At 63.6% G+C, this 230686-nt stretch carries 205 protein-coding genes, 1 pseudogene and 1 riboswitch (2 of these 207 running past the window's edge); of the genes and pseudogenes, 99 read left to right on the top strand and 107 right to left on the bottom strand.

The window, feature by feature from the left end:
* A protein-coding gene (locus tag QSV36_RS18320) for a cation:proton antiporter (protein WP_170033152.1) crosses the window boundary here: on the top strand, positions 1 to 1099 show its 3' portion. The gene continues 137 nt to the left of window position 1, outside the view; 1099 of the gene's 1236 nt are visible here — the last part of the coding sequence; the start codon falls outside the window, past its left edge; it ends in the stop codon at positions 1097 to 1099.
* Between the two features lie 33 nt (positions 1100 to 1132).
* Here QSV36_RS18320 and QSV36_RS18315 read toward each other — a convergent pair whose 3' ends face one another.
* Entirely contained in the window at positions 1133 to 1534 is a 402-nt protein-coding gene (locus tag QSV36_RS18315) for an acyl-CoA thioesterase (RefSeq protein ID WP_009399312.1), read from the bottom strand.
* A 178-nt stretch (positions 1535 to 1712) separates the two neighbouring features.
* A riboswitch (S-adenosyl-L-homocysteine riboswitch) is annotated at positions 1713 to 1809 on the top strand.
* A 20-nt stretch (positions 1810 to 1829) separates the two neighbouring features.
* On the opposite strand from QSV36_RS18315, the gene ahcY reads away from it, so the two are divergent.
* The 5 genes from ahcY to rhlE2 all read left to right on the top strand — a co-directional run bounded on the left by ahcY (position 1830) and on the right by rhlE2 (position 8423).
* A complete protein-coding gene (ahcY, locus tag QSV36_RS18310) occupies positions 1830 to 3239 on the top strand; it encodes an adenosylhomocysteinase (protein ID WP_289133639.1) in 1410 nt (469 codons plus the stop codon).
* Positions 3240 to 3397: 158 nt separating this feature from the next.
* Entirely contained in the window at positions 3398 to 4243 is an 846-nt protein-coding gene (gene metF / locus QSV36_RS18305; protein WP_289133638.1) for a methylenetetrahydrofolate reductase [NAD(P)H], read from the top strand.
* 92 nt (positions 4244 to 4335) lie between these two features.
* Complete coding sequence (locus tag QSV36_RS18300) at positions 4336 to 5403, top strand: hypothetical protein (protein ID WP_289133637.1); 1068 nt, start codon at positions 4336 to 4338, stop codon at positions 5401 to 5403.
* Positions 5404 to 5541: 138 nt separating this feature from the next.
* On the top strand, positions 5542 to 6330 hold the full coding sequence (locus QSV36_RS18295; RefSeq protein WP_289133636.1) for a substrate-binding periplasmic protein: 789 nt from the start codon (positions 5542 to 5544) through the stop codon (positions 6328 to 6330).
* Positions 6331 to 6551: 221 nt separating this feature from the next.
* On the top strand, positions 6552 to 8423 hold the full coding sequence (rhlE2, locus tag QSV36_RS18290) for an RNA helicase RhlE2 (protein WP_289133635.1): 1872 nt from the start codon (positions 6552 to 6554) through the stop codon (positions 8421 to 8423).
* Positions 8424 to 8479: 56 nt separating this feature from the next.
* Here rhlE2 and QSV36_RS18285 read toward each other — a convergent pair whose 3' ends face one another.
* The 3 genes from QSV36_RS18285 to QSV36_RS18275 all read right to left on the bottom strand — a co-directional run bounded on the left by QSV36_RS18285 (position 8480) and on the right by QSV36_RS18275 (position 11780).
* Entirely contained in the window at positions 8480 to 9058 is a 579-nt protein-coding gene (locus tag QSV36_RS18285; protein WP_170033162.1) for a YceI family protein, read from the bottom strand.
* A 34-nt stretch (positions 9059 to 9092) separates the two neighbouring features.
* Positions 9093 to 9644 (bottom strand): cytochrome b, encoded by a 552-nt coding sequence (locus QSV36_RS18280; protein WP_289133634.1) that lies wholly within the window; start codon positions 9642 to 9644, stop codon positions 9093 to 9095.
* A 255-nt stretch (positions 9645 to 9899) separates the two neighbouring features.
* Positions 9900 to 11780, bottom strand: a complete 1881-nt coding sequence (locus QSV36_RS18275; protein WP_289133633.1) for a flavin monoamine oxidase family protein — start codon at positions 11778 to 11780, stop codon at positions 9900 to 9902.
* Between the two features lie 269 nt (positions 11781 to 12049).
* Between QSV36_RS18275 and QSV36_RS18270 the strand changes: the two genes are divergently transcribed.
* Positions 12050 to 13456 carry an adenosylmethionine--8-amino-7-oxononanoate transaminase gene (locus QSV36_RS18270; RefSeq protein WP_289133632.1) on the top strand — a complete coding sequence of 469 codons (1407 nt, stop codon included), beginning with the start codon at positions 12050 to 12052 and terminating at the stop codon, positions 13454 to 13456.
* A 129-nt stretch (positions 13457 to 13585) separates the two neighbouring features.
* Positions 13586 to 14305, top strand: a complete 720-nt coding sequence (locus tag QSV36_RS18265) for a 16S rRNA (uracil(1498)-N(3))-methyltransferase (protein ID WP_289133631.1) — start codon at positions 13586 to 13588, stop codon at positions 14303 to 14305.
* On the opposite strand, the gene trhA is transcribed toward QSV36_RS18265, so the two are convergent.
* The 7 genes from trhA to QSV36_RS18230 form a co-directional block, all read right to left on the bottom strand.
* On the bottom strand, positions 14306 to 14923 hold the full coding sequence (gene trhA / locus QSV36_RS18260; RefSeq protein WP_170033172.1) for a PAQR family membrane homeostasis protein TrhA: 618 nt from the start codon (positions 14921 to 14923) through the stop codon (positions 14306 to 14308).
* 129 nt (positions 14924 to 15052) lie between these two features.
* Positions 15053 to 15526, bottom strand: a complete 474-nt coding sequence (locus QSV36_RS18255; RefSeq protein ID WP_289133630.1) for a chemotaxis protein CheW — start codon at positions 15524 to 15526, stop codon at positions 15053 to 15055.
* Positions 15519 to 20471 carry a hybrid sensor histidine kinase/response regulator gene (locus QSV36_RS18250; protein WP_289133629.1) on the bottom strand — a complete coding sequence of 1651 codons (4953 nt, stop codon included), beginning with the start codon at positions 20469 to 20471 and terminating at the stop codon, positions 15519 to 15521. Before QSV36_RS18250 ends, QSV36_RS18255 begins: the two co-directional genes overlap by 8 nt.
* Before the next feature lie 9 nt (positions 20472 to 20480).
* A complete protein-coding gene (locus QSV36_RS18245) occupies positions 20481 to 22529 on the bottom strand; it encodes a methyl-accepting chemotaxis protein (protein WP_289134213.1) in 2049 nt (682 codons plus the stop codon).
* Between the two features lie 47 nt (positions 22530 to 22576).
* Complete coding sequence (locus QSV36_RS18240) at positions 22577 to 23131, bottom strand: chemotaxis protein CheW (protein WP_289133628.1); 555 nt, start codon at positions 23129 to 23131, stop codon at positions 22577 to 22579.
* Positions 23128 to 23493 (bottom strand): twitching motility response regulator PilH, encoded by a 366-nt coding sequence (gene pilH, locus QSV36_RS18235; RefSeq protein WP_170033182.1) that lies wholly within the window; start codon positions 23491 to 23493, stop codon positions 23128 to 23130. The genes QSV36_RS18240 and pilH overlap by 4 nt, the downstream gene beginning before the upstream one ends.
* A gap of 47 nt (positions 23494 to 23540) precedes the next feature.
* Positions 23541 to 23942 carry a response regulator gene (locus tag QSV36_RS18230; protein ID WP_170033184.1) on the bottom strand — a complete coding sequence of 134 codons (402 nt, stop codon included), beginning with the start codon at positions 23940 to 23942 and terminating at the stop codon, positions 23541 to 23543.
* 232 nt (positions 23943 to 24174) lie between these two features.
* Between QSV36_RS18230 and gshB the strand changes: the two genes are divergently transcribed.
* The 14 genes from gshB (at position 24175) to QSV36_RS18160 (ending at position 38120) form a co-directional block, all read left to right on the top strand.
* Entirely contained in the window at positions 24175 to 25128 is a 954-nt protein-coding gene (gene gshB, locus QSV36_RS18225) for a glutathione synthase (protein WP_289133627.1), read from the top strand.
* Between the two features lie 91 nt (positions 25129 to 25219).
* Positions 25220 to 26125 (top strand): energy transducer TonB, encoded by a 906-nt coding sequence (locus tag QSV36_RS18220; RefSeq protein WP_289133626.1) that lies wholly within the window; start codon positions 25220 to 25222, stop codon positions 26123 to 26125.
* Between the two features lie 170 nt (positions 26126 to 26295).
* The gene (locus tag QSV36_RS18215) at positions 26296 to 26865 is read left to right on the top strand and encodes a YqgE/AlgH family protein (RefSeq protein ID WP_289133625.1); all 570 of its coding nucleotides are present in this window, start codon (positions 26296 to 26298) and stop codon (positions 26863 to 26865) included.
* On the top strand, positions 26865 to 27302 hold the full coding sequence (gene ruvX, locus QSV36_RS18210) for a Holliday junction resolvase RuvX (RefSeq protein ID WP_289133624.1): 438 nt from the start codon (positions 26865 to 26867) through the stop codon (positions 27300 to 27302). Before QSV36_RS18215 ends, ruvX begins: the two co-directional genes overlap by 1 nt.
* 49 nt (positions 27303 to 27351) lie before the next feature.
* Positions 27352 to 27870, top strand: a complete 519-nt coding sequence (gene pyrR / locus QSV36_RS18205) for a bifunctional pyr operon transcriptional regulator/uracil phosphoribosyltransferase PyrR (protein ID WP_225779525.1) — start codon at positions 27352 to 27354, stop codon at positions 27868 to 27870.
* 13 nt (positions 27871 to 27883) lie between these two features.
* Positions 27884 to 28888: an aspartate carbamoyltransferase catalytic subunit gene (locus QSV36_RS18200; protein WP_170033196.1), complete on the top strand. Its 1005-nt coding sequence runs from the start codon at positions 27884 to 27886 to the stop codon at positions 28886 to 28888.
* Positions 28885 to 30156, top strand: coding sequence for a dihydroorotase (locus QSV36_RS18195; RefSeq protein ID WP_289133623.1), 1272 nt, complete (start codon positions 28885 to 28887; stop codon positions 30154 to 30156). Before QSV36_RS18200 ends, QSV36_RS18195 begins: the two co-directional genes overlap by 4 nt.
* 196 nt (positions 30157 to 30352) lie before the next feature.
* A complete protein-coding gene (hslV, locus tag QSV36_RS18190; RefSeq protein WP_025340909.1) occupies positions 30353 to 30883 on the top strand; it encodes an ATP-dependent protease subunit HslV in 531 nt (176 codons plus the stop codon).
* A gap of 76 nt (positions 30884 to 30959) precedes the next feature.
* Positions 30960 to 32303 carry an ATP-dependent protease ATPase subunit HslU gene (hslU, locus tag QSV36_RS18185; RefSeq protein ID WP_015272084.1) on the top strand — a complete coding sequence of 448 codons (1344 nt, stop codon included), beginning with the start codon at positions 30960 to 30962 and terminating at the stop codon, positions 32301 to 32303.
* A 185-nt stretch (positions 32304 to 32488) separates the two neighbouring features.
* Positions 32489 to 32866 (top strand): gamma-butyrobetaine hydroxylase family protein, encoded by a 378-nt coding sequence (locus QSV36_RS18180; protein WP_289133622.1) that lies wholly within the window; start codon positions 32489 to 32491, stop codon positions 32864 to 32866.
* Positions 32867 to 33136: 270 nt separating this feature from the next.
* A complete protein-coding gene (gene phaC, locus QSV36_RS18175; RefSeq protein WP_289133621.1) occupies positions 33137 to 34816 on the top strand; it encodes a class II poly(R)-hydroxyalkanoic acid synthase in 1680 nt (559 codons plus the stop codon).
* Between the two features lie 62 nt (positions 34817 to 34878).
* Entirely contained in the window at positions 34879 to 35730 is an 852-nt protein-coding gene (gene phaZ / locus QSV36_RS18170; RefSeq protein ID WP_289133620.1) for a poly(3-hydroxyalkanoate) depolymerase, read from the top strand.
* 79 nt (positions 35731 to 35809) lie between these two features.
* The gene (gene phaC, locus QSV36_RS18165; RefSeq protein ID WP_289133619.1) at positions 35810 to 37492 is read left to right on the top strand and encodes a class II poly(R)-hydroxyalkanoic acid synthase; all 1683 of its coding nucleotides are present in this window, start codon (positions 35810 to 35812) and stop codon (positions 37490 to 37492) included.
* Between the two features lie 13 nt (positions 37493 to 37505).
* Positions 37506 to 38120, top strand: coding sequence for a TetR/AcrR family transcriptional regulator (locus tag QSV36_RS18160; RefSeq protein ID WP_289133618.1), 615 nt, complete (start codon positions 37506 to 37508; stop codon positions 38118 to 38120).
* Between the two features lie 121 nt (positions 38121 to 38241).
* Here the strand turns inward: QSV36_RS18160 and QSV36_RS18155 are convergent, their stop codons facing one another.
* The 3 genes from QSV36_RS18155 to QSV36_RS18145 form a co-directional block, all read right to left on the bottom strand.
* The gene (locus QSV36_RS18155) at positions 38242 to 39042 is read right to left on the bottom strand and encodes a phasin family protein (protein WP_289133617.1); all 801 of its coding nucleotides are present in this window, start codon (positions 39040 to 39042) and stop codon (positions 38242 to 38244) included.
* Between the two features lie 10 nt (positions 39043 to 39052).
* A complete protein-coding gene (locus QSV36_RS18150) occupies positions 39053 to 39472 on the bottom strand; it encodes a phasin family protein (protein ID WP_289133616.1) in 420 nt (139 codons plus the stop codon).
* A gap of 120 nt (positions 39473 to 39592) precedes the next feature.
* Positions 39593 to 39868, bottom strand: a complete 276-nt coding sequence (locus QSV36_RS18145; protein WP_186672329.1) for a polyhydroxyalkanoic acid system family protein — start codon at positions 39866 to 39868, stop codon at positions 39593 to 39595.
* Positions 39869 to 39992: 124 nt separating this feature from the next.
* Here QSV36_RS18145 and ubiE point away from each other — a divergent pair, with 124 nt between their 5' ends.
* The 12 genes and pseudogenes from ubiE (at position 39993) to QSV36_RS26125 (ending at position 50250) form a co-directional block, all read left to right on the top strand.
* Positions 39993 to 40763 (top strand): bifunctional demethylmenaquinone methyltransferase/2-methoxy-6-polyprenyl-1,4-benzoquinol methylase UbiE, encoded by a 771-nt coding sequence (ubiE, locus tag QSV36_RS18140; RefSeq protein ID WP_289133615.1) that lies wholly within the window; start codon positions 39993 to 39995, stop codon positions 40761 to 40763.
* Complete coding sequence (locus QSV36_RS18135; protein ID WP_289133614.1) at positions 40763 to 41386, top strand: ubiquinone biosynthesis accessory factor UbiJ; 624 nt, start codon at positions 40763 to 40765, stop codon at positions 41384 to 41386. The genes ubiE and QSV36_RS18135 overlap by 1 nt, the downstream gene beginning before the upstream one ends.
* Positions 41383 to 43002, top strand: a complete 1620-nt coding sequence (ubiB, locus tag QSV36_RS18130; protein ID WP_289133613.1) for a ubiquinone biosynthesis regulatory protein kinase UbiB — start codon at positions 41383 to 41385, stop codon at positions 43000 to 43002. Before QSV36_RS18135 ends, ubiB begins: the two co-directional genes overlap by 4 nt.
* A gap of 72 nt (positions 43003 to 43074) precedes the next feature.
* On the top strand, positions 43075 to 43467 hold the full coding sequence (gene hisI / locus QSV36_RS18125) for a phosphoribosyl-AMP cyclohydrolase (protein WP_289133612.1): 393 nt from the start codon (positions 43075 to 43077) through the stop codon (positions 43465 to 43467).
* 1 nt (position 43468) lies between these two features.
* Positions 43469 to 43804, top strand: a complete 336-nt coding sequence (locus QSV36_RS18120) for a phosphoribosyl-ATP diphosphatase (RefSeq protein ID WP_289133611.1) — start codon at positions 43469 to 43471, stop codon at positions 43802 to 43804.
* Positions 43805 to 43941: 137 nt separating this feature from the next.
* Positions 43942 to 44214, top strand: coding sequence for a twin-arginine translocase TatA/TatE family subunit (locus tag QSV36_RS18115; protein ID WP_225779538.1), 273 nt, complete (start codon positions 43942 to 43944; stop codon positions 44212 to 44214).
* Between the two features lie 3 nt (positions 44215 to 44217).
* On the top strand, positions 44218 to 44595 hold the full coding sequence (tatB, locus tag QSV36_RS18110) for a Sec-independent protein translocase protein TatB (protein ID WP_289133610.1): 378 nt from the start codon (positions 44218 to 44220) through the stop codon (positions 44593 to 44595).
* A complete protein-coding gene (gene tatC, locus QSV36_RS18105) occupies positions 44592 to 45383 on the top strand; it encodes a twin-arginine translocase subunit TatC (RefSeq protein ID WP_225779540.1) in 792 nt (263 codons plus the stop codon). The genes tatB and tatC overlap by 4 nt, the downstream gene beginning before the upstream one ends.
* Complete coding sequence (locus QSV36_RS18100) at positions 45380 to 46087, top strand: 16S rRNA (uracil(1498)-N(3))-methyltransferase (RefSeq protein WP_289133609.1); 708 nt, start codon at positions 45380 to 45382, stop codon at positions 46085 to 46087. Before tatC ends, QSV36_RS18100 begins: the two co-directional genes overlap by 4 nt.
* Positions 46088 to 46188: 101 nt before the next feature.
* A complete protein-coding gene (locus QSV36_RS18095) occupies positions 46189 to 48105 on the top strand; it encodes a methyl-accepting chemotaxis protein (protein ID WP_289133608.1) in 1917 nt (638 codons plus the stop codon).
* 201 nt (positions 48106 to 48306) lie between these two features.
* Positions 48307 to 49347, top strand: a pseudogene (locus QSV36_RS26130) (methyl-accepting chemotaxis protein); the annotation flags it as partial.
* Positions 49348 to 49356: 9 nt separating this feature from the next.
* Positions 49357 to 50250 carry a methyl-accepting chemotaxis protein gene (locus tag QSV36_RS26125; RefSeq protein WP_502945721.1) on the top strand — a complete coding sequence of 298 codons (894 nt, stop codon included), beginning with the start codon at positions 49357 to 49359 and terminating at the stop codon, positions 50248 to 50250.
* A gap of 116 nt (positions 50251 to 50366) precedes the next feature.
* Here the strand turns inward: QSV36_RS26125 and QSV36_RS18085 are convergent, their stop codons facing one another.
* From QSV36_RS18085 to QSV36_RS18050, 8 genes are all read right to left on the bottom strand, one after another.
* Positions 50367 to 51101: an amino acid ABC transporter ATP-binding protein gene (locus QSV36_RS18085; protein WP_085677999.1), complete on the bottom strand. Its 735-nt coding sequence runs from the start codon at positions 51099 to 51101 to the stop codon at positions 50367 to 50369.
* Positions 51094 to 52056, bottom strand: a complete 963-nt coding sequence (locus QSV36_RS18080) for an amino acid ABC transporter permease (protein ID WP_170033234.1) — start codon at positions 52054 to 52056, stop codon at positions 51094 to 51096. The genes QSV36_RS18085 and QSV36_RS18080 overlap by 8 nt, the downstream gene beginning before the upstream one ends.
* 80 nt (positions 52057 to 52136) lie before the next feature.
* On the bottom strand, positions 52137 to 52934 hold the full coding sequence (locus tag QSV36_RS18075; RefSeq protein ID WP_225780759.1) for a transporter substrate-binding domain-containing protein: 798 nt from the start codon (positions 52932 to 52934) through the stop codon (positions 52137 to 52139).
* Positions 52935 to 53185: 251 nt separating this feature from the next.
* Positions 53186 to 55759: a glucans biosynthesis glucosyltransferase MdoH gene (gene mdoH, locus QSV36_RS18070; protein ID WP_289133606.1), complete on the bottom strand. Its 2574-nt coding sequence runs from the start codon at positions 55757 to 55759 to the stop codon at positions 53186 to 53188.
* The gene (locus tag QSV36_RS18065; RefSeq protein ID WP_289133605.1) at positions 55752 to 57473 is read right to left on the bottom strand and encodes a glucan biosynthesis protein G; all 1722 of its coding nucleotides are present in this window, start codon (positions 57471 to 57473) and stop codon (positions 55752 to 55754) included. Before QSV36_RS18065 ends, mdoH begins: the two co-directional genes overlap by 8 nt.
* A gap of 263 nt (positions 57474 to 57736) precedes the next feature.
* Positions 57737 to 58174, bottom strand: coding sequence for a D-aminoacyl-tRNA deacylase (gene dtd / locus QSV36_RS18060; RefSeq protein ID WP_289133604.1), 438 nt, complete (start codon positions 58172 to 58174; stop codon positions 57737 to 57739).
* On the bottom strand, positions 58171 to 59142 hold the full coding sequence (gene pip / locus QSV36_RS18055; protein ID WP_186672301.1) for a prolyl aminopeptidase: 972 nt from the start codon (positions 59140 to 59142) through the stop codon (positions 58171 to 58173). Before pip ends, dtd begins: the two co-directional genes overlap by 4 nt.
* Positions 59143 to 59292: 150 nt before the next feature.
* Positions 59293 to 59547 carry a hypothetical protein gene (locus QSV36_RS18050; protein WP_289133603.1) on the bottom strand — a complete coding sequence of 85 codons (255 nt, stop codon included), beginning with the start codon at positions 59545 to 59547 and terminating at the stop codon, positions 59293 to 59295.
* On the opposite strand from QSV36_RS18050, the gene QSV36_RS18040 reads away from it, so the two are divergent.
* A complete protein-coding gene (locus QSV36_RS18040) occupies positions 59443 to 64812 on the top strand; it encodes a dermonecrotic toxin domain-containing protein (protein WP_353853258.1) in 5370 nt (1789 codons plus the stop codon). The genes QSV36_RS18050 and QSV36_RS18040 overlap by 105 nt on opposite strands.
* A gap of 32 nt (positions 64813 to 64844) precedes the next feature.
* Here the strand turns inward: QSV36_RS18040 and hutG are convergent, their stop codons facing one another.
* The 11 genes from hutG to hutC all read right to left on the bottom strand — a co-directional run bounded on the left by hutG (position 64845) and on the right by hutC (position 77558).
* Positions 64845 to 65648 carry an N-formylglutamate deformylase gene (hutG, locus tag QSV36_RS18035; RefSeq protein WP_289133600.1) on the bottom strand — a complete coding sequence of 268 codons (804 nt, stop codon included), beginning with the start codon at positions 65646 to 65648 and terminating at the stop codon, positions 64845 to 64847.
* Between the two features lie 6 nt (positions 65649 to 65654).
* Positions 65655 to 66863 carry an imidazolonepropionase gene (hutI, locus tag QSV36_RS18030; RefSeq protein ID WP_289133599.1) on the bottom strand — a complete coding sequence of 403 codons (1209 nt, stop codon included), beginning with the start codon at positions 66861 to 66863 and terminating at the stop codon, positions 65655 to 65657.
* A 15-nt stretch (positions 66864 to 66878) separates the two neighbouring features.
* Positions 66879 to 68282 (bottom strand): L-histidine transporter HutT, encoded by a 1404-nt coding sequence (locus QSV36_RS18025; RefSeq protein ID WP_289133598.1) that lies wholly within the window; start codon positions 68280 to 68282, stop codon positions 66879 to 66881.
* Between the two features lie 65 nt (positions 68283 to 68347).
* A complete protein-coding gene (gene hutH / locus QSV36_RS18020) occupies positions 68348 to 69880 on the bottom strand; it encodes a histidine ammonia-lyase (RefSeq protein WP_289133597.1) in 1533 nt (510 codons plus the stop codon).
* 21 nt (positions 69881 to 69901) lie between these two features.
* Complete coding sequence (locus QSV36_RS18015) at positions 69902 to 71425, bottom strand: HAL/PAL/TAL family ammonia-lyase (RefSeq protein ID WP_289133596.1); 1524 nt, start codon at positions 71423 to 71425, stop codon at positions 69902 to 69904.
* An 8-nt stretch (positions 71426 to 71433) separates the two neighbouring features.
* Positions 71434 to 72264, bottom strand: a complete 831-nt coding sequence (locus tag QSV36_RS18010) for a quaternary amine ABC transporter ATP-binding protein (protein ID WP_170033254.1) — start codon at positions 72262 to 72264, stop codon at positions 71434 to 71436.
* Positions 72261 to 73112: an ABC transporter permease gene (locus tag QSV36_RS18005; protein ID WP_289133595.1), complete on the bottom strand. Its 852-nt coding sequence runs from the start codon at positions 73110 to 73112 to the stop codon at positions 72261 to 72263. Before QSV36_RS18005 ends, QSV36_RS18010 begins: the two co-directional genes overlap by 4 nt.
* Positions 73113 to 73138: 26 nt before the next feature.
* A complete protein-coding gene (locus QSV36_RS18000; protein ID WP_289133594.1) occupies positions 73139 to 74107 on the bottom strand; it encodes an ABC transporter substrate-binding protein in 969 nt (322 codons plus the stop codon).
* Between the two features lie 106 nt (positions 74108 to 74213).
* A complete protein-coding gene (gene hutU / locus QSV36_RS17995; RefSeq protein WP_289133593.1) occupies positions 74214 to 75893 on the bottom strand; it encodes a urocanate hydratase in 1680 nt (559 codons plus the stop codon).
* Between the two features lie 382 nt (positions 75894 to 76275).
* Positions 76276 to 76851 (bottom strand): HutD/Ves family protein, encoded by a 576-nt coding sequence (locus QSV36_RS17990; protein ID WP_289133592.1) that lies wholly within the window; start codon positions 76849 to 76851, stop codon positions 76276 to 76278.
* Positions 76848 to 77558: a histidine utilization transcriptional repressor HutC gene (hutC, locus tag QSV36_RS17985; protein ID WP_225780760.1), complete on the bottom strand. Its 711-nt coding sequence runs from the start codon at positions 77556 to 77558 to the stop codon at positions 76848 to 76850. The genes QSV36_RS17990 and hutC overlap by 4 nt, the downstream gene beginning before the upstream one ends.
* Positions 77559 to 77700: 142 nt before the next feature.
* Here hutC and QSV36_RS17980 point away from each other — a divergent pair, with 142 nt between their 5' ends.
* On the top strand, positions 77701 to 79065 hold the full coding sequence (locus tag QSV36_RS17980; RefSeq protein WP_289133591.1) for a formimidoylglutamate deiminase: 1365 nt from the start codon (positions 77701 to 77703) through the stop codon (positions 79063 to 79065).
* Positions 79066 to 79099: 34 nt separating this feature from the next.
* Here the strand turns inward: QSV36_RS17980 and QSV36_RS17975 are convergent, their stop codons facing one another.
* The 5 genes from QSV36_RS17975 to QSV36_RS17955 form a co-directional block, all read right to left on the bottom strand.
* Entirely contained in the window at positions 79100 to 79672 is a 573-nt protein-coding gene (locus QSV36_RS17975; protein WP_225779559.1) for a lipocalin family protein, read from the bottom strand.
* Positions 79669 to 79923 (bottom strand): outer membrane protein assembly factor BamE domain-containing protein, encoded by a 255-nt coding sequence (gene bamE, locus QSV36_RS17970; protein WP_003249234.1) that lies wholly within the window; start codon positions 79921 to 79923, stop codon positions 79669 to 79671. Before bamE ends, QSV36_RS17975 begins: the two co-directional genes overlap by 4 nt.
* Positions 79924 to 80150: 227 nt before the next feature.
* Positions 80151 to 80747, bottom strand: a complete 597-nt coding sequence (locus QSV36_RS17965) for a DUF924 family protein (RefSeq protein ID WP_289133590.1) — start codon at positions 80745 to 80747, stop codon at positions 80151 to 80153.
* Between the two features lie 3 nt (positions 80748 to 80750).
* Positions 80751 to 81761 carry a class 1 fructose-bisphosphatase gene (locus QSV36_RS17960; protein WP_289133589.1) on the bottom strand — a complete coding sequence of 337 codons (1011 nt, stop codon included), beginning with the start codon at positions 81759 to 81761 and terminating at the stop codon, positions 80751 to 80753.
* A 194-nt stretch (positions 81762 to 81955) separates the two neighbouring features.
* Positions 81956 to 84406, bottom strand: a complete 2451-nt coding sequence (locus QSV36_RS17955) for a glycogen/starch/alpha-glucan phosphorylase (RefSeq protein WP_289133588.1) — start codon at positions 84404 to 84406, stop codon at positions 81956 to 81958.
* A 185-nt stretch (positions 84407 to 84591) separates the two neighbouring features.
* Between QSV36_RS17955 and QSV36_RS17950 the strand changes: the two genes are divergently transcribed.
* Complete coding sequence (locus QSV36_RS17950) at positions 84592 to 84996, top strand: YkgJ family cysteine cluster protein (protein WP_289133587.1); 405 nt, start codon at positions 84592 to 84594, stop codon at positions 84994 to 84996.
* 39 nt (positions 84997 to 85035) lie between these two features.
* Here the strand turns inward: QSV36_RS17950 and QSV36_RS17945 are convergent, their stop codons facing one another.
* The 3 genes from QSV36_RS17945 to thiI form a co-directional block, all read right to left on the bottom strand.
* Positions 85036 to 86460: a PhoPQ-activated protein PqaA family protein gene (locus QSV36_RS17945; protein ID WP_289133586.1), complete on the bottom strand. Its 1425-nt coding sequence runs from the start codon at positions 86458 to 86460 to the stop codon at positions 85036 to 85038.
* A gap of 189 nt (positions 86461 to 86649) precedes the next feature.
* A complete protein-coding gene (typA, locus tag QSV36_RS17940; protein WP_225779565.1) occupies positions 86650 to 88470 on the bottom strand; it encodes a translational GTPase TypA in 1821 nt (606 codons plus the stop codon).
* 127 nt (positions 88471 to 88597) lie between these two features.
* Positions 88598 to 90052: a tRNA uracil 4-sulfurtransferase ThiI gene (gene thiI / locus QSV36_RS17935; protein WP_289133585.1), complete on the bottom strand. Its 1455-nt coding sequence runs from the start codon at positions 90050 to 90052 to the stop codon at positions 88598 to 88600.
* Between the two features lie 491 nt (positions 90053 to 90543).
* Here thiI and glnA point away from each other — a divergent pair, with 491 nt between their 5' ends.
* The 4 genes from glnA to ntrC all read left to right on the top strand — a co-directional run bounded on the left by glnA (position 90544) and on the right by ntrC (position 95802).
* Positions 90544 to 91950 carry a type I glutamate--ammonia ligase gene (glnA, locus tag QSV36_RS17930; protein ID WP_170033280.1) on the top strand — a complete coding sequence of 469 codons (1407 nt, stop codon included), beginning with the start codon at positions 90544 to 90546 and terminating at the stop codon, positions 91948 to 91950.
* 157 nt (positions 91951 to 92107) lie between these two features.
* Positions 92108 to 93013 (top strand): gamma subclass chorismate mutase AroQ, encoded by a 906-nt coding sequence (gene aroQ, locus QSV36_RS17925; protein ID WP_289133584.1) that lies wholly within the window; start codon positions 92108 to 92110, stop codon positions 93011 to 93013.
* Between the two features lie 270 nt (positions 93014 to 93283).
* Complete coding sequence (gene glnL / locus QSV36_RS17920; RefSeq protein ID WP_225779568.1) at positions 93284 to 94369, top strand: nitrogen regulation protein NR(II); 1086 nt, start codon at positions 93284 to 93286, stop codon at positions 94367 to 94369.
* On the top strand, positions 94366 to 95802 hold the full coding sequence (gene ntrC, locus QSV36_RS17915; protein WP_225779569.1) for a nitrogen regulation protein NR(I): 1437 nt from the start codon (positions 94366 to 94368) through the stop codon (positions 95800 to 95802). Before glnL ends, ntrC begins: the two co-directional genes overlap by 4 nt.
* Before the next feature lie 379 nt (positions 95803 to 96181).
* On the opposite strand, the gene QSV36_RS17910 is transcribed toward ntrC, so the two are convergent.
* A complete protein-coding gene (locus QSV36_RS17910; protein ID WP_289133583.1) occupies positions 96182 to 96619 on the bottom strand; it encodes a hypothetical protein in 438 nt (145 codons plus the stop codon).
* On the opposite strand from QSV36_RS17910, the gene trmL reads away from it, so the two are divergent.
* A complete protein-coding gene (gene trmL / locus QSV36_RS17905) occupies positions 96618 to 97079 on the top strand; it encodes a tRNA (uridine(34)/cytosine(34)/5-carboxymethylaminomethyluridine(34)-2'-O)-methyltransferase TrmL (RefSeq protein ID WP_289133582.1) in 462 nt (153 codons plus the stop codon). The genes QSV36_RS17910 and trmL overlap by 2 nt on opposite strands.
* A 164-nt stretch (positions 97080 to 97243) precedes the next feature.
* On the opposite strand, the gene secB is transcribed toward trmL, so the two are convergent.
* From secB to QSV36_RS17890, 3 genes are read right to left on the bottom strand one after another with little or no spacing between them, the layout of a single operon-like run.
* Entirely contained in the window at positions 97244 to 97729 is a 486-nt protein-coding gene (gene secB, locus QSV36_RS17900) for a protein-export chaperone SecB (protein WP_170033292.1), read from the bottom strand.
* Positions 97730 to 97768: 39 nt separating this feature from the next.
* Positions 97769 to 98023: a glutaredoxin 3 gene (grxC, locus tag QSV36_RS17895; protein WP_003249204.1), complete on the bottom strand. Its 255-nt coding sequence runs from the start codon at positions 98021 to 98023 to the stop codon at positions 97769 to 97771.
* Between the two features lies 1 nt (position 98024).
* Positions 98025 to 98438 carry a rhodanese-like domain-containing protein gene (locus QSV36_RS17890; RefSeq protein ID WP_225779572.1) on the bottom strand — a complete coding sequence of 138 codons (414 nt, stop codon included), beginning with the start codon at positions 98436 to 98438 and terminating at the stop codon, positions 98025 to 98027.
* A 203-nt stretch (positions 98439 to 98641) separates the two neighbouring features.
* On the opposite strand from QSV36_RS17890, the gene gpmI reads away from it, so the two are divergent.
* From gpmI to QSV36_RS17870, 4 genes are all read left to right on the top strand, one after another.
* Positions 98642 to 100177 (top strand): 2,3-bisphosphoglycerate-independent phosphoglycerate mutase, encoded by a 1536-nt coding sequence (gene gpmI, locus QSV36_RS17885; protein WP_289133581.1) that lies wholly within the window; start codon positions 98642 to 98644, stop codon positions 100175 to 100177.
* A gap of 140 nt (positions 100178 to 100317) precedes the next feature.
* Entirely contained in the window at positions 100318 to 101622 is a 1305-nt protein-coding gene (locus QSV36_RS17880) for a murein hydrolase activator EnvC family protein (RefSeq protein ID WP_289133580.1), read from the top strand.
* 78 nt (positions 101623 to 101700) lie between these two features.
* On the top strand, positions 101701 to 103017 hold the full coding sequence (locus QSV36_RS17875; RefSeq protein WP_289133579.1) for a S41 family peptidase: 1317 nt from the start codon (positions 101701 to 101703) through the stop codon (positions 103015 to 103017).
* A gap of 8 nt (positions 103018 to 103025) precedes the next feature.
* Complete coding sequence (locus QSV36_RS17870) at positions 103026 to 103793, top strand: divergent polysaccharide deacetylase family protein (protein ID WP_289133578.1); 768 nt, start codon at positions 103026 to 103028, stop codon at positions 103791 to 103793.
* 78 nt (positions 103794 to 103871) lie between these two features.
* Here QSV36_RS17870 and QSV36_RS17865 read toward each other — a convergent pair whose 3' ends face one another.
* On the bottom strand, positions 103872 to 105875 hold the full coding sequence (locus tag QSV36_RS17865; protein ID WP_502945678.1) for a BCCT family transporter: 2004 nt from the start codon (positions 105873 to 105875) through the stop codon (positions 103872 to 103874).
* 474 nt (positions 105876 to 106349) lie between these two features.
* Here QSV36_RS17865 and betI point away from each other — a divergent pair, with 474 nt between their 5' ends.
* The 7 genes from betI to trxC all read left to right on the top strand — a co-directional run bounded on the left by betI (position 106350) and on the right by trxC (position 117605).
* The gene (gene betI, locus QSV36_RS17860; protein WP_186672233.1) at positions 106350 to 107006 is read left to right on the top strand and encodes a transcriptional regulator BetI; all 657 of its coding nucleotides are present in this window, start codon (positions 106350 to 106352) and stop codon (positions 107004 to 107006) included.
* A 37-nt stretch (positions 107007 to 107043) separates the two neighbouring features.
* A complete protein-coding gene (gene betB / locus QSV36_RS17855) occupies positions 107044 to 108516 on the top strand; it encodes a betaine-aldehyde dehydrogenase (RefSeq protein WP_186684284.1) in 1473 nt (490 codons plus the stop codon).
* A gap of 77 nt (positions 108517 to 108593) precedes the next feature.
* The gene (betA, locus tag QSV36_RS17850) at positions 108594 to 110291 is read left to right on the top strand and encodes a choline dehydrogenase (protein ID WP_289133577.1); all 1698 of its coding nucleotides are present in this window, start codon (positions 108594 to 108596) and stop codon (positions 110289 to 110291) included.
* 201 nt (positions 110292 to 110492) lie between these two features.
* Positions 110493 to 112235 carry a potassium/proton antiporter gene (locus tag QSV36_RS17845; protein WP_170034328.1) on the top strand — a complete coding sequence of 581 codons (1743 nt, stop codon included), beginning with the start codon at positions 110493 to 110495 and terminating at the stop codon, positions 112233 to 112235.
* 33 nt (positions 112236 to 112268) lie between these two features.
* Entirely contained in the window at positions 112269 to 115577 is a 3309-nt protein-coding gene (mscK, locus tag QSV36_RS17840; RefSeq protein ID WP_289133576.1) for a mechanosensitive channel MscK, read from the top strand.
* Between the two features lie 116 nt (positions 115578 to 115693).
* On the top strand, positions 115694 to 117154 hold the full coding sequence (selO, locus tag QSV36_RS17835) for a protein adenylyltransferase SelO (protein WP_289133575.1): 1461 nt from the start codon (positions 115694 to 115696) through the stop codon (positions 117152 to 117154).
* Between the two features lie 16 nt (positions 117155 to 117170).
* Entirely contained in the window at positions 117171 to 117605 is a 435-nt protein-coding gene (gene trxC / locus QSV36_RS17830; protein ID WP_289133574.1) for a thioredoxin TrxC, read from the top strand.
* Here the strand turns inward: trxC and QSV36_RS17825 are convergent.
* Together QSV36_RS17825 and QSV36_RS17820 are read right to left on the bottom strand one after the other, a co-directional pair.
* On the bottom strand, positions 117602 to 118375 hold the full coding sequence (locus QSV36_RS17825; RefSeq protein ID WP_289133573.1) for a ParA family protein: 774 nt from the start codon (positions 118373 to 118375) through the stop codon (positions 117602 to 117604). The genes trxC and QSV36_RS17825 overlap by 4 nt on opposite strands.
* A gap of 89 nt (positions 118376 to 118464) precedes the next feature.
* Positions 118465 to 119358, bottom strand: coding sequence for a LysR family transcriptional regulator (locus tag QSV36_RS17820; RefSeq protein ID WP_289133572.1), 894 nt, complete (start codon positions 119356 to 119358; stop codon positions 118465 to 118467).
* A gap of 165 nt (positions 119359 to 119523) precedes the next feature.
* On the opposite strand from QSV36_RS17820, the gene QSV36_RS17815 reads away from it, so the two are divergent.
* Positions 119524 to 120711, top strand: a complete 1188-nt coding sequence (locus QSV36_RS17815) for an MFS transporter (protein WP_289134208.1) — start codon at positions 119524 to 119526, stop codon at positions 120709 to 120711.
* A 35-nt stretch (positions 120712 to 120746) separates the two neighbouring features.
* Here the strand turns inward: QSV36_RS17815 and QSV36_RS17810 are convergent, their stop codons facing one another.
* The 11 genes from QSV36_RS17810 to pilM form a co-directional block, all read right to left on the bottom strand.
* Entirely contained in the window at positions 120747 to 121094 is a 348-nt protein-coding gene (locus QSV36_RS17810; protein WP_289133571.1) for a NirD/YgiW/YdeI family stress tolerance protein, read from the bottom strand.
* 116 nt (positions 121095 to 121210) lie between these two features.
* Positions 121211 to 122275: a uroporphyrinogen decarboxylase gene (gene hemE, locus QSV36_RS17805; RefSeq protein ID WP_289133570.1), complete on the bottom strand. Its 1065-nt coding sequence runs from the start codon at positions 122273 to 122275 to the stop codon at positions 121211 to 121213.
* A gap of 346 nt (positions 122276 to 122621) precedes the next feature.
* Positions 122622 to 124040, bottom strand: coding sequence for a glutamate synthase small subunit GltD family protein (locus tag QSV36_RS17800; protein ID WP_013974599.1), 1419 nt, complete (start codon positions 124038 to 124040; stop codon positions 122622 to 122624).
* Between the two features lie 106 nt (positions 124041 to 124146).
* Positions 124147 to 128592, bottom strand: coding sequence for a glutamate synthase large subunit (gene gltB / locus QSV36_RS17795; protein ID WP_225779587.1), 4446 nt, complete (start codon positions 128590 to 128592; stop codon positions 124147 to 124149).
* 372 nt (positions 128593 to 128964) lie between these two features.
* Positions 128965 to 130593 carry an AAA family ATPase gene (locus tag QSV36_RS17790; protein ID WP_289133569.1) on the bottom strand — a complete coding sequence of 543 codons (1629 nt, stop codon included), beginning with the start codon at positions 130591 to 130593 and terminating at the stop codon, positions 128965 to 128967.
* A 15-nt stretch (positions 130594 to 130608) separates the two neighbouring features.
* Entirely contained in the window at positions 130609 to 131706 is a 1098-nt protein-coding gene (gene aroB / locus QSV36_RS17785) for a 3-dehydroquinate synthase (protein WP_289133568.1), read from the bottom strand.
* Between the two features lie 98 nt (positions 131707 to 131804).
* Positions 131805 to 132323 (bottom strand): shikimate kinase AroK, encoded by a 519-nt coding sequence (gene aroK / locus QSV36_RS17780; RefSeq protein ID WP_225779590.1) that lies wholly within the window; start codon positions 132321 to 132323, stop codon positions 131805 to 131807.
* A gap of 4 nt (positions 132324 to 132327) precedes the next feature.
* Positions 132328 to 133596, bottom strand: coding sequence for a type IV pilus secretin PilQ (locus QSV36_RS17775; protein ID WP_289133567.1), 1269 nt, complete (start codon positions 133594 to 133596; stop codon positions 132328 to 132330).
* On the bottom strand, positions 133520 to 134536 hold the full coding sequence (locus tag QSV36_RS17770) for a pilus assembly protein PilP (RefSeq protein WP_289133566.1): 1017 nt from the start codon (positions 134534 to 134536) through the stop codon (positions 133520 to 133522). The genes QSV36_RS17775 and QSV36_RS17770 overlap by 77 nt, the downstream gene beginning before the upstream one ends.
* Complete coding sequence (locus QSV36_RS17765) at positions 134533 to 135069, bottom strand: PilN domain-containing protein (RefSeq protein ID WP_289133565.1); 537 nt, start codon at positions 135067 to 135069, stop codon at positions 134533 to 134535. Before QSV36_RS17765 ends, QSV36_RS17770 begins: the two co-directional genes overlap by 4 nt.
* The gene (pilM, locus tag QSV36_RS17760; RefSeq protein WP_289133564.1) at positions 135066 to 135947 is read right to left on the bottom strand and encodes a type IV pilus biogenesis protein PilM; all 882 of its coding nucleotides are present in this window, start codon (positions 135945 to 135947) and stop codon (positions 135066 to 135068) included. The genes QSV36_RS17765 and pilM overlap by 4 nt, the downstream gene beginning before the upstream one ends.
* 191 nt (positions 135948 to 136138) lie before the next feature.
* On the opposite strand from pilM, the gene QSV36_RS17755 reads away from it, so the two are divergent.
* Positions 136139 to 138589 (top strand): penicillin-binding protein 1A, encoded by a 2451-nt coding sequence (locus tag QSV36_RS17755; protein ID WP_502945720.1) that lies wholly within the window; start codon positions 136139 to 136141, stop codon positions 138587 to 138589.
* Between the two features lie 92 nt (positions 138590 to 138681).
* On the opposite strand, the gene QSV36_RS17750 is transcribed toward QSV36_RS17755, so the two are convergent.
* The 3 genes from QSV36_RS17750 to rpmE all read right to left on the bottom strand — a co-directional run bounded on the left by QSV36_RS17750 (position 138682) and on the right by rpmE (position 141167).
* A complete protein-coding gene (locus tag QSV36_RS17750) occupies positions 138682 to 139950 on the bottom strand; it encodes a malic enzyme-like NAD(P)-binding protein (protein ID WP_289133562.1) in 1269 nt (422 codons plus the stop codon).
* A 177-nt stretch (positions 139951 to 140127) separates the two neighbouring features.
* Positions 140128 to 140949, bottom strand: coding sequence for a thermonuclease family protein (locus tag QSV36_RS17745; protein WP_289133561.1), 822 nt, complete (start codon positions 140947 to 140949; stop codon positions 140128 to 140130).
* Between the two features lie 2 nt (positions 140950 to 140951).
* Positions 140952 to 141167, bottom strand: coding sequence for a 50S ribosomal protein L31 (gene rpmE / locus QSV36_RS17740; RefSeq protein WP_003257833.1), 216 nt, complete (start codon positions 141165 to 141167; stop codon positions 140952 to 140954).
* Between the two features lie 167 nt (positions 141168 to 141334).
* Here rpmE and QSV36_RS17735 point away from each other — a divergent pair, with 167 nt between their 5' ends.
* The 3 genes from QSV36_RS17735 (at position 141335) to QSV36_RS17725 (ending at position 146110) form a co-directional block, all read left to right on the top strand.
* The gene (locus QSV36_RS17735; RefSeq protein ID WP_289133560.1) at positions 141335 to 143554 is read left to right on the top strand and encodes a primosomal protein N'; all 2220 of its coding nucleotides are present in this window, start codon (positions 141335 to 141337) and stop codon (positions 143552 to 143554) included.
* Positions 143555 to 143673: 119 nt separating this feature from the next.
* Positions 143674 to 145410: an arginine--tRNA ligase gene (gene argS / locus QSV36_RS17730; RefSeq protein WP_289133559.1), complete on the top strand. Its 1737-nt coding sequence runs from the start codon at positions 143674 to 143676 to the stop codon at positions 145408 to 145410.
* 1 nt (position 145411) lies between these two features.
* Positions 145412 to 146110, top strand: a complete 699-nt coding sequence (locus QSV36_RS17725; protein ID WP_289133558.1) for an SPOR domain-containing protein — start codon at positions 145412 to 145414, stop codon at positions 146108 to 146110.
* Positions 146111 to 146244: 134 nt separating this feature from the next.
* Here the strand turns inward: QSV36_RS17725 and QSV36_RS17720 are convergent, their stop codons facing one another.
* Positions 146245 to 146664: an NINE protein gene (locus QSV36_RS17720; protein ID WP_225779601.1), complete on the bottom strand. Its 420-nt coding sequence runs from the start codon at positions 146662 to 146664 to the stop codon at positions 146245 to 146247.
* Between the two features lie 164 nt (positions 146665 to 146828).
* On the opposite strand from QSV36_RS17720, the gene QSV36_RS17715 reads away from it, so the two are divergent.
* On the top strand, positions 146829 to 147458 hold the full coding sequence (locus tag QSV36_RS17715; protein ID WP_289133557.1) for a C40 family peptidase: 630 nt from the start codon (positions 146829 to 146831) through the stop codon (positions 147456 to 147458).
* A gap of 63 nt (positions 147459 to 147521) precedes the next feature.
* Here QSV36_RS17715 and QSV36_RS17710 read toward each other — a convergent pair whose 3' ends face one another.
* Complete coding sequence (locus QSV36_RS17710; RefSeq protein WP_289133556.1) at positions 147522 to 148520, bottom strand: type IV pilus twitching motility protein PilT; 999 nt, start codon at positions 148518 to 148520, stop codon at positions 147522 to 147524.
* A gap of 65 nt (positions 148521 to 148585) precedes the next feature.
* Between QSV36_RS17710 and QSV36_RS17705 the strand changes: the two genes are divergently transcribed.
* The 9 genes from QSV36_RS17705 (at position 148586) to QSV36_RS17665 (ending at position 155159) form a co-directional block, all read left to right on the top strand.
* Positions 148586 to 149275 carry a YggS family pyridoxal phosphate-dependent enzyme gene (locus tag QSV36_RS17705; protein ID WP_289133555.1) on the top strand — a complete coding sequence of 230 codons (690 nt, stop codon included), beginning with the start codon at positions 148586 to 148588 and terminating at the stop codon, positions 149273 to 149275.
* A gap of 38 nt (positions 149276 to 149313) precedes the next feature.
* Positions 149314 to 150132 carry a pyrroline-5-carboxylate reductase gene (gene proC / locus QSV36_RS17700; protein WP_289133554.1) on the top strand — a complete coding sequence of 273 codons (819 nt, stop codon included), beginning with the start codon at positions 149314 to 149316 and terminating at the stop codon, positions 150130 to 150132.
* 10 nt (positions 150133 to 150142) lie between these two features.
* Positions 150143 to 150733, top strand: a complete 591-nt coding sequence (locus QSV36_RS17695) for a YggT family protein (RefSeq protein ID WP_289133553.1) — start codon at positions 150143 to 150145, stop codon at positions 150731 to 150733.
* Positions 150734 to 150833: 100 nt separating this feature from the next.
* Positions 150834 to 151973, top strand: a complete 1140-nt coding sequence (gene metX, locus QSV36_RS17690; RefSeq protein WP_289133552.1) for a homoserine O-succinyltransferase MetX — start codon at positions 150834 to 150836, stop codon at positions 151971 to 151973.
* A 7-nt stretch (positions 151974 to 151980) separates the two neighbouring features.
* Complete coding sequence (metW, locus tag QSV36_RS17685; protein WP_289133551.1) at positions 151981 to 152601, top strand: methionine biosynthesis protein MetW; 621 nt, start codon at positions 151981 to 151983, stop codon at positions 152599 to 152601.
* 22 nt (positions 152602 to 152623) lie between these two features.
* A complete protein-coding gene (locus QSV36_RS17680) occupies positions 152624 to 153058 on the top strand; it encodes a DUF4426 domain-containing protein (RefSeq protein ID WP_289133550.1) in 435 nt (144 codons plus the stop codon).
* Positions 153055 to 153651: an RdgB/HAM1 family non-canonical purine NTP pyrophosphatase gene (gene rdgB / locus QSV36_RS17675; RefSeq protein ID WP_289133549.1), complete on the top strand. Its 597-nt coding sequence runs from the start codon at positions 153055 to 153057 to the stop codon at positions 153649 to 153651. Before QSV36_RS17680 ends, rdgB begins: the two co-directional genes overlap by 4 nt.
* A complete protein-coding gene (hemW, locus tag QSV36_RS17670) occupies positions 153648 to 154823 on the top strand; it encodes a radical SAM family heme chaperone HemW (protein ID WP_289133548.1) in 1176 nt (391 codons plus the stop codon). Before rdgB ends, hemW begins: the two co-directional genes overlap by 4 nt.
* A 9-nt stretch (positions 154824 to 154832) precedes the next feature.
* Entirely contained in the window at positions 154833 to 155159 is a 327-nt protein-coding gene (locus tag QSV36_RS17665; RefSeq protein WP_023378203.1) for a DUF3392 family protein, read from the top strand.
* Positions 155160 to 156397: 1238 nt separating this feature from the next.
* Here QSV36_RS17665 and trmB read toward each other — a convergent pair.
* The 4 genes from trmB to QSV36_RS17645 all read right to left on the bottom strand — a co-directional run bounded on the left by trmB (position 156398) and on the right by QSV36_RS17645 (position 158653).
* A complete protein-coding gene (gene trmB, locus QSV36_RS17660) occupies positions 156398 to 157120 on the bottom strand; it encodes a tRNA (guanosine(46)-N7)-methyltransferase TrmB (RefSeq protein WP_289133547.1) in 723 nt (240 codons plus the stop codon).
* Between the two features lie 9 nt (positions 157121 to 157129).
* Positions 157130 to 157924 carry a thiazole synthase gene (locus QSV36_RS17655; protein WP_043208630.1) on the bottom strand — a complete coding sequence of 265 codons (795 nt, stop codon included), beginning with the start codon at positions 157922 to 157924 and terminating at the stop codon, positions 157130 to 157132.
* A 54-nt stretch (positions 157925 to 157978) separates the two neighbouring features.
* Positions 157979 to 158179, bottom strand: a complete 201-nt coding sequence (gene thiS, locus QSV36_RS17650; protein ID WP_003257817.1) for a sulfur carrier protein ThiS — start codon at positions 158177 to 158179, stop codon at positions 157979 to 157981.
* A gap of 102 nt (positions 158180 to 158281) precedes the next feature.
* A complete protein-coding gene (locus QSV36_RS17645) occupies positions 158282 to 158653 on the bottom strand; it encodes a DUF423 domain-containing protein (protein WP_289133546.1) in 372 nt (123 codons plus the stop codon).
* Positions 158654 to 158717: 64 nt separating this feature from the next.
* On the opposite strand from QSV36_RS17645, the gene mtgA reads away from it, so the two are divergent.
* Positions 158718 to 159428: a monofunctional biosynthetic peptidoglycan transglycosylase gene (mtgA, locus tag QSV36_RS17640; RefSeq protein ID WP_289133545.1), complete on the top strand. Its 711-nt coding sequence runs from the start codon at positions 158718 to 158720 to the stop codon at positions 159426 to 159428.
* A gap of 106 nt (positions 159429 to 159534) precedes the next feature.
* Here mtgA and rpoH read toward each other — a convergent pair whose 3' ends face one another.
* From rpoH to ftsY, 4 genes are all read right to left on the bottom strand, one after another.
* Positions 159535 to 160389 carry an RNA polymerase sigma factor RpoH gene (gene rpoH, locus QSV36_RS17635; protein WP_170033417.1) on the bottom strand — a complete coding sequence of 285 codons (855 nt, stop codon included), beginning with the start codon at positions 160387 to 160389 and terminating at the stop codon, positions 159535 to 159537.
* 111 nt (positions 160390 to 160500) lie between these two features.
* Positions 160501 to 161526, bottom strand: coding sequence for a permease-like cell division protein FtsX (gene ftsX / locus QSV36_RS17630; protein WP_200626478.1), 1026 nt, complete (start codon positions 161524 to 161526; stop codon positions 160501 to 160503).
* Positions 161523 to 162194, bottom strand: coding sequence for a cell division ATP-binding protein FtsE (ftsE, locus tag QSV36_RS17625; protein ID WP_056794328.1), 672 nt, complete (start codon positions 162192 to 162194; stop codon positions 161523 to 161525). The genes ftsX and ftsE overlap by 4 nt, the downstream gene beginning before the upstream one ends.
* 2 nt (positions 162195 to 162196) lie before the next feature.
* Complete coding sequence (ftsY, locus tag QSV36_RS17620; protein ID WP_289133544.1) at positions 162197 to 163729, bottom strand: signal recognition particle-docking protein FtsY; 1533 nt, start codon at positions 163727 to 163729, stop codon at positions 162197 to 162199.
* Positions 163730 to 163960: 231 nt separating this feature from the next.
* On the opposite strand from ftsY, the gene QSV36_RS17615 reads away from it, so the two are divergent.
* The 6 genes from QSV36_RS17615 to QSV36_RS17590 all read left to right on the top strand — a co-directional run bounded on the left by QSV36_RS17615 (position 163961) and on the right by QSV36_RS17590 (position 171213).
* Positions 163961 to 165316 carry a M16 family metallopeptidase gene (locus QSV36_RS17615; RefSeq protein WP_289133543.1) on the top strand — a complete coding sequence of 452 codons (1356 nt, stop codon included), beginning with the start codon at positions 163961 to 163963 and terminating at the stop codon, positions 165314 to 165316.
* Entirely contained in the window at positions 165309 to 166799 is a 1491-nt protein-coding gene (locus tag QSV36_RS17610; protein ID WP_289133542.1) for a M16 family metallopeptidase, read from the top strand. Before QSV36_RS17615 ends, QSV36_RS17610 begins: the two co-directional genes overlap by 8 nt.
* On the top strand, positions 166799 to 167401 hold the full coding sequence (gene rsmD, locus QSV36_RS17605; protein WP_289133541.1) for a 16S rRNA (guanine(966)-N(2))-methyltransferase RsmD: 603 nt from the start codon (positions 166799 to 166801) through the stop codon (positions 167399 to 167401). Before QSV36_RS17610 ends, rsmD begins: the two co-directional genes overlap by 1 nt.
* A gap of 91 nt (positions 167402 to 167492) precedes the next feature.
* Complete coding sequence (locus QSV36_RS17600) at positions 167493 to 168794, top strand: M16 family metallopeptidase (protein WP_289133540.1); 1302 nt, start codon at positions 167493 to 167495, stop codon at positions 168792 to 168794.
* Entirely contained in the window at positions 168787 to 170160 is a 1374-nt protein-coding gene (locus QSV36_RS17595) for a M16 family metallopeptidase (RefSeq protein ID WP_289133539.1), read from the top strand. Before QSV36_RS17600 ends, QSV36_RS17595 begins: the two co-directional genes overlap by 8 nt.
* A 60-nt stretch (positions 170161 to 170220) precedes the next feature.
* Positions 170221 to 171213 carry a hydrolase gene (locus QSV36_RS17590; protein WP_289133538.1) on the top strand — a complete coding sequence of 331 codons (993 nt, stop codon included), beginning with the start codon at positions 170221 to 170223 and terminating at the stop codon, positions 171211 to 171213.
* A gap of 49 nt (positions 171214 to 171262) precedes the next feature.
* Here the strand turns inward: QSV36_RS17590 and QSV36_RS17585 are convergent, their stop codons facing one another.
* Together QSV36_RS17585 and QSV36_RS17580 are read right to left on the bottom strand one after the other, a co-directional pair.
* Positions 171263 to 172117: a sulfurtransferase gene (locus tag QSV36_RS17585; RefSeq protein WP_289133537.1), complete on the bottom strand. Its 855-nt coding sequence runs from the start codon at positions 172115 to 172117 to the stop codon at positions 171263 to 171265.
* A gap of 35 nt (positions 172118 to 172152) precedes the next feature.
* A complete protein-coding gene (locus QSV36_RS17580) occupies positions 172153 to 172818 on the bottom strand; it encodes a TetR/AcrR family transcriptional regulator (protein WP_225780764.1) in 666 nt (221 codons plus the stop codon).
* Positions 172819 to 172968: 150 nt separating this feature from the next.
* Between QSV36_RS17580 and QSV36_RS17575 the strand changes: the two genes are divergently transcribed.
* From QSV36_RS17575 to QSV36_RS17555, 5 genes are all read left to right on the top strand, one after another.
* On the top strand, positions 172969 to 174399 hold the full coding sequence (locus tag QSV36_RS17575) for a coniferyl aldehyde dehydrogenase (protein ID WP_289133536.1): 1431 nt from the start codon (positions 172969 to 172971) through the stop codon (positions 174397 to 174399).
* A 10-nt stretch (positions 174400 to 174409) separates the two neighbouring features.
* A complete protein-coding gene (locus QSV36_RS17570) occupies positions 174410 to 174895 on the top strand; it encodes a twin-arginine translocation pathway signal protein (RefSeq protein WP_289133535.1) in 486 nt (161 codons plus the stop codon).
* Positions 174896 to 174915: 20 nt separating this feature from the next.
* Positions 174916 to 176514 carry a GMC family oxidoreductase gene (locus QSV36_RS17565; RefSeq protein WP_289133534.1) on the top strand — a complete coding sequence of 533 codons (1599 nt, stop codon included), beginning with the start codon at positions 174916 to 174918 and terminating at the stop codon, positions 176512 to 176514.
* A 111-nt stretch (positions 176515 to 176625) separates the two neighbouring features.
* On the top strand, positions 176626 to 177105 hold the full coding sequence (coaD, locus tag QSV36_RS17560; protein WP_225779623.1) for a pantetheine-phosphate adenylyltransferase: 480 nt from the start codon (positions 176626 to 176628) through the stop codon (positions 177103 to 177105).
* Between the two features lie 108 nt (positions 177106 to 177213).
* Entirely contained in the window at positions 177214 to 177465 is a 252-nt protein-coding gene (locus QSV36_RS17555; RefSeq protein WP_013974644.1) for a YfhL family 4Fe-4S dicluster ferredoxin, read from the top strand.
* Between the two features lie 39 nt (positions 177466 to 177504).
* Here QSV36_RS17555 and mutM read toward each other — a convergent pair whose 3' ends face one another.
* A complete protein-coding gene (gene mutM, locus QSV36_RS17550; RefSeq protein WP_289133533.1) occupies positions 177505 to 178317 on the bottom strand; it encodes a bifunctional DNA-formamidopyrimidine glycosylase/DNA-(apurinic or apyrimidinic site) lyase in 813 nt (270 codons plus the stop codon).
* Positions 178318 to 178320: 3 nt separating this feature from the next.
* Entirely contained in the window at positions 178321 to 179139 is an 819-nt protein-coding gene (locus tag QSV36_RS17545) for an HDOD domain-containing protein (protein WP_289134205.1), read from the bottom strand.
* A gap of 190 nt (positions 179140 to 179329) precedes the next feature.
* Between QSV36_RS17545 and QSV36_RS17540 the strand changes: the two genes are divergently transcribed.
* Positions 179330 to 179869, top strand: coding sequence for a type 1 glutamine amidotransferase domain-containing protein (locus QSV36_RS17540; protein WP_289133532.1), 540 nt, complete (start codon positions 179330 to 179332; stop codon positions 179867 to 179869).
* Positions 179870 to 179966: 97 nt separating this feature from the next.
* A complete protein-coding gene (locus QSV36_RS17535) occupies positions 179967 to 181163 on the top strand; it encodes a class I SAM-dependent rRNA methyltransferase (protein WP_289133531.1) in 1197 nt (398 codons plus the stop codon).
* A 38-nt stretch (positions 181164 to 181201) separates the two neighbouring features.
* On the opposite strand, the gene QSV36_RS17530 is transcribed toward QSV36_RS17535, so the two are convergent.
* Positions 181202 to 181858 carry a magnesium transporter gene (locus QSV36_RS17530; protein ID WP_289133530.1) on the bottom strand — a complete coding sequence of 219 codons (657 nt, stop codon included), beginning with the start codon at positions 181856 to 181858 and terminating at the stop codon, positions 181202 to 181204.
* A 479-nt stretch (positions 181859 to 182337) separates the two neighbouring features.
* On the opposite strand from QSV36_RS17530, the gene ilvD reads away from it, so the two are divergent.
* The gene (ilvD, locus tag QSV36_RS17525; RefSeq protein WP_289133529.1) at positions 182338 to 184179 is read left to right on the top strand and encodes a dihydroxy-acid dehydratase; all 1842 of its coding nucleotides are present in this window, start codon (positions 182338 to 182340) and stop codon (positions 184177 to 184179) included.
* 168 nt (positions 184180 to 184347) lie between these two features.
* On the opposite strand, the gene QSV36_RS17520 is transcribed toward ilvD, so the two are convergent.
* Positions 184348 to 185403 carry an HAD family hydrolase gene (locus QSV36_RS17520; RefSeq protein WP_289133528.1) on the bottom strand — a complete coding sequence of 352 codons (1056 nt, stop codon included), beginning with the start codon at positions 185401 to 185403 and terminating at the stop codon, positions 184348 to 184350.
* 244 nt (positions 185404 to 185647) lie between these two features.
* Here QSV36_RS17520 and QSV36_RS17515 point away from each other — a divergent pair, with 244 nt between their 5' ends.
* Positions 185648 to 187039: an L-cystine transporter gene (locus QSV36_RS17515; RefSeq protein WP_289133527.1), complete on the top strand. Its 1392-nt coding sequence runs from the start codon at positions 185648 to 185650 to the stop codon at positions 187037 to 187039.
* A gap of 35 nt (positions 187040 to 187074) precedes the next feature.
* Here the strand turns inward: QSV36_RS17515 and QSV36_RS17510 are convergent, their stop codons facing one another.
* The gene (locus QSV36_RS17510) at positions 187075 to 187590 is read right to left on the bottom strand and encodes a dihydrofolate reductase (protein WP_289133526.1); all 516 of its coding nucleotides are present in this window, start codon (positions 187588 to 187590) and stop codon (positions 187075 to 187077) included.
* A 54-nt stretch (positions 187591 to 187644) separates the two neighbouring features.
* Here QSV36_RS17510 and QSV36_RS17505 point away from each other — a divergent pair, with 54 nt between their 5' ends.
* Together QSV36_RS17505 and QSV36_RS17500 are read left to right on the top strand one after the other, a co-directional pair.
* Positions 187645 to 189036, top strand: coding sequence for a DUF2868 domain-containing protein (locus QSV36_RS17505; protein WP_289133525.1), 1392 nt, complete (start codon positions 187645 to 187647; stop codon positions 189034 to 189036).
* Positions 189029 to 190393, top strand: coding sequence for a GTPase/DUF3482 domain-containing protein (locus QSV36_RS17500; RefSeq protein ID WP_289133524.1), 1365 nt, complete (start codon positions 189029 to 189031; stop codon positions 190391 to 190393). Before QSV36_RS17505 ends, QSV36_RS17500 begins: the two co-directional genes overlap by 8 nt.
* A gap of 114 nt (positions 190394 to 190507) precedes the next feature.
* Here the strand turns inward: QSV36_RS17500 and QSV36_RS17495 are convergent, their stop codons facing one another.
* The 5 genes from QSV36_RS17495 to QSV36_RS17475 all read right to left on the bottom strand — a co-directional run bounded on the left by QSV36_RS17495 (position 190508) and on the right by QSV36_RS17475 (position 197648).
* Positions 190508 to 191533, bottom strand: a complete 1026-nt coding sequence (locus tag QSV36_RS17495; RefSeq protein ID WP_289133523.1) for a putative 2-aminoethylphosphonate ABC transporter substrate-binding protein — start codon at positions 191531 to 191533, stop codon at positions 190508 to 190510.
* 18 nt (positions 191534 to 191551) lie between these two features.
* On the bottom strand, positions 191552 to 193276 hold the full coding sequence (locus QSV36_RS17490; protein ID WP_289133522.1) for a putative 2-aminoethylphosphonate ABC transporter permease subunit: 1725 nt from the start codon (positions 193274 to 193276) through the stop codon (positions 191552 to 191554).
* A gap of 1 nt (position 193277) precedes the next feature.
* Positions 193278 to 194336 (bottom strand): putative 2-aminoethylphosphonate ABC transporter ATP-binding protein, encoded by a 1059-nt coding sequence (locus QSV36_RS17485; RefSeq protein WP_289133521.1) that lies wholly within the window; start codon positions 194334 to 194336, stop codon positions 193278 to 193280.
* A gap of 219 nt (positions 194337 to 194555) precedes the next feature.
* Positions 194556 to 195425, bottom strand: coding sequence for a LysR family transcriptional regulator (locus tag QSV36_RS17480; RefSeq protein WP_289133520.1), 870 nt, complete (start codon positions 195423 to 195425; stop codon positions 194556 to 194558).
* A gap of 9 nt (positions 195426 to 195434) precedes the next feature.
* On the bottom strand, positions 195435 to 197648 hold the full coding sequence (locus tag QSV36_RS17475; protein ID WP_289133519.1) for a heavy metal translocating P-type ATPase: 2214 nt from the start codon (positions 197646 to 197648) through the stop codon (positions 195435 to 195437).
* Positions 197649 to 197731: 83 nt separating this feature from the next.
* Here QSV36_RS17475 and cadR point away from each other — a divergent pair, with 83 nt between their 5' ends.
* Complete coding sequence (cadR, locus tag QSV36_RS17470) at positions 197732 to 198175, top strand: cadmium resistance transcriptional regulator CadR (protein ID WP_289133518.1); 444 nt, start codon at positions 197732 to 197734, stop codon at positions 198173 to 198175.
* A 117-nt stretch (positions 198176 to 198292) separates the two neighbouring features.
* Here the strand turns inward: cadR and QSV36_RS17465 are convergent, their stop codons facing one another.
* From QSV36_RS17465 to QSV36_RS17455, 3 genes are read right to left on the bottom strand one after another with little or no spacing between them, the layout of a single operon-like run.
* On the bottom strand, positions 198293 to 199264 hold the full coding sequence (locus QSV36_RS17465; RefSeq protein WP_186672094.1) for a thymidylate synthase: 972 nt from the start codon (positions 199262 to 199264) through the stop codon (positions 198293 to 198295).
* Positions 199265 to 199315: 51 nt separating this feature from the next.
* Positions 199316 to 200122: a prolipoprotein diacylglyceryl transferase gene (lgt, locus tag QSV36_RS17460; RefSeq protein ID WP_170033507.1), complete on the bottom strand. Its 807-nt coding sequence runs from the start codon at positions 200120 to 200122 to the stop codon at positions 199316 to 199318.
* Positions 200123 to 200138: 16 nt separating this feature from the next.
* The gene (locus QSV36_RS17455; RefSeq protein WP_225779641.1) at positions 200139 to 200921 is read right to left on the bottom strand and encodes a sulfite exporter TauE/SafE family protein; all 783 of its coding nucleotides are present in this window, start codon (positions 200919 to 200921) and stop codon (positions 200139 to 200141) included.
* Positions 200922 to 201051: 130 nt separating this feature from the next.
* Here QSV36_RS17455 and QSV36_RS17450 point away from each other — a divergent pair, with 130 nt between their 5' ends.
* Complete coding sequence (locus QSV36_RS17450; RefSeq protein WP_289133517.1) at positions 201052 to 201798, top strand: NRDE family protein; 747 nt, start codon at positions 201052 to 201054, stop codon at positions 201796 to 201798.
* A 147-nt stretch (positions 201799 to 201945) separates the two neighbouring features.
* On the opposite strand, the gene ptsP is transcribed toward QSV36_RS17450, so the two are convergent.
* Positions 201946 to 204225: a phosphoenolpyruvate--protein phosphotransferase gene (gene ptsP, locus QSV36_RS17445; RefSeq protein ID WP_289133516.1), complete on the bottom strand. Its 2280-nt coding sequence runs from the start codon at positions 204223 to 204225 to the stop codon at positions 201946 to 201948.
* A gap of 22 nt (positions 204226 to 204247) precedes the next feature.
* Positions 204248 to 204727 carry an RNA pyrophosphohydrolase gene (locus QSV36_RS17440; RefSeq protein WP_003249017.1) on the bottom strand — a complete coding sequence of 160 codons (480 nt, stop codon included), beginning with the start codon at positions 204725 to 204727 and terminating at the stop codon, positions 204248 to 204250.
* Positions 204728 to 204868: 141 nt separating this feature from the next.
* Between QSV36_RS17440 and QSV36_RS17435 the strand changes: the two genes are divergently transcribed.
* Positions 204869 to 205525 (top strand): histidinol-phosphatase, encoded by a 657-nt coding sequence (locus tag QSV36_RS17435; protein WP_289133515.1) that lies wholly within the window; start codon positions 204869 to 204871, stop codon positions 205523 to 205525.
* Positions 205526 to 205544: 19 nt separating this feature from the next.
* On the opposite strand, the gene QSV36_RS17430 is transcribed toward QSV36_RS17435, so the two are convergent.
* Both QSV36_RS17430 and ilvA read right to left on the bottom strand, forming a co-directional pair.
* A complete protein-coding gene (locus tag QSV36_RS17430; RefSeq protein ID WP_289133514.1) occupies positions 205545 to 205970 on the bottom strand; it encodes a DUF2269 domain-containing protein in 426 nt (141 codons plus the stop codon).
* A gap of 148 nt (positions 205971 to 206118) precedes the next feature.
* On the bottom strand, positions 206119 to 207633 hold the full coding sequence (gene ilvA, locus QSV36_RS17425) for a threonine ammonia-lyase, biosynthetic (RefSeq protein ID WP_225779646.1): 1515 nt from the start codon (positions 207631 to 207633) through the stop codon (positions 206119 to 206121).
* Between the two features lie 134 nt (positions 207634 to 207767).
* Here ilvA and rpiA point away from each other — a divergent pair, with 134 nt between their 5' ends.
* The gene (gene rpiA, locus QSV36_RS17420; protein WP_013974672.1) at positions 207768 to 208442 is read left to right on the top strand and encodes a ribose-5-phosphate isomerase RpiA; all 675 of its coding nucleotides are present in this window, start codon (positions 207768 to 207770) and stop codon (positions 208440 to 208442) included.
* Between the two features lie 115 nt (positions 208443 to 208557).
* Here the strand turns inward: rpiA and QSV36_RS17415 are convergent, their stop codons facing one another.
* From QSV36_RS17415 to QSV36_RS17400, 4 genes are all read right to left on the bottom strand, one after another.
* A complete protein-coding gene (locus tag QSV36_RS17415) occupies positions 208558 to 209460 on the bottom strand; it encodes an SdiA-regulated domain-containing protein (RefSeq protein WP_289133513.1) in 903 nt (300 codons plus the stop codon).
* A gap of 90 nt (positions 209461 to 209550) precedes the next feature.
* Complete coding sequence (locus QSV36_RS17410; protein ID WP_289133512.1) at positions 209551 to 210471, bottom strand: SdiA-regulated domain-containing protein; 921 nt, start codon at positions 210469 to 210471, stop codon at positions 209551 to 209553.
* A gap of 120 nt (positions 210472 to 210591) precedes the next feature.
* Positions 210592 to 211257: a fumarylacetoacetate hydrolase family protein gene (locus tag QSV36_RS17405; RefSeq protein WP_289133511.1), complete on the bottom strand. Its 666-nt coding sequence runs from the start codon at positions 211255 to 211257 to the stop codon at positions 210592 to 210594.
* Positions 211258 to 211282: 25 nt separating this feature from the next.
* On the bottom strand, positions 211283 to 212680 hold the full coding sequence (locus QSV36_RS17400) for a D-2-hydroxyglutarate dehydrogenase (protein ID WP_289133510.1): 1398 nt from the start codon (positions 212678 to 212680) through the stop codon (positions 211283 to 211285).
* A 171-nt stretch (positions 212681 to 212851) separates the two neighbouring features.
* Between QSV36_RS17400 and serA the strand changes: the two genes are divergently transcribed.
* Positions 212852 to 214081, top strand: a complete 1230-nt coding sequence (gene serA, locus QSV36_RS17395; protein ID WP_207838165.1) for a phosphoglycerate dehydrogenase — start codon at positions 212852 to 212854, stop codon at positions 214079 to 214081.
* A 46-nt stretch (positions 214082 to 214127) separates the two neighbouring features.
* Here serA and QSV36_RS17390 read toward each other — a convergent pair whose 3' ends face one another.
* Positions 214128 to 214604, bottom strand: a complete 477-nt coding sequence (locus tag QSV36_RS17390; RefSeq protein WP_289133509.1) for a DUF4399 domain-containing protein — start codon at positions 214602 to 214604, stop codon at positions 214128 to 214130.
* Positions 214605 to 214825: 221 nt separating this feature from the next.
* Between QSV36_RS17390 and QSV36_RS17385 the strand changes: the two genes are divergently transcribed.
* The gene (locus tag QSV36_RS17385) at positions 214826 to 215314 is read left to right on the top strand and encodes a substrate-binding periplasmic protein (protein WP_289133508.1); all 489 of its coding nucleotides are present in this window, start codon (positions 214826 to 214828) and stop codon (positions 215312 to 215314) included.
* A gap of 58 nt (positions 215315 to 215372) precedes the next feature.
* Here the strand turns inward: QSV36_RS17385 and QSV36_RS17380 are convergent, their stop codons facing one another.
* A complete protein-coding gene (locus QSV36_RS17380; protein ID WP_289133507.1) occupies positions 215373 to 215876 on the bottom strand; it encodes a 2-thiouracil desulfurase family protein in 504 nt (167 codons plus the stop codon).
* Positions 215863 to 216495 (bottom strand): 2OG-Fe(II) oxygenase, encoded by a 633-nt coding sequence (locus QSV36_RS17375; RefSeq protein ID WP_289134204.1) that lies wholly within the window; start codon positions 216493 to 216495, stop codon positions 215863 to 215865. Before QSV36_RS17375 ends, QSV36_RS17380 begins: the two co-directional genes overlap by 14 nt.
* A 113-nt stretch (positions 216496 to 216608) precedes the next feature.
* Between QSV36_RS17375 and QSV36_RS17370 the strand changes: the two genes are divergently transcribed.
* A complete protein-coding gene (locus QSV36_RS17370; protein ID WP_225779655.1) occupies positions 216609 to 217361 on the top strand; it encodes a DUF2059 domain-containing protein in 753 nt (250 codons plus the stop codon).
* Here QSV36_RS17370 and bipL read toward each other — a convergent pair whose 3' ends face one another.
* Positions 217362 to 218288, bottom strand: a complete 927-nt coding sequence (gene bipL, locus QSV36_RS17365) for a phospholipase BipL (protein ID WP_289133506.1) — start codon at positions 218286 to 218288, stop codon at positions 217362 to 217364.
* A 117-nt stretch (positions 218289 to 218405) separates the two neighbouring features.
* Here bipL and QSV36_RS17360 point away from each other — a divergent pair, with 117 nt between their 5' ends.
* The 4 genes from QSV36_RS17360 to QSV36_RS17345 all read left to right on the top strand — a co-directional run bounded on the left by QSV36_RS17360 (position 218406) and on the right by QSV36_RS17345 (position 221529).
* Complete coding sequence (locus QSV36_RS17360; RefSeq protein WP_289133505.1) at positions 218406 to 218969, top strand: DUF6436 domain-containing protein; 564 nt, start codon at positions 218406 to 218408, stop codon at positions 218967 to 218969.
* Between the two features lie 85 nt (positions 218970 to 219054).
* Positions 219055 to 220791 carry an S-type pyocin domain-containing protein gene (locus QSV36_RS17355; RefSeq protein WP_289133504.1) on the top strand — a complete coding sequence of 579 codons (1737 nt, stop codon included), beginning with the start codon at positions 219055 to 219057 and terminating at the stop codon, positions 220789 to 220791.
* Positions 220736 to 221257 carry a pyocin-S2/colicin E7-DNase domain-containing protein gene (locus QSV36_RS17350; protein WP_289133503.1) on the top strand — a complete coding sequence of 174 codons (522 nt, stop codon included), beginning with the start codon at positions 220736 to 220738 and terminating at the stop codon, positions 221255 to 221257. Before QSV36_RS17355 ends, QSV36_RS17350 begins: the two co-directional genes overlap by 56 nt.
* Positions 221254 to 221529 (top strand): bacteriocin immunity protein, encoded by a 276-nt coding sequence (locus QSV36_RS17345; RefSeq protein WP_289133502.1) that lies wholly within the window; start codon positions 221254 to 221256, stop codon positions 221527 to 221529. Before QSV36_RS17350 ends, QSV36_RS17345 begins: the two co-directional genes overlap by 4 nt.
* A 40-nt stretch (positions 221530 to 221569) precedes the next feature.
* On the opposite strand, the gene QSV36_RS17340 is transcribed toward QSV36_RS17345, so the two are convergent.
* Positions 221570 to 222121: a sugar O-acetyltransferase gene (locus QSV36_RS17340; protein ID WP_289133501.1), complete on the bottom strand. Its 552-nt coding sequence runs from the start codon at positions 222119 to 222121 to the stop codon at positions 221570 to 221572.
* A gap of 86 nt (positions 222122 to 222207) precedes the next feature.
* Here QSV36_RS17340 and QSV36_RS17335 point away from each other — a divergent pair, with 86 nt between their 5' ends.
* Both QSV36_RS17335 and QSV36_RS17330 read left to right on the top strand, forming a co-directional pair.
* The gene (locus QSV36_RS17335; protein WP_289133500.1) at positions 222208 to 224571 is read left to right on the top strand and encodes a penicillin acylase family protein; all 2364 of its coding nucleotides are present in this window, start codon (positions 222208 to 222210) and stop codon (positions 224569 to 224571) included.
* Between the two features lie 107 nt (positions 224572 to 224678).
* Positions 224679 to 225497 carry an alpha/beta fold hydrolase gene (locus tag QSV36_RS17330; protein WP_289133499.1) on the top strand — a complete coding sequence of 273 codons (819 nt, stop codon included), beginning with the start codon at positions 224679 to 224681 and terminating at the stop codon, positions 225495 to 225497.
* A 136-nt stretch (positions 225498 to 225633) separates the two neighbouring features.
* Here QSV36_RS17330 and QSV36_RS17325 read toward each other — a convergent pair whose 3' ends face one another.
* The 7 genes from QSV36_RS17325 to QSV36_RS17295 form a co-directional block, all read right to left on the bottom strand.
* Positions 225634 to 226506, bottom strand: a complete 873-nt coding sequence (locus tag QSV36_RS17325) for a transporter substrate-binding domain-containing protein (protein WP_289133498.1) — start codon at positions 226504 to 226506, stop codon at positions 225634 to 225636.
* Entirely contained in the window at positions 226503 to 227276 is a 774-nt protein-coding gene (locus tag QSV36_RS17320; protein ID WP_289133497.1) for an amino acid ABC transporter ATP-binding protein, read from the bottom strand. The genes QSV36_RS17325 and QSV36_RS17320 overlap by 4 nt, the downstream gene beginning before the upstream one ends.
* Positions 227273 to 227932 carry an amino acid ABC transporter permease gene (locus QSV36_RS17315; RefSeq protein ID WP_289133496.1) on the bottom strand — a complete coding sequence of 220 codons (660 nt, stop codon included), beginning with the start codon at positions 227930 to 227932 and terminating at the stop codon, positions 227273 to 227275. Before QSV36_RS17315 ends, QSV36_RS17320 begins: the two co-directional genes overlap by 4 nt.
* The gene (locus QSV36_RS17310; protein WP_289134202.1) at positions 227913 to 228578 is read right to left on the bottom strand and encodes an amino acid ABC transporter permease; all 666 of its coding nucleotides are present in this window, start codon (positions 228576 to 228578) and stop codon (positions 227913 to 227915) included. Before QSV36_RS17310 ends, QSV36_RS17315 begins: the two co-directional genes overlap by 20 nt.
* Positions 228579 to 228807: 229 nt before the next feature.
* Positions 228808 to 229593 (bottom strand): MetQ/NlpA family ABC transporter substrate-binding protein, encoded by a 786-nt coding sequence (locus QSV36_RS17305; RefSeq protein ID WP_289133495.1) that lies wholly within the window; start codon positions 229591 to 229593, stop codon positions 228808 to 228810.
* A 174-nt stretch (positions 229594 to 229767) separates the two neighbouring features.
* Complete coding sequence (locus QSV36_RS17300) at positions 229768 to 230598, bottom strand: sigma 54-interacting transcriptional regulator (protein ID WP_289133494.1); 831 nt, start codon at positions 230596 to 230598, stop codon at positions 229768 to 229770.
* A 63-nt stretch (positions 230599 to 230661) separates the two neighbouring features.
* Positions 230662 to 230686 carry the final stretch of an alpha/beta hydrolase gene (locus tag QSV36_RS17295; protein ID WP_289133493.1) on the bottom strand. Its footprint extends 557 nt past the window's final position, so the window shows 25 of its 582 coding nt (coding positions 558-582); its start codon lies off the right edge, out of view; the stop codon is at positions 230662 to 230664.

The raw sequence follows: 230686 nt of genomic DNA, 5'->3' as shown, positions 1-230686 counted from the left end.
CCTGATCGGTTTCCCCGGCCTGGAAGCACGCGTCGAAGGGCTGATGAACCAGATCGACTTCAACGACCTGCTGATGCACTGGATGCTGGCATTCCTGCTGTTCGCCGGCGCCTTGCACGTCAACCTCGCCGACCTGCGCAGCTACCGTTGGCCGATCGGCCTGCTGGCCACCGTCGGCGTGCTGATCGCCACCGTGGTCATCGGTTACCTGTCGCACTGGGTGTTCGCCCTGTTCGGCTGGCAGGTGCCGCTGATCTACTGCCTGTTGTTCGGTGCCCTGATTTCGCCCACCGACCCGATCGCCGTGCTTGGCGCGCTGCGTACCGCCAATGCCTCCAAGCCGCTCAAAACCACCATTGTCGGCGAATCGCTGTTCAACGATGGCACCGCAGTGGTGGTCTTCACCGTGCTGCTCGGCATCATCCGCCTGGGCGAAACCCCGAGCATGACCGACACGGCGATCCTGTTCGCCCGCGAGGCCATCGGCGGGGTAGTGTTCGGTGGCCTGATCGGCTACGCCACCTACCGCATGATCAAGAGCGTCGAGCAGTACCAGGTGGAAGTGATGCTGACCCTGGCGTTGGTCATCGGTGGCTCGGCCATGTGCTATGAACTGCACGTTTCGGCGCCGATCGCCATGGTGGTGGCCGGCCTGATCATCGGCAACCTGGGGCGCAACCTGGCAATGAATGACATGACCCGCCGCTACATGGACGGTTTCTGGGAACTGATCGACGACATGCTCAATGCCCTGCTGTTCGCGCTGATCGGCCTGGAGCTGTTACTGCTGCCGTTCAACTGGCTGCACCTGGCAGCCGGTGGCGTGCTGGCCCTGGCGGTGCTGCTGTCGCGGCTGCTGACCGTGGCCCCGGCGATCGTCTTGCTGCGGCGCTGGCGCCCGGTGCCCAAGGGCACGGTACGGGTGCTGACCTGGGGTGGCCTGCGCGGCGGGGTGTCGGTGGCCCTGGCGCTGTCGCTGCCTTTGGGCGAGGAACGTGACCTGCTGCTGTCGATCACCTACATCGTGGTGCTGTCGTCGATCCTGGTGCAGGGTTTGAGCATTGGCCGGGTGGTGCGCAAGGTCAGCGCCCAGCCATGAGGCTTTCGGGGCTGCGTTGCAGCCCCGAAATCGTCATTCCACCGCCGAATCCGGGAACTGGTCCTGGATGTATTTGATCTCGGTGCGCCCGTGGGGCGCTGGCAGCCCGTCTTCGCCCAAGTTGACGAAGACCATCTTGTCGACCGTGAGAATGGCCTTGCGGGTGATCTTGTTACGCACTTCGCACTTGAGGGTGATCGAGGTGCGGCCGAACTCGGTGGCGGTGATGCCCAGCTCGATGATGTCGCCCTGGCGCGAGGCACTGACGAAGTTGATTTCCGATATGTACTTGGTCACCACGCGCTGGTTGCCCAGCTGGACAATGGCGTATATCGCCGCCTCTTCATCGATCCAGCGCAACAGGCTGCCACCGAACAGCGTGCCATTGGGGTTGAGGTCTTCGGGTTTAACCCACTTGCGGGTGTGAAAGTTCATCTGTACTCCTGACCTGCTTGGCTACGGTGTAGCAATGATGGCAGAGCGGCCGGTGTCGCTCCATTGAACATCGACTATCGTCGCGATTAATCGACAGAAAACCTTGGGCAAGCCGGCGGTCACGGCTATAATCTCCGCCGCTTCACATGGTTGCCCACAGCGGTGCCATGCCCGCCACCTGTCCGAGGGGCGCTGCAGCAGGCTAGGCCTGTCAGGCTCGGATGGGGCGTTGTCCGCTCCCGCGGACGCTCAACGCACAACGGCGCCCATTCGCACACTACGAATGGAGGCTCTCATGAGCGCTGCAAACATGCCTGCTGGTTTTACCGATTACAAAGTCGCCGACATCTCCCTGGCCGCCTGGGGCCGTCGCGAAACCATCATCGCCGAATCGGAAATGCCTGCACTGATGGGCCTGCGCCGCAAGTACCTGGCCGAGCAACCGCTCAAGGGTGCGAAAATCCTGGGCTGCATCCACATGACCATCCAGACCGCCGTGCTGATCGAAACCCTGGTCGCCCTGGGTGCCGAAGTGCGCTGGTCGTCGTGCAACATCTTCTCCACCCAGGACCAGGCCGCCGCGTCCATCGCCGCCGCCGGTATCCCGGTATTCGCCTGGAAAGGTGAAACCGAGCAAGAGTACGAGTGGTGCCTGGAGCAGACCATCCTCAAGGATGGCCAGCCATGGGACGCCAACATGGTCCTCGACGACGGTGGCGACCTGACCGAACTGCTGCACAAGAAGTACCCGCAGGTACTGGAGCGCGTGCACGGCATCACCGAAGAAACCACCACCGGCGTGCACCGCCTGCTGGACATGCTGGCCAAGGGCGAGCTGAAAGTCCCGGCGATCAACGTCAACGACTCGGTCACCAAGAGCAAGAACGACAACAAGTACGGCTGCCGTCACAGCCTGAACGACGCCATCAAGCGGGGTACCGACCACCTGCTGTCGGGCAAGCAGGCCCTGGTGATCGGCTACGGTGACGTGGGCAAGGGCTCGGCCCAGTCCCTGCGCCAGGAAGGCATGATCGTCAAGGTCACCGAGGTCGACCCGATCTGCGCCATGCAAGCCTGCATGGACGGCTTCGAAGTGGTTTCGCCGTTCATCGACGGGATCAACAACGGCACCGAAGCCAGCATCGACAAGGCCCTGCTGGGCAAGATCGACCTGATCGTGACCACCACCGGTAACGTCAACGTCTGCGACGCCAACATGCTCAAGGCCCTGAAGAAGCGCGCCGTGGTCTGCAACATCGGTCACTTCGACAACGAGATCGACACCGCCTTCATGCGCAAGAACTGGGCCTGGGAAGAGGTCAAGCCGCAGGTGCACAAGATCCACCGCACCGGCGCCGGCAGCTTCGACCCACAGAACGACGACTACCTGATCCTGCTGGCCGAAGGCCGCCTGGTCAACCTGGGTAACGCCACCGGTCACCCAAGCCGCATCATGGACGGCTCGTTCGCCAACCAGGTACTGGCGCAGATCTTCCTGTTCCAGCAGAAGTTCGCCGACCTGTCGGCCGAAAAGAAAGCCGAACGCCTGACCGTTGAAGTGCTGCCGAAGAAACTCGATGAAGAAGTTGCCCTGGAAATGGTCCGCGGCTTCGGCGGCGTGGTCACCCAGCTGACCCAGCAGCAGGCCGACTACATCGGTGTCACCGTGGAAGGCCCGTTCAAGCCGGACGCCTACCGCTACTAAGCGGCAAGTTTCAGGCGGCAGGCAGGTGCAGACCGCGCCGATGCCGCTTGAAGCCCAGGCGCAAACTTCTTGAACGATGCCCAAGCCAGATCGGCCATCACCGATCTGGCTTCTATTTGCAGCTTGCCGCTTGCAGCTGGCTGCCAGAGGAACGTCCGATGTCCCAGGAACGCCGCTACAGTTTCGAGTTCTTCCCGACCAAGACCGATGCCGGCCACGAAAAGCTGATGGGCGTCGCCCGCCAGTTGGCCGCCTACAATCCGGATTTCTTCTCCTGCACCTACGGTGCCGGTGGCTCGACCCGCGACCGCACGCTGAACACCGTGCTGCAGCTGGAAAGCGAAGTGAAGGTACCTGCCGCACCGCACCTGTCGTGCGTGGGCGACACCAAGGCTGAACTGCGCGGCCTGCTGGCCGAGTACAAGGCCGCAGGCATCAAGCGTATCGTCGCCCTGCGTGGCGACCTGCCATCGGGCATGGGCATGGCCAGTGGCGAATTGCGCTACGCCAGCGACCTGGTCGAGTTCATCCGCCAGGAAAGCGCTGACCACTTCCACCTGGAAGTGGCTGCCTACCCCGAGATGCATCCACAGGCGCGCAACTTCGAGGCCGACCTGGCCAATTTCGTGCACAAGGTCAAGGCCGGCGCCGACAGCGCCATCACCCAGTACTTCTTCAACGCCGACAGCTACTTCTATTTCGTCGAGCGTACACAGAAACTGGGCGTGGATATCCCGGTGGTGCCCGGCATCATGCCGATCACCAACTACAGCAAGCTGGCACGCTTCTCCGACGCCTGTGGCGCCGAAATCCCGCGCTGGATCCGCAAGCAACTGGAAGCCTATGCCGACGACACCGCCAGCATCCAGGCCTTCGGCGAAGAAGTGATCACCCGCATGTGCGAACAACTGCTGCAAGGCGGCGCACCGGGCCTGCACTTCTATACCTTGAACCAGGCCGAACCGAGCCTGGCCATCTGGAACAATCTGAAGCTGCCACGCTGAAATTTTTTGCAAAATCTGTTTAAGATCCGATTAAGGCTTTGGTCATAGACTAAAGCCTTATTCATTTTCGGGTTACACAGGTCTTGCCTGCCATGCAGCACTCGCATCCACAGCTCGTCTACCTGGCTTTTGGCCCGGCGACCTACCACCAAGAAGCCTGCTTCAGCATCGTCAGCGCCCTGACCCATCTGGACTCGGCAGCAGGCGAAGCCATGGACATCCAGGTCTACACCGACAATCCGCAACCCTATGCCGGCCTGCCGGTCACCGTGCACGTGCTGGACGAAGCGACGCGCCAGGCATGGAACGCCCCTCACGGGTATCACTTCCGCAGCAAGCATGTGCTGCTGCGCCAAGTGCTGCAGCAACACCCACTGGCAGTGCTGATCGACACCGACACGTTCTTCCGCAAGTCGCCGCTGGAACTGTTCGCCCGGGTAGCCCCAGGGCGTCTGCTGTGCAATGCCATCGGCGCACGCTATGGCAGCAACCAGAAATGCCTGCTGTACAAGAACCTGCTGGCCATTCTCGAGTCCCGTGGCCTTGCCGATTGCCAGATGCCACTGGTCAACTCTGGGGTTATCGGACTCACGGCGCAGGACGCAGGCACCCTGGACCGCTCCATCGCCATGATGGACGAGTTCCATCCGCTGGCTCGCGAGGCCTATACCCTCGAGGAATTCTGCCTGGCAGTGGCGGCCTACCGCACGCTGGAGCTGGCCGAATGCACCGACGTCATCCACCACTACTGGAGCCGCAAGGCGCAGTTCCGCGCCAAGATCCAGGCCTGGCTGCGCAAGCATGGCCATGACCCGCTGAGCGACGCCGCGCTGGCTGACGTGCACCTGGTCAATGACCAGCTGCCACGGCCACCGGCCCTGCAACGCCTGGGCTACAAGGCACTGAGCATGACCCTGCCCAGCCACGAACGCCAGTTCGCCCGCGAGTTGCTGTATGGCTGCTACCCCTACCCCAACGAGTTCGACCGCGCCTGCGCACCGGCCTGGTGGGACAAGGCCCTGGAGAACCTCAATGCGCGTAATGGCCACATGCAGCCCGAGCAACTGCGCCAGTGCCTGCGCCACCCTGGGTTGCGCCTGACACTGGGCGAGCGACGCAAGGACATCGAGGCGCATCTGCTGCGGTCTTCGCAGGGCTGAAGTGCCTGCCGGAGCGGCCTTGCGTCGCAATCGGGCCGCAGAGCGGCCGCAGGTCCCGCCTAGGCCGCGTTGCAGCCCTCGCCCACTCTAAATGTCGGGGCGCTGGTCTTGAACAGACCGAGCTTGTAATCTCCGGCCATGCCGTACGTCGCCCGTCTGTTGTGGATTCTCTTGTTAGCCTGCCTGAGCCCCCTGGCGCTGGGCGAGCGCCTGCGCCTGGTGACCGATGACTGGGCCCCCTATGTCTACCTGCATGACGGCCAGCTGCGCGGCATCGACTACGAAGTTACCACCCGGGTCTTCGCACGCCTCGGCGTCGAGGTGGACGTGCAGATCCTGCCGTGGAAGCGCTGCCTGGCAATGATCGAACAAGGCCTGGCCGACGGCATCCTCGATGTATTCCAGAACGAGTCACGCCAGCCCTACCTGGTTTACGCCGCCGAGCCCATGTCGGATGTCGAATTCGTCCTGTTCCAGGCCAGCGCACGTCGCCATCCGGTCAGCAAGCTGGGGGATCTCGCCGGCTTCACCGTCGGCACTTCGCCCGGCTACAACTATGGTGCAGCGTTCAACGAGGCCGCCTACTTCAAACGCGAAGCCGCCCCTAGCCACGAAGCCAACTTCGGCAAGCTGGTCCTGGGCCGCATCGACCTGGCAGTCACCGACCGCAGGGTTGGCCATTACCTGCTGCAGCACCTGGGCCTGCAACAGCAGGTCGAGGTATTGCCGCTGGTGGTCAACCGCCAGGCGCAATACCTGGCCCTGGTACGCAAGCCGGGACGCGAGTTGCTGGCCCAGGCCTTTGCCAAGGAACTGCGGCGTTTCAAGCAGGAACCGGCCTACGCGGCAATCAGCCAGCGCTACACAGGCGACATCGGGAACATTCCCAACGCCGTTGAGCAGCAGGAAAGCAGCACGGCGCGATAGCTCTGTTATACTCGGGCCTTCCCGCCCGGCTCACGCCCGGACGCTCGGCCTCGCAACAGGCATCCCGATCGGCATCGACGCACCTTTTGGCGTCCACCCCCCGTTACTTGGATGTGCAGTGAAAGCCCAGCTGGACCGGACGCGATCGCATCCCACCGATGCCCGTCGCGCCAGGCAGAACATCCCACACGGGCCCAGCCCACACGAGAACAGGATTGCCCATGTCCTTTGCTTCCCTCGGTCTCTCCGAGGCTCTTGTCCGCGCTATCGAGGCTGCGGGCTACACCCAGCCGACCCCCGTGCAACAGCGGGCGATTCCCGCCGTGTTGCAAGGCCGCGACCTGATGGTCGCCGCACAGACAGGTACTGGTAAAACCGGCGGTTTCGCCCTGCCGATCCTTGAGCGCCTGTTCCCGGCCGGCCACCCCGACAAGTCGCAGCGCCACGGCCCACGCCAACCTCGCGTACTGGTCCTGACCCCGACCCGCGAACTGGCGGCCCAGGTGCATGACAGCTTCAAGGTCTATGCACGTGACCTGCCTTTGGTCAGCGCCTGCATTTTCGGCGGTGTCGGCATGAACCCGCAGATCCAGGCCATTGCCAAGGGTGTCGACGTGCTGGTCGCCTGCCCGGGCCGTCTGCTCGACCTGGCCGGCCAAGGCAAGGTCGACCTGGCCCACGTGGAAATCCTGGTGCTCGACGAAGCCGACCGCATGCTCGACATGGGCTTCATCCATGACGTCAAGAAGGTCCTCGCCCGCCTGCCGGCCAAGCGTCAGAACCTGCTGTTCTCGGCCACCTTCTCCAAGGACATCACCGACCTCGCCGACAAGCTCCTGCACAACCCGGAGCGAATCGAGGTGACCCCGCCGAACACCACCGTCGAGCGTATCGAGCAGCGCATCTACCGCCTGCCCGCCAGCCACAAGCGCGCCCTGCTCGCGCACCTGATCACCCTGGGTGCCTGGGAGCAGGTGCTGGTATTCACCCGCACCAAGCATGGTGCCAACCGCCTGGCCGAATACCTGGAAAAGCACGGCCTGACTGCTGCCGCGATCCACGGCAACAAGAGCCAGAATGCCCGTACCAAAGCCCTGGCCGACTTCAAGGCCAACAGCGTGCGGGTACTGGTAGCCACCGACATCGCCGCCCGCGGCCTGGACATCGACCAGTTGCCCCACGTGGTCAACTTCGAGCTGCCGAACGTCGAGGAAGACTACGTTCACCGTATCGGCCGTACTGGCCGTGCCGGGCGCTCGGGCGAGGCCATTTCCCTGGTCGCGCCGGATGAAGAGAAGTTGCTCAAGAGCATCGAACGGGTAACCAAGCAGAAGATCCCGGACGGCGACCTGATGGGCTTCGACGCCAGCCAGGTAGAAGCGGAAAAGCCGGAAGTACGCGAACGCCCGCAGAACAACGGCCGTGGCGCGCGTAACCAGCAGGCCCGTGGCGAAGGTGGCAAAGACGCCAACGGCGGCCGCAAGGACAAGGGCAAGGATAAAGGCAAGGCCAAGCAGCAGGCTGCGGACAAGCCAGCTGACAAGGAAAAAGCCGGCGACAAGCCACAGCAGCGCAAACCGCGCGACAAGAAGCCGCGCCAGCAGCAACAAGCCAGCGCCAGCGTGCCGAAAGTGCCTGCCGACCGGGATCCGGAAGAGTTCCTGGACGACGAAATCGACAACTTCGGCAACCGTGCCGACTACGTCAGCCCGTATCAGAATGGCAAGGGCCAGGGCCGCAACCGCCGCCCGGGCGGCAATGCCGGCCAAGGCAACGGCCAGCGCAGCAACAGCGGCGGCCAGGGTCGTACAGGTGGTCAGCAGCGTAGCGGCAGCGGCGGCGAGAAGCGCCCGCCCCGTGCCAACAACGGTGGCGGTGCCCGTCGTGATGGCGGCGCTGGCCGTGGCCGCCCGGCCCGTGATGATGCAGCCCGGCAGGAACCGGCCGTGCGCAACCCGCGCCAGCCGGAAAAACAACCGGTGATCATTCGCAAGGAATCCAAGCTCGACCGTTACCCGACGCCCGAGCAGCTGGATGACCTGCCAAGTCGCCCGCGCGGTGAGCGCCCGGCACTGCTGACCCGCAAGGGCTGACAGATAGAAATACCGAGGGGCCGCTTTGCGGCCCCTCGGTCTTCAGCAGGTCTGAGTTACTTCTGCTTGACACCTTCGAGGCTGATATCCAGGTCCAGGGTCTGCGAAGTAGCACCCGGCCCTTTGATGCCGAAGTCGTTCAGGTTCAGCGTGGTGGTGGCGTTGAAACCGGCACGCTCGCCACCCCATGGGTCCTTGCCTTCACCATTGAAGGTGGCCTTGAAGGTCACCGGCTTGGTCACGCCGTGCAGGGTCAGGTCGCCGGTCACGTCAGCAGTCTTGTCGCCAGTCGGCTTGACGCTGGTGGAGACGAACTTGGCTTGCGGGTATTTCTTCACGTCGAGGAAGTCGGCGCTGGCGATGTGCTTGTCACGCTCGGCGTGGTTCGACCACAGGCTGGCGGTTTTCAGGTCGACGTTGATCTTGCTGGCTTCAGGCTTGGCACTGTCCCAGGTGAAGTTGCCGTCGAAGTCCTTGAAGGTACCGTGGATGAAGCTGTAGCCCAGGTGGCTGATCTTCCAGTCGACGAAGGCGTGCTGGCCTTCCTTGTCGATCTTGTACTCGGCAGCCATGGCCTGGCCGGCGGAGATCAGTGCGGTACCGAGCGCCAGAGCGGCAAAAGTCTTTTTCAACATCCTTACTTCCTTCCTATGCAATTGAGGTTGAGAGTCAAGCTTTGCGGCCCAGCATGCGGGTCAGGGTCGCGTCACGGTCGATGAAATGGTGCTTGAGGGCTGCCAGGGCATGCAGTACGGCAAAAATCACCAGGCCCCAGGCCAGCCACAGATGAATCACGCCAGCCAGGTCTGCCTGGTCCGGCAGGTCGCTGACCAGTGCCGGCACTTCGAACAGGCCGAACACCGGAATACCGACGCCATCGGCGGTGGAAATCAGGTAACCGGCGATCATTACCGCAAACAGCCCGAGGTACAGTGCCAAATGGCCCAGTTTGGCGGCCAGGCGGGTGAATGCGCCGTGAGTGGCCGGCGCCGGTGGCGGCGGGCTGATGAAACGCCACACCACCCGCAGCAGCATCACCGCCAGCAGCACCAGGCCGATGCTCTTGTGCAGGTCCGGGCCAGCCTTGCGCCAAGGGCTGTAGTAGTCGAGGCCGACCATCCACAGGCCCAGGCCGAACAGACCGAAGACTGCCAGAGCCACGCCCCAGTGCAGGACGATGCTGACTACGCCGTAGCGAGAAGGTGAGTTGCGCAGTTGCATGTTGACGTGTTCCCCGTGAAAGCTGTGCACAGACTAACGCGTAACGTATCGAAGAAAAGCGGAAAAAATTGCTTCGGATTATCAATAAATCCGATATGAATTTTGAAACCCTCCTATTAAGGAAACATTAACGATAGCCGGGGCGTTGCTGCTTGCCAGTGCCGGCCCTTTCGCGGAGGAACCCGCTCCCACAGGCATCGGCACTGTTTTCCAATCCTGTGCCGGAGCGGAGAGGCGTCCGGCACCGGCAACCGATCAACCAGCCTTGGCCTGGGTATTGGCCACCGCTTTCTTGGCCGGCTCGGACTTGGCCGTTGCCTTCCGGGTCTCGGCTGGCTTGTGAGCCGGCTTGTGCGTCGGGGCATGCTTGGCCGGTGCCGCTTTGGTCGCAGCAGGCTTGGCCGCCGCTTCCTTGGCCACAGGTGCTGGTGCAACCGGGGTTGGCGCGGCTTGCGGCGCTGGCACAGGGGCCGGGGCCGGTGCCACTTCCTCGGCCTTGGCAACCGGCTCGGCCTTCACCTCAGGCTTGTCCGCCGCACCGAACAGGCGCGAGAAGAAGCCCGGTTTGTCCGACTTGTCCTGCTTGGCCTCGTCAGGCTTGTTCGGTTCGGCTTTGACAGGGGCCTTGTCAGCCTTGTCGTCCTTGTCGGAAGCACCGCCGAACATATTCGAGAAGAACCCACCTTTGCTCTGCTTGGCCGCCCCGGCGCCTGCCGCTGCAGCCGCTGCCACCGGTGCCGCCTTGGCCGGGTCGAACGACTTGCCCGCCAGCAGGTCCTGGACCTGGCTCGCCGCGCGCTGGCCACTGCGCAGGGCACCTTCCAGGGTGCCCGGGTAGAGGGCGTCGGTATGTTCACCGGCAAAGGTGATGCGCTGCACCGGGCGCTCCCACAAGCGCCAGTACTTGCTGATCTGCCCCGGCCCGTAAGCCAGGTAGGCGCCGCCGGTGCCGGCGTCGGTGCTGTAGCGCTTGACCTCGTAGCCGGTGAACGAGCCGCGGGCCTGCGGGTAGAACGCATGCAGGCGAATCAGCACCTGGTCGACCATCTGCTTGTCGCCGAATGCCTGCAACAGGCGGGCATTGTCCCCCGACAGGTTGATCACCACGTTGGCGCCACCCTTGAGCGCTGGCTCGATCCACAGCATGCCCAGGCCGGCGTTGCTGAAGATTTCACCCGACATGCGCGCGCGGCTTTCCCAGACAGGCTTCTTGAACTTCAGCATCAGCTGGTCGCGCCAGCCATAGTTGGTGCCCTTGACCGCCGCCAGGTGCTGGCTGTCCAGGCTCGGGGTCATCTGGATCTTGGCCAGGGCGCGCAGCGGCACGGCCATCACCAGGTAATCCGCCTGGTAACCGACGCTGCCGACCTTGACCGTGACGCCGTCCTTGTCCTGGACGATAGCCGTCACCGGCGAGCTGGTCTTGATGGTCTTCAGCTGCTTGACGAAGGCCTGGGCCAGCACCGGGCTGCCGCCCGGCAGGCGCGCAGCGCGCAGGTCACGGTCGCTGACGCCTCGGTAAACGCGGTTCTGCTGAGCGAAGTACAGCAGCGACAGGCGCGACGGTTCATCGTAGCGAGTACGGATCTGCTGGTTGATCAGCTGACGGGCGGTGGCCGGCAGCTGCAGCTTGTCCAGCCAGGTGGAGACGTTGATCTGGTCGAGGGCGAACAGCGTGCTGGTGGCCTGCGGATTCAGCGGATCATCGATCGAGCGGGCCAGGTCGTCGAGGGTTTTCTCGTAGCGCTTGAGTGCCTCGGCAGTGGCCGGCTGCTTGCTGGCCAGGTCGGTGGCACTGAAATACTCGCCGTCGATCAGGTAGCCGGGGGTACGCACGAATTCAGGTGCCGGCAGTGTTTCAAGCTTGAAACGGTCAAGGTACTGGTTGAGCACCGGCTGCGCCTTGGCATTGCCGATCCACTCGCTGGTGGCCAGGCCCGAGCGCCCGCCCATGCCTGGCTTGGCTTCCAGCAGCGTCACCTGCCAGCCCTTGTTCTGCAGCTCATAGGCAGCCGTGAGGCCCGCCAGGCCGCCACCCACGACGATCGCCGAAGGTGTCTTGTCCTTTGCCAGCGCGGCGCCGCTGGACACACCAATCAATACCAACGCGCACAGGCGCACCCAAGCAGCAGCCATGTCGGCGAACTCCGAGTCAGGGGTTACAGAAACGGGTAGAGGCGGGAATGCCCCGAGAGAGATGCGTTAAGAATACGTCAGGTCCGTCGGCCCTGCCAGCACAGCGACATCAAGTGCTTTTGCCAACTGACATTTTTGCCATTGACGCGCTCACCCGCAGGCTCGATTGCAGCGGCGCCCAGCGCCATTGAACCGCAGCGGTTGTCCTGCCCTGCGGCATTGCTTAGGCTTACGCGGTCGAACCAAGCCGCAAGCCAGGAGAAGTGCCGATGGGCCTCAATGACCAGTGGATGCAACGTGACCTCAAGGTCCTGTGGCACCCCTGTACCCAGATGAAAGACCACGAGCAGCTGCCGCTGATTCCGATCCGGCGCGGCGAAGGCGTGTGGCTGGAAGACTTCGAAGGCAAGCGCTACCTGGATGCGGTGAGCAGCTGGTGGGTCAACGTGTTCGGCCATGCCAACCCGCGTATCAACCAGCGCATCAAGGGCCAGGTCGACCAACTGGAGCACGTGATCCTGGCCGGTTTCAGCCACCAGCCGGTGATCGAGCTGTCCGAGCGCCTGGTGGCCATGACCCCGGCCGGGCTCGACCGGGTGTTCTATGCCGACAACGGTTCGTCGTGCATCGAAGTGGCGCTGAAGATGAGCTTCCACTACTGGCAGAACGTCGGCAAACCAGGCAAGAAGCGCTTCGTCACCCTGAGCAACAGCTACCATGGCGAAACCATCGCCGCCATGTCGGTCGGTGATGTGCCGCTGTTCACCGAAACCTACAAGGCACTGCTGCTCGATACCCTCAAGGTGCCCAGCCCCGATTGCTACCTGCGCCCCGAAGGCATGAGCTGGGAGGAGCATTCGCGCAACATGTTCCAGGCCATGGAGCAGACCCTGGCCGAACACCACGCCTCGATCAGTGCGGTGATCGTCGAGCCGTTGATCCAGGGCGCTGGCGGCATGCGCATGTACCACCCGGTGTACCTCAAGCTGCTGCGCGAGGCCTGCGACCGCTACGACGTGCACCTGATCCACGATGAGATCGCCGTGGGCTTCGGCCGCACCGGCACGATGTTCGCCTGCGAGCAGGCCGGCATCCGCCCGGATTTCCTCTGTCTGTCCAAAGCCCTGACCGGTGGCTACCTGCCGCTGGCCGCCTGCCTGACCACCGACAAGGTCTACCAGGCGTTCTACGACGACTACCCGACCCTGCGCGCATTCCTCCATTCGCACAGCTATACCGGCAACCCGCTGGCCTGTGCTGCGGCACTGGCGACGCTGGACATCTTCGAACAGGACAACGTGATCGAAGCCAACAAGGCACTGGCTGCGCGCATGGCCAGCGCCACCGCGCACCTGGCCGAGCATGCCCATGTCGCAGAAATCCGCCAGACCGGCATGGCCCTGGCCATCGAGATGGTCAAGGAAAAGGCTGGCAAGGTCGCCTACCCGTGGCAGGAGCGACGCGGCCTGAAGGTATTCGAGCATGCCCTGACCCGTGGCGCCCTGCTGCGCCCGCTGGGCAGCGTGGTGTATTTCCTGCCGCCTTATGTGATCACCCCGGAGCAGATCGACTTCCTTGCAGAAGTGGCCAGCGAGGGTATCGAAATCGCCACCCGCGAAAGCGTCAGCGTGGCGGTACCGGCCAACTTCCACCCCGACTTCCGCGACCCGGGCTAGCCCTACAGCCTGCCGTCTAACCCGGTGGGAGCGGGTTCACCCCGCGAATGCGATAGCGGGCTCACCGCCGCATTCGCGGGTAAACCCGCCCCACAGGGTCACATGATCCCTTTCCGTCCGAGCTAAACCATGAGACTGTCCCGCTTCTTTATCGACGCCCCCCTGAGCCTCGGCGAGCACGACCTGCCCGAAGCCCAGGCCCACTACATCGGCCGTGTACTGCGCATGGCTTCCGGCGACGCCGTGCAGCTGTTCGACGGCAGCGGCCAGGAATACCGTGGCCAGCTGCTCGAAGTGGGCAAGAAAACCGTGCGCGTCAGCCTCGACCAGGCCCTCGCCGGCCAAGCCGACTCACCACTGCATGTTCATCTCGGCCAGGGGCTGTCCCGCGGCGAGCGCATGGACTGGGCGATCCAGAAGGCCACCGAACTGGGGGTGAATGAAATTACCCCGATCGTCAGCGAACGTTGCGAAGTGCGACTGAAGGACGAACGCGCCGACAAACGCCTGGCCCATTGGCGCCAGGTAGCGATCAGCGCCTGCGAACAGTGCGGGCGCTCGACCTTGCCGGTCATCCACCCACCGGTAACCCTGGGCGAATGGTTGAACAGCGCCAAGGCCGACCTGAAACTGGTTTTGCACCCAGTCGCCGAACCTCTCACCAGCCATGCCAGGCCGGCCACGCTGGCCTTCCTGATCGGCCCGGAGGGCGGCCTGAGCGAGGCAGAGGTTGAGCAGGCCAAAGGCACTGGCTTCCACGCCGCGCGCCTCGGGCCACGGGTGCTGCGTACCGAAACCGCCCCCGTGGTGGCACTGTCGGTGGCACAGCAGCTGTGGGGCGACTTCTAGCTAACGCACATAGAATGACACCGCCACGAAGTGCATGAGGCTGCCGGCAATCACGAACAGGTGCCAGATGCCATGCCAGTGGCGGAAGCGGCTGTCGAAGGCAAAGAAGAGGATGCCGACGGTGTAGAACACACCGCCGGCAGCCAGCCAGGCGAAGCCGGCAGTGCCCAGCGCGTGCAGCAGCGGCTGCACGGCCACCAGCACGATCCAGCCCATTACCGCATAGATGATGATCGACAGGATCCGCGCCTCGGAGCGCGGTTTGATCTCCTGCAGCATGCCGATAACCGCCAGCCCCCAGACGATACCGAACAGGCTCCAGCCCCACGGGCCGCGCAAGCTGACCAGGCAGAACGGCGTATAGCTGCCGGCGATCAGCAAATAGATCGACAGGTGATCGAGCTTGCGCATGATCACTTTCGCCCGTCCGCGGGTGCTGTGGTACAGGGTAGAGATGCTGTACAGCAACAGCAGGGTGCTGCCGTAGATGGAAAAGCTGACGATCTTCCACGGGTCGCCTTGCAGGCCCGCGGCCACGATCAGCCAGATGGCACCGATACAGGCCAGGACAGCCCCGACCAGGTGAGTCCAGGCGTTGAAACGTTCACCGTAGTACATGCAAACACAGACCTCCTGCGGTGGGCTGGGTTCCTGCGCCAGTCTGCTCCGGCCCTATCGCGGCCCGTCAGGCTTACACGTCCTACAACGACCGCGTCAGCCAAACGAGCAAACGCTTTGTTTCACATCCTAACCAAAGTCAGGTTGCAGATCAGCGTCACGCACCAGCCGCTCCAGCCCGACCAGGTCCGGCACCCGCGCCACCTGCTCGCCCACCTGCACTGCGGCCAGCTCCAGCCGGCCCAACGCCACGTCCACGTAGTTGAGCTGGCTGTCGAGCTTGCACGAGCGCGGGATATCCTGCAGCAACAGCGCCAGGTAGCGCAGGCCGGTATCGCCCAGGGCATTCAGCACCACCACACGCGCCCGCTCGCCGCAAGGCGTTTCGCCGCCACAGGCGGCCTCGAAGCCGATCAGCGGCAGACGTTGCTGGCGCCAGTCGATCCAGCCCAGGTGCCAGGCCGGTTCGCCGCGCTGGCACAGCACGTTGCGCTGGCCACTCAACTCGGCCACCGCGACGTTGGGCAACACCAGGGTGCGGTCGCCCAACGGCAGCAACAGCCCGGTCAGGCTGCTGCGCTGGCCGGCGATCAGTTCAAGCATGGGTCTGGCTCCAGTGGGCGATGCTCTGCAACAGGACCGACTCCTGGTACGGCTTGCCAAGGTATTCGTTGACGCCGATGGCCATGGCGCGGTCGCGGTGCTTCTGCCCGGTGCGCGAGGTGATCATGATGATCGGCAGGTCTTTCAGCCGCTCGTCGCGGCGGATGCGCGTGGCGACCTCGAAACCATCCATGCGCGGCATCTCGATATCCAGCAGCAGCACATCCGGGCGGTGCTCTTCCAGCAGGGCCATGGCATCGACCCCGTCCTTGGCCGTCAGGACGCTCATGCCGTGGCGTTCGAGCAGGCGGCTGGTGACCTTGCGCACAGTTACCGAGTCGTCCACTACCATCACCAGCACAGCCCGCCGTGGTGCCGGCCCGAATACCTGGCGCTGCGCCGCACCACCACCCGGCAGGCGCGCCAGGCGCCGCTGCTGGCCACGCAACTGGCCCAACAGGTCGAGAATCAGCACCACCCGACCATCGCCCAGCAATGTCGCCCCCGACAACCCGGCAACCGCAGCGAACTGCGGCCCCAGGCTCTTCACCACGATTTCGCGGCTGGGCGACAGGGCGTCTGCCTGGATCGCGAACGATTGTTCCTGGGAATGCACCAGCAGCACCGGCAGCGGCACACTTTGCCCCAGCAAGGCCGGGCGCGGCATGCCCTGCAGCAACTCGCCCAGATAACGCAGTTCGTATTCATGACCGGCGTACACATAACGCGGTGTATCCAGTTGGTAGCACGCCGCCAGTTCAGCGGGCGGCACGCGGACGATGCCTTCGATGGTGTTCAGCGGAATGGCGTACTGCTCTTCGCCCAGATGCACCATCAACGCACGGTTGACCGACACGGTGAACGGCAGGCGAATCAGGAAGCGCGCGCCCTTGCCCTGGGCCGACTCGATGCTCATCGAGCCGCCCAGTTGCTTGACCTCCTCGTGCACCACGTCCATGCCCAGGCCACGCCCGGAAATCTGGGTGATCTTCTCCGCAGTGGAAAAGCCTGGGCGCAGGATGAACTGCAGGATCTCGTGATCGCTCAAGTGCGCCTGCGGGTCCAGCAGGCCGCGCTTGATGGCCTTGCGTCGCACCGCTTCCAGCGGCACGCCGGCGCCGTCATCGGTCATTTCGATGACGATGTCGGCGCCTTCATGCAACAGATTCAGGTGGATGGTGCCCTGCTCCGGCTTGCCGGCGGCCAGGCGTACTTCCCGGCTCTCCAGGCCGTGGTCGACGGCATTGCGCAGCATGTGCTCCAGCGGCGCCACCATGCGTTCGAGCACGCTGCGGTCAAGCTCGCCTTCGGCGTTGCCGACCACCAGTTCCACCTGCTTGCCCAGCTCGCTGGCCACCTGCCGCACCACACGCTGCAAGCGTGGCACCAGGCGTTCGAAGGGCACCATCAGGGTGGCGGTGAGGCCTTCCTGCAACTGGCTGTTCACCCGCGCCTGCTGTTGCAGCAGGCTGTGCGCCTCCTGGGCACGCTGGGCCAGGGTTTCCTTGAGGTCGAGCAAGTCCGAGGCAGATTCGAACAGGGCCCGCGACAGCTGCTGCAACTGTGAATGACGGTCCATCTCCAGGGGGTCGAAGTCGTCATAGGCATCGCCTTCGATCTGCTGCCGACTGGAGATCCGCCCCTGGGTCTCGATGTCCAGGCGCAGCAACTGGTCGCGCATGCGCTCGAGGGTGGTTTCCATCTCGTTGAGGGTGAACTGGGCATCGTTGACCTGCTGCTCGATGCGCCCGCGGATGACGGAGTGTTCACCGGCCAGGTTGCCGAGCTCGTCGAGCAGCTCGGCATCGACCTTGACCATGTCGCCTGGCGCCCGCTCCGGAACCGCCGTTGGCGCCTCGCTGGCAGCGGCACCGACCGGCCCCTGGCCCGCAGCACTGTCGGTCAGCGCCGCGCTGCTGAAGTTGCGGATGTAGTCGATCAGCGCCGTGGCGGCATGCAGCGGCTGGCCCAAGCGCACGGCATCGAGCATGTGCGCCAGGCGGTCATGGCAATTCTGCAACAGAGCGAACAGCGGCGCACTCGGCGGCAGGCGCCCCGCGGCCAGCAGCTCGTAGAGAAACTCCAGCTCATGGGCCAGGTCGCCGATTGGCGCGATCTCGACCATGCGTGCCACACCTTTGAGGGTGTGCAGGTCGCGCATGAGGTTGTCCACCTCGACGCTGTTGCGCGGGTCGGCCTGCCAGCGTGCCAGCGCTGCGGCGGCGCTCTCGACGATGTCCGAGCTTTCTTCGAGAAACACTTCCAGCAGTTCTTCGCCAGGGCTTTCCGGCTCTTCCACCAGCGGCTCCGCTGCAGCGGGCTGCAAAGGGTTGTGCGCCAGCCCCAGCCCCAGGCTATCGGCCAAGTCCATGTCCGGGTGCAGCGGCGTGACCGTGTCGATGCCGACCAGGCCGGTGGCCTCTGGCGCGAGGGCCTGCCCCAGCAGGTTGCGCAGGCTGTCGACCAGCGCCGGGCGCGGCGTGATGTCCTGCCCCGCCGCCACCTCGTCGAGCATGTCCAGCAGGCTTTCATGGGCCCGCTGGGCTTGGGCGAAGAAGCGCGCATCGGCGGGCAAGCTGCCCTCCTCCACGGCACCGTACAGGTCGAGCAGGGCCTCGCACAGATCGTCCATCTGCCACAGGTCGGCCAGGTGTGCGGCATGGCCCAGGGCGGTGAGTTGGTCGAGCAGAGTGTCCAGCGCGTCGCGCTGGCCGGGTTGCTCCTGCCAGCGAGATAGCGACGACTCGGCATCCAGCAGAATGTCCATGGCCTGGGCCAGGAAACCGGCGACCAGCTGCGGATCGCGCTTGTTGCGCCGCGCATGCTGCGGGCCGTCATGCAAGCTGGCCAGCCGTTCGTCCACCGCCTGGCCAACCTGCTCGATCAGCTCGGCGGCACCAGGGATGGCCGCCAGCGGCGTGCTGTCGAGTTGGGCCAGGCCCTGCTGGAACAGCGCGCGCGCCGCGTGCAGCCATTCGATCTCGGCCATTTGCAGCGGCAACTGGTGGCCCTTGTACTCACGGGCCAGGCGGTCGAAGGCAGTGGCCAGCTCGGCGACTGGCATCACCCCGGCCATGGCCGCGCTGCCCTTGAGCGTGTGCAGGGCACGCTGCAGGCCATCGCTGACCGGCGTGTCGTGGTCGCCAGCATCGCGCAGGAAAGCATCCAGGCTGGCCAGGTGGCCCTGCGCCTCGCTGCGGAAGATGTCCAGCAATTGCGGATCGAAGCCGCCCAGGTCCGCTGCCACCGGTGCGGCGTTTTCCGCCAGCGCATGCAGGTGCCCGGCCAGTTGCTCGATTTCGCTCAGCTGCGGCAGATGGCCAGCAGCGAAGTCGGCCAGCAGGTCGGGCAGGTAGACGAACACCCGCTGCAACGCCACCACGCCCTCCGGGCTCAGCACGCTGCGGCCCTCGAGTACCCGGTTGAGCAAGTGTTCGGCGCCCCAGGCCAGCTCGGCTACCGCCTCGGCATGCACCATGCGGCCGCTGCCTTTGAGCGTATGCAGCGCGCGACGCATTTCCTTCAATGCCTCGTGCTGCTGGTTGTCGGCACGCCAGCGCAGCCAGTGGCGCTCGACCTCCGGCAGCAGTTCACCGGCTTCGTCGAGGAACACCTCGCGCAATTCGTCGTCGATGCCATCAGCGCTGCCATCGCGGCTCGCACTGGTGTCATCCTGCGTGCATTGCACGCCCAGCGTCGCCAGGCTGGCGCGGGCCATGTCGATGAACGGCTGGGCATCTGCCAACGGGTCGGCCACTCGCCACTGCAGGTAGCATTCGGCTGCGCTCAGGGCCTCGGCCAGGTGCGTCAGCTCATCGGCTGGCGGCTCCACCTCCAGGTGCTGCAGCCAGCGCTGTACATAACTGGCGCAGCCTTCGAACAGCTCGGCCACGACCGGCAGCATCAACATCGCCAACGCCCCGCGAACCTGCTGCAACAGCCCCGGCAAAGGTTGCAGGCGTTGCCGCGGCCAACCGGACTCCAGGCAATCGCCGATCAGGTCCTTGGCTTGTTGCAGCACGTTCAGTGCCTCGTTCAACACCAACAGGCGGATCTCGGCGAGGTCCGAGCCCGGCAAGCCGCCCTGGCCGCTTTCCTCCAGCGGGCCGACCATGCCGTTAAGCGTGGCCTCGACGTACAGCAGGGCGCCCGCCACATCCATCAACACCGCGTCATCCACTGCTCGCTCGCCCTGGGCCAACGCCTGAAGCGCCAGCACCTGGTCGATGATCACCCGGCGCGGCTGCTGGAAACCCAGCACCGCCAAGGTGTCGGCCACGTGGCGCAAGGGGGCCAGCAGGGCATCCAGCTGCTCGCTGTGCTGGCGGTCGCCACGCACGAACTGGTCCAGACGCTCCTTGATGCGCATCAGGTCGTCACACAGCGCCGTCACTACCGAACGCAGGGCATCACGTCCCGCCCCGGCCTGGATCTGTTCACGCCAGTTGCCCAGCGACAGGTCAAGGTTGGCCAGGTCGTCGGCACCGGCGAAACGTTGGGCGGCGCCGCTGATCAGGCTGGCCTGGGCCAGCGGCTCCTCGCCACGGCAGGCACGTAGCTGGTTGAGCAACGGCAGCATGACCAGTGGCAGGTCGTGGCGGGCACCGCGCAGGCGCTCCAGGTACGAAGGCAGCTGTTCCAGGCCCCGGAACAAGGCGCCCAGGCAATCCCCCCGCGGGCTGACCTGGCCGTCGGCCAAGGCTTTGGCGAACAGTTCCAGCTCCTCGGCCAGGCGGGTGGCACCGCGCAGTTCGAGCATGCGCAGACAACCGTGCACCTGGTGCAGGTTGTCGACCACGAAGGCCAGCATCGACAGGTCGCCCGGTTCGCCGGCAAAGCGCTCCAGCGCCTGGCGCGCCTGGGCCAGGCAGTCGAGGATGGCGGCCTTGGTCCAGGCCAGCGCCACGGTGTCGTGGCGTTCGGGGCTTATCGCAACTACAGCCATTGGCATTCCTCAGCGCGGCGCGTCACCAGAGCTCTTCATCGGCTCTGCAGGTGGCGGCAGGGTGAACCCGGACACCGAACGGCGCATCTCGCTGGCCATGCGGGCCAAGTGGCGGATGCTGTCGGCAGTGGCGCTGGAGCCGGCGGAAGTTTGCGCGGTGATCTGCTGGATCACCGCCATGGTGTGGGAAATCTGCCCGGCCGATGAGGTCTGCAACTGGGCAGCGTCGGAGATGCTGTGGATAAGGTCGGCGAGGTTCTGCGATACCCCTTCGATCTCGGCCAGGGCAACGCCCGCGTCCTGGGCCAGGCGCGCACCGCGTACCACTTCGGCGGTGGTCTGCTCCATGGAGATCACCGCCTCGTTGGTGTCGGCCTGGATGGTGCGCACCAACGCCTCGATCTGCCGGGTGGCCGACGATGAACGTTCGGCCAGGCGCTGTACTTCATCGGCGACCACGGCAAAACCCCGCCCGGCTTCACCGGCCAGCGAGGCCTGGATCGCCGCGTTCAGGGCAAGAATGTTGGTCTGGTCGGCAATGTCGTCGATCAGGCTGACGATATCGCCGATTTCCTGGGAGGACTCGCCCAGGCGCTTGATCCGCTTGGCGGTGTCCTGGATCTGCTCGCGAATGTTGTCCATGCCATTGATGGTGTTGTGCACCACCTCGTTGCCCTTGTTGGCGATCGCCACCGAACGCTCGGCCACCTTGGCCGACTCGTAGGCGTGGGCCGAAACCCGGTCGATCGACTCAACCATGTCGCCGACCGCCTCGGACGCCTCGCTGATCTGCTCGGCCTGGTGTTCGGAGGCCTTGGCCAGTTGGCGAGCGGTGTTCTGCGTGTCCTGCACGGCAGCAGCGACCTGCATGGCACTGTGGTTGATGGTGGCGACCAGATCGCGCAACTGGTCCACCGAATAGTTGATCGAATCGGCAATGGCGCCGGTAAAATCTTCAGTCACCGACACGGTCACCGTCAGGTCGCCGTCGGCGAGTTCTTCGATTTCGTCGAGCAGGCGCATGATCGCCTGCTGGTTGCGTTCGTTCTTTTCCGCCGTCTCGCGCAGCTGGCGGTTGGTGGTACGCACCATGACCAGGCCGATGAGAATGATCGAGGCTAGCGCCAGCAGACCGAGTATGTAGCCGCCAACGGTGTCGAGGGTACGCCCGCCGGCCAGGTTCTCGAAGCCGTTGGCCAGGTGCGAGGCTTCGTCAAGCAGGGTTTGCGACAGGCTGAACAGGTTGCCCGCGGCTTCGCGTACGCGGAACAGCTCGGGCGAGGTCTCGAGGATCTCGTCCACGGAGCCGGCGACGAACTGGAACAGCTCGGCGATTTCGGCCAGGCGTGCGCGGGCATCGGCATCCTCGACACGGGTCACCTGGATCGCCGCGTTGCCATTGAGCATGCCCTCCAGCACCTGGCCGAAACGCCCGGCATCGCGGCCAAAGGCGTCGGCCGCCTGGGCTGCGCTGTCGTCGCCGGCCAGCACGGTGTTGACCGAGCCGAGGATGCGTTCGGCCAGCAGCAGCTGGCGCTGGGCCACCGCCACCTGACTGGCCGGGGCCCCGCTCTGCAGCAGGATCTCGACCACCTTTTCATATTCCACCTGCAACTGCGGCACGGTCTCGGCCAGGGTCGCCGCCACCTGGTGCAGCGACAGCACGGTCTGTTCGCTGGCCAGGATGGTGTCGGTGTTCCGGCGCAGGTTCTCCCAGTCACGGCGTACCGCTTCCATCTCGTCACGCACCGCCGGCGGCGCCGGTGGCAGGCCGGTGGACCTGTCACCTTCGCGCAGGTAACCCCAGCGCCGTTCGAAATCGTTGCGTGAATCCGACAACAGCTTGAACGCCAGCGCCTTGCCCGTGGCGGCTTCGGTCGCATTCTTGGCGATACGTTGCGACAGCACGCGCAATTCGCCGGCATGGCCGATGTACTGCTTGTCGTAGTTGGACTGGGTGTTGAGGTAGGCGAAGTTGGCAAACAGCAGGATGATCGACAGGATCAGGATCAGGAACAGTACAGTGATCTGCGCAATGCTGCGGGTACGTGGAGTCACGGTGGTAGCGGTGACGGGAGGGGCAGGCTTGTTCACGTTCGCAGGTCCTATAACGCCACATCGAGAAAGCCCGGCGCCTGGGCCAGGGCGAAGGGGCTGAAGATCGCCCAGTTGCGTTCACGCGGGAAGTGCCCCTGCACAAAGGGTGCAGCGGCGTGGATCAGCGGTTGCGGCGGCGACAACTGCAGGCTGTCCAGGGCAAAGTGCTGCAGGCCCAGCACCTCGTCCACCAGCAGGCCGACGAACAGGTCATCGTGGTCCAGCACCAGCACCCGCCGCTGCTTGCCCGGGGCGGCCTGGCCCAGCCCAAGGAAGCTGCTCAGGTCCATCACCGGCAACAGCCGGCCACGCAGGTTGGCCACCCCGCACACCCAGGGCTGTACACCGGGAACGCGGCTGCTGCGCGGTTCGCGCAGCACCTCGGCGACCTCGCCCATGGGCGCCACGAACCACTGGCCGGCGATGCGGAAGCCGATGCCGCTCCACTGTTGCAGGCGGCTGTCCTGCGGCGGCTGGTCGGCGACCAGCAGGCGACAGCGCCGGTCGATGTCCAGCAACAATTCGAAGGCGGTCAGCGACGCGCCCTGCGGGCGGGTGGTCAAGCCCCCAGCACCTCTTTGAGCTTGGCAATCAGGGCGTCTTCTTCCACCGGTTTGGTCAGGAAGTCACGGGCGCCCTGGCGCGTCGCCCAGACCCGGTCGGTTTCCTGGTCCTTGGTGGTGACGACGATCACCGGGATGGCGCTGGTTTCCGGGTCCTTGCTGAGCTGCCGGGTAGCCTGGAAGCCGTTCATACCAGGCATGACGATGTCCATCAGCACCGCATCGGGCTTGTCCTGCCGGGCCAGGGCCACGCCATCGGCACCGTTGTTGGCCTTGAGCACCTGGAAGCCGTGCTTTTCCAGCCATCCGGTCAATCGGTACATCTCTGTCGGCGAGTCGTCGACAATCAGAACTCGGGCCATGCTGTTTCCCCATCAGGAAAGAAAGACCGTGCCATGGCGAGGCGCGGTCAGGGTGCGTGTTGTTGGGTTGCGGCAAAACCGGGCACGTGGGCACGGATCGCATCGAGCAGCTCTTCCTTGCTGAACGGCTTGGTCAGGAACTGGTCGGACCCGACCACCCGGCCGCGGGCCTTGTCGAACAGGCCGTCGCGCGATGACAACAGGATGACCGGGGTGTCCTTGAAGGCACTGTTGTGCTTGATCACGGCACAGGTCTGGTAGCCGTCCAGGCGCGGCATCAGCACATCGACGAAGATGATGCTCGGCTGGTGGTCGACGATCTTGGCCAGGGCATCGAAGCCATCGCTGGCGGTGATCACCTCGCAGCCCGCTTCACCGAGCAACATCTGTGCGGTGCGGCGGATCGTGCGCGAATCGTCGATCACCATCACCTTCAGGGGTTGTTCCATCTGTTGGGCTACCGTGGCTGATAATGCGGAAACCGTGAGGCCGCTGCGTCGCGATCGGGCTGCGCAGCAGCCACAAAGGCCTGTTGCACAGCGCCATGACTGGCATTTTTAGCACACTCCGGGTGCCCGTTCCATCTGCCGCGCCCCTTGACCAGCAGCGTTCACGGCGCCACCCTGAGCCACTTTACTTTCGATCTACCGCGGCCACGCGCCGCCAAAGAGGAACCACCCCATGAGCGTTCGCCTCGGCATTGTCATGGACCCTATCGCGTCCATCTCCTACAAGAAGGACAGCTCGCTGGCCATGCTGCTGGCTGCCCAGGCGCGCGGCTGGAGCCTGTTCTACATGGAACAGCGCGACCTGTACCTGGGTGCCGGCCAGGCCCGCGGGCAGATGCGCCCGTTGAAAGTGTTCGCCGACCCGGCACGCTGGTTCGAGCTGGGCGAGGAGCAGGACAGTGCGTTGGCCGACCTGGACGTGATTCTCATGCGCAAGGACCCGCCCTTCGACATGGAGTTCGTCTACAGCACCTACCTGCTGGAGCAGGCCGAGCGCGAAGGCGTGCTGGTGGTCAACCGCCCGCAGAGCCTGCGCGACTGCAACGAAAAACTGTTCGCCACACAGTTCCCGCAATGCATGGCGCCGACCCTGGTCAGCCGCCGCGTGGACATCCTGCGCGAGTTCGCCGACAGCCGCGGCGACGTGATCCTCAAGCCGCTGGACGGCATGGGCGGCGCCTCGGTGTTCCGCCACCGCAAGGACGACCCCAACCTGTCGGTCATCCTCGAAACGCTGACCCAGCATGGCAACCAGCAGATCATGGCCCAGGAATACCTGCCGCAGATCAAGGACGGCGACAAGCGCATCCTGATGATCGACGGCGAGCCGGTCGACTACTGCCTGGCGCGCATCCCGGCCAGCGGCGAGACCCGTGGCAACCTGGCGGCCGGTGGCCGTGGCGAGGCGCGCCCATTGACCGAGCGCGACCGCTGGATCGCCGCCCAGGTCGGCCCGACCTTGCGCGAGAAGGGCCTGCTGTTCGTCGGCCTCGACGTGATCGGCGACTACCTCACCGAAATCAACGTCACCAGCCCCACCTGCATTCGCGAGATCGACGCCGCCTACAACACCGACATTGGCGGCAAGCTGATGGACGCCATTGATCGCAAGCTCAAGGCGCGCTGACCGCCGACGCGGAGCAAATACGCGGAGTGGGGTATGATGCCGGTCCTTTTCGACTGAGCTGCTGCCCCGCCCCGCGGTTGCTGGATACCTGATGACGCTGCCTGCCGACATCCCCGCCGACTTGCTGCCACCGCGCGTTCGCCCGGTGGACAGGCTTGGTTTTACCCTGTTCCTGGCTGCCCTGGTGCACCTGGCGCTGATCCTTGGCGTGGGTTTCACCGTGGTCAAGCCGGCGGAAATCCGCCAGACCATGGACATCACCCTGGCCACGTTCAAGAGCGAGAAGCGGCCGGAAAAGGCCGATTTCCAGGCCCAGGACAACCAGCAGGGTAGCGGCACCCTGGACAAGAAAGCAGTGCCCACCACCACCGAGGTGGCACCGTTCCAGGACAGCAAGATCAACAAGGTCACCCCGCCGCCTGCGGCCAAGCCCGAAGTGACGCCACCGCCTGTGCCGGAAAAGTCCGCCGTGGCGACCAAGGCGCCGAAAGCCCAGAAGGTCGAGCCCAAGCCCAAGGAAAGCAAGCCGCAGCCCAAACCTGCGGCCGCCACGCCGGAGTTCGACAGTTCGCAGCTATCGAGCCAGATCGCCAGCCTCGAAGCCGAGCTGTCCAATGAACAGCAGATGTACGCCAAGCGCCCGCGCATCCACCGCCTGAATGCCGCATCGACCATGCGCGACAAGGGCGCCTGGTACAAGGAAGAGTGGCGCAAGAAGGTCGAACGGGTGGGCAACCTCAACTACCCCGAGGAGGCGCGTCGGCAGCAGATCTACGGCAACCTGCGAATGATGGTGTCGATCAACCGCGATGGCTCGTTGTACGAGGTGCTGGTGCTGGAATCGTCCGGGCAGCCGGTGCTCGACCAGGCGGCGCAGCGCATCGTGCGGCTGGCGGCGCCGTTCGCGCCGTTTACCGGGGACCTGGCCGAGTTTGACCGGCTGGAGATCATCCGTACCTGGCGCTTTGCCCGCGGGGACCGTTTGTCCAGTAACTGACTCACCGGCTTTACCGGCCTCTTCGCAGGCACGCCCGCTCCCACAGGATCTTCACCGGTTTCGAACCCTGTGGAGTACCTGTGGGAGCGGGCTTGCCCGCGAAGAGGCTGGCATAAAGGACACAAAACCGCACCTTGTCAGCCTCGCCACCTGGCGCCACACTATCTCCCATGAAAACCCTCACGCCGAGCTACCTCAAGCATCAGTTCCTGATCGCCATGCCGCACATGGCCGATCCGAACTTCGCCCAGACCCTCACCTACATCGTCGAGCACAATGCCCATGGTGCCATGGGCCTGGTGGTGAACCGGCCACAGGAACTCAACCTGGCCGACATCCTCGAACAGTTGCGCCCGGACGAAGCACCACCCGCCAGCACCCTGCAGGTGCCGATCTACCAGGGTGGCCCGGTGCAGACCGACCGCGGCTTCGTGCTGCATAGCAGCGAATGCAGCTACCAGGCCACCGTCGAACTGCAGGGCCTGTCATTGTCCACTTCGCAGGACGTGCTGTTCGCCATTGCCGAAGGCGTGGGGCCGCAGAAGAGCCTGATCACCCTGGGCTATGCCGGTTGGGAAGCAGGCCAGCTGGAAGCGGAGCTTGCCGACAATGCCTGGCTCAACTGCCCGTTCGACCCGGAAATCATCTTCGGCCTGGCCAGCGACCTGCGCCTGGAAGCCGCAGCCGCCAGCCTGGGTATCAACCTGAACCTGCTGACCAGCCAGGCGGGCCACGCCTGATGGCCGAAGTGCAGAACGAACCCCGCCTGCTGCTGGGCTTCGACTACGGCAGTAAACAGATCGGCGTGGCTGTCGGCCAGGTGGTTACCGGCCAGGCCCGCGAGCTGTGCACCCTGAAGGCGCAGAACGGTGTGCCGGACTGGGCTCAGGTCGAGAAGCTGATTGCCGAATGGAAGCCTGACGCCATCGTTGTCGGCCTGCCGCTGAACATGGATGGCACCCCCAGCGAAATGAGCGCCCGCGCCGAAAAGTTCGCGCGCCGCCTGAACGGCCGTTTCAACCTGCCGGTACACACCCACGACGAGCGCCTGACCACCTTCGAGGCCAAAGGCGAGCGCATGGCCCGTGGCGGCCAGCGCGGCAGTTACCGTGACAACCCGGTCGATGCCATTGCCGCCGCCTTGTTGCTGCAAGGCTGGCTGGAGGCCAACACCTGACCATCTTTGCCGCCGGGCCCGCCCGGCGCACCCTTCCAAGGAGCCCGCAATGAGCCTACCCAATCCCGCCGAGCTGATCCGGCAGATGGCTGTCGACCTTCGCGCCCACCTGGCCCGCCGGGCAATTACCGAGCCACGTTATATCGGTATCCGCACGGGCGGCGTCTGGGTTGCCCAGGCCCTGCAGGAAGCCATGGGCGACAGCAGCCCGATGGGCACCCTGGACGTCTCGTTCTACCGCGACGACTTCAGCCAGAACGGCCTGCACCCGCAGGTGCGTCCATCCGAGCTGCCGTTCGAGGTCGAGGGCCAGCACCTGATACTGGTGGATGACGTGCTGATGAGCGGCCGCACGGTCCGCGCCGCACTTAATGAACTGTTCGATTACGGCCGCCCGGCCAGCGTCACCCTGGTCTGCCTGCTGGACCTGGATGCCGGCGAATTGCCAATCCGCCCGAATGTGCTTGGCGCCACCCTGTCGCTGGCCGCCCATGAACGGGTAAAATTGACCGGACCCGCACCGCTCGCCCTCGAGCGCCAGGACCTCGCCAACGCTTCTGCCCTTTAAGAGTCCCCCCGCGATGACGCCAATCGACGCCAAGCGCCCGCTGCAGCTCAATGACCAGGGCCAGCTGCGCCACTTCCTCTCGCTCGACGGTTTGCCCCGCGAACTGCTCACCGAGATCCTCGACACCGCCGACTCGTTCCTCGAAGTCGGTGCCCGGGCCGTGAAGAAAGTCCCGTTGCTGCGCGGCAAGACCGTGTGCAACGTGTTCTTCGAGAACTCGACCCGTACCCGTACCACCTTCGAACTGGCAGCCCAGCGCCTGTCGGCCGACGTGATCAGCCTAAACGTGTCGACTTCCTCGACCAGCAAGGGCGAGACCCTGTTCGACACCCTGCGCAACCTCGAAGCCATGGCCGCCGACATGTTCGTGGTACGCCACTCGGACTCCGGCGCCGCGCACTTCATCGCCGAGCACGTGTGCCCCGAGGTTGCCGTGATCAACGGCGGTGATGGCCGCCATGCGCACCCGACCCAGGGCATGCTCGACATGCTCACCATTCGTCGCCACAAGGGCAGCTTCGAGAACCTGTCGGTGGCCATCGTCGGTGACATCCTGCACTCGCGCGTAGCCCGCTCCGACATGCTCGCGCTGAAAGCGCTGGGCTGCCCGGACATTCGCGTGGTCGGCCCGAAAACCCTGATCCCGGTCGGTATCGAGCAGTATGGCGTGAAGGTCTACACCGACCTCGCCGCAGGCCTGAAAGACGTCGATGTGGTGATCATGCTGCGCCTGCAGCGTGAGCGCATGGCCGGCGGCCTGCTGCCCAGCGAAGGCGAGTTCTACCGCCTGTTCGGCCTGACCACCGCGCGCCTGGCCGGCGCCAAGCCCGATGCCATCGTCATGCACCCTGGCCCGATCAACCGCGGTGTGGAAATCGAGTCGGCGGTGGCCGACGGCAAGCATTCGGTGATCCTCAACCAGGTCACCTATGGTATCGCCGTGCGCATGGCCGTGCTGTCCATGGCCATGAGCGGGCAGAACGCGCAACGTCAATTCGACCAGGAGAACGCCCAGTGACCGTCAGTATTCTTGGCGCCCGGGTCATCGACCCGAACAGTGGCCTCGACCAGGTCACCGACCTGCACCTCGACGGCGGCCGCATTGCCGCCATCGGCGCCGCCCCGGCCGGGTTCAGCGCCAGCCGCACGATCGACGCCGCCGGTCTGGTCGCCGCGCCAGGCCTGGTGGACCTCGGCGTGTCGCTGCGCGAGCCGGGCTACAGCCGCAAAGGCAACATCGCCAGTGAAACCCGCGCCGCCGTGGCCGGCGGCGTCACCAGCCTGTGCTGCCCACCGCAGACCAAGCCGGTGCTGGACACCTCGGCGGTGGCCGAGCTGATCCTTGACCGCGCCCGCGAGGCCGCCAACAGCAAGGTCTACCCGATCGGAGCGCTGACCAAGGGCCTGGAAGGCGAGCAGCTGGCCGAGCTGGTGGCCCTGCGCGACACCGGCTGCGTGGCCTTCGGCAATGGCCTGAAGGAAATCCCCAACAACCGTACCCTGGCGCGTGCCCTGGAATACGCCGCCACCTTCGACCTGACCGTGGTGTTCCACTCCCAGGACCGCGACCTGGCCCAGGGCGGCCTGGCCCATGAAGGCGCCATGGCCAGCTTCCTCGGCTTGCCGGGCATCCCGGAAACCGCCGAGACCGTGGCCCTGGCGCGCAACCTGCTGCTGGTGGAGCAGACCGGCGTACGTGCGCACTTCAGCCAGATCACCAGTGCCCGTGGCGCGCGGCTGATTGCCCAGGCCCAGGCCCTGGGCCTGCCGGTCACCGCCGATGTCGCGCTGTATCAGCTGATACTCACCGACGAGTCGCTGCGTGAATTCTCCAGCCTGTACCACGTGCAGCCGCCGTTGCGCACCGCCGCCGACCGTGACGGCCTGCGCGAGGCCGTGAAGTCGGGGGTGATCCAGGCGATTTCCAGCCACCACCAGCCACACGAGCGCGACGCCAAGCTGGCCCCGTTCGGTGCCACCGAGCCGGGCATCAGTAGCGTCGAACTGCTGCTGCCGCTGGCCATGACCCTGGTACAGGACGGTCTGCTCGACCTGCCAACCCTGCTGGCGCGCCTGAGCAGCGGCCCGGCAGCGGCCCTGCGCCTGCCGGCCGGTGAGCTGAAGGCGGGCGGCGCCGCCGACCTGGTGCTGTTCGACCCGCAAGCCTCGACCGTGGCCGGCGAGCAGTGGTTCTCGCGCGGCGAGAACTGCCCGTTCATCGGCCACTGCCTGCCGGGTGCGGTGCGTTATACCTTGGTCGACGGGCATGTCTGCCACGAGGCCTGAGTAAAAGCCATTCGCGGGCACGCCCGCTCCCACAGCAGATCACTGTCCCCTGTGGGAGCGGGCATGCCCGCGAACGCTCTTGCACGGTGCCCCCTGCCAAGCGCGACCATTCATCCCCTGCGGTTGAAATCCTTCCCCCCACCCCCATATGAGTCTGCATCAGGCACTTTCGCCCCGCTGCGTGGAGACTCTCCCCTTGACCACCATCGTTTCTGTCCGCCGTAACGGCAAAGTCGTCATGGGCGGCGACGGCCAGGTATCCCTCGGCAACACCGTGATGAAAGGCAACGCCAAGAAAGTGCGCCGCCTGTACCACGGCCAGGTCATCGCGGGCTTCGCCGGCGCTACCGCCGATGCTTTCACCTTGTTCGAGCGCTTCGAAGGCCAGCTGGAGAAACACCAGGGGCACCTGGTTCGTGCTGCCGTGGAACTGGCCAAGGAATGGCGTACCGACCGTTCCCTGAGCCGCCTGGAAGCCATGCTGGCAGTAGCCAACAAGGATGCTTCGCTGATCATCACCGGCAACGGCGACGTGGTCGAACCGGAAGACGGCCTGATCGCCATGGGTTCCGGCGGTGCATACGCCCAGGCCGCTGCACGCGCCCTGCTGAACAAGACCGACCTTTCCGCCCGGGAAATCGCCGAGACCGCCCTGAACATCGCTGGCGATATCTGCGTATTCACCAACCACAACCTGACCATCGAGGAGCAGGACCTGGCCGAGTGATTCAGCTGTTCTGGCGCCCCCGCCCGGTGCGGGGGCTTTTCCACGCTGACTCATCTGCCCAAGGACCCAACTGATCATGTCCATGACCCCCCGCGAGATCGTCCACGAACTCAACCGTCACATCATCGGCCAGGATGACGCCAAGCGCGCCGTGGCCATTGCCCTGCGCAACCGCTGGCGGCGTATGCAACTGCCTGCCGAGCTGCGTGCCGAAGTCACGCCGAAAAACATCCTGATGATCGGCCCTACCGGCGTCGGCAAGACCGAAATCGCCCGCCGCCTGGCCAAGCTGGCCAACGCGCCGTTCCTCAAGGTCGAAGCCACCAAGTTCACCGAAGTGGGCTACGTCGGCCGCGACGTCGAGTCGATCATCCGCGACCTGGCCGATGCCGCGCTGAAAATGCTCCGTGAGCAAGAAATCATCCGCGTGCGCCACCGCGCCGAAGACGCTGCCGAAGACCGCATTCTCGACGCCCTGCTGCCACAGGCGCGGGTCAGCAGCTTCGCCGAGGAAGCCGCGCAGACCAGCACCGATTCCAACACCCGCCAGCTGTTCCGCAAGCGCCTGCGCGAAGGCCAGCTGGACGACAAGGAAATCGAGATCGAAGTGGCCGATGCCGTGGGCGTCGAAATTGCCGCACCACCCGGCATGGAAGAAATGACCAACCAGCTGCAGAGCCTGTTCGCCAACATGGGCAAAGGCAAGCGCAAGGCACGCAAGCTGAAGGTCAAGGAAGCGCTGAAGATGGTTCGCGATGAAGAAGCGAGCCGCCTGGTCAACGAGGAAGAACTCAAGGCCAAGGCCCTGGAAGCGGTCGAGCAGCACGGCATCGTGTTCATCGACGAAATCGACAAGGTTGCCAAGCGTGGCAACGTTGGCGGCGCCGACGTGTCCCGCGAAGGCGTGCAGCGCGACCTGCTGCCACTGATCGAAGGCTGCACCGTCAACACCAAGCTGGGCATGGTCAAGACCGACCATATCCTGTTCATTGCCTCGGGTGCGTTCCACCTGAGCAAGCCGAGCGACCTGGTGCCCGAGCTGCAAGGGCGCCTGCCGATCCGCGTGGAGCTCAAGGCCCTGACCCCGGAAGACTTCGAGCGCATCCTGCAGGAACCGCACGCGTCGTTGACCGAACAGTACCAGGCCCTGCTCAAGACCGAAGGGCTGAACATCGAGTTCCTGGCCGACGGTATCAAGCGCCTGGCCGAGATCGCCTACCAGGTCAACGAGAAGACCGAGAACATCGGCGCCCGCCGCCTGCACACCTTGCTCGAGCGCTTGCTCGAAGAGGTGTCGTTCAGTGCCGGCGACCTGGCCAGCACCCATGACGAAGCGCCGATCCAGATCGATGCAGCGTATGTGAACAGCCACCTGGGTGAGCTGGCGCAGAACGAAGACCTGTCGCGCTACATCCTGTAAGACCGCAGGGGGCCGCTCTGCGGCCCATCGCGGCACAAGGCCGCTCCCACAGCCCTCCAATGCAGCGCTGAACTTGTGGGAGCGGGCTTGTGCCGCGAAAGGGCTGCGTAGCAGCCCCAATGTCCCTTGAATCCCTCCTCCATAAGCTGGAAGCTTGCACCATCAGCTCCCGAGAGATTCCGCCCATGGCCCGCCTGCCCACCGCCATCAACCTGTACAAAGCCTCGAAAACCCTCAGCCTCACCTACGCTCCCGGCGAGGTCTACCACCTGCCCGCCGAATTCCTGCGCGTTCACTCCCCCTCGGCCGAGGTCCAGGGCCACGGCAACCCCATCCTGCAGTTCGGCAAGATCAATGTCGGCCTCAGCGGCCTGGAACCTGCCGGCCAATATGCACTGAAACTGGTCTTCGACGATGGCCATGACAGCGGGCTGTTCACCTGGGAATACCTCGAACAGCTGTGCCTGCGCCAGGAACAGCTGTGGGCCGAGTACCTCGACGAGCTGCACAAGGCCGGAAAATCCCGCGACCCCGCCGAATCGGTGGTGAAACTCATGCTCTAGCGCAAGGCCCTCAGCGTTTAGAGCGCATTTTCTAGAATCATCTGTTTGAATGCCTTATAGACAGCCCAGTGAAGGGCTGTCTTGCGCATTACATGAAAGTCGGGTAACCAATGGGGAGTGGCAAGTTCCCTGCATCACGTTGCAGGTAGCAACAACCCTCGCAGCACCGCTGTTCCTTATCACTGGTCACCCGAGTAGCAGTACCGGGCTCAGCACTGTGCACCCGCCACAGCAAACCGGTACTCGTCTCAGGACAACGGAGCGTCGTAGATGAGTAACAAGAACAACGATGAGCTGCAGCGGCAAGCCTCGGAAAATACCCTGGGGCTCAACCCGGTCATCGGTATCCGCCGCAAGGACCTGTTGAGTTCGGCACGTACCGTGCTGCGCCAGGCCATGCGCCAACCGCTGCACAGCGCCAAGCATGTGGCCCACTTCGGCCTGGAACTGAAGAATGTGCTGCTGGGCAAGTCCAGCCTGGCCCCGGAAAGCGATGACCGTCGCTTCACCGACCCGGCCTGGAGCCACAACCCGCTGTACCGCCGCTACCTGCAAACCTACCTGGCCTGGCGCAAGGAACTGCAGGACTGGATTGGCAGCAGCGACCTGTCGCCCCAGGACATCAGCCGCGGCCAGTTCGTCATCAACCTGATGACCGAAGCCATGGCGCCAACCAATACCCTGTCCAACCCCGCGGCGGTCAAGCGCTTCTTCGAAACCGGCGGCAAGAGCCTGCTGGACGGCCTGTCCAACCTGGCCAAGGACCTGGTCAACAATGGTGGCATGCCCAGCCAGGTGAACATGGATGCCTTCGAAGTGGGCAAGAACCTGGGCACCAGCGAAGGTGCCGTGGTGTACCGCAACGATGTGCTGGAGCTGATCCAGTACAGCCCGATCACCGAGCAGGTGCATGCGCGTCCGCTGCTGGTGGTGCCGCCGCAGATCAACAAGTTCTACGTGTTCGACCTCAGCCCGGAAAAGAGCCTGGCGCGCTTCTGCCTGCGCTCGCAACAACAGACCTTCATCATCAGCTGGCGCAACCCGACCAAGGCCCAGCGCGAATGGGGCCTGTCGACCTACATTGATGCGCTCAAGGAAGCCGTCGACGCGGTGCTGGCGATTACTGGCAGCAAGGACCTGAACATGCTCGGGGCCTGCTCCGGCGGCATTACCTGCACTGCCCTGGTGGGCCACTATGCCGCCCTTGGCGAAAACAAGGTCAATGCCCTGACCTTGCTGGTAAGCGTGCTGGACACCACCGTCGATACCCAGGTCGCGCTGTTCGTCGACGAGCAGACCCTGGAGGCCGCCAAGCGCCACTCCTACCAGGCCGGCGTGCTCGAAGGCAGCGAGATGGCCAAGGTGTTTGCCTGGATGCGCCCCAACGACCTGATCTGGAACTACTGGGTCAACAACTACCTGCTTGGCAACGAGCCCCCCGTGTTCGACATCCTGTTCTGGAACAACGACACCACGCGCCTGCCGGCCGCGTTCCACGGCGACCTGATCGAGATGTTCAAGACCAACCCGCTGACCCGCCCCAATGCCTTGGAAGTGTGTGGCACACCGATCGACCTGAAGCAGGTGCAATGCGACATCTTCAGCGTAGCCGGCACTGCTGACCACATCACCCCGTGGCAGTCGTGCTACCGCTCAGCGCACCTGTTCGGCGGCAAGATCGAATTCGTGTTGTCCAACAGCGGGCATATCCAGAGCATCCTCAACCCGCCAGGCAACCCCAAGGCGCGCTTCATGACCGGTGCCGACCGCCCGGGTGATCCACTGGCCTGGCAGGAGAATGCCACCAAGCATGCTGACTCATGGTGGCTGCACTGGCAAAGCTGGCTGGCCGAGCGGGCCGGTGAGCTGAAGAAGGCACCGACACGCCTGGGCAACCGGGCCTACGGTGCCGGCGAGGCTGCACCGGGGACTTACGTCCACGAGCGATAAAGCTGCAGCGCCGTGGCCACCTGCGGGGCGCCACGGTGTTCATTCACCCAAGAGTCACGCGCATGCCGCAACCCTATATCTTCAGGACCGTCGAACTGGACGACCAGTCCATCCGCACCGCCGTCCGCCCGGGCAAGCCACACCTGACGCCGTTGCTGATCTTCAACGGTATCGGCGCCAACCTGGAGCTGGTGTTCCCGTTCATCGAAGCACTGGACCCGGACCTGGAAGTCATCGCCTTCGACGTACCCGGGGTCGGCGGCTCGTCAACCCCGCGCCACCCGTACCGCTTTCCCGGGCTGGCCAAGCTGACCGCACGCATGCTGGATTACCTCGACTACGGCCAGGTCAATGTCATTGGCGTGTCCTGGGGCGGCGCCCTGGCCCAGCAGTTCGCCCACGATTACCCCGAGCGCTGCAAGAAGCTGGTGCTGGCCGCCACTGCGGCCGGTGCAGTGATGGTGCCCGGCAAGCCCAAGGTGCTGTGGATGATGGCCAGCCCGCGGCGCTACGTACAACCGTCGCACGTTATCCGCATTGCGCCGCTGATCTATGGCGGTGGCTTCCGACGCGACCCGGACCTGGCCATGCAGCATGCCGCCAAGGTGCGCTCCGGCGGCAAGATGGGCTACTACTGGCAGCTGTTCGCCGGGCTTGGCTGGACCAGCATCCACTGGCTGCACAAGATCCAGCAGCCAACCCTGGTGCTGGCCGGCGACGACGACCCGTTGATCCCGCTGATCAACATGCGCCTGCTGGCCTGGCGGATTCCCAATGCGCAGCTACACATTATCGACGACGGCCATCTGTTCCTGATCACCCGGGCCGAGGCCGTCGCCCCGATCATCATGAATTTCCTTCAGCAAGAACGACAGCGCGCCGTCATGCACCCCCGCCCGGTTTCGGGCGGGTAGATCGACGGGGCTTCGCGCGGGTGCGGGCATGCCCGCGAAGGTCTCGACAGCGGAACGGCTCAGACGAGGGAGTGTTGCCATGAAAGACAAACCGGCCAAAGGAACGCCAACGCTTCCCGCCACCCGCATGAACGTACAGAACGCCATCCTCGGCCTGCGCGGGCGTGACCTGTTGTCCACGTTGCGCAATGTCAGCCGTCACGGCCTGCGTCACCCGCTGCATACCGCACACCATCTGTTGGCCCTGGGCGGCCAACTGGGCCGGGTGCTGCTGGGCGACACGCCGCACCAGCCGAACCCGCGCGACCCGCGCTTCAACGACCCTACGTGGAGCCAGAATCCGTTCTACCGCCGCGGCCTGCAGGCTTATCTGGCCTGGCAGAAGCAGACCCGCCTGTGGATCGAGGAAAGCCATCTGGACGACGATGACCGGGCCCGGGCGCACTTTCTGTTCAACCTGATCAACGACGCCCTTGCGCCCAGCAATTCGCTGCTCAACCCACTGGCGGTCAAGGAGCTGTTCAACACCGGCGGGCAGAGCCTGCTGCGCGGTGTGGCTCACCTGCTCGACGACCTGCGCCACAACGACGGCCTGCCGCGCCAGGTCGACGAGCGTGCCTTCGAGGTGGGCGGCAACCTGGCCGCGACCCCCGGCGCAGTGGTGTTTCGCAACGAGCTGCTGGAGCTGATCCAGTACAAGCCGATGAGCGAAAAGCAGCACGCCCGGCCACTGCTGGTGGTGCCGCCGCAAATCAACAAGTTCTACATCTTCGACCTCAGCCCGACCAACAGCTTCGTGCAGTACATGCTGAAGAGCGGCCTGCAGGTATTCATGATCAGCTGGCGCAACCCCGACCCGCGCCACCGCGAATGGGGCCTGTCCAGCTACGTGCAAGCGCTGGAAGAAGCGCTCAACGCCTGCCGCAGTATCAGCGGCAACCGCGACCCCAACCTGATGGGCGCCTGCGCCGGCGGCCTGACCATGGCCGCGCTGCAAGGCCACCTGCAGGCCAGGCAGCAACTGCGCCGGGTGCGCAGCGCTACCTACCTGGTCAGCCTGCTGGACAGCAAGTTCGAGAGCCCGGCCAGCCTGTTCGCCGACGAGCAGACCATCGAAGCCGCCAAGCGCCGCTCCTACCAGCGTGGCGTGCTCGACGGCGCCGAGGTGGCACGGATATTCGCCTGGATGCGGCCCAACGACCTGATCTGGAACTACTGGGTCAACAACTATCTGCTCGGCAAGACGCCACCGGCCTTCGACATCCTGTACTGGAACGCCGACAGCACGCGCCTGCCCGCTGCCCTGCATGGTGACCTGCTGGACTTCTTCAAGCTCAACCCGCTGACCTATCCGGCCGGCCTGGAGGTGTGCGGTACGCCCATCGACCTGCAGAAGGTCGACCTGGACAGTTTCACCGTCGCCGGCAGCAACGACCACATCACCCCTTGGGACGCGGTGTACCGCTCGGCCTTGCTGCTGGGTGGCGACCGGCGCTTCGTGCTGGCCAACAGCGGGCATATCCAGAGCATCATCAACCCGCCTGGCAACCCCAAGGCGTATTACCTGGCGAACCCCAAGCTGCCCGGCGACCCGCGCGCCTGGTTTCACGACGCCAAGCGCAGCGAGGGCAGCTGGTGGCCGTTGTGGCTGGACTGGATCACCCAGCGCTCCGGCCCGCTCAAGGCACCCCGCAGCGAGCTGGGCAATGCCACCTATCCACCGCTGGGGCCCGCACCGGGCACCTACGTGATGACCCGCTGAGCCTGCCGACGGGATGAAGACTCGCGACCGTATCCTCGAATGCGCCTTGCAGCTGTTCAACCAGCAGGGCGAGCCGAACGTCTCCACCCTGGAGATTGCCAACGAACTGGGCATCAGCCCGGGCAACCTGTACTACCACTTCCATGGCAAGGAGCCACTGGTACTGGGCCTGTTCGAGCGCTTCGAAGAAGCACTGATGCCCTTGCTCGACCCACCGCTCGAAGTGCGCCTGGAGGCCGAAGACTACTGGCTGTTCCTGCACCTGATCGTCGAACGCATGGCGCAGTACCGCTTCCTGTTCCAGGACCTGTCGAACCTGACCGGGCGCCTGCCCAAGCTGGCACGCGGCATGCGCAGCCTGATCAACGCGCTGAAGCGTACGCTGGCAGCGTTGCTGGCCAGCCTCAAGGGCCAGGGGCAGGTGGAAAGCGAAACCCAGGCGCTGGGGCAACTGGTGGAACAGATCACCCTGACCCTAATGTTCTCGCTGGATTACCAGCGCGTGCTTGGGCGCGAGGGGGATGTGGGGATCGTGGTGTACCAGGTGATGATGCTGGTGGCGCCGCATCTGCAGGCCCAGGCGCGGGCGGCGGCAGAGCAGTTGGCGGTACGCTATCTGGAGGGGTAGACCTGGTGTTTCGGTGCCGTGGCCTTCGCGGGCAAGCCCGCTCCCACAGGGCCTGCGCTGACCAGATGATCGGCGCGATACTTGTGGGAGCGGGCGAGCCCGCGAAGCAGGTGACGCGGTATCAGATCAGGGTACCGCTGCCATTGGCTGCCGACGGCGTGCTGCTGGCGGGGGCGGCGGCTGGTGCCGGGGCGGCGGTCGCAGCTGGCGCAGCACTGCTGGCAGGCGCTGCCGGCTTGGCGGCGGCCGGTTTGGCCGGAGCCTTTTTCACCGCTGGCTTCTTCGCTGCCGCTGGCTTGGCCGCTGCCGGTTTTGCCGCGGGCTTGGCTGCCGCTGGTTTGGCTGCAGGCTTCGCCGCTGCCGTCTTGGCTGCCGGTTTTACCGCTGCTGCCTTGGCTGCCGGCTTGGCCGCTGCGGTTTTCGCCGCAGGCTTGGCCGCTGCCGCCTTGGCCAGCGGCTTGGCCGCTGCCTTGCTCGCCGCCGGCTTGGCGGCCGCACGCGACGAGACCGGCGTAACCGACGCACCGGTCAGTTTCTCGATCTGCTTGGTCAGGCTGTCCACCTGCTGGTGCAGCGCCTTGATCTCGTTGCGGCTCGGCACGCCAAGGCGCGAGATGGCGCTGTTCAGGCGCTTGTCGAAGGCCTCTTCGAGTTCGCTCCACTTGCCCAGGGCACGGTCCTTGACGCCAGACACGCGCGAACTGGTCGACGACTTGGCGGTTTCCGCCACGTCTTCAGCCGTCTTCTTCGCTTGCTTCTCGGCCTTCTCGCCATCCTTCACCAGCGAGTCGAACAGCTTCGAGCCGTCCTGGTCGATCTTCGAATAGATACCCAGCCCTGCCAGCCAGATCTTGCGGGAGTACTTCTCGATCCCGCCGACCCAGGAGCTGCCTTCTTTCTCGGAATTCTTCTTGCCAGCCATCCTGCTCTCCTTATGGTTTGTGCGCGACGCGCTCAAGCAGCTCATGCAGCTGTTCAAGCTTGATGGACAACGCCTCAACGTCATGTTTAGACGGAATGCCCAGGCGATTCAAGGCGCGCCCTACCCGTGCGTCGAAAGCTTTTTCGATTTTGTCGAGTTGAATTTCGACCCGCCCCGGGACGCGGCTAACGGCCTGGGTCGCTTCATCGATCTGGCTGTTGGCCGCATCCAGTTCCTTGTCGATACGCTGCTTGCCACGTTTCTCGACGCCTTCACCGGCCTTGACCAGCTCGTTGAAGTAGTCGGAGCCTTCCTGGCCCACGCGCGCATAGGCGCCGATACCCGCCAGCCAGATCTTGCGCGCGTAGCCGCGCACCTCGCCCAGCGTACCCAGGGCGTCGTCCTTTTTCTTCACAGTCACTTTGGCCATGCTCTGTACCTCATGCTCATGAGTGGAGGAGGAACCGCCCATGGAGGTTGGGCTTGAGCACAAGGTAGAGAGGGAAATTAGAATCTTCACCCTAAGGTGAAGGCAGGGCCCGGCACCGGATCAGGCCAGGGCCTTGTCCAGTGCCCGCTCGATCTCGCCCTTGATCGTGCCGCTCATCATCGACAGCATCATGCCGAGCTTCAGCTCCACGCGGATGCTGTCTTCGCCGATATGCACGCTGCCGTTGGCACCGCTGCGCGCCACATCGACCCGGTCACCGTTCCAGGTAGCCTTGAGGTCGTATTCACGGACCAGCCTGTCCACCAGCGCCTCGGCCTTGGCACGGGCGGCATCACGGCCGAGGGAATGTTTGCGTTCGACGCTGATCTGAGTCATGCAGGTGTTCCTGGAGATGAAGACATAATCGGCATTATGCCCGCCCCCGCCCACTGGCACACCCCGCCAAGACAAATCCGCCCGTTCGCCCTAGAATGGCGGTAATTTTTTCCGGTGAAGCGATATGAACGACCAGCGCAAAGGCGACCAAGCCGAACCCACCACCCATTTCGGTTACCAGGACGTCCCTGAAAGCCAGAAGGCGAAGAAAGTCGCCGAAGTGTTTCACTCGGTGGCGGCCAAGTACGACCTGATGAACGACGTGCTTTCCGGCGGCATGCACCGCCTGTGGAAGCGCTTCACCATCGAGCTGTCGGGCGTACGCGCCGGCAACCGCGTGCTGGACATCGCCGGCGGTACCGGTGACCTGGCCGCCAAGTTCTCGCGGCTGGTCGGCCCGACCGGGCAGGTGGTGCTGGCCGACATCAACGAATCGATGCTCAAGGTTGGCCGTGACCGCCTGCTCGACCGTGGCGTGGCCGGCAACATCGAGTTCGTCCAGGCCGATGCCGAGAAGCTGCCGTTCCCGGACAACCATTTCGACTGCGTGACCATCGCCTTCGGCCTGCGCAACGTCACCCACAAGGACGATGCCATCCGCTCGATGCTGCGTGTGCTCAAGCCGGGCGGCCGCCTGCTGGTGCTGGAGTTCTCCAAGCCGACCAACAAGCTGATGTCCAAGGCCTACGATGCCTACTCGTTCGCCTTCATGCCCCTGGCCGGCAAGCTGATCACCAACGACGCGGACAGCTACCGCTACCTCGCCGAGTCGATCCGCATGCACCCCGACCAGGAAACCCTCAAGGCCATGATGGTCGACGCCGGTTTCGACCGCGTCACCTACCACAACATGACCAGCGGCATTGTCGCCGTACACCGGGGAATCAAGCCCTGATGCTGCTGGCCGGGCTGTTCGCCAGCGTCGAACATGGCCTGAACCGCGTCCTGCGCATGGACAGCACGGCCCTGCCGCGGCTGGCCGCGCTGGAAGGCAAGGTCATCGAGATCGACTGCCGCCAACCGGCCCTGCAGGTATTCATCCTGCCCGATGAAGAGGGCCTGATGCTGGCCACCCACTGGGAAGGCGAGGTCGACTGCAGCCTGCGCGCCCCGGCCGGCAGCCTGGCGCAGCTGGCGCTGGCCAGGGACAAGACTGCGGTGCTGCACAGCCCGCAGGTCGAGCTGCATGGCGACAGTGCCGTGCTGCTCGACCTGTTCGGCGTGCTGCAGGACCTGGAACTGGACTGGGAACACGAGTTGCAGCGCTGGCTCGGCCCGGTCGCCACGGCCATGCTGGCCGGGCACATCCGCCTGCGTGCGCGCTGGACCCGCCAGGGCCTGGCGCGCTTCAGCCAGAACCTTTCCGAGTACCTGGCCGAAGAGTCCCGCACCCTGGTCGGCAGACGCGAAGCCGAAGCCGCCTTCAGCGAACTCGACGCCCTCAAGCTTGATACCGAACGCCTCGAGGCGCGCATCAAGCGCCTCTCCCGATCCCTTGATACCAGCGATAACGCATGAAGCTGCTCGCCGTCCGCCGTCTTTTCCGCATCCAGCGCGTAGTCATCCGGTACCGGCTGGATGACCTGCTGTTCGACTACCCGCTGCCTTGGTGGCTGATGAGCCTGCGGCTGCTGATGCCGTGGCGTTGGCTGCCACGCAAGCCGTCCGAACTCAGCCGTGGCGCACGCCTGCGCCTGGCGCTGCAGGACCTGGGGCCGATCTTCATCAAGTTCGGCCAGTTGCTGTCGACCCGGCGTGACCTGCTGCCAACCGACATCGCCGACGAGCTGATGTTGCTGCAGGACCGCGTACCGCCATTCGACCCGCAACACGCCGTGGCGCTGATCGAGGAACAGCTCGGTGCCAAGGTGGGCGAAGTGTTCAGCCGCTTCGACGTCGAGCCACTGGCCTCCGCTTCGGTAGCCCAGGTACATGCAGCCCGCCTTAAAAGCGGCGAAGAGGTGGTGGTCAAGGTGGTCCGGCCGGGCCTCAAGCCGGTAATCGCTGCGGATATTGCCTGGCTGTTCCTGATCGCCAAAGGCGCCGAGCGTGCCTCTGCCGATGCCCGCCGGCTGCATCCGGTGGAAATCGTCGGCGATTACGAAAAGACCATCTACGACGAACTCGACCTGTTGCGCGAAGCAGCCAACGCCAGCCAGCTACGACGTAATTTCGAAGGCTCCGAGCTGATGTATGTGCCGCAGGTGTACTGGGACTGGTGCCGGCCGAAAGTCCTGGTGATGGAACGCATCTACGGCGTCCCGGTAACCGACATGGCGACCCTCGCCGATCAGCGCACCGACATGAAGATGCTGGCCGAGCGCGGGGTGGAGGTGTTCTTCACCCAGGTGTTCCGCGACAGCTTCTTCCACGCCGACATGCACCCCGGCAACATCTTCGTCAGCACGGTGCGGCCCTGGAGCCCACAGTACATTGCCATCGACTGCGGCATCGTCGGCAGCCTGACGGACGAGGACCAGGACTACCTGGCGCGCAACCTGATCGCCTTCTTCAAGCGTGACTACCGCCGCGTCGCGCAGTTGCACATCGACTCGGGCTGGGTACCGGCGCACACCAAGGTCAATGAATTCGAAGCGGCGATCCGCACCGTGTGCGAACCGATCTTCGAAAAACCGTTAAAGGATATTTCCTTCGGCCAGGTGCTGATGCGCCTGTTCCAGACTGCCCGGCGCTTCAACATGGAAGTGCAGCCGCAGCTGGTACTGCTGCAGAAAACCCTGCTCAACATCGAAGGCCTGGGCCGCCAGTTGTACCCCGACCTGGACTTGTGGAGCACCGCCAAGCCGTTCCTGGAACGGTGGATGCGTGAGCGCATGAGCCCGAAAGCCGTGCTTGGCAACATCCACAGCCAGGTCGAACAGCTGCCGCACCTGGCCGACATGGCCCGTGATGTGCTCGAACGCCTGTCACAACCGCACCTGCACGATCCGCAACTGCCCGAACGTCGCCGCCAGGGCGACCGCTGGCCGCTGCGCCTGCTCGGTGCCGGCCTGCTGGGTGGCGGTGCGGTGCTGGCCGCCGGGGCCGTCGAGGCTGCCAGCCTGGCCGCCCCAAGCGCCTGGCCGGCCTGGCTGATGCTGGCCGCGGGCCTTTACCTGATCGTGCGCCAATAGCCAGCCGCGCGCATGGCTGGCACACTAGCGCAAAGGGCCCGGCACAGGAGCGGGCCCGCTTTGGAGTCGACGATGAAAGACTGGCTGGACGAGATCAAGTGGAACAGCGAGGGCCTGGTACCGGCGATCGCCCAGGACCACAAGACCGGACGCGTGCTGATGATGGCCTGGATGAACCGCGAATCGCTGGCCCTGACCGCCACCGAACAGCGTGCCATCTACTGGTCGCGTTCGCGTGGCAAGCTGTGGCGCAAGGGCGAGGAGTCCGGGCATGTGCAGAAGCTGCATGAAATGCGCCTGGACTGCGATGCCGACGTGATCATCCTGATGGTCGAGCAACTGGGCCATATCGCCTGCCATACCGGCCGTGAAAGCTGCTTCTACCGCGTTTTCGAAGACGGCCGGTGGATAACCGTCGACCCGGTCCTGAAGGACCCGGATGCCATCTACAGCGCAGGACACTGACATGAGCGACACCCTCAATCGCCTGGCCGACGTGCTTGAAGAACGCAAGCAAGCGGCGCCCGACAGCTCCTACGTGGCCAGCCTGTACCACAAGGGCCTGAACAAGATTCTGGAAAAGCTCGGCGAAGAATCGGTCGAGACGATCATTGCCGCCAAGGATGCTGCGCTCAGCAAGGATTACAGCGATGTCATCTATGAAACCGCCGACCTGTGGTTTCATAGCCTGGTAATGCTCAGCGCGCTGGGCCAGCATCCGCAAGCCGTACTCGATGAGCTGGAGCGCCGTTTCGGCCTGTCCGGGCACGATGAGAAGGCCGCACGAACGCCTACTGCCTGACGGGCGCCTGTGGGAGCGGGCGTGCCCGCGAAGAATGCGACGCGGTGCATGGCACCGGCTACGCCGGTATTGCCCGCTCCCACAGGGACCGTGTTGCCGGATCGATTTGCTGTACACACATTTTTCAGGAGTACGAAATGGGTATCTTTGACTGGAAACACTGGATCGTCCTGCTGGTCGTCGTGGTCCTGGTGTTCGGCACCAAGAAGCTGAAGAACTTCGGCAGCGACCTGGGCGAGTCGATCAAAGGCTTCCGCAAGGCCATGAGTGACGAAGAGAACAAGCCGGCCGAGCAGACTCCGCCGCCAGCCCAGCCCGTACCACCGGTGCAGAACACTGCCCAGCCGAACCAGGGCCATACCATCGAAGGCCAGGCCCAGCCGGTCCAAGAGCCGCAGCGGAAAGACTGACCCATGTTCGGCATCAGTTTCAGCGAGCTGCTGCTCGTCGGCCTGGTCGCCCTGCTGGTGCTCGGCCCCGAGCGCCTGCCCGGTGCCGCACGCACGGCGGGCCTGTGGATCGGTCGGCTCAAGCGCAGCTTCAACAGCATCAAGATGGAAGTGGAGCGCGAAATCGGTGCCGACGAAATCCGTCGCCAGCTGCACAACGAGCACATCCTGCAGATGGAAGAGGAAGCCAGACGCATCCTCAACCCGATGACCCCACCGGCACAGCCGCCGGTCACCTCTGCCGTCGTGCAGCCCCCTGCGGGGCTTGAAGCCCGGCCAGTCGAGACAGCTGCCGCCCCGGCCACACCTTCCGAACCGCCCCAACCGCCGCGAGCCCCATGAGCGAGAACCCGGAACACGACCAGCCGATGCCGCTGGTATCGCACCTGACCGAACTGCGCACGCGCCTGTTGCGCTGCGTTGCCGTCATTTTCCTCATTTTTGCCGGGCTGTTCTCCTTCGCCCAGCAGATCTACACGCTGGTCTCGGCGCCGCTGCGCGAGCACTTGCCAGCGAATGCGACGATGATCGCCACCGACGTGGCCTCGCCGTTCCTGACACCGTTCAAGCTGACCATGATCGTCTCGCTGTTCCTGGCGATCCCGTTCATCCTGCAGCAGATCTGGGGCTTCATCGCACCCGGGCTGTACCGTCATGAAAAGCGCATCGCCATCCCGCTGCTGGTGTCGAGCATCCTGTTGTTCTACGCCGGCATGGCCTTCGCCTATTTTCTAGTGTTCCCGCTGATCTTCGGCTTCTTCGCCAGTGCCACGCCGGAAGGCGTGTCGATGATGACCGACATCGCCAGTTACCTGGACTTCGTGATGACGCTGTTCTTCGCCTTCGGCGTGGCGTTCGAGATCCCGGTGGCGGTGGTACTGCTGGTGTGGATCGGCGTGGTCGACGTGAAATACCTGAAGAAGATCCGCCCCTACGTGATCATCGGCTGCTTCGTGGTCGGCATGGTTCTCACCCCGCCGGACATCTTCTCCCAGACCCTGCTGGCCGTACCCATGTGGCTGCTGTTCGAGATCGGCGTGCTGTGCGGCAGCCTGATCCGCAAGCGCAGCGAAGCCGACGACAACGCCGCCAATGACCACAACGACCAGCCGCCAGCGACCCAACCGTGAACCTGTTGCTTCTTGAAGAGGCCGACTTCGTCGCGGCCGACCGCGTCGTTCTTGCTGACCGGCGCTTCACCCACATGCAGGAGATCCACCGCGTGACGGTGGGCGACAATCTGCGCGTTGGCCGTATCAACGGCCTGATGGGCAAGGCCACGGTATTGCGCCTGGAAACCCACGAGGCCGAACTGGAAGTCGTCTTCGACCAGCAGCCACCGGCCAAACTGCCGTTGACCCTGGTGCTGGCCGTTCCTCGCCCGAAAATGCTGCGTCGGCTGTTCCAGACCGTAGCCACCCTGGGCGTACCGCGGCTGATCCTGGTGAACAGCTACAAGGTTGAGAAAAGCTTCTGGCAAACCCCTTTCCTGCACCCCGACAGTGTTCGCGAGAACCTGATCCTCGGCCTGGAACAGGCACGTGACACCGTGCTGCCCGAGGTGATCATCGAAAAACGCTTCAAACCGTTCGTCGAAGATCGCCTGCCATCCATCGCCTCTGGCACCCTGGGCCTGGTCGGCCACCCCGGCCCCTACCCCGCCTGCCCACGTGCCGTGGAGCAAGCCGTGACCCTGGCCATCGGCCCGGAGGGCGGCTGGATCCCCTACGAAGTGGAGCTGTTGGGCAAGGCCGGCCTGGCGCCGGTGCAACTGGGTGAGCGCATCCTGCGGGTAGAGACCGCGGTGACAGCGCTGCTCGCACGAATATTCTGACGCACAAGTCAACTTTTACCCATAAAGTTTCCCTTTCCCGCGCCGATGGCCTTGGCAACAACAACAGATATCGTGCTGCCAAACCGGCCAGGGAGTTTCGCATGTATCAATGGATCGCCCAATCGATGGGCAACGTGAGCGTCAGTCGCAAACTAGGGCTGGGATTCGGCCTCGTGCTGCTATTGACCCTGGCCATTACCCTGACTGGCTGGTATGGCATGGACAGCATCGTCAAACGTGGCGACAAGCTGGGTAACATTTCGCTCATCCAGCAATATACCCAGGAACTGCGCATCGCCCGCCAGCAATACCAACGCCAGCGCGACGACGCGTCGGTGGCAGAGCTGGAAAAAGCCTTGGCCAATCTCGACCGCCAGGTACAACTGATGCTCACGCAGATCGAGCAACCTGCCGACCGTCAGCGGCTGGAGCAACAACGTGAGGCCGTGCGCGGCTACCAGCAGGCGTTCAGCGAGCTGAAACAGGCCGGCCAGCGCCGCGAGGCCAGCCGCAGTGTGCTTGGCGACACCGCCGACAAGGCAACGGAACTGGTCGGCAAAGTGCAACGTGCGCTGCAACAAGGTGGCGATATCAACCAGTATCAGCACGCAGTGGAAGTAAGCGCATTGCTGCAACAGGCGCGCTTCCAGGTGCGCGGCTACACCTACAGCGGCAACGCTGAGTTCCAGCAAACAGCGTTGAAAGCCATTGACCAGGCCCTTGCCGAGCTGCGTGCGCTGCCGGCCAAGGTACCTGCAGAACATGCCGCCAGCCTCGACGATGCCGCCACCGCCATGGCCGGCTACCGCGACGCGGTTACCCAGTTTGGCGATGCCCAGGCCGCCACCGAGCAGGCCCTGCAAAACATGGTCGCACACGGCACGGTGCTGCTGCAGACCAGCCAGGCGATGACCGCTTCGCAGACCGAGGTACGCGATGCCGGCGCCGCCCAGGCCAAGAGCCTGCTCGCCCTGGCCACCGCGCTGGCCCTGGTCCTGGGCCTGCTGGCAGCCTGGACTATCTCCCGGCAGATCATCATCCCGCTGCGCCAGACCCTGCGCGCCGCCGAACAGGTGGCCAGCGGCGACCTGACCCAGCAGCCCCAGGTGCAACGCCGCGACGAACTCGGCCAGTTGCAGGCCAGCATGCAGCGCATGACCCAGGGCCTGCGCGAACTGATCGGCGGCATCGGCGATGGCGTCACGCAGATCGCCAGCGCCGCCGAGGAGCTGTCGGCGGTGACCGAGCAGACCAGTGCCGGGGTCAACAACCAGAAGGTCGAAACCGACCAGGTGGCGACGGCCATGAACCAGATGACCGCGACCGTGCACGAAGTGGCCCGCAATGCCGAGCAGGCCTCGGAAGCCGCGCTGGTAGCCGACCAGCAGGCCCGCGAAGGCGACCGCGTGGTGGGCGAAGCGGTGGCGCAGATCGAGCGCCTGGCGGGCGAAGTGGTCAATTCCAGCGAGGCCATGAACCAGCTCAAGGCCGAGAGCGACAAGATCGGCAGCGTGCTCGATGTGATCAAGTCGGTGGCCCAGCAGACCAACTTGCTGGCCCTCAACGCGGCAATCGAGGCCGCCCGTGCCGGTGAGGCCGGGCGTGGCTTTGCCGTGGTTGCCGACGAGGTGCGCAGCCTGGCCCAGCGAACGCAGCAATCCACCGAGGAAATCGAAGAGCTGATCGCCGGCCTGCAGAGCGGCACCCAGCGTGTGGCCAGCGTGATGGACAGTAGCCGCCAATTGACCGATAGCAGCGTCGAACTGACCCGCCGCGCCGGCTGTTCACTCGAGACCATTACCCGGACCGTGTCGTCGATCCAGGCGATGAACCAGCAGATCGCCACGGCCGCGGAACAGCAGACTGCAGTGGCCGAGGAGATCAACCGCAGCGTGATGAACGTGCGGGACATTTCCGACCAGACCTCGGCAGCCAGTGAAGAGACGGCCAGCTCAAGCGTGGAGCTGGCGCGGCTGGGTACCCACCTGCAGGGGTTGGTGAGGCGGTTCAAACTCTGATCGGGTGAATGGATAGCCTGTGCTGTACCTGTGGAAGTGGGTTTACCCACGAGGGTGCCAGCACAGGCAGACCATTCCCACCTGTTAAGGTGAAATTTCCTACCTGATTTTCAGGTCAAGTCCTACAACTCCGCTGCCGATTGGCAGGTGTGATGCCGGCACTGCGCCCGCATCCGCTCCCCAATTGCACGGAGACTCACCATGCTCGGCTACCTCAACCGCAAGCTCGGCAACATCAGTGTGCGTGCCAAGCTCGCCCTCGGCTTCGCCGTGGTGTTGCTGCTTACCTTGGCAACCACGATCAGTGGCTGGCGCGCACTGGATGGCGCCATCGTGCGCTCGCAGCAACTCAGCGAAATAGGCCTGATCAACGACCTGACCAAGGACCTGCGCGCGGAACGCATCACCTACCGTGTCCTCAGCGATGACACCAGCAAAGCACAGATCAGCACCATCCTCGACCAGCTGAACAACAGGCTGACCACCCTGCTGCAACGCAGCAACGTCGACGAATCCCGGCAGATACTCAGCGAAAAACTGGCCTTGTTGCAGCGCCTGCGTGAGGATTTCAGCGAACTGCAACGCAGCGTCGCCGCCCGTACCGCCCTGCGTCAGGCCATGCAGGCCCAGGAGCAGAAACTCAACGACGCGATTGACGAACTGCAGACCCAGGCCTTGCTGAGGATGGGCGCCGACAGCCAGCAAAGGGGCGTACTCGGCCTGATGGACACGGTAAGCCGGCATATCGACGCTGCCAACCAGCAGAGCCTGGTGCCGGCTTACACCTTTTCCCCTGTCGACGACTTCACCAAGGTCGGAAACAGCGCCCTGGCTGCCGCTGACAGCAGCCTTGAACAATTGCTCAAAGGCCTTGCCCCGCTAGGCTTGCCCGGCGCCCTGACCGAACAGCCGGCGGCCGAACTGGCCAGGTACCGCGCCAGCCTGGAGCAGTACCGCCGCGCTGCCGTGCGCGTCGAGCAGCTACAGAACAACCTGGAAACAATGGGCGACGAACTGCGTGCCGCAAGCCTTGAACTGGGCAAGCGCAAGATCGAGCAACGCGACAGCGAAGCCCTGGCCGCCCGCTCGCTGCTGACCAGCGTGGCACTGCTGGCGCTGGTGGTGGGGGTGCTGGCCAGCTGGCTGATCACCTTGCAGATTACCCAACCCCTGCGCCAGACGCTGGGCGTGGCTGCGCGCATTGCCAAAGGCGACCTGAGCCAGGTCGAAGCCGTGCAACGCCGTGACGAGATGGGCCAGCTGCAAGGCCGCATGCGCGACATGACCTTGAGCCTGCGCGAGCTGATTGGCGGCATCGACCAGGGTGTTGGCCAACTGTCACAGGCTGCATCGGAGCTGGCCACCAGCAGCGAGGATACCAAGCTGCGCATCAACCAGCAGCGCGAGGAAACCGACCAGGTGGCCACCGCCATGCACCAGATGAGCGCCACGGTGCAGGAAGTCGCGCAGAACGCCGAGCAGGCCTCGCTGGCCGCGACCAATGCCGACCAGCAGGCGCAGATGGGCGACCAGGTGGTGGCCGAGGCTATCGGCCGCATCGAGCAGCTGGCCGGGCAGATGGACCATTGCCTGGCGGCCATGCAGCACCTGGCCGGCGAAAGCCAGCGCATCGGCAGCATCCTCGATGTGATCAAGTCGGTGTCCGAACAGACCAACCTGCTGGCCCTGAACGCAGCGATCGAGGCGGCACGGGCCGGTGAAGCCGGGCGCGGCTTTGCCGTGGTGGCCGACGAAGTCCGTGGCCTGGCCCAGCGCACTTCGACAGCGACAGAAGAAATCGGCCAACTGATCGACAGCTTGCACAGCGGTACCGATGAAGTAACCCGGCTGCTGGACAACAGCAAGAGCCTGACCGAGCAAAGCGTGGAACTGAGCCGCAGGGCCGGGCATGCGTTGGGCCAGATTACCGACACGGTGTCGAGCATCCAGGGCATGAACCAGCAGATCGCCACGGCCAGCGAAGAACAGAGCGTGGTCGCCGAACAGATCAACCGTAGTGTGCTGAATGTGCGGGACGTGTCGGATCAGACCAGCGCGGCCAGCGAGCAGACGGCAGCTTCGAGCGGGGAGCTGGAGCAGTTGGGGCAACAGCTGCGCGGGATGGTGAGGCGGTTCCGCATTTGAGATTGCCGGGGCTGCCTTGCAGCCCTTTCGCGACGCAAGGTCGCTCCTACAGGAGATCGCGTACCTCTATAGGAGCGGCCTTTTGTCGCGAAAGGGGCGCAAAGCGCCCCCAGTGATTACAGCACCTGACGCAGGAAAGCCTGCGCGCGCGGGTCCTTCGGCGCAGCGAAGAATGCCGCTGGCGCCGAGTCCTCCAGCAACTTGCCATGGTCGAAGAACAGCACGCGGTCCGCCACTTCGCGGGCAAAGCCCATCTCGTGGGTCACGCAGACCATGGTCATGCCTTCCTGGGCGAGGGTCTTCATCACGTCCAGCACCTCGCCGACCATTTCCGGGTCCAGCGCCGAAGTCGGCTCGTCGAACAGCATCACTTTCGGGTCCATGGCCAGGGCGCGGGCAATCGCCACCCGCTGCTGCTGGCCGCCGGACAGGCGCGACGGGTATTCGTTGGCCTTCTGTGCGATGCCGACCTTCTCCAGCAGCGCCCGGGCCTTGGCCTCGCGCTCGGCCTTGTTGCGCTTGCGCACCACTTTCTGCGCCAGGCACAGGTTTTCCAGCACGGTCATGTGCGGAAACAGGTTGAAGTGCTGGAACACCATGCCGACTTCGCGGCGGTAGGCGTTGATGTCGGTCTTCGGGTCGGCCAGTTGCAGGCCATCGATGGCCACATGGCCTTCGTCGAAATGCTCCAGGCCGTTGAGGCAGCGCAGGAAGGTCGACTTGCCCGAACCCGACGGGCCGAGCACCACCACCACTTCACCCTTGGCGACCTGGGTGGTGACGTTATCCACAGCGCGTACCACGTGGCCGCGGGTGTCGAAGACTTTCAGCAGGTCACGGACTTCAATCACTTTGCGCAAGCCTCCGCTCGAGCCGGCTGGCCAGGTGCGACAGCGGCAGGTTGATCAGCAGGTACAGGCCTGCCACGCAGAACCAGATCTCGAAAGTCGAGAACGAGGTGGTGATGGCCTCGCGGCCGCTCTTGGTCAGTTCGGTGATGGCGATCACCGACACCAGCGAGGTGTCCTTGACCAGGCTGATGAACTGCCCGGCCAGAGGCGGCAGCACACGCTTGAACGCCTGCGGCAGGATCACATGACGCATCGACTGGCCCGCGTTCAGGCCCAGCGAGCGGGCGGCTTCGTTCTGGCCCTTGGCGATGGACTGCACGCCGGCACGCACGATTTCCGCCACGTAGGCGCCGGTGAACAGCGCCAGCGCGGCGACCCCGGCAAACTCGCGGGACAGGTTAAGCACCGTACCGATGAAGAAATAGAAGATGAAGATCTGCACCAGCAGCGGGGTACCGCGCACCAGTTCGACGTATACCGTCGACAAGTCACGCAGGGTCGGGTTGCTGGACAGGCGGCAGAGGCCGGCAAACAGGCCGATGACCAGGCCCAGGGCACCGGACACCACCGAAATCCACAGCGTGGTCCACAGGCCCCAGGCCAGTGGGCCGGCGGCCCAGTGGCGGGTAACGCCGACCTGGTCACCTTCGGCGACATCATCGCCACGGGCCAGTTGCAGGCTGTCCTTGGCCACGTCGAGCACCTGCTCGTCACCGTTCTCGTCCTTCAGCGTGACGCGAGCGCTGTCACCTGAGATGACGATTTCCTGCACGGTACCGTAACCGGCGGCGCGCTGTGCTTCCTCGGCCTTGTAGGCGAAGTACTGCGGGACGCGGTTCCAGCGCCACTCGTAGGAAATCATCGAGGTGGCCAGGTACAGGCTGAACGCCAGGCCCACCAGGACCAGGGCGGTCAGCCCATGCCAGGGCCACTGGGCTTTCTTGTGTTTGATCACGTGGGGGTACTTCCGTAAATGCGAACGCGCAGGGTTTGCCTGCGCGTCGGGGTCATAAAGCCGGGCTTGTGGCCTGGGCCTTACTCCATTTCCTTCAGCCAGTCCTTGTTCTTGAACCACTTGTCGTGAATACGATCGTAGGTCCCGTCATGCTTGATCTGGTGCAGGAAGTTGTTGATGAAGTTGATGCTGTCGTAGTCACCTTTCTTCAGGCCGAAGGCCAGCGGCTCGTAGGTGAAGGGTTCTTCGAGGAACAGCAGCTTGCCAGCACCGGCTTTCTCCACTGCCACGACGTTGTAAGGCGCGTCGTAGACGAAGGCATCAGCCTTGCCGTTGACCACGTCCATTACCGCTTCCTGCTCGTTGTCGTAGCCATGGTACTTGGCTTTGCCGATCAGTTTCTTGGCGACCATTTCACCGGTGGTACCCAGCTTGGAAGTCAGCCGGTACTTTTCGTTGTTCAGGTCCTTGTACGACTTGATCTCGCCCGCCAGCTCCTTGCGGATCAGCAGGGTCTGGCCGACCACGATGAAGGGTTCGCTGAAGTTCAGGCGCAGGTTGCGTTCCTGGGTCAGGGTCATGCCGCTGCCGATCATGTCGAACTTGTCGGTCAGCAGGGCCGGGATGATGCCGTCATAGGCGGTGGAAACCGGCTCGAACTTGACGCCCATGGACTTGGCCATGGCTTTGAGGATGTCGACCTCGAAGCCAATGATCTCGCCACGCTTGTTGGTCATCTGGAACGGCATGTAGGTCGGGTCCATGCCCACCCGCAGGGTGCCGCGCTTGACCGCGTCATCGATGGCCCCCGCCTGGGCCGCAGTCACCGCGACCAGGGCGGTGACACCGACCAGCAGTCGCGAAAGGTATTTCTTGATCATCACCAGGTCCCCTAGCAAGAAAAGTAGCGAATCTTATTGTTGGCACGGCCGTACTGGCCGATGCGGCATATCGGAGAGGGATGCTAACGCATGGCGGCCTGGGGACCTAGAGCTGGGGGGGACTTTGTTGGCCAAAATCGAGGCAAGGGCCTAAAAGCTTCGCGGGCACGCCCGCTCCTACAGGTACAGCGCATGCCTCAAAGGCTGTGCAGTACCTGTGGGAGCGGGCGTGCCCGCGAAGAGGCCGATCAGGCGCCGACGAGTGCCGGCTGGCCTTCGTTCTCCGGATGCAGCGGCAACAGCGGCGAATGCGGGTCGTTCTTTATCGACGCACGCCACACATCGATCCACGCCGCATTGTGCTCCGCCCACACCTGTTCGTGCAGGCGGCTCAGCGCCACCGGGTCGCTGAGCAGGGCCAGGCGGGTGTTGAGGTCCAGCCCCTTCGGCCCGACCTCCATCGCCTTGGCCACACGCTCGGCACGCAGCGCCTCGATCGGTGCCGCCTGGCCGTGACGGGCCGTGGCCATGGCGCAGGCCAGGGCGTTCTGCCGCGGGTCGACCACAGCGCGCACGAAGCCATCATGCAGGGCATGCCAGCGGTTTTCGTGGGTGTACTGGTCGGTGGCCAGCAGCTCCTGCGGAGTGGCGTATTCCTCAGGGATGAGGAACAGCTTCTCGTCCTTGGCCGCCAGGCCCAGGCGGGTGCGGCTGGAAATCACCGAAACCGGGATCGACAGCACCAGCGAACCGACGATCGGCGCCAGCCACCACAGGAAGCTCGGGTTCAACCAGGCCACCAGCGCCGCCCAGGCGATACCCAGCAGGGTCTGCGGACCATGCCGGCGTACGGCTTCGCTCCAGGGCGTGGAGTCGTCGTCACGCTGCGGCGAGTTCCAGGTCGCTGCCCAGCCGAGGAACGCGGCCAGCACGAAGCGGGTGTGGAAGATCATGCGCACTGGCGCCAGCAACATGGAGAACAACATCTCCATCAGCATCGACAGGGTGACCTTGATCCGCCCACCGAACTCGGTCGCGCCCTTGGCCCAGATCAGGATGACGCTGAGCAGCTTGGGCAGGAACAACAGTACGATGGTGGTGGAGAACAGCGCCACGGCCTTCTCCGGGTGCCACTGCGGCCACAGCGGGTAGAGCTGGTACGGCTCGATGAAGTACTGCGGCTCCATCAACGTGTTGGTCGCCAGCAGCGCGGTCGACAGCACCAGGAACAGGAACCACAACGGCGCCGACAGGTACGACATCACCCCGGTCAGGAACACCGCGCGGTGCACCGGGTGCATGCCCTTGACCAGGAACAGGCGGAAGTTCATCAGGTTGCCATGGCACCAGCGGCGGTCGCGCTTGAGCTCGTCGAGCAGGTTGGGCGGCAACTCCTCATAGCTGCCCGGCAGGTCGTAGGCGATCCACACGCCCCAGCCGGCGCGGCGCATCAGTGCGGCCTCGACGAAGTCGTGGGACAGGATCGCCCCGGCGAACGCGCCCTTGCCTGGCAACGGCGCCAGGGCGCAGTGCTCGATGAACGGCTTCATGCGGATGATCGCGTTATGGCCCCAGTAGTGCGACTCGCCCAGCTGCCAGAAGTGCAGGCCAGCGGTGAACAGCGGGCCGTACACGCGGGTGGCGAACTGCTGCAGGCGCGCATACAGGGTGTCCATGCCCGAGGCCTTCGGCCCGGTCTGGATGATACCGGCGTCCGGGTTGGCCTCCATCAGGCGCACCAGGCTGCTCAGGCACTCGCCGCTCATGACGCTGTCGGCGTCGAGCACGACCATGTACTTGTACTCGCCACCCCAACGACGGCAGAAGTCGTCGAGGTTGCCGCTCTTGCGCTTCACCCGGCGCCGGCGGCGACGGTAGAAGATGCGGCCGAAGCCTTTGGTTTCGCGGCACACGTCCAGCCAGGCCTGTTGCTCGGCCACGGCGATGTCGGTGTCGTTGGTGTCGCTGAGCACGAAGAAATCGAAGCGGTCGAGGTTGCCGCTGGCGGCTACCGACTCGAACGTTGCGCGCAGGCCGGCGAACACCCGCGGGACGTCTTCGTTGCAGATCGGCATCACCAGCGCGGTACGCGCCTCGGGCGCGATCGGCTCATTACCGGCGCTGCTCCCCGAGATCTTGTATTTGTCGCGCCCGGTGAGCAACTCGAGGAAGCCCATCAGTGCGGTCCAGAAACCTGCCGACACCCAGCAGAACAGGATGCCGAAAAGTACCAGGATGGAGGTCTGCAAGGCGTACGGCCACACCTGTACCACGGTGTCCCACAGCGGCTGGTTGACAACTTCGTCGAAGTCCACGAACGACCAGCCCTGGTACGGCAAGATGCCCTTCATGTACCAGCCGGCGACGATGGTCTGGCCGATCATCAGCGCCAGCAGGATGTAACGGCGGATCGAGCCGACCGTGCGCCAGCGTGCCGGCGGCAGCTCGCGCTTGGGCGGCTGTGGCGCGTTGGCACGGCCGGTCATGCGTCGCCACATGCGGATCAGGATGTTGGTGCGCCATGGCTCGGGCACGACCTTGGTGCGCTTGATCGGCGGGGCGATCTTCAGGCACAGCCGGCCGCTGCCGTCGACGCCGAGCATTTCGGCGTCTTCCAGCTCGGCGGCGCTGCCTACGGTCAGGCGCGGGCCCACCGAGGCCTGCACGGCCTCGGCAGAGCTGGCGGCCGGGTTGGCCGCCAGGCGTTGGTGCAGCTCACTGAAGGACGTGCAGCTGGCGAGTTCCGCCCGTTGCTCATCGCTCAGTGGTAGGTGGGCCAGGTATTCGCGCAGCGATTCCGGCCTTGCGCTTGAGTTACTCATCGGCAGGCAACTGATAGCTCCAGGTCTCGGTCAGCACCTTCTCGGTGGTGGCCGGGGTCCCGTTGGTGGGTGCCGCATCGGCGGCAGGTTGTTCGGCCTTGGCGGCTTTATCGGCCTTGGCATGCTTGGTTGCAGCCTTGTCCTGCTTGGCATCCGCGGCAGGCTTGGCGGTTTCGACCGGCACGTCACGCACCAGCGCGGCACGCATTTCGGTCGATTTGTTGGCTTCCTTGACCTTCAGCCGCAGGGTCAGGCGCCAGCCCTTGGTCTCTGGGTTATAGCGCAAGTTGTTCTCGACCACCTCGGCGTTGTCGCCGACGCTGATCTGGCTGCGCACCGCGGTGTCTTCCGGCAAGGCCGCCAGCGTCGGGCCGGCGAAGTCGACCAGGAAGGCCACGCTGCCGTCAGGCTGGCGGATCAGGTTGGATTGCTTGACGTCACCGGTCGAGCGCAGGGTCTGCTTGACCCAGCCCAGCTCAGGCGCCTGGAACTTCGGCTCGTCGATGGTCCAGTGCAGGCGGTAGGCGTACTCGATCGGCTTGCCTGGCTCAGGCAGCTTCTCCGGGCTCCAGAACGCCACGATGTTGTCGTTGGTTTCGTCGGCGGTTGGGATTTCGACCAGGTCGACAGTACCCTTGCCCCAGTCACCCTTCGGCTCGATCCAGGCGCTCGGGCGCTTCTGGTAGTTGTCGTCGAGGTCTTCGTAGTCACTGAAAGCGCGCTGGCGCTGCATCAGGCCGAACCCGCGCGGGTTCTCGACGCTGAAGTTGCTCACGGCCAGGTGTTTCGGGTTGTTCAGCGGGCGCCACAGCCACTCGCCGTTACCCGCATGGATCGACAGGCCTTCGGAGTCATGCAGGGCCGGGCGATAGTTGAGGATCTTGGACGGCTGGTTAGGGCCGAACAGGTACATGCTGGTCAACGGGGCGATGCCCAGGCGGCTGACGTGGTCACGCAGGAACACGCGGGACTGTACGTCGACTACGGTGTCGTTGCCCGGACGCAGGGTCAGCTTGTAGGCGCCAGTGGAACGTGGCGAGTCCAGCAGTGCGTAGATCACCAGGTGCTTGTCGGCCGGCTTGGGCTTCTCGACCCAGAACTCGGTGAAGCGCGGGAACTCCTCGCCCGACGGCAGCGCCGTGTCGATGGCCAGGCCACGGGCCGAGAGGCCGTACACGTGGCCCTTGCCGACCACACGGAAATAGCTGGCGCCAAGCAGGGTCATGATCTCGTCCTGCTTGTCAGCCTTGTTGATCGGGTACAGCACGCGGAAACCGGCGTAACCCAGGTTCTTGGTGGTTTCCGGGTCGTGCGGCACGTCACCGAACTCGAAGCGGCTCGGGTCGTACTTGATTTCCTCGACCTTGGTGGCGGTGACCTGGTTGATCTTCACCGGCGTGTCGAAATGCATGCCCTGGTGATAGAACGACAGTTTGAACGGAGTCTTGTCCTTGGCCCATTCGGCCTTTTCCTGCAGGAAGTGGATCTTCTGGTAGTCCGCGAACTTCATGTCGCGGAACACCGCCGGCAGGTTGCTTTTCGGTGCTTCATACTTCTGGCCGGCCAGATCCTTTGCCTTGGCTGCAACATCGTCAAGATTGAATGCCCACAGCTGGCCCGCGCTCATCAGGCCGACCACTGCCACGCCGGCCATCAAGGCCTTGCGTAACCGAACACCGGGGATTCTTGATGCTTTTTGGGGACTAACAATCACGAGCAACCCTCGCCGAAAACAGATCATGAAACCAACGGCCAGCGACAAATGCCGGGTTGGCGAGCACTGTTCGGACCCCGTGAGGGCGTAATGATTCCCCAAACGGATCCAGACAATGCTCGAGTCAGAGTGAAACGAACCTGCGAACGCAGGTCCATGCAGCGCGCGATTATCCAGCAGGTCGCGTTACAACGCATCAGGCTGGAACAACTATTTATCGTACAAAACCCCTTGTTTTCCTGTGAACAGGGGGTTTTTCGACCTCATATTTGTAACATAAATGTTACGGGGCCATCATTGACCAGATGTACCTGCATGTCTGCGCCGAATTGCCCGCTCGCCACATCGCCATGCCGGGCCTTGGCCTGCTGCAAAAGATAGTCGAACAACTCGGCGCCAAGGGCCGGAGGCGCCGCCGTTGAAAAGCTTGGGCGCATACCATTGCGGGTATCCGCCGCCAGGGTGAACTGGGAAACCAGCAACAGCCCGCCGCCAACATCTTTCAGCGACAGGTTCATCTTGCCCTGCTCATCGCTGAATACCCGGTAGTTCAACAGCTTGTGCAAGAGCTTGTCGGCATGCTCCGGCGTATCCCCGGGTTCGACCGCCACCAGCACCAGCAACCCCTGGTCGATGGCTCCGACGATTTCCCCGGCCACCTCGACCCGTGCGCCACGCACGCGCTGCAGCAGCCCCCTCATGCTTCTTCCAGGGGCAGGTCGAGCAAGCGCCGGGCCATCTGATCGGCGGCGCGCACCAAGGCATCGGTGATGCCGGGCTCGGAAGCCGCGTGTCCGGCATCGCGGATCACCTTCAGCTCACTGTTCGGCCAGGCCTGGTGCAGCGCCCAGGCGTTGTCCAGCGGGCAGATAACGTCGTAGCGACCGTGCACGATCACCGCCGGCAGGTGGGCGATCTTCGGCAGGTCGCGGATCAGCTGGTCCGGCTCGAGGAACGCGTTGTTCATGAAGTAGTGGCATTCGATGCGGGCGATCGACAAGGCGCGTTGCGGCTCGGAGAACCGGTCGACCACGAGCGGATTGGGGCGCAGGGTGGCAGTGCGGCCTTCCCAGGTGGACCAGGCCTTGGCGGCGTGCATCTGGGCGATCTGGTCGTTGCCGGTCAGGCGCTTGTGGAAGGCCGCAACCAGGTCGCCGCGCTCTTCCGGCGGGATTGGCGCGATATAGTCCTGCCAGTAGTCGGGGAACAGCCGGCTGGCGCCCTCCTGGTAGAACCAGTGAATTTCCTGCGGCCGGCACAGGAAGATACCGCGCAGGATCAGGCCGTGCACCCGCTCGGGGTGCGTCTGGGCGTAGGCCAGGGCCAGGGTAGATCCCCACGAACCGCCGAACAGCACCCATTTGTCTATCCCGAGGTGCTCGCGGATACGCTCCAGGTCCTCGACCAGGTGCCAGGTAGTGTTGTTCTCCAGGCTCGCGTGCGGCGTGGAGCGGCCACAGCCGCGCTGGTCAAAGGTGATGATGCGGTACAGCGTAGGGTCGAAGTAGCAGCGGCTCTGAGCGTCGCAGCCGGCCCCCGGGCCGCCGTGGATGAACACCACCGGCAGACCTTCTGGCGAGCCGCTTTCGTCGACATACAGCACATGCGGCGCTTCCACGGCCAGATCGTGCCGGGCGTAGGGTTTGATCTGCGGGTACAGGGTCTGCATTGCGCACTCCGTGTGAGGATTATTCGGCCGTGGGCCATCATAAACCTGAATTGCGCTTTCAGCACCGTCCTCGCTGATACGTCCGCTGTGCAGCGGCAGACATATCTACCCCACACGGGCCAGGCCACCCGGTGATAGTCCCTTGCCCTATCAAGCGAGACCGCCGATATGCCAAACCCAGCGATTTCTCAGCCTGGCGTGCACTACGCCACCATCGAAAGCAAGATCCCCGCCTGGCTCAAGCTTGCCCCGCCGGAAACCCACCGCGCCATGCGTAACTGGCAGCAGGCCCCCGCCTGGCTGCCGGCAGCCATCCAGCGGCAACCGGACGTCGCCAAGGCCTGGCAGGAAGAACATGCCCGACACCGCGAACATCACGCAAACGTGCAGAAGCTGTTCGAGCACTTACCAGACCTGGAAACCTATGCCAGCGAAATGCTGACAAAAGCCATCAAGCAGCGCTTCGGGCTCGACCTGGATGTACGCAACACCTACCTCGTCGATGCCCGAATGATCGACACCAAAGGCGCACTCGATGGCCGCCAGGCGGTCAAGAGAGCCACCCGTTCCCTGCTGCAATGCGCGCTGCACAACTTCGACCAGGCGTCCGCTGCAGAGCGTGGCATGGATGCGCCAGGCGCCTTGTTGAACAGGTCAGTGATCCTCGATCACCGCCAGTTCATGGGCACAGTACCGATCACCAATACGGTAAGTATCACCGCCGAAGCATTCGCCGACTTGTGCCGCACCCTGGATATCGGCGGCAAGTACCATGAATTGGTGCATGCCATTTATTATCCGGCTGCCACGTCAGCACTCAGCGCCGACCAAGCAGCGCTGCGCGTTTACCAGACCCTTGGCAATGCAGAAGTTTCAGCTTTCAGGCAATCGCTGCACTTTGCCCGACTCAAGGGTGACATCAGCCCAGCGTTCTACAGCGCCGCGTTGTCCATGCCCGCCGACCAGCCGCCTTCGACGAACTCCCCCGTCACGTTCGGCTTGCTCAACCTCTGGGAGACCGAACTAACCGGAATCGTCGTCATGCAGCTGAATGCGTCCGGGCCAGGACCAGTGGGCCTCTACACGCCGGGGGACAATATCTCGCCGCTCAAGGAGTTCGCTACCTGGGATGCGCTGCAGGCCGAGTTCAGCGCCAGGCTTAACGACAATATCCATTACCTTGACCAGCACATCGGCGAACGGGACAAAGCCTCGGTAAGCATGCGCCTCAGGGAGCGTTTGACCCCCTTAGACTGGAGCATCCGCGGCCTGAACGAACCCGTGGCTGATCCACATGCGGCCCTGTACCCCGTCGCTCGGTCGTTTACCTATGCTTTCCAGGGTGTGATGGCCTTCCAGAAAGCCGAACGCCACGAGAAGGATGTGCTATTCCACGCCACCCCTACCGAGATCGTGGATCGGCGCACGGCCCTGGCTCACCGGGAGATGATAGCCGGCCGCTTGTTGATGGCCCTGAACATTGCCGGTTTCTTTGTACCGGGGCTAGGTGAGGCGATGCTCACCCTGTGCGTGGCCCAGTTAGCCTACGAAGTGTACGAAGGTATCGAAGCGTGGGAGAACGATGAGCGCGACACAGCCTACCGGTACTTGGTCGATGTCATTGAAAATGTGGCGGTCATGGCTGCCCTGAGTGCGGCGGCCAAGGCAATCAAAGGTGCAAAGGGTCAGCCAGGTGCCGAGGTGGAAACCCCGTTGGTAGAGGAACCCGGCGTATTACCTGTTCCCGTCGAGACCCCTTCCTTCATCGAGGAATTGGAAGACGTGGAAATGCCTGACGGTCAGGTACGCTTGTGGAAACCGGACCTTGCTCCCTATCGATGTAACGAGGTGCTTCCTGAAAACCTGGAGGCGAACTCACTCGGCCTTCGCCAACACCAAGGCAAGCTTTGGCTGGAGACTCACGGCGACCGCTACATCGTCGAACAGATAGCCACCACGGGTGAATACCGCTTGCAACATCCGGGTGGTCCGCGCCGATACTCGCCACCGGTACGGCACAACGGCGCCGGGGCCTGGGTGCATGTGACAGAGCGCCCCGCCACGTGGACAGGTACCACTTTGCTGCGCCGAATCGGCCACCTGAGCGCGGATTTCGACGAACCGACACTGCAACAGATCATTGAAATCAGTGGTATCCACGAAGACGTGCTGCGCCGCGTTCTGGTCGAAAACCAGCGGCTGCCGGCTTTGCTGGAGGACACGTTGCAGCGCTTCAAGCTGGACAAAGTCACTCGACAACTGCCAGACCACAGCCTTTGGCCCACCACCTTCAACAGGCGCTATGATCGTCTTCCGCTAGCCAAGGCCCCGGGCGCCGAGGCGATCCGCTGGTTCTACCCAAAGCTACCGACCGCCATTGCCAACGAACTGGTGCGCAACGCCAGTACCAGCGAGCAGCAAATGCTCCATGCGGGCAAGGTGCCGCTGCGCATGGCCGAAGAAATCCGCGTGTATCAGCAGCAAATACGTCTCACCCGAGCCTACGAAGGGCTGTACCTGGACTGCGTGCAAACCTGGGACAGCGACCGATTGATCATGCACTCCTTGCATCAGCTTCCCGGCTGGCCAACGAGTGTTCGCCTGGAACTCCGCCAACAACGTTTCTGGCCATTTCAGAGCGCGGTTATCGGCCCGGCCGACGCGCTTTCGAGCAGTACCATCTCCTGCATCAATGCAGGCTACCTCACCCATGCGGAGTCAATGACGCCCCTGGCCAATCTTTACACTGCGCTATTCCAGGCCTTGCCTGAAGCCATGCAACAGGTAGGTGTCAGGGATGCCGAAGAGCTACGCCGGTTGCTGCAGCAAAGCCCCCTGTCTCGTGAGTCGTTGCGCGAGGTGCTGGGCATGCGGCCGGTCAGGCCTGGTTACCGCTCCCCCATGCGCCTGGCCGACGGCCGCATCGGCTACCCCTTGAGCGGTGGCCAGCCGTCGGCGCCTGCTTTCAGCCGGCAGACCTTGCTCGATGCGGTGGCAGCAACCGGTTTACCTGCACACACCCGCCGTTCGGCTGAACATATCCTGATGATCGTTGCCAGCCGTGGCCGAACCCAGGCGCAGGTTCTAGAGCGATTGCAAGAGTTGCTGGAACAGCGTCAGGAATTGCAAAGCAGGCTGGATGATTGGTACGAAGGTATATCCCCGGGCTCGGACCAGGCAATGCTGGAGCACCAGAACGTGCGCGATACCATCATGCAGCACTGGTACGACAGCGCACTGGAAGAAGGCCCCCAACATTCCGCGCAGCTCGTCTTCAGCCAGGTATCCCTGGCGGATATCCCGATGAACCTGCCCGAGCATTTTACCGCCCGTGTACGCAGGCTACGTCTGGACGACCTGCGCTCAGGTAGCAGCGCAGGCTGGGCCCAGCACGAGCGTCTATTGCAGCGCCTGCTGGCTCAGTTGCACAACCTCGAAGAACTGGAGATCACCCGCGATTACAATCAGCGGGCGACGCCATCTCCGTTCCTTTACAGCATCGGCCCGATCGCTCAGTGCCTGCCGGGCCTGCGAGCCCTGACCTTGACCAACCAGAACATCCCGATCAATGCAAGGCAACTGACTGAGCTAGCCGGGCTACCCGAGCTCCGCTACCTTGATCTGAGTGGCAACCGGTTTGCCCAGAACGACCGCCCGAGCCTCGATGCGCTGTCATTGGACAACCTGGGTCTTGATGACATGCAACTCAACCAATGGCCTATCGGCCTCGGAAGCGAAACCTTGGGGCGGATCGGCCACGTTTCCCTGCGCAACAACAACCTCAGGTCCCTGCCTGCCTTCTTGCTCAACAATCCGGACAGCGCTCTCAGCCACACGGTAATCTCGCTGGAGGGTAATGATATCAACGGCGACCATCTTCAGCGGCTGTTGTTGAACGAAAGCCGCCATGATTCGCACATCAATGTCGACCGCTCGCCTGAAGTCAGCGAAAGGCTGGAGCGAATCCGCAATGAGCGGCAACAGTTACGCGAGGCGATTGACGGCTGGGCGCAAGCCTCGAGTTCAAGTACGCAACTGACCCCGGCCATTGTCGAAGATCGCCAGCGCATCGCCAATGCCATCAACCAGTTCTGGGAAAACCAGGAGCGCGGCTTGCGCTATCTGCGTCTGCATCTGGCAGACGTATCGTTGGCAAACTTCCCCCGGCGCCTACCAGCATTCTTCCTCGAGCGCGTGAACGCATTGACGCTCAGCGGAGCAAGCGGCTCCACCGAACAGCTCGATGAGCTGCTAGGCCGCTTCCCCAATATCACTCGCCTGATCATTGACGGCCATGTGGACGCCACACAGACGCTGGTCTCGGCGCTCGCCCGACTGCCACGCTTGAATGTCCTGGAGTTTCGCAACATGGGGCTGGAGATCGACCAAGCCATGCTCGAGGCGTTTGGCCGCCTGCGCAATCTCACCTTGCTGGACCTGTCCGGTAACCGCATGGGTGTGATTACCGACGTGCCTACGTCCCTCGTAACCAGCCTGACCTCGCTGAGCCTGAGCAACATGGGCCTGCAAACCTGGCCAGCCTGGTGCGAAAGATTGCTGCCACTGGAATTGCTGGACCTGAGCAGCAACAACATCTCGCAATTGCCTGATTCCGTGCTGCACAATCTGGAAAACCCGATGCCGATCTCATCGATCGCACTGTTCGACAACCCGCTGGCTCTCGATACCGTCCTGCGCTTGCGTGCTTATTCGGAAAGCCAGCACAGCTTTACTTTTGCCCTGGACACCGACAACCTGCTGCTCACCGACACATCGAGTGAAGGCTCGCTCCTGGATCACCCCCACTTTCCGCTTGCCGGTGACGATACACCCAGGGTTGAACTGTGGGCGCTGGGCAACGAAGCGCAAAATGAGGCCCTGCGAGACTGCTGGGAAACCCTGCAACGGCTGGATGACGGTGCGAACCTGTTGCGCCTCGCCGGACGTTTGCGCAACGCCGCGCCCTATGTCGATCCACTTTCACAAGCCGCATTCTGCGAGCGCGTGCGGATGATGCTAGTCATTGCCGCAACCCACGACGAGATGCGCCCGACCATGAGCGTGATGGCTGCTGAAGCGTTACCTGACCCGGTGACCGGTGCGCAAACCTGCCACGACGGCGCGCTGCAGGCGTTCAACAACATCGAACTCTACATCATGAACAACCGCGTGCTGACCGATGCCGGTGATACCTTGCAAGCGCTGTTCCGGCGCCTGCGCCAGCTGTACCGCATGGGGCAGCTGGAGGTGCTGGCCAGCCAGCGCACCGCGCCGGGCGACCACGTTTCCGTACGCCTGGCGTACCGTCGTGACCTGGCCTCCGAACTGGACTTGCCGATTGCCGACCGCATGCGCTTTCGCAGTGCGGCCCAGTTGGCGAAAGGTGAACTGGACAGCGTCCTGGAGCAGGTACGCGGACGGGAAAGCAGCGACGCGTTCATGCAGTACCTGATGACCAACCAAAATTGGACCGAACGCCTTCGCATCGAGCATGCCGAGCGCTTTGCCAGGATTGTCGAGCGTTTCGGCGAACGCGTCCAGGAACTGAGCGCACTCGACCTGCCACTGCAGCAAGAGCTGGCTCTGCAACAGGGGCTACAGGACGACAAGGATCAGGAAGAGAAAGAGCTGCTCCAGGACCTTACTCGCCCGTTCTTCGGCCAGGACTGATACACGGTGGTGCCCCAAAGGGGCACCATTGGCTATTTGCCGTAGTGCGCCTGCCCCCAAGCCAACATGGCCTGCAGCAGTTTGCCAAGCACCAGCTGTGTGGGCCGCGCCAGGTCTTCCCGGTAAGCAAACGGTTCCACTTCCTCCATGTAGGCACGCTGCGCCAGCTCCAGCTGTACCGCATGGACGTGGCCGGTCGGATGGCCGTAATGACGAGTGATATGGCCGCCTTTGAAACGGCCATTGAGCACGTGGCTATAGCCGGAGGCCTCGGCGCACACCGCCACCAGGCGCTCGGCCAAGGCCGGATCGCAGCTGGCACCATTGAACGTGCCGAGGTTGAAGTCTGGAAGCTGACCGTCAAACAGGTGGGGGATCTGTGAGCGGATCGAATGCGCGTCCCACAGCAATGCGTAGCCGAACGACTCGCGCAGGCGCGCCAACTCGGTACGAACCGTAGCGTGGTATGGGCGCCAGATCTGTTCAAGGTAGGTCGCCCGCTCCTGCGCCGATGGCGTCAACCCCGCTTTGAACAGTGGTTCGCCATCGAACAACGTGGCCGGGTAAAGCCCGGTAGTGGCACCGGCATACAGCGGCTTGTCGTCGTCCGGCCGGTTCAGGTCGATGACAAAGCGCGAATACTCTGCGGCCACTACGCTGGCGCCCATCTCGCGCGCAAAATCATACAGCTGCGGAATGTGCCAGTCGGTGTCAGGCAAGCTGCGTGCCGACTCGACCAAGCCCTGCTCAACGGCAGGGGTCAACCTGAGCCCGGCATGCGGCATGCTGATCAACAGCGGCAAGCGACCTTGATGAAAACTCAGTACCTTGTCCATCGTGCCTCACTCAATTGAAATTTCCTGGCCCATGCGCACCACGCGCTTGGGCAAGTCGCCGCCCAGCCAGTAGGCCAGGTCGGCAGGGCGTTCGATTTGCCAGGCGACGAAATCGGCCACCTTGCCCGCTTCCAGCGAACCGTGGCTGTCGCCCAGGCCCAGCGCTGTGGCGGCGTGCACGGTGACGCCGGCCAGGGCTTCTTCCGGGGTCATGCGGAAGCAAGTGCAGCCCATGTTCAGCATCAGCCGCAGCGACAGCCCTGGCGATGTGCCGGGGTTGAGGTCACTGGCCAGGGCAATCTTCACCCCGTGGCGGCGCAGCGCGTCCATTGGCGGCAACTGGGTTTCGCGCAGGAAGTAGAACGCGCCCGGCAGCAACACGGCGACCGTGCCGGCCTGGGCCATGGCGATGGCATCTTCCTCGGTCATGAACTCCAGATGGTCGGCCGATAGCGCCTGGTAGCGCGCTGCCAGGCTGGAACCATGCAACGACGACAGCTGTTCGGCGTGCAGCTTGACCGGCAGGCCCAGCTCGCGCGCCTTGATGAACAGCCGCTCGACCTGGGCCGGGGAGAACGCCAGGTGCTCGCAGAAGGCGTCCACCGCATCGACCAGGCCTTCGGCGGCCAGGGCCGGCAGCATTTCCTCACAGATGTGGGCGATGTAGTCGTCGGCCCGACCGGCGTACTCTGGCGGCAGGGCGTGCGCCGCCAGGCAGGTACTACGCACCGCCAGCGGCAGCTCATCGGCCAGGCGCCGGGCCACGCGCAGCATCTTGCGTTCGTTGGCCAGGTCCAGGCCGTAGCCGGACTTGATCTCGATAGTGGTCACGCCATCGCGCATCAGCGCCCGGACCCGTTGAAGGGCACTGGCGAACAGCTCGTCTTCGCTGGCCGCGCGGGTCGCCCGCACGGTGCTGGCGATACCACCACCCTGCGCGGCGATTTCGGCATAGCTCACGCCCTGCAGGCGCTGCTCGAATTCGCCGCTGCGGTTGCCGCCGAACACCGCGTGGGTGTGGCAGTCGATCAACCCGGGGGTGACCCAGGCGCCGCCCAGGTCCACCGTGCGTTCAGCCTCGACCGGCGCCAGCCCGGCGCGTGGGCCGATCCATTCGATCAGCCCGTCGCGGGTGACGATGGCCGCGTCCTCGATGGCCGAGTAGCGGCCCTCGGCCATGGTTGCCACATGGCAGTGCTGCCAGAGGGTTGTCATGCACAATCTCCTTTGCTAACGGTGCAGCTCGGCCGGCTCCACTGCCGGCTGGCCCTGCCCTGCGCGCGGCTTGCACCACAGCAGGTAGGATGCCACCAGGAACACCACCCACAGCACGCCGACGAGCAACGCCGCCTGGGTATCGGGGAAGTAACCGAGCACACCAAAGATGAATACCATGAACGCAATGGCCATGGCCGGGCCGTAAGGCCAGAACGGTACCGGGAATTGCAGCTTGGCGACCTGATCGCGGCTCATGCTGCGGCGCATCGCCACCTGGGTAAGCAGAATCATCAGCCACACCCAAACGGTGGCAAAGGTCGCGATCGAGGCGATCAGCAGGAACACGTTTTCCGGGATCAGGTAGTTGAGCAGCACGCCGACCAGCAGTGCAGCGCCCATCACCACCACGGTCATCCACGGCACGCCATGTTTCGACAGCTTGCCGAAGCCGCGCGGGGCGTGGCCTTGCTGGGCCAGGCCATACATCATGCGGCCTGCGCCGAAGATGTCGCTGTTGATGGCTGAGATCGCGGCGGAAATCACCACGATGTTCAGCACGGCAGCGGCAGAACCAATGCCCAGGTTGCTGAAGATCTGCACGAACGGGCTGCCCTGGCTACCGATCTGTGGCCACGGGTACAGGCACATCAGCACCAACAGGGTGAGCACGTAGAACAGCAGTATGCGCAGCGGCACGGCATTGATTGCCTTGGGGATCACGCGCTGCGGGTCTTTGGCCTCGCCGGCGGTAACGCCGATGATCTCGATGCCGCCGAAGGCGAACATCACCACGGCAAAGGAGGCGATCAGGCCACCCACGCCATTGGGCATGAAGCCGCCGTGCTCGAACAGGTTGCTGATGCCCACGGCCTGCCCGTTGCCTGCCTGGCTGAAGCCGAAGGCCATGATGCCGATGCCGGCCAGGATCATCGCGACGATGGCGCCGACCTTGAGCAGCGACAGCCAGAACTCCATCTCGCCAAACACCCTGACGTTGCACAAGTTGAGTCCACCGATCAGGAAGACGATGCCCAGCACCCAGATCCAGCGGGCCACCTCCGGGAACCAGAAGCCCATGTAGATACCGAAGGCGGTGACGTCGGCAATGGCGACGATGACCATCTCGAAGGCGTAGGTCCAGCCGAGGATGAAGCCGGCCATGGGGCCGAGGTAGATGCTGGCGTAGTGGCCGAACGAGCCGGCAACAGGGTTGTGCACGGCCATTTCACCAAGCGCGCGCATGACCATGAACACGGCAGCGCCACCGATCAGGTAGGCCAGCAGCACGGCTGGGCCAGCCATCTGGATGGCCGAGGCGGAGCCGTAGAACAGGCCGGTGCCGATGGCGGAACCGAGGGCCATGAAACGGATATGGCGGGCTGACAGGCCGCGCTTGAGAGCTTGAGCTTGTTGCATGTCACGTCCTTGAGTTGTTTTTGTGGTCGTGAGATCGAAGGGGCTGCGTTGCAGCCCCTGGGGCATTACAGGCTTGGCAGCACACCCGCCGGCAGCAGGCCGGTCAGGCAGCCCTTGGCCAACAGCTCCACGGCCTTTTCGATATCGGGCGCGAAGAAACGGTCACGGTCGTAGTGCGGCACTTCGCTGCGCAGCGCCTGGCGCGCCTGCTCCAGCTTGGCCGAGGTCTTCAGGCCCTTGCGCAGGTCCAGGCCCTGGCAAGCGCCCAGCCATTCGATGGCCAGCACGCCACGGGTGTTCTCGGCCATTTCCCATAGGCGCTTGCCGGCAGCCGGGGCCATCGACACGTGGTCTTCCTGGTTGGCCGAGGTCGGCAGGCTGTCGACACTGTGCGGGTGAGACAGGGCCTTGTTCTCGCTGGCCAGGGCGGCAGCGGTGACCTGGGCGATCATGAAGCCGGAGTTGACCCCGCCGTTTTCCACCAGGAACGGCGGCAGTTGGGACATATGCTTGTCCATCATCAGCGAGATGCGACGCTCGCTGAGCGAACCGATTTCGGCGATCGCCAAGGCGATGTTGTCAGCGGCCATGGCCACCGGTTCGGCATGGAAGTTACCGCCGGAGATGACGTCACCCTCGGCGGCGAACACCAGCGGGTTGTCCGACACGGCGTTGGCCTCAATGCCCAGCACTTCGGCGGCCTGGCGCAGCTGGGTCAGGCAGGCACCCATGACCTGCGGCTGGCAGCGCAGCGAGTACGGGTCCTGAACCTTGTCGCAGTTCTTGTGCGACAGCGAGACTTCGCTGGAATCGCCCAGCAGGTCACGGAAGCAGGCAGCGGTATCGATCTGGCCACGCTGGCCACGCACTTCGTGGATACGCGCATCGAACGGCGAGCGCGAGCCCAGGGCCGCTTCGACACTCAGGCCGCCGCAGGCGATGGCCGCGGCATACAGGTCTTCGGCCTGGAACAGGCCACGCAGAGCATAGGCGGTGGAAGCCTGGGTACCGTTGAGCAGGGCCAGGCCCTCCTTGGCAGCCAGGGTCAGCGGCTCGAGGCCGGCGACTGCCAGGGCTTCGCTGGCCGGCAGCCACTGGCCCTTGTGGCGGGCCTTGCCTTCGCCGAGCAGTACCAGCGACATGTGCGCCAACGGGGCGAGGTCGCCGGAGGCGCCCACCGAACCCTTGAGCGGAATGTGCGGGTAGACCTCGGCGTTGACCAGGGCAATCAGCGCATCGATGACCTTGCGGCGGATGCCGGAGAAGCCACGGCTGAGGCTGTTGATCTTCAGCACCATGATCAGCCGGACCAGGTCATCGTCCAGCGGCGCGCCTACACCGGCAGCGTGCGACAGCACCAGCGAGCGCTGCAGGTTTTCCAGGTCGTGGCTGGCGATGCGGGTCGAGGCCAGCAGGCCGAAACCGGTGTTGATGCCATAGGCGGTACGGTCTTCGGCAATGATCTGCTCGACGCAGGCAACACTGGCGTCGATGGCAGGCGCAGCGCTGGCATCCAGGCTCAAGTGCAGTGGCGCCTGGTGGATACGGCGCAGCTGGGCCAGGGTCAGCTGGCCAGGAATGAGGTTCAGGGCTTCCACGTAGAGTCTCCTTTCTATTGTTCAGTGCGCGGCCGGCAGCACAGGCTGCGGCGCGGTCGAGGATTTCAGCAGTGCGGCGGCGCGGGCGATGTCCGGCGCCAGCCAGCGGTCTTCCAAGTACGCCGGCACCTGCTCACGCAGCAGGCGCCAGGCGGCATGGGTACCAACGCCGAAGCGCTGGCCGTTGAAAAATTCGAATGCCTGGGCGGCCAGCAGGTACTCGATGGCCAAAATCTGGAAACAGTTCTCCAGCACCTGGTGCAGTTTCAGCGCGGCATTGGTACCCAGGCTCAGGTGGTCTTCCTGCAGCCCGGAAGTGACGTAGTTGTCGAGCACTGCCGGTTGCGCCAGTTGGCGGTTCTGCGCGCACAGCGAGGCGGCCACATACTGGGCGATCATCATCCCTGAGTTGACCCCTGGGTTGCTGACCAGAAACGCCGGCAGGCCGCTGACCAGCGGGTTGACCAGGCGGTCCAGGCGGCGTTCGGCGATCGCACCGATCTCGGCCATGGCAATCGCCAGCAGGTCGGCTGCCAGGGCCACCGACTGGCCGTGCGGGTTGGCCTGGGAAACCACCCGGAAGTCGTCCGGCGTGCCCAGCAGCAGCGGATTGTCGTTGGCGCCGTTGAGTTCGGCCTCGATCTGCTTCTGCACATGCGCCAGCTGGTCGCGGGCGGCGCCGTGCACCTGGGGGATCGAGCGGATGCTCAGGGCGTCCTGGGTACGGATGCCTTGGCTGGTGGCGATCACTTCGCTGTCGGCCAGCAACGCCCGCAGGTTCGCGCCCACCGCCTGCATGCCGGGATGTGGCTTGAGGGCAATGATCTCGGGGTCGAAGGCGGCGATCTGACCGCGCAGCGCTTCAAAGCTCATGGCTCCGATCACGTCGGCCCATTGCACCAGCCGGCTGGCATCGTCCAGGGCCAGGCAGGCCAGCCCGGTCATGCACGGCGTGCCATTGACCAGACACAGGCCGTCCTTGGCACCCAGTTGTACCGGCGCCAGGCCTTCAGCGGCCAGGGCCTGGGCGGCATCGACAATCTGCCCCCGGTAGCTGGCCTTGCCGATGCCCAACAGGCACACGCCGACATGGGCCATGTGGGTCAGGTAGCCTACCGAGCCCTGTGCCGGCACCTGCGGCGTGATGCCGTGGTTGAGCAATGCCAGCAATGCCTCGACCACACTGCGCTGGATACCGGACTTGCCATGGCTGTAGTTGCAGATGGCAGCACAGATGATCGCCCGGGTCTGTTCATCGGCCAGCGCCGCGCCGACGCCACAGGCGTGGCTGAGCAAGGTGTTGCGCGACAGCTGGCTGAGCTGCTCGCCCTGCAGCGACACATTGCACAGCGCGCCCAGCCCGGTGTTCACGCCATAGGCGCGTTCACCGCTGGCGACGATATGGCGAACGATGGCCTGGGCATTGTCGATGCGCGTCCACACCTGCGGGGCCAGCTCGAGGCGCGCCCCCTGGCGGGCGACCGCGGCAATGTCCTGCCAGCGCAGTGCTGCGCCGCTGAGAGTGACCGTATCGAGCTGCGACATGCTGCCTCTCATACCGCGACCGCGCGGCGCTGGACAAAGCGGTCGACATATTCGTCGGCCGGGTCGTGAAGGATCTGGTGCGGCGTGCCGACCTGGATCAGGCGGCCATCCTTGAGGATGGCGATGCGGTTGCCGATGCGCACGGCCTCGTCCAGGTCATGGGTAATGAACACGATGGTCTTGTGCAGGGTCTTCTGCAGCTCCAGCAGCTGGTCCTGCATTTCTGCGCGGATCAGCGGGTCGAGGGCGCTGAACGCCTCGTCCATGAGGATGATGTCGGTATCCGCCGCCAGCGCCCGTGCCAGGCCGACGCGTTGGCGCATGCCGCCGGACAGCTGGTGCGGGTACTTCTTCTCGTAGCCCTTCAGGCCGACGGTCTCGATCCACTGCTGGGCGCGCTCGGCACACAGCTGCTTGCTCTCGCCGCGCACCTTCAGGCCATAGGCGACGTTGTCCAGCACATTGCGGTGCGGCAGCAGGCCGAAGCTCTGGAACACCATGCTGATCTTGCGCCGACGAAATTCGCGCAGGGCGTCCATGTCGTACTGCAGGATGTCCTCGCCATCGACCAGGATCTGCCCGCTGGTGGGGTCGATCAGGCGGTTGAAATGGCGTACCAGGGTCGACTTGCCCGAACCGGACAGGCCCATGATCACGAAGATCTCGCCACTGCCAATGGACAACGACAGGTCGTTGACGCCAACCACGCAACCGGTCTGCGCCAGCACCTGGTCCTTGCCGTGGTTGTTGCGGATCAACTGCAATGCCTCGTCGGCACGGTCGCCGAAGATCTTGAAGACGTTTTTCACTTCGATCTTGCTGATCGGCTGCATGCTCATTTGCTCACCTCATGGCGTGGCCGGCCATAGGCCTGGGTAATGCGATCGATCACCACCGCGAGAATCACGATGGCCAGGCCCGCTTCCAGGCCACGGCCGACGTTGAGGGTCTGGATACCGACCAGCACGTCCTCGCCCAGGCCACGGGCACCGATCATCGAGGCGATCACCACCATCGACAGGGCCATCATGGTGGTCTGGTTGATACCGGCCATGATGCTCGGCAGCGCCAGCGGCAGTTGCACGCCGAACAGTTGCTGCCAACGGTTGGCGCCGAAGGCGTTGATCGCTTCCATCACTTCGCCGTCGACCTGGCGGATACCCAGGTCGGTCAGGCGGATCAGCGGTGGCGCAGCGTAGATCACCGTGGCGAAGATCGCCGGCACCTTGCCCAGGCCGAACAGCATCAGCACCGGGATCAGGTACACGAAGCTGGGCATGGTCTGCATGATGTCCAGCAGTGGCATCAGCACTGCACGCAGGCGGTTGCTGCGCGCCGACAGGATGCCCAGGGGGATGCCCACCAGGACCGAGATCAGCGTGGCCACCAACATCAGCGCCAGCGTCTGCATCAGTTTGTCCCACAGGCCGACGGCACCCACCAGGAACAGCAGGCCGGTGATCACCAGGGTCGGCAGGACACGCCGGGTGGCGTGCCAGGCGATGACAGCCACCACGCCAAGCATCAGCCACCAGGGGGTCGCCCGCAGCATGCCTTCAAGGCTGACGATCGCCCACAGCAGGGTGTCGGAGATGTGCCGGAACACATCTCCATAGTTGGTCACCAGGGCGTCGACCCAGCCGTTGACCCAGTCGGCGATGGAGAATGTCAGGTTGTCAGGAAACATAGGTTCCACTCATCAGCTGAGGACGCTCAAAGCGCCGCGTTGATCTTCTTGGCAGCCTCTTCGCTGACCCAGGCCTGCCAGACTTCAGGATGTTCCTTGAGGAACGCCTTGGCCAGCGCGGGCGACTCGATCCGATCCTTGGTCATGCGGGCCAGGTTCTGGTTCAGCAGGTCGATTGGCAAGTTGACTTTCTGCAGCACCTCGACCAGTTCCGGCGCCTCGTCGTGGAAGGTTTTGGACAGACCGACCTTGATCGACACGGTCTTGTCCACGCCGTCCTTTTCCTGCAGCTTGACCAGGTCGACCTGGCCCATCAGCGGGGTGGGTGTCCAGTAGTAGAACAGGATCGGCTCGCCGCGCTTGTAGCTCGACAGCACGGCGGCATCCAGCGCAGGGCCGGTGCCGGGGCGGAAGTTGGTGTAGCTGCTCTCCAGGCCGTATTCCTTGAGCAACCTGGTGTTGTCCAGCTCACAGGTCCAACCGGCCGGGCAGTTGTAGAAGCGGCCTTTGCTTGGCTCCTCCTGGTCCTTGAACACGCTGGAATACTTGGCCAGGTCGGCCACGCGCTTGAGGTCTGGCGCCTTGGCTTCGAGGTTGCGCTTGGTGTCGCCCTCGATCACGTAGCGCGGCACGTACCAGCCCTCCTCCGCCCCCACGACCGGAGCGCCGACACCGACCACCTTGCCGGCGGCTTCGGCCTTGTTCCAGACCTCGCTGCGGCCAACCCATTCTTCGGCGAATACCTGGATGTCATTGGTGCCCAGGGCGTTCTCCATGGTGATGGAGTTGCCGGGCAGGCTGTCGGTCGAACAGCCGTAGCCATTCTTCAGCACGAATTGCATCACGTCGGTCAGCAGCATGCCGCTTTCCCAGTTCAATCCGGCGAACTTCACCGGCTTGCCAGACTCGCACCAGCCAGCGGCCTGGCTGCTAGCGGCAGCACCGAGCAGGCCAAGGGCGAACAGCGAAGCAAGCAAGGTCTTGTTGGTTTTCATTGCGTGACGCTCCCAAACTTGAAAGTGGAATTCGGCAGTCCTTGCAAGAAAAAAGCTGGCTCCATGAAGGTGCTGCGTGGCTCGGCCCGCAGCACCCCATGGCCTATCAGCCAGTGATCATCGGCAGGTTCAGACCCTGCTCTTTGGCGCAATCGATCGCGATCTGGTAACCCGCGTCGGCGTGACGCATCACCCCGGTGGCCGGGTCGTTGGTCAGCACGCGGGCGATACGCTCGGCCGCCGCGTCGGTGCCGTCACATACGATGACCATGCCAGAGTGCTGGGAGAAGCCCATGCCCACGCCGCCACCATGGTGCAGCGAAACCCAGGTGGCACCGCTGGCAGTGTTCAGCAGCGCGTTGAGCAACGGCCAGTCGGATACGGCATCCGAACCATCCTGCATGGCCTCGGTCTCGCGGTTGGGGCTGGACACCGAACCCGAGTCGAGGTGGTCGCGACCGATCACGATCGGTGCCGACAGCTCGCCACTGCGCACCATCTCGTTGAACGCCAGGCCCAGCTTGGCCCGCAGCCCCAGGCCAACCCAGCAGATACGGGCCGGCAGGCCCTGGAAGCTGATGCGCTCGCGGGCCATGTCCAGCCAGCGGTGCAAGTGGGCGTCGTCCGGGATCAGTTCCTTGACCTTGGCGTCGGTCTTGTAGATGTCCTCGGCATCGCCGGACAGCGCGGCCCAGCGGAACGGGCCGATACCGCGGCAGAACAGCGGGCGGATGTACGCCGGGACGAACCCCGGGAAGTCGAAGGCATTGGCGACGCCCTCTTCCTTGGCCATCTGGCGGATGTTGTTGCCGTAGTCGAAGGTCGGCACGCCCTGCTTCTGGAAGTCGAGCATGGCCTGCACGTGCACGGCCATCGACTGCTTGGCGGCCTTGACCACGGCGGCCGGCTCGGTCTGCGCACGGTCGCGATACTGTTCCCAGGTCCAACCCGCCGGCAGGTAGCCGTTGAGCGGGTCGTGGGCGCTGGTCTGGTCGGTGACCATGTCCGGGCGTACGCCGCGCTTGACCAGTTCCGGCAGGATCTCGGCGGCGTTGCCGTGCAGGGCGATGGAAATCGCCTTGCCTTCGGCGGTGTACTTGGCAATGCGCGCCAGGGCGTCGTCAAGGTCGTGGGCCTGCTCGTCCACGTAGCGGGTCTGCAGGCGGAAATCGATTCGGCTCTGCTGGCACTCGATGTTCAGCGAGCAGGCGCCGGCCAGGGTCGCTGCCAGTGGCTGGGCGCCGCCCATGCCGCCCAGGCCCGCGGTCAGCACCCACTTGCCTTTGAGGCTGCCCCCGTAGTGCTGGCGGCCAGCCTCGACGAAGGTTTCGTAGGTACCCTGGACGATGCCCTGGCTGCCGATGTAGATCCAGCTGCCGGCGGTCATCTGGCCGTACATGGCCAGGCCCTTGGCATCCAGCTCGTTGAAATGCTCCCAGTTGGCCCAGTGCGGTACCAGGTTGGAGTTGGCGATCAGCACGCGGGGGGCGTTGGCGTGGGTCTTGAACACACCGACCGGTTTGCCGGACTGCACCAGCAAGGTTTCATCATCGTTCAGCTGGGTCAGGCTCTCGACGATCTTGTCGTAGCAAGCCCAGTTGCGTGCGGCGCGGCCAATGCCGCCATACACCACCAGTTCTTTCGGGTTTTCGGCAACCTGCGGGTCGAGGTTGTTCATCAACATGCGCAGCGGCGCTTCGGTCAGCCAGCTTTTGGCGGTCAGCTTGTTGCCACGCGGGGCGCGGATCTCGACGTCACGGAATTTGTTCAGCTTGTTGTCAGTCACGAAAAGTGCTCCTCGAGCGATCTATCCAAAACCCGACGCGATCGGCGGGCCAGTGGTGCGGTCTGTACAGCGCGAAGTGGACGGCCTATCCACTTTCGCCTACTTGGCTTTACTTGTACATACAAGCATATGCAATTGAACGGCCAAGTTGCTTCGCCGGGCGGCTTCACGGGCCGGCTCATGGCGTTGCAGGCCGCATGGCGCAAGGGCTGCAGGAAATGGAAAAAACCTGGCGAGGCGATTGGCGAGGGGGATAATGGCCCGTGGGCATTGCGCCAACTTGGGGCATTCGGTAACAGGCCAGACCTTTTCGGGGCGTTACCGGGTAACCCCTGATGGGGTGGTGCGGCCCTTTCGCCGGGTTGCGAAGGGCCGGCGGGTTTTACGAAAGCGTAGTCAGCTCGATCACACAGCAACGTCCGAGCACTTCCACTTCCAGCAGGTGGTCGTTACCGCTCAGTTGCAAACAGTCATACAGCCCCAGCGCCGGCTGCAGCTGGCCGTCGATACTCACCTGCAATTGCGCCTGGCCACTGAAAACCAGCACGGTGCCAGCGGCACTGAACAGCCGGCTGCCGCCGTGGTACCACTGCAGTCGCGCACGGTAACGCAGGGGTGCGTAGATCAGGTTGAAGTCGCGAATCGCCCCACCCAGCAGCGCGCAGCTCACCTGGCTTTCACCGCTGAACGCGTAGGCATCGAAGGGCACCAGCGGCCGGCTGGGCTGGCCATCCACCGTAAGGCGCATGCCATCGCCTTGCAGCACGGTGATGATGCGCTGGTAACCGGCAAAGGTAGAGAACCCACCAGAAGCCTCGATATCGGCTATCGACAAGCGCCAGCCGAAGCCCTCGAGCCCGTCACCGGCATCGCGGGTGATTTCCTCGGTGAAGCCGCCACCGTTCTTCCACGGCATGCGCGGGTAGTCTTTGGCACGCAACCAGTGCATTTGGCTCATTTGCTGAAACGTCCTTCCAGGCGATGACGGGAACCGGGGTGGATCAACCGCGCCGCGGTGACAGGCTGGCGGCCGGACCAGGTGCGGCGGCGGATCAACAGGCACGGCTCACCTTGCTCGATCTGCAGCAGCCTGCATTCATCAGGCTCGGCGAGGATGGCTTCGACGACGTGCTCGCCCTCGGTCAGCGGCGCTACCTGGGACAAGTAGGCATAGGGCGTCTGCAGGGTGAAATCCTGCTTGAGGTAGTCCGGGGCGATCTGGGCATTGACGTAACGGTCTTCGATCTGCACCGGGACGCCGTTTTCGTAGTGCACGATCAACGAATGGAACACCCGCTGGCCTTCGCGCATATCGAGGGCCAGGGCGCGCTCGGAGCCGGCGGTCTCCTCGGCCAGGGTGATCAGCTGGCAACTATGCTGGTGGCCACGGGCGGCAATTTCGTCAGCGATGTTGTTGACTTCGAACAGCGCCGAACGAGTCTTGGGCTCGGCGACGAAGGTGCCGACCCCCTGCATGCGCACCAACAGCCCCTCGGCGGTCAGCTCACGCAATGCGCGGTTGATGGTCATGCGGCTGAAGCCCAGCTGGCTGACCAGCTCGCTTTCGGACGGCACGCGGTGGTGCGGCGGCCAGCTGCCATTCTCGATCTGCTGGACGATCATCTGCTTGACCCGGGCGTACAGTGGCGCCGGGCCCTCGCCCATTTGGGCCACCAGCGCGGAAACAGAAGGTGTCGGCACGGCTTTGATCCTTGTGCGAATAGATTGATGGTAGCTTGCCGCAGTTTACCCGGCAGGCAAACGGCTGTATATGTATATACAAGTTGAACAATAACAGGATAGCGCAATGCCCGCCTATTTCGCCGAAAGTGCCCTCCTGCCCAGCGGTTGGGCTCACAATGTCCGTTTCGAGGTAGCCGCAGACGGCACTCTGGCGGTAATCGCAGCCGATGCCAGTGGCGAAGGCGCAGAGCGCCTTGGCGGCCCTGTGCTGCCAGGCATGCCCAACCTGCACTCGCATGCCTTCCAGCGGGCCATGGCGGGCCTGGCGGAGGTGGCTGGCAACCCCAACGACAGCTTCTGGACCTGGCGCGACCTGATGTACCGCCTGGTCGGCCAGATCAGCCCGGAACAACTGCAGGTCATCGCCCGCCAGCTGTACATCGAGATGCTCAAGGCTGGCTACACCTCGGTGGCCGAGTTCCATTACGTGCACCACGACCAGGCCGGCCAGGCCTATGCCGACCCGGCCGAGCTGTCCCGCCGCATCAGCGCGGCCGCAGCCGACAGCGGCATCGGCCTGACCCTGCTGCCGGTGCTGTACAGCCATGCCGGGTTTGGTGGCCAGGCGCCGAATGACGGGCAACGGCGCTTCATCAACTGCACCGAAAGGTACCTGCGGTTGCAGGCGCAACTGGCCCCGCTGCTGGCTGCGCAACCGGCACAGCAACTGGGTTTGTGCTTCCACTCGCTACGGGCGGTGACACCTGGGCAGATTATCGAGGTACTGGCAGCCAGCGACCAGCAATGCCCGGTACATATCCACATCGCCGAGCAGCAGAAGGAAGTCGATGACTGCCTGGCCTGGAGCGGCCAGCGCCCGTTGCAGTGGCTGTACCAGCATGTGGACGTCGACCCGCGCTGGTGCCTGGTACATGCCACCCATGCCGAGCCGGATGAAGTCACCGCCATGGCCCGCAGCGGCGCAGTGGCGGGTCTGTGCCTGACCACGGAAGCCAACCTGGGCGACGGCATCTTCCCGGCGGTGGACTACCTGGCCCAGGGCGGCCGTCTGGGCATCGGCTCGGACAGCCATGTATCGCTCAGCGTGGTGGAGGAGCTGCGCTGGCTGGAATATGGCCAGCGGCTGCGTGACCAGCGGCGCAACCGCCTGTATCGTGGCGACCAGCCGATGGTCGGGCGCACCTTGTATGACGCCGCACTGACCGGTGGCGCACAGGCGTTGGGGCAGGCGGTCGGGGAGCTGGCAGTGGGCAAGCGTGCCGACTGGCTGGTGCTCGATGGGCAGGACCCCTACATCGCCGTGGCCGAGGGTGACGCCATCCTCAACCGTTGGCTGTTTGCTGGCGGTGACCGGCAGGTGCGCGATGTGATGGTGAACGGGCAGTGGGTAGTGCGCCAGGGGCGCCATGCGCAGGAAGAGGAAAGCGGGCGGGCGTTCGCCGGGGTATTGCGCCAGCTGTTGGGGTAGCGGTAAATCGGGGCCGCCTCGCAGCCCCGGAAATTCAATGCATCTTGACGATCTGCTGGTCCGAAGCGCGCCAGATCAAGCGGCTGGTGTCATACCCCTGTTGCCGCGCCCTGGACATCAGGTTCTCGCGCTCCCAGGCCGGCAGTGTCGGTGTCCGCGACAGCAGCCACAAGTGCTTGCGGTCGGGGCTGCCAACCACCGCGGTGCGGTAACGCTCGTCCACGTACAGAATCCAGTACTCGCCCCTGGCCACGCCTGGCACCAGCTTGGTGAACCAGTTGTCGAACTCGACCCACAACTTGTCGGTGTGGCCCGGCTCCTGAATATTCGCGTGCCCTTCTGCACGCAGCCATTCGTCACCCATGGTGCGGCAACGGTTGAGCACGCCCAGGCTGCCATCGACCCTGAGGTTGTAGTGCGCCTCGGATTGCTCACAACCGTCCTGGTATTGCATCGGCAGGCGTGCCAGCTCGTACCATTTTCCCTGGTAGCGCTTGAGGTCGACATTGCCTGCGGTTTTCGGCGCCAGCGGGTCATGCACCGAGCCGGCACAGCCACCCAGCAGCAACGCCAGGCATACCCCCATCAGCAGGTACAGGCGCCTCATTTGAGGCCCTGCCCGGAATACATCAGCACCTTGTCAGCCGCGTACTGCACACTAATGAAGCTCTTCTCGTCCCCCCAGGTGCAGCTGCTCATGCCCAGCGCGCCGGAACATTCGGTCGGCGTGCCGAGCAACTGCTCGACCTCGGCCTTGTTCATACCGGCCTTGATCTTGGAATAGTTTTCCTGATTGATCTTGCTGCAGGCAGTCAGGACGACGCACAGCGACAACAGGGCGAGGGAACGCAACGACATGAAGGACACTCCTGGACAGGGGATACAGGCGAGTGGCCTGCAGTGACCTTCGACGGAAAAATCCCTCCCAGGTTCCCTGCCCTCCCCCTTTTCCCCCTACACCATTGGTCGGATGGCCACTAATGTGCGATTAATCACAAAGCATTAGTCGCACGGGCAATAAAAAGGCCGCTTCTGTGCAGAAGCGGCCTTGCGTCATGACGGCTTGCGCAGTGCGCCCCGTGGCCTCAGAACCTCGACCCGGGCTCCAGCAGAAAGTCCATCTCTTCGCTGGTACTGGGCCGTTCCAATACCAGGTTGCGGTGCGGGAAGCGCCCGAACCGCTCGATCACCCGCCGATGCTGTTCGGCATAGTCGAGAAAGCCTTCGAACAGCCGGCGGTTGGCCTCTGGCTGCTCGTGCAGCAGCATCTGGTAGCGCTCGACACACAGGTTCTGCCAGTCCAGCACTTCGGCATGCTCAAGCACCAGCAGCACGAACACCCGCTGGATAGGCAGCAACTGGTAGTCCCAGCCCTTCTGCAGGCCCTGCATGGCCACTACCTGAGCGCGCCGGTCACCCTCGAAGGCGCGTGGCGTGTCGCGATAGATCATGCGCGGCAGCTGGTCCAGCAGGATCAGCAGGCCCAGCCAGCCTTGCGGGCTCTGTTGCCACTCGTCGAGCCCGCCGGCCAGGGCGTGCTCGACCAGTTCGCCAAACAGCGCATGGGCCTCGGCATCGTGATGCTTGCCGAACCACAGCGTGCTCTTCTCGTCAGCCACGGCCTGGGGACTGGTGCCCCAACCGAACCACCACTCCAGCAACGGCTGCCAAGGTGCGAGCATGACTTACTCCTTGTGGTAGGCGGTGACGCGCTCGACCTCTTCCTTCGAGCCGAGAATCACCGACACGCGCTGGTGCAGGCTCTCTGGCTGGATGTCGAGGATGCGATCGTAACCGTTGGTGGAAGCGCCGCCAGCCTGCTCGATGATGAACGACATCGGGTTGGCTTCGTACATCAGGCGCAGTTTGCCCGGCTTGCTCGGCTCGCGGGCGTCACGTGGGTACATGAACAGGCCGCCACGGGTGAGAATGCGGTGCACGTCGGCCACCATCGAGGCGATCCAGCGCATGTTGTAGTTCTTTTTCAGCGGGCCGGTCTCGCCTGCCAGCAGTTCGCCCACGTAGCGCTGGATCGGTGCTTCCCAGTGGCGCTGGTTGGACATGTTGATGGCGAACTCGGCGGTGCTTTCCGGCACGCGGATGTTCTCGTGGGTCAGGACGAAGCTGCCCAGCTCGCGGTCCAGGGTGAAGCCCTTGACGCCGTTGCCCAGGGTCAGGATCAGCATGGTCTGCGGGCCGTAGATGGCATAACCGGCGGCGACCTGCTGGGTGCCTGGCTGCAGGAAGGCTTTTTCGTTCAGGGTCTCGTTCTGGCTCAGGTACTCGTTAGGGCAACGCAGTACCGAGAAGATGGTGCCGACCGACACGTTGACGTCGATGTTGGACGAGCCGTCCAGCGGATCGAAGACCAGCAGGTAGGCACCTTTCGGGTACTTGCCCGGGATCTGGTAGGCATTGTCCATTTCTTCGGAGGCCATGCCGGCCAGGTGCCCACCCCACTCGTTGGCCTCCAGCAGGATATCGTTGGAAATCACGTCCAGCTTCTTCTGGACTTCGCCCTGCACGTTTTCAGTGCCCATGCTGCCCAGTACGCCACCGAGGGCGCCTTTGGACACGTGATGGCTGATTTCCTTGCACGCACGCGCCACCACCTCGATCAGGAAGCGCAGATCGGCAGGGGTATTGTTGCTGCGGGTCTGCTCAATCAGATAGCGACTCAGGGTAACGCGGGACATGTATGGCTCCGAAAGGATTGGCGGGATAAAAACCCACGCAGTTTACAGGGAGAGTTGCAGGCTAGCGAGTGATGAGACTCGCCACGGCTCTCAGACGGCACAATAGGTCGGTAGTTCAGCGTGCGCCAGGCCGACGGTCTGGTCATGGGCCTGTTCACGGGCAATGCCCGCGAACAGGCCAGTCCAGGCTCGAATCAATCCAGAGCCTTCCAGATCTCGCTGGCATATTCGCGAATGGTCCGGTCCGACGAGAACCAGCCCATCCGCGCGGTGTTCAACACCGCCATGCGCCACCACTCCTGCGGTTTGTGCCACAGCTCCTCGACCCGTCGCTGGGCATCCCAGTAGGCGTCGAAATCGGCACACACCAGGAAGCGGTCATAGGCCACCAGCCCATCGATCAGCGCGGTGTAGCGCGATGGGTCATCCGGCGAGAACACCCCGCTGCGAATGGCTTGCAGCACATCGTTCAGGCGGCTGGACGCGGCAATCGCCGCAGTGGCGCCGAAGTCCCCGGCGCGCCGCCGCGCTTCCACCTGCTGCGCAGTGAGGCCGAAGATGAACATGTTGTCGGCCCCGACCTGCTCGCTCATTTCCACATTGGCGCCATCCAGGGTGCCGATGGTGAGCGCGCCGTTCAGGCCGAACTTCATGTTGCTGGTACCGGACGCTTCGTAGCCGGCGGTTGAAATCTGCTCGGAAAGGTCCGCCGCCGGAATGATGCATTCGGCCAGGCTGACGTTGTAGTTGGGCAGGAACACCACCTTCAGCAGGCCACGTACCGTCGGGTCGTTGTTCACCACCCGGGCAATGTCGTTGGCCAGTTTGATGATCAGCTTGGCCTGGTGATAGCTGGCTGCGGCCTTGCCGGCGAAGATCTTGACCCGCGGCACCCAGTCGGTACCCGGGTCGTTGCGCATGGCCTGGTACAGCGCCACGGTGTGCAGCAGGTTGAGCAACTGGCGCTTGTACTCGTGGATGCGCTTGACCTGCACGTCGAACAGCGCCTCGGGATTCACCGTGACGCCCAGGCGGTCCTGGATGATGCTGGCCAGGGCACGCTTGCTGTGCAGGCGCTGGGCAGCGAACTGCTTGCGGAAAGCGCCTTTTTCGGCGAACGGCACCAGGCCGGCCAGGCGCCCTTCAGGGTCATCCAGCAGCTCAGGGCCCAGCGCCTCGACCAGCATGGCCGTGAGCTGCGGGTTGGACTGGTACAGCCAGCGGCGGAAGGTGATGCCGTTGGTCTTGTTGTTGATCCGTTGCGGGTAGAGTTTGTGCAGCTCGGCGAACACCGTGCTTTTCATCAGTTTGCTGTGCAGCGCCGAAACCCCGTTGACGCTGTGCGAGCCGAGAAATGCCAGGTTGCCCATGCGCACCCGACGGCCATTGTCTTCCTCGATCAGCGACACCGCCCGCAACACATCGAAGTCATGCAGGCCTTTGGCCCGTAGCGCATCGATATGGTAAGCGTTGATCAGGTAGATGATCTGCATGTGCCGTGGCAGCATCCGCTCCATCAGCGCCACCGGCCAGGTTTCCAAGGCTTCGGGCAACAACGTGTGGTTGGTGTAGGCCAGGGTACCCACCGTCAGCTCCCAGGCGGTATCCCAGGGAATTTCATGCTGGTCGACCAGCAGGCGCATCAGCTCGGCCACGGCGATCGACGGGTGGGTGTCGTTGAGCTGGATGGCCGCCGCGTCGGGCAGGTTGAGCAGGTTGTCATGCATGTTCAGGTGACGCCGCAGCAGGTCCTGCAGCGACGCCGAGACGAAAAAGTACTCCTGGCGCAGCCGCAGCTCCTGGCCGGCCTCGGTGCTGTCGGCCGGGTAAAGTACCCGCGAGATGCTTTCGGCCCTAGCCACCTCGGCTACCGCGCCAAGGTGGTCACCGGCATTGAAGCGCTCCAGGTGCAGCTCTTCCAGCGCCCGCGCACGCCACAGGCGCAGGGTGTTGACGCTGGATCCGCGCCAACCGACCACTGGCGTGTCATAGGCCACCGCCCGCACGGTCTCGCCCGGCCACCACACCTGGCGCTGCTTGCCGTGGGTGTCATGCACCGTTTCGACGCTGCCGCCAAAGCTGATCGGGTAGATCACCTCGGCGCGCTCGAATTCCCAAGGGTTGCCGAAATCCAGCCAGTTCTCGGTCTGTTCCTGCTGCCAGCCATCGACCATGGCCTGGCGGAACAGCCCATGCTCATAGCGGATACCGTAGCCGTGGGCAGCAATACCGAGGGTCGACATGCTCTCCATGAAGCACGCCGCAAGGCGGCCCAGGCCGCCGTTGCCCAACGCTGCATCGGGCTCGAGCAGGCGGATCCGCTCCAGGTCCACATCCAGGCCTTCCAGCGCATCGCGGGCAATGTCGAGCAGGCCCAGGTTGCTGAGGCTGTCATACAACAGGCGGCCGATGAGAAATTCGAGGGAAAGGTAATAGACCCGCTTCTGGCTACGGCGATAAGCCTGCCGGGTGTGGTCCATCCAGTGATCGACCATGTGATCGCGCGCGGCCAGGGCGATGGCTTCGAACCAGTCGTGGTCGAAGGCATGTTCCGGGTCCTTGCCGACCGCGTAGGTCAGCTTGTCCAGTACAGCGGCGCGAAATTCGGCCACCTCGGCGTCACGAGCTTTGGGTTCCTGGGACATGCGGCATCCTCGGGCAAGTTGACGAAAACGGAGGGAGACTTCTGAGCCTAGACCCTTCGACAGGGAGTGACAGTTACCGTTCGCAGTTTTCATGCCCACTCTGCGATTCCGGCAAAAGGTTGTTCATAAATTGAACAATTCCGGTATGATCGCGCGCCCCAAGACCGTGATACACCCTCATAACGATGAAAACGACCCTGATCGCCGCGGCCGAAGTCGACCGCCTGGAGACCTGGCAGCGCTACACCAGCAACATGTGCCATGGCTGCCATTCGACCTGCTGCACCCTGCCAGTGGAGGTGAAGATCAAGGATCTGATCCGTATCGGCGTGGTCGACGAATTCGAAAAAGACGAACCGCCGAAGAACATCGCCAAGCGCCTGCAGAAAGAAGGCATCATCGAACGCTTCAACCAGAAATCGGGAATCTTCACCCTGACCCGCATGAGCAACGACGACTGCCTGTACCTGGACCGCAAGAGCCGCCTGTGCACCATTTACGACAAGCGTCCGGATACTTGCCGTAACCATCCCAAGATTGGCCCGCGCCCGGGGTACTGTGCCTACAAACCCAAGGTGGCCACGCGCTAGGCGCGTGCCTGCGTAGCTGTACGCAGGCAGGCCAGCTCTTCACCTTGCGTCAGCAGGGAAGCTTCTGCACGCGCCTCCCTGTTGTGCTGGCGGATGGACGGGAGAGGTCCGTGGCAACACATTCACCGCGCTGGTTGCAATGAAGCCGTCTGCGAACCTCGCCTCGACAAAATGTGCCTGCCAGCCCTCGGCCGGTGGCAGGCGCTGCAAAGTGAAGTGTTGCGCAGGAACCAGCGTCTCGGACTGATAGCGCACCCCACAGGCATGGCGGAAGTCGCGGTCGCGACGGTTGCTTGCCGTCCATACCTTCAGCGCTACCGGCGGTTCGGAGAGGTCGACGTCGAAATTTCCAGATTGCATGTTTGCCGACATCTGCACACTGGGCAGAGACACGCCATCGCGCAGGCGCGTTACTGCCGGCACCAAGGTGCTGAGTACCGCCTGGCGCACTCCGCCATGGTCTGAGTTCGGCAATACCCTGAGGCTGGTCTGGCCGGGCAGGCGCTGCTGATAATCGGTTACAGGATCCGGGGCGAAAAAATCATCGCCGCTGGCAGAAATCAGGTATTTGGGCATGGCCAGGCGCTGCCCTGGCTCGTTCAGGTACTGCATGGGGTCCATCATTGACATCAGCCGGTCGAAAGCGGGGCTACCCAGTTGCTGCAGCACGCCGGCCTGCTGGTATGGCCACAGCGCCAGCGGCCAGTGGCCGCCATAGCGCATGCGCAGGCCCCTGAGCATCTCCGAGGTGTCAGCGATGCCGATGACACTGGGTACGATGGCCATTACCCGCTCATCAGCCAATGCGGTCAGCCATGCACTCCAACCGCGCTTGGAGGCACCCGTGATGATGAAGTGCTCGACCGTCAGCCCTTGCTTTCGCAACTCCAGCTCGGCCAGATCCATCGCCCGGCTTGCCGCAGCGGCCATCGGCACATGCAATGGCAGCTCCGGCGCAGCGCCTCGCAGCGAATGCGCCCAGGTATGGGCCACGGCATCGTCCTCACGCATCGGCTGTTCGGCGTCATCGAAGGTCACATACTGGTTGGGCACGTCGCTGATCATGACCACCGCGGTACGCGTCTCAAGGGCCAGCTCGCGGAGCACTTCGCGCGTATAGTCCGGTGCTTGCGCCGGCCCGTGGCGCACGCCGTTGTTCACCACCAGCAAAGCCTTGCCAGGCACGGCATCCAATGGCCTGTGCAATTCGACATCATGCTCCCACCGGCGGGGTGCTACCACCGGAGCGGGTGTCCATGACTGGGAGACCATCTGCAAACGCCGGAAGGTGTAGCCAGGCCCGATAGCCTCTTCGAGCAGCGTGTACTCCAATGGCGTCTGCCGCACATTGCCGATATGGCAATGGACGACTTTCTGCGGATGCAGGCCGCTGCAGTCTTGCAGGGCACTGGCATGGAAACTGGCCAGCAGGCAAGGGACGGCCAGTGCAAATCGGCACTTCATGAGCATGCTTCCTGGGCAAGAAAGCAAGTCACGTTATGGTGCTCTGGAGCGGCTCGCAAGGCGCCGACCGCCTCAAGAGATACGACTTACATCGGCTTAAGAGAAGGATTACAAGACCTTCCGCTACATAAACAAAAACGCCCCCGGCCTTGCGACCGGGGGCGTTTTCTTTCAGCTCAAGCTAGACGATCAAGCCTTGGCTTTCTTGGCAGCGCGGGTACGCTCGCCTTCGTCCAGGATCTTCTTGCGCAGGCGGATCGACTTCGGCGTGACTTCGCACAGCTCGTCGTCCTGGATGAATTCCAGGGCCTGCTCCAGGGTGTGGCGAACCGGCGGCACCAGGGCGATGACTTCATCCTTGCCCGAAGCACGCATGTTGTCGAGCTTCTTGCCTTTGGTCGGGTTCACGCCCAGGTCGTTGTCACGGCTGTTCAGGCCGATGATCTGACCGTTGTAGATGTCCTGGCCGTGCTCGATGAACAGCTTGCCGCGCGCCTGCAGGGTTTCCAGCGAGTAGGTCAGCGCCTTGCCGGTCTCGATCGAGACCAGTACACCGTTCAGGCGGCCGGACATATGGCCTGGCTTCATGGTGTCGTAGCGATCGAAGATCGAGGTCAGGATGCCGGCACCGTTGGTCAGGGTCAGGAACTGGTTACGGAAACCGATCAGGCCACGAGCAGGTACGTTGTACTCCAGACGTACACGGCCCTTGCCATCCGGCGCCATGTTGGTCAGGTCACCTTTACGCAGGCCCATTTCTTCCATGACCTTGCCCTGCGATTCTTCAGGGATGTCGATGGTGACGTTCTCGTACGGTTCCTGCTTGACGCCGTTGACCTCGCGGATGATCACTTCAGGACGGCCTACAGCCATCTCGAAGCCTTCACGACGCATGGTTTCGATCAGTACCGACAGGTGCAGCTCACCACGGCCGGAAACCTTGAACTTGTCAGCCGAGTCGCCTTCTTCAACGCGCAGGGCAACGTTGTACAGCAGCTCCTTGTCCAGACGTTCCTTGATGTTACGGCTGGTGACGAACTTGCCTTCCTTGCCGCAGAACGGCGAGTCGTTGACCTGGAAGGTCATCGAAACGGTCGGCTCGTCAACGGTCAGCGGCTTCATGGCTTCGACGTGGTTCATGTCGCACAGGGTGTCGGAAATGAACAGCTCGTCGAAACCGCTGATGCAGACGATGTCGCCAGCAGTGGCTTCTTCGACGTCGACGCGGTGCAGGCCGTGGTGGCCCATCAGCTTCAGGATACGGCCGTTGCGCTTCTTGCCTTCGGTGTCGATGGCGATGACCGGGGTGTTCGGCTTGATGCGGCCGCGGGCGATACGACCAACGCCGATCACGCCGAGGAAGCTGTTGTAGTCCAGTGCCGAGATCTGCATCTGGAACGGGCCGTCGACGTCAACGGTCGGGGCCGGTACGTGGTCGACGATGGCCTGGTACAGCGGGGTCATGTCTTCGGCCATGTTGGTGTGGTCCAGGCCGGCGATGCCGTTCAGGGCCGAGGCGTAGACAACCTGGAAGTCCAGCTGGTCGTCGGTGGCTCCGAGGTTGTCGAACAGGTCGAAGATCTGGTCCAGAACCCAGTCAGGACGCGCACCCGGGCGGTCGACCTTGTTGATGACCACGATCGGCTTCAGGCCGGCTTCGAAGGCCTTCTTGGTTACGAAGCGGGTTTGTGGCATCGGGCCATCCTGGGCGTCGACCAGCAGCAGCACCGAGTCGACCATCGACATTACACGCTCAACCTCGCCACCGAAGTCGGCGTGGCCGGGGGTGTCGACGATGTTGATGCGGTAGTCGTTCCAGCGGATGGCGGTGTTTTTCGCCAGGATGGTAATGCCGCGCTCTTTTTCCTGGTCGTTGGAGTCCATCACGCGCTCGTCGTTGAGCTCGTTACGCTCCAGGGTGCCGGACTGGCGCAGGAGTTTGTCGACCAGGGTGGTTTTACCATGGTCAACGTGGGCGATGATGGCGATGTTACGCAGATTTTCGATCACAACTGTATCTCGATCAGAGGATTCGGTTGCCGCCAGTGTAGGCGGCGAATATGTACGCTTTGAGGCTCAGCGGGCCCGATGGTCGGGAGGGCGATGGCGGATGCTGCCGCCATACAGCCCTGGCGTCTTATGCCGGACGATAAACACGCACATTGGCATGTCCCTCACTGAGCAGGTGGTGTGCGTGCAGACGGCTCATCACACCTTTGTCGCAATACAGCAGGTACTGGCGGTTGGCGTCCAGGTGCTTGAACTTGCTGTTGATCGCGTAGAACGGCATGGCCTGGACTTCGATACCGTCCAGCACCAGAGGTTCGTCTTCCTGGGCATCGGGGTGACGGATATCGATGACGATCTGGCCAGGCAGCGCCTCGGTCACTTCCTCGATTTCGATGTCCTTGCCCAGCTCATCGATCACGTGGTCGATGGAAATCAGCCTGGCGCGCTCCAGGGCGCGTTCCAGCACGGCCATGTCGAACTGCTTCTCTTCATGCTCCATGCGGTGGCGCTTGGCGTGGGTGGTCGGGTTGACCGAAATTACGCCGCAATATTCAGGCATGTGCTTGGCGAAGTCGGCGGTGCCGATCGCATAGGCCTGGTCGATGATGTCCTGCTTGTGGCTGGCCAGCAATGGGCGCAGCACCAGCTTGTCGGTAGCCGAGTCGATGATCGACAGGTTCGGCAGGGTCTGGCTGGACACCTGGGAAATCGCCTCGCCGGTGACCAGTGCGTCGATCTCCAGGCGGTCTGCCATATGGGCCGCACCACGCAGCATCATGCGCTTGAGCGTTACGCCCATGTAGCTGTTGTCGACCTTGTTGAGGATCTCGCCGACCACCTCTTCGAACGGCACGCTGATGAACAGCACGCGCTGGCTGCTGCCGTATTTCTTCCACAGGTAGTGGGCCACTTCCATCACGCCCAGCTCGTGCGCACGGCCGCCTAGGTTGAAGAAGCAGAAGTGGGTCATCAGGCCACGGCGCATCATCTGGTAGGCCGCCACGGTGGAGTCGAAGCCACCGGACATCAGCACCAGGGTCTGCTCCAGGGCGCCCAGCGGGTAGCCGCCGATGCCCTGGTGCTGGTTGTGGATCACGTACAGGCGCTGGTCGCGGATTTCGATGCGCACCACCACTTCCGGTTTTTTCAGCTCGATGCCTGCCGCACCGCACTGCTGGCGCAGCTGGCTGCCGACGTAGCGGTCGACGTCCATCGAAGTGAAGTCATGGTGCCCGCCGCGCTTGCAGCGCACGGCAAAGTGCTTGCCGGCCAGCAAGTGGCCGAAGTGGTGCTTGCACTTGGCAACGATGTCGTCGAAGTCACCCAGTGGGTACTCCTCCACCTGCAGGAAATGGGTGATACCCGGGGTGCAGGTGAGGCGCTCGATCATCTCGCGCTGGACTTTCTCGTCTTCGACGCGGGTGACCACTTCGAGATTGTCCCAGACACCCTCCACCGCGAGCTCAGGGTCGAGGTCCTTGAGCACGTTGCGGATGTTCTTGCCGAGCTGGCGGATGAAGCGCTTGCGCACCGGCCGGCTCTTGATGGTGATTTCTGGGAAGACTTTGACGATAAGTTTCATTGGTTAACAGCGCGCGCAGGGCCTGCCGAAAATGAGGGGCGCGAATTATAGCGGAAATTGCTCAGGATTTGACCAACTTTTGATCAGAAGCTTTCAGATAAATGCAGGAGGCGGGTTTAGCCTTGCCTGTTCCGGCCCCTTTCGCGGGTGAACCCGCTTCCACAGGGCCCCCATCCCTTTCCAAGGTTGTGCTATCCCATGTGGGAGCGGGTTCACCGCGAAGAGGCCCTGAAAGAAAGCACACCACTAAATCAACGCACACTATTGGTGCATTGCTGCCAAAATTCGCATCTTAAGGGTGCACTTTTCCCCGTCATCCCTATGCCAGATGCTCGCAAACGCCCCTTTTTATCCCGCACTCGCCATTTTCGGGCACTGGCATGCAATTTGCTCCCTTGTGAGGCAGGTACGCTTGGCCGACTATCCGCGCCCGGCAACACCCTTTTTCCAGGGCAGCGGCCCACCGCGCCCTAGACCATCCGGAGGACAACATGTCGAAGTCGGTTCAACTCATCAAAGATCATGACGTCAAGTGGATTGATCTGCGTTTCACGGACACCAAAGGCACTCAGCACCACGTGACCATGCCGGCGCGTGATGCGCTGGACGACGACTTCTTCGAAGTCGGCAAGATGTTCGACGGTTCCTCCATCGCTGGCTGGAAAGGCATCGAAGCCTCCGACATGATCCTGATGCCGGTCGATGAAACTGCCGTGCTGGACCCGTTCACCGAAGAGCCGACCCTGATCCTGACCTGCGACATCGTCGACCCGTCGAGCATGCAGGGCTATGACCGTGACCCACGTGCCATCGCCAAGCGCGCCGAAGAGTACCTGAAGAGCACCGGCATCGGTGACACCGTATTCGCCGGCCCGGAGCCAGAGTTCTTCATCTTCGACGAAGTGAAGTTCCAATCGGACATTTCCGGCTCGATGTTCAAGATCTTCTCCGAGCAAGGCTCGTGGATGACCGGCGCTGATATCGAAGGTGGCAACAAGGGCCACCGTCCGGGCGTGAAAGGCGGCTACTTCCCGGTTCCGCCGTTCGACCATGACCACGAAATCCGTACTGCCATGTGCAACGCACTGGAAGAAATGGGCCAGACCGTCGAAGTCCACCACCACGAAGTGGCGACTGCCGGCCAGAACGAAATCGGCGTCAAGTTCAACACCCTGGTGAAGAAGGCTGACGAAGTACAGGCCCTGAAATACGTGGTGCACAACGTTGCCGACGCTTACGGCCGCACCGCCACCTTCATGCCGAAGCCACTGTACGGCGACAACGGCTCGGGCATGCACGTGCACATGTCGATCTGGAAAGACGGCAAGAACACCTTCGCGGGTGAAGGCTATGCCGGCCTGTCCGACACCGCCCTGTACTTCATCGGCGGTATCATCAAGCACGGCAAGGCCTTGAACGGCTTCACCAACCCGTCGACCAACTCCTACAAGCGCCTGGTCCCAGGCTTCGAAGCCCCGGTAATGCTGGCCTACTCCGCTCGCAACCGTTCCGCCTCGATCCGTATTCCTTACGTCGGCAGCCCGAAAGCCCGCCGTATCGAAGCACGCTTCCCGGACCCATCGGCCAACCCGTACCTGGCCTTCGCAGCCCTGCTGATGGCCGGCCTGGACGGTATCCAGAACAAGATCCACCCAGGCGATGCGGCCGACAAGAACCTGTACGACCTGCCGCCTGAAGAGGCCAAGGACATCCCGCAGGTTTGCGGCAGCCTGAAGGAAGCCCTGGAAGAGCTGGACAAAGGCCGTGCGTTCCTGACCAAGGGCGGCGTGTTCTCCGACGACTTCATCGATGCCTTCATCGAGCTGAAGAGCGAAGAAGAGATCAAGGTCCGCACCTTCGTCCACCCGCTGGAATACGAGCTGTACTACAGCTGCTGATCCGACAAAGTCTGATCATGACGGCCTCCTTCGGGAGGCCGTTTTCGTTCCTTCGCTTTAATCGCCCTTTTTCCTACAAAGCAAAGGGATGCCACTGACAGTTCCCCGCAGTAACGACTCTCAAGGTAGACGTCCACTCGTCAACGGACGCCATACCATGCGCAAGTTCATACCCGCAGTACTGACCCTATCCGCCTTCCTCGTCGGCTGCAGCAACCAACCCGGAGCGCTACAGACGCAAGTGCTTCATCGTGCTACCGGCAGCTGGGACGGCAAGCCCTACACCCACTACCCGGATGGACAGCCCGTGCTGTCACTGGTGGAAGTCAGCATTCCACCGAATACCACCCTCGACTGGCACTGCCACCAAGCGCTCAACCTCGGTTACCTGAAAGAAGGCGAGCTGGAAGTGGAAACCCGCAGCGGCAAGCGAACGACATTGACGGCAGGCAACACCCTGGCTGAGCTGGTAGGCGAGGTGCACCGCGGCAGAACGACACGACAGGCTGCCACGGTGATGGTCTTTCACGCCGCGAACGAGGAGCTGGCCTTTTCCACGCCGCAAGACCAGTGCCCAGGGCAACGGCCGCCGGCTGACGGGCCGCTGGACCTACTGCTCGATGATATCGAGCATCGCCTGGCAAGCGCCGAATCCGTGGCACTGCACAAATGGGATAAGGCTCAACCCGTGCAAGACAACAAGCGCGAGCTGCAGATCCTGAACGATGTACGCAACACCGCGTGGCGCTACCAATTGCCAGCCGACCGGGCAGCAGCTTTCTTCACCGACCAGATCGAAGCACACAAAATGATGCAATACAGCTTTCTTAACCGCTGGCACAGTCAAGGCCGTACACCTGACACACCTCGCCGGGACCTCCAGCAGGATCTACGCCCCGAACTGGATGCCCTGCAAGCCAGGCTACTGCAGCATCTGGCCAGCCTGCCCAGTGATACCGGTTCCGCTTGCAACCAACGGCTGGCGTCCTCGATCAACGAGCGTGGCTTGTCGCCATTGATGAAGCAGGCCATGGTTCGTGCCACTGGCCAGCTGTGCGATTAGCGCTGAAACCTCTATGCTCTAAATTGGTGCATTTAGCGGACCAGCGCCCCTGAATGCACCCCAAAAAAGAACACAAGAAACGTTACACCAGAACATTCTGGTGCAGAATTGCGCCATTCCTGGCCTTTCTCGGCTAAATCCGCTTCTTTTCGGAGCCTTGGTTTGTTTCTTGCATTTTCTGCAGGAAGACTGGAACCAGCGGATTCACTGCGCGGCCAATCATGCCCGCCCCACTGCCAGACAAGCGCCAAAAGAGGTCAACGACGCCTTATGACCATCAGCGATGCACAGCACCGTCTGCTTCTGGACAACCTGACCACCGCCACGCTCCTGCTCAACGCCGAGCTGTGCCTGGAATACATGAACCCGGCTGCGGAAATGCTGCTGGCGGTCAGTGGGCAGCGCAGCCATGGGCAGTTCATCAGCGAGCTGTTCACCGAATCGAGCGAGGCGCTCAGCTCGCTGCGCCAGGCAGTCGAACAAGCGCACCCGTTCACCAAGCGCGAAGCGCAGCTCACTTCGCTGACCGGGCAGACCATCACCGTCGACTACGCAGTAACGCCCATCCTGCACCAGGGCCAGACCTTGCTGCTGCTGGAAGTGCACCCGCGTGACCGGCTGCTGCGCATCACCAAGGAAGAAGCCCAGCTGAGCAAGCAGGAAACCACCAAGATGCTGGTGCGCGGCCTCGCCCACGAGATCAAGAACCCCCTCGGCGGCATTCGCGGCGCAGCCCAGCTGCTGGCGCGCGAGTTGCCCGAGGAAGGCCTGCGCGATTACACCAACGTGATCATCGAGGAAGCCGACCGCCTGCGTAACCTGGTCGACCGCATGCTCGGTTCGAACAAGCTGCCGTCGCTGGCCATGACCAACATCCACGAAGTGCTGGAGCGGGTCTGCAGCCTGGTGGAAGCGGAAAGCCAGGGCTGCATCGCCTTGGTGCGCGACTACGACCCCAGCCTGCCGGACGTATTGATCGACCGCGAGCAGATGATCCAGGCCGTGCTCAACATCGTGCGCAATGCCATGCAAGCCATCAGCTCGCAGAACGAGCTGCGCCTGGGCCGTATCACCCTGCGCAGCCGAGCCCTGCGCCAGTTCACCATCGGCCACGTGCGCCATCGCCTGGTGGCGCGTGTGGAGATCATCGACAACGGTCCCGGCATCCCCCCGGAACTGCAAGACACCCTCTTCTACCCCATGGTCAGCGGCCGCCCGGATGGCACCGGGCTGGGCCTGGCCATCACCCAGAACATCATCAGCCAGCACCAGGGCCTGATCGAGTGTGAAAGCCATGCAGGCCACACCGCCTTCTCGATCTACCTGCCTCTGGAACAAGGAGCCACCGCCTCATGAGCCGAAGTGAAACCGTATGGATCGTCGACGATGATCGCTCCATCCGCTGGGTCCTGGAAAAAGCCCTGCAACAGGAAGGCATGACCACCCAGAGCTTCGACAGCGCTGACGGCGTGATGGGCCGCCTGGCACGCCAGCAACCGGACGTGATCATTTCCGATATCCGCATGCCCGGTACCAGCGGCCTCGACCTGCTGGCGCAGATCCGCGAACAGCATCCGCGCCTGCCCGTCATCATCATGACCGCCCATTCCGACCTGGACAGCGCCGTGGCGTCATACCAGGGCGGCGCCTTCGAATACCTGCCCAAGCCATTCGACGTGGACGAGGCGGTCTCGCTGGTGAAACGCGCCAATCAGCACGCCCAGGAGCAACAAGGGTTGGACGTGCCGCAAAGCCTGGCACGCACCCCCGAGATCATCGGTGAAGCACCGGCGATGCAGGAGGTGTTCCGTGCCATTGGCCGCCTCAGCCACTCCAATATCACCGTGCTGATCAACGGCGAATCCGGTACCGGCAAGGAACTGGTTGCGCATGCCCTGCACCGCCACAGTCCGCGGGCGGCTTCGCCGTTCATCGCCCTGAACATGGCCGCCATCCCCAAGGATCTGATGGAGTCGGAACTGTTCGGCCATGAGAAAGGGGCATTCACCGGCGCGGCCAACCTGCGCCGCGGCCGCTTCGAGCAGGCCGATGGCGGCACCCTGTTCCTCGACGAGATCGGCGACATGCCCGCCGACACCCAGACCCGCCTGCTGCGGGTCCTGGCCGATGGCGAGTTCTACCGCGTGGGTGGCCACGTGCCGGTCAAGGTCGACGTGCGCATCATCGCCGCCACCCACCAGAACCTGGAGTCGCTGGTGCAGGCCGGCAAGTTCCGTGAGGACTTGTTCCACCGCCTGAACGTGATCCGCATCCACATCCCGCGGCTGGCCGACCGGCGCGAGGACATTCCCGCCCTGGCCCGTCACTTCCTTGCCCGAGCCGCCCAGGAACTGGCGGTCGAGCCGAAGATCCTCAAGCCGGAAACCGAAGAGTTCATCCGCAATCTGCCGTGGCCGGGCAACGTGCGCCAGATGGAAAACACTTGCCGCTGGATCACAGTGATGGCCTCCAGCCGCGAAGTACTGATCGGCGACCTGCCGCCCGAGCTGCTGAACCTGCCGCAGGACGCTGCACCGGTCACCAACTGGGAGCAGGCCCTGCGTCAGTGGGCCGACCAGGCGCTTACCCGTGGCCAGTCCAACCTGCTTGACAGCGCAGTGCCGAGCTTCGAGCGGATCATGATCGAGACGGCGCTCAAGCATACCGCCGGGCGTCGCCGCGATGCGGCGCTGCTGCTGGGTTGGGGGCGCAATACCCTGACACGCAAGATCAAGGAGCTGGGGATGAACGTGGCGGGTGGCGATGATGAGGAAGGTGATGACCATTAATCCTTGACCCGGTGCAACAACGCATTCGCGGGTAAACCCGCTCCCGCAGGCACGGCGCCGACCTTGAGGCTGGCGTTGTACCTGTGGGAGCGGGTTTACCCGCGAATGCTTTTGTAGCACCGCAATAGACACTGGCTCCACGCACCGATCCTGTGCCGAATGCACCGACCCAAGGCACAAATACCTTCAAAACCTGGCCAGATTCCCCTGAAAGCCCAATACTCACGGGCTTTTTCAAAGTTGGCACGCCCCCTGCAATAACTCTTGCATACCCAGTTTCGGGGGCCCTGGTACAGGCAGGCCGGGTGAACCCCTCTTTTATTCGCAACACCGCCCGTTTTGGGGACCTCGGTACAGGCAGGCCGGGAAATCCCCTCTTTTATTCGTGCAGCTTCACCTGCACCCGCCAGCGCCCAGCGTCCTCTGCACCGGCCCATTCGCCGTGCAGGGGGCGCGCGGCCACCACCGTCAGCAGCAAGCCTTCCTTGCTCTTCTGCACCTTCCAGCTCACCGGTTTGCCTTGCAGGCTCAGTTGCCCCTGCTGGCGCTTGCCCTGGGCCTGGAACAGCAGCGCCACCGTGCCTTCCACGTTCTCGCCGTGCAGCTGGGGCTCGGCGTTGAACCATAGCTCCAGGCCATCCTGCACCACCTGCACCTGCTGCAGTTCGCGCTCCTCAGGCGCGGTCAGGCGGCCGATCATCAGCCCCACCATGACCCCGACAATCGCCAGCGACAACATGACCCGCGGGAACGCCTTCGAACGCACGTCCGGTTCAGGGGTAGAATGCCCGTCATCTTCACGCTTGGAGCCGTGCATGTTTCACGTCATCCTTTTTCAACCAGAAATTCCGCCGAATACCGGCAACATCATTCGCCTGTGCGCCAACAGCGGCTGCGACCTGCACCTGATCGAGCCCATCAGCTTCGAACTGGATGACAAGCGCCTGCGGCGCGCGGGGCTGGATTACCACGAGTATGCCACGCTCAAGCGCCACGAGAGCCTGGCCGGATGCCTGGAAAACCTGGGCAACCCGCGGCTGTTCGCCTTCACCACCAAGGGTTCGCGGCCGTTCCACGAAGTGGCCTACCAGCCGGGCGATGCCTTCCTGTTCGGCCCGGAGAGCCGTGGCTTGCCGGCCGAAGTGCTGGACAGCCTGCCGGGCGAACAGCGCCTGCGTCTGCCGATGCGGCCAGGGTGCCGCAGCCTGAACCTGTCCAATACCGTGGCGGTGACGGTGTACGAGGCATGGCGGCAGAACGGGTTCGCCGGGAGCTGATCTTGTGCCCGTACCGGCCTTTTCGCGGGCATGCCCGCTCCCACAGATACAGCGCAGCACTTGAAAGCGGCGCCCTACCTGTGGGAGCGGGCGCGCCCGCGAAAAGGGCCGGCACAGGCAACAAAAAAGCGCCCCGAAAGGCGCTTTCCTGATACCGGCAGCGATTACTGCATGGTCGGCGCTTCGCCAGCTTCCTGCATGCGCTGCATTTCCTGCGCGTACAGGGCGTCGAAGTTGACCGGCGACAGCATCAGGGCCGGGAACGAGCCGCGGGTCACCAGGCTGTCCAGCGTCTCACGGGCGTATGGGAACAGGATGTTCGGGCAGAACGCACCCAGGGTGTGGCTCATCGAAGCCGCATCCAGGTTCTTGATCAGGAAGATACCGGCCTGCTGCACTTCAGCGATGAAGGCGACCTCTTCACCGTTTTTCACGGTAACCGACAGGGTCAGCACCACCTCATGGAAGTCACCTTCCAGGGCCTTCTGCTTGGTGTTCAGGTCCAGGGCTACGCTCGGCTCCCAGCTCTGACGGAAGATCTGAGGGCTTTTCGGGGCCTCGAACGACAGATCGCGCACATAGATGCGCTGCATGGAAAACTGAGGGCTGTTGTCTTCTGCAGCAGCGCCGTTGGTCTGTTGGTCAGTCATGGCTGGTCCTTATCCTAATGTTTTTGAATGCAGTGCAAATCAGGCCGCCAGCAGCGCGTCGAGCTTGCCGGCGCGCTCCAGGGCATAGAGGTCATCGCATCCACCGACATGGGTGCTGCCGATCCAGATCTGCGGCACCGATGTACGGCCGGCCTTCTGGCTCATCTCGGCACGAACCTGCGGCTTGCCGTCGACCTTGATTTCCTCGAAGGCCACGCCCTTGCTCTCGAGCAGGTACTTGGCGCGCATGCAGTAGGGGCAGTAGTCGCTGGAATAAACGATGACGGGCTTCATATCACTTCACCAGGGGCAGGTTATCGGCTTTCCAGCTGGAAACGCCACCACTCAGCTTGGCGGCGTTGTAACCAGCCTTGAGCAGCTCGCTGCAGATAGCACCGGACTGCTGGCCCATTGCGTCGACGACGATCAGGGTTTTCGCTTTGTGCTTTTCCAGCTCGCTCAGACGGTTGACCACTTTGTCCTGCGGAATGTTTATTGCGCCGACGATATGACCTGCGGCGTATTCCTTGGCCGGGCGGATGTCGAGTACCAGACCCTTGTCGGCATTGACCAGAGCGGTCAGCTGGCCATTGCTCAAGCTCTGGCCGCCACGGCGGATTTCATTGAGCAGCAGCAGGACCAGCAGAACAACGAAGATCGCAACCAGGATGTAGTGATCTGTCGCGAATTGAATCAGGTGAGCAACCATCAGCGGTGTTCCAGGCGATTGAAAATGCCGGCCAGTATACACAGCCCCTTAGTGCCACCAAAGCCCGACGGGCCGGCGGCAAAACCTTCTCCACCTCGCCCCCCTGCGCACGCCGGTCGGCGGATGGGACGAATATTCGCCGCCCGTGGCGTATTTGCCCTAAAATGCGTGTCTTTATCATCTTTGAACAACCGTGAGTTTGATTGATGAGTACGCCCAAACCCCTGGTCCTGATCATCCTGGATGGCTTCGGCCACAGCGAAAGCCCCGAATACAACGCCATCTACGCCGCCAACACGCCGGTCTATGACCGCCTGCGCGCCAGTCAGCCGCATGGCCTCATTTCCGGCTCAGGCATGGATGTCGGCCTGCCGGACGGGCAGATGGGCAACTCCGAAGTCGGCCACATGAACCTTGGCGCCGGGCGCGTCGTCTACCAGGACTTCACCCGGGTAACCAAGGCCATCCGCGACGGCGAGTTCTTCGAAAACCCGGTGCTGACCGCTGCGGTGGACAAGGCAGCCAGTGCCGGCAAGGCCGTGCACATTCTCGGCCTGCTGTCCGACGGCGGCGTGCACAGCCACCAGGACCACCTGATTGCCATGGCCGAACTGGCTGCGCAACGGGGCGCCGAAAAAATCTACCTGCATGCCTTCCTCGATGGCCGCGATACGCCACCACGCAGCGCGCAATCGTCCATCGAACTGCTCGATGCAACGTTCGCCAGGCTGGGCAAGGGCCGCATCGCCAGCCTCATTGGCCGTTACTACGCCATGGACCGCGACAACCGCTGGGACCGCGTCAGCGCCGCCTACAACCTGATCGTCGACAGCGCTGCAGAGTACACCGCCGACACCGCCCTGGCAGGCCTGGAAGCGGCCTACGCCCGTGACGAGAGCGACGAGTTCGTGAAAGCCACGCGCATCGGCGATGCGGTCAAGGTCGAAGATGGCGACGCCGTGGTGTTCATGAACTTCCGTGCCGACCGTGCCCGCGAGCTGTCGCGTGTGTTCGTCGAAGCGGACTTCAACGAATTCCCGCGCGCCCGCCTGCCCAAGCTGGCAGCCTACATCGGCCTCACCCAGTACTCGGCGAAGATCCCGGCACCTGCCGCCTTTGCGCCGGCCAGCCTGAACAATGTGCTGGGCGAGTACCTGGCGAAAAACGGCAAGACCCAGCTGCGCATCGCCGAAACCGAGAAGTACGCGCACGTGACCTTCTTCTTCTCCGGTGGCCGCGAAGAGCCGTTCGAAGGCGAAGAACGCATCCTGATCCCGTCGCCGAAGGTCGCCACCTACGACCTGCAGCCGGAAATGAGCGCACCGGAGGTGACCGACCGCATCGTCGAGGCCATCGAGCAGCAACGCTACGACGTGATCGTGGTCAACTATGCCAACGGCGACATGGTCGGCCACACGGGCGTGTTCGAAGCGGCAGTAAAGGCCGTCGAGGCCCTGGATGGCTGCGTCGGCCGCATCGTCGACGCGCTGGACAAGGTGGGTGGCGAAGCGCTGATCACCGCCGACCACGGCAACGTCGAGCAGATGGAAGACGAAAGCACCGGCCAGGCACATACCGCGCACACCACCGAGCCAGTGCCGTTCATCTATGTGGGCAAGCGCAACCTGAAAGTACGCGATGGCGGCGTGCTGGCCGACGTGGCGCCGACCATGCTGAAACTGCTGGGGCTGGAAAAACCGGCGGAAATGACCGGTACTTCGATCCTGGTCGACGCCTGATTCTGTGCATGGGCCGCGTTGCGGCCCTGTTTCCACATGAATTCCAGACAAACGCCTCCCTGCACCTGCAGCGAGGCGTTTTTTTTGCACGCCCGCGCGGGCATACTAGGCCAGTCTCCATCCTTGGTACGCCAAACCCCATGCTTCGCGCCCTGATCCTCCTAGCCCTGTCTTGCCTGCTCGGTCCGGCATTCGCCGATGAGCGTGCGCAGACCCAGCAGCAACTGGATGCCACCCGCCAGGATATTGCCGAGCTCAAGAAGACGCTGAGCAAGCTCCAGGAAGAAAAGGCCGGTGTGCAGAAGGACCTCAAAGCCACCGAGACCGATATCGGCAACCTCGAAAAGCAGGTGGAGGCGCTGCAGCAAGAACTAAAAAAGACCGAGGGCGAGCTGGAGCGCCTTGATACCGAGAAAAAAAAACTCCAGAGCGCCCGCGTTGAACAACAGCGACTGATCGCCATCCAGGCCCGCGCGGCCTACCAGAACGGCCGTGAGGAATACCTCAAGCTGCTGCTCAACCAGCAGAACCCCGAGAAGTTTGCCCGCACCCTCACCTACTACGACTACCTGAGCAAGGCGCGCCTAGAGCAGCTGCGCACCTTCAACGAGACCCTGCGCCAGCTGGCCAACGTGGAGAAGGACATTGCCACCCAGCAGGAACAGCTGCTGGCCCAGCGCGCTGACCTCGACAGCCGCCGCCAGGCCCTGGAAGTCGAGCGTGGCAAACGCCAGCAGGTACTGGCCAAGCTCAACAGCGACATGAAGGACCGCGACCAGAAGCTGCAGTCGCGCGAGCAGGACCAGGCTGACCTGGCCAAAGTGCTCAAGACCATCGAGGAAACCCTTGCCCGCCAGGCCCGCGAGGCCGAAGAGGCGCGCCAGAAAGCCTTGCTGGCCCAGCAAGAGGCGGAAAAACGCCACCAGCAAGAAGCCCTGGCTGCGGCCGCCGCCCGCGAGCAAGACAGCGAACCCGCAGAGCCGCCGAAAAAGGCCCGCACCACCCTCGGCCCGATGGTTTCCAGCGACGGCGCGAGCTACGGTGGCGCATTTTCTGCTGCACGCGGAAAACTTCCCTGGCCAGTCAATGGTCGATTGCTGGCACGCTTCGGTGATGCCCGCGGCAGCGATGCCCGTGCCAAGTGGGACGGGGTAATGATCAGCGCCAGCCCCGGCACCCAGGTGCGTGCCGTGCACGGCGGGCGCGTGGTGTTCGCCGACTGGTTGCGCGGTGCCGGGCTTCTGGTCATCCTCGACCATGGCAACGGTTACCTGAGCCTGTATGGGCATAACCAGAGCCTGCTGAAGAGCGCCGGTGATATCGTCAAGGCCGGCGAAGCCATTTCCACCGTTGGCGACAGCGGCGGCCAGGATGCTGCCGGCTTGTATTTCGCCATTCGCCAGCAGGGCCGGCCTACCGACCCTTCGCAATGGTGCCGGGGCTAGTCAAATTTCTACGGCGTAACCCACGGGCCACGCCGATGCTCCGCAGGGAGCGCTTACAGGATCAGGAGTTCGTTCGACATGCTGCACTCGCCTCGTCTCACCCAGCTGGCCCTGTCCATCGCCCTGGCGGTGGGCGCGCCCCTGGCTACTGCCGCAGAGCCGGCCAAGCCGGCAGCGGTACCGGCCACCGAGGTGACCGCCAAGGCCCCCCTGCCGCTTGAGGAGCTGCGCACTTTCGCCGAGATCATGGACCGCATCAAGGCGGCCTACGTGGAGCCGGTGGACGACAAGACCCTGCTGGAAAACGCCATCAAGGGCATGCTCAGCAACCTCGACCCGCACTCGGCCTACCTCGGCCCCGAGGACTTCCAGGAGCTGCAGGAGAGCACCAGCGGCGAGTTCGGTGGGCTGGGTATCGAAGTGGGCCAGGAAGACGGCTTCATCAAGGTGGTCTCGCCAATCGACGACACCCCGGCCTCGCGTGCCGGCGTGCAGGCGGGCGACCTGATCGTCAAGATCAACGGCGCCCCGACCCGTGGCCAGACCATGACCGAGGCGGTCGACAAGATGCGCGGCAAGGTCGGTGAAAAGATCACCCTGACCCTGGTGCGTGATGGCGGCACCCCGTTCGATGTGACCCTTGCCCGCGCAGTCATCCAGGTCAAGAGCGTGAAGAGTCAGCTGTTGGAGAACGACTACGGCTACATTCGCATCACCCAGTTCCAGGTCAAGACCGGCGACGAAGTGGGCAAGGCCCTGGCCAAGCTGCGCAAGGACAATGGCAAGAAGCTGCGCGGGGTAGTATTGGACCTGCGCAACAACCCGGGCGGCGTGCTGCAGTCGGCGGTGGAAGTGGCCGACCACTTCCTGACCAAGGGCCTGATCGTCTACACCAAGGGGCGCATTGCCAATTCCGAGCTGCGCTTCTCGGCCGACCCGGCCGACGCCAGCGAAGGCGTGCCATTGGTAGTGCTGATCAACGGCGGCAGCGCCTCGGCCTCGGAAATCGTCGCCGGCGCCCTGCAGGACCAGAAACGCGCGGTGTTGATGGGTACCGACAGCTTCGGCAAAGGCTCGGTGCAGACCGTGCTGCCGCTGGCCAACGACCGCGCCCTGAAATTGACCACTGCGCTGTACTTCACCCCCAATGGCCGCTCTATCCAGGCCCAGGGCATCGTACCCGACATCGAAGTACGCCCGGCCAAGCTCACTGCCGAAGCCGACACCGACAACTTCAAGGAAGCCGACCTGCAGGGCCACCTGGGCAACGGCAACGGCGGCGCCGACCGCCCGACCGGCAGCGGCAAGCGCAAGGAGCGCCCACAGGATGACGACTTCCAGCTGAGCCAGGCCCTGAGCCTGCTCAAGGGCCTGAACATCACCAAGGGCGACTGACCCACCCCATGCGTTATCTGCTGTGTCTGTTGTTCTGCCTGTTGGCCGGGGTCGCGCAAGCGGCACCGGCCGGCAAGGCCTACATGAGCATCATCATCGACGACCTGGGCCAGAGTCCTGAGCGTGACAGCCGCACCCTGGCCCTGCCCGGGCCGGTGACCATGGCGATCATGCCTGATACCCCACATGCCACCGACTTTGCCCGCCAGGCCCACAAGGCCGGCAAGACAGTCATTCTGCACATGCCCATGGACCCGGCCAACGGGCCCTATGCCTGGCACCCTGGCGTCCCCATCGAAGAGCTGGCACGGCGCCTGGACAGCGCGTTGCTGAAGGTGCCCTACGCTGCCGGCATCAACAACCACATGGGCAGCCACATGACGGCCCAGCGCGAACCCATGGCCTGGTTGATGGGCGAGCTGCAGCGGCGCCATCTGTTCTTCGTCGACAGCCGCACCAGTGCCGCCACGGTGGCGGCAGCGCAAGCACAGACGCAAGGCTTGGCGCACGTTTCGCGGGATGTGTTCCTCGATGATGTGCGCACTGCCGAGGCGATTGCCCAGCAGTTGCAGCAGGGCATCGCCCTTGCGCACAAGCAGGGATCGGCAGTGCTGATCGGGCACCCTTACCCACAAACCTTGGAAGTGCTGGAACGGGAGCTGCCGCGGCTCAAGAGCCAGGGCATCGAGCTGATCCGGCTCAAGCAGATGATTGCCGTGCGCAGTAATCTGGCGATGCCGGGGCATGGCAGGAATGGCCGCTACAGCAATCGCTGAAAACCTGGGGACATAAAGCGCCCCGACAAAAGAAAACCCCGCTCATGGGAGCGGGGTCTTCTTTTGCCTCAACAGCACTTAGCTATACACACGCCCCAGCAATTGGCGGTGGCTTTCGAACTGATCGAGCACATCACGCACGATCTGCTCCGGCGCAAAGCCCATCAGGTCGTACTCCTGGCTGCCATCGTGCAAATACACCTCGGCTCGATAGAAGCGCTGACGAACTTCCGGCTCACCTTCCACCGGCGCTTCGCTCGGCGCCGCAAGGTAGCCGTCCAGGCTCACTTCGTAGACGAACGGGTTGCCCTCTTCCATCATCACCCGCAGGCCCATCAGGTTGCGCGACTGGCCAACACGGGTTTCCACCTCGAAGCCCAAAGTTTGCAGCTGCGCGGCGGCGTCTTTCAGCGCCGGGCTGACGTGCTTGTCCATGAAGCGCTGCACCACGGCCTGGGTCGGCTGCAGCTCCAGCTGGGTCAGGCGCTCGCTGAAACCGCGACGGCCACGGGCGGCCAGTTCGGCCCGCTCCTGCTCGACCACCACGTCCTGCTTCATGGCCTTGTACAGGCCGAACATGAACAGCACCAGCACCACCGAGAACGGCAGGCCCGCCAGCACCACCATGGTCTGCATGGCTTCGAAATTACCGGCGAACAGCAGGCCGATGGTGACCAGCGTGATGACCACCGACCAGAACACCACCATCCAGTGCGGGGCGTCTTCGTCCACCTTGCCGCCCTTGCAGGACAGGTTGGCCATCATCACCGCGCCGGAGTCGGCCGGGGTGAGGAACAGGACGAAGCCGACGAACACCGCCACGCCGATCACGATCTTGGCTGCCGGGAAGTATTCCAGCAATTGGTAGATCGACATCGACGGCTGTTCCAGCGCTGTCTTGCCCAGTTCCACCGCGCCCTGGTTGATCACCAGGTCCAGCGCCGTGTTGCCGAAGATAGACAGCCAGGCCAGGGTGAAGCCCAGCGGGATCAGCAATACGCCCATGACCAGCTGGCGCACGGTGCGGCCCTTGGAAATACGGGCGATGAACATCCCTACGAACGGGCCCCAGGAGATCCACCAGGCCCAGTAGAACACGGTCCACAGGCCCAGCCAGCGCTCGGACTTGTCACCCGAGCCTTCGTACACGTAGAGGTCGAAGGTCTTCAGCACGATACCGTTGAGGTAGTCGCCAATGTTCTGCACGAAGCCGTTGAGCAGGTACAGGGTTTCGCCGCCCAGCAGCACGAAGATCAACAGGCCACTAAACAGCATGATGTTCAGGTTGGACAGGCGGCGAATGCCGTTTTCCACACCCGAGACCGCCGCCACGGTGGCCACGCCGGCCATGACCAGGATCACCACCAGCAGGTTGGTCTTGCTGTGGTCCATGCCGAACAGGTACTCCAGGCCAGAGGCCACCTGCATCGAGCCGATGCCCAGGTTGGTCACCAGGCCCAGCAGGGTCACGAACATGCCGAAGATGTCCACGGCGTTGCCGGCAGCACCCTTGACCCAACGCTCGCCCACCAGCGGGTACAGCGCCGAACGCAGGGCCAGCGGCTGATTATGACGGTAGGCGAAGTAACCCACGGCCAGGCCGACCAGGGCGTAGATCGCCCAGCCATGCAGGCCCCAGTGCAGGAAGGTCAACTGCAAGCCCTGGCGCGCGGCCTCGAGGCTGGCCGAGGTGCCCTCCGGTGGGTTGAAATAGTGGTCCAGCGGCTCGGAGGCGCCGAAGTACAGCAGCGAAATGCCGATACCGGAAGAGAACAGCATGCCGGCCCAGGCGCCATAGCTGAAGTCGGGCTCGTCGTCCTTGCCGCCAAGCTTGAGCTTGCCGTAGTCGGAGAAGGCCAGGTAGACGACGAACAGCAGGTAACCGCAGATCACCAGCATGTAATACCAGCCGAAGGTACGCGTCAGCCACTTCTGGGCTACGCCCAGCACCTGGCCGGCGGTTTCGGGTACAGCGATAAGCAAGGCAGTCAGAACGAGGATCATCAGCGCGGAGGTGAAGAACACCACGCGGTTGACCCGTACCCTCTCGGCGGGGGGCTTGGTAAGTGAGGCAGAACTCATTGCACGAATGCTCCGGGCAGTGCGGCTATGGAGGCTAATCAGTGTTCCCGAGCAATTGGTGGAATATCCCCACTGCATCAGGTGTTATAAAAGGCACCCTGGAAACCGTGATCCCGAATCGATACGTTGCAAAAAACAGACAGATGGCCTGTCGCCACTGCCACGCCTCGGTTGAGGTGCGCGCATTCGCCACAGTCCACCCCGCCCGCTCCAAGGGCCTGCCGCAGGCTCTATGAGCACACGGCAGAATCTGCATTTCGCATCGCTCATGCCCGTCAACGCCTTGTATTCCGGGGGTTACGCGATTTCCTGGGGTGTCAATTCGTGCTTCTTAGACCGCCTGAAAAACTGTCAATGGCACAAATTGTCGCAGAGCTTATTCTTTATTGATTGAACGTTCAATCAAAACAAAATAGACTGGCCTTCGCCGAGTCAGCGCCTGTCGCCTGCTCGCAGGCCTGAGGAGATAGCAAGATGCCCAAGGTCGGTATGCAACCCATCCGCCGCCAGCAGTTGATCGAAGCCACGTTGCAGGCGGTCGATCAGGTCGGACTGGGGGATGCCAGCATTGCGCTGATTGCCCGTTTGGCCGGTGTGTCGAACGGCATCATCAGTCACTACTTTCGGGACAAGAACGGCCTGATCGCAGCGACGATGGGATACATCATGAACATGCTCAACGAAGGTGTTCGAGCACGTCGCCAGGCCCTGACGGACGACAGCCCGCGTGCTCACCTGAAAGTCATCATCGAGGGCAACTTCGATGCCAGCCAGGTGAACGGCCCGGCAATGAAAACCTGGTTGGCCTTCTGGGCTTCCAGCATGCACCAGCCCGATTTGCACAGGTTGCAGCGGATCAACGACCACCGCTTGTATTCCAACCTGTGCTGCCAGTTCCGCCGCGCCCTGCCGCTCTACCATGCGCGCAAGGCCGCCCGCGGCCTGGCGGCTTTGATCGATGGCTTGTGGCTGCGTGGAGCCCTGTCGGGTGATGCATTCGACACCGACCAGGCGATACGGATTGCTTACGAATACATGGATCTACAACTGGCTAAACAGCACACCCTGGACACCAATGACCAGGCTGCTGATCAAGCACGCACGGCACTTGTCGACCCGGCAGGAGCGTGACGCGCAGCCAACCACACACTGCACTTGCGAGGACACTATGGCCCGTTTCGGAACGCAAAAACTCTACATTGATGGTGCTTACGTCGACGCTGGCAGCGATGCCACTTTCGAAGCCATCAACCCGGCCACCGGCGAAGTCCTCGCCCACGTACAACGTGCCACCCAGGCCGATGTCGAGAAGGCCGTCGAAAGTGCCGAGCGAGGCCAGAAAGTCTGGGCCGCGATGACTGCCATGCAGCGTTCGCGCATCCTGCGCCGCGCCGTCGACATCCTGCGCGAGCGCAACGACGAACTGGCCATGCTGGAAACCCTGGACACCGGCAAGTCGTACTCGGAAACCCGCTACGTCGACATCGTTACCGGCGCCGACGTGCTGGAATACTACGCCGGCCTGGTACCGGCCATCGAAGGCGAGCAGATTCCGCTGCGCGAGTCGTCCTTCGTCTACACCCGCCGCGAGCCGCTGGGCGTGACCGTCGGTATCGGTGCGTGGAACTACCCGATCCAGATCGCCCTGTGGAAATCCGCCCCGGCCCTGGCCGCTGGCAACGCAATGATCTTCAAGCCGTCGGAAGTGACCTCGCTGACCACCCTCAAGCTGGCCGAGATCTACACCGAAGCCGGCCTGCCAAACGGCGTGTTCAACGTCCTGACCGGCAGCGGCCGCGAAGTCGGCACCTGGCTGACCGAGCACCCGCGCATCGAGAAAGTCTCCTTCACCGGCGGTACCACCACCGGCAAGAAGGTCATGGCCAGCGCCTCGAGCTCGTCGCTCAAGGAAGTCACCATGGAACTGGGTGGCAAGTCGCCGCTGATCATCTGTGCCGACGCCGACCTGGACAAGGCCGCCGACATCGCCATGATGGCCAACTTCTACAGCTCGGGCCAGGTCTGCACCAACGGCACCCGCGTGTTCATCCCGGCAGCCATGAAGGCAGCTTTCGAAGCCAAGATCGTCGAGCGCGTTGCGCGCATTCGCGCTGGCAACCCGGAAGACGAGAACACCAACTTCGGCCCGCTGGTCAGCTTCCAGCACATGGAAAGCGTGCTCGGCTACATCGCCAAGGGCAAGGAAGAAGGCGCCCGCGTGCTGTGCGGTGGTGAGCGCATGACCGAAGGTGCTTTCGCCAAGGGTGCCTTCGTCGCCCCGACCGTGTTCACCGATTGCACCGACGACATGACCATCGTCAAGGAAGAGATCTTCGGCCCGGTGATGAGCATCCTCACCTACGAAACCGAAGAAGAAGTCATCCGCCGTGCCAACGACACCGAGTACGGCCTGGCCGCCGGTGTGTGCACCAACGACATCAGCCGCGCCCACCGCATCATCCACAAGCTGGAAGCCGGTATCTGCTGGATCAACGCCTGGGGCGAATCGCCAGCCGAAATGCCGGTGGGTGGCTACAAGCAGTCGGGCGTCGGCCGTGAGAACGGCATCAGCTCGCTGGCCCAATACACTCGCATCAAGTCGGTCCAGGTCGAGCTGGGCGGCTACAACTCGGTTTTCTGAACCCTGTCTAGCCACGCCCGTGCCGCTGCGCACGGGCGTTTCCGCTCCCTGATCACCGCCAACATGAGGGTACTTTCATGTCCAAAGAATACGATTACATCATCGTCGGTGCCGGCTCTGCCGGTAACACCCTGGCGACCCGCCTGACCGAAGACGCCGGCGTCACTGTACTGCTGCTGGAAGCCGGTGGCCCCGACTACCGCTTCGACTTCCGCACCCAGATGCCAGCCGCCCTGGCCTTCCCGCTGCAGGGCCGTCGCTACAACTGGGCCTACGAGACCGACCCGGAGCCGCACATGAACGGCCGCCGCATGGAGTGTGGCCGAGGCAAGGGCCTGGGTGGCTCGTCGCTGATCAACGGCATGTGCTACATCCGCGGCAACGCCATGGACTTCGATGGCTGGGCAGAGCTGCCGGGCCTGGAAGACTGGACCTACCTGGACTGCCTGCCGTACTTCCGCAAGGCCGAAACCCGTGACATCGGCCCGAACGACTACCATGGCGGCGAAGGCCCGGTCAGCGTGACCACGCCGAAAGCCGGCAACAACCCACTGTTCCACGCCATGGTCGAAGCCGGCGTGCAGGCCGGCTACCCGCGCACCGAAGACCTCAACGGCTACCAGCAGGAAGGCTTCGGTCCGATGGACCGTACCGTGACCAAGAACGGTCGCCGCTCCAGCACCGCCCGCGGCTACCTGGACCAGGCCAAGAAGCGCCCGAACCTGACCATTGTCACCCACGCCCTGACCGACCGCGTACTGTTCGACGGCAAGCGCGCCATCGGCGTGACCTACCTGGTTGGCGACAGCGAAGAGCGCGTCGAAGCCCGCGCACGCAAGGAAGTGATCGTCAGCTCCGGTGCCATCGCCTCGCCGCAACTGCTGCAGCGTTCCGGCGTCGGCCCGCGCGCCCTGCTGGAAAGCCTCGACATCCCGGTGGTGCACGACCTGCCGGGCGTTGGCGAAAACCTGCAGGACCACCTGGAACTGTACCTGCAGTACGCCTGCACCCAGCCGGTGTCGCTGTACCCGTCGCTGCTCTGGTGGAACCAGCCGGCGATCGGCGCCGAGTGGATGTTCAACGGCACCGGTATCGGCGCCAGCAACCAGTTCGAGGCCGGTGGTTTCATCCGTACCCGCCCTGAATTCAAGTGGCCGAACATCCAGTACCACTTCCTGCCGGTGGCCATCAACTACAACGGCTCCAACGGCGTCAAGGAGCACGGCTTCCAGGCGCACATGGGCTCGATGCGTTCGCCAAGCCGCGGCCGTATCCGCCTCAAGTCGAAGGACCCGCGCCAGCACCCAAGCATCCTGTTCAACTACATGGCGACCGAACAGGACTGGCAGGAATTCCGTGACGGCATTCGCCTGACCCGCGAGATCATGGCCCAGCCGGCGCTGGACCCGTACCGCGGCCGCGAAATCAGCCCGGGCGCGCACGTGCAGACCGACGAAGAACTGGACAAGTTCATCCGCGAACACGCCGAAACCGCCTTCCACCCGTCCTGCTCGTGCAAGATGGGCACCGACGACATGGCAGTGGTCGATGGCGAAGGCCGCGTGCATGGCATGCAAGGTCTGCGGGTGGTCGACGCGTCGATCATGCCGATCATCATCACCGGCAACCTCAACGCCACCACGATCATGATCGCTGAGAAAATCTCGGACAAGATCCGTGGCCGCAAGCCATTGCCTCGCAGCACCGCCAAGTACTATGTGGCCAATGGCGCACCGGTGAAGGGCAAGCCGTTGCGTGAGGTGAAGCAGGCGTAAACCTGCACTGGCCTCCTCGCGGGCGTGCTCGCGAAGAGGCCCTCCAGGCATTACCCAAAAGGCACCCACCGCGGTGCCTTTTGCACATCTGCAGAAACGCTTTACAGCCTGCCAATTCATCAGGTTAGAATCAGTTGGCACGCGACCTGCTAGCAAGCTGCTATCGAGTCCCTTCCCCCGCGGTTCCCGGAGTACCTGCCTTTGGATGCAAGCACCATCAACAGCCTGTTCCTGATCGGCGCATTGCTGGTGGGCGCAAGTATCCTGGTCAGCTCGCTGTCTTCGCGCCTGGGCATCCCTATCCTGGTCATCATCCTTGCGGTCGGCATGATCGCCGGTGTCGATGGTGGCGGCATCATTTTCAACAACTACCCGACCGCCTACCTGGTGGGCAACCTGGCACTGGCCGTGATCCTGCTTGACGGCGGCCTGCGCACACGGGTTGCGAGCTTCCGCGTGGCCCTGTGGCCGGCGCTGTCGCTGGCCACCGTCGGCGTCATGATCACCACCGCCCTCACCGGCATGGTCGCCGCCTGGCTGTTCGATCTGAGCCTGATCCAGGGCCTGCTGATCGGTGCGATCGTCGGCTCCACCGACGCCGCGGCGGTGTTCTCGCTGCTCGGCGGCAAAGGCCTGAACGAGCGGGTGACCGCCACCCTGGAAATCGAATCGGGCAGCAACGACCCGATGGCCGTGTTTCTCACCGTCACCCTTATCGACATGATCGCCAGCGGCCAGACCGGCCTGCACTGGAGCCTGCTCACCCACCTGCTGCGCGAGTTCGGCATCGGCGGGCTGCTGGGCCTGGGTGGTGGCTGGCTGATGCTGCAACTGGTCAACCGCATCAACCTGGCCGGCGGCCTGTACCCGATCCTGGTCATCGCTGGCGGCCTGGTGGTGTTCTCGCTGACCAACGCCCTGCACGGCAGTGGTTTCCTCGCCGTCTACCTGTGCGGCCTGGTGCTGGGCAACAAGCCGATCCGCAGCCGCCATGGCATCCTGCACATGCTCGACGGCATGGCCTGGCTGGCGCAGATTGGCATGTTCCTGGTGCTGGGCTTGCTGGTCACCCCGCATGACCTGCTGCCCATCGCCCTGCCTGCGCTGGGCCTGGCGTTGTGGATGATCCTGGTGGCGCGCCCGTTGTCAGTGGTCGCCAGCCTACTGCCATTCAAGGCCTTCCATGGCCGTGAAAAAGGCTTCATTTCCTGGGTTGGCCTGCGCGGCGCGGTACCCATTATCCTCGCGGTATTCCCGTTGATGGCCGGCCTGCCGGACGCCCAGCTGTTCTTCAACCTGGCGTTCTTCATCGTGCTGGTGTCGCTGCTGGTGCAAGGCACCAGCCTGCCGTGGATGGCCAAACTGCTGAAAGTGACCGTACCGCCCGACCCGGCGCCGATCTCCCGTTCCGCCCTGGAAGTCCACCTGACCAGCGAGTGGGAACTCTTCGTCTACCGCCTGGGCGCGGAAAAATGGTGCATCGGCGCCGCCCTGCGCGAGCTGAAAATGCCCGAAGGCACGCGCATCGCCGCCCTGTTCCGGGGCGAGCAACTGCTGCACCCATCGGGCAGCACCGTGCTTGAAGTGGGCGACATGCTTTGCGTGATCGGCCACGAACACAACCTGCCAGCCCTGGGCAAACTGTTCAGCCAGGCGCCGCAACGCGGCCTGGATCTGCGTTTCTTCGGCGACTTCGTCCTCGAAGGCGATGCCGAACTGGGTGCGGTGGCAGCGCTGTATGGCCTCAAACTCGATGGCCTGGATGCGAAAATGCCGTTGGCGCAGTTCATCCGACAGAAGGTCGGAGGCGCTCCAGTAGTAGGTGACCAGGTCGAATGGCATGGCACGATCTGGACCGTGGCCACCATGGACGGGAACAAGATTCAGAAAGTAGGCGTCAGATTCCCCGAAGGAACGCGACCCGGACCAGGATTGTTCCTCTAAACTTCGTTTGCCTGATTCACAAGTAGCCTGCCTATGTCCCTGCGCGTGTATGTCCGCACAGCCCTGCTCGGGCTGTGCCTGTCTCTCTCTTTTGCAGCCTCTGCGGCAGAAGCCCCGACCACCGCCAGCATCCAGAACAGCCTCGACAAGATCGCCGAGCGCAAGCTGCCCGAGGCGGAGCAGAAAGCCCTGCAGCAGGTCCTGGAGCAAACCCTCAGCCTGCTCGCCAGCAAGGAAGACAACGAGAAGAAGCTCGCCGCGCTCAAGCAGCAGCTGGCCGGGGCCCCGAAGGAAACCAGCGACAGCCAGCGCGAACTGGCCAAGCTCAAGGAAAGCAAGCCACAGCCGGTGGCCCAACGCTACGCCAGCCTCAGCGTGCCACAGTTGGAGCAGATGCTCGGCGAGCGCAGCACCCAGCAGGGCGAGCTGCAAAAGGCACTGTCCGAAGCCAACAGCCTGATCATCAATTCGCAGACCCGTCCGGAACGCGCCCAGGCGGAAATCAGTAACGCCCAGGCGCGCACCCAGCAGATCAACAGCATTCTCAAGACCGGCAAGGATGCTGGCAAACCGATCAACGCCGACCAGCGCAACCAGCTCAATGCCGAACTGGCCTCGCTCAACGCCCTGACCCTGCTGCGCCGCCAGGAGCTGGCCGGCAACAGCCTGTTGCAGGACCTCGGCAACGCCCGCCACGACCTGCTGATCGAGCGCGCGGCACGCCTGGAGCAGGAAATCCAGGACCTGCAGACACTGATCAACGACAAGCGTCTGGCCCAATCTCAGGAAACCGTCACCCAGCAATCGATCGAGGCTCAGAAGGCCGGTGGCAGCAGCCTGCTGGCCACCGAAAGCGCGGTCAATCTCAAGCTCTCTGACTACCTGCTCAAAAGCACCGATCGGCTCAACGAACTGACCCAGCAGAACCTGCGCACCAAGCAACAGCTGGACAGCCTGACCCAGGCTGACCAGGCGCTGGACGAGCAGATCAACGTGCTCAAAGGCAGCCTGCTGCTGTCCAAGATCCTCTACAAGCAGAAGCAGACCCTGCCGCACCTGAAGCTGGACCGCGACCTGGCCGACCAGATCGCCGATACCCGCCTGTACCAGTTCGAGGTCAACCAGCAACGCGAGCAGATGAGCAGCCCGGTCACCTACGTCGACAAGCTGCTGGCCGCCCAGCCGCAGGAAGAGGTGACGCCGCAGCTACGCAAAGCCCTGCTGGAAGTGGCCATCACCCGCAGCGACCTGCTGGAGCGGCTGAACCGCGAGCTGTCGGCGCTGCTCAACGAATCGATCACCTTGCAGCTCAACCAGAAGCAGTTGCTGGGTACTGCCCAGAGCCTGCGGACCACCCTTGACGAGCAGATGTTCTGGATCCCCAGCAACAAGCCGCTGGACTGGGACTGGCTGCGTTACGTGCCGGAGCGCCTGGCCGACCAGGTCGCCAACCTGCCATGGGGCTCGGGCCTGAACGAGCTGGCCGACGGCCTCAGCCAGCGGCCGTTGCTGTTCCTGCCGCTGCTGCTGGTGATCGGCGCGTTGCTGTGGCGACGCAAGTACCTGTACCAGCGCCTGGGCAAGGTGCACCAGGACATCGGCCATTTCCGTCGCGACAGCCAGTGGCATACACCGCAGGCGATCCTCATCAACATCCTGCTGGCGATGCCGGTCAGCCTGGGCCTGGCCCTGTGCAGCTATGCCCTGCAGATCGACGCCCGTGGGCAGAACGCCAACCTCGGCGCCGCCCTCTGGCAGCTGGCCCAGGCCTGGCTGGTGTTCTACACCGCCTATCGCATCCTCGCCCCCGGTGGCGTGGCGGAAATCCATTTCCGCTGGCACAAGCCGCAGGTCGAGTTCCTGCGCGGCTGGGTACGCCGCCTGGGCACCGTGGTGCTGGCGCTGGTCGGCGTGGTGGCCGTGGCCGAACATCAGCCATCGGCGCTGGCCGACGATGTGCTGGGCATCGGCGTGGTGCTGACCTGCTATGCCCTGATGGCCTGGCTGCTCAGCCGCCTGCTGCTCAGCAGCCCCGCGCACCGTGACACCTCGCTGTTCCGCAAGGCCGTGGGCGTGGCCTTCACTGCACTGCCCATCGCCCTGTTCGTGGCCGTGTGCTTCGGCTACTACTACACCGCGCTGAAGCTCACCGACCGGCTGATCTACACCCTCTACCTGCTGCTGTTCTGGCTGGTGATCGAGGCCGCGTTCGTGCGCGGGCTGTCGGTGGCCGCACGGCGCCTGGCCTACCAGCGCGCACTGAGCAAACGGGCGGCGGCCAAGGAAGGCCTGGATGGCGAAGTCATCAGTGAAGAGCCGACGCTGGACATCGAGCAGGTCAACCAGCAATCGCTGCGCCTGATCCGCCTGGCCCTGCTCGGCGGCTTCATTGCCGGCCTGTACTGGGTGTGGTCGGACCTGATCTCGGTGTTCGCCTACCTCAACAACTTTGTCCTGTATGAATACACCAGCGGCACCGGCGCCGCCGCCAGCATGGTGCCGATCAGCCTCGGCGACCTGCTCGGTGCCCTGGTCATCGTCGGCATTACCTTTGCCTTGGCCGGCAACTTGCCAGGCCTGCTGGAAGTGCTGGTGCTGTCACGCCTGAACCTGGCCCAGGGCAGCGCCTACGCCACCACCACGCTGTTGTCATACACCATCGTCGGCGTCGGCATCGTCAGTACCCTGTCGACCCTCGGGGTCAGCTGGGACAAGCTGCAGTGGCTGGTGGCCGCGTTGTCGGTAGGCCTGGGCTTCGGCATGCAGGAAATCTTCGCCAACTTCATTTCCGGCATCATGATCCTGTTCGAACGCCCGGTGCGTATCGGCGACACCATCACCATCGGCAACCTGTCGGGCACGGTGAGCAAGATCCGCATCCGCGCCACCACCATCACCGATTTCGACCGCAAGGACATCATCGTCCCCAACAAGACCTTCATCACCGGCCAGCTGATCAACTGGTCGCTGACCGACACGGTCACCCGGGTGACACTGAAGCTGGGCATCGACTACGGCTCCGACCTGGACCTGGTACGCGACCTGCTGCTCAAGGGTGCCCATGAGAACCCACGGGTGCTCAAGGACCCGGAGCCGATCGTGTATTTCCTCAACTTCGGCGAAAGCTCACTGGACCACGAGCTGCGCATGCACGTGCGCGACCTGGGCGACCGCAACCCGACCCTGGATGAGATCAACCGCTACATCAACCGTGAGTTCAAGGCGCACAACATCAAGATCTCGGTACGCCAGGTAGAGGTATTCCTGATGGACCCGAAAGGCGGCAAGCAACAGCTGGTTCCGGTGGAGCAGCCGAAATCGGATGGCACTGCTTCGGCCTGAGAACGCTCCAATGCTTTATTCTGGGCAAAACCCCGCGAGGCCTTTGCCCTCGTTCGCGGGCAAGCTCGCGAAGGGCCGTAGCGCGGCCCCGGACACTCAACCCCAGGAGCCGGCCTGTGAAAGCCCTCGACCAACTCACCTTCGACAACCGCTTCGCCCGCCTGGGCGATGCGTTCTCCACCCAGGTACTGCCCGAGCCCATCGCAGAGCCGCGCCTGGTGGTTGCAAGCGAGTCGGCCATGGCCCTGCTCGACCTCGACCCGGCCCAGGCCGAACTGCCGTTGTTTGCCGAGCTGTTCAGCGGCCACAAGCTGTGGGACCAGGCCGACCCACGGGCGATGGTCTATTCCGGTCACCAGTTCGGCTCGTACAACCCACGGCTGGGTGATGGCCGCGGTCTGCTGCTGGCCGAAGTGCTCAATGACGCCGGCGAGCACTGGGACCTGCACCTAAAGGGCGCCGGCCAGACCCCTTACTCACGCATGGGCGACGGCCGCGCCGTGCTGCGCTCGTCGATCCGCGAGTTCCTCGCCTCCGAAGCCCTGCACGCCCTGGGCATTGCCACCAGCCGGGCGCTGTGCGTCATCGGCTCCAGCACCCCGGTATGGCGTGAAACCCGTGAAAGCGCGGCCATGCTCACCCGCCTGGCGCCAAGCCATGTGCGTTTCGGCCATTTCGAGTACTTCTACTACACCAAGCAGCCCGAGCAGCAGCGCGTGCTGATCGACCATGTGCTGGAACAGCACTACCCCGAATGCCGTGAAGCCGAGCAGCCCTACCTGGCCATGTTCCGCAGCATCGTCGAGCGCAACGCCGAACTGATTGCCCGTTGGCAGGCCTATGGCTTCTGCCACGGCGTGATGAACACCGACAACATGTCGATTCTCGGCATTACCTTCGACTTCGGCCCTTATGCGTTCCTGGACGACTTCGACGCCAACTTCATCTGCAACCACTCCGACGACCGTGGCCGCTACAGCTATGCCAACCAGGTACCAATCGCCCACTGGAACCTCAGTGCCCTGGCCCAGGCACTGACCACGGTGATCGAAGTGGAACCCCTGAAGGAGGCGCTGGGGCTGTTCCTGCCGCTTTACCAGGCCCATTACCTCGACCTGATGCGCCGCCGCCTGGGCCTGACCAGCGCCGAGGACGACGACATGGCGTTGGTCGAGCGCCTGTTGCAGCGCATGCAGAGCGGTGGCGTGGACTACAACCTGTTCTTCCGCAAGCTGGGTGACAAGCCGGTCGCCGAAGCGCTGAAAGTGGTGCGCGACGACTTCATCGACCTGGCCGGTTTCGATGCCTGGGGGGCGGACTACCTGGCCCGTTGCGAGCGTGAAGCCGCTAATGCCGATGGGCGTCGGGAGCGGATGCATGCGGTCAACCCGCTGTATGTGCTGCGCAACTACCTGGCGCAGAAAGCCATCGAAGCGGCGGAAGCGGGCGACTACAGTGAAGTACGGCGGTTGCATCAGGTGTTGAGCAAGCCATTTGAAGAGCAGGCCGGTATGCAGGCCTACGCCGAGCGCCCACCAGAATGGGGCAAGCATCTGGAAATCAGCTGTTCTTCGTAATGTTCAAGGAGTTCACATGTCCGATCCACTGGTAATCCCCTGCCCGCACTGCAACGGCCTCAACCGCCTGCCGGCGGCGCGCCTGGGTGACGCCCCGAAATGCGGCCGCTGCAAGCAGGACGTGCTGCTGAGCACCCCGTTCGAACTCAGCGAAGCCAACTATGCCAGCCAGATCAAGGGCGACCTGCCACTGTTGATGGACGTCTGGGCCGACTGGTGCGGTCCATGCAAATCCTTCGCCCCGACCTTCGAACAGGCCGCGCGCCAGCTAAGCGGCCGCTGCCGCCTGGCCAAGCTCGACAGCGAGGCCAACCGCAACCTCGCCGGACAACTCGGCATCCGCTCGATTCCCAGCCTGATCCTGTTCAAGAACGGCCGTGAGATCAGCCGCCAGGCCGGGGCGTTTCCACTTCAATCGCTGCTGGAGTGGCTGCGCAGCCAAGGGGTTTAAGCGTTCTCTTCCAGCAGCGAATGCAACTCGACAAACTGCTGGGTCAGCTTGTGCCTGGGCTCCAGGTGAATCAGCGGCAGGCTGGCGTGGTGCGACTCACGCATCTTCACCGAGCTGCCCAGGTACACCGGTAGCACCGGCAAACCCTCCCCCAGCAGCTCATCGAGCATCTGCTGCGGCAGACTGGCACGGGACTGGAACTGGTTGACCACGATGCCTTCGACCAACAGGTCTTCGTTGTGGTCTTCCTTGAGCTCCTCGATCTCTGCCAGCAGGCCATAAAGGGCCTGGCGCGAAAAGCTGTCGCAATCGAAGGGAATCAGCACGCGATCGGCGGCAATCAGCGCCGAAACCGCATAAAAATTCAGGGCTGGCGGGGTATCGATGTAGATCCGCTCGTAATCCTCGTCCAGTTCATCGAGCAATTTACGCAGCTTGTTGATCTTGTGCTTGGCCTCCAGCTTCGGCTGCAGGTCGGCCAGCTCGGCAGTGGCGGTAACCACGTGCAGGTTGTCGAATGGGGTTTCGTAGATATCGACTTGGTTCTTCTTGCTGAACGGCCCGCTGGACAGACTCTGCTTGAAGAAGTCGGCGATGCCCGTGGGGATATCCTCGCCGGTGAGGCCAGTGAGGTACTGGGTCGAGTTGGCCTGGGCATCCAGGTCGATCAGCAGGGTCCGGTAGCCTTCATTGGCACTGACCGCCGCCAGGTTGCAGGCGATGCTCGACTTGCCCACGCCACCTTTCTGATTGAACACCACGCGCCGCATGATAGACCTCCGTGTTTCAACGAATGCCCGAGTATGTGGCGGCGCTGCGGCAATGGCCAGCGCCATTTGCCGTTCACTCCTGCAGGTCGTCAGTCATAGGCCTGCCCGGTCACCAAATCGGCAAAGGCCCTGGCCATGGCCGACCTGCCGCGCTCGCGCTGTACCAGCCACACCGTCGTCATCGCCCCGTCATCGAGCAGGGTGCGGTACACCACGCCTTCGATGCGCATGCGCTGGAAGGAGGCCGGCAGTACCGAGACCCCCAACCCCGCCGACACCAGGCCGATGATGGTCATCGCTTCCCCCGCTTCCTGGGCAAAATGCGGGCTGAAGCCCGCCTGCCGCGCCAGGCTCAACAGCTGCGCATGCAGGCCGCTGCCATAACTGCGCGGGAAGAACACGAACGGCTCATGGGCCAGCGCCGCCATGTGCACGCCATGCTGGGTACCTTCGGCCAGCGGGTGCGATGCGTTGATTACCGCTACCAGCGGCTCGCTGAACAGCTCGGTGGCAACCAGGCCTTCCGGCAGCGGCATCGGCCGCATCAGCCCTACCTCTATGGATTCATCGAACACTCCCTCGGCGACATCGCGGCTGCTCATTTCCCTGAGGTTCAGGTGCACCGCCGGGAAACGCTGGCGGAACGCATGGATGGCCTTGGGGATCTTCGAGGTGAACGGGGCCGAGGACGTGAAGCCGATCTTCATTTCGCCCAGCTCGCCCAACTGCGCACGTCGGGCCACATCGGCGGCTTTTTCTACCTGCGCCAGCACCTGGCGGGCTTCGTCGAGGAACAAGCGCCCCGCCTCGCTCAGCTCGACCCGCCGGTTGGTGCGCTCGAACAGCCGTGCGCCCAGCTCCTGCTCCAGCGCCTGGATCTGCTGGCTCAAAGGCGGCTGCGAGATGCCCAGTTGCTGGGCGGCACGGCCAAAGTGCAGTTCTTCGGCCACAGCAATGAAATACCGCAGGTGGCGCAGTTCCATGATCGGCTCCGAACAAGTCGTCAAACGTCTTAAATAGGTCGAACAATATATTGGAACTAATCATTAGCCAGCTATATGATTTTTTCATTGCGTCAGAGGTACCCACCCGTGAAAACTGCCGTAGCGCCCCTTCCCGCCGAGCCAGAACCTGCCTCCTTGAACGAAATGTGGATCGAAAAGGGCACGCCTGCTTTCATGAAGACCGTGCTGGCCTTGTTCAGCGGCGGCTTTGCCACTTTCGCCCTGCTGTATTGCGTGCAACCGATGATGCCGCTGCTGTCGAAGGAATTTACCATCAACGCAGCGCAGAGCAGCTTGGTGCTGTCGGTCTCGACGGCGATGCTGGCGTTCGGCCTGTTGATTACCGGGCCCATTTCCGACCGCATTGGCCGCAAGCCGGTGATGGTGTTTGCCCTGGCCTGTGCGGCCCTCTCCACCTTGGCCAGCGCGGTGATGCCAAGTTGGGAGTTGGTCCTGGCCACCCGTGCCCTGGTCGGCCTGTCCCTGAGCGGCCTGGCGGCAGTGGCGATGACCTACCTCAGCGAAGAGATCCACCCGCAGCACATCGGCCTGGCCATGGGCCTGTACATTGGCGGCAATGCCATTGGCGGCATGAGCGGGCGCCTGATCACAGGGGTACTGATCGATTTCGTCAGCTGGCATACGGCGATGCTGACCATCGGTGGCCTGGCCCTGGCAGCCGCGCTGGTGTTCTGGAAAGTGCTGCCGGAATCGCGCAACTTCCGCCCACAGGCGATGAACCCGCGTAGCCTGCTGGATGGCTTTGTCATGCACTTCAAGGATGCCGGCCTGCCCTGGCTGTTCCTCGAAGCCTTCCTGCTGATGGGCGCCTTCGTCACCCTGTTCAACTACATCGGCTATCGCTTGCTGGCCGAGCCCTACCACATGAACCAGGCGTTGGTCGGCTTGCTGTCGGTGGTGTACCTCTCGGGCATCTACAGCTCGGCGCAGGTCGGCGCCCTGGCCGACAAGCTGGGCCGGCGCAAGGTGTTCTGGGCCAGTATCGTGGTGATGGCGAGTGGCTTGCTGATGACCCTGGCCAGCCCGCTGGTAGCGGTGATCCTGGGCATGCTGGTGTTCACCTTCGGCTTCTTTGGCGCCCATTCGGTAGCCAGCAGCTGGATCGGTCGCCGGGCGCTGAAAGCCAAGGGGCAGGCCTCGTCGCTGTACCTGTTCAGCTATTACGCGGGGTCGAGTGTGGCCGGTACGGCGGGCGGGGTGTTCTGGCACCAGTGGGGCTGGAACGGCATCGGGCTGTTCATCGGCAGCCTGCTGGCGGTGGCGTTGCTGGTGGCGCTGCACCTGAGCAAGCTGGCACCTAAGTCGATCTGAACATTGGGGCTGCCTTGCAGCCCCTGGATCTCGGATCAGTTGATTATTTCGACCCTGTCCACATCCACTTCCCGGCTCATCAGGTGCTTCTCCACCTCACCGGTCAGCTTGACCTTGGTCTTGTCGTTGAACTGCGTCGGCGGCAGGTCTTCATCATCAATTTCAACGGTGATGGTGCCGGTGTTGTCCTTGAACTCGTACTTGTCGTCGTTGTTGATCTTCTTGGTCACGTAGCCTTGCAGTACCACCGGGGTGTCATCGGCAGCATCGTTGGCCACAGCTACGGTAGTAACCGACTGGGCGCCCGGCCCGGTGTAGCTGGCAGCCAGGGCGGCGGTGCTGAACAAGGGGGCGAGGATCAACGCAAGATAACGTGCTTTCATGAGAATCAGGTCCTGTTTCGGTTTCGATGGGACCAGATTAGCGACGATCGCTGAATTAAAACTTAACGCGACAAAAAGCCCGGCACATGGCCGGGCTTTGTTTTTCAGCGAGCAGCTCACTGATGGTACTGCGCCGACAGCTCATGCACGGCGTTGATGAACACGCCAGCGTGCTCCGGGTCGACTTCCGGGGTGATGCCGTGGCCGAGGTTGAACACGTGGCCTGTGCCATGGCCGTAACTGGCCAGGATCCGCGCGACTTCGTTGCGAATGGCTTCGGGCTTGGCGTACAGCACGGTCGGGTCCATGTTGCCCTGCAATGCCACCTTGTCACCCACACGGCGGCGAGCGTCGCCAATTTCGCAGGTCCAGTCCAGGCCCAGCGCATCGGCACCGGCTTCGGCGATGCTTTCCAGCCACAGGCCGCCATTCTTGGTGAACAGGATTACCGGCACCTTGCGCCCTTCGTGCTCGCGGATCAGGCCGCTGACGATCTTGCGCATGTAGGCCAGGGAGAACTCCTTATAGGCCGCCGCCGACAGGTTGCCGCCCCAGGTGTCGAAGATCTGCACGGCTTGGGCGCCGGCGAGGATCTGGCCGTTGAGGTAGCTGGTCACCGACTGCGCCAGCTTGTCCAGCAGCAGGTGCAGGGCCTGCGGGTTGTCGTAGGCCATTGCCTTGGTCTTGCGGAAGTCCTTCGACGAGCCGCCTTCGACCATGTAGGTGGCCAAGGTCCATGGGCTGCCGGAGAAGCCGATCAGCGGCACGCGGCCGTTGAGCTCGCGGCGGATGGTGCTGACTGCGTCCATCACATAGCCGAGGTCTTTCTGTGGGTCGGGGATCGGCAGCGCTTCGATATCGGCCGGGCTGCTGATGACCTTCTTGAAACGCGGGCCTTCGCCGGTTTCGAAGTACAAGCCCAGGCCCATGGCGTCAGGGATGGTGAGAATGTCCGAGAACAGGATCGCCGCATCCAGCGGGTAGCGGTCCAGCGGCTGCAGGGTGACCTCGCAGGCGAACTGCGGGTTCATGCACAGGCTCATGAAGTCACCGGCCTTGGCGCGGCTGGCGCGGTACTCCGGCAGATAGCGGCCGGCCTGGCGCATCATCCACACCGGGGTGACATCTACGGGTTGCTTGAGCAGTGCACGCAGGAAACGATCGTTCTTCAGGGCAGTCATGTCGGCATCCGGAAAAAAAGTGCGGGCATTTTCTCAGACGCCAGCGCAAAAGGCACGGTCAGGGCCATGCGTTTTGTCTATTGGATGCCATGGATCAAGCAATTTTGTATACAAAGTTGCTTGAATCTGCTTTTCAGCTCGATCACGACACAAGGCCGCGCCTACAACGGGTATGCGACCCCGGCAGGAGCAACTGTCTCGCTCAACTTCCAAAAGCTGGCGCGGCCCCTGTGGGAGCGGGCTTGCTCGCGAACACGGGCGAAGCCCGTGCCATCCACAGCGGTGTCTGCTTCGCGGGTAACCCGGCCTTGCGTCGCGATGGGCCGCAATGCGGCCCAACATACGATCAGACTTCGAGGTAGTCGAGGATACCCTCGGCAGCAGTACGGCCCTCGAAGATTGCCGTTACCACCAGGTCCGAACCGCGCACCATGTCGCCACCGGCAAATACTTTCGGGTTGCTGGTCTGGTGCTTGAACTTGCCCTTCTCCGGGGCCACCACGCGGCCCTGGCTGTCCAACTGGATGCCATGCTGCTCGAACCAAGGCGCCGGGCTTGGGCGGAAGCCAAAAGCGATCACCACGGCATCGGCCGGCAGGATCTCTTCGGAACCAGGAATCGGCTCGGGGCTACGACGGCCACGGGCATCCGGCTCGCCCAGACGGGTCTCGACCACCTTCACGCCTTCGACCTTGTCTTCGCCGACAATGGCGATTGGCTGGCGGTTGTACAGGAACTTCACGCCTTCTTCCTTGGCGTTCTTCACCTCACGGCGCGAACCCGGCATGTTCGCCTCGTCACGACGGTAGGCACAGGTCACCGACTTGGCGCCCTGGCGGATTGAGGTGCGGTTGCAGTCCATCGCGGTGTCACCACCCCCGAGCACCACCACCTTCTTGCCCTGCATGTCGACGAAATCTTCCGGCGACTTCTCGAAGCCCAGGTTGCGGTTGACGTTGGCAATCAGGAAGTCCAGCGCGTCATGCACGCCCGGCAGGTCCTCACCGGGGAAGCCGCCCTTCATGTAGGTGTAGGTGCCCATGCCCATGAACACCGCGTCGTACTCGGCGAGCAGTTGTTCCATGGTCACGTCCTTGCCCACCTCGGTGTTCAGGCGGAACTCGATGCCCATGCCGGTGAACACTTCGCGGCGGTTGCTGAGCACGGTCTTTTCCAGCTTGAACTCGGGGATGCCGAAGGTCAGCAGGCCGCCGATTTCCGGGTTGCGGTCGAATACCACCGGGGTCACGCCAGCGCGTACCAGCACGTCGGCACAACCCAGGCCGGCGGGGCCGGCGCCGATGATGGCGACGCGCTTGCCGGTTGGCTTGACCTTGGACATGTCCGGGCGCCAGCCCATGGCGAAGGCGGTGTCGGTGATGTACTTCTCGACCGAGCCGATGGTTACCGCGCCGAAGCCGTCATTAAGGGTGCAGGCACCCTCGCACAGGCGGTCCTGCGGGCATACGCGGCCGCACACTTCCGGCAGGGTGTTGGTCTGGTGCGACAGCTCGGCCGCCGCCAGGATGTTGCCTTCGGAGACCAGCTTCAGCCAGTTGGGGATGAAGTTGTGGACCGGGCACTTCCATTCGCAATACGGGTTACCGCAGCCCAGGCAGCGGTGCGCCTGCTCCACGGACTGCTGCGGCTTGAACGGTTCGTAGATTTCCACGAACTCCTTCTTGCGCTGGCGCAGCAGCTTTTTCTTCGGGTCCTTGCGGCCCACTTCGATGAACTGGAAGTCGTTGTTCAGACGTTCAGCCATTTTTCAAAACCTCTTTACCGCAGTTGCCAGCCTCAGGCTGCAAGCTGCAAGACGATCACTTGAGCACGACAGGCCCCGCGCACGGGGCCGTCACTTGCAGCTGTTGTTACTGCGGGTTGGCACGGGTGCTGGACAGCAGTTGCTTCAGGTTGGCCGCCTTTGGCTTGACCAGCCAGAAGCGCCGCACGTAGTCGTCCAGGTTCTCCGAGAGCTCACGCCCCCACTCGCTGCCGGTCTCCTCGACGTACTCGGCAAGGACCCGCGCCAGGTGGCTGCGATAGGCCTCCATCGCTTCACCACTGATCCGCTGGATTTCCACCAGCTCGTGGTTGAGCTTGTCGACGAAGGTATTGTCCATGTCGAGCACGTAGGCGAAGCCGCCAGTCATGCCAGAACCGAAGTTGTAACCGGTCTTGCCCAGGACGCAGACAAAGCCGCCGGTCATGTATTCACAGCAGTGATCGCCAGTACCCTCGACAACAGCGTGGGCGCCAGAGTTACGCACAGCGAAGCGCTCGCCCGCGGTACCGGCGGCGAACAGCTTGCCGCCAGTGGCGCCGTACAGGCAGGTGTTGCCGACGATGGCGCTGTGCTGGGTTTCGAACGGGCTGCCGGCTGGCGGCACGATGGTGACCTTGCCACCGGTCATGCCCTTGCCGACATAGTCGTTGGCGTCGCCTTCCAGGTGCAGGTTCAGGCCACCGGCGTTCCACACGCCGAAGCTCTGGCCCGCAGTGCCCTTGAAGCGGAAGGTGATCGGTGCCGCGGCCATGCCCTGGTTGCCGTGCAGGCGGGCGATTTCGCCCGATACACGTGCTCCGATGGAGCGGTCGCAGTTGCAGATGTCGAGGCTGAACTCACCACCGGCCTGGTCGCGAATGGCCGGCATGGCCATTTCAACCATCTTCTCGGCCAGCTCGCCTTGGTCGAACGGCGGGTTCTTGTCGACTTCACAGAACTGCGGCTTGTCCGCCGGAATGTGCGGGCTGCCCAGCAGCGGCGACAGGTCGAGGTACTGCTGGCGCTCGGTGTCGCCTGGCAGTACATCGAGCAGGTCGGTACGCCCGATCAACTCGCCCAGGCTGCGCACGCCCAGCTTGGCCAGCCACTCACGGGTTTCTTCGGCAACGAAGGTGAAGAAGTTGATCACCATGTCGACGGTGCCGATGTAGTGGTCCTTGCGCAGCTTGTCGTTCTGGGTGGCCACGCCGGTAGCGCAGTTGTTCAGATGGCAGATGCGCAGGTACTTACAGCCCAGGGCGATCATCGGTGCAGTGCCGAAGCCGAAGCTTTCGGCGCCGAGAATGGCCGCCTTGATCACGTCCAGGCCGGTTTTCAGGCCACCGTCGGTCTGCACCCGGACCTTGCCGCGCAGGTCGTTGCCGCGCAAGGTCTGGTGGGTTTCGGCCAGGCCCAGTTCCCACGGGGCGCCAGCGTACTTGATTGAGGTCAGCGGCGAAGCACCGGTACCACCGTCGTAACCCGAGATGGTGATCAAGTCCGCATAGGCCTTGGCCACACCGGCAGCGATGGTGCCGACGCCAGCTTCGGCCACCAGCTTGACCGACACCAGGGCCTGCGGGTTGACCTGCTTGAGGTCGTAGATCAGCTGCGCCAGGTCTTCGATCGAGTAAATGTCATGGTGCGGTGGTGGCGAAATCAGGGTCACACCCGGCACCGCGTAGCGCAGCTTGGCGATCAGGCCGTTGACCTTGCCGCCTGGCAGCTGGCCGCCCTCGCCGGGCTTGGCGCCCTGGGCAACCTTGATCTGCAGCACTTCGGCATTGACCAGGTATTCCGGGGTCACGCCAAAGCGACCGGTGGCTACCTGCTTGATCTTCGAGCTCTTGATAGTGCCGTAGCGCGACGGGTCTTCACCGCCCTCGCCAGAGTTGGAGCGCGCACCCAGGCGGTTCATGGCCTCGGCCAACGCCTCATGCGCCTCTGGCGACAATGCGCCCAGCGAAATACCAGCGGAGTCGAAGCGCTTGAGAATGGCCTCCAGCGGCTCGATCTGCTCCAGCGGCAGCGGCTGGTCAGCCACCTTCACCTTCAGCAGGTCGCGGATCATCGATACCGGGCGCTGGTCGACCAGCGTGGTGTATTCCTTGAACTTGGCGTAGTCGCCCTGCTGCACCGCAGCCTGCAGGGTATTGACCACGTCCGGGTTGTAGGCGTGGTATTCGCCACCGTGGACGAACTTCAGCAGGCCGCCTTGCTGGATCGGCTTGCGCGCGCTCCAGGCTTCGGCAGCCAGCAGCTTCTGGTCGCTTTCCAGGTCTTCGAAGCGCGCACCCTTGATGCGGCTGGACACGCCCTTGAAGCTCAGGCCAACCACTTCCTCGGACAGGCCGATGGCTTCGAACAGCTGCGCACCGCGGTACGAGGCGATGGTCGAGATGCCCATCTTCGACAGGATCTTCAACAGGCCCTTGGAGATGCCCTTGCGGTAGTACTTGAACACTTCGTCCAGGTCACCCAGCACTTCGCCGGTGCGGATCAGGTCGGCCAGCACTTCGTAGGCCAGGTACGGGTACACGGCCGAGGCACCGAAGCCCAGCAGCACGGCGAAGTGGTGCGGGTCGCGGGCCGTGGCAGTCTCCACCAGGATGTTGCTGTCGCAGCGCAGGCCCTGTTCAGTCAGGCGGTGATGCACCGCGCCAACGGCCAGCGAGGCATGCACCGGCAACTTGCCCGGGGCGATGTAGCGGTCGCTCAGCACCAGCTGGGTCTTGCCGCTGCGCACCGCTTCTTCAGCCTGGTCGGCGATGTTGCGGATGGCTGCTTCCAGGCCGACGCTCTCTTCATAGTTGAGGTCGATCAGCTGGCGGTCGAAGCCTTCGCGCTCCAGGTTCATCAGCGACCGCCACTTGGCAGGCGAGATGACCGGCGAGCTGAGGATTACCCGCGAAGCGTGCTCCGGGGACTCCTGGAAGATGTTGCGCTCGGCGCCGAGGCAGATTTCCAACGACATGACGATCGCTTCGCGCAGCGGGTCGATCGGCGGGTTGGTCACCTGGGCGAACTGCTGGCGGAAGAAGTCGTACGGCGAGCGTACGCGCTGCGACAGCACCGCCATCGGCGTGTCGTCCCCCATCGAACCGACCGCTTCCTGGCCCTGCTCGCCCAGCGGGCGCAGCACTTGGTCACGCTCTTCGAAGGTAACCTGGAACATCTTCATGTATTGCTTGAGCTGGTCAGCGTCGTAGCTGGCCACGCCCTGGTCATCGGTCAGCGTCGCCTGGATGCGCGTGGCGTGCTGACGCAGCCAGCGCTTGTACGGGTGGCGCGACTTCAGGCGGTTGTCGATCGCATCGGTGTCGAGGATCTGACCGGTTTCGGTGTCGACGGCGAAGATCTGCCCCGGGCCGACCCGGCCCTTGGCGATGACGTCCTCGGGCTTGTAGTCCCATACGCCGATTTCCGACGCCAGGGTGATGTAGCCGTTCTTGGTGGTTACCCAGCGCGCCGGGCGCAGGCCGTTGCGATCGAGCAGGCACACCGCGTGGCGGCCTTCGGTCATGACAATACCGGCCGGGCCATCCCACGGCTCCATGTGCATGGAGTTGTATTCGTAGAAGGCGCGCAGGTCGGCGTCCATGGTCTCGACGTTCTGCCAGGCTGGCGGTACCAGCATGCGCACACCACGGAACAGGTCGATACCACCGGTGACCATCAGCTCGAGCATGTTGTCCATGCTCGAGGAGTCGGAACCGACGCGGTTGACCAGCGGGCCAAGCTCTTCGAGGTCGGGGATCAGGTCGTTGGCGAACTTGGTGCGACGGGCCATGGCCCAGTTGCGGTTACCGGTGATGGTGTTGATTTCGCCGTTGTGGGCGAGGAAGCGGAATGGCTGCGCCAGCGGCCATTTCGGCAGGGTGTTGGTGGAGAAGCGCTGGTGGAACACGCAGATCGCGGTTTGCAGGCGCTCGTCACCCAGGTCCGGATAGAACGCCGCCAGATCGCGCGGCATCATCAGGCCTTTGTAGATGATGGTCTTGTGCGAGAAGCTGCAGATGTAGTGGTCGGCGTCGTGGGCGTTGGCCACGGACGAACGGCGACGGGCACTGAACAGCTTGATGGCAAATTCCTGGTCACTCAGGCCTTCGCCGCCGATGAACACCTGCTCGATCTGCGGCAGGCGCTCCAGGGCCAGGCGACCCAGCACGCTGGTGTCGATCGGCACCTTGCGCCAGCCGACCAGCTTGAGGCCGGCGGCGAGGATTTCGCGGTCCATGTTGGCACGCGCAGCTTCGGCTTTGACCGGGTCCTGGTTGAAGAACACCATGCCGACGGCATATTGCCTGGGCAGCTCGACGGCGAAATGCTCCTGGGCCACGGCACGCAGGAACTGGTCGGGCTTCTGCATCAGCAGGCCGCAACCGTCACCGGTCTTGCCGTCGGCGTTGATGCCGCCGCGGTGAGTCATGCAGGTCAATGCCTGCATGGCGGTTTGCAGAAGGTGGTGGCTCGGCTCGCCCGTCATGTGGGCGATCAGGCCAAAACCACAGTTGTCCTTGAATTCTTCGGGATGGTACAGACCTGTTTTCATAGACACATTCTCACCAGGTTCACCTCTCAACGGAGGTAAATCTCTTTTTTAACAACCACTTACCATCCACGCCGATCAAACGCCAGCTTTTTGCGGTGGCCATGGAAAACCATTGTTGCACAGCGACAGCGATGCTCACAAATTTTCATGTCTCACCATTGAAAATTTATGTCGCAATTTTGAATGTTTTTACGCCATGCGCCGTGATAGCGGCTTGGCTCGAGTCTGAAGCGTTTCAGCCATGACTGCAAGTAAGGCTTGTGGCCGGCAGTCTGGGACAGAAAAGCCTGCCGCGCTCGGGCGCAGCAGGCTAGTCGAAGTTCTGTAATCGCTCAGCAACTGGGCAGCGGGGTGTGGCCGCCCGGAAGGTAGTCAGCGAGCCGTGGCAAGCTCTTGTTGAACGCTGCCGACGGTACGTGGCCAAGGTTTACCAGCCTGGACCTTCGCTGGCAAGTTCTTGATTGCCGCAACCGCCGCATCACGGTTGGCAAAGTTGCCGTAAGTGACGACGTACAGCGGCTTGCCCTGGAGGTTTTTCTTGAAGTAGCGATAGTCGCCACCCTGGGCCTTGACGAAGGCCTGGGCCGACGCTTCGGAGCTGGTACCCAGGATTTGCACCACGTAATTACCCGGCTTCTGCCCGGCGTACCAGCCACTGTTGCCACTGCCACCAACAGCTGGCTTCTCGGCAGGCTTGGCGGCTGGCTTGGCCACGGCGACCTGGGTCGGCGCCGGGGTTGGCTTGGCTGGTGCAACCGGCTTGACAGGCTGGGTTGCGACAGGCTTGGACGCAGGCGCAACCGGCTGTGGCTGTACCGGCTGGGCTGGCGCAACGGCGACAGGCTGGGCAGGTACTGGCGCCGGCCCCGCCTGCACACCCTGCGGCGGGGCGATGGTGGTCACGGTAGGCGGCGGGTTGCCAGGCTGCAGCGCGGTATCACCGGCCGGGCTGCCCTCTTCGCCCTCGCCCATGCCGGCAGCCTGGGCCAGCGGCTCGCGCATCACCGGCTGCGACTGGCCAACCAGTGGTAGCGGCATCGGCTGGGACGAACCCGAGAACTCGATGGCCGGGTTGCCACCATTGCCCTGGCCTTCACCCAGCGGCAGCTGTGCCTGGGCGACGGGCGCCTCGGCGGGCGCCTTGTCGCCTTTCCTGGGCATCAATACCGCGGCCGCTACGGCGACCACGACCACAGCGGACAACGCGAGCACGTGTTTTTTAGGCATCTTGAACCCCATGGATGGTCGCTTGGCCGTCGAGCGGCTGGCGATCATGGCTTCGATCAAAGTGTCACGGGCGACCTGGTTGATGTTGCCAGGCCAACCGTCAGAGTTTTCATGGATATCGACGATCTGTTCGCGGGTGAACACCTCGATGCCCCGGCCAGCACCTTCCAGGCGCTGCTCCAGGTACTCGCGGGTTTCTTCTTCACTGTAGGGGGCGAGCTCGATGATGTGGAAGCGTTCTTCCTCGATATTCAGCTCATCCAGCCCGGCAATCAGCGAAGGTTCACCGAACAGGAACACATGCGGGCGCCCCTCCGGTACGCCTGCGGCCAATTCCAGCAACGCTTGGAGTGCCGACTCGTCAAGTTGTTCCGCATCGTCCACGAGCAAATACACTTCCTGGCCGGTCAGTGCCAATTGCACCACCTTGGCCAGGATTGCCTGCATTTCCGGCTGTGCCACATCCAGGCTCTGGGCGACCTGGCCAAGGACACTGGCCGCGTCGCTGGCACCGCGGGCAGACACCACGACGCTCTGCACCGTCTGCTTGTTGGTGCTGGCTACCAGGGCCTGGCGCAGCAGGGTCTTGCCGCTGCCCAGCGGGCCGCTGACCACCAGCATCAATTGGCTGTAACGCGCCAGGTGGTGCAACTGGCCGAGCACGGGCTTGCGCTGGGCCGGGAAGAACTTGAAACCGGGCACGCGGGGTGCGAACGGATCGTGGCTCAACTGGTAATGGTCGAGAAAGGCCTCATCGGCATGCAAACTGGTCATTGCGCTGTCACAACCTCAAAGCTGGGCCACGATCGCGCGGTAATCCGCCGACAACGTGGCCTGTAGTATCTCTTTCGGATAGTCGTCGGTCACTACGGCCTCGCCCATCTGGCGCAGCAGCACCAGACGCAGACGGCCGTCGAGCACCTTCTTGTCGACCGCCATGTGCTCCATGAAATGCGCCGGGGTCATTTCCTGTGGTGGCACCACCGGCAAACCTGCGTCCTGCAACAGGCGGATTCCGCGATCGCGCTCGGCCTGGTTGATCCAGCCAAGGCGCATGGACATTTCCAGGGCCATCACCGTGCCCGCTGCGACGGCTTCGCCGTGCAGCCACACGCCGTAGCCCATGTGGGTCTCGATGGCATGCCCGAAGGTATGCCCCAGGTTCAACGTGGCCCGCACGCCTGACTCGCGTTCGTCAGCCCCTACCACTGCGGCCTTGGCCGCGCAGGAACGGCGGATGGCTTCGGTCAGCGCCGTCGGGTCGAGGGCACGCAGCGCCTGCATATTATCTTCGAGCCAGGCGAGGAAGGGCTTGTCGCAGATCAGGCCATACTTGATCACTTCCGCCAGCCCTGCGGACAGTTCGCGTGCCGGCAGGGTCTTGAGGGTGGTGGTATCGATCAGCACCGCATTGGGCTGATAGAAGGCACCGACCATGTTCTTGCCCAGCGGGTGATTGATGCCGGTCTTGCCGCCAACCGAGGAATCGACCTGGGACAACAGGGTGGTCGGCACCTGGATGAAGTCGACGCCTCTCTGGTAGCAGGCCGCGGCGAACCCGGCCATGTCACCGATCACGCCGCCACCCAGGGCGACTACGGTGGTACGGCGGTCGTGTCGCGCCGTCAGCAGGCCATCGAAGACAAGTTGCAGGGTTTCCCAGTTCTTGTGGGCTTCGCCATCGGGCAACACCACCGGCAGTACCGAATAGGCACCCAGGGTCTTGCTCAGGCGTTGGAGATACAGCGGCGCGACGGTTTCGTTGGAAACGATGGCAACCTGCCGCCCGGCAATATGCGGCGCCAGCAACTCGGGCTGGTCCAGCAGGCCTTCGCCAATGTAGATCGGGTAGCTACGCTCGCCCAGGTCGACCTTAAGTGTCTGCATGTATCCCCACAATGTACTTGAGCGCGGCGCCTTCGCGGCGGCGCCACACGGTAACGTTCAACCTCGCCTCGGCGCTGGTGGCCGAGAATAGTCCCGGGTTACCGGGGCGGCAACTGCTGCAAGCGCTCGAGAATGTCGATCACCACCATGCGTGGTGGCCGCTCGTCGGTTTCCACCACCAGGTCGGCGATTTCGCGGTAAAGCGGGTCGCGGGTCTCCAGCAGGGCACGCAAGGTTGCCTCGGGATTGGCCGTGCGCAGCAGGGGGCGATTGCGGTCGCGCGCGGTACGGCCAACCTGTTGTTCCACCGAGGCATGCAGGTAGATCACCCGCCCACCCCGGCGCAGTGCCTGACGATTGGCCTCGCGCATCACCGCACCGCCGCCGGTTGCCAGGACCACGCCGTCGAGTGCGCACAGCTCGGCGATCATTGCCTGTTCACGGTCACGAAAACCCGGCTCGCCTTCCTTGTCGAAAATCCACGGGATGTTGGCGCCGCAGCGCAGTTCGATTTCCTTATCGGAATCCTTGAACAGCAGGCGCAGCTCTTTGGCCAATAGGCGTCCGATGGTGCTTTTACCAGCACCCATGGGTCCCACAAGTATCAAATTTCGCACAGAATCAACGACTCACAGCAATCGCCTGGTCACTCATGATACGCGGAGTCAGGAAGACCAGCAGCTCGGATTTTTTCTCTTGTAATGCATCGCGTCGAAACAGCCGCCCAACATACGGCAGATCGCCGAAAAATGGCACCTTGTCGACCACATTGTTTTGCGAAGTCGAGTACACGCCGCCGATCACGATGGTTTCGCCATCCATGACGCGAACCTTGGCATTGACCTCGTTCTTGCGAATCGGCGGCACATTGTTCAGTGCGTTGACGTAATCCGGCTCGTCCTTGGTCACCCTGACGGTCATGATCACCTTGTTGTCCGGGGTGATCTGCGGGGTCACCTCCAGCGACAGCGAGGCTTCGCGGAACGCGACCGAAGTGGCGCCGCTCTTGCTGGTTTCCTGGTAGGGCACCTCGGTGCCCTTGAGGATCCTGGCGGTTTCCTTGTCGGCCGTGACCACCTTGGGCTGCGAGATGATCTCACCGTTGCCGCTCTTTTCCATGGCGCTAAGCTCGAGGTCGAGCAGCACGCCCCCACGCAGCAGGCCGAGGCCGATGCTGCTGCCGGCACGCTCCAGGCCGAGGTCGACGAACAGGTCTTTGCCCGGTTGCGGGCCCTCCAGGTAAAGCGGCCCGCCCCAGCGCACGCCGAGGCTCTTCTCGTAATCAACGTTGGCCTCGACGATACGCGCCTCGATCACCACCTGGCGTACCGGCACGTCCAACTGCGCCACCAGTTGCCGCAATTCGGCAAGGCGCTCGGCCGGCTGGTGCACCACCAGCGTGTTGGTGCGCTCATCGACACTCAGGCTGCCGCGCCCGGCGAGAATGCCGTCATCAGCTAGGCTCGCCATCAGCAACTCCGCCAGATCGGCAGCCTTGGCATGGTGGATGGGCAGCAGCTCCCGGCGCAACGGCTGCAATTGCGCCTCCAATGCCTGCTCCACGCGGGTATCGAGCGATTGCGTGGCAAGCTCGGACGCAGGTGCCACCAGCAATACATTGCCTTCCTGGCGCCGGGCCAGCCCTCTGCTGCGCAGCACCAGATCAAGCGCCTGGTCCCACGGCACGTCCTGCAAGCGCAAGGTGACATTGCCCTGTACGGCATCGCTGGCCACCAGGTTGACGCCGGCGTAATCTGCCAGCACCTGCAACACCGCGCGGACCTCCACATCCTGGAAGTTCAGCGACAGCGGCTCACCCTGGTACGGCGTGGCCGATGCCAGCCGGGTCGACAGCAGGGCTACCAGCCCCAACTTCATCACTCGTTTCATTCTGATCCGGGGCCTCCTTGCCCAGGCGCTTTGCGAGGGTGAGGAAGGCCGTGCGCTCGCGCCAACCTCCCGCCATGAACAGCCTTTCGCGCACCTCGACCTGACGCGGGTCGATTTGCGTCACTACGCCTTGGTCACGTCCCACCCGGTCGCCCAGGCGCACACGGTAGAGCCTGCCAGCTACCCTCAGCAGCGCTTCATGCATGGCTCCGCGCGACAGGCTGCCGACCATTTCCAACTGCGCCAACGGCACGCTGGCCAGCCCGTCGCTCGGCAGCCGCGACGCCCCTGGGGCGAACGGGTCGATCGCTGGTACAGGCGTAGCAGCCCTGGCCGGCATCCGCGCCAGCACGGCGGGTGCCGGCGTGGGTGCCAGCGCCTGATAGGTATCAACCCGCAGCTGAAGGCGCAGCAGGCCAGGCAGCCCATCGGCTGCAGCCAGCCGCAGGTAATCGCCGCGCAACACTCGCGCCTGGCCCAGCCAATCACCCAGCCATTGGCGCAAGGCCGTGTAGCGCCCCACCAACTGCAGCTCCAGAGGTACCCGGCGAAAGCCGGCCTGTTGTTCGCCTTCCTGTACGACGACCTGCTCGATGAGCAGACCATGGGCCTGCCCCATTGCCGCCAGGCGGTCGAGCAGATCACTCATGCCCTCGCCGGCCGCCAGCTGCCACTGAGCCTCCCCCAAACGTTGCTCGGCAAGCGCCACGGACGCCTGCAGTTGCTCCAGCTCGCCCACCCGCGCAGCATTGGCGGCCTGTTGCCCGGTCAGCTCGGCGTGCCGGGCTGCCTCGTGTGCCTGCTGCTGCAACGGCGCCGGCAGGCGGATCATGCAGCCCAGGCCGAATAGCGCCACGGCCAGCAGTATTGGCGCCAGTTGCCTGAAACGATTGGTACTACCGACCGCGGTCAGCCAGGCCAGCAGCTTTGCCGCATTCATGACCAGAACGCCGAAACACGCGCACTGAGTAGAAACTCATCGCCACCCGGCAGGCTTTTGATGCGCTTGAGTTCCAGGTCGAGCAGTGCACTCGAGCGGTCCAGGTCGCGCATGAACTGCGCGACCACGGCACCGGACGTGGCCAGCCCGGTCACCTGCAGGCGACCGTTTTCAAGGCTGAGATCGAGCAACTGAATGCCTTGGGGCAACGCAGCCTCAAGGTCTGCGAACACGTCAGCGAGTACATCCTGATCGGCGCGCAAGCTTTCCAGTGACGTCGCGCGGGCGAGCAGGGTTTCATGCCGCTCTCGCACATCGGCCAGCGGCTGCAGTTGTTCATTCAACAGGCCAATGGCTGCCTCGCGCCGGCTGTTGGCAAGGGCCAGGTGCTCGCCGCGTTGGCGGGCCAGCTGGTCGACCAGTGTCACCGCACCCAGGGCCAACAGTGCGCCAGCGACCAGCTGTCGGCGCAAACGGCGGAGTACGGCCTGGCGCTGCCGTTCGCGCCAGGGCAGCAGGTTCAGCCGCATCATGGCTGCAGCCCGCCAAGTGCCAGGCCGCAAGCCAGGATCATCGAGCCATCGACGTGCTCAAGCCCAGCCAGGCCGGGCAGATGCCGACAAGGCATGTGCAGCCGGGCACTCAGGCCTTGCAGCCAGCCCGGGTCGATCGGGGTGCAACTGGCAAGCCACAGGCACGCGGGCCGGGGCCCATCGGCAAGCAGCGCGTGCAGGTACTCGGGCAACCGCTCCTTCATACCTGCTCCAGCCACTTGCAGGTCCCGGCGCTGGTACAGCCGCCCCGGCTGCCAGTCATAAAGCGTCGCGCCGTGCGCTTCGATACGCAGCAGCGCTGTTGTCTCGGCGTCGCTATCTGGCAACAGGCGGCACAGGGCAATGCTGTCGACCTCCACGGCCTCCAACTGCAACCCCGCCTCGGCGACGATGGCTTCGAGGGGCGTCATCGCGCTCTGCCGACATGCAGCCACCATCACCTCGACGCAACCTGGCTGAACGCCGGAGCCCCCGATGACCTGGAAATCCAGGGCCAGGTCTTCCAACGGAAAAGGGAACAACCGCTCTGCGTCCGCCAGCAACTGGGCCTCCATTTCCGCCTCATCCTGACCCGCTGGAAGCTGGCACAGCTTGCAAATCACCAAGTTGGCCGGCAGCGCCAGCGCGACCCGGCGCTGCCCCAGGCCGCTGCGGCGCCAGGCGCGCCGCAAGGCGGCCACCACCGTCGCGGGCTCTGCCAGCCAGTCTTTGCCAAGCGACAGTTCGAACGGCTCCTGCGCAGAGGCATGCACCCGGTAGCGCCGGCCGCGCCGCTGCAGTTGCACGACCCGAACAGAATCAGGGGCAATTTCCACCCCCACGAGTGAACCCGCATCCTTGCCGAAGCGTCCTAGCATCGTGGCTTCCTTGTCGTAGTCGCAGCAACCTGTAGCAACCCCGCCAATACCGGGCCGCGCCGGCGCTTCGAGGCGACGGGCAGCCTGACCGGTAACCCGGAGGGGCTAAAAAATGCTTATAATGCCCAGCGTTTTTTGGTCCGCCGGACCCGCGTGCAATCCACTCCCAACCTGGACACCGAAAAGCCTTGATACGCCTGCTGAAGTTCTTCTGGTGGTCTTCCGTCGCAGTCATCTGCGCGCTCGTACTCGGTGTGAGCGGTGCGTTTCTGTATCTTAGCCCCAGCCTGCCCTCGGTCGATTCGCTCAGAAGCATCCAGTTGCAGATCCCCCTGAGGGTGTACAGCAGCGACGGCAAGCTGATTGCCGAGTTCGGCGAAATGCGCCGCTCGCCGATCCGCTTTGCGGAGATCCCCCCACAATTCATCCAGGCGCTTCTGTCGGCCGAGGACGACAATTTCCTCAATCACTACGGTGTCGACCCCAGCAGCCTGATGCGCGCCGCGACCCAGCTGGTGAAAACCGGGCACATCCAGACCGGCGGCAGCACCATCACCATGCAGGTGGCGAAAAACTTCTTCCTCACCAGCGAACGCAGTTTCTCGCGCAAGACCAACGAAATCCTGCTGGCCTTGCAGATCGAACGCGAGCTGACCAAGGACGAGATCCTCGAGCTCTACGTGAACAAGATCTACCTGGGCAACCGCGCCTACGGTATCGATGCCGCGGCGCAGGTGTACTACGGCAAGTCGATTCGCGATGTGAGCCTGGCGCAGATGGCGATGATCGCCGGGCTGCCCAAGGCCCCGTCGCGCTTCAACCCGCTGGCCAACCCGGTGCGCGCCAAGGAGCGCCGCGACTGGATCCTCGGTCGCATGTACAAGCTGGGCAAGATCGACGAAGCCAGCTACCAGGCAGCCCTGGCCGAGCCGTTGAATGCCAGCTATCACGTGCCCACCCCGGAAGTGAACGCACCCTATATCGCGGAAATGGCCCGCGCCGAAATGGTCGGCCGTTATGGCAGCGAGGCCTACACCGAAGGCTTCCGCGTCACCACCACGGTGCCCAGTGACATGCAGGAAATGGCCAACAAGGCCATCCTCAACGGCCTCTGCGAGTATGACGAGCGCCACGGCTACCGCGGGCCGGAAGCACGTTTCCCGGGCCGCACCCAGGCGGCCTGGCTGCAGGAACTGGGCAAGCAGCGCACGCTGGGGGGGCTGGAGCCGGCCATCGTTACCCAGGTCGAGAAGACTGGCCTCAAGGTGCTGACCCGTAGCGGCCAGGAAGAACTGGTGGCCTGGGACACCATGAAGTGGGCCCGGCCGTTCATCAACAGCAATGCCCAGGGCCGCTCACCGCAATCACCGGCAGATGTAGCCCAGGTCGGCGACCTGGTACGTGTCCAGCGCCTGGAGGATGGCAAGCTAAAATTCAGTCAGGTACCTGGCGCCCAGAGTGCGCTGGTCACCCTCGACCCTTACAGCGGTGCCATCCGCGCGCTGGTTGGCGGCTTCTCGTTCGAGCAGAGCAACTACAACCGCGCCATGCAGGCCAAGCGCCAGCCGGGCTCCAGCTTCAAGCCGTTCATCTACAGTGCCGCCCTGGATAGCGGTTATACCGCCTCCAGCCTGGTCAACGATGCGCCGATCGTGTTCGTCGACGAGTACCTGGACAAGGTCTGGCGACCGAAGAATGACACCAACACCTTCCTTGGCCCTATCCGCATGCGCGAGGCCCTGTACAAGTCGCGTAACCTGGTGTCGATCCGTCTGCTGCAGGCCATGGGCGTGGACCGCACCATCGACTACATTGCCAAGTTCGGCTTCAACAAACAGGACCTGCCGCGCAACCTGTCGCTGGCCCTGGGCACCGCTACGCTGACCCCCATGGAAATCGCCACGGGTTGGAGCACATTTGCCAACGGCGGCTACAAGGTGACACCGTACCTGATCGAGCGCATCGAGAGCCGCAGCGGCGAAACCCTGTTCACCGCCAATCCGGCGCGGGTACCGCAAGGCGCCGAGGACCACGCTGGCCTGGCGGCGCCCGAACAGCCGATCAGTACCGCAGCCATGCCGGGTGAAACGCCTGCCTTCAGCCAGGTGACACCTGCAGCACCGCAGGCGCCAGCCGTGGCCGAACAGATCATCGACGGGCGTACCACCTACATCCTTACCAGCATGCTGCAGGATGTGATCAAGCGCGGCACCGGCCGCCGGGCGCTGGCCCTGGGCCGTACCGACCTGGCCGGCAAGACCGGTACCACCAACGAGTCCAAGGACGCCTGGTTCTCCGGCTATAACGCCGACTACGTGACCACCGTGTGGGTCGGCTTCGACCAGCCGGAAACCCTTGGTCGTCGCGAATACGGCGGCACGGCGGCTCTCCCGATCTGGATGAGCTTCATGGGGGCGGCACTCAAGGACAAGCCTGAACATCCACCTGCGGAGCCGGAGGGCATCCTCAGCCTGCGCGTCGATCCGGTCAGCGGCCGGGCCGCCTCGCCAAGCACGCCGAATGCCTACTTCGAGCTGTTCAAGGCCGAGGACTCGCCGCCTTCGGTGGACGAGCTGGGCACCGGAGCGGCGCCTGGCAGCCCGCTGCCAGCGGATGAAGCGGCACCGATGGATCTGTTCTGAAGCCCCCGGTGGGGCTACACCCATCGGGACAGCGACAAACAAAAAGCCCCGGCTCATGCGAGCCGGGGCTTTTTTGTGTCGCCCAGCTGCAATCAGCCGTTGAACACGTCATCCACGCTCTTCAGCGGGTAGTGCTTCGGATACGGCAGGGTCGCTACGCCGGATTCGATGGCAGCCTTGGCCACGGCGTCGGAAACGACGGTGATCAGGCGGGCGTCCAGCGGTTTCGGAATGATGTACTCACGGCCGAACTCCAGGCCTTCGACGCCGTAGGCTTCGCAGACTTCCTTCGGTACTGGCAGCTTGGCCAGGTCCTTCAGGGCGATGGCGGCAGCGATCTTCATTTCTTCGTTGATGCGCTTGGCGCGCACGTCCAGGGCACCGCGGAAGATGAACGGGAAGCCCAGTACGTTGTTGACCTGGTTCGGGTAGTCGGAACGGCCGGTAGCCATGATCACGTCGCTGCGGGTGGCGTGTGCCAGCTCCGGCGAGATTTCCGGGTCCGGGTTCGAGCAGGCGAACACGATCGGGTTGGCAGCCATCGACTTCAGGCCTTCCGCGCTCAGCAGGTTCGGGCCCGACAGGCCTACGAACACGTCGGCACCGTTGAGGGCGTCAGCCAGGGTACGCTTGTCGGTCGCGTGGGCGAACTGCGCCTTGTACTGGTTCAGGTCGTCGCGGCCAGCGTGGATCACGCCGCTGCGGTCGATCATGTAGATGTTCTCGACCTTGGCGCCCATGCTCACCAGCAGCTTCATGCAGGAGATGGCGGCAGCGCCAGCACCCAGGCAGACGATCTTGGCGTCTTCCAGCTTCTTGCCGGCGATTTCCAGGGCGTTGATCATGCCGGCCGCAGTCACGATGGCGGTACCGTGCTGGTCATCGTGGAACACCGGGATGTCGCACTGCTCGATCAGGGTGCGCTCGATTTCGAAGCACTCAGGCGCCTTGATGTCTTCGAGGTTGATGCCACCGAAGGTGATCGAGATACGGCGAACGGTGTCGATGAACGCCTGCGGGCTTTCCGATTCGACTTCGATGTCGAACACGTCGATACCGGCGAAACGCTTGAACAGTACGCCTTTACCTTCCATGACCGGCTTGGAGGCCAGCGGGCCGAGGTCGCCCAGACCGAGGATGGCAGTGCCATCGGAAATCACCGCAACCAGGTTGCCCTTGCCGGTGTATTTGTAGGCCAGCTCCGGATCACGGCCGATTTCACGCACCGGCTCTGCAACGCCTGGGCTGTAGGCCAGGGCGAGGTCGCGAGCGGTGGCGGTGGGCTTGGAGAGTTCGACGCTCAGTTTCCCCGGACGAGGTTGGGCGTGATATTCGAGAGCGGCGGTTTTCAGGTCTGACATGGTGGGCATTCCGCTGTTTACTGTTCTGACGGACCGCCGAGGATACGCAAAGAGCCGGGTAGCCACAAGACTGGCCGGTCACTTGTGTCAAGGCCTTTAGCCTACGACTTTACGCTATAACCCACGGGGCATACGCCTGACAGTGTGTACAATCCAATAGCGAAATGTCTACAACTTTTAGCCTGAAATACGCTCCAACATGCTTGGATCGGTCAATGGCAACACCCAGCGCCGCTGCCCTGGCTTGAGCCCGCCCTTGCGGGAACGATCCAGCACCCAACCGCGCGCCTCGACCTGGCGTCCCTTGAGGTTATCGAAGAAGCTGGCGGGGAAGTTACGTTGCAGACGAGCGGGAACCTGCAGCACCACGGCATCGTCCAGGTTCAGCCAAACTCCGCCACGGTTGCGCTGCACAGCTTGGATACGGCCAGCGACAACGGCGAAACCGGACTGCCGCAGCTCTTCGGCACGCAGCACAGGCGAGCGTCGCCACAGCCCGGCGCCAGCCTTGCGCGCCGCCTGCTCGGCAAGCTGGTGGCAAGCGCTGAGACGCACATTAGGGGCAACCGCCACCCGATAGCCCAAACCCTCAACGAGCAATTGTGCTTCCAGATTGTCGCCACTGCTGGCGTAGATATGCGCCAAGGTTCGGCCGTACTTGTCTTTGCTGTCGATGCCAGGCACCAGACCGACACGCCCGTCACTGGCCTTGACCAATGCCTGCAGGCGCCGCTTGGCGGCCTCCGCGTAGGGTTCGCTGCTACGCCCGTTACGGCCGATTTCAGGGGCATTGATGCCTATCAGCCGCACACTGCGGCCGTCGACCAGACGCAAGGTATCGCCATCGACCACCTGGCGCACCGCCACCTGTTGCGGCCTGTCCGGCAGCGGGCAGAACGCCTGGGCCGGCAGGTGCCAGAAGAGGCCCATAAAAAAAGCGCCCACAAGGGGCGCCCTTTTTTGCAGCAATGCGAAACCCGAGGGGTTCGCCATGCGCATGATTACTTCTTGGTACCGAACATACCGAAGCGATCGGCGAACTTCTGTACGCGACCACCGGTGTCCAGGACTTTCTGCTTACCGGTGTAGAACGGGTGGCACAGGTTGCAAACGTCGATCGCCAGGGTGCTGCCCAGGGTCGAACGAGTTTCGAACTTGTTGCCGCAGCTGCAGGTGACTGCAACTACTTCGTAGTTCGGATGAATATCTGCTTTCATGGTCACTTCCTCGAGCTGCGTGCCGCCACCCAACACCAATTGTTGAATACCGCACGTAATTAGGCGGCGAATAATACCAGAGCGTCGCGCCAGTGCAAGTTGTCGCTTGCACCGACTGTCGTCTGCTAGGCTCGCCAGTTCTTGAAACGCCCTCCGAGACTTTCCGCGTGTCCGACGTCATCCTGCGCCTTGCCCTGCCCTCCCCGCTGCGTCGCCTGTTCGACTACAAGGCACCGGCGAGCATGGCGCGCCAGGCCCTGGCCCCGGGCATGCGTATCCGCGTGCCTTTCGGCCGTCGCGAAATGATCGGCGTGCTGGTAGAGGTCTGCAAACAGAGCGAAGTGCCGGCAGACAAGCTGAAACCGGCCAGCGCCCTGCTCGACCCGGTGTCACCGATCCCGCCGTCGCTGTTCAGGCTGTGCCTTTGGACCGCCCAGTACTACCAGCACAGCCTGGGCGACACCCTGAGCTGGGCCCTGCCAACGCTGCTGCGCCAGGGCGAACCGGCCGAGATGCGCCAGGAGCGCTTCTGGCATGTCGCCCCCGGTGCCCGCCTGGAAGACCCGCGCATCGCCCGTGCCCCACGCCAGCGCGACGCCCTCAAGACCTTGGCCCAGCACCCGCACGGCGTGGCCCACAGCCTGCTGGCCAAACTCAACCTGAACAAGGACAGCCTCGACCTGCTGCTGGCCAAGGAGCTGGTACAGATCGAGGTGCGCCGCCACCTGCCGGCGTTGCGCCACGAACACTGGCTGGCTCAACCTGAGCTACCGCTCAACGAAGAGCAACGCGAGGCCTTTGATGCCGTGCGCGAAGGCTTCGGCGGCTTCGCGGCGTTCCTGCTGGCTGGCGTGACCGGCAGTGGCAAGACCGAGGTCTACCTGCAATTGATCCGGGAGACCCTGGAAGCCGGTAAACAGGCACTGGTGCTGATTCCGGAGATCAACCTCGGCCCGCAGACCCTGGCGCGCTTCGAGCAGCGTTTCAACGCCCGCATCGCCCTGCTGCATTCGGCGGTGAACGACCGCGAGCGCCTGGACGCCTGGCTGGCGGCACGGGATGGTGAAGCGGACATCATCATCGGTACTCGCTCGGCGTTGTTCACGCCGATGAAGAACCCCGGCCTGATCATCATCGACGAAGAACATGACGGCTCCTATAAACAGCAGGAAGGCCTGCGCTACCACGCCCGCGACCTGGCGCTGGTGCGCGCCCACCAGGAAAACATCCCCATCCTGCTCGGCTCGGCCACGCCGTCGCTGGAAACCCTGCACAACGCCCTCAACGGGCGCTACCGCCTGTTGCGCATGAACCAGCGCGCCGGCGGCGCACGCCCACCGCGCATGCTGCGCCTGGACGTGAAGAGCCTGCCGCTGGACAGTGGCATCAGCGGCCCATTGCAGCAGGCCATCCGGCAGACACTGGAAGCGGGCCAGCAGGTGCTGGTGTTCCTCAACCGCCGCGGCTTCGCCCCGACCTTGCTGTGCCACGACTGCGGCTGGCTGTCGGAATGCCCGCGCTGCGACGCGCGCATGACCGTGCACCAACGCTCCGGCGTGCTGCGCTGCCACCATTGCGGTTATGACGAACGTCTGCCGCAGCAGTGCCCACAATGCAACCACGTCGACCTGCGCCCGGTCGGCGCCGGCACCGAACGGGCCGAAGAGCGCCTCAAGGTGCTGTTCCCGGATTACCCGACCCTGCGCGTGGACCGCGACAGCACGGCGCGCAAGGACGCCATGCACCACCTCTTCAGCACCATCCAGCGCGGCCAGCCGAGCATCCTTGTCGGCACGCAGATGCTCGCCAAGGGCCACCACTTCCCACGGGTGACCCTGGTGGCCATCCTGGATGCCGATGGCGGGCTGTTCTCCGGCGATTTCCGCGCCAGCGAGCGCATGGCACAGCTGATCGTGCAGGTTGCCGGGCGTGCCGGGCGTGCCGAAGAGCCTGGCAAGGTCATCATCCAGACCCACCTGGCCGACCATCCTCTGCTGGTGCAACTGACCGAACAAGGCTACTTCGCCTTTGCCGAGCAGGCCCTGCAAGAGCGCCGGGCGGCAGGGCTGCCGCCCTACTCGCACTTGGCGCTGCTGCGCGCCGAAGCGCACCGGCCCGGGCAGGCCGAAGGTTTCCTCGACGAGGCCTGCGCCGCGGCCGAGCGCCTGGTAGCCGAGCATGGCCTGGCAGGCATCGAGCTGCTGGGGCCGGTGCCGGCCCCGATGGAGCGGCGAGCCGGGCGGTTCCGCGCGCAACTGTTGATACAGGCCAATAGCCGCGCGCCTTTGCATCGACTGATCAGCGCCTGGTTGCTAGTGTTGGAGCAGATGCCGAGCGGGCGCCAGGTGCGCTGGTCTGTGGATGTCGACCCGGTAGACCTGTACTGAAACCGGGTCCGCTTTGCGGCCCAAAGGTTGGCAACCCGCTCCCGGCCACGGATAATGCCCAGTTTTTCCACCTGCGCATCGAAGCGCTCCACCGCGCTTGCGGTCGAAAAGAGATCCCCATGAAAGACACCATTCGCCAGCTGATCCAGCAAGCCCTCACCCAACTCGTCACCGACGGTGTGCTGCCTGAAGGGCTGTCGCCGGCGATCCAGGTGGAAAACGCCCGGGACAAGACCCATGGCGACTTCGCCAGCAACATCGCCATGATGCTGGCCAAGCCGGCCGGCATGAAACCACGCGACCTGGCGGAAAAACTGATCGATGCCCTGCCCGCCAGCGCCGACATCAGCAAGGTCGAGATCGCCGGCCCTGGCTTCCTCAACTTCTTCCAGAATACCGCCGCGCTGGCCAACCGCCTGGATGCCGCACTGGCCGACGCCCACTTGGGGGCACGCAAGGCCGGCCCTGCGCAAAAGGTGGTGATCGACATGTCGGCACCCAACCTGGCCAAGGAAATGCACGTCGGCCACCTGCGTTCGACCATCATCGGCGACAGCGTGGCGCGCGTGCTGGAATTCCTCGGCGACGAGGTGATCCGCCAGAACCACGTCGGCGACTGGGGCACCCAGTTCGGCATGCTGCTGGCCTACCTGGAAGAAAACCCGATCACCAGCGACGAGCTGTCGGACCTGGAAAACTTCTACCGTGCCGCCAAGAAGCGCTTCGACGAGTCCGAAGCGTTCGCCACCCGGGCGCGCGGCCTGGTGGTCAAGCTGCAGGCTGGCGACCCGGACTGCATGGCGTTGTGGACACGCTTCAAGGACATCTCGCTGTCGCACTGCCAGAAGACCTACGAGCTGCTCAACGTCAAGCTGACCATGGCCGACGTGATGGGCGAGAGCGCCTACAACGCCGACCTGGCCAACGTGGTAGCCGACCTCAAGGCCAAGGGCCTGCTGGTCGAAGACCAGGGCGCCCAGTGCGTATTCCTCGAGGAATTCAAGAACAGCGAAGGCGAGCCACTGCCGGTGATCGTGCAGAAGGCCGACGGCGGCTACCTGTACGCCACCACCGACCTGGCCGCCGTGCGCTACCGCAGCAATGTGCTCAAGGCCGACCGCGCCCTGTACTTCGTCGACCAGCGCCAGGCCCTGCACTTCAACCAGGTGTTCGAGGTCGCCCGCCGTGCAGGCTTCGTCGGCCACCCGATGCAGATGGAACACATGGGCTTCGGCACCATGAACGGCGCCGACGGCCGCCCGTTCAAGACCCGTGACGGCGGCACCGTGAAGCTGATCGACCTGCTCACCGAGGCCAAGGAGCGCGCCTATGCGCTGGTCAAGGAAAAGAACCCGAGCCTGGCCGACGAGGAGCTGCGCCGCATCGGTGAAGTGGTGGGCATCGGCGCAGTGAAGTACGCCGACCTGTCCAAGCACCGCACCAGCGATTACAGCTTCAACTTCGAGCTGATGCTCAACTTCGAAGGCAACACCGCGCCTTACCTGCTGTACGCCTACACCCGCGTGGCCGGCGTGTTCCGCAAGCTGGGCAAGGGCTTCGACCAGGTCGAAGGCAACATCGTGCTGCAGGCGCCGCACGAACAGGACCTGGCCGCGCGCCTGGCGCAGTTTGGCGAAATCCTCAATAACGTGGCCGACAAGGGCACGCCGCATGTGCTGTGCAGCTACCTGTACGACCTGGCCGGGCTGTTCTCCAGCTTCTACGAGAACTGCCCGATCCTCGCCGCCGAAACGGCAGAGCAGCAGCAGAGCCGCCTGCGCCTGGCAGCCCTGACTGGCCGCACCCTCAAGCAAGGTCTGGAACTGCTCGGCCTGGAAACCCTGGAGCGCATGTAAGTTGGCTGCCAAAAAAAAACCTGCCCCAAAACGCGGCGCCAGCCGCCAGACGGCACCGGCCAAGCAGCCGATTCCCGGCTGGGTATGGCTGGCGGTCGGCCTGACCGTAGGCGCGTTCATCGTGTTCCTGATGAAGCTCGAGCCTGGTGGCGAAGACATCAAGCGGGCCAAGCCCGAGCAGCAGAAGTCAGAGAAAGTGGCCGAGGCCGGCAAGGCGGCGCCGGCCACGCCGCAGCAGCCGGTGAAGCCGAAGTATGACTTCTATACCCTGCTGCCGGAGACCGAGGTGATCGTGCCGCCGGAAGCCGTACCCGAGAAAACACCGCCCGTCCCGGCCCAGCCGGTGACACCGGTGACCCCTGCCGAAGCGGCGAAGATCGACACGGCGCGCGCCCAGGCGGCGTTGATGGGCCAGACCCCGCCACCGGCACCACCGGTGATCAAGCCGGCGGCAACCACCCAGTTCTTCCTGCAGGCCGGCTCGTTCCGCAAGCAGGCTGACGCCGACAAGGTACGCGCGCAGATCATCCTGCTGGGCCAGGCGGTGAAGGTGGAATCGGGCACGGTCAAGGACGAAACCTGGTACCGCGTCATGGTCGGCCCGTTCAGTAACCGCGAACAGCTGACCGGGGCCCAGAAGCAACTGGCCGGGGCCGGTTTCAGCAACCTGTTGCTGCAACAGCGGCAGACTCGCCAGTAACCTGTGTGGGGCGCCTTGCGCCCCTGTCGCGACACAAGCCTGCTTCTACAGGCATCGGGCAAATCCTGTCGGGTGGTCGCGCTCCTTTCAGGAGCGGCCACGTGTCGCGATGGGCTGCAACGCGCCCTGGGCCCTCAAGCTCGTCCCGCATTCCGCTCGGACACCTGGCTGTTCAACGTCCAGAAGTCGTACAGCACGCCCACCAGGCAGAGCCCGCCGGTGAAGAAGTAGATGATCGCGGTCACCCACTTGCCCTGGTACAACCGGTGCAGGCCGAACACCCCGAGAAAGGTCAGCAGAATCCAGGCGATGTTGTAGTCGATGCGCCCGGACTGGAACCTCAGGTCGGCCTCACGGTCCATGGACGGGATCAGGAACAGGTCGATCAACCAGCCGATGCCCAGCAGGCCCAGGGTCAGGAACCAGATGGTGCCGGTAACGGGCTTGCCGTAGTAGAAGCGATGCGACCCGGTGAAGCCGAAAATCCACAACAGGTAGCCAATGGTCTTGCTGTGGGTATCGTGAAACGGCGCTCCCTGTTGATAACTGTTCATGCATAGCTCCTGCGGCTTATCCAAAAATTTTCTAAAAAAAAATGTGACTTTCTCGTCGCAGGCCGACGTACGGTCCCCGGCCAGTCGACCAACGGATCAAAGATTGATCAAAAAGCTGTTATAAAGTTGCGCGCCTAACACAACTATTCATAAGAGCTTCATCTATGCCGCCTTTACTCAAGACATGGCTGACCCTCTGCCTATTATTGCCCCTGGCCGCCCACGCCACCAATCGTGAGCAACGTCTTCCCAATGGTTTCACCGGCTACACCGCCAACGCCTCGGTGAGACACGCGCCGGTCAAGCAGACCGCGCTGCGTACCCGTCCAGGCAATGCAGCCAGCAGCAGCCGCAGCGTGCCAGCCATTGCCATGTCGCCGAAGCAGAGCAGCGATGTGCTCAGCCGTGCGGTGAATGTGCTAGGCACCCCTTATGTCTGGGGCGGCAGCAGCCCGAAGAAAGGCTTCGACTGCAGCGGCCTGGTCAAGTACGCCTTCAATGATGTCGCCGACGTCGACCTGCCGCGGACCTCGAACGCCATGGCCCAGGGCCACGGGGTCAAGGTGGCCAAGGGTGACCTCAAGCCTGGTGATCTGATCTTCTTCAATATCAAGAGCCGTCGGGTGAACCACGTTGCCATCTACCTGGGCAATGACCGCTTCATCCATGCCCCGCGCCGTGGCAAACGGGTGAGCATCGACACCCTGAGCAAACCTTACTGGCAGAAGCACTATGTAGTGGCCAAACGGGTGCTGCCGAAAGAACAGCCACAGCTGAACCTGGCCAAGCGCTGATCGCTCCTCGGCCTGCTTTGTTGTCCCCATCGCTGGCTAGCCGGCGATGGGGCCGATGAAAAACTAGCAATCCTTGATCACTCCCTTCCCCTTCAACACCCGCAACGCCGCCTCCATCGTCCGCATCCCTTCTGCACCACCCGCCTGCATCACCGAACACAATTGCGCCATACGTCCCTCCCGCACCAGATTGCGCACCGCTGGCGTCGCCACCAGCACCTCCCGCGCAGCAACCCGTCCGCCACCCAAACGCCCGACCAGCACCTGCGCCACTACAACGCGCAACACATCAGCCAGCATCGTCCGTACCAGCGCCTTCTCTTCGGCCGCAAACACCTCCACGAGGCGGTCGATGCTGTTGGCCGCCGAGCGGGTGTGCACGGTTGCCAGCACCAAGTGGCCGGTCTCGGCTGCGCGCAACGCCAGGCGGATGGTTTCCAGGTCGCGCAGTTCGCCGATCATGATCACATCCGGGTCCTGGCGCAGCGCACTGCGTAGCCCCTGTGGATAACCTTCGCAATGGCGGCCGATCTCACGCTGGGTGACCAGGCTGCGCTGGCTGCTGTGGATGACTTCGATCGGGTCTTCAAGCGTGATGATGTGTAGCGCCCGGCTCCGGTTCAGCTGGTCGAGCAATGTCGCCAGGGTGCTGGACTTGCCGCTGCCGGTTGGCCCACCTACCACGATCAGGCCATCCTGGCACTGCGCAACAGCTTGAAACACATCCTCCAGCTCGAGCTCATCGAGCGTGGCGATGCGCCCCGGGATCAGGCGAAAGGTGACTGCCAAGCCATGCAACTGGCGATACAGGTTCAGCCGAAAGCGCCCCAGCATGGGCAGTTCCAGCGCCAGGTCCAGTTCACCACCCTGGGCCCATTGCCGTTGCTGGTCCGTATCCAACAGGGTCGCCATACCTTCGTTCAAGGCGGCCGCAGCCAAGGCCGGCATGGCCATGCGCTGCAACGCGCCATCCAGGCGCAACATCGGTATCTGGCCCGCCACCAGGTGCAGGTCGGAAGCTCCTGCATCCACGGCCTGGGCCAACAGGTCGGTCACTTCCATGAGACTCCCCAAAGGCTTGCAAGTCGGTAGAATGCCGCAAACCCTAAAGCCGTCGGCATCAGTCCATGTCCACCCTAGCAGACAACCTTTCCGCCATTTCCGCCCGTATCGCCAGCGCTGCCCAGGCTGCCGGGCGTGATCCGGCCAGCGTCCAGCTGCTGGCCGTGAGCAAGACCAAGCCCGCCAGTGCCATCCGCGAAATCCACGCCGCTGGCGTTTGTGATGTCGGGGAAAACTACCTACAAGAAGCACTGACAAAGCAGCAGGCACTCAGCGACTTGCCCTTGATCTGGCACTTCATCGGCCCCATTCAGTCGAACAAGACCAAAGCCATCGCCGAACATTTCGACTGGGTACATTCCGTGGACCGTCTGAAGATTGCCCAACGCCTGTCGGAACAGCGTCCTGCCGGGCTGGCGCCGCTGAATATCTGCCTGCAGGTGAACGTCAGCGGCGAAGACAGCAAATCCGGCTGCGCACCGGCTGAGCTGGCGGCCCTGGCCAAGGCGGTAGCCGCGCTGCCCAACCTGCAGCTGCGCGGGTTGATGGCCATTCCCGAACCCACCGATGACCGCGCCGCCCAGGAGGCCGCCTTTGCTACCCTGCGCCAGTTGCAGGAAAGCCTGGGCCTTGGCTTGGACACCCTGTCCATGGGCATGAGCCACGACCTGGAAGCGGCCATTGCCCAGGGCGCGACGTGGGTGCGTATCGGTACTGCCCTGTTCGGTGCCCGCGATTACAGCGGCCACGCCTGATCCCATGCTTTACTCACTCTTTCCAACAAGGACCTGACATGAGCAAGACACGTATTGCCTTTATCGGCGCCGGCAACATGGCCGCCAGCCTGATCGGTGGTCTGCGTGCCCAGGGCCTGGACGCCTCGCAGATCCGCGCCAGCGACCCGGGCGCCGAGACCCGCAGCCGCATCCAGGCCGAACACGGCATCGAAACCTTCGAGAACAACGCCCAGGCCATCGACGGCGCCGACGTGATCGTGCTGGCGGTCAAGCCGCAGGTCATGAAAGCCGTGTGTCAGACGCTGCAAGCGCACCTGCAGGATGGCCAGCTGATCGTTTCCATCGCCGCTGGCATTACCTGCGCCAGCCTGCAAAGCTGGCTTGGCGCTCGCCCGGTGGTCCGCTGCATGCCCAACACCCCCGCACTGCTGCGCCAAGGCGTGAGCGGCCTGTACGCGACCGCAGAGGTTTCCGCCGAGCAGCGCCAGCAGGCCGAGCAACTGCTGTCGGCCGTGGGTACCGCCCTGTGGCTGCAGCAGGAACAGCAACTGGACGCCGTGACAGCGGTCTCCGGCAGCGGCCCGGCGTATTTCTTCCTGCTGATCGAGGCCATGACCGCAGCAGGCGAAAAGCTCGGCCTGCCACGCGAAACTGCCTCTCAGCTGACCTTGCAGACGGCCTTGGGCGCTGCGCACATGGCGGTCGCCAGCGATGTCGATGCTGCTGAGCTGCGCCGCCGTGTCACCTCGCCCGCCGGTACCACCGAGGCAGCGATCAAATCGTTCCAGGCCAGCGGTTTCGAAGCCATCGTCGAACAGGCCCTGCAGGCCGCCGCCACACGCTCTGCGCAGCTGGCCGAACAACTGGGCAAATAAGGAGTTCCAGATGAATGCACTGTCCGGCGCCGCGATCTTCGTGGTGCAAACCCTGGTCAGCCTGTACCTGGTGATCGTCCTGCTGCGCTTCGTGCTGCAGCTGGTCAAGGCCAACTTCTACAACCCGCTTTGCCAGTTCGCGGTACGCGCCACCCAGCCGCTGCTCAGGCCGATTCGCCGGGTCATCCCCAGTGTCGGCGGGCTGGACACCTCGTCGCTGCTGCTTTCGGTGGTCATCCAGGCGCTGTTGATGGGCTTCGTGCTGATGGTCACCTACGGTACCTTCGGCGATATCCTGCACCTGCTGATGTGGGCAATCATCGGTATCACCTCGCTGTTCCTGAAGATTTTCTGGGTGGCGATGATCGTCATGGTGATCGTTTCCTGGGTAGCCCCCAACAGCCACAACCCGGCCGCCGAACTGGCCTACCAGATCAGCGAACCAGTGCTGGCACCGTTCCGCCGCATCGTGCCCAACCTGGGCGGCATGGACATCTCGCCAATCTTCGCCTTCCTCGCGATCCAGGTGATCCAGTCGTTCGTGATGCCGCCGCTGGCCGCCTACGCCGGCATGCCACAAGAGCTGTGGCGGATGATCTGAGCCGCCCCCGGCCCTGGTTGCTTTCCAGCGGCAAGCCTCTGCTTGCCGCTGGGGGTAGCGCTCTTTAGACTGACGCCTCCGTCAAGCGTGAGCAGGGTCGATGTCCACTGTCTTTCCCGAAGATTCCGTCGGTCTGGTAGTACCGCAAACAGCCCGGTTCGATGAATCGCTGGCCCTGGCCTGTGGCCGCTCGCTGGCCAGCTATGAACTGGTCTACGAAACCTATGGCACCCTCAACGCCAGCGCCAGCAACGCCGTGCTGATCTGCCATGCCCTGTCCGGCCACCACCATGCCGCTGGCTACCATGCCGCCACCGACCGCAAGCCGGGCTGGTGGGACAGCTGCATCGGCCCTGGCAAGCCGATCGACACCAACCGCTTCTTCGTGGTCAGCCTGAACAACCTGGGCGGCTGCAACGGCAGTACCGGCCCCAGCAGCATCAACCCGGCCACCGGCAAGCCCTATGGCGCCGATTTCCCGGTGCTGACCGTGGAAGACTGGGTACATAGCCAGGTGCGCCTGGCCGAACGCCTGGGCATCCAGCAATGGGCTGCCGTGGTCGGCGGCAGCCTGGGCGGCATGCAGGCGCTGCAGTGGACCATCAGCTACCCCGAGCGCGTGCGCCATTGTGTCGATATCGCCTCGGCGCCCAAGCTGTCGGCACAGAACATCGCCTTCAACGAAGTGGCGCGCCAGGCCATCCTCACCGACCCTGAATTCCACGGTGGTTCGTTCCAGGACCAGGGCGTGATCCCCAAGCGGGGCCTGATGCTGGCGCGCATGGTCGGCCACATCACCTACCTGTCCGACGACTCGATGGGCGAGAAATTCGGCCGTGAGCTGAAGAGCGACAAGCTCAACTACGACTTCCACAGCGTCGAATTCCAGGTCGAAAGCTACTTGCGCTACCAGGGCGAAGAGTTTTCCGGGCGTTTCGACGCCAACACCTACCTGCTGATGACCAAGGCGCTGGACTACTTCGACCCGGCTGCTGCCCATGGCGGCGACCTGGCGGCCACCCTGGCCCACGTCAAGGCGGACTACTGCATCATGTCGTTCACCACCGACTGGCGCTTCTCCCCGGCCCGCTCGCGCGAAATCGTCAACGCCCTGATGGCCGCGCGCAAGAACGTCTGCTACCTGGAGATCGACTCGCCGTATGGACACGATGCCTTCCTGATCCCCACGCCTCGCTACATGCAGGGTTTCGCGAACTACATGAACCGCATTGCCATCTGAGGACAGCATGAGAGCCGATCTGGAAATCATCCACGACTGGATCCCCGCCGGCAGCCGGGTACTCGACCTGGGCTGCGGCAATGGTGAACTGCTGGCCTCGCTGCGTGACCGCAAGCAGGTCACCGGTTATGGCCTGGAGATCGACGCCGACAACATCGCCGCCTGCGTGGCCAAGGGCGTCAATGTTATCGAGCAGGACCTGGACAAAGGCCTGGGCAACTTCGCCAGCAACAGTTTCGACGTGGTGATCATGACCCAGGCCCTGCAGGCCGTGGAGTACCCCGACCGCATCCTTGACGAGATGCTGCGCGTGGGCCGCCAGTGCATCATCACCTTCCCTAACTTCGGCCACTGGCGTTGCCGCTGGTACCTGGCAACCAAGGGCCGCATGCCAGTGTCGGACTTCATGCCGTACACCTGGTACAACACGCCGAACATCCACTTCTGCACCTTTGCCGACTTCGAAGAACTGGTGCACCAGCGCAAGGCCAAGGTGCTTGACCGCCTGGCTGTCGACCACTTGCACCGCAATGGGTGGGGTGGCCGGCTTTGGCCTAATCTTCTAGGTGAGATTGGTATCTACCGCGTCAGCAGCCCGGGCCTGCAAGAGCACCAGCTCGCTGTCTGACGCCCAGCGGAGGAACCACCCCATGCGTCGCCTAGCCTTGTTCCTGATCAGCCTGTGCCTGGCCTTGCCGGTGCTGGCTGCCGATGCAGCCCGCCCCGAGCGCAAGGAAGTGTTTGGCGACGTGACGGTACACTACAGCGCGTTTACTTCAAGCATGCTGACACCGGAGGTGGCTGCGGCCACCGGGCTGGTGCGCAGCAAGAACCAGGGCGTGCTCAACATTGCCGTGCTCCGGGCCAACAAACCCGCCATCGCGGTAGTCAGCGGCACAGTCAAGGACCTGACCGGGCGCAGCAGCCCGCTGTCGTTCAAGCAGATCAACGAGCAAGGCGCGGTGTACTACATCGCCCAGTTCAAGATCGACCAGGCAGAGACCGTCACCTTCGACCTCAACATCGAAACCGGCGGCATCAGCAATTCCCTCAGCTTCAACCAGGAAGTGTTCCCAGGCGAATGATGAATTTCCAGCAACTCGTATTGGCCAGCCACAACGCAGGCAAACTCAAGGAACTCCAGGCCATGCTTGGCGCATCGGTGCAGTTGCGCTCGATCGGCGAGTTCAGCCAGGTAGAGCCGGAAGAAACCGGCCTGTCGTTCGTCGAGAACGCCATCCTCAAGGCGCGTAATGCCGCACGCATTTCCGGCCTGCCGGCCCTGGCCGACGATTCGGGCCTGGCAGTGGACTTCCTTGGCGGTGCGCCCGGTATCTATTCGGCACGCTATGCCGACGGCAAGGGTGACGCGGCAAACAACGCCAAGCTGCTCGAAGCCCTGAAGGACGTGCCCGAAGCCGAACGCGGTGCGCAGTTCGTCTGCGTGCTGGCACTGGTGCGCCATGCCGACGACCCGCTGCCGATCCTGTGCGAAGGCCTGTGGCACGGGCGCATCATGTTCGAGGCCAGCGGCGCGCACGGCTTTGGCTATGACCCGCTGTTCTGGGTACCGGAGCGCGGCTGCTCCAGCGCCGAACTGGCCCCTGCGGAGAAGAACCAGCTCAGCCACCGCGCGCGCGCCATGGCCCTGCTGCGTCAACGTCTGGGCCTGGCATGATCGACACGCTGTCCACCCCCGGCGCGGCGGGCTTCACCAGCTTGCCGCCGCTGGCGCTGTATATCCATATCCCGTGGTGCGTACGCAAATGCCCGTACTGCGACTTCAACTCCCATGCCGCCGGGCCTGATCTTCCAGAAGATGCCTATGTCGCAGCCCTGCTGAGCGACCTCGACCAGGAATTGGCCGCGGTGCAAGGCCGGCCGATCAGTTCGATCTTCTTCGGTGGCGGTACGCCCAGCCTGTTCAGCGCCGATGCCCTCGGCCGGCTGCTGCGAGGCGTGGAGCAACGCATTGCGTTTGCCCCAGACATCGAAATCACCCTGGAGGCCAACCCGGGCACGTTCGAGCAGGACAAGTTCAAGGCCTACCGGCAAACCGGCATCAACCGCCTGTCGATCGGTGTGCAGAGCTTCCAGCCAGCCAAGCTGCAGGCGCTCGGGCGCATCCACAATGGCGATGAAGCGGTCCGCGCCGCCGGCATGGCGCGTGCCGCCGGCTTCGACAACTTCAACATGGACCTGATGCACGGCCTGCCCGAGCAGTCGCTGGACGACGCGCTGGGCGACCTGCGCCAGGCGATCGAACTGGGGCCCACGCACCTGTCGTGGTACCAGCTGACGGTAGAGCCGAACACGGTGTTCTGGAACCAGCCACCGGAGCTGCCCGAGGACGACATCCTCTGGGACATCCAGGAAGCCGGCCAGGCGCTGATGGCCGAGCACGGCTTCCGCCAGTACGAAGTCTCGGCCTATGCCCAGGCGGGTCGCGCCGCGCGGCACAACCTCAATTACTGGCGCTTTGGCGACTTCATCGGCATCGGTGCCGGTGCCCACGGCAAACTGACCTTTGCCGACGGGCGCATCCTGCGCACCTGGAAAACCCGCCTGCCCAAGGACTACCTGAACCTGGCCAAGCCGTTCAAGGCCGGCGAAAAGCTGCTGCCGGTCGACGAACTGCCGTTCGAGTTCCTGATGAATGCCCTGCGCCTGACTGATGGTGTCGAGGCTGAACTGTTCACCCAGCGCACCGGGTTGCCTCTGGAACAGCTGCGCGAAGCGCGGCGCGCCGCCGAACAAAAGGGCCTTTTGCAGGTCGAAGCGGATCGACTGGTGGCAACGCCACGAGGCCAGCTGTTCCTCAATGACCTGCTGCAGTATTTCTTGAGCTAAGGATGACCCATGGATCTGGTACTTGATCTGCTCGCGACGGTTTCGCGCTGGAGCCGCAGCAACTTGTCGGAGATTTCGCTGGCCTTGGTAGGCTGCCTGCTGGTGCTGTTCGGCACCGATATCAAAGGCTGGGTGGAACAGCGCCTGGGCGGTTTGGCCGGCGCCCTGCGCGTGCCATTCATGGCCTTGCTGGTGATGATCGGCAGTGGTGCGGCGTTGATCTATGCCACACCATGGGTGGTGAAGGGGTTGGGCCAGTTCAACAACTATGCGCTGGCGCCGGTGTTGCTGGTGGTGCTGGTGCTGATCGGCGTTGTGGCGGACCGCCGCGGCTGAGCCGCAGTCTTGCTCAAATATTCAAAGCTGGCGTTATTCCTGTGGGAGCGGGCTTGCCCCGCGAACACCGGCGAAGCCGGTGCCATCCTCCGCGTCGCCTGCTTCGCGGGGTAAACCCGCTCCCACAGGTACTGCGCTGGCTTCGAGTTGCACTACACCTGTGGAGCAACTGTCTTGCTCAAACGTCCAAAGCTGGCGTTATTCCTGTAGGAGCGGGCTTGCTCCGCGAACACCGGCACAGCCGGTGCCATCCTCCGCGTCGCCTGCTTCGCGGGGTAAACCCGCTCCCACAGGTACTGCGCTGGCTTCGAGTTGCACTACACCTGTGGAGCAACTGTCTTGCTCAAATGTCCAAAGCTGGCGTTATTCCTGTGGGAGCGGGCTTGCCCCGCGAACACCGGCACAGCCGGTGCCATCCTCCGCGTCGCCTGCTTCGCGGGGTAAACCCGCTCCCACAGCTACTGCGCTGGCTTCGAGTTGCACTACACCTGTAGGAGCAACTGTCTTGCTCAAATATTCAAAGCTGGCGTTATTCCTGTAGGAGCGGGCTTGCCCCGCGAACACCGGCGAAGCCGGTGCCATCCTCCGCGTCGCCTGCTTCGCGTGGTAAACCCGCTCCCACAGGTACTGCGCTGGCTTCGAGTTGCACTACACCTGTAGGAGCAACTGTCTTACTCAAATGTCCAAAGCTGGCGTTATTCCTGTAGGAGCGGGCTTGCCCCGCGAACATCGGCACAGCCGGTGCCATCCTCCGCGTCGCCTGCTTCGAGGGGTAAACCCGCTCCCACAAGTACTGCGCTGGCTTCGAGTTGCACTACACCTGTGGAAGCAACTGTTGCTCAAATGTCCAAGGCTGGCGTTATTCCTGTGGGAGCGGGCTTGCCCCGCGAACACGGGCGAAGCCTGTGCCATCCACTGCGTCGCCTGCTTCGCGGGTAAACCCGCTCCCACACCGGAACGGTCTTGAACACAATCAAGATCTGGACAAGCCTCAAGACGCGACTCAGCGCATCAGGCAAACGCTTCATATGCCTTGGCCCCCGAATTGGCGGGCCAATCTTCCAGCGTCTAACCGGTACTTCGATGCCTTCGAAAAGCATGGGAATGTTTTTCGGTGATACCCAAGGGCGAAGGATGCTCAGTCTTGTCGCTCCCATAAAAAAACCGCTCTTCTCAGAGCGGTTTTTCTTCGCCTGCACTTCTGCAGGCCTCAGCACATCGAACGGCTACCCAGCCAATCAATCCACCTTCTCGAACTTCAAATCCCAAACCCCATGCCCCAGCCGCTCGCCGCGGCGTTCGAACTTGGTGATCGGGCGCTCTTCCGGGCGTGGCACATAGGTGCCGTCGGCCGCACGGTTGCGATAGCCCGGGGCCGCGCTCATCACTTCCAGCATGTACTCGGCATAGGGCTCCCAGTCGGTAGCCATGTGCAACACACCGCCCGGCTTGAGCTTGCGCCGCACCAGCTCGGCGAACTCCAGCTGAACGATGCGGCGCTTGTGGTGGCGTGCCTTGTGCCATGGGTCGGGGAAGAACAGCATCAGCCGGTCGAGGCTGTTGTCCGCCACGCAGCGGTTCAGCACTTCGATAGCATCGCAGTCATACACCCGCAGGTTCTTCAGCCCCTGGGTCAGCACGCCGTTGAGCAGCGCGCCCACGCCGGGGCGGTGCACTTCCACACCGATAAAATCCTGCTCCGGCGCGGCAGCCGCCATTTCCAGCAGCGAATGCCCCATGCCGAAGCCGATCTCCAGGGTGCGCGGCGCCGAACGGCCGAACACCTGGTCGTAGTCCACCGGGCTGTCGGCCAGCGGCAGGATGTACAGCGGGCCACCCTGCTCCAGGCCGCGTTGCTGGCCTTCGGTCATGCGCCCGGCGCGCATCACGAAACTCTTGATGCGGCGGTGCGGGCGGGCTTCGCCGTCAGGGGTGCTCGGCGTATCGTGCGATTCAGTCATCAGGGGCTCTTACTTGATCAGACCTTCCAGCGGCGAGGAGGCGCTGGCATAGAGTTTCTTCGGCATACGGCCGGCCAGGTAGGCCATGCGGCCGGCGACGATGGCGTGCTTCATGGCCTCGGCCATCAGTACCGGCTGTTGGGCGTGGGCAATGGCCGAATTCATCAGCACCGCTTCGCAGCCCATTTCCATGGCAATGGTGGCGTCGGAAGCAGTACCCACGCCGGCATCGACCAGCACCGGCACCTTGGATTCTTCCAGGATGATCTGCAGGTTGTAGGGGTTGCAGATACCCAGGCCGGTACCGATCAGGCCAGCCAGGGGCATGACCGCGATGCAGCCGGCTTCGGCCAGCTGGCGGGCGATGATCGGGTCGTCGCTGGTGTAGACCATCACGTCGAAACCATCCTTGACCAGCACTTCGGCGGCCTTGAGGGTTTCGATCACGTTGGGGAACAGGGTTTTCTGGTCAGCCAGTACTTCCAGCTTGACCAGGTTGTGGCCATCCAGCAGTTCGCGGGCCAGACGGCAGGTACGCACGGCCTCGACCGCGTCATAGCAGCCGGCGGTGTTCGGCAGAATGGTGTAGCGATCCGGTGGCAACACGTCGAGCAGGTTCGGCTCGCCCGGGTTCTGGCCGATATTGGTGCGGCGCACGGCAACGGTGACGATCTCGGCACCCGAGGCCTCTATGGCCAGGCGGGTTTCCTCCATGTCACGGTACTTGCCGGTACCGACCAGCAGGCGCGACTGGAAGGTGCGCCCGGCCAGGGTGAAGGGCTTGTCGCTACGAACGTTGCTCATGGTTGTTCCTCGGGAAAAGGTTGCAGGGCTTGCAGGTGAACCGCCGGGCCGCGGTCAGCCGCCACCAATGGCGTGGACCACCTCAACCTGGTCGCCATCATTCAGCAGCGTGCTGTCGTGCTGGCTACGCGGCACGATATCCAGGTTCAGTTCCACCGCGACGCGACGCCCGGTCAGCTCCAGGCGGGCCAAGAGGGCTGCGACGGACTCGCCAGCGGGCAATTCGTAAGGTTCACCGTTCAATTGAATGCGCATGCGCACGGCCACCATTGTGCTTTGGGGCCCGCATTCTAGCGCCGAACCGCCCTGCAACCCAAGGGCGGTGCACGCCATTAGTCGCGATTGTGGACTACTTGGTCAGCCTAGCCGCCAGGCCGCCAGGCCCAGGCACAACCAGCCGGCGAGGAAGCACAGCCCGCCAAGCGGGGTGATGATACCGAGCTTGCCCAGGCCGCTGAGGGTGAGCAGGTACAGGCTGCCGGAGAACAGCACTATGCCCACGGCAAACAGCGCGCCCGCCCAGCCCACCAGGCGCCCAGGCAAGTGGGCCGAGAGCACCGCGACCCCGAGGATCGCCAGGGCGTGCACCAGCTGGTAGGTCACACCAGTCTGGAAGATCGCCAGGTAGTCGGTTGTCAGCCGGCTTTTCAGGCCGTGAGCCGCAAACGCGCCCAAGGCGACACCGGTAAAGCCGAAAAAGGCGGCAAGCATCAGGAAGCTGCGAAGCATGGGACGACTCCTTGGATCGGGTCTGTATAATGGCCCCTTCCACCCGTACGGCCAAGCCATCGCCATGCTGCCAACCCTTCTCCGCCGCCTCTCCCGTGCCCTGCTCTGGTTCGCTGCCGGCAGCATCGTGCTGGTGCTGGTGTTCCGCTGGGTGCCACCACCCGGTACAGCGTTGATGGTCGAGCGTAAGGTGCAGTCGTGGGTGAATGGCGAGCCAATCGACCTGCAGCGGGACTGGGAGCCCTGGGAGAACATCTCTGACGAGCTCAAGGTCGCGGTCATCGCTGGCGAGGACCAGAAGTTCGCCAACCACTGGGGCTTTGACATTCCGGCCATACAGGCGGCGCTAGCCTACAACGAGCGCGGCGGCAACATTCGCGGTGCCAGCACCCTGACCCAGCAGGTGGCCAAGAACCTGTTCCTGTGGTCCGGGCGCAGCTGGTTGCGCAAAGGGCTGGAGGCCTGGTTCACCGCACTGATCGAGCTGTTCTGGTCGAAGGAACGGATTCTCGAGGTCTACCTGAACAGTGCCGAATGGGGCAAGGGTGTGTTCGGCGCCCAGGCGGCGGCGCGTTACCACTTTGGCGTTGATGCCAGCCGACTCAGCCGCCAGCAGGCCGCGCAGCTGGCGGCAGTGCTGCCAAGCCCGATCAAGTGGAGTGCCAGTCGGCCGAGCGCCTATGTGGCCAGCCGGGCCGGATGGATTCGGCGGCAGATGAGCCAGCTGGGTGGGCCCAGCTATCTGATGCAGCTCGATTCTTCGCACAGGTTTTAAGCCGCGCAGCCGTTTCGTGACGCATAGCGGCGCCAAACCTAATAGCCTGAAAAAAAAAGCCGCTTACCCGATCAGGGCCAGCGGCTTTCTTTCAACCAAAACTCGATCAGGCAGCGATCAATGCCTTGACCTTGTTCATCGCATTCTTCTCCAACTGGCGAATCCGCTCAGCCGAAACGCTGTACTTATCGGCCAACTCATGCAGCGTGGCCTTTTCTTCGGCCAGCCAGCGCTGATACAGAATGTCGCGGCTACGCTCGTCCAACCCTTGCAGCGCTTCGTGCAGGTTGCTGGTGGAGTTGTCGCTCCAGTCGGCATCCTCCAGCTGCATCGCCGGGTCGTAGCGGTGGTCTTCCAGGTAGTGCGCAGGCGACTGGAAGGCGCTGTCGTCGTCAGCTTCCGCTGCCGGGTCGAAGGCCATGTCCTGGCCGCTCAGGCGGCTTTCCATCTCGCGCACTTCACGCGGCTCAACGCCCAGGCTTTCCGCCACGCGATGCACTTCGTCGTTGCTCAGCCAGGCCAGACGCTTCTTCTGGCTGCGCAGGTTGAAGAACAGCTTGCGCTGGGCCTTGGTGGTGGCCACCTTGACGATGCGCCAGTTGCGCAGGATGAACTCGTGGATCTCCGCCTTGATCCAGTGCACGGCGAACGACACCAGGCGCACACCCATTTCCGGGTTGAAGCGCTTGACGGCTTTCATCAAGCCGACGTTGCCTTCCTGGATCAGGTCGGCCTGGGCCAGCCCGTAGCCGGCGTAGCTACGGGCGATATGTACGACGAAACGCAGGTGGGCCATCACCATTTGGCGAGCGGCCTCGACATCCTGCTCATAATAGAGACGCTCGCCCAGATCACGCTCCTGCTCGACCGTCAGCAGCGGAATGCTGTTGACCGTGTGCACATAGGCTTCCAGGTTTGCACCGGGTACCAGGGCATAGGCAGGTTGCAACGATGTGGTCATTCAAGAACCTCCGACTTACCAGACTCGCGCCTTGTGGGCGCTGCCAACATTGACCTGGAACGACGGTACAAGTTCCATAGTGAAGAATCTGTCAATGCTGGCACTTAAAAACTATCGCGGCGCCAGCTCGTTCAGGTGGCGGGCGACTGCAATCCATGCACCGATATACCCCAACAGCACCGCTCCGATCAAGAGCGACAGACCATCGGACGCCGGCACCCCGCCCAGGGCGAAGTCACTGCCGTACAGCCCGGAAAGCCCTACCACCGCCTCGTTCAGCCAGTTCAGGCCAAACGCCAGGATACCCCAGGCCAACAGGCCCGCGCCCAGGCCATACAGGGCGCCCATGTACAGGAAAGGCCGCCGCACGTAGGCGTCGGTCCCACCAACCAGCTTGATCACTTCGATCTCGGTGCGGCGGTTTTCAATATGTAGCCGAATTGTGTTACCGATTACTAACAGCAGGGCAGAAATCAGCATCACAGCCAAGCCGAAGACGAAACGGTCACCCAGCTTGAGGATCGCCGCCAGGCGCTCGACCCACAGCAGGTCGAGCTGCGCCACCTCAACCCGTGGCAGCTCGGACAAGCGCTGACGCAAGGCTTCCAGCGCCGGTTTGTCGACCTCGGTGGGGGTCACCACGACCACCCCTGGCAGCGGGTTGTCGGGCAGTTCACGCAGGGCTTCGCCCAGGCCCGACTGCTGCTGGAATTCCTCCAGCGCCTGCTCGCGGCTGACATACAGCGCGTCAGCCACACCGGGCATGCCCTTGATCTCGTCGCGCAGCGCCTCGCCTTCGCGGCTGCCGGCATCGAGCTTGAGGTACAGCGAAATCTGCGCGGCGCGCTGCCACGAGCCACCAAGCTTTTCGACGTTCTTCAGCAGTAGCGACAGGCCCATGGGCATGCTCAGCGCTACCGCCATTACCAGGCAAGTGAAGAAGCTGCCGATCGGCTGCTTGCCCAGACGACGCAGGCTGTCGGCCAGGCTGGCACGGTGGCTTTCCAGCCAGGCATGCAGCAGCGTGCGGAAATCCGGGCCGTCATCGTCATCACCGTGTTTTTTCTTTGCCGGTTGCGGATCGGCCGGCTTCGGCGCGACCCGCTCGGAAACTTTTGGTGTGCGTGTAGTGGTCATTGCCCGGCCTCCCCATCGCCGATCAAGCGGCCGCGCTGCAAGGTCAGCATGCGGTGGCGCATGCGCGCAATCAGTGCCAGGTCGTGGCTGGCGATCAATACCGTGGTGCCCAGGCGGTTGATGTCCTCGAACACGCCCATGATCTCCGCAGCCAGCCGTGGGTCGAGGTTACCGGTGGGTTCGTCGGCCAGCAGCAGGGCCGGCTGATGCACGATGGCGCGGGCGATACCCACCCGCTGTTGCTGCCCGGTGGACAGGTCGGCCGGGAACAGCTCGCCTTTGTCGGCCAGCGACACACGCTCCAGGGCCGAGTCCACGCGCTTGGCGACCTCGGCCTTGGACAGGCCGAGAATCTGCAGGGGCAGGGCGATGTTGTTGAACACGGTGCGGTCGAACAACAGCTGATGGTTCTGGAATACCACGCCAATCTGCCGGCGCAGGAATGGGATCTGTGCATTGCTGATCTGCCCCAGGTCCTGCCCGGCCAGCATCAGCTTGCCGCTGGTCGGACGTTCCATGGCCAGCAGCAGACGCAGCAAGGTACTTTTGCCAGCACCCGAGTGGCCGGTGACGAACAGGAATTCGCCCCGGCGCGCCCGGAAACTCAGCTCATGCAAACCCACATGACCATTGGGATAACGCTTGGCAACCTGTTCGAATCGAATCATGGTCAGTCTCGCTCGGCGAACAGAGCCTTGACGAACAGCTCGGCTTCGAAGGTGCGCAAGTCGTCGATGCCTTCACCGACACCGATGAAGCGGATCGGCAACTTGAACTGCTTGGCCAGGGCGAAGATCACCCCGCCCTTGGCGGTGCCGTCCAGCTTGGTCAGGGCCAGGCCGGTCAGTTCGACGCTCTGGTTGAAGTACTTGGCCTGGCTGATAGCGTTCTGGCCGGTACCGGCATCCAGCACCAGCAGCACCTCGTGCGGTGCTTCGGCGTCGAGCTTGCCGATAACCCGGCGGACCTTCTTCAGCTCTTCCATCAGGTTGTCTTTGGTATGCAGGCGGCCGGCGGTATCGGCAATCAGCACGTCGACGCCACGGGCCTTGGCAGCCTGCACGGCGTCGAAGATCACCGAGGCGGAATCGGCCCCGGTGTGCTGGGCGATCACCGGGATCTGGTTGCGCTCGCCCCACACCTGCAACTGCTCGACCGCCGCGGCACGGAAGGTGTCACCGGCGGCCAGCATCACTTTCTTGCCTTCGAGTTGCAGCTTCTTGGCCAGTTTGCCGATGGTGGTGGTCTTGCCGGCGCCGTTCACGCCAACCACCAGAATCACGTAAGGCTTGTTCTGCGCCTGCACCACCAGCGGCTGTTCGACGGGACGCAGCAACGCAGCCAGTTCTTCCTGCAGCGATTTGTACAGGGCGTCGGCGTCGGCCAGCTGCTTGCGGGCGACCTTCTGGGTCAGGTTCTGGACGATGGTCGAGGTCGCTTCCACGCCGACGTCGGCGGTCAGCAGGCGGGTCTCGATTTCGTCGAGCAGGTCGTCATCGATGACTTTCTTGCCCAGGAACAGGCTGGCCATGCCCTCGCCGATGCTGGCGCTGGTCTTCGACAGGCCCTGCTTGAGGCGTGCGAAGAAGCCGGGCTTGGCCTGCTCGGTCGGTGCAGGTGCAGGTGCAGATTCGACCGGCGCTGCGGCCGCAGCCACAGGAGCGACGGGTTCTGGCGCAGGACGTTCCGGAATGGCAGGCGGGGCCTTCGGCTCCAGGTCCGGTACCAACGCCACAGGTTCCTCAGCGACCGGCAGTACCAGGTTGCTGACCGGCGCAGCAGGTTCGACCACGGCAGCAGGCTCGACCGGAGCCGTCTGCAAGGGTACGGATGCAATCGGCTGCGGCGTTGGCGCCAGCAGTGGCTGGGAGGCGACCGATTCAGGCTCGGGGGCCTGCAACGGCTGGGAAGCCACCGGTTCGGGTGTCGGCGCCTGGGCTACCGGGGGCTGGGCGGCTTCGGCGAGCTGCTGCGGCTCGACCTGTACCGGGGTCGCGGGGGCCTGGACGGGCTCAGCGGCCTGCGGCGCTTCGCCGAGAGGGGCCTCTACCGGAGCGGCTGCAGGCTGCTCGACGGCGTGGCTCTCGTGCGCGGGCGAGCCCGCCCCCACGGGTTGCTGCGGCTTCTTGCGAAACCAGCTGAACAGGCCTTTCTTCTCACCAGCCTCGGCCGGTGCTTTTTTGTCGTCATTGGAACCAAACATGGAAGACGGCTATCTCAGGGTAGCGATGGGCCAGCTACGGCGCATCGGGAATTCTCTCTACGCAGAACAGACTATCTTGAAGCCGGCTGGTTCATGCGCAACGTTTTGTCTTGATGTCCTGTGGGCCAGAACGGCGACAGGCATGGTCGCCAGGCAACCGGATCAGTATCCTAGCACCTCCTGGCCCACCGACGCTAAACCCGGCGGGCCGCCGAACAGGTTAAACACCGTATGAATGCTCTAGCCCGCCGCGCCGCAGGCCTGTTGCTCGGCACGCTGTGCCTGCCGCTGGCAGCCTTCGCCGCCGATGTGCAACCCACCCACGAATTCATCCTCGACAACGGCCTGAAAGTGGTCGTGCGCGAGGACCATCGCGCCCCGGTGGCGGTCTCGCAGATCTGGTACAAGGTTGGCTCCAGCTACGAAACCCCGGGCCAGACCGGCCTGTCCCACGCGCTGGAACACATGATGTTCAAAGGCAGCGCCAAGGTCGGCCCTGGCGAGGCATCGCGCATCCTGCGGGACATCGGTGCCGAGGAAAACGCCTTTACCAGCGATGACTACACCGCCTATTACCAGGTGCTGGCGCGCGACCGCCTGCCGGTGGCCCTGGAGCTGGAGGCCGACCGCCTGGCCAGCCTGCGCCTGCCAGCTGACGAGTTCAGCCGCGAAATCGAGGTGATCAAGGAAGAACGCCGCCTGCGCACCGACGACCAGCCCAACGCCAAGGCGTTCGAGCTGTTCCGCGCCATGGCCTACCCGGCCAGCGGCTATCACACGCCGACCATCGGCTGGATGGCCGACCTCGAACGCATGAAGGTCGAAGAGCTGCGCCGCTGGTATGAATCCTGGTACGCCCCCAACAATGCCACCCTGGTCGTCGTGGGTGACGTCAGCGTCGACGAGGTCAGGGCCCTGGCACAGAAGTACTTCGGCAGCATCCCCAGGCGTGCCGTGCCGCCAGCCAAGTTGCCCCTGGAACTGGCCGAGCCCGGCCAGCGCCAGCTGACCCTACACGTACGCACCCAACTGCCCAGCCTGATCTACGGTTTCAACGTCCCCGGCCTGGCCACTGCCAAGGACCCACGCACGGTACATGCCCTGCGCCTGATCTCGGCGCTGCTTGATGGCGGCTACAGCGCGCGCATGCCGGCGCGCCTGGAGCGTGGCCAGGAGCTGGTGGCCGGCGCTTCGTCCAGCTACAACGCCTTCACCCGCGGCGACAGCCTGTTCCTGATCTCGGCCACACCGAACGTGCAGAAGCACAAGTCCCTGGCGGACGTGGAAAAGGGCATCTGGCAGCTGCTGGATGAGCTCAAGACCACCCCGCCCAGCACCGAGGAACTCGAGCGCGTGCGCGCCCAGGTCATCGCCGGCCTGGTCTACGACCGAGATTCCATCAGCAGCCAGGCCACCACCATCGGTCAGCTGGAAACTGTTGGCCTGTCGTGGAAGCTGATCGACACCGAACTGGAGGAGCTCGAGCGCATTACCCCGCAGGACATCCAGAACGCCGCGCGCACCTACTTCACCCGCGAACGCCTGAGCGTTGCCCATGTACTGCCCGAGGAGTCCGCTCATGAGTGACCGCCGCGCACCACGCCCAACCCTGCTGGCCACCGGTATCCGTGCCTTGGTCCTGGCGACCGTGCTGGCCAGCCCGGCCATGGCCGACACCATCGCCAAGGCTGAAAGCAACGCCGCACGCCCGGCCAACACCCTGCAGTCGCTGGCCGAGCTGGATGGCAAGGCGCCCAGCCGGCGCCAGCTGAACATCCAGCACTGGAGTACCGCTGAAGGCGCCCGGGTGCTGTTCGTCGAAGCCCGCGAGCTGCCCATGTTCGACCTGCGCGTAACCTTCGCTGCCGGTAGCAGCCAGGATGGCGGCGTGCCAGGCCTGGCGGCCCTGACCAACGCCATGCTCAACGAAGGTGTGGCCGGCAAGGACGTGACCGCCATTGCCGAAGGCTTCGAAGGCCTGGGCGCAGACTTTGGCAACGGCTCCTACCGCGACATGGCCGTGGCCTCGCTGCGCAGCCTCAGCGCCAAGGACAAGCGTGACGCGGCGTTGAAGCTGTTTACCGAGGTGGCCGGCAAACCGACCTTCCCGGCAGACGCCCTCAAGCGCATCAAGAACCAGATGCTGGCCGGCTTCGAATACGACAAGCAGAACCCCGGCAAGATCGCTGGCAAGGCCCTGTTCGCCAGGCTCTATGGCGACCACCCCTATGCCCACCCCAGCGACGGTACCGCGGAAAGCATCAACGGCATCACCCTGGCCCAGCTGCGCGCCTTCCACGCCAAAGCCTATACCGGTGGCAACGCAGTCATCGCCCTGGTCGGCGACCTCAGCCGCGCCGAGGCCGAAGCCATCGCCGCCCAAGTGTCCGCCGGCCTGCCCAAGGGCCCGGCACTGGCTGCCCCCGCCCAGCCCACTGAAGCCAAGGCAGGCCTCACCCACATCGACTTCCCGTCCAAGCAGACCCACCTGATGCTGGCCGAGCTTGGTATCGATCGTCAGGACCCGGACTGGCCAGCCCTGTCACTGGGCAACCAGATCCTCGGCGGTGGCGCGTTTGGCACCCGGCTGATGACCGAGGTTCGGGAGAAACGCGGCCTGACCTACGGCGTATACTCGGCATTCAGCCCGATGCAGGTACGCGGCCCGTTCATGATCAACCTGCAGACCCGTGCCGAGCTGAGCGAAGGCACACTCAAGCTGGTGCAGGACATTCTTGCCGACTACCTCAAGGCCGGTCCCACCCAGCAAGAGCTGGACGATGCCAAGCGCGAGCTGGCCGGCAGTTTCCCGCTGTCCAATGCCAGCAACGCCAGCATCGTCGGCCAGTTGGGCGCAATTGGCTTCTACAACCTGCCGTTGACCTGGCTGGAGGACTTCATGCAGCAGTCCCAGGCGCTCACCGTCGAACAGGTCAAGGCGGCCATGAACAAACACCTGTCAGCCGATAAACTGGTGATCGTCACCGTGGGCCCGAAAGTGCCACAGAAACCGCTGCCAGCACCTACCGACAAACCCTCCGGGCAAGCGCTCGGGGTACCGGAGCACTAATGCCAAGAACCACCCCTCCCGCCCGCCCGCAACCGGGCCAGAGCAAGGGCCAGGGTCACCTGCGTATCATCGCCGGCGAGTGGCGCAGCCGCCGCCTGGCGGTTCCGGATGGCGAAGGCCTGCGGCCAACGCCTGACCGCGTGCGCGAAACCCTGTTCAACTGGCTGGCCCCTCATATCGAGGGCGCCCGTGTGCTGGACGCGTTTACCGGCAGCGGTGCCCTGGTGCTCGAAGCCTTGTCCCGCGGGGCCGAGGACGCCGTAGCGCTGGACAGCAACCCGGCCGCCATCGCCAACCTGAAGAACAACCTCGAAATCCTGCGCTGCCCACGCGGGCAGATCCTGCAGACCGATGCCCTGCGCTATCTGCAGGGTCCGGCCAAGCAGCAGTTCGACGTAGTGTTCCTCGACCCGCCATTCCATCAGGACCTGCTGGCCAACACCTGTAACCTGCTGGAGCAGAACCAGTGGCTGCAGGAACAGGCCTGGGTCTACACCGAAAGCGAAAGCGCGCCGTCGACCTTGCAGCTGCCTGGCAACTGGCGCCTGCACCGCGAGAAGAAAACCGGCCAGGTATACTACGCACTCTGGCAACGGGCCTGACCGGTAGCACGGGTTGGCCTATTTAGTTACCGCCAACCCACCCGCACCATCGCTGAAGCTGCTTCTTCGTTCTTGAAGGAGCACTTCAACCATGACTGATCGCCCCTCCCCGCACACACCGACAAGTGCGGTGCAATCGTTGATCCTCGACAACGGTTTGCGCGTCTACCTGCGCGAAGACCACCGTGCCCCGCTGGTCAGCGTGCAGCTTTGGTATCACGTCGGGTCCAGTTACGAACCGCAGGGCCACACCGGCCTGTCCCACGCACTGGAGCATCTGCTGTTCGAAGGCAGCAGCAAGCTGGCGCCAGGCGAATACTCGACGCTCATGACCCATCTTGGGGGCAATCCAAACGCCTTCACGTTCTCGGATGCCACCGTCTTCCCGCTCACATTGCCGGCCAGCCGCGTGGAAATTGCCCTGGAGTCCATGGCCGATGTGATGGCCAGCGCCACCCTCAGCGATTTGCCGTTTACCAGGGAACTGGCGGTAGTCATGGCCGAGCGCCGTGAAAATGTCGACAACAACCCGCTGGCACTTGCGCTGGAGCATCACCAGTTGCTGACCTATGGCAATTCCGGCTATGGCACGCCTGTGATTGGTCACAAACTCGATCTTGAGCATATAACGCCGGCGGCGGCCCAAACCTGGTACCAGACCTGGTATCACCCGAATAACGCCACGCTCGCGGTGGCCGGCGACATCACCCTGCCGCAGCTGCAAACACTCGTTACTCGGCATTTTGCCAACATACCGGCCTATCGCCTGCCCACGCGCCAGGTACCGATGGGCCACCCCGGCCCGACCAGGCGCCAGCAGACCCTGCGCCTGCCTGGTCTGTACACGGGCACAATCCTCGGGTTCAACCTGCCCAGCCAGCGCACCGCCGGTTCAGATGCGCAAGCCTATGCGCTGCGCTTACTGCCGGAAATTCTTGCCGACGGCCATGCCAGCAGGTTGCAGCGGCTGCTGGTGCTGGACGAGCCGCTACTCCAGGGCATGCGGGTGAACTATGAGCCTTGGCAACGCGGCGACAGCACGTTGGCCCTTTATGCATTCTGCAGCCCGCACGTCGCACCAGAGGCCGCTGCTGAGCGATTGATGCTCGAGATCGGAGCGTTTCGCCAAGCGGCACCTGCCAAGCAGGAGCTTGAACGCGCCAAGGCACGCCTGCTGGCCAGACAATTGTTCGAACGGGATGACATCGACAAACAGGCGCATGCCATCGGCAAACAGGCGGCCTGCGGGCTGGACCCGGTTGCTCTGGATGACGAGCGACAAGCCATAGAGGCTGTGACGGCAGAACAAGTGGGCCAGGCTGCCTACGACTACCTTACCGAATCCCGAGCTGCCATGACTTTCATGCACTCCAAGGAGAGCACCCATGCATGACACCATTTCGACTGCCCAACAATCAGCTGTTGCCAACAGTGTTGGTAGCAGCTTGCTGTCCACCCAAGGGGTTGACCTGGACCAGTTCGAAAGCCCGCATGTGCCAGTCCGGGCCTGGACCACGATGGCCGGCACAGGCGTGAAGTTCATCGAGGCCCATGGTCTGCCAATTGTCGATGTGGTATTGCGTTTCAAGGCTGGTACCAGCCAGGATACCGACCGGTCCGGCCTGGCAGCCCTGACGTTCTACATGCTGGAGGAAGGCAGCCAGCGGCATACGGCCGCCGAGCGGACAGAGCATCTGGAGCGCCTGGGCGCAATCACCCAAAAAGCGATACGCCTGGAGCATGCCACGCTCAGTTTGCTCAGTCTTAGCAACACGACAAGGCTCGACGCGGCACTGGGGCTGTTTATCGATCTGGTCGCACATCCCGCGTTCCAGCCGTCTGAACTGGACAAGATAAAACCGCAGTTACAACACCTGAATGCATCGCGCGAACGGCAGCCTGGCGTGAAGGCACGCAACGAAGCATTCCGTCATCTGTTCAATAGTCATCCTTACAGCAATGTGCTGGGAAGCACTCCGCAGGGGATAGAAGCCGTAACTGTGGATGATCTGCGCAGCTTCCATCAACGCGCCTATGCTGCCAGCAACCTTGAAATGGTCATGGTGGGGGACCTCTCCTTGAGCGAAGCCCAAGCCATCGCTCAACGGATCAGCCAAGCTCTGCCCCAGGGCTGGACAGCCGCTGAGATGCCGGAAGTACCAGCGGTAACCAGCGCAACGATCAACGTCCAGCAACCCGGTGAAAGCGCCGCAAATGTGCTTGCACTGCCCATGAACGTGCCGGCCAATGACCCAGAGTTCATGCCTCTGATTTTGGCCAGCGAAATACTTTCAGGGGGGTTGGAGTCCCGCTTGATGATGGAGTTGCGCCAACGTCGCGGCCTGACCTACGGCATTTACAGCACGGTAAAGCCTTTGAGTGCGGGAGGGTTGTTCGCAGTCGAGTGGGAAATCGCGCCGCAATATCTCCAAGGCTCGCAGGTCCTGGTAGAGACCTTGCTGCGTGAGTTCATCGACAAGGGGCCAACCCAGGCGGAATTGCGAATCGCCCGCAAGCAGCTGACCGGTACCTTGCTGCGTGCCGTGGCGCGCAACCAGAGCCTGGCCGAGTTGCTCACCGAGGTCACCCATCAACGCCAGCCCGCCGATCATCTAAACACCTACGTCGAGCGCATCAGTGCGATCACTCCGGCTGATGTGCGCTCGGTCATGCAACGTCGGCTTGATCTCAACCACAAGGTACTGGTCAGCGTCGGCCCTGGCGTCGAGCAGCAACCGCTGCCGCCTACCGACCAATAGCGCACGTACAATGGCGCTGTTTCATGGCACTCTAGGCAGGCACATCACGAGTCGCCCAGCATGCCTAGTTCCAGTGCCACGTTCCGCCCGGCCATCGGCCTGTCCAACCCTCACCTGCAAACCCTGTGGGGGCCACTGTGGCGCAAGCTGCCCGACCTGCCGCGCAACCGCGAGCGACTGTGGCTGGCCGATGGCGACTTCATCGACCTAGACTGGCACGGCCCGCACCAGCCCCATGCGCCCCTGGTACTGGTGCTGCACGGGTTGACCGGCTCATCGCATTCGCCCTACGTCAAAGGCTTGCAGCAGGCGTTGCAAGGCTGCGGCTGGGCCAGCGTGGCAGTCAACTGGCGGGGTTGTTCGGGCGAACCCAACCTGCTGCCGCGCAGTTACCATTCCGGTGCCAGCGAAGACCTCGCAGAAATCGTCAGCCACCTGCGTGCCCAGCGCCCCTTGGCACCGTTGTATGCGGTGGGCTACTCGCTGGGCGGTAACGTGCTGCTCAAGTACCTGGGTGAAAGCGGCGTCGCCAGCCAGCTGGAAGCGGCAGTGGCGGTGTCGGTGCCGTTTCGTCTGGACCATTGCGCCGACCGTATCGGCCAGGGTTTCTCGAAGGTGTACCAGGCGCATTTCATGCGCGAGATGCTGGCGTACGTGCAGCTCAAGCAGCGCCACTTTCACGACAATGGCCAGCATGAACGGCTGGCGACACTGCAACGGCTGGGGCCGCTGGGCAAGTTGCGCACATTCTGGGACTTCGATGGCAAGGTCACTGCCCCACTGAACGGCTTTCGCGACGTGCACGACTACTATCGCCGTTCATCGAGCCACTTCTTCCTGGGCAGCAACCGCACGCCGACCCTCATCATCCATTCAAGCGATGACCCATTCGTTTCGGACCACAGCCTGCCCACGGCACGTGAGCTGGCGCCGCAGACCCGTTTCGAGCTGCACAAACGGGGTGGCCACGTGGGGTTCGTCGATGGCAGCCTGCGCAACCCAGGGTATTACCTGGAGCGGCGGATTCCGCAGTGGCTGTTGCAAGGCCAGTAAAGCAATAACGGCCTCAGCGCCGGCAAACCGGCGCTGTGGCCAGGCCTGCTCATTCGCCGGTCGCTACGCCATGCGCCGGGTCGTTGATCCATTCACTCCAGGACCCGGCATACAGTTTGCCCAGCGGATACCCCGCCAGCGCCAGCGCAAACAGGTTATGGCAAGCAGTCACCCCAGATCCGCAATACGCAACCAACTGCTCCGGCGCGCGCCCGGCCAGCTTCTCGGCAAAGCGCTGCCTGAGCTGCTCCGCCGGCAGGAAGCACCCGTCAGCCCCCAGGTTGTCGGTGAACGCTGCGCACTGGGCGCCTGGGATATGCCCCGCCACTGGGTCGATCGGCTCCACTTCCCCACGAAAGCGCGGCAAGGCACGCGCGTCGAGCAACGTCAGGTCGTCTGCCCCCAGACGCTTGGCCAGATGCCCGGCATCGATCAGCAGCTTGGCGTCTGGCTCACCTGCGAAGGTGCCTTCCCGCTTGGCTGGCGGGTCGAGGCTCAGCGGCAGGTGGGCCGCATGCCAGGCCTTCAGCCCGCCGTCGAGGATTGCCACACCGCTGCGCTTGCCCAGCCAGGCCAGCAACCACCACGCTCGGGCGGCAAAGGCGCCAGGGCCGTCGTCGTACAACACCACCTCGCTGTCATTGTCCAGGCCCCACTCGCGCAGGCGTTCGACAAGCCGCTGCGCATCGGGCAACGGGTGGCGCCCGGTGCGGCCTTTGCTCACCGGCCCGCTCAGGTCACGCTCCAGGTCGGCAAAATGCGCCCCGGCAATATGCCCCTGGGCGTAGCTGCGTTGGCCATAGTCCACATCCTCCAGAGCAAAGCGGCAGTCGAGTATCACCAACTTGGCCGAACCCAGACGCTCGGCCAACTGCTGCGGGGTGATCAATTGCGCAAGGGGCATGACAATCTCCTGATCGATGGCACTGGGGCCCCGGGCTACTGCGCCAGGGCCTGGTTGAACGGTACATGGAATTCCTGACACAGGGCGTCCACGGCGCTGCGGGCATTCTCGGTGACGAAGCCAAGCTCCAGCACCAGCACCTGATAGACGCCGCGCTTGAAGGCTTCTTCGCCCAGATGCGCGGAATGTTCCCGCGTGGTACTGAGAAAACGCACCCAGGACGTCAGCACGATCCAGGCGTTGATGGTCAGCGATTCGATCTGCGCCGGCACCATGGCCAGGATCCCCGCCTCGACGAAGCCGCGGTAGATGGCCTGGCCCTGGCGCAGGCAGCGCTCGGAAAAGCGCCGGTAACGGGCGGCCAGCTCCGGGTCACTGTCGAGCAGATGCTCCAGGTCACGGTGCAGGAAACGGTAGTTCCACATTGCGGCCAGCAGGGCCTTGAGGTAGAAGCGCTTGTCTTCCACGGTCGCTGGCCGGCCTTGCGGCGGGCGCAGGAAGCTGTCCACCAGTTCTTCGTACTGGCTGAACAACAGGGCGATGATCGCCTGCTTGTTGGGAAAGTGGTAATACAGGTTGCCGGGTGAGATTTCCATGTGCGCGGCAATGTGGTTGGTACTGACGCTACGTTCACCCTGCTGGTTGAACAGCTCCAGGCTGTTCTGCACGATGCGCTCTCGGGTCTTCATGCGCGGCGCCATGCTCGGCTCCCAGTCTGCGGGCTTCATCAAAAGGTCATCTTACGGCGTATTGGCGGTGGAATGCACCGCATGAATGCGCGGAAAAATTCGCACCAGCGCCCGGGTTAGAGTATAGGCTCTACGGATTTCCCGCCCGGACTCGCCACTGCCATGAACTCGCCTAGTGCCCTGCCTCCTGTGCAATCCGACACCGACCTGGCGACGATGTTCGCTGTTCAGCGCCGGGCCTTTTCCGGCAACCCGCTGCCACCCGCGGCGCAGCGGCGACAATGGCTGAAAAACCTGCGCGAGGCCTTGCTGGCCGGCCAGGCGGAGCTGATCGAAGCCATCGGCCAAGACTTTGAAGGGCGCAGCGCCAACGAGACCCTGCTGGCCGAACTGCTGCCTGCGGTGCAGGGCCTGCGCCACGCCGAAAAACACCTGCAACGCTGGATGCGCGCCAGCCGGCGCCGGGTCGGCCTGGCCTTCCAGCCCGCCAGCGCGCAGGTGCGTTATCAACCCTTGGGCGTGGTCGGCATCATCGTGCCGTGGAACTACCCGCTGTTCCTGGCCATCGGCCCGCTGACCTGCGCCCTGGCCGCTGGCAACCGGGTCATGCTCAAGCTCAGCGAAGCCACACCGGCTTGTGGCCGCGCGCTGAAACAGCTGCTGGAGCGCGTATTCCCCAGCGACCTGGTCAGCGTGGTGCTTGGCGAAGTCGAGGTGGGCAAGGCCTTCGCCCGCCTGCCTTTCGACCACCTGTTGTTCACCGGTGCCACCAGCGTCGGGCGTCAGGTGATGCTGGCTGCGGCACACAACCTGACTCCGGTCACGCTGGAACTCGGTGGCAAGTCGCCGGCGATTGTCTCGGCCGACGTACCGCTGGACAGCGCCGCCGAACGCATCGCCTTCGGCAAGACCCTGAATGCTGGCCAGACCTGCGTCGCCCCCGACTACGTGCTGGTGCCGCGCGAGCGGCTGCAGGCCTTCAGCGACGCCTACCAGCGTGCGGTACGCCGGCTGTACCCGCGCATCGCCGATAACCCCGACTATACCGCCATCATCAACCCGTACCAGCTGCAGCGCTTGCAGGGCCTGCTGGACGACGCCAGTGCCAAGGGCGCGCAGGTGCTGGACATCTACCCCAACGAAACCCGCCAGGGTCGACGCCTGCCGCCGCACCTGTTGCTCGACGTGCACGACGACATGCAAGTGATGCAGGACGAGATCTTCGGCCCGCTGCTGCCGCTGGTGCCCTACGACAGTCTCGAACAGGCGCTGGCCTACATCAACCAACGACCACGCCCGCTGGCGCTGTACTACTTCGGCTATGACCGCGCCGGCCAGGAGCAGGTGCTGCGTCACACCCATTCCGGCGGCGTGTGCCTGAACGACACCCTGCTTCACGTAGCCCAGGACGACCTGCCGTTCGGCGGCATCGGCCCTTCGGGAATGGGCCACTACCATGGCCATGACGGGTTCCTCACCTTCAGCAAGGCCAAGGCGGTATTGGCCAAGCAACGCTTCAATGCCGCGCGGCTGATCTACCCGCCTTATGGCAAAGCCCTGCAGCGCCTGGTTTTCAAGCTATTCATCCGCTGAGGGCCGGCCCATGCACCGCCGCGATCTGCTGCGTTTCAGCCTTGGCGCCAGCCTGATCCTGGCCGGTACCAGCCTGGTCGGCTGCCGCGCACAAACAGCCGCGACCGGTTACCACGCATTGCGCGACGATGACCTGCCGCTACTGAGTGCGCTGATTCCCGTGGTCCTGGCCGACACACAGGCCACCGAAACATTGGTGCTGCACAGCCTCGACCACAAGCTGGCGGCGCTGTCACCTGAGATGCTCAAGCTCACCCGGCAACTGTTCGACGTGCTCAGCCTGCCGCTGACCCGCGGCCCCCTGACGGGTGTCTGGAGCGCCTGGGAACAAGCCAGCCCCGCGCAAGTCAGGGCCTTCCTGCAGCGTTGGCAGGACAGCTCGCTGAACCTGCTGCGCATGGGCCACGCCTCGCTACTGCAGTTGCTGCAGATGGCCTGGTACGAACGCCCTGAATCCTGGGCCGCCTGCGGCTACCCAGGGCCACCGAAGATCTGAAAACAACAAGAGCAGCGCAGATGCCTGTACCCGACCCGTTTCGCCAAGGCCTGGAGCGTGGCTGGATCACCCATGACGCTTCGCGCCTGGAGCAGGACCTCACCCTGGAAGCCGACGTTGCCGTGATTGGCAGCGGTGCCGGTGGCGCAACCAGTGCACAAATGCTCAGCGCCGCCGGCTTCAAGGTGCTGCTGGTCGAAGAAGGCCCGTTGAAGACCAGCAACGATTTCCACCTGCTGGAAAACGAAGCCTACGCCAGCCTGTACCAGGAAGGCCTGGGCCGCATGAGCAAGGATGGCGCCATCACCATTCTGCAGGGCCGCGCCGTGGGTGGCACCACGCTGGTCAATTGGACTTCGAGTTTTCGCACTCCGCCCGAGACCCTGGCGTACTGGGCCTCGGCCCATAACGTGAGCGGCCTGGACGAAACGCAGATGCGCCCCTGGTTCGAACGTATCGAACAGGAACTGGGCATCAGCCCCTGGGCACTGCCGCCGAACGCCAATAACGACGTGCTGCGCCGTGGCTGCGAGCAGCTGGGCTACCGCTGGGCGGTGATTCCGCGCAACGTGCGCGGCTGTTGGAACCTGGGCTATTGCGGCATGGGTTGCCCGGTGAATGCCAAGCAATCAATGCTCGTGACCCGCATTCCCGCGACGCTCGAGCAAGGCGGCGAGTTGCTCTATCTGGCCCGGGCCGAGCGCTTCGAGCACAACGGCGAACGCATCCATGGCCTGACCTGCCAGGCGCTGGACAGCCAGGGCATACACCCTTCGGGCCGCCAGGTCCGCATACGTGCGCGCCATTACGTTCTGGCCGGGGGCGGTATCAACAGCCCGGCGCTACTGCTGCGGTCCGCTGCGCCCGACCCGCACGGCTGCCTGGGCAAGCGCACCTTCCTGCACCTGGTGAACTTCAGCGCAGCACGCTTCAACGAACGTATCGATCCCTACTACGGCGCCCCGCAGTCCATCTACAGTGACCACTTCCAATGGCAAGGCGGCGTCGACGGCCCGATTGGCTACAAGCTGGAGGTACCGCCGTTGCACCCGGCCCTGGCCAGCACCCTGCTGGGTGGGTATGGCGAGGACAATGCCCGGCGCATGGCCGAGCTACCCCATACCCATGTGATGCTGGCACTGCTGCGCGACGGCTTTCACCCGCAAAGCCAGGGTGGGACGGTGGAGCTGCGCGGCGATGGCTCTCCCGTGCTCGACTACCCGCTCACCGGCTACCTGTATGACGGTTTGCGCCGCGCCTATCGCAGCATGGCGCAAATCCAGTTCGCCGCCGGCGCCACCCAGGTAACCCCCGTGCACAGCGATGCCCGTGCTGCGTCCAGCCTGCAACAGGCCTTGGCCATGATCGATAGCTTGCGCCTGGAGCCGTTCCGCACGCGCCTGGGCAGCGCCCACGTGATGGGCGGTTGTGCCTTGGGGGAAGACCCGCGCCAGGCGGTATGCGACAGCCTGGGCCGCCATCACCAGCTGGAGAACCTGTCGATACACGACGGTTCGCTGTTCCCCACCAGCATCGGTGCCAACCCGCAATTGTCGGTGTATGCCATCAGCGCCAGGCTCAGCGAGGCCCTGATTGCCCGCCTGGCACACAGCGCATGACAACGAACACGGCCCCTGTCTATAGTGCCATCAGCCGGCCGCATGACTTGGCCGGGCGCAGTCGCTGCGCTACCATCCGACTCCCCAACGCACTCCAGCCAGGATGACGCGATGAACCGAGTGTTGTACCCGGGTACTTTCGACCCCATTACCAAAGGCCATGGCGATCTGGTCGAACGCGCCTCGCGGCTGTTCGACCATGTGATCATCGCCGTGGCGGCCAGCCCCAAGAAAAACCCGCTGTTCCCGCTGGAACAACGGGTGGAGCTCGCCCGTGAGGTCACCAAGCACCTGCCCAATGTCGAAGTCATCGGCTTCTCCTCGCTGCTGGCACACTTCGCCAAGGAACAGGGCGCGAACGTGTTCCTGCGTGGCCTGCGGGCGGTATCCGACTTCGAGTACGAGTTCCAGCTGGCGAACATGAACCGGCAACTGGCCCCCGATGTCGAGAGCCTGTTCCTCACGCCTTCGGAGCGTTATTCCTTCATTTCCTCGACCTTGGTCCGGGAAATCGCCGCATTGGGGGGGGATATCAGCAAATTCGTCCACCCGGCGGTGGCCGACGCGTTGACCGAACGCTTCAGGAAGTAAGCCAGGCAGCTGATTATCTGCGCCCGCGTGCACTGCGGGCGCGAATGCGGCACAATTGTGCCCACTGCGTTGAATATGCCCGGGCGCTGAGCCCCGGCCGGAGTCCCCATGTCCCTGATCATCACCGACGATTGCATCAACTGCGACGTCTGCGAACCCGAGTGCCCGAACGAGGCCATCTCACAAGGCGAAGAGATCTACGTGATCGACCCTAACCTGTGCACCCAGTGCGTGGGCCATTACGACGAGCCGCAATGCCAGCAGGTTTGCCCGGTCGACTGCATCCCGCTGGATGAAGCGCACCCGGAAACCGAAGAAGAGCTGATGGCCAAGTATCGTCGGATTACCGGCAAGGCCTGAACCTGCAGGCCTGCGCGGTACCTGTAGGATCGCACCCCCTCAGCGTTGGCAACGCGGGCAGTACACGCTGGCCCGCTGCCCCAGCTTGACCTCGCGCAATTGCGTGCCGCATAGCTTGCACGGTTGCCCGCCCCGCCCATACACGAACAATTCCTGCTGGAAGTACCCCGGCTGGCCATCGCCGCCGATGAAGTCGCGCAGGGTGGTGCCGCCCTGCTCGATTGCCGCCGCCAGCACCCGCTTGATTTCCATTGTCAGCTTCAGGTAACGCGCCCGTGAAATCCCGCCGGCCGCGCGGCGTGGGTCGATCCCGGCGGCGAACAGCGCCTCGGTGGCGTAGATGTTACCCACCCCCACCACCACTGCGTTGTCCATGATGAACGGCTTGACCGCCATCGAACGCCCGCGGGACAACTGGAACAACCGCTCGCCGTCGAACAGGTCGGTCAGTGGCTCCGGCCCCAGGCGCAGCAGCAGTTCGTGGTTGAACGGGTCCTGGCTCCACAGCATCGCGCCAAAGCGGCGCGGGTCGGTGTAGCGCAGCATCAGCCCCGACTCCAGTTCGATGTCGACGTGCTCGTGCTTGGCCGCCGGCAAACCCAGCTCGACCAGGCGCAGGTTGCCCGACATGCCCAGGTGGCTGATCAGCGTACCGACCTCGGCGTTGATCAGCAGGTACTTGGCGCGCCGCTCGACACTGACGATGCGCTGCCCAGACAGGCGCACGTCCAGGTCTTCGGGAACCGGCCAGCGCAGGCGCCGGTCACGCACCACCACCCGGCTGACGCGCTGGCCTACCAGGTGCGGCGCGATACCGCGCCGGGTGGTTTCTACTTCGGGTAATTCCGGCATGTGTCAGTGCCCGCCCAACTCGCGAATGTTCTGCTTGAGGTTTTCGAAATCGTATTCCGACAAGCCGATGTAATCGAGCACCAGCGGGCCGACCACGCGCCATTCATGGTCCAGCGACTGGTTGCCCAGTACCCGGTAGGAGGCACAGATGTGCTCGGCCATTTTCAGTACCGCCAGGAGGTTCTTCAACTGGCTCTGGGTATTGCGCGAGCTTTCGTCGCGGAATACCGCCAGGGCATTGTGGTGGTTGGCGATGGCCGCGCTGAGGTGCTCGGGCAGGCGCCAGGACTTGGCGGTGAAATAGCCGACCACCGCATGGTTGGTGTTGAAGGCCCGGTTTTCCGTGTCGACGATCCGGGTTTCCCCGTCGGCCGTGGCATAGGCCTGCTCCAGCACCTCCATGTAGTCGGGGAAGCGCTTGAGCATCAGCGGCACGCCACAGTCGTGGAACAGGCCGAGGGTATAGGCCTCGTCCGCCGGCTGGATGCCGGTGCGCTTGGCCAGGGTCAGGCAGGTCATCGCCACATCCTGGGCGGTGTCCCAGAAGCGGTTGAGGGTGACGATGGTCTCGTCGCTCATTTCGCCCTTGATCGACTGGGCGTTGATCAGGTTGATGATCGATCGGCTACCCAGCAGGTTCACCGCGCGCTGGATCGAACCGATCTTGTTGGAAAGGCCGAAGTGCGGGGAATTGACCAGCTTGAGCAACGCCCCCGAAAGCCCCGGGTCCTGGGCAATCAGCTTGGCGATGGTTTCCAGGTCAGGGTCTGGCATGTACTGCTCGAACTGCAGATCGACCATGATTTGCGGTTGCGGCGGGATGGTGATGCCTTGCAAGGCTTGCTGGATCTGTTCGGCGCTGAGTTCCTGGGACATACGTGCACACTCGTTCGGGACGAGCGATTCTAACCCCCTGTACCGGCAAGGGACCAACCATTGAATCGTAACGCTGGAACTTTCCTTGGCCGCCGCGGGCCTCTTTTTTACATCCATCGAAAAAGGAGCAAGGACCATGAGTGCGGAACTGAACGGCAAGCGCGTAGCCTTTCTGGTCACCGATGGCTTCGAGCAGGTGGAGCTGACCGGGCCCCGCGAAGCCCTTGAACAGAGCGGCGCGGTGGTGGATATCCTCAGCGACAAGGAGGGCACGGTACGCGGTTGGAACCATGACCAGCCGGCGGATGAGTTCGCGGTGGATGCCACGTTCGAAGGTGCCCACCTGGACCTCTACGATGCCTTGGTGCTCCCTGGCGGCGTGCAAAACTCTGACACGATTCGGCTCATCCCCGCGGCGCAAAAACTGGTGAAAAGCCACGATTCGGCCGGCAAGCCGCTGGCCGTGATCTGCCACGGAGGCTGGTTGCTGGTGTCATGCGGGCTGGTCAAGGGCAAACGGATGACCAGTTACAAGACCCTGCAGGACGACATTCGCAACGCCGGCGGCGAGTGGGTGGATGAGGAAGTGGTGGTCGATGGCAAGCTGATCAGCAGCCGCCAGCCCGATGACATTCCGGCGTTCAACCAGCAATTGATCAAGGCACTGGCGGCCTGATGCCATGTACCGGATGACGCGACACAAGGCCGCTCCTACAACGGGCGCATGGCCGGGCAACGCGTTATAATCCCGCTCTTTTTTCCGGAGCGACGTCATGTCCCTGCCCAGCCTTCGCCTCAAAGCCAATGCCGACCGCCGCCTGCGCGCCGGCCACCTGTGGGTCTACAGCAACGAAGTCGATGTCACCGTGACTCCGTTGCAGGGCTTTCAGGCCGGCCAGCAGGCCGTTCTCGAGGCGGCCAACGGCAAGCCGCTGGGCATCGTTGCACTGAGCCCGAACAACCTGATCTGCGCTCGCCTGCTGTCGCGCGATGCCAAGCTGCCGCTGGACAAGTCGCTGCTGGTACACCGCCTGAACGTGGCCCTGTCGCTGCGCCAGCGCCTGTTCGAGCAACCGTGCTACCGCCTGGTCTACGGCGATTCCGACCTGCTGCCAGGCCTGGTGGTAGACCGCTTCTTCGACATTCTTGTGGTGCAACTGGCCTCGGCCACCATGGAAGCGCACAAAGACGACGTGATTGCGGCGCTGGTCCAGGTGCTCAAGCCCAGCGGCATCCTGTTCAAGAACGACTCCTCGGCGCGCGACGCCGAGGGCCTGCAGCGCTATGTCGAGACGGTCTATGGTGAAGTGCCGGACTGGGTGCCGCTGGAAGAGAACGGCGTCAGGTTCGAAGCCCCGGTGCGTGACGGCCAGAAGACCGGCTGGTTCTACGACCACCGCATGAACCGCGCCCGCCTGGCACCGTACGTGAAAGGCAAGCGTGTGCTCGACCTGTTCAGCTATATCGGTGGTTGGGGCGTGCAGGCCGGTGCCTTCGGCGCCAGCGAAGTGTTCTGCGTCGATGCCTCGGGCTTTGCCCTGGATGGCGTGGAGCGCAACGCCGCGCTGAACGGCATCAGTGAGAAGCTGACCTGCATCGAAGGCGACGTGTTCGAGGCCCTGCGCGAACTCAAGGCCGCCGAAGAACGCTTCGACGTGATCATTGCCGACCCACCCGCGTTCATCAAGCGCAAGAAAGACCTGAAAAACGGTGAAGCGGCCTATCGCCGCCTGAACGAGCAGGCCATGCGCATGCTGACCAAGGACGGCATCCTGGTCAGCGCCTCGTGCTCGATGCACCTGCCTGAAGACGACCTGCACAACATCCTGCTCACCAGCGCCCGCCATCTCGACCGCAACCTGCAGTTGCTCGAGCGCGGCGGCCAAGGCCCGGACCACCCGGTGCACCCGGCCATCGCCGAAACCCGCTACATCAAGAGCATCACCTGCCGGTTATTGCCAAACAGCTAAGCGCTGGCGACCGGGGGCCTTCGCGCCCCCGGTTCGCTTCAGATGCCCAGTACCTGCGTTGCAATTCCGAAGTACACCAGCACGCCTGCGGCATCGGCAATCGATGTGATCAACGGGCCACTGGCCGTGGCCGGGTCTAGCTTGAAGCGGCTGAGCAGGAACGGCAGGCTCATGCCAATCAGGCTGCCGACCAGTACGATCACCACCATGCTGCTGGCAACGATCAGGGCAATCTGCGCCCCCCCGCGTAGTACCCCCAAGGACGCTACGGCCACTGCCATGGTGCATCCCAGCAGCAGCGCCACCGCGAACTCCCGCCCCAGCATGCGCCACCAGTCACTCATGACCACTTCACCCGTGGCCAGGCCCCTCACCATCAATGTTGCAGACTGGGCGCCGGCGTTACCGCCACTGTCCACCAGCAGCGGCAGAAAGAACACCAGGGCGATGTGGGCGGCGATGGTTTCCTCGAAGGCAGCAATACCCGCCCCGGAAAAGAGGTTGCCGAACACCAGCAGAACCAGCCAGAACACGCGTTTGCGGTAAAGCAGACCAAGGGTCGCGTGGCGCAGATTGCCTATATGACTGGTGATCGAGGCGCCCTTGTGGAAATCTTCGGTCGCCTCACGCCGTTGTGCCTCCAGGCCTGCCTGGATGTTCGGGCCGGAGGTGTTTTTATCGAGCGATTGTTGCATGAGTTTCTCCAGGCGCCGACCCAGGCGCCCACAGACCTCAGCCCCGTGGACTCAAGCCTTCGGCAGCCCTGGCGACGGCGCGCTCAGTGCCAGATTTCAGGTTCGTGTGGAACCGGTAACTGGGAAGGTCCATTGAGTGTCTTCTCGCAAAGCCGCACATGCGGCGCCGGGATAATAGAAGCTCAGGGACTGCTGGTCAGCCCCATCAGCAGCGATTCAGAAAGGCCCTACAAGCAACCGACCAACAGGCCAAAGCCACCGCCCGGCCACATCGCCATTCCCTCACCGCCTCAGCGGTGTAGAATCGGCCTATTCATCGCCAGTCATCCCCGGCGGGTTTATGAGCTCTGGCCAGGCACGCGGCGATCCCGCGCAGTCCTCGGCCCCAATCCGTGCCAGTGGCAACCGGCCTGCGGTACAAAGGACAAGAGAAGCTCACTCCCCTTTCTGTGACCTGATTAAGCCGCCAGGAGTGTTTCATGCCTGATTACCGTTCAAAGACTTCCACCCAAGGCCGCAACATGGCCGGCGCCCGTGCCCTGTGGCGCGCCACCGGGATGAAGGACGAAGACTTCAAGAAACCGATCATCGCCATCGCCAACTCGTTCACCCAGTTCGTCCCGGGCCACGTGCACCTGAAGGACCTGGGCCAACTGGTCGCCCGCGAGATCGAACGCGCCGGTGGCGTGGCCAAGGAATTCAACACCATCGCGGTCGATGACGGCATCGCCATGGGCCACGACGGCATGCTGTACTCGCTGCCAAGCCGCGAGATCATCGCCGACGCCGTGGAATACATGGTCAACGCCCACTGCGCCGATGCCATCGTGTGCATCTCCAACTGCGACAAGATCACCCCCGGCATGCTGATGGCCGCACTGCGCCTGAACATCCCGGTGATCTTCGTGTCCGGCGGCCCGATGGAAGCCGGCAAGACCAAGCTGGCCAGCCATGGCCTGGACCTGGTGGATGCCATGGTCATCGCTGCCGACGCTTCGGCCTCCGACGAAAAGGTCGCCGAATACGAGCGTAGCGCCTGCCCGACCTGCGGCTCGTGCTCCGGCATGTTCACCGCCAATTCGATGAACTGCCTGACCGAAGCCCTGGGCCTGGCCCTGCCGGGCAACGGCTCGACCCTGGCGACCCACGCCGACCGCGAGCAACTGTTCCTCACTGCCGGCCGCACCATCGTCGAGCTGTGCAAGCGTTACTACGGCGACAACGACGAGTCGGTACTGCCGCGCAACATCGCCAACTTCAAGGCGTTCGAGAACGCCATGATGCTCGACATCGCCATGGGCGGCTCGACCAACACCATCCTGCACCTGCTGGCTGCAGCCCAGGAAGCCGAGGTGGCGTTCGACCTGCGCGACATCGACCGCCTGTCGCGCAAAGTACCGCAGCTGTGCAAGGTGGCGCCGAACATCCAGAAGTACCACATGGAAGACGTGCACCGCGCCGGCGGCATCTTCAGCATCCTCGGCTCGCTGGCCCGTGGCGGCCTGCTGCACACCGACCTGCCGACCGTGCACAGCCGCAGCATGGAAGAAGCCATCGCCAAGTGGGACATTACCCAGACCGATGACGAAGCCGTGCACACCTTCTTCAAGGCAGGCCCTGCCGGCATCCCGACCCAGACCGCATTCAGCCAGTCGACCCGTTGGCCGAGCCTGGACCTGGACCGCGCCGAAGGCTGCATCCGTAGCGTCGAGCACGCCTACTCGCAGGAAGGCGGCCTGGCCGTGCTGTACGGCAACATCGCGCTGGATGGCTGCGTGGTGAAAACCGCCGGTGTCGACGAATCGATCCTGGTGTTCGAAGGTACCGCGAAGATCTTCGAGAGCCAGGACAGCGCTGTGCGCGGCATCCTCGCCGACGAAGTGAAGGCCGGCGACATCGTGATCATCCGCTACGAAGGCCCGAAAGGCGGCCCGGGCATGCAAGAGATGCTGTACCCGACCTCGTACCTGAAGTCCAAAGGCCTGGGCAAGGCCTGCGCCCTGCTCACCGACGGCCGCTTCTCGGGCGGCACCTCGGGCCTGTCGATCGGCCACGCCTCGCCGGAAGCCGCGGCTGGCGGTGCCATCGGCCTGGTGCGCGACGGCGACAAGATTCTGATCGACATCCCCAACCGTTCGATCAACCTGCAAGTCAGCGACGAAGAACTGGCCCAGCGCCGCGTCGAGCAGGACAAGAAGGGCTGGAAGCCTGCCGAAGTGCGCCCACGCAAGGTGACCACCGCGCTGAAAGCCTATGCCCTGCTGGCGACGAGTGCCGACAAAGGTGCTGTGCGTAACAAGGCGATGCTGGAAGGGTTTTAAGGCCTGACAGAGAAAAAAAGAACCGGCGTCTTGAGCGCCGGTTTTTTTATGCCCGTGAGTACCCTTTCGCGGGTAAACCCACACAGGTGCGGCACAGCATCGGAAACCTGTGCAGTACCTGTGGGAGCGGGTTAATCCGCGAAGAGGCCGGAACTGGCAACGCGAGGCTTACTGGATCTGCTCCGGCGTCACGATCACCCAGTTCTTGTCCGCTGTCACTGACAAGCCTTCCTTGGCCTGAGCCGCCGCATTCTTGGCAATCATCCCGTTGATCTGGTCCATGTACTTGGCCTTGCGGTTGATCCACAGGTGGATGCCGCCCTTGTCCACATCCACGCCATGGAATTGCATGTAGCCGTCGCTGGTTGGCGTATCACCGCCCACCAGTACCGGCTTCTTCCACTCATCGATATAAGTCAGGATGGCCGCGTGCTTGCCGGCCATCCAGGTGGCCGGAGTCCACAGGTATGGCGTCAGCTCCAGCCCGACGTTGGCCTTGGCATCGTAGTGCCCGGCAGTGATCTGCTTGCGGGCCGTGGTCAGTTGGCCGCTGGCCCGGTCCTTCAGCAGCAGGCTCACACCAATTACATTCTCTGGTTTCACGTTGTAGCCATACTTGGGGTCGGACGCGACCATCCGTACCAGCTCCTCGGAGGCGGCGGAAATCACGTAGACCTCGATACCGTTCTCCATCAGCTTGTTGTACAGCTCAGTCTGGCCCTTGAAGACCTTGGGCGGCTGCACCTCGATGCTCTTGACCTGATCACCTTCGTAATAAGTGCTGGGGATCGGCTTGCCAGAGGCCATCATTTCATCCACCTGCACCTTCAGCTCTTGCAGGGTGAAGCCCGAGAACACCTGGGCTACCCATGGGTAGCAGACCATGTCGTCGACTTCGCACAGCCGGTAGTAATAACTGAACAGACTTTCCTTGTGGTCGGCAGTGTCCTTGAATGGCATCAGCTTCAACGAGGGGTCGAGCTTGTCGCGGGTCAGCAGGCCTTTGTTCTCCATGAATGGCAGCAAGGCCTCTTCGAGGTCGTAACGGTAGCTGGTGTTGTCCATGTCGAACACCGCGTAGTTACCCTTGTTGGCATTGGCGGCGATCAGGGTGTCGAGCTGCTTGGCGGCCTCGGCCGGCCAGTGCTTGAGCTCGGTGGCGAAGGTTTCGATACTGAACAGCAGGGACAGGGCGGCAGCGACAGCTTTCGGAGCAGATTTCATCTACGAATCTCCTGAAATGACCCGGAAACGCTAGTGCAACAACCGCCGTCGACGGCCTTTCATAACGACCCTCATGCAGCTGCAAGCGCCGCGTTCATTGCCATCCGCGACAGCCCGTTATTCCATAAACGACTATGCACATTCCATATGCGTATAAATTCGTTTGTTTTCAGGCTGTTAGCATTTCCGTTCACAATCGCTCACAGAGGCGATGCCTCTTTTGCCATTTTCCGCTGGAGCTTCAATGAATCTGCCGTTGTCCCTTAATCTGCTGGCGCTCCTGGCCTTGTTGCTGGGCCTGGCGCAAACCCGCCGCACCCACTGGAGCCTGGCCAGGAAAGTCCTGCTGGGCCTGGTGCTGGGCGTGGTTTTCGGGCTGGGCCTGCACACGCTGTATGGCGCAGGCCACCCAGTGCTCAAGGCCACCATCGGCTGGCTTGACCTGGTCGGCAACGGCTATGTCGGCCTGTTGCAGATGATCGTCATGCCGCTGATCTTCGCCTCGATCCTCAGCGCCGTGGCGCGCCTGCACAATGCCTCGTCGCTGGGCCGCATCAGCGTGCTGAGCATTGGCACCCTGCTGCTGACTACTGCCATCGCGGCATTGATCGGCATCGTCCTGACCAACCTGTTCGGCCTCAGCGCCGAAGGCCTGGTGGCTGGCGCCCAGGAAAGCGCACGCATGCAGGTCATCCACAGTGACTATGCCGGCAAGGTCGCGGACCTCAACATCCCGCAGCTGCTGCTGTCGTTCATCCCCAGCAACCCGGTGGGTGACCTGGCCCGAGCGAAACCGACCTCGATCATCAGCGTGGTGGTCTTTGCCGTATTCCTCGGTCTGGCCGCGTTGCAACTGATCAAGGACGATGCCGAGAAAGGCCAGCGCGTGCTGTTGGCCGTCGACACCCTGCAGGCCTGGGTGATGCGCCTGGTGCGGGTGGTGATGAAGCTGACCCCGTATGGCGTGCTGGCGTTGATGGCCAAGGTAGTGGCCAGCTCGAACCTGCAAGACATCCTCAAGCTGGGCAGCTTCGTGGTGGTGTCGTACCTCGGCCTGGGGCTGATGTTCGTGGTGCACGGCGTTATCCTCACCGTCACCGGGGTGAACCCGCTGCGTTTCCTGCGCAAGGTGTGGCCGGTGTTGACGTTCGCCTTCACCAGCCGCTCCAGCGCCGCCAGCATTCCGCTGAACATCGAAGCGCAAACCCGCCGCCTGGGTGTGCCGCAGTCGATTGCCAGCTTCAGCGCCTCGTTCGGCACCACCATCGGGCAGAACGGCTGTGCCGGGCTCTACCCCGCCATGTTGGCAGTGATGGTGGCGCCGGCGGTGGGCATCGATACCTTCGACCCGCTGTGGATCGCCACCCTGGTGGCCATCGTTACCCTGAGTTCGGCAGGGGTGGCCGGCGTAGGTGGCGGTGCCACGTTCGCCGCGCTGATCGTGCTACCGGCCATGGGTCTGCCGGTAGAACTGGTGGCGTTGCTGATTTCGGTAGAACCGCTGATCGACATGGGCCGTACGGCGCTGAACGTGAACGGTTCGATGACGGCGGGCGTGGTGACCAGTCAACTGCTGAAAGAGACCGACAAGGCTGTGCTGGCCGGCGATGAGCATGCCGAGCTGAGCCATACCTGACAGATCGACGGGGCTGCTCTGCAGCCCCGGCAATCTCAACCCTTGTCCCAAATCTCGAAGTGATACGCAGGCTTACCTTGCTCAGCCTGCGCCTCGCTCGACACCAGCTTCCACTGCCCCGGATCGAACTCCGGGAACCACGCATCCCCTTCCGGCGACAACTCGACCCGGGTCAGGTACATGCGACTGGCCAGCCCTTTCTCCAGCGCCTGCGCATACAGCTGCGCCCCGCCGATCAGCATCAGCTCATCGACGCCGTGCTCACGCGCCCACTGCTCGGCCCGCACCAGCGCCTCTTCCAGCGAGCCAAACACCTCGGCCCCCGCCAGTTCCAGGCCTGTCTGCCGGCTGACGACGATGTTCAACCGCCCAGGCAGCGGCCTGCCCAGCGAATCCCAGGTCTTGCGCCCCATGATGATCGGCTTGCCCAGGGTAGTGGCCTTGAAGTACTTGAAATCCCCCGGCAAATGCCAGGGCATGGAATTGTCGATGCCGATCACGCGGTTTTCGGCGTGCGCCGCGATCAGGCTGAGGGGGAGTGATGTATTCATGCCAGCGAGGATAGCACCGGGCGTGTGGGTTATGCTTCTGCCCTGACCTGTGCAATGGAAGACCTTGTGACTGCTCCAACCTCCCTGGACAAGCGCTGGCTCACCGAAGCGGTACGCCTGCGCGAGGAACATGCTGGCCCCCTGGAGGACCAGGAAGCCAATCGCCGTGCCCGCCAAGCGGGAGGTGACCTGGCGACCCGCGTTGAAACCCGTGCCCTGTTCCTGGCCGAACGCGACGGCATGAGCACCGCCCTGCGCCATTGGAAACAGGGCGCGCGCCTGGCGCTGCTGGCCTTGCTGATACTGGCCATGCTCAGCGGCGCGGGGCTGGCCCTGGCGGCCCTCGGTGATGGGCAACGCCCGGTGAATGTGTTCTGGGCATTGGGCAGCCTGCTCGGGCTTGACCTGCTGATGCTGCTGGGCTGGGCCATCGGCTTTGCCGCCAGCGGCGAATATGGCGCCGGGCTGGGCCGCCTGTGGCTGTGGCTGAGCGAACGCTTTGCCCGCGACGCCAAGGCCGCGCACCTGGCGCCAGCCCTACTGGTGCTGCTGCAGCGCAAGCGCCTCAGCCGCTGGTTGCTCGGCCTGCTGGTGCACGGGCTGTGGCTGCTGGCGATGATCAGCGCGCTGGGCATGCTGTTGGCCTTGCTGGCCACTCGACGCTATGGCTTTGTCTGGGAAACCACCCTGCTCGCTGCCGACCCGTTCATCCACCTGACCCAGGCCCTGGGCGCTCTGCCCTCGCTGCTGGGCTTCGCCGTGCCCGACGAAACCATGATTCGCGCCAGCGGCGGCAGCCTGCCGGCCCTGGACCCGGCCCGCCAGGCCTGGGCCAGCTGGCTGCTCGGCGTGGTGCTGGTTTATGGCCTGCTGCCGCGTCTGCTGCTGGCCGGGTTGTGCCTGTGGCGCTGGCGCCAAGGCCGTGAACGCCTGGCGCTGGACCTCAGCCTGCCCGGCTACGCGCAGCTGCGTGATGCGCTGATGCCACGCAGCGAACGCATCGGCGTACAGGACGCCGCGCCCGACGCCTTGCCGACGTTCACCGCCGGCCAGCTGGAAAGCGGCAGCAGCGGCGCGCTGCTGGTCGGCCTGGAACTGGATGATCAGCGCCCCTGGCCACCGGCCTTGCCGAAAGGCGTAACCGATGCCGGTGTGCTCGACAGCCGTGAATCGCGTAACCGGCTGCTGGAGCAGCTGAGCCGCTTCCCCCCGGCACGCCTGGCCATTGCCTGCGATCCACGCCGCTCGCCCGACCGTGGCAGCCTGGCGTTGCTCGCCGAACTGGCGCGCAATGCCGGCGCAACCCGCATCTGGCTGTTACAGGCCGCGCCGGGCGAGGCGCTCGACGCCCAGCGCCTGGGTGACTGGCACGAAGCCCTCGACCGGCTTGGCTTGGCACATGCCGATACCTCGCCACTGACCTGGCTGGAGCATGGCCATGACTGAGCCACTGAAACTGGCCGTGGTCGGCCACACCAACGTCGGCAAGACCTCGCTGCTGCGCACCCTGACCCGCGACGTCGGCTTCGGCGAGGTATCCCACCGCCCCAGCACCACCCGCCATGTGGAAGGGGCGCGACTGTCGGTGGACGGTGAACCCTTGCTGGAACTGTACGACACTCCGGGCCTGGAAGACGCCATCGCCCTGCTCGACTACCTCGAACGCCTGGACCGCCCCGGCGAGCGCCTGGACGGCCCGGCCCGTCTGCAGCGTTTTCTGCAGGGCAGCGAAGCGCGCCAGCGTTTCGAACAGGAGGCCAAGGTGCTGCGCCAGCTGCTGGCCAGCAATGCCGGCCTGTATGTGATCGATGCCCGCGAACCGGTACTGGCCAAGTACCGCGACGAGCTGGAGGTATTGGCCAGCTGCGGCAAGCCGCTGCTACCTGTACTCAACTTCGTCGCCAGCCACTCGCATCGCGAAGCGCAATGGCGTGAAGCCCTTGCCCGCCTTGGCCTTCACGCATTGGTGCGGTTCGACAGCGTGGCCCCGCCAGAGGATGGCGAGCGGCGGTTGTACGAAAGCATGGCGCTGCTGCTGGAAAACGCCCGCCCGGCCCTGCAGCGGCTGATCGACGACCAGCAGGCGCAGCGCCTGGCTCGCCGGCACAGCGGCAAGCGCCTGATTGCCGAACTGCTGCTGGACTGCGCCGCCTGCCGACGCAGTGTCGAGGCCGAGCCGGCTGCCGAAGCCCAGGCCATCGAGGCGCTACGCCAAGAGGTGCGCCAGCGCGAACAGCGCTGTGTCGAAGCGTTGCTCAAACTGTATGCCTTCCGCCGCGAGGATGCCCATGCCAGCGACCTGCCGCTGCTGGATGGCCGCTGGGGTGACGACCTGTTCAATCCGGAGACCCTGAAACTGCTCGGCGTGCGCCTGGGCAGCGGTGTGGCGGCCGGTGCTGCGGCCGGTGCCGGGGTCGACTTGCTGGTAGGTGGCCTGACCCTGGGCGCGGCGGCACTCGCCGGGGCGATTGCCGGAGGCGCGCTGCAGACCGCTCGCAACTATGGGTCGCGCCTGATGGGCAAGTTGAAAGGCAAGCGTGAGTTGACCGTGGACGATACCGTGTTGCGCCTGCTGGCCCTGCGTCAGCAGCAGTTGATGGTGGCGCTGGACAACCGTGGGCATGCGGCGCAGGACAGCATCAGGCTGGGCGAACTGGATGAAAAGACCTGGCGCGAGGGCAAGTTGCCGGAAGCCTTGATGAAGGCGCGGGCGCATCCGCAGTGGTCCACCCTGAACCCTGGGGCGAAGCTGGACCAGGCGGAGCGGCAGGAGCAACTGGAGGCGCTGGTTTCACAGATCTGAGCCAGCAGGTCTGGCCTTTTCGCGGGCAAGCCCGCTCCCACAGGTACGGCGCAAGCTTGATGCCTGTGCGATCCCTGTGGGAGCGGGCGGGCCCGTGAAGAGGCCGAGGGCAGCTTACTGCTGGGCCACTTTCTCCGACTTGCCGTCATAGCGCTTGCGCCACTCGGCCAGGATCTGGTCGCGGTTCTGCGAAGCCCAGGCAAAGTCGTTCTTGATCAACCGCTGTTCATAATCCGCCGGCAATTCGGTCTGTGGCTTGGCGATACCCGGCGCAGCCAGCACGGCAAAGTTCTCCTTGTACAGCTCCATGGCCGCCGGGCTGGCCGAGAAATCAGCCAGGCGCCTGGCCGCATCCGCCTTGGGCGAACCCTTGATCAATGCGGTCGCTTCGATCTCCCAGCCCAGGCCTTCCTTCGGCAGCACGATGTCCAGCGGTGCGCCCTGGCGCTTCAGCTGCACGGCCGGATACTCGAACGAGATACCGATCGGGAACTCGCCCGCCGCCGCCAGCTTGCACGGCTTGGACCCGGAGTGAACGTACTGACCGATGTTCTGGTGCAAGGCGTCCATGTAGGCCCAGCCCTGCGGCTCGCCAAAGGTCTGCAACCAGGCACTGACATCCAGGAAGCCGGTGCCGGACGAGGCCGGGTTGGGCATGACGATCTTGCCCTTGTACTCGGGCTTGGTCAGGTCCTGCCAGCTGACCGGCTTGCTCAGGCCCTGTTTCTCGGCCTCGATGGTATTGAAGCAAAGAGTGGCGGCCCACACGTCCATGCCGACCCAGGCTGGCGGGTTGGCAGCATCGCGATAGTTGTTGTTGATCTTGTCCAGGTCCTTGGGTGCATAGGCTTCGAGCATGCCGTTGTGGTCGAGGATGGCCAGGCTCGATGCCGCCAGTCCCCATACGGCGTCAGCTTGCGGGCGATCTTTCTCGGCCAGCAACTTGGCGGTGATGATGCCGGTGGAGTCACGGACCCACTTGATCTCGATGTCCGGGTTGGCCTTCTCGAACGCCTGCTTGTAGGTCTTCAGCTGTTCGGCTTCCAGCGCGGTGTAGACCGTCAACTGGGTCGCCGCGGCCGAAGCCTGCAGGCTGAACGCGGCGGAGACAGCAGCGGCAAGTGCAAGGTGCTTGTGCATGGGTAGGTTCCTTACAGGTCAGACGGTCGCGGCGCATTGGCGCCAGGCTTGGGAGCGGCGCAGCAGGCCGCGTGAGGCTGCAGCCAGCAACAGTGAAGCGCCGGCACTGGTCAGCAGGATCAGGGTGGACATGGCGGCAGCACCGCCGACGTTGCCAGCGTCGTCCATGTTCAGCACGGCGACGGCAGCCAGGATGGTGTCGGGGCTGTACAGGAAGATCGCCGCCGAAACCGTGGTCATCGCCGAGACGAACAGGTAGCGGATGATGTCCAGCAGCGCCGGCAGGCAGATCGGCACGGTCACCCGCCAGAAGTGCCGGTACAGCGGGGCCTTCAGCGACAGCGCGGCGGCCTCGAACTCGCCGTCGAGCTGGCGCAGGGCGGTGGCCGCGGTCATTTGCGCGGTGGTCAGGTAATGGGCAATGGTGCACACCACCAACAGCCCCATGCCGCCATAGAACACGTGCAGGGGGTTGCCGTTCAGGTTGAAGAAGAACACGTAGCCCAGGCCCAGGACCAGGCCCGGCACAGCCATGGGGATGAAACTGAGCAAGCGCAGCGCCTGGTTGAGCGGGCGTTGTCCTTGGGTCTTCTCCATCAGGTAGGCACCGGTGAAGATCGCGATACTGCCAATCAGCGCAGTAGCGGTGGCCATGGTCACGCTGTTGCGGTAGGCCAGCCAGCCGCCCCCGGCGGTGTCCTCGAACAGGTAGTGACGCAGCGACAACGACAGATTGTAAGGCCAGAAGGTAACCAGCGACGAATACACCGCCATGCCGATCACCAGCAGCAACGCCGCGCACACCAGCAGCACGATGGCCAGGAAGCAGGCATCGCGGCTGCGCGACGGCTTGGGCACGAACACCAGGGCGCGGCCACTCATGGCCTCGCCCTGGCGTCGGCGCAGCCAGGCGTCGACGGAAAAGCTCAAGAGCGCCGGCACCAGCAGCACCATGCCAATCAGCGCACCCCGGCCAAACTGTTGCTGGCCGACCACGGCCTTGTAGGCTTCCAGCGCCAGCACCTGATAATCGCCGCCGACCACGACAGGTACACCGAAGTCGGTGATGGTCAGGGTGAACACCAGGCAGAATGCGGCGAACACTGCCTGGCGCGTGGCCGGCCAGGTAATGCTGGTGAAGGCCCGCCACGGCCCGGCGCCCATGCTGGAGGCAGCGTCGAACAGACGCGCATCGGCCAGCGACAAGGCTGACAGCAGGATCATCAGCGCATGCGGGAAGGTGTAGATTGCCTCGCCCAGCACGATCCCCCAGAAGCCGTAGATGTTGTCGTCGAGCAAGCCGCGCAGCAGCCCCTGGTTGCCGAACAGGTAGACCAAGGCAATGGCTGGCAGCATCGATGGCGCCAGCAACGGCAGCAGGGAAATTCCCCGCCACAGGCCCTTGCCTGGAATCAATGTGCGTTGCAGGGCATAGGCGAACACATAGGCCAGTGGCACCACGAGGGCCGCGACGGTGAAGGCTACAGCCAGGCTGTTGCCCAACAACCAGTGAAAGTTGGCGCTGGTAAACAGCTCGCGCGCCGCCACCAGGCCGCCACCTTGGCCCGCTTCGGCGCTGAAGCCGCGCCAGAAGATCGCCAGCAGCGGCATCAGCACCGCCACCAGCAGCAGGATCAGCAGCAGACACTTGCCGCCGATGACGAACAACCGGTCACCCCGGGCGATACCAGCGTTGTCATTGGCTTGGGCCTGGTTCAATGGCAGGGACATGGGCGCGGCCATCTCAGGCAAACACCTGCAGGCGCTGCGGCGGCAGTGCCACCCAGATATCCTGCGAGGCCAGTCGTGGCATGGCCTCGGGGGCCAGTTCGGCCAGCAGCGCATGGCCTGGCAGGGCCTTGAGCTCGAAGCTCATGCGGCAGCGGTTGCCGAGAAAGGTGATCTCGCGGACCAACGCCGGGAACAGGTTGTCTTCGTGCACCGTCGGGTTGACCGTGATCGCCTCCGGGCGGCAGAACAGCCGGCCGCTGCTGGCCTGGGCCGAACCCGGCACCAGGCGCATGTTCATGCTACCGACCTGGGCATGGCTGTCGCCGCTGCGCTGGAACGGCAACCAGTTGCCCTGGCCAACGAATTCGGCGACGAACGGCGTGGCGGGCTTATCGTAGATTGCCTGCGGGGTGGCGTACTGCTCGACCTGGCCGTTGTTCATCACCGCAATGCGGTCGGCCATCAGCATGGCTTCGTCCTGGTTGTGGGTCACCATCAACGTGGTGATGCCCAGCTGGCGCTGCAGCTGGCGCAGTTCGCTGCACAGGTGCTCGCGCACCCGGGCATCCAGCGCCGACATTGGCTCGTCAAGCAGCAGCAGGGAGGGCGACGGTGCCAGCGCACGGGCCAGGGCCACCCGCTGCTGCTGGCCACCCGAGAGCTGGCCGGGGTACTTTTTCTCGCTACCGCCCAAGCCTACCAGCTCCAGCATTTCGGCCACCCGTTGACGTGCCTGGTCGCGGCCCCTGCCGGTGAGCCCGTAGGCAATGTTGGCTTCGACGGTCAGGTTGGGGAACAACGCATAGGACTGGAACAGGATGCCGTAGTCGCGGGCCTGCGGTGGCAGCCTGGAGACATGGCGCTCGCCGATGTACAGCGTGCCGCTGTCCTGGCGCTCCAACCCGGCGATGCAGCGCAACAGGGTGGTCTTGCCGCAGCCGGACGGGCCCAGCAGGCACACCAGCTCGCCGGCGGCGATGTCCAGCGAGACATCATTGAGCGCGGTGAAGGCACCGAAGCGCTTGTGGATGTTGCGCACTTTCATCTGTGCGCCAGGGGTGGTGGGGTTCATGGCAGGGCCTCAGCGAAGAGATGGGGGCCATGCTAGGAAGGCTGTGCGAAGGTTCTGTGGCTTTAGGGCAAAAGCCGGTGATAGTGGTATAGGCAGATTTTGTAGTGGCCTTCGCGGGCCTCTTCGCGGGTAAACCCGCTCCCACAGGGATCGCGCCGCATCTGAAGGCTGTGCAGTACCTGTGGGAGCGGGTTTACCCGCGAAGAAGCCAACACAAATCTAGAACTGTGAACCGGCCACTTCCTGCGCCACCCCAAGGAAGGCCGCCGGCAACCGGGCCTGGCGCCGCTCCTTCAGGCAATACAGGTACTCGTGCATCAGCGGCGCGTTTTCCAGCGCCAGCACCCGCAGCTCCGGGTTGTGCGGCACTTCGTGCCGGGCAATCACGCTGATGCCGATATTGCGCAACACCGCCTCGCGGATCGACTCACGGCTGCCAATTTCCAGCAACGTTCCGGCCGTTACCCCGGCTTCGCGCATCATCTGCTCGGTCAGCTTGCGCGTGGTCGAGCCCTTCTCGCGCAGCAGCAGGCAATGCCCGGCCAGCGCCTCGATCGACACCGCCTGGTGATGGGCCAGCGGATGGTTGCGGTGCACCGCAACCACCAACGGGTCGGTACCCAGCACGCGCCGCACCAGTCGCGCATCCTCCACCAGCTGCGACGAAGCAGCGATATCCACCCGGTACTCCTCGAGCATTTCCAGTACCTGCTGCGAGTTGCCGATTTCCACCGCCACATCCACCTGCGGCAGGCGCTCACGGTAGATCTTCACCAGGTCGAGAATGTAGTAAGGCGCCGTGGCGGCAATGCGCAAGCTGCCCTGAGCCTGGCCACTGTTGCGCAACTCGAACTCGATGTCGGCCTCCTGCTGCAGCAGCGCCTTGACCATCGGCAGCAGGCGCCCGCCCTCCTCGCTCAGCACCAGGCGCCGTCCGCCGCGGTAGAACAGCTCCACCGCGTACTGGCTTTCCAGGTTACGAATCTGCGTGGTTACCGTGGGCTGGCTGAGCCCGAGCTTCTTCGCCGCGAGGGTGATGCTGCCCAGGCGGGCCACCATGTAGAAGGCTTTGAGCTCCGAACTCAGCATGCATGTCCTCTATTTGCGCAACAGACGCAAGCCGTTGAATACCACCAGCAGGCTAACGCCCATGTCGGCAAACACCGCCATCCACATGGTGGCCATGCCGGCAAAGGTGATCGCCAGGAATATCGCCTTGATACCCAACGCCAGAACGATGTTCTGCATGAGGATCGCCGCACTTTGCCGCGACAGCCTGACGAAGGCCGGGATTTTCCGCAAGTCGTCGTCCATCAGCGCAACGTCGGCGGTTTCGATGGCGGTGTCGGTACCGGCCGCCGCCATGGCAAAACCGATCTCGGCGCGGGCCAGCGCCGGGGCGTCGTTGATGCCGTCGCCGACCATGCCCACCCGATGGCCCTGGGCGTACAGCGCTTCGATGCTCGTCAGCTTGTCGGCAGGCAGCAGGTTGCCTTCGGCGCGGTCGATCCCGACCACGGCAGCGATGGCCTGGGCGGTATGCGGGTTGTCACCGGTCAGCATCACGGTCTTGATGCCCAACTCATGCAGCTCGACGATGGCCTGGCGGCTGCTGTCCTTGACTGTATCGGCCACGGCGAACAAGGCCAGGGGGCCGGAGCGGTCGAGCAGCAGCACCACGCTCTTGCCCTGACGTTCCAGCGCATCCAGCTGGGCCTCCAGCTGCGGCGAGCACAGGCCCAGCTCCTCGACCATCCGGTGGTTGCCCAGGTGGTAGAGCTCACCCGCAATGCGGCCTCGCACACCTCGGCCGGCCAGGGCGGCGAAATCCTCGACCTCGGCCAGGGCCAGCCCTTGTTGCTTGCCGAACTGGGCAATAGCACGGGATACCGGGTGGTCCGAACGCTCGCCCAGGCTGGCGGCCAGGGCTTGGGCGCGGCCTTCGAACAGCGGCTCCAGCACCTTGGCGTCGGTCTGCACGGGCTTGCCATGGGTGATCGTGCCGGTCTTGTCCAGCGCCAGGAGGTCCAGATGGCGGCCGCCCTCCAGATACACGCCGCCCTTGATCAGGATACCTTTGCGCGCGGCGGCGGCCAGCCCGCTGACGATGGTTACCGGGGTCGAAATCACCAAGGCACATGGGCAGGCCACCACCAGCAGCACCAGGGCGCGATAGACCCAGTCGAACCAGGCGCCGGCCATGAACAGCGGCGGTATTACCGCCACGGCCAATGCAATGGCGAATACCACCGGCGTGTAGATGCGCGAGAAGCGGTCGACGAACCGCTGGGTAGGCGCCCGAGCACCTTGCGCTTCCTCGACCGCCTTGATGATCCGCGCCAGGGTCGATTGCCCGGCAGCTGCGGTAACGCGAAACTCCAGTGCGCCCGCCTGGTTGATGGTGCCGGCGAACAGTTTGTCCCCCACCGCCTTCTCCACGGGCAAGCTTTCGCCGGTGATCGGCGCCTGATCGACGCTGGATTGTCCGCTGGTCACTTCGCCGTCCAAGCCAATGCGCTCGCCGGGGCGCACCCGCACCAAGGCACCGATGGTCACCTCACGCACCTCCACTTCACGCCATTGGCCATCGGCCTGGCGCACGGTGGCCATGTCCGGGGCGAGCTGCATCAGGCCGCCGATGGCATTGCGCGCCCGGTCCAGCGAACGGGCTTCGATCAGTTCGGCGACGGTGAACAGCACCATCACCATGGCAGCTTCCGGCCACTGGCCGATCAGCACGGCGCCGGTCACGGCAATGCTCATCAGCGCGTTGATATTGAGGTTGCGGTTCTTGAGCGCGATCCAGCCCTTCTTGTAGGTACCCAGACCACAGCCAAGGATGGCTGCCAGCGCCAGTGCCGCCACGACCCATTCCGGGGCCAGCGCCGCAAAGTGCACAATTTCCGCGGCGAGCGCGGCGACGCCCGACAAAGCCAGCGGCCACCAGCGGGCCTTGGCCGATTGCGTCGCGCTGGCGCTGCCTTCATCTGCACTGCCAAGCGGCTCGGCTTTCATGCCCAGGCTGTCGATCGCCTGCTTGATCTCGGCAGTGCCGTTCAAGGTGTGACGCACGCCGAGTACGCGGTTTATGAGGTTGAATTCCAGCTGCTCGATGCCCGCCAGCTTGCCCAGCTTATCCTGGATCAGCGTCTGCTCGGTCGGGCAGTCCATGGCCTCGATGCGGAAGCGGCTGAGCTGGGCCTGGCTGCTGGCCTTTCCGCTCACCTGTACCTTGGCGGGCGCAACGGAGGCTTCACAGCAGCTGTGGGCGTGGTGGTGATGCTTGTGTTCGTGGCTGACAGGCTGGTTCATGGGTTCGTCCTTAATATGCGCCTGTTGCCAAGTGAACACCCTGTAGCCACTATAGGGTCAAGCCACTTGCTGGAGATTTGTTGATGAAGATCGGAGAACTGGCCAAGGCCACTGATTGCGCCGTGGAAACCATCCGCTACTACGAACGCGAACAGCTGCTGCCGGAGCCGGCACGTACAGAAGGCAACTACCGGTTATACACCCAGGCTCACGTCGAGCGGCTGACCTTCATCCGCAACTGCCGCACCCTGGACATGACCCTTGACGAAATCCGCAGCCTGCTACGCCTGCGCGACAGCCCGGAGGGTTCTTGCGGCAGCGTCAATGCATTGATCGACGAGCATATCGAGCACGTGCAGGCGCGGATCGATGGCTTGGTGGCGTTGCAGGAGCAATTGGTGGAGCTGCGCCGACGCTGCAATGCACAGGGTGCGGAGTGTGCGATCTTGCAGCAGTTGGAGACGAACGGGGCGGTTTCGCTGCCTGACACCGAGCATTCCCATGTAGGGCGAAGCCATGGGCATTAAGCCAAAAGCTTCGCAGGTAAACCCGCTCCCACAGGTACTGCACCGGCCTGAGCTTTGTGCGGTCCCTGTGGGAGCGGGTTTACCCGCGAAGAGGCCGGTACAGCCAATAGAGATCTGTTACACCGCCATCGGCGCCGTCATCGGCGCATGGTGCTCATACCCTTCCAGCCAGAAATCACTCGGCTCGATTTTCTCCAGCCACTCCGGCTCGTACTTGCCTGTCTCGGCGAACGCCGGCACGCGGTCGCTGATCACCAGCTTCGGCGCTTCCAGCGGCTCGCGCTTGAGCTGCTCGTTGAGCATGTCCAGGTGGTTTTCATACACATGGGCATCGCCGATGAAGTAGGTGAACCAACGTGGGGTGTAGCCGGTCAGGCGGCCGAACAGCGACAGCAGCGCCGCGCCTTCGGTGAGGTTGAACGGGGTGCCCAGGCCCAGGTCGTTGGAGCGGATGTACAGGGTCAGGGAAATTTCCTTCGTCTCTACATTCGGGTGGAACTGGTACAGCAGGTGGCACGGCGGCAGCGCCATTTCGTCCAGCTGCGCGCAGTTCCAGCCGTGGAACAGGATGCGGCGGCTGCCCGGGTCGTTGGCGATAGTGTCCAGGCATTGACGCACCTGGTCGATGGCCTTGTACAGGATGACGAAGGCGACGCCGTCCTCCTCGTCCTGGGCGATGCGGCGGAAGCCTGCCTGCTCGGCCATCTCGATGGCCGCCGGGTTGCTCAGCGGGATGCGCTTGTAGCCCGGCCACTGGCGCCACTGCACGCCGTAGATCTCGCCCAAGTCGTCTTGGCCCTGGCGGAACGGGTTGGCCAGCCACTGGGCGTTTTCGTTGGCGTTCTGGTCCCAGACCTTGCAGCCGAGCTCGCGGAATTCGCCGGCGTTCTTCACACCGCGCAGGAAACCGACCATTTCGCCGATCGCCGACTTGAACGCCAACTTGCGCGTGGTGATGGCCGGGAAGCCCTTCTGCAAGTCGAAACGCAGCATGGCGCCCGGCAGGCTGATAGTGCGGATGCCGGTGCGGTTGCCCTGCAGCGTGCCGTTTTCGATGACGTCGCGGACCAGGTCCAGATACTGTTTCATGGCTTACCTGTAGCAAGAACGGCAGGGGGATCGCCCCTGCCGCGGGATTAATCAGGCGGGTTTCGCCGTGGGCTTGCGATTATAAGCCCACCAGATCAGGCCGAGGCCAGCCAGGATCATCGGTACGCAGAGAATCTGACCCATGGTCAGCCAACCCCAGGCCAGGTAGCCGAGCTGGGCATCCGGTACGCGGACGAATTCGACAATGAAGCGGAAGATGCCATAGAAAAGCGCGAACATACCCGACACCGCCATGGTTGGCCGCGGCTTGCGCGAGAACAGCCAGAGGATGACGAACAGCGCCACGCCCTCGAGGGCGAACTGGTACAGCTGCGACGGGTGACGTGGCAACTGCGCCGGGTCGCTGAACGGCGGGAAGATCATCGCCCATGGCACATCGGTCGGCTTGCCCCACAGCTCGGCGTTGATGAAGTTGCCGATGCGCCCGGCGCCCAGGCCGATCGGCACCAGCGGGGCGACGAAGTCCATCAGCTCGAAGAACGACTTGTTGTTGCGCTTGCCGAACCACAAGGCCGCCAGCATCACGCCGATGAAGCCGCCGTGGAACGACATGCCGCCTTTCCAGACCTCGAAGATCAGCGTCGGGTTGGCCAGGTAGGCGTGCAGGTCGTAGAACAGCACATAGCCCAGCCGGCCACCGACGATCACCCCCATCGACAGCCAGAACACCAGGTCTGAGAGCTTTTCGCGCGTCCAGGTGGGGTCGAAGCGGTTCAGCCGGCGCGAGGCGAGCAGCCAGGCCCCCCCTATGCCGACCAGGTACATCAGGCCATACCAATGGATTTTCAGCGGCCCGATGGCTACGGCCACGGGATCTATCTGCGGGTAAGGCAGCATGGAACTTCCTCTCGGTTCAAATCAGAAAGCTGAGCCCGACGCAGAACAGCAAGGCTGCGAACAGGCGCTTCAACAAACGTGGCGACAACTTGTGCGCCAGGCGCGCGCCGAAGCGGGCGAAAAACATGCTGGTCACGGCAATGCCGACCAGCGCCGGCAGGTACACGTAACCCAGGCTATGGGCCGGCAGGTGCGCCTCGTTCCAGCCCAGCAGCATGAAACTCAGGGCACTGGCCACGGCAATCGGCAGGCCGCAGGCCGAGGACGTGGCCACTGCCTGCTGCATGGGCAGGCTGCGCCAGGTCAGGAACGGCACGGTCAGCGAACCACCGCCGATGCCGAAAATGGCCGAAGCCCAGCCGATCACCCCGCCGGCACCGACAAGCGCAGGTTTGCCGGGGATGCCACGGCTGGCCTTGGGCTTGAGGTCGAGCGCCATCTGCGCGGCAATGACCAGGGCGAACACACCAATGATCTTTTGCAGCAGCGGCCCCTGGATCAGCGAGGCGGTCTTGGCGCCGACACCGGCGCCGATGAGGATGCCCAGGGTCATCCAGGCGAAGATTGGCCACTGCACCGCACCTTTGCGGTGGTGTTCGAGCACGGCGTTGATCGAGGTGAAGACGATGGTTGCCAGCGATGTGCCGACCGCCAGGTGAGTCAGCACCGACGCATCAAACCCCTGCAAGGTGAAGCTGAACACCAGCACCGGCACGATGATGATGCCACCACCCACACCGAACAACCCGGCCAGCACACCGGCACAGGCGCCCAACACCAGATAGAGCACGAATTCCATTCGTCTTCCCCGAAAAATCAATCCGGCATGGTAACGGAAGCCGGGCTCGGCGCTCTAGTGAAGTCTGTGTCAGGATGGATCAGTCCCGCCGCTGTGAGTACAGTGGCAAAAACACACAGAGGCTCGAACGATGTGCCTGATCGTATTCGCCTGGCGACCAGGGCATGCCCTGCCATTGGTCGTGGCGGCCAACCGCGACGAGTTCTATGCTCGCCCTACCCAGGCCCTGGCAGCCTGGGAAGACGCACCGGGGGTATATGCCGGGCGTGATCTGGAAGCCGGCGGAACCTGGTTGGGGGTGGGGCCGCAAGGGCGTTTCGCGGCGCTGACCAACATCCGCGACCCACGGCAACCGTTGGGTCCACGTTCACGCGGCGAACTGGTAGCCGCCTACTTGCAGGGTGAGCTGGAGGTCGAGGCCTACCTGGATCAGGTGGCCAGCCGTAGCGATCAGTATTCGGGGTTCAACCTGTTGGTCGGCGATGGCCGACAGCTTGGCTACCTGCATGCGCGAGATGCCGCACCGCGCTTGCTTGAGGCCGGGGTGTACGGGATATCCAACGCCGGGCTGGATACGCCGTGGCCGAAGCTGCTGAAGGCGCGTAGCGGGCTGCAGCGGTTGCTGGAGACGGCAGACCCGCAGCGGTTGCTGGCCTTGCTGGCCGATGCCGAACCTGCGCCGGAGGGCGAGTTGCCGGAGACCGGGGTGGGATTGGCGACCGAGAAACTGCTGTCGAGCGTGTTCATTGCCAGCCAGAACTATGGCACGCGGGCGAGTACGGTGCTTATTGTGGATGATCAAGGCAGAAGACGACTGGTTGAGCGCAGTTTCGGCCCATTTGGCGGCCATTTGGGGGAAGTTGAGCTTTCGGTCTGATCACTGTGCTGGTCTTCTCGCGGGGCTTTTGGGCGCCGGCAAGCCCGCGAACACCGGCGAAGCCGGTGCCATCCACCGAGTTGCCTGCTTCGCGGGCATGCCCGCTCCCACAAAACCGCGAAGAGGCCGCAACAGGCCATCTCACATTCAGAGGGTTTTGTTGGCCTCTGGCCCGATCATCCGTGCCAGCCCCAGGTTCTTCAGGGCCAGCTGCAGCGAGCTGTGGATAACTTGCGGGTTGTCATGGCTCAGGGCTTCCACCAACAGCTCCTTGGCCTTGCCCAGGTTCACCTGGCGCAACATCCATTTCACCTTCGGCAGGTTGGTGGCGTTCATCGACAGGCTGTCGAAGCCCATTGCCATCAACAGAATCGCCGCCGCCGGGTCACCGGCCATCTCACCACAGATGCTCACCGGCTTGCCTTCGCCGTGGGCGTCGCGCACCACCGTGTTGAGTGCTTGCAGCACCGCCGGGTGCAGGTAATCGTACAAATCGGCCACACGCGGGTTGTTGCGGTCTACCGCTAGCAGGTACTGGGTCAGGTCGTTGGACCCGACCGACAGGAAGTCCACCTGCCGGGCCAGTTCCTTGGTCTGGTACACCGCCGCAGGAATTTCCACCATCACACCCACCGGCGGCATCGGCACATCGGTGCCTTCGTCGCGCACCTCGCCCCAGGCGCGGTGGATCAGGTGCAGGGCCTCCTCCAGCTCATGGATGCCGGAAATCATCGGCAGCAGGATGCGCAGGTTGTTCAGACCCTCGCTGGCCTTGAGCATGGCGCGGGTCTGCACCAGGAAGATTTCCGGGTGGTCGAGGGTGACGCGGATGCCACGCCAGCCAAGAAACGGGTTTTCTTCCTTGATCGGGAAGTACGACAGCGATTTGTCACCGCCGATGTCGAGGGTACGCATGGTCACCGGCAGCGGATGGAATGCCGCCAACTGCTCGCGGTAGATGGCCAGCTGCTCCTTCTCGCTGGGGAAGCGCTGGTTGATCATGAACGGTACTTCGGTGCGGTACAGGCCCACCCCTTCGGCGCCGCGCTGCTGGGCACGGGCCACGTCGGCGAGCAGGCCGGTGTTGACCCACAGCGGCATGCGGTGGCCATCCGGGGTCACGCATGGCAGTTCGCGCAAGGCATCCAGGCCGCGGGCCAGCTGGCGTTCCTCTTCGACCACATCGCTGTACTGCTTGCGCAGCACTTCGCTGGGGTTGGTGAACACCTCGCCCTTGTAGCCGTCGACGATCATCTCGATGCCGTCGACTTTGGAATAGGGCAAGTCGACTAGGCCCATCACCGTGGGGATGCCCATGGCACGGGCCAGGATGGCGACGTGGGAGTTGCCCGAGCCCAGCACCGAGACCAGGCCGACCAGCTTGCCTTCCGGCACTTCGCCGAGCATCGCCGGGGTCAGCTCTTCACTGACCAGGATGGTGTTGTCGGCATACACCAGCGACTGCGAGCGGGCCTCCTGCAGGTAGGCCAGCAGGCGTCGGCCAAGGTCCTTGACGTCGGAGGCGCGCTCGCGCAGGTAGTCATCGTCCATCAGCTCGAAGCGGTTGACGTGCTCACCCACCACCTGGCGCAGCGCGCCCTGGGCCCACTGGCCGGTCTTGATGACTTCGGTCACCTCACCGCCCAGGGCCGCGTCCTCGAGCATCATCAGGTACACGTCGAACAACGCACGTTCTTCCGGGCGCAGCTGGGTGGCCAGCTTGGCGGACAGCTTGCGCATGTCCTCGCGCACGCCTTCAAGGGCGTTCTGGAACAGGTTCAGTTCGGCGTCGATGTCATCGACGGTCTTGTCCGGCACCACTTCCAGGTCGGCCGGCGGCAGCATCACCACCGCGCGCCCCACGGCGGCGCCAGGCGAGCCCGGCACGCCGACGAAGCGCGCTTCCTGGATGCCCTTGCCCTGGCGGCCCAGGCCGCGGATCGAGCCGGTCGCCTCGGCATGGGCGATAACCCCGGCCAGTTGCGCGCTCATGGTGACCAGGAAGGCTTCTTCGCCCTCGTCGAACTGGCGACGCTCCTTTTGCTGGATGACCAGTACCCCGACCACCCGGCGGTGGTGGATGATCGGCGCACCGAGGAAGGAGGCGAATTTCTCTTCACCGGTTTCGGCGAAGTAGCGGTAACGCGGGTGGTCGGCAGCGTTTTCCAGGTTCAGCGGCTCTTCCCGGGTACCGACCAGGCCAACCAGGCCTTCGTTGGGGGCCATGCTGACCTTGCCGATGGAGCGCTTGTTCAGGCCTTCGGTGGCCATCAGCACGAAGCGGTTGGTTTCCGGGTCGAGCAGGTAGACCGAGCAGACCTGGCTGCCCATGGCCTCCTTGACACGCAAGACAATGATCCCCAACGCCGACTTGAGATCTTTGGCGGAGTTTACTTCCTGGACGATCTTGCGCAGCGTATTGAGCATGGCTCGGGGTCGAACTCCGTCGTCAGTCGCGCGTCAGCAGACGCGGTGCTAGCTCTTTCAGGGCGCGCCGGTAAACCTCGCGCTTGAATGTCACAACCTGGCCCAGCGGGTACCAATAGCTGACCCAACGCCAGCCGTCGAATTCCGGCTTGCCGGTCAGGTCCATCCGCACCCGTTGTTCGTTGCTGACCAGGCGCAGCAGGAACCACTTCTGCTTCTGGCCGATGCACAACGGCTGGCTATGCGTACGCACCAGCCGCTGAGGTAAACGATAACGCAACCAGCCACGGGTGCAGGCAAGAATTTCTACATCATCGCGTTCCAGGCCAACTTCTTCGTTCAGCTCGCGGTACAGGGCGTCTTCCGGCGTCTCGTCAGGGTTGATGCCACCCTGGGGAAATTGCCAGGCATCCTGGTTGATCCGTCGAGCCCATAGCACCTGCCCGGCATCATTCGTGAGAATGATCCCGACATTGGGGCGAAAACCATCCGGGTCGATCACGGCAGCAACCTCGCAAACGCATGTCACCGCATTGTTCCACAAAGCTTGCGAGCGCAGCAACGCGCCCGCCAAGCTTATGTGCAGCGGTGTGAAAACTCCGTATTCTGCGGGCCTACCTTGTGGCTGATGCGAGTGACCGCAATGCGCCTCGCTTTATTCGACCTGGACAATACCCTCCTCGGTGGCGACAGCGACCATGCCTGGGGTGATTACCTGTGCCAACGCGGCATCGTCGACCCGATTGCCTACAAGCAACGCAACGATGCCTTCTACCAGAACTACCTGAACGGCACGCTGGACCTGCAGGCCTACCTGGCGTTTTCCATGGAGATCCTTGCGGCAACGCCCGTGGCCCAGCTCGACGAATGGCACCGCGACTTCATGCGCGCTTGCATCGAGCCGATCATCCTGCCCAAGGCGCTGGCTTTGCTGGAGCAGCACCGTGAAGCGGGCGACCAGCTGGTGATCATCACCGCCACCAACCGCTTCGTCACCGCGCCGATTGCCCGGCGCCTGGGGGTTCGCGTGTTGCTGGCGACCGAATGCGAGATGCGTGACGGCCGTTACACCGGGCGCAGTACCGATATACCCTGTTTCCGTGAAGGCAAGGTGACGAGGCTGGAACGCTGGATGCTGGAGAACGGCTTCGATCTCGAGGACAGCTACTTCTATAGCGATTCGATGAACGACCTGCCGTTGCTACAGCGGGTGACGCATGCGGTGGCGGTGGACCCGGACCCGAACCTGCGGGCCGAGGCCGAGAAGCGCGGGTGGCCGGTGATCTCGTTGCGGGATTGAGGTTCTCCTGCTCCGGCCGTCAGACAGGCTTGGCGCCCATCAGCCCGGCGATGGACAGGAAGCAAACCCCACTGAACATCGCCAGCGCCAAGGTAAAACGCAACCCTACCACTTCAGCCTTGCGCAGCCGGTTCAGCCGCACCAGCAGCCACCACACGGCGAACGCACCGAATACATAGATGACGCTGGAAGCCAGCACCCAGGCTTGCCCCAGCGGCCAGCCCACCAGGTGTACCAGCCACCAGCCGGTGAACGGCATGCTCACCAGGCACAGGCCCATCACCAGCCAGACGAACACCAGCGGCCGGCGCAGCAGCTTGGCGTAGGCCTCGGCATCGCCCCGGCGGCGGGCGCGTACGGTCCAGATCGCCAGGCCCAGGGCGCCCAGCAGCAGGAGTGCGGTGGCGATGATGTGCAAAGTTTTGAGGGTGGTCAGGTGTTCCATGTCTCGGTTGTCCTTGAGCAGGCCATTTTGTGCAGGCTTCTTCGCGGGTAAACCCGCTCCACACAGACCACCACAAGCCTTGAGGGCTGCATGATACCTGTGGGAGCGGGTTTACCCGCGACGAGGCCATCAGCCCCAGCTTAGCCGCTCAGCCCAGGAACAGCTTGTAGGCCGGGTTATCAGTCTCGTCCCAGTACGGGTAGCCGATCTTGGCCAGCGCCGCCGGTACCAGGTGGCGCTCGTCCTCCGGTACCTGCAACCCTGCCACCACGCGCCCGTCAGCCGCGCCATGGTTGCGGTAGTGGAACATCGAGATGTTCCAGCGCCCGCCCAGCTTGTTGAGGAAGTTGAACAGTGCCCCCGGTCGTTCGGGGAACTCGAAGCGCAGGACCATCTCGTCGCTGGCACCCGCCGAATGCCCGCCGACCATGTGGCGGATATGCAGCTTGGCCAGTTCGTTGTCGGTCAGGTCGGTCACCGGGAAGCCTTGCTCGGTCAGTTGCTGCACCAATGCCGCGCGCGGGTCGTTTTCCGGGTGGGTCTGCACGCCAACGAAGATGTGCGCTTCGTCAGAGGTATGCTTGCGGTAGTTGAATTCAGTGATCTGGCGCTTGCCGATGGCCTCGCAGAAGGCCTTGAAGCTGCCTGGGCGCTCCGGGATGGTGACGGCAATGATCGCTTCGCGCTTTTCACCCAGCTCGGCACGTTCGGCCACATGACGCAGGCGGTCGAAGTTGACGTTGGCGCCCGAATCGATGGCCACCAAGGTCTGGCCGGTGACGCCGTACAGCTCGACGTACTTCTTGATGCCAGCCACGCCCAGGGCACCGGCAGGTTCGGTGATCGAGCGGGTATCGTCATAGATATCCTTGATTGCGGCACAGATCTCGTCGGTGCTGACCGTCACCACCTCATCCACGTGGTGCCGGCAGATATCGAAGGTGTGCTGGCCGATCTGCGCCACCGCCACGCCGTCGGCAAACAGCCCGACCTGCGGCAGCACCACGCGCTCGCCAGCCGCCATGGCCGCCTGCAGGCAGTTGGAATCGTCCGGTTCGACACCGATCACCTTGATTTCCGGGCGCAGGTACTTCACGTAGGCGGCAATACCGGCGATCAGGCCGCCACCGCCCACAGGCACGAAGATCGCATCCAGCTGGCCAGGGTGCTGGCGCAGGATCTCCATCGCCACGGTGCCCTGCCCGGCAATGGTGTGCGGGTCATCGTAGGGGTGGATATAGACGAAGCCCTTTTCATCTACCAGCTTCAGCGAATAGGCCAGCGCCTCGGGGAAGGAGTCGCCATGCAGCACCACCTTGCCACCGCGCGAGCGCACGCCTTCGATCTTGATCTCCGGGGTGGTCTTGGGCATCACGATGGTGGCCTTGATGCCCATTTCACGCGCAGCCAGGGCCAGGCCCTGGGCGTGGTTGCCGGCCGAGGCGGTGACCACGCCACGGGCCAGTTCTTCCGCGGTCAGCTGGGCCAGTTTGTTGTAGGCCCCGCGGATCTTGAACGAGAACACCGGCTGCAGGTCTTCGCGCTTGAGCAGTATCTGGTTGCCCAGGCGCTTGCTCAGCTGCCCGGCGCTCTGCAGCGGGGTTTCGACCGCAACGTCGTAGACGCGCGAGGTGAGGATCTTCTTGACGTACTGTTCGAGCATCGGGAATGCATCACTGGGCCGCGGGACAAGGGCTTGGAGTCTACCCCAGCGCTACGTCGGGCGACCACAGCAAAGCCGTGCGAGCCGTTATACTAGGCTCCTTTCAAAACCGCCCTGCCCCTCTCGGAGCCCGCATGACCCAGGACCAACTCAAACAGGCCGTCGCCCAGGCCGCTGTCGACTTCATTCTGCCCAAGCTGGATGAAAAGAGCGTTGTCGGCGTCGGTACCGGTTCGACCGCCAACTTCTTCATCGACGCCCTGGCTCAGCACAAGACCGCCTTCGACGGTGCGGTCGCCAGCTCCGAAGCCACCGCCCAGCGTCTGAAGGGCCATGGTATCCCGGTCTACGAACTCAACAGCGTCAGCGAACTGGAGTTCTACGTGGACGGTGCCGACGAGAGCGACGCGCACCTGAACCTGATCAAGGGCGGTGGTGCAGCCCTGACCCGCGAGAAGATCGTTGCCGCCGTGGCCAAGACCTTCATCTGCATCGCCGATGCCAGCAAGCTGGTACCCGTGCTGGGCGCGTTCCCGCTGCCTGTCGAAGTGATACCGATGGCCCGCAGCCACGTGGCGCGCCAGTTGGTCAAGCTGGGCGGCGACCCGGTGTACCGCGAGGGTGTGGTCACCGATAACGGCAACGTGATCCTCGATGTGCACAACCTGCAGATCACCAACCCGGTGGAGCTGGAAGCGCAGATCAACGCCATCGTTGGCGTGGTAACCAACGGCCTGTTCGCGGCGCGACCGGCGGATTTGCTGCTGCTGGGCACCTCTGAAGGGGTGAAAAGCCTCAAGGCCGAGTAACCTGCGGCGAGGGCTTCGCCCTCGTTTCGCAACACAAGGCCGCACCTACAGGGGTACGCGATTTCCTGCAGAAGCGGCCTTGTGTCGCGATGGGCTGCCAGGCAGCCCCACCTGCTCACTCCGCTGGCTGTTTGAATACATAGAACAGGTTCGGCTCACTGACCAGGTAGATAGTCCCCGCTTCATCCATCGCAATCCCCTCCGCCTGCGGCACCGTCGCCTGCAACCCCTGGAAGCCCTTGCGCAACGACAGGGTGCTCAGCGGTCGGCCTTCCACATCCAGTTCCAGCACCAGCCGCGACTCGTCAGACAGCGCCAGCAGGTGCCCACTGCGCTCATCGAACTGCAAACTCGACAGGTCGCGCACGAACAGCCGCGAATCACGCTTGTTGTCCTGTACCACGTGTACCGCATAAGGCTGCTCGGGGTTGTCATGCGGAAAACCATGCACTTCGTAGATCTGCATCGGATCGCGCTCCTTGGCCACGAACAGGCGCTTGCCGGCCGAATCGTAGGCCAGCCCCTCGAAGCCCTTGTTACCGTTCAGGCCAATGCCCAAGGTCAGCTGCTCGGCATCGCCGGCATCGAGGAACGCCGTGTCATCGTCAAGGCGCACGCGAACCAGCCGCTGCTGGCGTTCGTCGGTGATGACGTAGCTGTTCGGCCCGACATACTCGACGGCTTCCGGGTCGCCGAAACCGGTCAGCGGTATCCGACGCAGGATACGACCGTCCAGCGACAGCTCGATCAGTTCGGAACGGGCATTGGTGACGGTGAACAGGGTCTTGCGATCGGGGTCGTAGGTCAGCGCCGACAAGTCATCATCCAGCCCTTCGACCGGCTGCGCCTCGACCACCACCCGGTAGCGGTCCAGGCCGATGCCCTGCTCCGCAGGCTGCCACCAAGCCTTGAGGTTGAACCAGCCACGTTCGAACAGGCGGAACTCCTGCCCGGCCCAACCGAGCAGAAGCAGGCCGGCAACGGCCACGACAAGAAAGGGGCGAACAAAACGGCGCATGCGTACAGACTCGACATAGGGGTGGCGAATCTAACCATGAACAACTGAAACAAAGCTTAATGCCAGCATCCGAAAAGTCGGATGTTCGGGCTAGTTCTTTCTGAAGCGATAGAACAGGGCCGGCTCGCTGACCATGTACAGGTTGCCCTTGTCGTCCATGGCCACCCCTTCGGCGCGCGGTATGGTGTCTTGCAGGCCATTGAAACCGCCCAGCAAGGTCATGAAGCTGACCTGCTGGCCCTGCTCGTCCAGCTCCAGCAGCATGTTCGAATCGGCCGACAGCACCAACAGATGGCCTGTACGCGGGTCGACACTCAGCGCCGACAGGTTGCGCAGGTCCAGTTCATCGCTGGGCAACACTTGCTTGTCACCCATGAGCGGGCTGCGGCCATCGGTGTTCCAGGTGTACAGCTTGGGCGGGCGCTCCTCGCCGATGACCAGGCGCTGGCGCAGCGGGTCCCAGGCAACCGCTTCGAAGCCCTTGTTGCTTTTCACCGACTGGCCCAGGTCGTGGCTCTGGAAATCATCGTGGTTCAGGGCGGTGGTCTGGGCATCTACCTTGACCACGGTCAGGTCGTGCAGGCGCTCGTCGGTGATGGCCAGGTAACCATCCTCCAGCACCGCGACGCCTTCCGGGTTGTTCCAGCCGTTGAGCGGGATCTTGCGCAGGACCTCGCCATCCAGGTTCAGCTCGACCAGGAACGGGTTCTTGCCCATTACCGCGAACAGGGTGCGGGTACGCGGGTTGAAGGCCACATCGGAGGCTTCGTCTTCGTCCATCCCCGGTAGCGGCTTGGCATCGATGTCGACACGGTAGTCCGGCAACCACACGCTTTCGCTGCGCTCGGCGGTGCTTTCAAAGCTTTCCTTGACCCACAGCGCGCCGCGGTCATCCCAGTGCATGGCCACAGCCACGCCATAGCCAATCACGGCCGCCACGGCCAGGCCGAAGGGCCAACGCAGGTAGAAACGGCGCTTGGGTGTTGCCGAGGCGCTGGAGGGTGATGACATGCGGGGTTCCTGGGGCAATGGCGTAGGTCTGCGCATTATCCGGACGGGGTGTGAAAAAACAGTCAACAGCGCTGGCTTCTTCACGGGGTTTACCCGCGAAGAAAGCGATGCGGTTTCGGTTCAGAGCACCCGGCTTTCGAAGCGGCTCACACCTGGCAGCTCCAGCACCAGTTCGTCACCGACATTGAACGGCCCCACGCCTGCCGGGGTACCGGTAAGGATCACATCCCCCGCCTGTAGCGAGAAGTGCGCCGATATGTGCTGAATCATCGGCACGATCGGGTTGAGCATCATCTTGCTGTTGCCGTCCTGGCGCACTTCGCCGTTGACGCTCAAGCGCAACGGAATGTCGTTCAGGTCTTCGAAGCTGGCAGCCGACACGAAAGGCGGCAGCACACAGGCACCGTCGAAGGATTTGGCCAGCTCCCAGGGCAGGCCCTTTTCCTTCAGCCTGGCCTGCACGTCACGCAGGGTCAGGTCCAGCGCGGGGGCATAGCCCGATATGGCGTCCAGCACCTCTTCTTCGGTCGGATGGGTCGACAGCGGCTTGCCCAGCAACACTGCAATTTCAGCCTCATAGTGCACCGAACCTCGTTCGGCCGGGATCTTGAAGCCGCCTTCGGCCGGTACCACGCAGCTGCCGGGCTTGATGAACAACAGCGGTTCGGTGGGGATGGGGTTGTCCAGTTCCTTGGCATGCTCGGCATAGTTACGGCCGATGCACACCACCTTGCCCAGCGGGAAGTGAATGCGCGTGCCGTCTACGTACTGGTGCTGGTAACTCATGGCCGACTCCTCTGGATACTGCTTTTTATTCAAGTGGGAAGATCTTACCCGGATTCATGATGCCGTTAGGGTCGAACACGGCCTTTATTGCCTTCATGCAGGCGATTTCCTCGGCTGAGCGGCTGTAGCCCAGGTAGTCGCGCTTGGTCATGCCTACCCCATGCTCGGCGGAGATTGAGCCGTTGTAGCGTTCGACGATCTCGAACACCCACTTGTTGACCTTGGTGCACGAAGCAAAGAAATCATCCTTGCTCATGTGCTCGGGCTTGAGGATGTTCAAGTGCAAGTTGCCGTCGCCGATGTGGCCGTACCACACCACTTCGTAATCCGGGTAATGTTCGGTGACGATAGCGTCGATATCACGCAGGAAAGCCGGAACCTTCGCGACGGTTACCGAAATGTCGTTCTTGTATGGCGTCCAGTGCGAGATGGTTTCCGACAGGTATTCGCGCAGCTTCCACAGGTTTTTCAGCTGGGTTTCGCTCTGGCTCATCACGCCGTCCAGCACCCAGCCTTGCTCGACGCAGTGCTCGAAGGTGGCCAGGGCTTCGTTGGCCACCTCTTCGGTACTGGCCTCGAATTCCAGCAGCGCATAGAACGGGCAAGCAGTCTCGAACGGTGCCGGCACGTCGCCGCGCGCCAGGATCCTGGCTAGGCCCTTGTCGGAGAAGAACTCGAAGGCGGTCAGGTCCAGCTTGCCCTGGAAGGCATGCAGCACCGGCATGATCGAGTCGAAGTCCGGGGTACCCAGAACCATGGCGGTAAGGTTGCGCGGTGCGCGGTCCAGGCGCATGGTGGCTTCGACCACGAAGCCCAGGGTGCCTTCGGCGCCGATGAACAGCTGGCGCAGGTCGTAGCCGGTGGCGTTCTTGACCAGGCCCTTGTTCAGCTCCAGCAATTCGCCCTTGCCGGTGACCACCTTAAGCCCGGCCACCCAGTTGCGGGTCATGCCGTAGCGAATTACCTTGATTCCGCCAGCATTGGTGCCGATATTGCCGCCAACCTGGCTCGAACCGCTGGAAGCGAAGTCTACCGGGTAATACAGGCCCTGCTCTTCGGCGAAGCCTTGCAACTGCCGGGTGATCACCCCTGGCTGGCAGACCACGGTGCGGTCGAAGGCATTGAAGCCGAGGATCTGGTTCATGTAGTCGAAGGCGACCACCACTTCGCCATTGGCCGCCACGGCCCCCGCGGAAAGCCCGGTGCGCCCGCCAGACGGCACCAGCGCTACCTTGTGCGTATTGGCCCAGCGAACAATCGCCTGCACCTGCTCCACCGTCTTGGGAAACACGATGGCGCTGGGTGCCGGCGGGTAGTGCTTGGTCCAGTCCTTGCCATAGGCTTCGAGCGAAGCCGCGTCGGTCAGGACCTTGCCAGGGTCGACCAAGGTCATCAGTTCATCAATTACAGCGGGATGGGTCATCGCTGGAACTCTCGACTTATTCATAGTCACCCTGAGCACTCTTCACCTGTCGGGATAAGCTCAGATTGTGTCGCGTATGCTAGCATAGCCCTCCCGCTGTTCATGCTAAGGCAGCCCTGGCGCCTGGCATCACCCCTCGCCATTTTTTCTCCGGGATACAGGTTTACGCAGATGAGCAAGACTTCTCTCGACAAGAGCAAGATCCGGTTCCTTCTTCTTGAAGGTGTGCACCAGAACGCGGTCGATACCCTCAAGGCCGCCGGCTACACCAACATCGAATACCTTACTGGTTCGCTGCCGGAAGCCGAGCTGAAGGAAAAGATCGCCGATGCCCATTTCATCGGCATCCGTTCGCGTACCCAGCTGACCGAAGAGATCTTCGACTGCGCCAAGAAGCTGGTCGCGGTTGGCTGCTTCTGCATCGGCACCAACCAGGTCGACCTGGAAGCTGCCCGCGAACGCGGTATCGCCGTGTTCAACGCGCCGTACTCCAACACCCGTTCGGTAGCCGAGCTGGTACTGGCCGAAGCCATTCTGCTGCTGCGCGGCATCCCTGAGAAAAACGCCTCCTGCCACCGTGGCGGTTGGATCAAGAGCGCGGCCAACTCGTTCGAGATCCGCGGCAAGAAGCTGGGCATCGTTGGCTACGGCTCGATCGGCACCCAACTGTCGGTCCTGGCCGAGAGCCTGGGCATGCAGGTGTACTTCTTCGACCCGCTGACCAAGCTGCCGCTGGGCAACGCGGTACAGGTGACCAGCCTGCACGAACTGCTGGGCCTAGCCGACATCGTCTCGCTGCACGTGCCTGAGCTGCCGTCCACCCAGTGGATGATCGGCGAGAAGGAAATCCGTGCCATGAAGAAGGGCTCGATCCTGATCAACGCCGCCCGTGGCACCGTGGTCGAGCTGGACCACCTGGCCGCCGCGATCAAGGACAAGCACCTGATCGGCGCCGCCATCGACGTGTTCCCGGTCGAGCCGCGCTCCAACGATGAAGAGTTCGAAAGCCCGCTGCGTGGTCTGGACAACGTGATCCTGACCCCGCACATCGGTGGTTCCACCGCCGAAGCCCAGGCCAACATTGGCCTGGAAGTCGCCGAGAAGCTGGTCAAGTACAGCGATAACGGTACCTCGGTGTCCTCGGTCAACTTCCCGGAAGTGGCCCTGCCGGCGCACCCGGGCAAGCACCGCCTGCTGCACATCCACGAAAACATCCCGGGTGTGCTCAGCGAGATCAACAAGGTCTTCGCCGAGAACGGTATCAACATCTCGGGCCAGTTCCTGCAGACCAACGAGAAAGTCGGCTACGTGGTGATCGACGTCGACGCCGAGTACTCGGACCTGGCGCAGGAGAAGCTGCAACAGGTCAAGGGCACCATCCGTTCCCGCGTCCTGTTCTGATTTGCTGGCAGCATGAGAAAGGGAGGCCCTGGTGGCCTCCCTTTTTTTATTTCACTTCAACCGTGATCTTCTGCGACTCGACACTTGGCTTGAACGGCACGTGGAACTGGTCACCCAGTATTAATTGCAGGGTGTGCTTGCCGGGGGTCAGGGTGATGGTGGTTTCGGTCTGCGCCTTGCCGAAGTGCAGCACCTGGGGCCCATCTGGCAGGGCCACGCCGTTTTCCGGCATCAGGCTGGTCGGCAGCGGCATGTCGGCCACTGGCTCCTTGTCTACATCAACCAGCAGGTGGTGATGGCCGGAATGCGGGGTGTGATCACCGGCCGGCTTGAGTGCAATGCCCTCGATACCGAACTTGACGGTGAAGGTCTTGTCCACCGTAGCGCCGTCGGCGGGGGAAACGATGAAGACCTTGGCCTCCTTGGGCGGTTCCTGGCTCTTCAGCGCGTCTGCGGCACTGGCCAGCACCGATGCCCCCATCAGCAGACCTGCAACGGCAGCACGCGAAAATAGGCTGTTCATTCACTTCTCCTGTGATTCACTTGTCGGCCCCCGCCTGCGATCCAACGGCGGCGTGATTCACCTTAGTTGATGCGAACGCCCATATGTTCAAATCGCCAGGTAGAAATATTTCAGTCACGATTAAACATCGCCGAGGCTTCAAGGTCATAGGCTGCGCCCGACCATGGCGGGGAAAAAAGCCGTGGCGGGCGTTATTTACCTGCCAAGAAAAAGGGGCTTTCATGCGTTCGACCATTGGACTACTGCTGGCGGTACTGATTTCGCCATTGGCGCAGGCCGAGCTGATAGATGAAATCGCCGACCGGGGCGAACTGCGCATTGCCGTACAGGCAGACAACTCGCCGTACGCCTTCAAGGAAAACGACCACCTGACCGGCTTCGAAGTGGAGTTTGGCCAGGACCTGGCCAAGGAGCTGGACCTGCGCGCCGAATTCATCGAAGCGCCCGCAACCGAGGTTCTGCCTGGTGTCGAGAGTGGCAAGTACGACATCGCACTGACCCCCTCGAGTGAGTCGCCCCAGGCTGACGGCCCGCTCGATGTGAGCTTGCCATTTGGCGAGAAGCAGCTGGTGATCCCGTTCCAGAAGGACAACCCGGCTTTCGAAAGTGCGGTGAACAACGCCTTGCAGCGGCTCAAGGACAGTGGACGGACTGCCGAGCTTGAACAGAAGTGGTTCAAAGGTGTACCGGCGACGACCGCCGGGCAGTAATTTCTTTACCGCCTGCACCGGCCCTTTCGTAGGCGCCCGCTAAAGGGCCGGTACAGACTTAAACCGAAAGCCCAGCCAGCGCCTGTTCCGCCAGGTCCAGCTCCAGCTCGCTGAACACCTGCACCCCAGCCCGCCGCAGCAGCGCCGTGGTTACACCCTCCCCGGCCACCTTCACCCCACTGAACGTGCCGTCGTAGGTCAAGCGGTTACCACACGAAGGGCTGCCGGCCTTCAGCACCGCCACGCGAATGCCATGCCGGCGTACCAGTTCCAGCGCCTGTTGCGCCCCGGCAATGAACTGCACGCTGACATCCTCTCCGGTCACCGTCAGCACCTGTACATCACCGTCAAGCACCGCTGCCCCCTGCCCGCCGGGTATCTCTGCAGCCGGGCGAGGGGTCGGCAGGCCGCCTGCCACCTCTGGGCACAACGGCACCACACGCCCTTCGGCCTGCCAACGCTGCAGCAGGTCGGGGTGGCCACTGGTACGGCCGTCGTAACGCACCGGCTGTCCCAGCAGGCAAGCGCTGACCAGCACCTTGGGCAGGTCAGAACGGGTCATTGCCACGGCGCCGGAACCAGCCGGTCAACGACAGCCGCTCGCGCCCGGCCGGCAGCACTTCGTGCGGCACCTCACCCGACAGGAACACCACCAGGCAACCCGCCACCGGTTGCACATCGTGCTCGACACCGTCCGCCAGGAACATGCGCAACTGGCCACCGTCCTTTGGCTGCCAGTCTTCATTCAGGTACAGCACCGCTGACACCATGCGCCGGTCATCGTCGCGGAAACGGTCCAAATGGCGGCGATAGAATGCCCCGGGCGGGTACAGGGCGAAATGGCACTCGAAATCTTCCAGGCCGAGGAACAGGCCCCGGTTGATGGCCTGACGCAGCTGGTCCATGGCGGCCAGGTACTGGTCGCAAGCCTCGGCCTGCCCGGGGTCGATCCACTGGATCTGGTCGCCGCGAATGGCTTCGCGTACCTCCTGGGCAACACCGCGCCCAACCCCCGCAGGGTTGAGTTCGCCTTCGGCATCACGACGCCGGCATTCGGCCGCCAGCGCGCGCACCAGGTCGGCAGGCAGAAACAGCGCCTGCTGCGACCAGCCACGGGTGGCCAGATCGTCAACGACGGCCGCAAGCATCGGGTGTTCGGGGGAAGTGTGCATGGCGCGCATCATATCCATTAGCCATGCCGCCGCACAGCGCCACTTGGCCGAGAAGCACGCAGATATCTCGACAAACCAGCGCCAGGCCAAGGACAATAGCCGCCTGCCGACAGGAGTCCTGAATGCGCCGTCTGTTTTCCCTGATTCTGTTGATGATCTGCACCGTGCCTGTCTGGGCAGACAACCTGGATCAACTGTACAAGGCTGCTGGCTGGCCCGACCAGCGCGCCCATTTCAACGATGCCCTGACCGCTGCCCAGGAACGCTACCGCAACAGTTTGCCACCCGCCGTGTACCAGGCGCTGGTCAACAACAGCAACCAGCGTTTCCAGGCCCAGGCCGTGGACCGTCGCGCCCAGGCAAAACTGCGTGCGACCCTGGCCAACCCGGCACCGGCGCTGGCCTTCTTCCAGTCGCCGCTGGGGCGCAAGGTGGTGGCGGCCGAACTCAAGGCCACACGCAAGGATGAACTGGCCAGAAATGCCAAAGGCCTGCCGAAGATCCAGGCCAGCGACAACCGTCTGCTGATCATCGGCCACCTGGCCCAGGCCCTGCCGGCACGCGAGGCGGGCGCCGAAGTGAGCCTGGCTATCGCGGGTGTGGCGGCCGACAGCCTCAGTTCGATGATCCCCGGCCTGTTCGGTGGCGGCCAGGCCCAGGGCCTGCTCGACGGCCAGCGCCAGCGCCTGATGAGCCAGATTGGTGAAGACCTCAACAATACCCTGTTGTATGTCTACCGCGACTTGTCCGACGCGGAGCTGGAAGAGTTCGCGACCTTTGCCGAATCGCCTGACGGCAAGGCCTATTACCAGGCCGCCCTGGCCGCTGTGCGCGCTGGCCTGGCAGTGGGCCAGAGCAGCAACGACCTGAAGTGATCAGCCCAGCCGCTGGTCGATGAAATCGAAGTAGCGCTGGCGAATGCCCGGCAGCTCGTTGGCCAAGTGGTGGCGAGCCCCTGGCAGCATCAGGATCTGCGGCTCGGCGAACTTGGCCTTGAGTACTTCGAGGTTGTAGGGCCAGTCCACCGTGCCATCCGCCTCCCCTTGCACAATCAATGGCCGCCGCGTGCTGCACGGGGCGGCTTCGATGCGCTTGACCCAGGCGATCAAGGCACCGACCCAGGCCGTTGGCAGGCGACGGGGTTGCAGCGGGTCGGCTTCAAGAAACGGCAGGAAGGCCGGGTCATTGGTGTTCTCGCTGAAGCGTCGCTCGATGCCATTGACGAAGTGGCGCAGCAGGCGATAGCTCAACTTCGACCAACGCCAGGCACAGGGCCGCACCAACGGCGCCAACAGGATGACCTGGCCATCGATGGGGCTCTGCGCGCCCTGGTACAGCAGATGGTCCACGGCAATCGCGCCACCGGTGCTCTGCCCGCACAGATGCCACGGGCGTGGCAGTTGCAGCATGCGCGCTTGCTCGAACAAAGCTTCCAGCACCTGCTGGTACAGCGCAAAATCACTGATGCTGGCCCGCTCGCCGCTGGACAGGCCATGGCCGGGCAGGTCGCAGCTGATGACTGCGAATCCCTGCTCGAGCGCCCACTCGATCACGTGCCGATAGAGGCCCATATGGTCGTAATAGCCGTGCAGCAGGAACAGCGTCGCGGTCACCTGCTCGGGTAGCCAGACCTGCCCGACCAGGTCGAAGCCCGCTGCCTGAAAGCCGCCCAGCCAGCTTCGTGCCGGCAGGTCCAGGCCATAGAAACGCTGGTATTCCACGCCTTGGGCCGACAACGGCTGGCGAGCGGTCAACGGCCCCAGGCTGGTGCGCAGGAGGTCGGGATGAAAGGCGGCGGGCATCGGTACATCCACAACGAAGCGAGTATTGATCTGCGATATTCAGCTCTGGCCGGCGTCGTGGCAAGCTTGCTCAGCTTCGAACGACCAGCTCCTGCAAGGGGACCGCGGAAGACCTTCATGAAGAACCGGATCATCAAACCGCTGTGCACAGCAATCGCCCTGCTGGTCGGAGCCGCCATCCTCTGGCAGGCCTACATCACCTTCCAGGCTCGTTACCTGCGTCCGTTCGACAACCAGACCACGCTGTTCGACGGCAGCCAACTACAGCTACCCGCCGAGCTGGCCGGCCCCGGGCCGATCCGCGTGGTGCACTTCTGGGACCCGACCTGCCCGTGCAACGTCGGTAACCAGCAGCACCTGGGCGGACTGGTCAGCCAGTTTGCCGAGCAAGGGGTGATCTTTCATGTGCTGCAAAAGCCAGGCAGCCATGGTCAGTTGCCGGCCAACCTGAGCAGCCTGCAGCCCATCGCCAGTCTGCCCGGTAGCGAACGGCTGCCGGCCTCTCCGGCCGTGGCCATCTGGGACAGGCAGGGCAACCTCGCCTACTTCGGCCCCTACAGCGAGGGCGCCGTGTGCAACGCCAGCAACAGCTTCATCGAGCCGGTGTTAAAGGCATTGCTCGCGAACCGGCCTGTACAGGCCGACAACACCCTTGCCTCAGGGTGCTATTGCCCCTGGTAGATAGCAAGCACCCAAGGATTATCTACAGCAGCAGCCCACAGGAGGATTCTTACCGTAGCGACATACAGAGCAATGGAGAAACTGTATGTCTCAACACGGATCCGTCGAGCTAGCCGACAGCATTGTAAACGCCCCCCGTCTTCCACCAGTCCCGCAATATTTTTGGGGCCACAACCGCATACCGTCTCACTATCTGGCGTCGACCTTTCGACCCGGCCATCTGGTCATCGACCTGGTGCCCCAGATCGAGGCTGACAAGCAGCAGGTCAAGCAAGAACACAATCAGCAACTTGAAGCGCTCGAGCAAAAGCTCGACCAGGCCGTCCTGACGCAGGCCGGTTCGCTGGCTGGGCTGGACCCGCTGTTGGCCATCGAACGAAAGCTCGCTGCCGTGAACCATCTCACGGCCAAGTTCCAGGCCGAGCTCCAAGCCACCCGCCAGGCAGCCAACCAGTTTTTTGGATCAGACCCGGAACACCGCTCCTTCAAGGAATTCGTCGACAGCAGCCGGCGTGCCGGTAGCGCAACAGACCCACGCCAAGCCTGGCTGGCCTCCTACCGCGCCGCTTTCGCCGCGAAAGTTCTACAGCGGCAGATCGACGAACTGGGCCGCCATCGCAGCCGGCTCAGCAGCGAACGGTCCAACACCCGCTACCGGCAGATGCAGACCGGTCAAGCAAGCCAACGTCTGAAGCTTTCCGCGCAGACGCTTGACCGGACGATGGCCGCCCAGCATGAGTACCTGCTGACGCGCAGCATGCTGGAAGCCCAACTCAAAAACTTTGAACGCCACCAACATGACGATGTGGCCGAGCAGGCTGCGCTGGCACATGCCCGCGAACTAGAACTGGAAACGTCCGACTTGCTCAAGTGCCGAGCCACTCTCAGCACCCAGTACGTCGACCTCGACAAGCTCTATGGGCACATGCGCCATACCCCTACCAGAATTGACGTCACGCTCAAGCTGGACACCGCGCGCTCACCGCTGCCACACAAGCAGGAGTTGCTGGATCTCAAGCAGCAAGTCAGCGCTTTCAACGCCACCCATGTCCAGTCGTGGCCAACTGAAAAGGCCAACGTCGCACGCCTGCTTGCAGCGTCGGACCGCAGCCTCACTGCCGCATTCGACGAACAGCTCTACCTCGCTGCGCTCGCCGGGCGTCCCCCGAGTAGCACACCGGTCATCTTCAACGCTTGGGCCGCCAGCACCCGCCATCCGCTGGTGCTTGCCACCTCTCGCGGTGGCGTGGCGCATTTCGAGTCTGTATGGGAGCCCTTTGGCAAACTTCTGAGCAAAGCTGCGATACGCCTGCTCGAAAGCAGCCTCACGGTCGCGCTCAGATATGCCCCGCTGATGTTCTACTCAGCCCGCCTTGGTGACGGCGAGCGTATGGGCGTAACTGTCCCGCTGGCCTCAATGACAGCCGGTGCCGACCTCACCCAACAGGCCAATCGCTTGGCAGGCCAGACGCTGGAGTTGCCGCTGCGCATGAACGCGGTACCCAGCGGCGAGCAGACCGAGGTCTACCTGGTCAACACCGACGGCAACGCTGTACTGCGTGATGTGCGAGTGCGCCAGGCGCAATGGGACTCTGCCGTCAAAGCCTACCGCTTCACTGCCGATGGCCCAGGCGGCGCCACCCTACTCTGGCACCCGGCAACACCGCCAAGCAGCCTGGGCAAACTGGACTTGAACTCCGGCGCCTACGTCGGCGGCCAGCCCATCGTAGAAGAGGTGCAGAAGCACTACCCCCGGGCGCCTCATTGTGCCGCAGCAGGCGGACATCCGCTCCTTCCCCGAACGGCCCGAACTGCACATTGATGACTACGTCATCATTTTCCCGGCAGATTCAGGACTGGCGCCGATCTATGTGATGTTGCGCAGCCCCCGCAATATTCCGGGAGTTGCCAGTGGCAATGGGGTGCTTACGCCCGACAGGGTATTGGACGCAGCAAGCACGGCGGCAGGGGCGCCAATTCCCACGAGGATTGCGGAAAGGCTGAGGGGGCGAAGGTTCAGTAGGTTCGATAATCTACGGGAAGCAATCTGGATGGAGATCGCTGCGGATGAGGTGTTCAAACAGCATCTAGAATTTCTGAACGCTGACAACATGCGAAATGGTATTGCTCCTTACGCCCCCGAGAGCCATTGGGTAGGAAGACGAATAAAGCTGGAGATCCATCATAAGCATGAAATCGCAAGCGGTGGCGCAGTGTATGATCTGGACAATCTTGTACTCATGACACCGCGAGTTCATATTGATCACCACAAGGAGAGCAATCAATGACACTCAAGGGCAAATTGGAGGATTACACAGAAGATGAATTCCTCGCGCTCATAACAGAACTGTACGAAAACCGAGCGGGCCGCCGCGGTACTGAGTTAGAGAGCTTTCGAGACAGGATCATTTCCAATTTCAAAAAGATCACCGAACACCCTGATGGGGCTGATGTTCTGACACGCCCTCCAGCAGGCTCGGACAAAAGCCCTCAAGGCGTCATAAACCGCATTAAAGAATGGCGCGCCGCCAACGGCAAAGCCGGCTTCAAGCCCGCCTGACCTACAAAGCCCTGCGGCAGACACCGCAGGGCTTTTCATATTATCCGCGTACCCGCGCAGGGTTACCCACCACCGTCGCTCCCGCCGGTACATCCCGCGTCACCACACTACCGGCACCTATCACGGCGTTGTCGCCGATGGTCACCCCCGGCAGGATGATCGCTGCACCACCAATCCACACGTTGTTGCCAATGGTCACCGGCCGCCCGCTTTCCAACCCGGTGCGTCGCACCTCGGGATCGAGCGGATGGTCGGCGGTGTAGATCTGCACGTTGGGACCAATCTGGCAGTCCTCGCCGATCCGCACCGGCAACACATCGAGAATCACGCAGTTGAAGTTCATGAAAGTATTGCGGCCGACACTGATGTTGTAGCCATAGTCGCAATAGAACGGTGGGCGGATCACCGCGCCTTCGCCAACCTGGGCAAAATGTTCGGCCAACAGCCCATGCCGTGCGTCGTTGAGCAATTCGACACTGTTGTTGTAACGGTGCATCCAGTGCTTGTTGGCGATCTGCTCGGCCTGCAGCTCGGGGCAACCGGCATGATAGAGCTGGCCTGTAAGCATTTTCTGTTTTTCGCTGAGTGACATGGAAACTCCTTCCTGGGACTATGCTCTGTTCGCGAATCCGCCCATGATCGGACCACACTTTTCGCTGGAATGCACAAGGAGCCTGAATGAAGCGCAGCCTGACCCTGTTGGCCGTGGTAGTTACCGTGGCCGCCGGCGCTGGATACTGGTATGTGCAGGGCAAACTGCCGCAGCGCGAGGGCGAGGTGGCCGTGGCCGGCCTGCAGGCCCCGGTCAGCGTGCGCTACGACGCCCGCGGCGTGCCGCACCTACAGGCGCAGAGCGAGGCGGACCTGTACCGGGCACTGGGCTATGTGCATGCCCAGGACCGATTGTTCCAGATGGAGATCCTGCGCCGCCTGGCCCGCGGCGAACTGGCCGAGGTGCTGGGCGCCAAGCTGCTACCCACCGACACCCTGTTCCGCAGCCTGCGCATTCGCGAACAGGCCACCCTGATGGCCAAGCGTCAGGACCGTCAGTCCCCGGCCTGGCAGGCCCTGCAAGCCTACCTTGACGGCGTGAACAGCTGGCAGGCCAGCCATCCCAAGCCTGTCGAGTTCGACCTGCTCGGTATCACCCCACGCCCGTACACCGCAGAAGACACCCTGAGCATCGCTGGCTACCTGGCCTACAGTTTTGCCGCCGCCTTTCGTACCGAGCCGGCACTGGCCTATATCCGTGACCAGCTGGGCCCCGAGTACCTGGGCATCTTCGACCTCGGCTGGCAGCCGGAGGGCGCCCTGGGTACACCACTGGCCGCTGCCGACTGGCACAGCCTTGAGGCTCTCGCCCGCCTCAGTCATGAGGCGCTAGGCGAGGCCGGCATCCCGCAGTTCGAAGGCAGCAACGCCTGGGCCGTGGCCGGCAGCCGCACCCGCAGCGGCAAGCCGTTGCTGGCCGGCGACCCGCACATCGGCTTCGCCGTGCCGGCGGTGTGGTACGAGGCCGAACTGTCGGCGCCCGGTTTCAACCTGTATGGGTACTTCCAGGCCCTTAACCCGTTCGCCCTGCTCGGCCACAATCGCGACTTCGGCTGGAGCCTGACCATGTTCCAGAACGATGACGTCGACCTGATCGCCGAACGCAGCAACCCGGCCGACGCCAACCAGGTCATGATCAATGGCCAATGGCAGGCGCTGGAGAAGTCCGAGCAGCAGGTCGCCGTGAAAGGCGCAGCGCCGGTGACCCTCAGCCTGCGCCGATCGCCCCACGGCCCGATCGTCAACGACGTGCTGGGCGCCACCGCCGGCCCCACGCCGATCGCCATGTGGTGGGCGTTCCTGGAAACCGAAAACCCGATCCTCGATGGTTTCTACCAGATCAACCGTGCCGACACCCTGAGCAAAATGCGCGAAGCCGCCGCCAAGGTGCACGCGCCTGGGCTGAACTTCGTCTGGGCCAATGCCCGTGGCGACATTGGCTGGTGGGCGGCGGCGCAGCTGCCGATCCGCCCCGACGGGGTCGACCCGGCCTTCATTCTCGATGGCGCCAGCGCCCAGGCCAACAAGCTCGGCTTCTACCCCTTCAGCGTCAACCCGCAGCAGGAGAACCCAGCGCGCGGCTATATCGTGTCGGCCAATTACCAACCGCCGGCAGCGGTGCCGATACCGGGTTACTACAACCTGCCGGACCGCGGCCGTCAGCTCGACAACCAGCTGGCCAACCCCGAGGTGAAGTGGGACACGCAAAACAGCCAGACGTTGCAGCTGGGCACCGCCAGCGATTATGGCCCGCGTACCCTTGCCCCGCTGCTGGCAACGCTGCGCGCGGTGGCCGAGGGTGACGAAGAGAAGGAGCTGGTGGAGCAACTGGCCGCCTGGGCGGGCGACTATCCGCTGGATTCGGTCAGCGCCACGCTGTTCAACCAGTTCCTCTACGAACTGGCGTTCGCCGCACTGCATGACGAACTGGGCAATACCTGGTTCCCGGTGCTGATCAGCACCCGCGCCATCGACGCCGCGCTGCCGCGCCTGGCGGCGGATGCCGATTCGCCCTGGTGGAACACCCGTGGTGACAATCAGCGCAGCGACCGTACCGCCATCGTGCGCACGGCTTGGCAGCACAGCCTGAAGCACCTGCGCGACACCTTGGGCAACGACCCGGCCAGCTGGCAGTGGGGCAAGGCCCACACCCTGACCCACAACCACCCGCTTGGGGTGAAGAAGCCACTGCACCTGCTGTTCAACGTCGGCCCGTTCGCCGCGCCGGGTACCCATGAGGTACCAAACAACCTCTCGGCGAAGATCGGCCCGGCGCCTTGGCCGGTGACCTATGGGCCGTCTACGCGGCGGTTGATCGACTTTGCCGATGCTGGGCAGGCGTTGACCAGCAACCCGGTCGGGCAGAGTGGCGTGCCGTTCGACGGGCACTACGCGGACCAGGCCGAGGGCTATGTGCAGGGGCAGTACCAGCGGGCGCAGATGGGCGTGATTCCTGCGCAGAGTACCTTGCGATTGGTGCCAGGGCCGTGAGGGTCTGCTTCCGCGCCCACCTGTAGGAGCGGCCTTGTGTCGCGATGGGCCGCACAGCGGCCCCGACAATTTCAAATACTCTAAGTCCTCCAGCCGAGACCCACTCCATGCAAAGACACTTCATCGAAATCGACGGCGCCCGGATGAGCTACGTCGACCAGGGCCACGGCTTCCCGGTGCTGCTCGGCCACAGCTACCTGTGGTCAGCCGACATGTGGCAGCCACAGATCGAGGCCCTGTCGGCGCACTTTCGCGTCATCGTGCCCGAGCTGTGGGGCCACGGCGGCTCCGACGCCCCGCCCGCCACGACCACCGACCTGAGCGCCCTGGCCCGCCAACACCTGGCGCTGCTGGACGCCCTGGATATCGGCCAATGCCACCTGGTCGGCCTGTCGGTAGGTGGCATGTGGGGCGCGCAGTTGGCCCTGGAGCACCCGCACCGGGTCGACCGTCTGGTGCTGATGGATACCTACCTCGGTGCTGAACCGGAGGCGACGCGGCTCAAGTATTTCGGCCTGCTGGACGCCGCCAGCGCCGTGGGCATGTTCCCGGAGCCCTTGCTGGATATCGTCGTGCCGATCTTCTTCCACGCGGGCGGTCAGACGGTGCCGCTGGTGCGGGAAAACTTCCGTGCAGCGCTGAAGGCAAGCAGTGCCGAGGTGATTCGGCAAAGCCTCGATCCGCTGGGGCGAGTGATTTTCGGCCGACCGGACCTTTTGCCACGGCTGGGTGAGCTGGCCAGCGAGCGGACCATCGTGGTCTGTGGCGACCAGGACATTCCACGGCCGCCTGAAGAATCCAGCGAGATGGCGCGGCTCATTGGTTGCCTGGCAGCGCAGATTCCGTTTGCCGGGCATATTTCGAGCCTGGAGAACCCACGGGTGGTCAATGAGTTCCTGTTGAACTGGTTGCCGCGTAACCCTTGAGATAGCCAGCACCGCGTTGCAGCCCTTTCGCAACACCGGGCCGCCCAGCGAGAGAACGCGTAGCCTCGGCTTGCGCATGCTCTTGCAGGAGCGGCCTTGTGTCGCGATGGGCCGCAAAGCGGCCCCCTTCAAACCGTCAACCCTGCCACTTGCCCCCTTCGACGATCACGCTTTCCGGCTTGGTGTCATCGCTCAGCTCCTTGCGCACGTACTGGTCATACAGTTTCAGCAGGAACTTCTCTTCACCCAGCTTGGCCAACTCGGCATTGACCCAATCACGCAGCTCGATATTGCCCTTCTTCACCGCCGGTGCAATCGGTGCCTCTTCGCCCAGCAGCTCAGGCAGCACACGGTAGCCCGGGTTCTGCTTGGCCCAGCTGAACAAGATCAGGTTGTCCTGCGCATAGGCATCGCCGCGGCCTGTGGCCAGCGCTTGCAGCGACTCACTGTTCTTTTCGAACTTGAGCAGCTTCCAGTCCGGGTGATTCTTGGTCAGCCAGATATCGGCGGTGGTGCCGGTAGTGACGATGATGGTCTTGTCGGCCAGGTCATCGAGTTTCCGTACCGGGCTGCCGTCCGCCACGATCGCCTGCACGGCAACGCGCAGGTTGGGGTTGGTGAAGTCCACCGCTTCCTTGCGCTCTGGAGTCACGGTCATGTTGGCGAGGATCAGGTCGACCTTGTCGCTCTGCAGGAACGGGATACGGCTGGCCGGCTCCACGGCAACGAACTCGACCTTGTTCTCGTCACCCAGCAGGTCCTTGGCCAGGCGCCGGCCGATGTCGGTGTCAAAGCCCACATAGCGGCCCTTTTCATCGACGAAACCGAACGGCGGCTTGTCGGTGAATACCCCGACAATCAGCTTGTCGCGCGCCTTGATGGTTTCCAGGTAGCTGGTGGCCGGCGATGCGGGCGCTGGCTTGGGTGGTTCCTCGGCCTTGTTGCAGCCGGCCAGCAGGGCCAGGCCGAACAGCGGCGCCAGCAGTTTGGTGAAGTTGGCAGTTTTCATGACAGTTCCTTGTGCAGTGTCTTCGGCAGGCTTTCTACGAAGGAGAATTTCTCCAGGAACTGCTGCGCGCGTGCGGTCTGCGGTCGGGTGAAGAAGCTCTCGGGGTCGCCCTGTTCAAGGATCCTGCCGGCCTCCATGAACACGATGCGGTCGGCCACCGCGCGAGCGAAGGCCATTTCGTGGGTAACGATAAGCAAGGTCATGCCGTCGCGGGCCAGGCCCTGGATCACCTGCAACACCTCCTTGACCATTTCCGGGTCGAGGGCCGCGGTGACCTCGTCGAACAGCATCACCTCGGGGTTCATGCACAGCGAACGCACGATCGCGATGCGTTGCTGCTGGCCCCCGGACAACTGCCGGGGAAAGGCGTCGCGCTTGTCCAGCAGGCCGACCCGCGCCAGCAGCGCCTCGGCTTGCGCCTGCGCTTCGGCGCGCTCGCGCTTCTGCACCTTGAGCGGGCCGAGCAGCAGGTTGTCGATCACGCTCATATGGCCGAACAGGTGATAGCTCTGGAACACCATGCCAACCCGCTGGCGGATGGCGCGCCAGTCGGTGCGCGGGTCGAGCAGCTCCTGCCCGGCCAGGCGCAGGTGGCCGCCGTGGGCCTGCTCCAGGCCGTTGAGGCAGCGCAGCAGGGTGCTTTTGCCACAGCCGCTGGGGCCGAGAATGACCACCACTTCGCCAGCCGCCACCTTCAGGTCGACGCCTTTGAGCACCTGTTGCTCGCCGAAAAACTTGTTGAAACCCTGGAATTCGATCAATGCGCTCATGAGTGGGCCCAGCGGCGTTCCAGCACGCGCGAAGCGGCGGACAGCGGATAACAGACGATGAAGAAGAACAGGAACAAGGCGCCGTAGATCAGCACCGATTCGTAGGTGCGTTCGATGATCTGCTGGCCGGCCTTGATCACCTCGACCACGCCGATCAGCACCGCCAGCGAACTGGTCTTGATGATCCGCGTGTAGATGTTGATGGTCGGCGGGGTCATGCGCTTGAGCGCCTGCGGCAACAGGACATAGCCATACAGCTGCCAGCTGGCCAGACCAATCGACAGCCCGGCCTCGCGCTGGCCGCGCGGTAGCGAACGCAGTGCGCCCCGCACCACCTCGCCAACCTCGCTGGCGCCCCACAGGCCCAGCACCAATACCGCGCACCAGAAGCTGGGAATGCTCAGGCCGAAGAAGATCGGCAGGCCGAAGAAAACCAGGTACAGCCAGACCAGCACCGGGATGGCACGAAACAGCTCCAGGTACACCTGCAAGGCGATGCTCAGGACGCGGTTGCCCAGCGTTGCCAACACGCCATAAAGCACGCCCCCGAGCGTCGCGAAGAGGATGCCCAGCGCGGAGATGGCCAAGGTCTGCGCTGCGCCGCCAGCCAGCTGCGGCAGCGCCTGCAGTAACAGTTCAGAGGCCGAGCTGGCCATGTTGCAGCCTCCTTTCCACATGACGCAGCAGCAACGACAGCGGCAGGAACAGCAGCACGCAGAGCAGGGTCAGCACGGTGAGCATTTCGTAGGTCTTGTAGTACAGCGCGATGTAGTTCTTGGTGGTGTAGAGAATTTCCGGTACGGCCACCGCCGACACCACGGTGGTTTCCTTGAGCAGGAAGATAAAGTTGGCGAACAGTGCCGGCAGGCTGAGGATGCCGGCCTGGGGCAACACCACGTGGCGCAGCAGCTGGCCCTCGGACAAGCCGATCGAGCGCGCGGACTCCAGCTGGGCGCGGGGCACGGCCTCGACACCGGCACGCAGCACCTCGGTGAGATAGGCGCCACCCATGAAGGTCATGGTGATGATCGCAGCGGCAAAACCGGAAATCTTCAGGCCCAGGCTGGGCAAGGCGAAATAGACGAAGAACAGCTGGATCAGCAGGGGCGTGTTGCGGGCGAGTTCCACGTAGGCTTTGACCAGACGCCACAGGTACGGGGTGCGCAATACCAGCAGCGTGGCATTGACCAAGGCAACCAGCAGCGAAGTGGCGATGGCGATAAGGCCCACCTGCAAAGTCACACCCACGGCCTGCAGGAAGGCAGGCAACGTGCTGAGGATGAATACGGTGTCGAGGGTCATGGTAGAGCAGATCGGCAGGGTGCGCAGCGGCACGATGCATAGACTTTAAAGATATAAAAATATTTTGATAAATACCTTTATAGAATAAACATATCACCAAGACGCCGTGCCAACCCGGTGGATGGCATCGGCTCCGCCGGTGTTCGCAGGCCCGCCGCTACCACAGGTGAATGCTGCGCAAACAAAAACGCCGACACGAATGCGTCGGCGTTGTTTGCAGACTTGCAGATCAGAACGCCGGCAGTACCGCACCTTCATACTTCTTGGCGATGAACGCCTTCACTTCCGGGCTGGTCAGGGCCTTGGCCAGTTTCTGGATGGCTTCGCTGTCCTTGTTGTCCGGGCGGGCGACCAGGAAGTTCACGTACGGCGAGTCGCTGCCTTCGATCACCAGCGCATCCTTGGCCGGGTTCAGGCCGGCTTCCAGGGCGTAGTTGGTGTTGATCATGTCTAGGTCGACCTGGTCCAGCACGCGCGGCAGCATGGCCGATTCAAGCTCGCGGAACTTCAGTTTTTTCGGGTTCTCGGCGATGTCCTTGGGTGTGGCCAGGGCATTTTTCGGGTCTTTCAGGGTAATCAGACCAGCCTTCTGCAGCAGCAGCAGGGCACGGCCACTGTTGCTACCCTCGTTGGGGATGGCAACGGTGGCCCCTTCTTTCAGCTCGCTCAGGCTCTTGACCTTCTTCGAGTAGCCACCGAACGGCTCGACGTGAACACCGATCACGGTTTCCAGGTGGGTGCCCTTGCCTTCGTTGAAGTTCTGCAGGTATGGCAGGGTCTGGAAGTAGTTGGCGTCCAGGCGTTTCTGGTCAACTTGCACGTTGGGTTGCACGTAGTCGGTGAACACCTTGATCTGCAGGTCCACGCCTTCCTTGGCCAGGGTCGGCTTGATCAGCTCGAGGATTTCAGCGTGCGGTACCGGGGTAGCGGCAACCACCAGTTTCTCGGCGGCAGCAGCCAGGCCGGCGAACGACAGGGCAGCAGCCAGGGCGGTGGTCAGCAGGGTCTTCTTCATGGTGGTCCTTGTTCTGGTTCTGGCCATCGACGATGGCGAATCGGGTGCCCAACCGGTTCATCAGCGGGCGTATGGCGGACAATACCTAGATTTTTTATTCCGCAAAAATATCTTTTATTTAGCTGCTTATTCCAAAATCAAAATGCCATCAGCCACTTTGTTCATGAGCGGCGTCTAGCGCGCAGGGCTGGGCAAATCGAGGTCCTTCGGCAGGATTTCCTCGCCGTCATTCACCAGCAGGGCGAAGTGGATAATGTTCTCCAGCTCGCGGGTGTTGCCCGGCCAGAGGTGCGCTTCCAGCAGTTGTTGTGCGGCCTCGCTCACCAGCGGCACAGGCCTTTGCAGGCGTGCGCTGTAGATGCCGACGAAATATTCGGCCAATGGCAGGATGTCGCCCGGCCGCTCACGCAGTGGCGGCAACTCCAGCGCCCCTTCGCGCAGGTACTGGTACAGGCGCTCGTTGAAGCGTCCCGCGCTTACCACCCGAGCCAAGTCGATGCTGGTGGCGGCTACCAGGCGTACATCCACCGGCTGCGGCTGCTGCGCGCCCACCCGGGTAACCTCGCGGTTTTCCAGGGCGGCCAGCAGCTTGCCCTGAATGGCCAGCGGCAAGTCGGCGATCTCGTCCAGGTACAGCGTGCCGCCGTTGGCCGAGCCAAACCAGCCGGCGCGGCTGCTGGCCGTGCCCGCGTGGCTACCGGCGCTGTAGCCGAACAGCTCGGCATCGGCATAGGTGGGGCTGATGGCCGCACAGTTGACCGACACGAACAATCCTCCGCGGTCACTGGCGCGGTGAATTTGCCGAGCCAGCAGCTCCTTGCCGGTGCCGGTTTCGCCACGGATCAGCACCGGCAGGGGCTGTGGTGCCAAGCGTTCGAGTTGCTCGCGCAACTGCTGGGAACGCGGGTCGATGAATACCAGCGCCTTGGCGCGAATGCTCAGCGGGCTTTTGTCCAGTTCGGGGAAAGTCAGCAACGGCTGACCAAACGGGTTTTGAAAAGTCATGACGAACTCCCGCCCCAGGCCTGCAGTGGCCGGGCGTCGGCAAACGGTAGACAGTAGGGGTGATCAGGCGCGGCGTAGTGCGCGCTGC

This window comes from Pseudomonas sp. BCRC 81390 (assembly GCF_030341915.1).
Lineage (GTDB): Bacteria > Pseudomonadota > Gammaproteobacteria > Pseudomonadales > Pseudomonadaceae > Aquipseudomonas.
Note: the sequence above shows the minus strand (reverse complement) of the source record. Positions and strands in the feature narration are given on the sequence as shown.

Coding starts and splice junctions, on each gene's coding strand:
- QSV36_RS18315 (WP_009399312.1), bottom strand. CDS start 1,534: ATGAACTTTCACACCCGCAAGTGGGTTAAACCCGAAGACCTCAACCCC.
- ahcY (WP_289133639.1), top strand. CDS start 1,830: ATGAGCGCTGCAAACATGCCTGCTGGTTTTACCGATTACAAAGTCGCC.
- metF (WP_289133638.1), top strand. CDS start 3,398: ATGTCCCAGGAACGCCGCTACAGTTTCGAGTTCTTCCCGACCAAGACC.
- QSV36_RS18300 (WP_289133637.1), top strand. CDS start 4,336: ATGCAGCACTCGCATCCACAGCTCGTCTACCTGGCTTTTGGCCCGGCG.
- QSV36_RS18295 (WP_289133636.1), top strand. CDS start 5,542: ATGCCGTACGTCGCCCGTCTGTTGTGGATTCTCTTGTTAGCCTGCCTG.
- rhlE2 (WP_289133635.1), top strand. CDS start 6,552: ATGTCCTTTGCTTCCCTCGGTCTCTCCGAGGCTCTTGTCCGCGCTATC.
- QSV36_RS18285 (WP_170033162.1), bottom strand. CDS start 9,058: ATGTTGAAAAAGACTTTTGCCGCTCTGGCGCTCGGTACCGCACTGATC.
- QSV36_RS18280 (WP_289133634.1), bottom strand. CDS start 9,644: ATGCAACTGCGCAACTCACCTTCTCGCTACGGCGTAGTCAGCATCGTC.
- QSV36_RS18275 (WP_289133633.1), bottom strand. CDS start 11,780: ATGGCTGCTGCTTGGGTGCGCCTGTGCGCGTTGGTATTGATTGGTGTG.
- QSV36_RS18270 (WP_289133632.1), top strand. CDS start 12,050: ATGGGCCTCAATGACCAGTGGATGCAACGTGACCTCAAGGTCCTGTGG.
- QSV36_RS18265 (WP_289133631.1), top strand. CDS start 13,586: ATGAGACTGTCCCGCTTCTTTATCGACGCCCCCCTGAGCCTCGGCGAG.
- trhA (WP_170033172.1), bottom strand. CDS start 14,923: ATGTACTACGGTGAACGTTTCAACGCCTGGACTCACCTGGTCGGGGCT.
- QSV36_RS18255 (WP_289133630.1), bottom strand. CDS start 15,526: ATGCTTGAACTGATCGCCGGCCAGCGCAGCAGCCTGACCGGGCTGTTG.
- QSV36_RS18250 (WP_289133629.1), bottom strand. CDS start 20,471: ATGGCTGTAGTTGCGATAAGCCCCGAACGCCACGACACCGTGGCGCTG.
- pilH (WP_170033182.1), bottom strand. CDS start 23,493: ATGGCCCGAGTTCTGATTGTCGACGACTCGCCGACAGAGATGTACCGA.
- QSV36_RS18230 (WP_170033184.1), bottom strand. CDS start 23,942: ATGGAACAACCCCTGAAGGTGATGGTGATCGACGATTCGCGCACGATC.
- gshB (WP_289133627.1), top strand. CDS start 24,175: ATGAGCGTTCGCCTCGGCATTGTCATGGACCCTATCGCGTCCATCTCC.
- QSV36_RS18220 (WP_289133626.1), top strand. CDS start 25,220: ATGACGCTGCCTGCCGACATCCCCGCCGACTTGCTGCCACCGCGCGTT.
- QSV36_RS18215 (WP_289133625.1), top strand. CDS start 26,296: ATGAAAACCCTCACGCCGAGCTACCTCAAGCATCAGTTCCTGATCGCC.
- ruvX (WP_289133624.1), top strand. CDS start 26,865: ATGGCCGAAGTGCAGAACGAACCCCGCCTGCTGCTGGGCTTCGACTAC.
- pyrR (WP_225779525.1), top strand. CDS start 27,352: ATGAGCCTACCCAATCCCGCCGAGCTGATCCGGCAGATGGCTGTCGAC.
- QSV36_RS18200 (WP_170033196.1), top strand. CDS start 27,884: ATGACGCCAATCGACGCCAAGCGCCCGCTGCAGCTCAATGACCAGGGC.
- hslU (WP_015272084.1), top strand. CDS start 30,960: ATGTCCATGACCCCCCGCGAGATCGTCCACGAACTCAACCGTCACATC.
- QSV36_RS18180 (WP_289133622.1), top strand. CDS start 32,489: ATGGCCCGCCTGCCCACCGCCATCAACCTGTACAAAGCCTCGAAAACC.
- phaC (WP_289133621.1), top strand. CDS start 33,137: ATGAGTAACAAGAACAACGATGAGCTGCAGCGGCAAGCCTCGGAAAAT.
- phaZ (WP_289133620.1), top strand. CDS start 34,879: ATGCCGCAACCCTATATCTTCAGGACCGTCGAACTGGACGACCAGTCC.
- phaC (WP_289133619.1), top strand. CDS start 35,810: ATGAAAGACAAACCGGCCAAAGGAACGCCAACGCTTCCCGCCACCCGC.
- QSV36_RS18160 (WP_289133618.1), top strand. CDS start 37,506: ATGAAGACTCGCGACCGTATCCTCGAATGCGCCTTGCAGCTGTTCAAC.
- QSV36_RS18155 (WP_289133617.1), bottom strand. CDS start 39,042: ATGGCTGGCAAGAAGAATTCCGAGAAAGAAGGCAGCTCCTGGGTCGGC.
- QSV36_RS18150 (WP_289133616.1), bottom strand. CDS start 39,472: ATGGCCAAAGTGACTGTGAAGAAAAAGGACGACGCCCTGGGTACGCTG.
- QSV36_RS18145 (WP_186672329.1), bottom strand. CDS start 39,868: ATGACTCAGATCAGCGTCGAACGCAAACATTCCCTCGGCCGTGATGCC.
- ubiE (WP_289133615.1), top strand. CDS start 39,993: ATGAACGACCAGCGCAAAGGCGACCAAGCCGAACCCACCACCCATTTC.
- QSV36_RS18135 (WP_289133614.1), top strand. CDS start 40,763: ATGCTGCTGGCCGGGCTGTTCGCCAGCGTCGAACATGGCCTGAACCGC.
- ubiB (WP_289133613.1), top strand. CDS start 41,383: ATGAAGCTGCTCGCCGTCCGCCGTCTTTTCCGCATCCAGCGCGTAGTC.
- hisI (WP_289133612.1), top strand. CDS start 43,075: ATGAAAGACTGGCTGGACGAGATCAAGTGGAACAGCGAGGGCCTGGTA.
- QSV36_RS18120 (WP_289133611.1), top strand. CDS start 43,469: ATGAGCGACACCCTCAATCGCCTGGCCGACGTGCTTGAAGAACGCAAG.
- QSV36_RS18115 (WP_225779538.1), top strand. CDS start 43,942: ATGGGTATCTTTGACTGGAAACACTGGATCGTCCTGCTGGTCGTCGTG.
- tatB (WP_289133610.1), top strand. CDS start 44,218: ATGTTCGGCATCAGTTTCAGCGAGCTGCTGCTCGTCGGCCTGGTCGCC.
- tatC (WP_225779540.1), top strand. CDS start 44,592: ATGAGCGAGAACCCGGAACACGACCAGCCGATGCCGCTGGTATCGCAC.
- QSV36_RS18095 (WP_289133608.1), top strand. CDS start 46,189: ATGTATCAATGGATCGCCCAATCGATGGGCAACGTGAGCGTCAGTCGC.
- QSV36_RS26125 (WP_502945721.1), top strand. CDS start 49,357: ATGGGCCAGCTGCAAGGCCGCATGCGCGACATGACCTTGAGCCTGCGC.
- mdoH (WP_289133606.1), bottom strand. CDS start 55,759: ATGAGTAACTCAAGCGCAAGGCCGGAATCGCTGCGCGAATACCTGGCC.
- dtd (WP_289133604.1), bottom strand. CDS start 58,174: ATGAGGGGGCTGCTGCAGCGCGTGCGTGGCGCACGGGTCGAGGTGGCC.
- pip (WP_186672301.1), bottom strand. CDS start 59,142: ATGCAGACCCTGTACCCGCAGATCAAACCCTACGCCCGGCACGATCTG.
- hutG (WP_289133600.1), bottom strand. CDS start 65,648: ATGGACAAGGTACTGAGTTTTCATCAAGGTCGCTTGCCGCTGTTGATC.
- hutI (WP_289133599.1), bottom strand. CDS start 66,863: ATGACAACCCTCTGGCAGCACTGCCATGTGGCAACCATGGCCGAGGGC.
- QSV36_RS18025 (WP_289133598.1), bottom strand. CDS start 68,282: ATGCAACAAGCTCAAGCTCTCAAGCGCGGCCTGTCAGCCCGCCATATC.
- QSV36_RS18015 (WP_289133596.1), bottom strand. CDS start 71,425: ATGTCGCAGCTCGATACGGTCACTCTCAGCGGCGCAGCACTGCGCTGG.
- QSV36_RS18010 (WP_170033254.1), bottom strand. CDS start 72,264: ATGAGCATGCAGCCGATCAGCAAGATCGAAGTGAAAAACGTCTTCAAG.
- QSV36_RS18005 (WP_289133595.1), bottom strand. CDS start 73,112: ATGTTTCCTGACAACCTGACATTCTCCATCGCCGACTGGGTCAACGGC.
- QSV36_RS18000 (WP_289133594.1), bottom strand. CDS start 74,107: ATGAAAACCAACAAGACCTTGCTTGCTTCGCTGTTCGCCCTTGGCCTG.
- QSV36_RS17990 (WP_289133592.1), bottom strand. CDS start 76,851: ATGAGCCAAATGCACTGGTTGCGTGCCAAAGACTACCCGCGCATGCCG.
- hutC (WP_225780760.1), bottom strand. CDS start 77,558: ATGGGCGAGGGCCCGGCGCCACTGTACGCCCGGGTCAAGCAGATGATC.
- QSV36_RS17980 (WP_289133591.1), top strand. CDS start 77,701: ATGCCCGCCTATTTCGCCGAAAGTGCCCTCCTGCCCAGCGGTTGGGCT.
- QSV36_RS17975 (WP_225779559.1), bottom strand. CDS start 79,672: ATGAGGCGCCTGTACCTGCTGATGGGGGTATGCCTGGCGTTGCTGCTG.
- bamE (WP_003249234.1), bottom strand. CDS start 79,923: ATGTCGTTGCGTTCCCTCGCCCTGTTGTCGCTGTGCGTCGTCCTGACT.
- QSV36_RS17965 (WP_289133590.1), bottom strand. CDS start 80,747: ATGCTCGCACCTTGGCAGCCGTTGCTGGAGTGGTGGTTCGGTTGGGGC.
- QSV36_RS17960 (WP_289133589.1), bottom strand. CDS start 81,761: ATGTCCCGCGTTACCCTGAGTCGCTATCTGATTGAGCAGACCCGCAGC.
- QSV36_RS17955 (WP_289133588.1), bottom strand. CDS start 84,406: ATGTCCCAGGAACCCAAAGCTCGTGACGCCGAGGTGGCCGAATTTCGC.
- QSV36_RS17950 (WP_289133587.1), top strand. CDS start 84,592: ATGAAAACGACCCTGATCGCCGCGGCCGAAGTCGACCGCCTGGAGACC.
- QSV36_RS17945 (WP_289133586.1), bottom strand. CDS start 86,460: ATGAAGTGCCGATTTGCACTGGCCGTCCCTTGCCTGCTGGCCAGTTTC.
- thiI (WP_289133585.1), bottom strand. CDS start 90,052: ATGAAACTTATCGTCAAAGTCTTCCCAGAAATCACCATCAAGAGCCGG.
- glnA (WP_170033280.1), top strand. CDS start 90,544: ATGTCGAAGTCGGTTCAACTCATCAAAGATCATGACGTCAAGTGGATT.
- aroQ (WP_289133584.1), top strand. CDS start 92,108: ATGCGCAAGTTCATACCCGCAGTACTGACCCTATCCGCCTTCCTCGTC.
- glnL (WP_225779568.1), top strand. CDS start 93,284: ATGACCATCAGCGATGCACAGCACCGTCTGCTTCTGGACAACCTGACC.
- ntrC (WP_225779569.1), top strand. CDS start 94,366: ATGAGCCGAAGTGAAACCGTATGGATCGTCGACGATGATCGCTCCATC.
- trmL (WP_289133582.1), top strand. CDS start 96,618: ATGTTTCACGTCATCCTTTTTCAACCAGAAATTCCGCCGAATACCGGC.
- QSV36_RS17910 (WP_289133583.1), bottom strand. CDS start 96,619: ATGCACGGCTCCAAGCGTGAAGATGACGGGCATTCTACCCCTGAACCG.
- secB (WP_170033292.1), bottom strand. CDS start 97,729: ATGACTGACCAACAGACCAACGGCGCTGCTGCAGAAGACAACAGCCCT.
- grxC (WP_003249204.1), bottom strand. CDS start 98,023: ATGAAGCCCGTCATCGTTTATTCCAGCGACTACTGCCCCTACTGCATG.
- QSV36_RS17890 (WP_225779572.1), bottom strand. CDS start 98,438: ATGGTTGCTCACCTGATTCAATTCGCGACAGATCACTACATCCTGGTT.
- QSV36_RS17880 (WP_289133580.1), top strand. CDS start 100,318: ATGCTTCGCGCCCTGATCCTCCTAGCCCTGTCTTGCCTGCTCGGTCCG.
- QSV36_RS17875 (WP_289133579.1), top strand. CDS start 101,701: ATGCTGCACTCGCCTCGTCTCACCCAGCTGGCCCTGTCCATCGCCCTG.
- QSV36_RS17870 (WP_289133578.1), top strand. CDS start 103,026: ATGCGTTATCTGCTGTGTCTGTTGTTCTGCCTGTTGGCCGGGGTCGCG.
- QSV36_RS17865 (WP_502945678.1), bottom strand. CDS start 105,875: ATGAGTTCTGCCTCACTTACCAAGCCCCCCGCCGAGAGGGTACGGGTC.
- betI (WP_186672233.1), top strand. CDS start 106,350: ATGCCCAAGGTCGGTATGCAACCCATCCGCCGCCAGCAGTTGATCGAA.
- betB (WP_186684284.1), top strand. CDS start 107,044: ATGGCCCGTTTCGGAACGCAAAAACTCTACATTGATGGTGCTTACGTC.
- betA (WP_289133577.1), top strand. CDS start 108,594: ATGTCCAAAGAATACGATTACATCATCGTCGGTGCCGGCTCTGCCGGT.
- mscK (WP_289133576.1), top strand. CDS start 112,269: ATGTCCCTGCGCGTGTATGTCCGCACAGCCCTGCTCGGGCTGTGCCTG.
- trxC (WP_289133574.1), top strand. CDS start 117,171: ATGTCCGATCCACTGGTAATCCCCTGCCCGCACTGCAACGGCCTCAAC.
- QSV36_RS17825 (WP_289133573.1), bottom strand. CDS start 118,375: ATGCGGCGCGTGGTGTTCAATCAGAAAGGTGGCGTGGGCAAGTCGAGC.
- QSV36_RS17820 (WP_289133572.1), bottom strand. CDS start 119,358: ATGGAACTGCGCCACCTGCGGTATTTCATTGCTGTGGCCGAAGAACTG.
- QSV36_RS17815 (WP_289134208.1), top strand. CDS start 119,524: ATGTGGATCGAAAAGGGCACGCCTGCTTTCATGAAGACCGTGCTGGCC.
- QSV36_RS17810 (WP_289133571.1), bottom strand. CDS start 121,094: ATGAAAGCACGTTATCTTGCGTTGATCCTCGCCCCCTTGTTCAGCACC.
- hemE (WP_289133570.1), bottom strand. CDS start 122,275: ATGACTGCCCTGAAGAACGATCGTTTCCTGCGTGCACTGCTCAAGCAA.
- QSV36_RS17800 (WP_013974599.1), bottom strand. CDS start 124,040: ATGGCTGAACGTCTGAACAACGACTTCCAGTTCATCGAAGTGGGCCGC.
- gltB (WP_225779587.1), bottom strand. CDS start 128,592: ATGAAAACAGGTCTGTACCATCCCGAAGAATTCAAGGACAACTGTGGT.
- QSV36_RS17790 (WP_289133569.1), bottom strand. CDS start 130,593: ATGACCAGTTTGCATGCCGATGAGGCCTTTCTCGACCATTACCAGTTG.
- aroB (WP_289133568.1), bottom strand. CDS start 131,706: ATGCAGACACTTAAGGTCGACCTGGGCGAGCGTAGCTACCCGATCTAC.
- QSV36_RS17775 (WP_289133567.1), bottom strand. CDS start 133,596: ATGAAACGAGTGATGAAGTTGGGGCTGGTAGCCCTGCTGTCGACCCGG.
- QSV36_RS17770 (WP_289133566.1), bottom strand. CDS start 134,536: ATGAATGCGGCAAAGCTGCTGGCCTGGCTGACCGCGGTCGGTAGTACC.
- QSV36_RS17765 (WP_289133565.1), bottom strand. CDS start 135,069: ATGATGCGGCTGAACCTGCTGCCCTGGCGCGAACGGCAGCGCCAGGCC.
- pilM (WP_289133564.1), bottom strand. CDS start 135,947: ATGCTAGGACGCTTCGGCAAGGATGCGGGTTCACTCGTGGGGGTGGAA.
- QSV36_RS17750 (WP_289133562.1), bottom strand. CDS start 139,950: ATGTCAGACCTGAAAACCGCCGCTCTCGAATATCACGCCCAACCTCGT.
- QSV36_RS17745 (WP_289133561.1), bottom strand. CDS start 140,949: ATGCGCATGGCGAACCCCTCGGGTTTCGCATTGCTGCAAAAAAGGGCG.
- rpmE (WP_003257833.1), bottom strand. CDS start 141,167: ATGAAAGCAGATATTCATCCGAACTACGAAGTAGTTGCAGTCACCTGC.
- argS (WP_289133559.1), top strand. CDS start 143,674: ATGAAAGACACCATTCGCCAGCTGATCCAGCAAGCCCTCACCCAACTC.
- QSV36_RS17720 (WP_225779601.1), bottom strand. CDS start 146,664: ATGAACAGTTATCAACAGGGAGCGCCGTTTCACGATACCCACAGCAAG.
- QSV36_RS17715 (WP_289133557.1), top strand. CDS start 146,829: ATGCCGCCTTTACTCAAGACATGGCTGACCCTCTGCCTATTATTGCCC.
- QSV36_RS17710 (WP_289133556.1), bottom strand. CDS start 148,520: ATGGAAGTGACCGACCTGTTGGCCCAGGCCGTGGATGCAGGAGCTTCC.
- QSV36_RS17705 (WP_289133555.1), top strand. CDS start 148,586: ATGTCCACCCTAGCAGACAACCTTTCCGCCATTTCCGCCCGTATCGCC.
- proC (WP_289133554.1), top strand. CDS start 149,314: ATGAGCAAGACACGTATTGCCTTTATCGGCGCCGGCAACATGGCCGCC.
- QSV36_RS17695 (WP_289133553.1), top strand. CDS start 150,143: ATGAATGCACTGTCCGGCGCCGCGATCTTCGTGGTGCAAACCCTGGTC.
- metX (WP_289133552.1), top strand. CDS start 150,834: ATGTCCACTGTCTTTCCCGAAGATTCCGTCGGTCTGGTAGTACCGCAA.
- metW (WP_289133551.1), top strand. CDS start 151,981: ATGAGAGCCGATCTGGAAATCATCCACGACTGGATCCCCGCCGGCAGC.
- QSV36_RS17680 (WP_289133550.1), top strand. CDS start 152,624: ATGCGTCGCCTAGCCTTGTTCCTGATCAGCCTGTGCCTGGCCTTGCCG.
- rdgB (WP_289133549.1), top strand. CDS start 153,055: ATGATGAATTTCCAGCAACTCGTATTGGCCAGCCACAACGCAGGCAAA.
- hemW (WP_289133548.1), top strand. CDS start 153,648: ATGATCGACACGCTGTCCACCCCCGGCGCGGCGGGCTTCACCAGCTTG.
- QSV36_RS17665 (WP_023378203.1), top strand. CDS start 154,833: ATGGATCTGGTACTTGATCTGCTCGCGACGGTTTCGCGCTGGAGCCGC.
- trmB (WP_289133547.1), bottom strand. CDS start 157,120: ATGACTGAATCGCACGATACGCCGAGCACCCCTGACGGCGAAGCCCGC.
- QSV36_RS17655 (WP_043208630.1), bottom strand. CDS start 157,924: ATGAGCAACGTTCGTAGCGACAAGCCCTTCACCCTGGCCGGGCGCACC.
- thiS (WP_003257817.1), bottom strand. CDS start 158,179: ATGCGCATTCAATTGAACGGTGAACCTTACGAATTGCCCGCTGGCGAG.
- QSV36_RS17645 (WP_289133546.1), bottom strand. CDS start 158,653: ATGCTTCGCAGCTTCCTGATGCTTGCCGCCTTTTTCGGCTTTACCGGT.
- mtgA (WP_289133545.1), top strand. CDS start 158,718: ATGCTGCCAACCCTTCTCCGCCGCCTCTCCCGTGCCCTGCTCTGGTTC.
- rpoH (WP_170033417.1), bottom strand. CDS start 160,389: ATGACCACATCGTTGCAACCTGCCTATGCCCTGGTACCCGGTGCAAAC.
- ftsX (WP_200626478.1), bottom strand. CDS start 161,526: ATGACCACTACACGCACACCAAAAGTTTCCGAGCGGGTCGCGCCGAAG.
- ftsE (WP_056794328.1), bottom strand. CDS start 162,194: ATGATTCGATTCGAACAGGTTGCCAAGCGTTATCCCAATGGTCATGTG.
- ftsY (WP_289133544.1), bottom strand. CDS start 163,729: ATGTTTGGTTCCAATGACGACAAAAAAGCACCGGCCGAGGCTGGTGAG.
- QSV36_RS17615 (WP_289133543.1), top strand. CDS start 163,961: ATGAATGCTCTAGCCCGCCGCGCCGCAGGCCTGTTGCTCGGCACGCTG.
- QSV36_RS17610 (WP_289133542.1), top strand. CDS start 165,309: ATGAGTGACCGCCGCGCACCACGCCCAACCCTGCTGGCCACCGGTATC.
- rsmD (WP_289133541.1), top strand. CDS start 166,799: ATGCCAAGAACCACCCCTCCCGCCCGCCCGCAACCGGGCCAGAGCAAG.
- QSV36_RS17600 (WP_289133540.1), top strand. CDS start 167,493: ATGACTGATCGCCCCTCCCCGCACACACCGACAAGTGCGGTGCAATCG.
- QSV36_RS17595 (WP_289133539.1), top strand. CDS start 168,787: ATGCATGACACCATTTCGACTGCCCAACAATCAGCTGTTGCCAACAGT.
- QSV36_RS17590 (WP_289133538.1), top strand. CDS start 170,221: ATGCCTAGTTCCAGTGCCACGTTCCGCCCGGCCATCGGCCTGTCCAAC.
- QSV36_RS17585 (WP_289133537.1), bottom strand. CDS start 172,117: ATGCCCCTTGCGCAATTGATCACCCCGCAGCAGTTGGCCGAGCGTCTG.
- QSV36_RS17580 (WP_225780764.1), bottom strand. CDS start 172,818: ATGGCGCCGCGCATGAAGACCCGAGAGCGCATCGTGCAGAACAGCCTG.
- QSV36_RS17575 (WP_289133536.1), top strand. CDS start 172,969: ATGAACTCGCCTAGTGCCCTGCCTCCTGTGCAATCCGACACCGACCTG.
- QSV36_RS17570 (WP_289133535.1), top strand. CDS start 174,410: ATGCACCGCCGCGATCTGCTGCGTTTCAGCCTTGGCGCCAGCCTGATC.
- QSV36_RS17565 (WP_289133534.1), top strand. CDS start 174,916: ATGCCTGTACCCGACCCGTTTCGCCAAGGCCTGGAGCGTGGCTGGATC.
- coaD (WP_225779623.1), top strand. CDS start 176,626: ATGAACCGAGTGTTGTACCCGGGTACTTTCGACCCCATTACCAAAGGC.
- QSV36_RS17555 (WP_013974644.1), top strand. CDS start 177,214: ATGTCCCTGATCATCACCGACGATTGCATCAACTGCGACGTCTGCGAA.
- mutM (WP_289133533.1), bottom strand. CDS start 178,317: ATGCCGGAATTACCCGAAGTAGAAACCACCCGGCGCGGTATCGCGCCG.
- QSV36_RS17540 (WP_289133532.1), top strand. CDS start 179,330: ATGAGTGCGGAACTGAACGGCAAGCGCGTAGCCTTTCTGGTCACCGAT.
- QSV36_RS17535 (WP_289133531.1), top strand. CDS start 179,967: ATGTCCCTGCCCAGCCTTCGCCTCAAAGCCAATGCCGACCGCCGCCTG.
- QSV36_RS17530 (WP_289133530.1), bottom strand. CDS start 181,858: ATGCAACAATCGCTCGATAAAAACACCTCCGGCCCGAACATCCAGGCA.
- ilvD (WP_289133529.1), top strand. CDS start 182,338: ATGCCTGATTACCGTTCAAAGACTTCCACCCAAGGCCGCAACATGGCC.
- QSV36_RS17520 (WP_289133528.1), bottom strand. CDS start 185,403: ATGAAATCTGCTCCGAAAGCTGTCGCTGCCGCCCTGTCCCTGCTGTTC.
- QSV36_RS17515 (WP_289133527.1), top strand. CDS start 185,648: ATGAATCTGCCGTTGTCCCTTAATCTGCTGGCGCTCCTGGCCTTGTTG.
- QSV36_RS17510 (WP_289133526.1), bottom strand. CDS start 187,590: ATGAATACATCACTCCCCCTCAGCCTGATCGCGGCGCACGCCGAAAAC.
- QSV36_RS17505 (WP_289133525.1), top strand. CDS start 187,645: ATGGAAGACCTTGTGACTGCTCCAACCTCCCTGGACAAGCGCTGGCTC.
- QSV36_RS17500 (WP_289133524.1), top strand. CDS start 189,029: ATGACTGAGCCACTGAAACTGGCCGTGGTCGGCCACACCAACGTCGGC.
- QSV36_RS17495 (WP_289133523.1), bottom strand. CDS start 191,533: ATGCACAAGCACCTTGCACTTGCCGCTGCTGTCTCCGCCGCGTTCAGC.
- QSV36_RS17490 (WP_289133522.1), bottom strand. CDS start 193,276: ATGGCCGCGCCCATGTCCCTGCCATTGAACCAGGCCCAAGCCAATGAC.
- QSV36_RS17485 (WP_289133521.1), bottom strand. CDS start 194,336: ATGAACCCCACCACCCCTGGCGCACAGATGAAAGTGCGCAACATCCAC.
- QSV36_RS17480 (WP_289133520.1), bottom strand. CDS start 195,425: ATGCTGAGTTCGGAGCTCAAAGCCTTCTACATGGTGGCCCGCCTGGGC.
- QSV36_RS17475 (WP_289133519.1), bottom strand. CDS start 197,648: ATGAACCAGCCTGTCAGCCACGAACACAAGCATCACCACCACGCCCAC.
- cadR (WP_289133518.1), top strand. CDS start 197,732: ATGAAGATCGGAGAACTGGCCAAGGCCACTGATTGCGCCGTGGAAACC.
- QSV36_RS17465 (WP_186672094.1), bottom strand. CDS start 199,264: ATGAAACAGTATCTGGACCTGGTCCGCGACGTCATCGAAAACGGCACG.
- lgt (WP_170033507.1), bottom strand. CDS start 200,122: ATGCTGCCTTACCCGCAGATAGATCCCGTGGCCGTAGCCATCGGGCCG.
- QSV36_RS17455 (WP_225779641.1), bottom strand. CDS start 200,921: ATGGAATTCGTGCTCTATCTGGTGTTGGGCGCCTGTGCCGGTGTGCTG.
- QSV36_RS17450 (WP_289133517.1), top strand. CDS start 201,052: ATGTGCCTGATCGTATTCGCCTGGCGACCAGGGCATGCCCTGCCATTG.
- ptsP (WP_289133516.1), bottom strand. CDS start 204,225: ATGCTCAATACGCTGCGCAAGATCGTCCAGGAAGTAAACTCCGCCAAA.
- QSV36_RS17435 (WP_289133515.1), top strand. CDS start 204,869: ATGCGCCTCGCTTTATTCGACCTGGACAATACCCTCCTCGGTGGCGAC.
- QSV36_RS17430 (WP_289133514.1), bottom strand. CDS start 205,970: ATGGAACACCTGACCACCCTCAAAACTTTGCACATCATCGCCACCGCA.
- ilvA (WP_225779646.1), bottom strand. CDS start 207,633: ATGCTCGAACAGTACGTCAAGAAGATCCTCACCTCGCGCGTCTACGAC.
- rpiA (WP_013974672.1), top strand. CDS start 207,768: ATGACCCAGGACCAACTCAAACAGGCCGTCGCCCAGGCCGCTGTCGAC.
- QSV36_RS17415 (WP_289133513.1), bottom strand. CDS start 209,460: ATGCGCCGTTTTGTTCGCCCCTTTCTTGTCGTGGCCGTTGCCGGCCTG.
- QSV36_RS17410 (WP_289133512.1), bottom strand. CDS start 210,471: ATGTCATCACCCTCCAGCGCCTCGGCAACACCCAAGCGCCGTTTCTAC.
- QSV36_RS17405 (WP_289133511.1), bottom strand. CDS start 211,257: ATGAGTTACCAGCACCAGTACGTAGACGGCACGCGCATTCACTTCCCG.
- QSV36_RS17400 (WP_289133510.1), bottom strand. CDS start 212,680: ATGACCCATCCCGCTGTAATTGATGAACTGATGACCTTGGTCGACCCT.
- serA (WP_207838165.1), top strand. CDS start 212,852: ATGAGCAAGACTTCTCTCGACAAGAGCAAGATCCGGTTCCTTCTTCTT.
- QSV36_RS17390 (WP_289133509.1), bottom strand. CDS start 214,604: ATGAACAGCCTATTTTCGCGTGCTGCCGTTGCAGGTCTGCTGATGGGG.
- QSV36_RS17385 (WP_289133508.1), top strand. CDS start 214,826: ATGCGTTCGACCATTGGACTACTGCTGGCGGTACTGATTTCGCCATTG.
- QSV36_RS17380 (WP_289133507.1), bottom strand. CDS start 215,876: ATGACCCGTTCTGACCTGCCCAAGGTGCTGGTCAGCGCTTGCCTGCTG.
- QSV36_RS17375 (WP_289134204.1), bottom strand. CDS start 216,495: ATGCGCGCCATGCACACTTCCCCCGAACACCCGATGCTTGCGGCCGTC.
- QSV36_RS17370 (WP_225779655.1), top strand. CDS start 216,609: ATGCGCCGTCTGTTTTCCCTGATTCTGTTGATGATCTGCACCGTGCCT.
- bipL (WP_289133506.1), bottom strand. CDS start 218,288: ATGCCCGCCGCCTTTCATCCCGACCTCCTGCGCACCAGCCTGGGGCCG.
- QSV36_RS17360 (WP_289133505.1), top strand. CDS start 218,406: ATGAAGAACCGGATCATCAAACCGCTGTGCACAGCAATCGCCCTGCTG.
- QSV36_RS17355 (WP_289133504.1), top strand. CDS start 219,055: ATGTCTCAACACGGATCCGTCGAGCTAGCCGACAGCATTGTAAACGCC.
- QSV36_RS17345 (WP_289133502.1), top strand. CDS start 221,254: ATGACACTCAAGGGCAAATTGGAGGATTACACAGAAGATGAATTCCTC.
- QSV36_RS17340 (WP_289133501.1), bottom strand. CDS start 222,121: ATGTCACTCAGCGAAAAACAGAAAATGCTTACAGGCCAGCTCTATCAT.
- QSV36_RS17335 (WP_289133500.1), top strand. CDS start 222,208: ATGAAGCGCAGCCTGACCCTGTTGGCCGTGGTAGTTACCGTGGCCGCC.
- QSV36_RS17330 (WP_289133499.1), top strand. CDS start 224,679: ATGCAAAGACACTTCATCGAAATCGACGGCGCCCGGATGAGCTACGTC.
- QSV36_RS17325 (WP_289133498.1), bottom strand. CDS start 226,506: ATGAAAACTGCCAACTTCACCAAACTGCTGGCGCCGCTGTTCGGCCTG.
- QSV36_RS17320 (WP_289133497.1), bottom strand. CDS start 227,276: ATGAGCGCATTGATCGAATTCCAGGGTTTCAACAAGTTTTTCGGCGAG.
- QSV36_RS17315 (WP_289133496.1), bottom strand. CDS start 227,932: ATGGCCAGCTCGGCCTCTGAACTGTTACTGCAGGCGCTGCCGCAGCTG.
- QSV36_RS17310 (WP_289134202.1), bottom strand. CDS start 228,578: ATGACCCTCGACACCGTATTCATCCTCAGCACGTTGCCTGCCTTCCTG.
- QSV36_RS17305 (WP_289133495.1), bottom strand. CDS start 229,593: ATGAAGAAGACCCTGCTGACCACCGCCCTGGCTGCTGCCCTGTCGTTC.
- QSV36_RS17300 (WP_289133494.1), bottom strand. CDS start 230,598: ATGACTTTTCAAAACCCGTTTGGTCAGCCGTTGCTGACTTTCCCCGAA.